The following is a 218,964-nucleotide window of genomic DNA, read 5'->3' as shown; positions in this document are numbered from 1 at the left end:
AGCAGAAAACCTTTGTCTTCTGCTCCTTTTTACCCTTTAATTCAAAAGGACTTTTTCAGTGGCCTCCTTTGCAGTACACCCCCTTTTTTATTGATCTATAATTTAAGACCTGATAGCTTCAACCGGATCCAGTCGTGAGGCGGAGAATGCAGGCCAGAAGCCTGAAATCGCCCCGATGATTACTGAAATGCTGATCCCCATGATCACATTGTTGATGTCAAGTATGATCTCGAAGTCAGCTAAATGCGTGAATGCCTGCGTCACCATAAAGACCAGTAACAGTCCTAATAATCCGCCCATTAAACACAAAGCTATGGCTTCAAACATAAACTGAAGTAGGATGAAGTAGTTTTTCGCTCCTAATGATTTCTGTATCCCGATGATGTTTGTCCGCTCCTTCACAGATACAAACATAATGTTTGCAATACCGAAGCCGCCGACTAAAATAGAAAACCCACCAATCACCCATCCGGCAATATTCACCATCTTGAACATAATATCAAGCTGGTTGGAAAGCATTGTTGTTTTATTAAGGGAGAAGTCGTCTTCAGCTCCAGGGCGAATCTTCCGGATCGATCTCATGGTACCATAAAGTTCACTTTCCACTTCTTCCAGCCCAACAGACTCCTTACCTCTTACCGTAATCTGCGGTTGGTATTGTTCATTTTCAATATCAAACAATCCTTTTGCATATACCAGCGGTATCACGGCATTGTTGTCCTGAGACATACCAAGCATATCATCACCTTCTTTCTTGAATACACCAACGACAGTCATACGGCGTCCTAACACTTTTATTTGCTTGCCAATGGCGCTTTCACCATCAAAGAGGCCGTTCGCCACTTCGGCGCCAATGATAATTACAGGACTTGCCGACCGGCCTTCACTTTCTGTAAAATATCTGCCTTCCTGAAAGTCAAGTGTCCAGGTTTTATTGAAATCCGGGGAAACCGCCATAACGTTCACCCCTTCAACAGATCCACTCCGGTACTTGAGCGTCCGGTTGGCGGCAGTTGCTTCAAAGGAAATTCCATCTACATGCTCCAGACGGTCTCTCAGTGCATTGTAGTCGCGCATGGTGGGTTGTGGGCGGTTAACAAACTTCCACCACTGGAAATCACCGCCAAAGATCCATGGCCACTTCTGTACAAATAAGGTGTTGGAACCGAGCTTATCTACACTGGACTGCAATTTATATCGCAGCGTATCTACTGCTGAAAACACGGAAATTATTGTAAATATCCCAATGGTGATGCCGAGTAAAGACAGCATTGTTCTAAGCTTATTTTGCCGCAAGGCGTCTGCCGCAAAGCGGAAGCTCTCCCCGATAAGTCTGATTATCATCATAATTGTGAATTAGACCTCCAATAGGTAAAAAGGTTACAGCAATATATTAAAAATATGGACGGAAAAGATGTGGGAAAGATCAAGGCTTTACAAGGCCCCGACAGGGTCCTAACAGGGCTCATACAGGGGGTTAACAGGGCTATCACCCTGGAGACCCCTTGTGTAGGGCTGGTGGACCGCTTGCCATCCTTGATTCTGATCATTTACAATTGGCGTTTTAAATATGACCTGAAAGTTGGACGCTTTACAAAAAATATATCAATTCTAATGGAATTATTTTCGTATTTTTGCGGCTTTAATTAGTACATCGAAACATGAAGTTATCACAATTTAAGTTTAATTTACCCGAATCATTAGTTGCCAGTACGCCTTCCGACCAACGTGATGAGGCTCGTTTAATGGTTTTACATAAGGATAGTGGCAAAATTGAACACAAGATCTTTAAGGATGTTTTGGACTATTTTGATGACCAGGATGTAATGATTTTAAACAACACTAAGGTTTTTCCAGCTCGTTTATATGGCAACAAGGAGAAAACTGGTGCAACCATCGAGGTGTTTTTGCTACGCGAATTAAACAAGGAGTTGCGGTTATGGGACGTTCTTGTTGATCCAGCTCGTAAAATCCGTGTAGGAAACAAGTTGTATTTTGGCGACGATGATCTTTTGGTTGCAGAAGTTGTTGATAATACAACATCACGTGGACGTACCATCCGTTTCCTATTTGATGGTACTGACGAAGAATTCAGAAAAAACATCGAGATATTAGGCGAAACGCCACTTCCTAAATACATCAAACGTAAGGCAACTGCTCAGGATAAAGAACGTTACCAAACGATTTTTGCCAAGCATGAAGGTGCTGTAGCTGCCCCTACTGCAGGTATGCACTTTAGCCGTGAGCTCATGAAACGCCTTGAACTTAAAGGTGTCAACTTTGCGGAAGTTACTTTACACATTGGTCTGGGTACGTTCAGAACAGTTGAAGTTGAAGATTTAACGAAACACAAAATGGACTCTGAGCAGTTCATCATCTCCCAGAAGGATGCGGACATCGTTAATCAGGGAATAGAAAAAAAACGCAGAGTCTGTGCCGTAGGTACCACTTCTATGCGCGCGATTGAGTCTGCAGTATCTTCTGCAAGAACACTTAAAGCAGCGAATGACTGGACCAGCAAATTCATCTTCCCGCCTTACGAATTCAACATTGCGAATTCAATGATCACAAACTTCCATACCCCAGAATCTACGCTATTGATGATGGTAAGTGCATTTGGAGGCTTTGAAAATGTGCGGAATGCTTATGAAGTGGCTCTAAAAGAGAAGTATCGTTTCTATAGTTATGGAGACGCAATGTTGATTATTTAAGACATTATTATATTCAAAATGCTAAAATGGGAGATTTAAACCGACAGGTCAAGGTCTCCCATTTTTGTTTAATGCCCTATTTGAATGAATTATTATGCGATTATTGTAGCCGGAGGCTCCGGATCCAGGATGAATGCGGAGGTGCCAAAGCAATTTTTATTGCTACAAGGGCGACCTATTCTAATGCACACGATGGAGGCTTTTTTCCGTTGTGGCTTAAATCCTACGTTGATTCTGGTGTTGAATATTCACCAGCATGCGTATTGGGAAGGCCTTTGTGAACAGTATAACTTCACCATTCCGCATCAATTGGTAAGCGGCGGTACGGAACGCTTTCACTCCGTAAGCAATGGGTTAAGTGCCATAAATGCAAATGGGATTGTAGCCGTTCATGATGCCGTAAGACCCCTGGTATCACCCGAATTGATAAAGAGAAGTTATGTCGCTGCTGAGGCACAGGGGAATGTGGTTGTAAGCATTAAACCAACCGATTCCATCAGAAAGATTGGCCCGAGCGGGCGCTCTGAAGCTTTAAACAGGAATATGGTTGCCTTGATTCAAACACCACAAGTATTTGATGTTAAGTTACTTAAAAAGGCATACCTGCAACCTTTTAGAAATGAATTTACCGATGATGCATCTGTAGTGGAGCATATGGGCACGGCCATCAACCTTATTGAAGGGGAGCGTCAGAATATAAAGATCACCTTTCAGGAGGACCTGGACATTGCAACATACTATTCAACAAAAAAGGCTTCTGAATAATCAGAAGCCTTAAATATTTTGAACCTGGAAGTTAGGTCGCTCTATTGATTAATTTCAATATAATCGCGATAACTGCAATCACCAATAGCACGTGGATGATACCACCTACATCGCCAAAACCGTTAAAGAAGAAGCCAATAATCCATAGTATCACTAGTACTACGGCCACTAAATAGAGTAGATTTCCCATAATTTTAATTTTTTAGTTAGGTTTTAAGTTTCTTTCAGCTGTTAGGCTGCTGACAGTTCTATTACAATCTTCGTTCCAAAAAAAAAGCCTTGCGTGGCAAGGCTAATTATGTGTCTATATGTTAATATTCGTCTTCGTTAAAGAAAAAGTCATCCTTTGTCGGGTAATCAGGCCAAATCTCTTCGATCGTTTCGTAAGGTTCTCCATCATCCTCAAGCGCTTGTAGGTTTTCGATTACCTCAACTGGTGCACCTGATCTAATACCGTAATCAATTAATTCGTCTTTTGTTGCAGGCCATGGAGCGTCTTCCAAATGCGATGCTAATTCTAGTGTCCAATACATATTATTCGATTTTTATATACAAATTATTAATTTCCGCAAAAGTATAATAAAAATGTTCATAAGAACAAACTATTTTTCCTATAACGCTACATCCTTGGAATCCATATATTTTCTGGTTCAGCAGCATCAAAATTCACTTTTCTTGAAAGTACAAACAAGTAGTCGCTAAGCCGGTTTAAATAGATCAAAATATTTTCATTCACGTGACTTTCTGCAGCTAAGTGTACTGCAAGGCGCTCTGCCCGGCGACAGATGCAACGTGCTACATGACAGAAAGAGACGGTTGAATTGCCACCAGGGAGTACGAAATGCGTAAGGTTCGGTAAACTTTCGTTCATCTGATCCATTTCTCTTTCCAGCAGTGTTATGTCTTCGGTATTTAAATCCGGAAGCTTCCTTTTTGAACGTTCAGGATCTGCAGCAAGCTCTGCTCCGATGGTAAATAGCCGATCCTGGATTTCCTTTAAGACATCTATTTCATGTGCAGCTAAAGGCTGACAGCGGATAAGCCCGATGTATGAATTCAGTTCATCAACGGTGCCGTAGCTTTCTATCCTTAGATGGTATTTTGGTACTCTGGTGCCTCCAATAAGTGAAGTGAGGCCCTTATCCCCTGTTTTGGTATATATCTTCATGAATTATCAAATTTGTTCAAAGTCGTCACCCGACGCTTGCAATTTAGATAATCTTGGGGATACCGTTTTAATGTCTGTATTTAAATAATCGTTTTCAATCAGGCCATCTCGCATACGAATGATGCGGTGTGCATGTTGTGCAATATCTTCCTCATGCGTAACCAGAATAATGGTGTTGCCTTTACTGTGAATTTCTTCTAAAAGGCCCATAATTTCGATGGAAGTCTTGGTGTCAAGATTTCCGGTTGGCTCATCGGCCAGGATGATTGAAGGGTTATTGATTAAGGCACGTGCCACAGCAACCCTTTGGCGCTGTCCACCGGAGAGTTCATTCGGCTTGTGCGTCACCCGGTGTTCAAGACCCACATTCTCCAGCGCAGCAGTTGCCCTGCGATCGCGCTCCTCCTTATTTGCACCTGCGTAAATCAATGGAAGCGCAACGTTATCCAAGGCTGTGGAGCGTGGCAATAAGTTAAATGTCTGGAAAACGAAGCCAATTTCTTTGTTTCTTACTTCCGCAAGTTCATTGTCGGTCATATGGCTCACGTTGGTGCCGTTCAGGATGTAATCACCTTTGCTAGGTGTATCCAAACAGCCCAGGATATTCATCAGAGTTGATTTTCCAGAACCAGAGGGGCCCATTAATGCCACAAATTCACCTTTATTGATATCGAGTGAAACCGACTTCAATGCATGAATGACTTCTGCACCAATTACATATTTACGACCGATATCTTTGATGACGATTAATGGAGTTTCCATAGAAAAGCTTTTAGTTTTGGGGTTAAGACTGCAGTACCTGGCATTATGTTACAAGTTGCCCTACTTTTCTATAATTTTTGGAACCATAAAGAAGCGCTCATTATGTTCAGCGGCATTCTTTAAGGCATCATGAACAGCGATCTCGGTATTCGCTTTATCTTCCCGCCATACGTTATGTCTTTCATTCATGTACACGAGTGGCTCCACGCCGCTGGTATCCAGCGCATTCAGCTGCTCCATAAAGGTTAAAATTTTACTCATTTCGTCGATGAGTCCTGGAACCTCGGCTTCTTTGATCTCAATTCTTGCGAGATTCGCTACTTTATGTATGGTTTCTTCGTTGATGTTCATGTGCGAACGAGTTTACTGTTTATGGTATTAAAGACTTCCAGTTTCAATTGATCATCCTGTTTAATCTCCAGATGTTCTGTAAAGATAGGTTTATGTATATATATATCACAAATACCCGGGCGGGTGCCATATTTTGAACCATCATCCCAGCTTAGCGCCCAGGCGTTTACAATACTGATGGGTAACACTGGCACTTGTTTTTCGATCGCCAGGCGGAAGGTACCATTTTTAAAGGGCACCAGCTGTGGTGGATAGTGTTCATCCTGAATGCCACCTTCGGGGAAAATCAGCAGGCTCATGCCATTCGCCAGGTTGTCTCCTGCCTTTTTGAACGCTCGAAATGCAGATATCTTGCTTTCCCGGTTTACCGCAATATCAATCGTCCTGAAAAAAATGCCGAGCACGGGATTGTTTTCCAACTCCGCCTTGCCCATAAAGTGAAATCTCCCCTGCGCAAGGATACAGAGGATCATGATGTCCAGATTAGAGGTATGATTTGCACAGTAGATGTAGTGCTGTATTGGATCCAGAGGCACCTCGAAGGTAAAACGAAAACGAACCCCCGCAAGTATGCTACAGATTTTGCTATGGTAAACCCGAAGTTTGTTTAAGATACCGTACCACCTGGGTTTTCTGGCCGCAAGCCAGTATAGTGGATAGAATAGGATTGAAAATACAAGTATGATCAGTAGGAAATAAATCCGGTGAGCGTGCCTTAGAAGTTTAATCATCTGCTCAAAAGTAAAGAATTATTCATTCAGGGTATTGCCAGAATGGAATAGAATTGAGAATTGGTGTGCTAAGGTCAAATATTGAATTATTTGAATTCAATAAGCCTTTTTTGTTAATTTCGGCCCATGAAAGAAACGGTAGTTAGTGGGATTCGCCCGACAGGTAAGTTGCACCTGGGTAATTATTTTGGAGCAGTAACGAACTTTGTAAAAATGCAGCATGATTATAATTGTTATTTTTTCATCGCTGATTTACATTCACTGACTACACACCCCACGCCGGCAGATTTACATGGGTACGTGAGACATGTACTTGTGGAATATCTTGCCTGCGGCATAAATCCTGAAGAATCAACAATATACATTCAGTCTGACGTACCTGAGGTTGCAGAACTATATCTCTACCTGAACATGAATGCGTATATGGGTGAACTAGAGCGCAGTACATCATTTAAAGATAAAGTTCGTTCTCAACCCGATAACGTAAATGCAGGCCTTTTGACCTATCCGACTTTAATGGCTGCAGATATTCTAATCCACAAGGCTACAAAGGTACCGGTGGGAAAAGATCAGGAGCAACACCTGGAGATGACCAGAACTTTTGGTAATCGCTTCAACCGTCTATACAATTCAGAAACTTTCCCGGAAGCTTTCGCATTCAGCTACTCTGAGAATCTGGTGAAAGTTCCAGGTTTAGATGGCAAAGGCAAAATGGGCAAATCTGAAGGTGATGCAAACTGCATCTATCTTTCTGACAGTCCGGAAATCATCCGTAAAAAGGTTTCTAAAGCCGTTACCGATGGCGGTCCGACAGAAGAAAATCAGCAAAAACCTGAAGCCATTGAGAACCTGTTTAACCTAATGAAAATTGTTTCGCCAGCAGATACCGTAAATCACTTTGATGAGCAGTATAACAAATGTGCAATCCGCTATGGCGATTTCAAAAAGCAGTTGGCTGAAGACATGATCATCTTCAACACCCCGATCCGGGAGAAGATTGAGGAAATTGCGAAAGATACCTCCTATTTGCGTCAGGTTGCCAGACATGGTGCCTTAAAGGCAAGAGAGAGCGCCCAGAAGACCATCAAGGAAGTAAGATCACTTATTGGTTTCACATCGTTTTAGTCTCAGGCCTTCATCATCTAAATACAAATACATGCATATCGCAATTGTCGGAAACATAGGCGCCGGAAAAACAACGCTTACAGAATTACTTGCTAAGAATTATCAATGGGAACCCTTGTTCGAGGCTGTAGACAATAATCCCTATTTAGAGGATTTTTATGGAGATATGAAGCGCTGGAGCTTCAATCTGCAGATCTATTTTCTAAATAGCCGCTTTCAGCAGATTGTGGACATTCAAAGCTCTTCCAGGAATGTTATCCAGGATAGAACGATTTACGAAGATGCCTATATTTTTGCTGAAAATTTACATGACATGGGCTTAATGACCACCCGTGATTATGAAAACTACCGGGCCATTTTCGACAACATTACATCGTTTATTAAGCCACCAGACTTGCTGGTTTACCTTAAAGCTTCGGTGCCTACGCTTGTAAATAACATTCAACGCAGGGGCCGTGATTACGAGGCAAGCATCAGAATTGACTACTTATCTAAGCTGAACGAGAAGTACGAAAACTGGATAAAGGGCTATAACGCAGGCAAATTGCTGATCCTTGATAAAGACAAGCTTGATTTCACAAACAATCCGGAAGATTTAGGCGTTATTATTCAAAAGATAGAGGCAGAAATTCACGGATTATTTTAATGAAGATAATAGGCATTATACCCGCCAGATACGGCTCCAGCAGATTTCCAGGGAAACCCCTGGTAGACATAGATGGTAAAAGCATGATTCAGCGGGTATATGAACAGGCCTCTAAGTCATCCCGCCTTGATGCGGTTATTGTGGCCACCGACGACGTCCTCATTGCCGATGAGGTGAGTAGCTTTGGAGGCCGTTTTCACCTGACCAGTGCAGCCCATCAGAGTGGTACCGACCGTTGTGCAGAAGTTATCCTTAAAGAAACAGGATACGATGTGGTCATCAACATACAAGGTGACGAGCCATATATCGACCCTCAGCAAATTGACCTGCTCATCTCCTGCTTTGATGCCAGTACGGCGCAGCTTGCAACTTTGGTAAAGAAGATTGTTAGTGATGAGGAGCTTTTCAACAGCAACATCCCAAAGGTGATTCTAAACGCTTCTAAAGAGGCCGTTTATTTCAGCCGGCAAGCCATTCCATTCATTCGAGGCAAGGAAAAGGATTTCTGGTTAGCAGAACATCAATTCTACAAACATATTGGTATTTACGGCTACACGGCGCCAACGCTTTTGGAAATTACCAAACTCCAGCCCTCCCTGCTTGAATTGGCTGAAAGCCTTGAGCAATTGCGATGGGTGGAAAATGGATACACCATTCAGACACGCACCACCGATATCGAAACTATTGCCGTTGATGCACCGGAAGATCTTATAAAACTGAAGTCTTTATATTAAAGATTTAATACAAGTTATCCCCTATGAAATTAAACGCCCTGCTGCTCTTTGTTGGCATTCTTTCACTTGCAAGTTGCTCAAGTGATCCTAAATCTACGACTACAGAAACAGCTGTTCACGAGCAAGTTAATCAGATTGTAAAGCCATTCAGTGATTTAGAAAAGCTGGACACCTTCCGTGTGGTATTAACCGGTACTAAACCTAAGGATATGGTTTTAAAGTTCAGCATCATTGGGCACAATGGGCAACAGTTGTACACGCAGAACTTTGACGGAAAAACCTTAATAGACGGCTATAAACAAACTGTAGACCTGAAAAAAGAGGATAAGCAAATTGCCTTCCTGCAGGAAGAATTAAAAACATTTTTCGAAGATGAAAACTTCCTGGAACCTGCAGTGACCGAAAGCGAGGATCCTGACCAGTTTGTTCCCGATAAAGCATTTTTTGCTGAATTGAAACAGTCTGGCCTTAACGGATTTAAGTACCGCCTTGGGCAGGAAAACAAAGTTTACATTGCCTGGTCTGCGCGCGAACAAAAAGTTAAGATTTATTACAAATGCTGCTAGAAAGAAGCATTTAGCATCCTGTAAACGACATTAAATTGTCGCAATTACCACCTGTAGAGTTGCATTTTTACAAAAGATAGGCAGGCCATTTAGTTAAAATTGTTAGCTTTGTATCCCGTACAAAAACAATTAAAAAGGCACCTTCAAGCTTTTTTCCAACTCAACACTATGACAAAGTATATTTTTGTTACGGGCGGTGTTACTTCCTCTTTAGGAAAGGGCATCATCTCCGCATCACTTGCCAAACTTTTACAAGCACGAGGTTATAATGTAACCATTCAAAAATTTGATCCTTACATTAACATTGACCCGGGAACCTTAAACCCTTACGAGCATGGCGAATGCTATGTTACTGAGGATGGCGCGGAAACGGATCTGGACCTTGGGCACTACGAACGCTTTCTAAACAAGCCTACTTCTCAGGCGAACAACATCACTACAGGTCGTATTTACCAAAACGTGATCAATAAAGAACGTAAAGGTGAGTACCTGGGTAAAACCGTTCAGGTGGTACCACACATTACCGATGAGATTAAACGCAATATGAGAATATTGGGTGAAAGTGGTGAGTTTGATATCGTGATCACGGAATTGGGTGGAACAGTTGGAGATATTGAGTCGTTGCCTTTTATTGAAGCAGTAAGACAGTTTAAATGGGAAGCTGGTTCAAACAATGCTATTGTAATCCACCTGACCTTAATCCCTTTCCTTGCAGCAGCAGGTGAATTAAAGACAAAACCGACGCAACATTCGGTTAAAGCATTGCTGGAGTACGGCATTCAGCCAGATATTCTGGTGTGCCGCACCGAACATCACATCAATGCAGACATCCGCAAGAAGATTGCTCTGTTCTGTAATGTGAACGTGAATGCGGTAATTGAATCCATCGATGCTTCGACCATTTACGATGTTCCATTGTTGATGCTGAAGGAGCAATTAGATAAAATTGTACTTAGCAAGCTTAAATTGCCTAGCAAGAATGAGCCTAATCTTGATCTTTGGAAAGACTTCTTAGGTCGCTTAAAGAACCCGACATCTGAAGTTAAAATCGGTCTGATCGGTAAATACGTTGAACTTCCTGATGCTTATAAATCCATCATAGAATCCTTTATTCATGCAGGTTCCAAAAATGAATGTAAAGTAAAGGTTGAGTATATCCACTCAGAAGGTATCTACCCTGAGAATGCAAAAGAAATGCTCGGACACCTTCACGGCGTACTTGTAGCGCCTGGTTTTGGAAGCAGAGGTATCGAAGGTAAGATTGATGCTATCCGCTATGTGCGTGAAAATAATGTACCTTTCTTCGGTATTTGTCTGGGTATGCAGTGTGCCGTGATTGAATACGGTAGAAATGTGATCGGCCTGGAAAATGCAAATACAACAGAGATTGACGAAAACACCGTTCATCCCGTGATTAACATGATGGAAGATCAGAAGAACATCACCAACAAAGGTGGTACCATGCGTCTTGGATCTTATCCCTGTGACATCAAAAAAGGCACTAAGGCTTTTTCAGCATACGGGAAGGCGCACATCACAGAAAGACACCGTCACCGCTTTGAGTTTAACAACCAGTACCTAAAACAATACGAAGAAGCCGGAATGGTCGCATCTGGTATCAATCCGGACAGCGGTTTAGTGGAGATTGTAGAGCTTAAAAATCATCCGTTTTTCGTGGGTGGCCAGTTTCACCCAGAATTAAAGTCAACAGTTGCTAATCCGCATCCACTTTTTATTAAATTTGTCGCCGCTGCGATGGAGTATGCGAAGAAAAAAACCAATTAATTCGTTTAAAAATCAATAATGGATAGAAATACGTTCACAGGATTATTCCTGATCATGATTGTTTTAGCAGGATCATTCTATTTTTTCAAGCCTACCGAGGCTGAGTTAAAGATGGAATCGGAAAGGATTACTGCTGATTCACTCAAAAGAACCGGCAATAATGCTGCGACTACTAAAATGCCGGCTGCTGCGCAAGCAACCGCGCCTGTTACGCCTGACTCCAACGCTTTGAAAGGCCCCTTCGGTGCTAATCTGACCGGAACTGAGCAAACTACAGTATTAGAAAATGATAAACTGAAACTTACTCTAACCAATAAAGGTGGTAAGATTTTGTCTGTAGAGGTCAAAAATGAGAAAACCTACGAAGGCAAGCCTTTGATTTTATTCTCTGGTAACGAAAATAAATTTGGCTTGAAGCTGAACGTTAATGGTAAAATTGTAAATACCAACGACCTATACTTTACTTCAACAACCAATGGCACGGGTGTAACCATGCGTGCGAATTACAGTGGTGATAAGTACCTTGAATATTTCTATGATTTAAAGCAAGGGACTAATAACGTCACTTTCAACATCAACTTAAACGGATTTAATCAGCTAATTCAAGGTAACGCCATCACTTTAAACTGGGAGGCGATCCTGCTTGAACAAGAGAAATCTGTAGCAAACGAGCAGCTTTACTCTGCACCTTACTACAAATACGTTAACGAGAATCCTGATCACCTGAATTTCTCGAAAGATGTTAAAGAAGAACTAACTGAAGGTAAAATCGAATGGGTTGCTTTCAAGCAGCACTTCTTTTCGGGGATTATCATCCCCAAGGATGGTTTTACCAAGGGTGAAGTTGAAGTTAAAGTAACAACTGCTCCGGGCCAGGTTAAATGGTACGCAGCAAACCTTGAACTTCCTTTCAACCAGTTGGCAGCTCAAAGCTACGGCATGAGTTTCTACTTCGGTAACAACAAGTTCTCAGAACTGCAGAAACAAGGACACGATATTGAGAAGATTGTGGAAATGGGTTACTGGCCATTGAAATACATCAACCGTTTCATTGTATTGCCAGTGTTCAACTTCCTTGAAGGTTTTGGATGGGGATATGGATTAATTATCCTGGTATTAACTGTTCTGTTAAAACTGGTACTATCTCCGTTAACTTATAAGTCATACATCTCTATGGCTAAGATGCGGATTTTGAAGCCAGAGATGGACGAGATTAAAGCAAAGGTGGGTGAAGATAACCCTACCCTTTTACAACAGGAATATTTGAAGCTGTACAAACAAGTAGGCGTAAATCCTTTGGGAGGCTGTTTACCGATGTTGTTGCAGTTACCTATCGTAATGGCTTTCTTCTTCTTCTTCCCGAACCTATTTGAATTGCGTGGCCAAAGCTTCCTTTGGATGAATGACCTTTCAACCTATGATGAGTTTGTGAAGTTTGGATTCACACTGCCTTTTATTGGAGATCACTTAAGTTTAATGTGTGTGTTGATGACCATCTCAACATTGATCTTTACTTACTTCAATAACCAGGTTTCTGGAGCAACAGGTCAGATGAAATACATTGGATATATCATGCCGATTGTTTTCTTAGGTGTTTTGAACAGCTACCCTGCTGGTTTGAACTACTACTATTTCCTTGCGAACATGCTTACTTTCGGTCAGCAATTCTTAATCAGAACCATGGTGAATGACGAAAAGATTCACGCGATCCTGAAGGAGAATAAAGCTAAACCTGAAGAGAAGAAAAAGAAATCTAAATTCCAGACACGCCTTGATGACTATATGCGTCAGCAACAGCAGGCAAAAATTCAAGGAAAAAACACAAAATAATATGAAGCACCCTCCGGGGTGCTTTTTTTATGTAAGCTTAAAAATATGCTTACGCTACACCTGTTCATGTCTTTTGACCTTAGGCGCTACTTATTCTTCCTCTTTTCCGGGTCAGGATTCCGAAAACTGAGGCGCTATGCTCCAGATTTCTACATCATTCAGGAGCATTTCACAGTTATTCATCTATAAGCTGTATTTTCTTCTGTAAAATTTGACGTACATAGCCATGTATGTCTTAGGAATTTGCAATTTTTATATTCTAAATGTGAATCATTCTGAATATGCACAAATCAATCACCATCATTCTATTATTTTTTGTCAGCCTTGCCCATGCGCAAAAGAAGCCCCTGGATCACAAGGTATATGACAGCTGGGAAAGTATAGCGACTAAACAAATCTCAGACAACGGTTTATGGGCCGCCTACAATGTAGCACAGCAGGAAGGCGATGCCAAGCAGTACTTCAGCAACTTTAGCACAAACCAGAAAGTTGTGGTTCCAAGAGGAACCGGCGTTAAGTTCAGTGCCGACAGTAAATTCGCTGGGTTTACCATCAAGCCTCTTTACCAAGAAACGAGAACGGCAAGAATCAAGAAAAAGAAGGCGGACGACATGCCCAAAGACTCTCTGGGTTATATAAACCTAACCACCGGAGCAGTGACTAAAGTTGCACGCGTTAAATCTTTCAAGATGCCAGAACTTGGTACCGCGTTGTTAGCTTATCACCTTGACAAGCTTGATACGACTAAAAAAGCAGGCAGCACAGCTACGCCCGCAGCAACGGCGACATCAACGCCTGTAAAAAAAGACTATACGGATTTGTTGTTTGCAGATGATGATAAACCTGGTGCAGATAAAAAAGCTGAGGGCACGGACCTGATATTTAAAAATCTGATTACCGGAACGACAAGGACCTTTAAGTATGTAACAGACTACAGCTTCAGCAAAAATGGTAAGCAGTTGATTTTCGCTGCAAGTGGATCGAAGAAGGACAAAGCTGCGCCAGCGGGCGTGTTTGTTTACAATACGGAAAAGGGCGGTTTGAAAACCTTGATCAAAGGAAAAGGTACTTTTAAGAACTTTGTCTTCGATGAGGATGGTGAACAACTTGCCTTTGTTGGTGAGATGGATCCCGAAAAGCAGGAGATTAAATCGTATCATGTATACTACAACTCCCTGAATCTGGACACGGCTCAGGTGCTTGTAGACAACGAGATTCCTGGAATGCCAACCAAGTGGAATGTAAGTCCAGATGCTAAACTGACTTTTAGTAAAGATGCAACGAAGCTGTACTTCGGCATTGCCCCTATCAAAAAGCCAAAAGACACGACTTTGGTTGATTTCGAAAATGCCAAACTGGATATCTGGGGATATAAAGACGATTACCTGCAACCTATGCAGTTGAAGAATATGGATCGTGAACTAAAGAGAAGCTACCTGAGTGTAATTGATATATTCAACAGCGATCCAAAGGTTATTCCGCTTGCAGACCTAAATGTTCCAGATGCTAACCTGGTTAAAAAAGGTGATGCATCCTATGTACTTGCGAGCACAGATGCAGGAAACAGGATTCAGATGCAATGGACAGCGGAGAGCCTTCGCGACATCTACATGGTTGATGTAAAAACCGGTCAACGCAGGAAAATTCTTTCAGGCATGAACAGTATGGTGACCGCCTCTCCTGACGGAAATTACATTTTATTCTTCGACAAACGTACGTCTGGCTGGTACAGTTATACGGTAGCTAACGGTAAGACCGTGCACTTGAACAAAGACTTACAAGAGAAATTTGCTGATGAGGACAACGATGTGCCGGCTGATCCTTCTTCCTACGGTATGGCTGGATGGGCTGACAACGACAAAGCCGTTTACATCTATGACCGATATGATATCTGGGCGTTTTCACCTGAGGGCAAGTCTGCGCCGAAAAACGTAACAAATGGTTATGGCCGTCAGAATAAAATCACCCTGCGTTATCAGAAGCTTGATCCTGAAGAGGTGTTTATAAAAAAAGGAACAAGTTGGTTAGACGCCTTCAACAACGTGACCAAAGAAAATGGCTTTTTCAAGAAGGACTTAGGTAATACAAAGAATCCTGAACTTGTGGTTATGGCAAAATTCAAATATTCTGATCTCGTAAAGGCAAAGAATGCAGATCGCGTAGTTTACGAAAAAGCCAACTACACCAATGCTCCGAATGTGTTTAGCTCTTTGGATTTGAAAGCCGAGGTTAAACTAAGTTCAACGAACCCGCAACAGCAGAACTACAACTGGGGAACGGCAGAACTCGTTAAATGGACGACACCAAAAGGCTATAAATCTGAAGGAATCTTATATAAGCCGGAGAACTTTGATCCAAATAAGAAGTATCCGATGATCGTGTATTTCTATGAGAAGTTATCAGATGGATTATACAGTTATCAGGCACCAGCGCCTACCCCATCAAGATTGAATATTCCGTTTTTCGTTAGCAATGAATACCTGGTATTTGCGCCAGATATCAGCTACGAAACTGGTTATCCAGGTAAATCAGCAATGGAATACATCAATTCAGGTGTTGAGGAATTGAAGAAAAACGCCTGGGTAGATGGCGCCAAGATTGGTATTCAGGGACAAAGTTGGGGTGGTTACCAGGTGGCATACCTGATTACGCAAACAGACATGTACGCTGCAGCCTGGGCCGGGGCACCAGTAGTGAACATGACTTCCGCATATGGTGGCATGCGTTGGGAAAGTGGTATGAGCAGACAATTCCAGTATGAAAAAACGCAGAGCCGTATCGGCGCGACCCTATGGGAAAAGCCTGAACTTTACATGGAGAACTCCCCCCTTTTCTACCTTCCTAAAGTAAATACGCCAGTGGCGATTATGTCTAACGATGCAGATGGCGCCGTTCCTTACTACCAGGGCATCGAGATGTTTACTGGTCTGCGAAGACTTGGCAAGCCAGCATGGTTATTGGTTTACAACAATGAAGCACACAACCTGGTGCAACGCCAGAATCGCAAGGACATCTCGATTCGTGAGCAGCAGTTCTTTGACCACTATCTAAAAGGTGCCAAAGCACCTCAATGGATGGTTACGGGTGTACCTGCGACTGAAAAGGGCAGCAACTGGGGATTTGAGCTTACGGATGCCAAACCATAAACACAAAAAATACTAGCTTTGCCACTGCCGGACCATCCGGCAGTGGCTTTTTTATTTCTACCCTTTGATGATGGATCTTTCACCCATTCTAAACTCGTATAATACTTTCATTGAAACACAGCTCAAGGATCGGTTCTTTAAACACCGGGACCTTGTTTCGATTATTTCCAAACATGCGTCCACGGCCGCGCAGGAGGTTGTTGGTCATTCTGTAGAAGGTCGGGAACTGATCCTGCTTCGTTTAGGAAATGGTCCTATGAAGGTATTCCTATGGAGCCAGATGCACGGTGATGAAACTACAGGAACGATGGCAATTATGGATTTACTGAACTTCCTGAAGCATCCGGCGTTTGCATCCTTTGCTACTGAGATTTTGTCTAGCTGTACGCTTTATCTGCTGCCCATGGTAAATCCAGATGGTGCGGAGCGGTTTACCCGTCGAAATGCACAGCAACTTGATATAAACCGTGATTACCTGTCTGCAAAGAGTACTGAAGCTCAAATCCTGAAAGCGGTGCATGCGAACATTCAACCCGACTTCGGCTTTAATCTACACGATCAATCCGACCTATGGGGCGTACAACATACCACCAACCCCGCAGCGGTTTCATTCTTAGCGCCTGCGTTTGACGAGGGCTGTAGCCTGAACGACAATCGCAGGCACGCGATGCAGGTCATTGCTTGTATGAAGGCGTCATTGGACGCACAGCTGCCCGGAAAAATGGGCTTGTTCGACGATACGTATGAACCCAGGGCTTTTGGCGATAACTTTCAAGCATCAGGTACAGCCACCATATTAATTGAAGGTGGAACAATGATTGGAGATGTAGAAGCACAGCAGGTTCGCAAGATGGTCTTTGGAGCGATACTTGCCGGCTTAAAGGCCATCAGTTCAGCAGAATATGAAGCGGTTCCTTTAGACAACTACTTCAATATTCCTAAGAATAGCAAGACATTATTTCACCTCATAATTCATGATATTGAAGTTAATGGACTTAAGACTAGTGTAGGCATAAACTATAAACCTAGTCCTGGAGTCGGGGGTACTCAGGTTGATCGTTTTTACACCATTGAAGATATTGGGGATCTACATACGATGAGTGCCCACGAGGTTTTCGAGGCAAGCACCCTGCAACTGGAAGGTAGCATCGTATACGACGAGCCAGCAAACTTTAGCCTGATGCGTGGAAAAGAACCTGTTTTAAGCTTCAAAAACGGGATATTGCAATCAAAAGTCATATTTTAGAACTTTCAAATTCATAAATGGCATTAAGCAGAATCTGGTCCGCCTTCATCCTTGTTGCGATCTTCGTTGCATGTATTAAATGTTTCTTCCTGGGACAATCCGATGTTTTCAATTGGATGATTGTTGGCAAGGCCGATGACCCCGGAAACCCCCTTCATATCGATGGGGTTATAGAAACCTGCTGGACGGCGGTAAATATCTGTTTGAAGCTGATCGGTATCATGGCGCTATTTATGGGCTTCATGAGCATTGCGGAGCGCGCTGGTGGGATCAGACTGTTGTCGAGGATCATTGCGCCTTTCTTCTCAAAGCTGTTTCCTGACGTTCCAAAAGGCCATCCCGCGACTGGTCACATGGTTATGAATTTCTCGGCTAATTTGTTAGGCCTCGACAATGCAGCCACCCCTTTTGGCTTAAAGGCTATGGAGAGCTTGCAGGAGCTCAATCCAACGAAGGACCGTGCCTCTAACGCCCAGATCATGTTTTTATGTCTGCATGCCTCTGGTTTGACCCTGATACCGGTGAGTATTATCGCAATTCGCGCCTCCCTGAATGCAGCGAATCCTACGGAAATCTTTATTCCCTGCATGATCGCCACTTTCGTGGCAACAATTGCTGCGATGCTGATTGTCTCTTTCAAACAAAAAATCAATGTATTTGCACCTGCGATCTTGATTTGGGTCCTTGGCTTATCAAGCGTCATCGCATTGCTGGTTCTCTATCTGACATCATTAAGCACCGCCGGTCTACAATCATTTTCAGGTATACTCAGTAACGGATTGTTACTACTCATCTTTTTTCTGATCGTATTGGGTGCTGTTTACAAGAAAATCGACGTGTTTGATGCCTTTGTTGAGGGCGCAAAAGGCGGTTTCGAGACGGCTATTCGCATTATTCCTTACTTGGTCGGGATGCTGATTGCCATTAGCTTGCTGCGCACAAGCGGTACATTTGACGTTATCATAAATGGAATGAAGCAGGTTTGTATGTTTTTTCAGGTGGACTCCCGGTTTATAGATGGCATTCCAACAGCCTTAATCAGGCCGCTAAGCGGTGGCGGTGCAAGAGGTATGATGATTGATACCATGACCACACACGGGCCAGATTCTTTCGCAGGCAGGTTGTCAAGCATATTACAAGGAAGTTCAGACACCACCTTTTACGTGATAGCGGTATACTTCGGAGCCGTGAATGTAAAGGATACCCGGTACGCCATCGGCGCAATGTTGCTGGCTGATTTGGTTGGTGTAATCACAGCAATAAGCCTGGCCTACCTGTTTTTCGGGTAAGCAATGTTTTATTAGAAGAAGGATTAGGAGTTTGACTAGTTGCCTGGCTTAAGCGACTTCAGCTGTGTGATAACTTTGTCCAGAATGCCTGGCTCGATGTTGGCGTATTTGGAAAACTTCCAATTTGCATTACCATCCAGCCATACACAAAAGGAATGATACCCATCAAGAACTACGGCGTAGGTCTCGTGAAAATCATCATGGATTTGCATACAAAAGCCCGAAACAGGCTTACCCGCTAAATCAAATTGCAGATTTAAATAGTTGCTCATCATAACATACCTGGTTAGTGGATACTAAACAAACATGTTTGAGCAATGTTTAAGATATTTTAAAAATAATAATTGAAGCTGTTTAAGCTGCGAAATGGCCGTTCACCACATGTACAAACTTGTCTATGTCAAACGGCTTCGGTATGAACCCATTTGGCGGGCCAGGTAGGGCTTTAAAGTTCTGAAGGTTGTGACTTGCAGAGATCATGATGATGGGGATTGGGTTCAGAGAAAGATTTTCTTTTATCGTCCTGCAGATCTCTCTCCCATCCATTCCGGATAACATAACGTCAAGTAGAATCAGATCAGGCCTAATGTTCGTTATGGAATCAATTATATTTCTTCCGTTAGTTAAAGTAGCAACTTCGTAGCCTTCATCCTCCAGGATGATTCTGATCACATCTAGTATGTCATTATCATCATCAACCGCTAGTATTTTTCTCATCTAATTACCCTCATTTCGCTGAGGTACAAGCCATTTGTATGCCAGTATTGTCATTTATTGCAATAAATTTAAGATATACTAAGTTTATTAGCATCTTTATGCAATCGAACCTATATTGAAAAACAAGATGAAATACGCCGTTGTAGATATTGAAACAACTGGTGGGTGCCCCTCCGGAAATGGCATCACAGAGATATCCATCCATATCATGGATGGGAACACTGTTGTAGAAACCTGGGAATCCTTAATCAACCCTGAGCAATTTATTCCCAGCTATATTGAGGCACTTACAGGCATTAACAACGAAATGGTTGCCGAGGCCCCTACTTTTTCAGAAGTTGCGGTTCATATTTATGAGCTGCTACATGATAAGATATTTATTGCCCATAATGTGAATTTTGATTATGCTTTTATCAGGCATCACCTCTCCTTATCCGGACACACCTTGAACTGCAAGAAGTTATGTACCGTTAGGTTAAGTCGCAAGCTCTTCCCTGGTTTAAGCTCCTATAACTTAGGCAAGCTTTGTAAGTCACTCGACATCAACTTAGAAAATCGACACCGGGCTGGCGGCGATGCTGCGGCGACGGCCGTCCTCTTTGCAAAGCTACTGGATGCTGATGTGGAATCTCACATTTCGCGTTCGCTGGAAAAAGCATCTAAGGAGCAGGTTTTGCCACCGCATCTTTCCAGAAATTACATTGATAGACTGCCTTCACAGCCAGGGGTTTATTATTTCCGTGATCAGAAAGGAAAGATCATTTATATAGGGAAAGCTAAAAACTTAAAGAAACGTGTTTGTTCTCATTTTAGTGGGAACAGCAGCAGTAAACAGCGCCAGGAATTCCTGAAAAATATACACAATATTGATTATGATATTTGTGGTACAGAACTGATGGCACTAATCCTGGAAGCGACACAAATACAAAAGTTCTGGCCGGAAAATAACCGTGCACTCAAGCGATTTGAACAAAAATACGCCTTGTACGAATACGTCGATCAGAATGGCTACATCAGATTGGGCATAGACAAATACAAAAAGCAATGTCCATCACTTTACAGCTTCAACAGCATCTTGGATGGGCACAACCTGCTTAAAACTTTGATCCGTGAATTCCGTCTCTGTGAGAAACTGTGTTTTGTACAACGTAACCGAACTGCCTGCACAGGTCATGAGCATGGGCTTTGTGAGGGTGCCTGCTTAGGGGTTGAAGATTCTACCGCTTATAACTTACGTGTACAGGAAGCTATAAACCACCTTAAATTGATGCTTCCTTCGTTTGTGGTGTTTGATCAGGGGCGCACTGAAGATGAGCAAAGTTGCGTATGGATTGAGAATGGGAAATTTTATGGCATGGGCTACGTATCTTTCCATTCGGACGTTAATGATTTCGAAATGCTAAAGTCTGCTTTACAGCCGTACCCATCAAACGACTATATTGTCAATCTGATCTTATCTTATGCGGAAAATAATCCTGAAAAGAAGCGGTCTTTAATTTTTGAGCCTGCAAATCAGTAAAATAGAAGATATTTTCAATTAACATTTGCTGAAGTTCAATTGAACGTCTATCTTTGGCGCTCCAAGCGGATAGGCACCCATAGCTCAGCTGGATAGAGCAACGGTTTTCTAAACCGTCGGTCACAGGTTCGAATCCTGTTGGGTGTACGAAATACTTAGTTCCAAACCCCTGTAAGTTTTCTTACAGGGGTTTGTTTTTTACAGGAATTTTGAGTGCCGCAGCCTCTAATTGTAAGCAGCTAGTGCAACTGTACTTCGATTGTAACTACACTTTATTGTAACCGGTTATTAAAAATATACTTTCATTAGAACCGGTTAGTGCAACTACAGTTTAACTGAATTGACTAATACAATCACAATTTTAGGAACTTAGAAAATTAAAGAGATGTCAACCAGGTTTTCCAGTCGCTAATGCGGAAGGCATATCCCCTTTCCTGAAGAAAACTACTTCCGACGATCTTCCAATCCGCTTTTTCCATTATGAATTCTGGTACTTCAAAACCTTGATGCTGTGCAGCAAGCACATAAAACTCGGCTCTTGAAGGATGATCCGGTGATACCCCATTCACTCTTGAGGGCAGCTTGTCAAGACTTATCAATAAAGCTGTAATTCCAATACAATCTTCGAGATGGATAAGGTTCACTGGCGCTAAACCATTTGGGATATTCTTTTTGCCCGCGAAGAAAGATCCAGGCAATCTTCCCGGCCCCACCAAACCGCCGAAACGTAGTGCGACAAACTGTACACCTGGAATATTTTGTAGTAAAGACTCAAGTTCAAGCAGCACCGCTCCAGAGGGACTGTCCGGACTGCAGGCTGTATGATCATCTACAACCGCGTTGTGGTCACCATACACGCTGGTAGAACTGATGAAAATTATCTTTTTGATGGCTGTTGATTTCACCTGTTGAACAAGGTTTTGCATGCCGGAACAATAACCGTCATTTGCAGCAAGCTTCACATTGGAAGAAATTATGAGTGCATCACTTAACCAGAAATCCGAATCAGGAATAAGGAGACTTACCTCCTGATCTAGTCTAATATTATAGCTCGGGATGCCACGTTGTTGAAGGACACTCACCTTCTCTTTGCTTGTTGCCGAACCTTTAACATCAAACCCATCGTTGAGCAAGTGTACCGCGAGAGCAGTTCCAAACCAGCCACAACCTAATATACTAACACGATTTACCATGATTCTAATTAAGACGTCCTAAAAGTAAACAACATCATCACCATCCGCCATAATGACTTTAGTGGCAAGGTCTATGAAGATGCCATGTGCGAGTAAGCCATCAATGTTGTTCAATGCTTTAGCCAGCGCTTCAGGATGATCAATCAGACCAAAATCTGCATCAATGATGTGGTTACCGTTATCAGTTACAAAAAGGTGTCCACTTTTCTTACGGAGCAATGCGCTTCCCCCTATTAACTTAAGTTCTTGTAAGACGTAGTTTGTTGCCAGTGGGATAACTTCAATGGGGATCGTAAACGCACCGAGTTGTTTAACCAGCTTAGAAGCATCTGCGATGATGATTTCCTGTTTAGACATAGATGCTACGATCTTTTCTCTAAATAGCGCCCCACCACCACCTTTTATAAGCTTTCGGTCCGTTGTAAATTCATCCGCTCCATCTATGGTGATGTCAATCGCATGTACTTCATCAAAACCAAGAACAGGAATACCTAAGCTTTCAGCGAGGTATGCGGTCTGCTCAGATGTTGCAACGCCCTGGATCTGCATGCCTTGTTTTACAAGTGCTGCAATTTCTTGAATTGCATAAAACGCAGATGATCCGGTTCCAAGTCCGACGATACTCCCCTCTTGTACAAATTTTACCGCGGCAGCCGCCGCCAGCTTCTTCTCGTTATCTTTCTGAGTTGATGTCTTTTCCAAGATGTTGAAGTTAAATTATATACTAAAATGCTTGGCATCAGCGTATAGGCGCTTAGATCCTATTTCAAACATGGTAACAAATCAAAAATCATAAAAATAAAAAAAGGCCCGCTAATGCGGGCCTTTTTTTATCAAAAGCAGATTACTTATCGCTATTTTTTTTCTCGGTTACTTCAGTACGAATCTCTTGTGCCAGGTTTTTCAATTCCTGCATTGCTTTACGTACACGTGTACCAGCAGCACCATTACCTGAGTTATAAAATTTGTCCGCGTCAGCTTCAACACCGGCAACAAGTTCCTTTAGTTTTGAAAATTTTTCCATGCTCTTTTGAAATTAGTTATTTGATTATGTTTTAAAGTTAATAATTATTGGATTTCCTGCAAATCAATTATTCATCAATTGAAGGTTTTTACATCCTTATTTAGTTATTAAAACCATTTTTTAATGGTTTTGTTAAGTTACTAAAGTAAATATTTTAACCAGAAAAACTTAAACCTATGGTAACCAACGATAAAAATCCGAAAGAAAATGCGCCAGGCGGCGAGAACTATGACATAAACAATCCCCAGAATCTAACCAGCCCCGATTACAACAGCACAACAGAACACCGGGATACGGATGAATTACCTGGCGTAGAGAACTTAAACCACTCGAACAACCTAGATCAGGAGATGCCAGATAATGATGGTTCCTTAACCGGAACGCCATCAAAAACCGATCTTGGAAATTCACAAAAGCCAGAGGAAGATAAAGCCGATGATGGCCTGATCGCCACCTAAGCCAAAGCAAGCAACTGTGTACCTGCTGAAAAAACCCTAAGCTCGTGCATTACGCCGCACTTTAGTGCAAAATTACTACGCTGATGCCCCACAGGAAAGTCGAAACAAACTGGAAAACCATAGTCCTGCACTTTTTCAAGCACGATTTCATAGATGGTTTTGCCAAATGCTTCTTCTGGGTCATCAGCTTTTGTTTTAAAATTCCCGATAATCATACCCTCCAAACCGCTCAACATACCCGAGCGTTTTAGGTTCCACAACATCCGATCTATACTATATAGGTACTCCCCCGTATCTTCAAGAAATAGAATCTTGCCGCGGGTATCCATCGCAGAGGCGGTACCCGAAAGCGTTTCTAAAATACTAAGATTGCCTCCGATTAGCATGCCCCTTCCTGTGCCCATACGATTATACTTAATATAAGATGCCTCATATTTCATCTTACTCCCGGTAAGTGCAGCATGAATTGAATTGATTGTTTCCACCTGGATCGGTTCTGCCAATGCCCAGACATCCGGAAAACTGTTACACATTTTTGAATGCAGAGAAGCCATATCCACAAACTGATGTAAATGGCTGTGTAATATCGTGACATCACTGAATCCAATTATCCATTTCGGGTTTTTCCTTAACCTGGAAAAGTCCAAATCGTCAATGATTCTCACCAGTCCGTAGCCTCCTCTTGCGCACATAATGGCGCTAAGCGAAGGATCATCCATCATGGCCTGCAGATCAGCTTTACGCTCTGCATCAGTTCCACCGAAGGTGTAAGACCGTTTGCCAATGGTTTCACCAACCTGCACCTTAAAGCCCCATTGCTCCATGAGCAATTTCGCAGGCTGTATTGCCTCGAGGCTTATGTAGCCCGCAGGACTCGTGATCCCAATCGTGTCGCCAGGTTTTAAATAAGGCGGAACAATGAATTTATTTAGCGCTTTGTCGCCCGGGGCGAACCCTTCTATAGATGTGGCGGCCGTAAGCAGACCTGTAACGGATAGGAATTTTTTTCTGTCCATTTTATATAAAAAGAAACGACGGACAGTGTTTATAATACATCCTTGAGCGTTGACCAGACATTCTCAGCCAAAATCTTGTGGCCTTCAACGGTCGGGTGAATACCATCTGCTTGATTCAGATCAGGCACACCCCCTACGCCTTCCAGTAAAAATGGAATGAAAGCAGCATTGTTCTTTTTTGCCAACCTTGGGAATATCTCTTTGAACCCGTTTGCGTATTTGGCACCCATACTAGGTGGAACCATCATGCCAGTGACAACGATCTTCGCCTCTGGGAACTTTGCCTGAACCTGATCGATAATAGACTGCAGGTTGCGTTCGGTTTCCTGAACATCCAAGCCTCTGAGACCGTCATTGGCACCGAGTTCCAACACAAACACATCCATCTGCTGCTTCAATAGCCAGTCTATCCTATTCTTCCCTCCTGCAGATGTCTCACCACTTAAGCCCGCACTTACAACCTTATAAGGTAACTGCAAAGAATCAATCTTTTGTTCAATCAAGTATGGAAATGCAGCTTCTGGGTCCTCCAGACCGTAGCCTGCAGTTAAGCTATCTCCAAAGAAAAGTACCGTCTTCGTTTTTTCCTGTATTTTATTTTCTACATTAACCGTTGGCGCATCCGTCTTTGTAGTCGTATTATTGCCGCAGGCTACTAGAAAACATACCATGAGGCATCCGAATTTTGAAAATCTGTGTAGTGTCATGATCGCAAAGTAACTGGAAATACCAAAACATATCCAATAGATTTAGGTTTTAAATTTAAAAATTAATAAAGTACTGTGACAGAAATCCTAAGCGTCCGCAATCTCAGCAAAACATACCCTGCACAAGGGAAAACACTCTCCGTATTAAACGACATCAACTTCGAAATTCAACAGGGTTCTACTGTTTCCATTGTAGGGCCATCAGGTAGTGGTAAAACGACCCTCCTGGGCTTGTGCGCCGGCTTAGACCGGGCGAGCAGCGGCTCCGTAGTATTAAACGGGATAAAACTGGATGAGCTCAATGAAGACGAACGTGCTCGTGTGAGGAACCAACACGTGGGTTTCATATTCCAGAACTTTCAACTTCTACCGACACTCACCGCACTTGAAAACGTTATGGTACCACTTGAGTTAAGAGGTGAGCGGAATGTAAAAGCCAGCGCTTTAACTTTACTGGAGAAAGTTGGACTGGCAGCAAGGGGGCACCATTACCCTTCACAACTATCCGGTGGTGAGCAGCAACGTGTATCACTTGCACGTGCTTTCTCCAATAGTCCTAAGATACTTTTTGCCGATGAACCAACGGGAAACCTTGACACGGAGACTGGCCAGAAGGTAGAAAAGCTTCTCTTTGAGCTCAATCGAGATGCCGGAACGACCTTAATTCTGGTTACCCATGATCTGGAGCTCGCTTCGAAAACAAACAGAATCATACGCTTAAAAGGTGGCGCCATCTTAAACGATAGTCTGTAGCTATGGAAAACAAACCCTTGAACATTTCCTGGCTCTTTTTAATGGCCTGGCGCGACAGCCGGAAGAATAAAGCCCGCCTATTTCTATTCATCTCTTCTATGATCCTGGGCATTGCTGCCCTCGTGGCGATCTATGGCATAGGTGATAATTTAACCAAAGATATTGATCGCCAGGCAGCCACGCTTATCGGTGCGGACTTAGACGTGAGGACCAACAAATCTCCTGACTCTGCAGCAAGGAAATTTACGGACTCGCTTAGAAAGCAGGCGGATGCTTATAGTGAAGAACAAAGTTTTCCATCCATGATCCTGTTCATGAAGGGCGGTGGTACAAGGCTCGTTCAAATCAGAGCTTTAAGCGGCAATTTTCCATTTTATGGCGACATAGAGACTACCCCTAAATCCGCAGCCAAAACCTTTCGTGACAAACACGACGTGCTTGTAGATAAAACACTGATGTTGCAATACCAGGCAAATGTTGGTGATTCCGTGCAGATCGGGAAAGTAAACTTTAGAATTGCAGGTATTCTTAATCAGGCACCAGGTCAAACTGGTTTCTCAAGCACAATAGCACCTTCCGTGTTCATGCCTTTAAGGTACTTAAAGGCTACGAATCTGGCGCAGAAAGGCAGTAGAATTAATTACAATTTTTACTACAAACTGAAACCACAAACAGATGTGGATGCTATGGTCACCAGACTGACCCCTGCTTTTGAGCGCCACGATCTGGATCAGGACACCATAAAGTCGAAAAAAGAAAGCACAGGAAGGTCCTTTTCTGATGTTACGAAATTCCTCTCCTTGGTAGGGTTTATCGCCTTGCTCCTCGGGTGTATCGGTGTGGCCAGCGCCGTGCACATCTATGTAAAAGAGAAGATGCAGAGCATTGCCATCCTACGCTGTATGGGCTTAAGCTCCAAACAGGCATTCCTAATCTTTTTGATACAAATTACCATCATTGGTTTCATTGGCGCCGTTGCAGGTGCAGCGCTTGGCTCAATCATACAGCAAGTACTGCCTATTGTATTCAAAGATTTCCTTCCGCTGGAACTTCAGGTTACAATATCCTGGAAAGCCATCGGACAGGGCATTTTACTGGGTGTAATAATATCCATACTCTTCTCCCTATTACCGCTAATATCCATCAGGAAAGTATCACCGCTGAACACCATAAGAGTATCAGACCATACGGAATCTACAAGCAAGGATCCATGGCGCTGGTTTGTTTACTTGCTGATCTTTGGATTCATCACGTGCTTCGCAAGGTTGCAACTTGAAGGCTGGCGACAAACATTAGTTTTTTCCATTAGCCTTGTTATCGGCTTTATCGTACTTTATGGTGTTGCTGCAGCAAGCGTTTGGCTGATCCGAAAGTTTTTCCCTTCCTCCTGGAGCTATATCTGGAGACAGGGGTTATCTAATCTTTACCGGCCGAATAACCAGACAACTATCCTGGTTTTGTCTATCGGATTAGGAACAACATTCATCTGTACGTTATTCTTTGTACAGTCCATCCTGATGGATCGGATTACCTTATCAACAAGTGAGAACCAGCCAAACATGGTGATCTTCGATATTCAATCGAAACAGCGCGCAGCGATAACTGAACTTACCAAGTCTGAAGGACTCCCATTGATTCAAGAAGTGCCGATCGTGACCATGCGTTTGCAGGAAATCAACGGCGTGAATGCCATGGAGAATAAAAACGATTCTATACGCAAGTACTCCAACAGAGCTTACAATCGGGAATTGCGCGTTACGTTCCGAGATAGTCTTACATCAAGTGAAAGATTGATAGAAGGTAAATGGCAGGGACAAGCGCAAGATACAGCACATATTTCCCTGGAGCAGGGTTATGCAAAATCTGCACACCTCAGCATAGGAGATCGCTTGGTATTCAACGTGCAAGGGGTAATGGTGCCTGCAATTGTTGGTAGCATCCGGGAAGTGGATTGGAACAGGGTGCAAACGAACTTCCGCCTGGTCTTTCCGAAAGGCGTGATTGATGATGCACCTCAATTTCATGTGCTGGTTACCCGTGTACCCAATGCCGCAGCTTCAGCTGCCTTTCAGCAGAAAGTTGTTTCTACTTATCCAAATGTGTCCATCATCGATTTAGCACTTATATTAAATGTACTTGATGAGATCCTGAACAAGATCGGCTTCGTCATCCGCTTTATGGCGAGCTTCAGCATCATCACTGGATTGATCGTATTAATATCTTCTGTCTTGATCAGCAAATATCAACGTATGCAGGAGAGCGTTTTACTAAGAACTATTGGTGCCAGTAGTTTGCAGGTCTTTATGATCACAGCCTTGGAATACTTCTTCCTTGGGTCAATAGCTGCTTTTACAGGTATTGTTCTTGCCTTAATTGGAAACTGGGGATTAGCCAAATTTAGCTTTGAGGTACCATTTTCTCCAGACTGGTTAACCGTAGTGAGTATATTCTTCAGCATTTCCCTTTTAACCACCCTTATAGGTGTTCTAAATAGCAGATCAGCATTGAATAGACCTCCACTAGAGATCTTAAGAAAGAATGCTTAAGCGTGCCATTATAGCTAATGCGTTATAAACAACAAAAGCCTCATAAATGAGGCTTTTGTTGTTACCAGAAACGGTGTTCTGCGGAGAGGGCGGGATTCGAACCCGCGGTACCGTTGCCAGTACGACAGTTTAGCAAACTGTTCCTTTCGGCCACTCAGGCACCTCTCCTATTCGTCTTCGCTGTGTTTTGAAGAGGTTGCAAATATAGTAATTCAAACATCTTTGCAAAAAAAAATTACGTTGTTTGTGGATAATCTATGCGCACATGATAGATACTCATAAGCATTGTCTTGAATATCAGCTTAATAGTTTCCAGGTCTTTTAACGTTAAATCGCAATTATCTAGCTGCTTTTGTTCAAGTTTGTAGTCAATGATGCGTTCTACCAGGTCATTTATCCGCTGAGCGTCCGGATTTTTAAGACTTCTTGATGCTGCTTCCACCGAATCTGCAAGCATTAACACCCCTGTTTCCTTAGAAAATGGAATTGGTCCAGGGTATCGGAAGATGTTCTCATCCACAAATTTTTCCGGTGAATTCTTTAAAAAGCTCTGATAAAAGAAATCCACTCGAGTGTTTCCATGGTGCGTTCTAATGAAGTCAATCACACTCTCAGGGATTTGATGCTTCCTCGCGATCTCTATGCCCTTATGCACGTGCTTAATGATGATTTGTGCACTCTGTTCGTAAGGTAGCTTGTCATGCGGACTAACCCCAGTATTATTTTCAATGAAGTATTGCGGATTTTCTATTTTACCAATGTCGTGGTACAATGCACCGGCACGAACCAGTAATGCATTTCCACCAATTTTGAATATTGCCGCCTCCGCAAGATTCGCCACTTGCAGGGAGTGCTGAAAACTACCAGGTGCCTTAAACGCCAGCTCCCGAAGTAACTTGTTGTTTGTATTGGTCACTTCAATTAAAGCAACATCTGAAGTAATCCCGAACACACGCTCAAATGCATAAATCACTGGATATGCAATGAGTGATAGCAACACACTTACAACAAATGGCGCAAAGTTGATCCACTCTATCTCATCCACTGTACCTTCCCTAAGTAAGGCAACACCAACATAACAAATCAGGTAAGCAGATAAAATAAACAATGCGGAAAGCAGCAACTGCTCACGTTTAACTAAATTTCTAATGCTATAGATGGCTACCATCCCAGCGGTAGTTTGAAAGAATACAAATTCAAAGCTGTTGGGAACGAAGAACCCCGCGATTAGGATCACGAGCAAGTGCAGATACAACGCAAGTCGTGTATCAAATAGAATTCTGATGATGATCGGAACAATACAGAAAGGTATATAATACAAACTTGGAAGATTGATCTTAATCGCCCAGGTTAATGCCAGCAACATACAAATGATGACCAGTAGGATCAATGAAAGTTGCCTATTATCGGCAAAAATGTCCTTTCGGAACATATACAAGAACACCATCAGTAAGCTTACTATGAAACCAACTAAGATGAGCTGACCAAGAAAAACAAGCTTACTATCGCCTATGGTTTTGGTCTGCACCTCGTATGTTTCTTTGAAGGATTGCAGCTTTTGAAAAGTTTCATCATCAACAACATTACCGTTGGCAACAATGAGCTCCCCTTTCTGAACCATGCCTCGGGTGGTTGATAAGCTATTTATCGTGTTGGTCTGCACCACGGCCGTCATCTTCTCATCAAAAAGGATGTTGGGCTGCAGGTGATCTTCAACAAGATTGATGATCAACTCTCTGATCCGCAAATCCGTCACTTTGAAATTGGTACTGAAAAACTGAAGCGCCGTTGGAACTGTAAAAACATCCTGCGTGCTCACCACTTTTGAAACGTTATTGTTCAGCAATGCGAAGTCGTAAAACTTATTCCCCTGGAGATGCTTAGGCTGTGTGGCAATGATACCTTTCTGATATATCGACTTCAATAAACTCAAAGCACTCTCCCGGACGGCTTCCCGGTCTCGCTCATCAATAGTGCTTCCCCGCCATTTAACCTCAAACTCATTCAAAAAAGCATCTTCTATGACGTTAATCAAATCCGGATTATACCGGTAAATAGGCAATAAACTTTCTAAAGCATCTTTTTTATCGGTGCTGACTTCAGGCTCCGTTTTAAGGATAGCAAAGCTAAATGGAGAAATAAGATCCTTATTCATCCAAACTTTCCCTTTCTCGAACTCATACCTGAAACGGGGTTGTTTAGGCAAGAAAAAGGAGATTAACAACACCGTTAAAAGCATCATAACATACTTGATGTTATAGGAATACTTACGGTACAATACTTTATGTGAGTTCTTTTTGATTTTAGCCAAAATGATGAATTTGATTTATTCAAAATTAACACATTATAATCAATAATGATTTATAATCATGAAGCACAGCTTCAAACAGAAAAAGTCATCCCTTGGGAATGACTTTTTCTTTAAGCACTAAATGTGTTGTGGCTATTTGATTGCTATGAAGGTAACTTCTATGAGCGTTGGACCCCCTTCAATTGGATACCCAGCTACTTTGGTCCCTTTCAGGGTAATGGCTTTGTCCAGGTAATCTTGAAGTTGCACCTTAGAACTTCTTAAAGCATAGAGCGTATCAGCGGATTTCATCTTGTGAGATCCATATTGAAATGTCGTCATCCCTAATTCCTGGATGGTTCCAGTTAAGGTAACATCTTCGGAAGTGGGGTTATTTTTAACAGTACTACAGCTGCTTAAACCTGCAACTACAATTGACAATAAGATTAATGCTCTTTTCATATTCAGTAAACGACAACCGTATGGATTATGCTAAAAGCAGCCTGTATTTTAATCCATAGTCCTTAGAAAACTTTTGAGCGCCCTAAAGGCATACCTGGTACTGAAAGGAAATAAACAAGCCTGTTGATAACTTTTTTAGCATTATATTCTTTGTACTAATATTATTAGCATTAGTTTTGTGGTACAAAGTTTATGGCACAGGAGAAAACAAAGCAAGAAATTGTAGCCCAATTGCAAAAAGACATTCTTTTGCTACAAGGTTTCAAACCAAACCATGGAACTACGCAGTGCATTGGACTTGGCCCAATTGAAGCTGGATTCCCAAATGCAGTATTCCCTATCGCTGCAATCCACGAATTTTTATGCTCAACTCCGGAGATCGCTGCTTCAAGCCAGGGCTTCATCGCGGGGATCCTACAACAATTGATGCAGAATGATGGTACATGCATTTACATCAGTCAATCCAGAAGCCTTTTCCCAACGGCATTATTCGCATACGGAGTACAGCCCCATCAAATGATTTTTATAGATGTGGGCACTGAACGTGATGTATTGTGGGCAATGGAAGAAGCACTAAAATGCAAAGAACTCGCTGCTGTGATTGCCGAAGTCCGTGACATCTCATTCGCCCAATCCCGAAGATTGCAGCTCGCGCTCGAAAAAAGCCAGGTCACCGGATTTATTTTGCGCACAGCCGCAGATCGCATAGCCACTACAGCTTGTGTAGCACGCTGGCAAATAAAACCTATTCTCAGTGAACAAGTTGACGGATTACCAGGACTTGGCTTTCCCAGATGGCAGGTAGAATTGCTGCGTGTAAGAAATGGAAACCCTGGGGTATGGCAGCTGGAATGGAAAGCAGGACAATTTGCTGTTGTAACCGCGGCCGAAACTTCTGATGTACGAAGACGTAAAACAGGTTAATCATGCAACGCAGATTTTTATCTATATGGTTCCGCTACCTGGTTACGGATTGGCAAACGTTACGCAGACCTGCCCTAAAAGGATGTCCATTTGCATTTGCAAAACCGGAACGTGGGCGAAAGATTATTACGGCCATTAACCCTGAAGCAGCAGCTGAGGGTGTAACCCTGAACATGAATGTGGCAGACGCAAAAGCCATCTTTCCTGATCTGGAAATAATAGATACCAAACCTGGCCGCGAGGCCCGGTTGTTAAAAGGACTTGGTGAATGGTGTGTACGTTATGCACCAATTGTGGCAGTGGACTTACCCGATGGTTTGATTCTTGAAATTACAGGTTGTGCACACCTTTGGGGTGGTGAAGCGTCCTACCTTGAAGAGATTGTATCCCGATTGCAAAGTAAAGGCTATTACACACAAGCAGCTATTGCGGATACCATTGGTGCAGCATGGGCTAAAGTCCGTTTCGATAATACTGCTCCTATTGTGGAATCCGGAATGCAGGCCCATGCGCTGCTAAACTTTCCGCCCGCCAGCCTGCGACTGGAACCACAGGTCATAGAACGCTTACATAAATTAGGGCTCACCAAGCTGCACAGCTTTATCAACATGCCACATTCAGCTTTAAAAAGGCGCTTCGGTGATCATTTAATCAAGCGTATACGTCAAGCTTTAGGACAAGAAGAAGAATACCTTCAACCCATATGCATACCCGAACCATTTCAGGAACGTCTACCATGCCTTGAACCCATTCGCACGGCTGCTGGTATTGAAGTGGCCATCTTGCGCATGTTGGAAAGCCTTTGTGAGCGCCTTCAAAAAGAAGGTAAGGGCCTTCGAAAAGCGATTTTGACCTGCTATAGGGTCGATGGAAAAATAGAGCAGGTTTCTATCGGAACCAGTAAGGCTTCAAATCATAGCCCTCATTTGTTTAAACTACTGGAACTTCACATCTCTACCATCAGGCCGGGGTTTGGGATAGAACTTTTTACCTTAGATGCGACCCAGGTTGAAGATGCCCCGATCACACAAGAAGCGTTATGGGCTGGCAAACAAGGCCTGAATAATCAGGAAGTCGCAGAACTGCTCGATCGCCTTGCCGGTAAACTTGGGGCAAATGTCATCCATCGTTACCTGCCGGATGAACATTACTGGCCAGAGCGTTCCATCAAACTGGCCAGCGCACTGGATGAACAACCGGCTACAGCATGGGTCAAAGATCGTCCACGCCCAACCATGCTGTTAAAAACACCAGTCGTGATTGAAGTAACCGCCCCGGTACCCGATTACCCACCCATGTCATTCCGATACCAGGACAAAGTGCATTACGTGCGTAAATCAGACGGACCGGAAAGAATCGAGCGCGAATGGTGGGCGGATGCCGGAGAGCACCGCGATTATTATCAAGTAGAAGACGATCTGGGTCAGCGTTACTGGATCTTCAGATCTGGGCATTACGGCAGCGACACCCCTTCTCAATGGTACTTACATGGATTCTTTGCTTAACAAACATGAGTTATTCAGAACTTCAGATCACATCAAATTTTAGTTTCCTACGTGGTGCTTCACACCCCGAAGAACTTGTAGAACAAGCAGCAGCATTGGGCTATAAGAAGATCGCAATTACGGATCGAAACAGCTTAGCTGGCATTGTTCGGGCGTATGCGGCTTCAAAAGATAAAGCGCTCACCATCATTCCAGCCTGCCGATTAGACTTACTGGATGGCCCGAGCTTGCTGGCCTATCCCACTGATAAAGCCGCCTATAGCAGGCTTTCCGCACTACTTTCTAAAGGTAACCTTCGCACACAAAAAGGATCATGCCACCTCTATAAAAGTGATGTTTTTGAAAGTGCTGAAGGCATGAAATTCATCGTCATCCCACCAGATGCCCTGAATGCCCATTTTGATTTTGAGCCTGCCTTTGAGCAACAACTCCGGATCTATAAACATCACTTGGGTGATAACTTATATCTGGCAGGGAGTCGCAACTACCAGGGTGATGATCATAAAAAGCTACACCGGCTTGCACAACTTGCAGAGAAACTCGGTATACCGCTGGTAGCAACAAATGATGTGCATTACCATACTCACGAAAGAAGGGAACTGCAAGATATCCTAACCTGTGTGCGGGAAAAGTGTACCATACAGCAAGCGGGTTTTAAGCTACACGCCAATGCAGAGCGATATCTTAAGCCCATCACTGAAATGATACGCCTCTTTGCACAATACCCTGATGCGATCAGCCGCACACAAGAAATCGCTGATGCCTGTACATTTTCGTTAGCAGAGCTTCAATATGTATATCCAGACGAGATCACCTCCGAAGGCCGTTCAGCACAGGAAGAGCTGGAAATACTGACCTGGGAAGGTGCCCGGGAACGTTATAGCGCAATCGGAGAAATTCCTGAAAAAATCAGAACGGCCATAAACCACGAGTTGAAATTTATAGCTGAGATGGAGTATGCGCCTTACTTCCTCACGGTACATGACATTGTCCGTTTTGCCAGAAGTAAGGGCATCCTATGCCAGGGACGTGGGTCTGCTGCAAATTCTACCGTTTGCTATTGTCTTGGCATAACTTCCGTTGACCCCACAAAATTTGAGTTGTTGTTTGAACGCTTTATTTCCTCTGCCAGGAATGAGCCACCCGATATTGATGTTGACTTCGAACATGAACGCCGGGAGGAAGTTATTCAATACATATACACCAAGTATGGACGGGACCGTGCGGCAATAGTAGCAACAGTTACACAACAACATCAGAAAGGCGCCATTCGTGATGTTGGCAAAGTGATGGGTCTTTCGGTAGACACGATCAACCGACTTTCCGCTGCAGTCTGGGAGTTTACAGATGAATGGTTTGAAGAAGCCAGAATCGTTGAACAAGGACTTAACCCCAATGATCCCCACTTACGGAAAGTTTTACAGCTGACCGCCCAAATGTTGGGCTTCCCGCGACAATTGGGGCAGCATACTGGTGGGTTTGTGATTACCCAGGATAAGCTTAGTGACCTCTGCCCCATTCTTAATGCCCGGATGGAGGAACGAACAAACATAGAATGGAACAAAGATGATATTGATACGCTAGGTTTCTTGAAGATTGATGTATTAGGCCTCGGGATGCTGACCTGTATCCGAAAGGCATTCGATCTCGCAAAGCAGCATTACGATAAGGAATTCACTTTGGCAAACATCCCGCAGGATGATCAGAAGGTTTACGACATGATCAGTCGTGCCGACACCATCGGCGTATTTCAGATTGAGAGCCGAGCGCAACAAACCATGCTCCCACGTTTAAAGCCCAAGAACTTCTATGACCTGGTGATCGAAGTCGCCATTGTACGGCCTGGCCCAATTCAGGGTGATATGGTCCATCCATACTTAAGGAGGCGTAATGGTGAAGAACCAGTAGATTACCCCTCTGAAGAACTTAAAAGCATTTTGGAACGCACTAAAGGTGTACCGCTATTTCAGGAACAAGCCATGAAAATTGCCATTGTAGCAGCAGGATTCACTCCTGCAGAAGCAGATGAATTGCGCAGAAGCATGGCAACTTTCAAACTGAAAGGCCTGGTCTCCAAATTCGAGAAAAAGTTGATTACAGGGATGACGAACAAGGGTTACTCAGCCGATTTTGCAAAGCGCATATTCAAGCAGCTGGAAGGTTTTGGAAGCTATGGCTTCCCGGAAAGCCATGCTGCAAGTTTCGCTTTACTGGTCTATGTCTCCTCCTGGCTCAAATGTTATTATCCCGATGTATTTGCTGCTGCATTGCTAAACAGTATGCCGATGGGATTTTACCAGCCTGCTCAGGTCGTCATTGATGCACGGAACCATGGTGTTGATGTCAGATCCATAGATGTAAACTATTCCAGTTGGGACAATACCCTTGAAGAACAATCTGGCAAATCCAGAGCACTACGTTTGGGTTTTCGGCAAATCAAAGGCATTCGCGAAGAAGATATGGATGCCTTAATCAAAGCAAGGAAGCAGCATTTCACCAGTCTACCAGCACTTAGACATGCCGGCGTATCCCAGGCTACGCTGGAGAAACTTGCCGATGCCGATGCCTTTCGTTCTTTAGGCATGGACAGAAGAAAGGCTTTATGGGAGGTGTCTGCATTGCTCGATATGCCAATAGGGTTATTTGAAGGACAAACACAACAAGCACCATTAGAAGGTCAGATTGCCTTGCCATTCATGAGCCAGGCTGAACATGTGGTGCAAGATTACGCCTCCACAGCCTTGTCTTTGAAAGCGCATCCACTCAGCTTCACAAGAGATAAACTAAGATCATTAAATATCAAATCTTCCAAGGAACTCGCAGATTTGAGAGATGGCGAACTGGTTAAAGTAGCTGGATTGGTGTTGGTGCGACAGCGGCCGGGAACCGCCGGTGGCGTATGTTTTATCACTATTGAGGATGAAACTGGATTCTCAAACCTTGTCATATTCCAAGGACTATTCGAAACCTACAGGAAAGAAATACTAGGTGCAAAATTACTCATGGTGGAAGGGAAACTTCAAAGAGAAGGTGCGGTTACGCATGTGGTGGTAAAACGCTGCTTTGACCTGACCAGCTTGCTACTTCTAAATAAAAAGCAGGAAGCGAATAACAACGTTCAAGCGGAAAAAGTGGAAAGCAACAACTTCCCTGCTAAGAATAAACGTACGCAGATCAGGCAAAATGGAGATCAAACCGTTTTTCCGAATGCCAGGAACTTCAAATAAGATTTCTCATCTTTTTCCATACTTGTCATGCAGCCCCTCACCATTTAAAATCATTGGTAAGATCTGCTCCAAGCGTGCCAACTGCGTTTCAGCCCTTTTTGCCGAAGCAATGTGTTCTATGTAATCCTTCTGTTTATATGGAGGGAGCTGCTCAAAAGCCAACTTGAGCTTTGTATTGCTTTCAAGTGCCGCATCCAGCAAATCCGGCATTGCTGGACGGGGTAGCTTTTCTGGTTTGTGGCGCTTACCTGCATCTACAAGCGCCATTGCTTCCTTCACGTATTCCAAAATCAAATCAGCCACGATGTCTTCTTTATTGTAAAAACGCAATTGTCGCAATGCTTTTGTCTTCCCCTCCTGCGCATACTGTAATACCTGGTGCTCATCTTTCAGAAACACACCATTATAAAACCACAATGCTACATAATCCTTAAATCCAGCAATGCCAACCACGTTCTTCCCTTTATAGGTAAAGACATCAGTGCCCCACTTAATGGTACTGCTCAGGCCAGCTCTGGAGATGATATCGACCAGCAGGTCGAGTTCCGCCCGCCAACTATTCACCTTTTCCATGTGCCAGCACCTTTACAGTTACCATTAATTGTCCTACATGACGCATGGTATGCTCTGCACCATGCACCAGCAGCCCGATCACTGTTGAAGGCAGGCCTGCTCGTCCTACGCCCCGATAATCTGCTAATGTAGCCGGGTCAGTCGTCCTCAATTGCTCCATAGCTTGATCTACCTGCTTGCGGAAACGATCCAACAGTGTGCTTACCGTAAGTCCCTCCGGTATATCCTTGCCTTCTGCCTCTAGCTGTTCAAACTGAAAAGAATTAAGCTTTTCGCCACGTGCATATGTAAATACCCTGTCGAGCACCCCGCTAAGGTGCTGTAAATGGAAGCCAGCAGAAGCCATTCCCGCAAGCTTTACCCAAAGTAAGCGATCGGGAAAACTTTCAAGATACAATTCTACCTCTTCCCGGGCTTGTAACAGTGCATGCCCTACTGGCTGCAAGATCGGTGTAATCCCTGGCAGCGGCCCGCGTTGCCAAACCTCTAATTCCTGTGACATCTATATTTTAGTATTTAAATCCCTCTAGTACGACCTCCTATTGTAAACAGGATCCGCAAAATAAACCTCACAAAAAAAGCCTGCATCAATCGATGCAGGCTTTTCAGTATTATATCCTAATTAAGCAATCTCGTTCGCAGTCGAACCAGGATTTGCTTTTGTTCCTTTTTTGTCCAACAACTGATCAATACGTTTTACCACGTCATCTACATCAAACGGTTTGCTGATGTAATCGTCAGCGCTTGCCTGTGTACTAAGTTCTTTACTCCTTGGATTCGCTGACATCACGATCACTGGAATATGTTTGGTAAACATATCATTTTTAAGATCAGTACAAATCTCAATACCGTTACCGTCTGGAAGCATAACATCCACCAAAAACAAATCTGGCAAAGAATCTTTCAACTTACTTTTTAACTCACTGAATGAAGAAGATAATTGTAGCTCATATCCTTCATCCTTTAACAAATATTCTATAACATCTCTGATGTCACTGTCATCCTCAAGTACATGTATTCTTCTGATCATATTCGAAATTAACATTTTTATATTTTGTACACAACTATTTTGCCACAATTGCTAAAAGCGCGCATTAAGACGTTACATCCCCGATACCAGATTGCATAAATCAAAATGTAGCATTGAAATTCAGGCCGATACGATTTTGCTGGTAACCCGGAATAAGCGTATATGATGTTCCGGGTTTAGTTTTAAACAGCTTTTTAATCTCTGGGTACAACAGATATGCTGCCTTTGTAGACAGAATGCCGAAGCCCGCTCCAGCCACAACATCCCCAAACCAGTGTTTGTTATTTTTCAGGCGCAAAACACCCGTGGCTGTTGCAATAGTATAACCTGCGTAGCCATACCAGGGCGAAACATCTGCATACTCCTGCCTTAGGAATTCTGCAGATGCAAAAGCCGTGCTTGCATGGCCTGAAGGAAAGGAATGCTGATCTGATCCGTCCGGTCGAACATGCTGGGTCAGGCGCTTAGTTGTTTGCACCGACGCCCCCATGATCACCGTGGATAGTACGTACACCCCCGTCGCATCAACCAGACTGTTCTTTCCTTTGATGCCAACCAGATGCAAACCGTACACCATCGCTGCCGGGGTATACCTTAAAATATCGTCTGCCCTTTCTGATGGGTTTGGATTACTGCTGTGCAACCTTCGCTGTATGCTTTTGTCAAAATCATTTATGAAATTGTCACCCTTTGCGATAAAGCCATAGCCGATAAGTGCCGCAGGTATAATGAAGGGTTTTACGCCCACCTTCTCTTTTTTTGGAACACTATCAAGCTCTTGAGCAGACAGGCAAAATGGAAAGAACAGGACAAAGATCAGGGCAGAGATTTTATGCATACTTCATTAAACGTAGAGATTGAACAAGCGATATACTAGCATTACAAAAATAATGACAGAATGTTTCTTAACATACATCAATACAAGATGAAAAATATTATTCCATATTTGTCACAAATTAAATTAAGATGAAAAAACTATCATTACTATTTGTTGTTGTGGCTACCACACTTTTTGGATTCAAAGGCATCCAATCTACTACCTGGATGGTAGACAAAGCGCACTCTAAGCTAGGCTTTGAAATCACCCACTTAATGGTTTCAGACGTAGAAGGTTCCTTTAAGAATTTCGACGCTAAAATTACTGCTTCGAAGGAAGACTTTACCGATGCTGTTGTTGAGCTAAGCGCGGATGTTGCTTCAGTTAATACGGACAACGAAAAAAGAGACCAGCACCTTGTTTCTGAAGACTTTTTCGATGCAGCAAAATATCCAAAGCTGACTTTCAAAAGTACTTCTGTGAAAAAAGTAAGCGGCAATAAATACAAAGTTGCTGGAAACCTTACTTTCCACGGCGTAACTAAACCAGTAACCCTTGATGCAACACTTAGAGGTGTAATCACTAACCCACAATCTAAAAAAACCATCGCTGGTTTCAAAGTTAGCGGTACCATCAAACGTGCTGACTTCAACTTCGGCGCTAAATACCCGAATGCAATGTTAAGCGATGAGGTTGTTCTTAATGCAAATACTGAATTTGTAAAACAATAAATTCCAAATACTGCCAAATAAAAAAGGGTATGATAACGATCGTTATCATACCCTTTTTTATTTGCGACTTTAAAAGCGCTCAAATACACCTATTTGCTGGTATCGCCTTCTATTTTCCGGATGATGTTTCCTACTTCTTCTTCTGTTTGTCTGAGTTTTTTCTGACAGAACTCAATTAGAAAGGAAGCCCGCTTCACTTTCAATGCGAGCACATCAACCGAAACCGCTTCGTTCTCTATCGCTCTCGTGATGTCTTCCAGCTCCTGGTATGCTGATTCGTAGGTAATCTCTTCCATTATATTTCTTGATTTTGTGATACGATTGCTTTTACTTCATCCGCTGCCCGCTGGATGGTAATCTCCGTGCCAGGTACCAGCACCTCCTCATTTGTAACGATTCTTTCTCCGATCTTGATCATGGTGAAACCCTTACGAAGTATGTGTACAGGATCCATCAGCCTGATCATGGTTTCAAGCAGTAGCAGACTTGATGCCTTATTCTTCAGGAGGTCTTCCGTATTCGCCTTCAGTTCCTTTTGCAGTTGCAGCAATGCCAGCTCCTTGTTTTGCAACAACATCCCAGGTACTGCAAGCACTAATCCCGACAACCTCGATAAGGCACTTTGCATATGTTGTAATAAGCCCAGTACGTCACCTACAAAGTAGGACTTCACCATAGACAAACGGTGCTGGTGCTGCTGGATTGTTTGTTGTGTTTTTATGATGATCCTTTTCTGCGCATGGATAAGCTTCTCTTCAAAAACACGGTTGTTTGCCAGGATAAACTCAGCGGCCTTCGTCGGCGTTTTTAAAGCCGTATTCGCCATCAAATCACAAATGGTCTCATTCTTCTGGTGGCCAATTCCCGTGATCACCGGAATGGGAAATCTAGCCACTGCCCTGCTCAGTTCATAGTTGTCAAAAATCAGGAAGTCCGTCTGTGCACCGCCACCCCTGATCAAAATCACGGCATCGTATGGTTTACCCGATTCATAAATATCGATCAAGCGGTTAACGAGGTTCTTAGCATTGCCTTCCCCCTGTACTGCCGTGAAGTAATCGTCAATTTTAAAACCATATCCCCAGGGATTGTTCGCTAGCGTATGTCTGAAATCCTGATAGCCTGCAGAGGTATCAGAACTCAATACAGCAAGATACTGCATAACAGGTTTTAATTCCTGTTGCTTGTTCTTGGTGATATACTGATCCCCTACCTTTCTGATAAAGTCCGGATTACGGCTCAGCAGCATCTCCAATGTCGCCAGGCGCATCTTCTCAAACTGCCCCAGGGTAAAACTCGTATCAATATCCAGCAGGTTTAATTGTAGTCCAAATGCCGGGGTATATTGAACCATAACCAATACCAGCACATGCACATTGTTGCTAAAACGCTGACCGGTACTTTGCTCAAAACGGTCAATGCGAAGCGCACCTGCACCCCATGCCCGTCCCGCAACCTTGGCAACAATCCTGGATGAAGTGACTTCTTTTTCTACCAACTCGAAATAGTGATAGTTATTGGCCGCTTTGTAGGTATGATTCGTAACATCGGCAACCACCCAAAAGGCATGATTCGCAAAAGCATCATCAATCTTTCGTTGAATGCTGGACGTAAGTTCCGATAGTTTAATGTGTTTTTCCAATACCTGCGCAGCTAAGTGCCTGCATCAAATCTAAATATAATAGATCAGATACTTTTCTATAAAGCTAAAAATAATAGCAAACTAAAATATCCAGGCAGCTGATCAAACTGATAGCAGCTGGCAAGCTAAAAGCCTGATGTTACGCAATTGCTTTAGCATACCTGTCCAATAGCTTTTTCAAGCGGGTATGTTTAACCAGATAATTAAACAGGTAAATAGAAACGATCGCGCAGCTGATACCTGCAAGCACATCCAGTAAATAATGGTGGCTGGTGTAAATTGCGGTAAACCATATACCCAACATCACGATGGCGAAAAATAAGTTGAAAAGACCAAGGCGGTTCCGGATACCATAGTACAATACTATCACTGGATATGAGGAGTGTAAAGAAGGCATCGCAGCAAACACATTAGAACTTTTGCTGTAGATGGAAGCAAAAACCGGCACATCAAAGTAAGCATCAAATCTGGCCAGTCCACCTGTATTACCGGGCGTGTTCGCAATGAATTCATACCCATGCTGCTGTATGTACCATGGTGGTGCAGCCGGATACAAGTAATAGATTACGAATCCAATCAAATTCACCAGCACAAAACTCAAAGAGAAGTAAAGGAACTCGTGCCTGTTCTTAAAGAATAAAAATGCAGCGAATGCCAATGGAACCGGAATCCACATCAGGTAGAAAAAACCACTTACCACATCAATAAAGACATGATGATGTGCCTTGAAGTACTCATTGGGTGTAAGTAACAGCCCTTGATCATTTATCCCGAAAAAGGACTTCTCCAGATTGTAAAGCTCCAAAGTACTCACCTCGTGGAAGCGGTAATTCGGAAAGGCCTTCATGTAATCAAAAATGATCCAGTAAACAATGAAGATCGAAAAGCCCAGGATAAATTTCCTGGTATAAGCCGATGCATAGTAACAAACGTTAAAAATCAAAATCAGTACAACCTGATCTGACTTAAAACCAATCATTACAAACGATAATATCAGGTAAGCCAGTGAGAGCGCCGTAGTTATTAAAAAGTCCTGCAGTGAATAAAGCGTTTTTCCGCCAGAATAAGTAAGCGGCATTTTATTTCTTAGAGAAGTTAGAGCCAAGGATCTTATCCCAGAAGTCAGAGCTTACCCCGTAACCTTTAGTAGAATCCGAATAGTGGTGCAGCATATGATGTTTTTTCAATTTCATCCAGAAAGGGCTTTTAAAGCTGGCATGATGCAACGCATAATGCGTCATATCGTAAACCAGATAACCCGTAATAAAGCCAAGGAAGCAGGCGTAAACAATGTTCGATGGTAACAGATAGTAGAATAGTGCGAAGAATAATGCTGCTAGGGGAATACTTGCCGAAGGTGGCATCACCAGCCGTTTCGCATCATTAGGGTAATCGTGGTGTACACCATGAAAAATGAAGTGTATGCGTTTACCAATTTCCGAACTCGGGTAAAAATGAAACACATAGCGATGTAAAACATACTCCGTGATTGTCCAGACAAATAAACCAAGTAAGGTATAACCGATAAAAGCTAGCAAACTCATTTGTTCCACAGTTAGTGCCTGCCAGCTTAAAACTCCGATTACCGGGATGAATACCACCAGCGGTACCCAGTAGTGGACTTTAGACAAACTTTCCAGAAATCCATTTTTAAACATTCTTACAGATTCAGTAGAATTTGAAACAAAATTCCTTTTCATTTTTCACTAAATTTTTAATCTTTCAACAATAGGCGTTTGTGACTTGGCATTCAAGCCTTTAAGTTCAACATATCTAACGTTGGGTATCCAGTACGATCCGCCTTCAATGCGAACAAATACACGATCTAACTCGATCTTCTTATCATTTGCCTCTATGTACACGTGGTATTTCTTATCCACCGTCGACCGCTTCAAGTACAAAGGTAGTTTCTTGTGCGAAACGAACCTGATCTCGTACTCATCGTTTCCAAGTGCCTTGGTCTGTACGCCGTATGCAAATTTACGTTGAACATAACTCAGATCCTCTTTCTGACCTTTATCCGCATAACGCATCCAATAAACATTTATGGGTTTTTCCGGATCCACTTTGCCATCCGCTTTTAAGTTCAACGCATAGATCACCGTATTCGTGTTTGGGTCGCGCTGTAAGTAAAACAGTTCATGCGGTATACCTTTCGGCGTAGGGAACTTTATTGGTGAGGGATTGCTGTTATCAGCAGTCTGTGCAACAGCACCACCGGCAAATAAACCCACAAATGTCATAAGCAAGATCACGACAACCTTTCCAAGTGGCGCTTGCGACTGTTTCTTGTCTTGTAAATCCAATGCTTTCTTAGCGTCACGAAGTCTGTTCACGGCCGTGATGTTGGTCATAAAGGCCATAATCGTAATCGGTATGGTAAAGATTGACATGGTCTCGAAGATCTGCACAGGAAGACCTGGAATATAGATCTTGTAGTCACCACCGATCACACCGCCCATAACGCCGCAAAGAATCGCACAAATACCAATGGTAATCACACGCTCAGGTCTTTGCATCAGTCCACCCTTACATTCAATCCCAAGCCCTTCGGCCCTGGCCCGCGTATAGCTCACCATCATGGAACCAATCATTGCGATAAAGGCAAATAGAGAACTCAGGAAGTAGTGGTGAGAAACCAGGTAATAACAGATACCAAGAAAAAGAATAAGTTCGCTGTAGCGGTCAAGTACTGAATCATATAACGCTCCGAATTTTGAGCTCATATTACCCAAACGGGCCACCTGACCGTCAAGCATATCGAATAATCCTGCAAAAAGAACCAGTGCGCCTGCCCAACCGACATAATCCAGGTCACCCCGGTTACTGCGCTCTGCGCCAAAAACAAACACCACTGCAACCCCAATGTTCAGGAGTAAGCCTAGGGTGGTTACTGCATTTGGCGTAAGACCAATTTTTATTAATCCCTTTACAAATGGATTAATCACCAGGTAAATTCCCTGTTGTAAACGATCTCTCGTTGATACTGTCTGCATTATTATTGTATTATTAAAAGTCAAATTTAACCATTGCCCGAATACCGTATTCAGACACCACGGGATGTTCCAGATAACTGAAACGTTTCACCACATCTACCCGGAACAGCTTGAAAATGTTTCCAATTCCAAGGCTTCCCTCCATATATGGCTCCCGGTTTAGCGAATAGGTAGTCTTAACACCCTGCGCATTCACTGGGAACTGCAATAACGAAGCATCACGATTAGGATTGTTTTCCTCCCTTAAGCCACCATAGATGATCTTAAATGAAGCAATTTCACGAAGCTTCAATTTTTTCAGCAAAGGTACTTTATTAAAAAAGAAACCATTAAAATTATGATCAATATTAAAACTTGCATATCGATCACTCACAAATTCCATGAAGTTCATCAGGTTGTATGATCTCAGTTGGAAAGCATAGGTCTGATTGGCCCTGTGAATGGTCAACAAAGGATATGGTACTTTGCCGAAGATGTACCCACCTTCAACAGTTACATCCGAGAAGCCCAATTGTGATAAGTAAAAGCGCTTTTCAACACTTGCATTAATGTTATGATAGTTGTAATCGCCTGCTAATACATCCTTTAAGCCTGCCGCATACCTTAGGTTAAACACCGGATATTTATCGATGATCGGCGTGCGATAAAGCTTCCCCTGATAAAACTTCTCATTTGGCGCGTATCTTAATGCAACACCAATCTCCGAAGTCGTGATGTTGTTCACTAAATTCGGCTGCCCATCAATAAAGTTCTCAAAAGCCAGTACACCGCCAGGGCGTTGCGTCCATTTCTTCAGGGTAACATTGTAAGAGAAGTGATTCTCATATTCCTTCATGTATTCCAATCTGTAGAAATCGTTGTAAAGCAACACATTGTTTTCTCCACGTTTGAAAGACAAAAGGAAGTTGTTTTCCTGAACAAACTGTAATTCCTGGCCAGGGATCTTGGTGTCACGCTGAAAACTTGCACGCAAGTAATGTTGTGGGAAGGTGTATACAGACTTGTTATTCAAAGAGTAGGTTCCACTCAGGAAATACTTCCATTTCTCATCCCGGATACCGTAAGCAGCATAGGTCTCAAAATAATAGCGTTTGCTCAAAGCCGTAGTTGTACGACCACCAAGACGAAGCCTTAAGCCTTCAACATCGTTAAAACTGTAGAAGGTGTTTACTGGTCCGACTTCAAAAGGTCCAAAGTCCTTATAACCCGCAAACAATAAGGTCACCAGGTCCATGGTCTTCTGGAAAGACTTCATGTTATTCAACGTATCGATATTCTGGTAAACCTTCAGGTTTGCCTCGGAAAGAGTGTCGGCACGATTACTAGCCCAAAAGTCATCTGATTTCTGCGTTGCTGTTGGTGCAATGACAACTGCATCACCCTGGAACACCTGCTCCGGCTGTGGATTGTTGATCTTGTATTTTGTAAATGCCACCGTACGCTCACCTGTAAATCCCCCACCCTTATTTTGGTTCAAGCCAAAATCTACAACAAGATTACTCTTGGCAAGGTGGTAACGATTATCCGCATTCTTGTCGAAGTTTAAAGTCGCCTCCAACGCCCGAACAAAGTTCAGATTGATGTTCTTGTTAATCGTTAAGTAAGCATTTTTAACCGCGTATGTACCATCAAGCGTAACATACATCTTGCCTTCAAATAGAAAGTCTGTGTTGTTCCTTGGGATAAACGACAGCTCTACCAGATTCGGTTGCTGTGTCTTAATGGTGTCGGTGATAAAGAATTTATAAAAAGTTGGGGAAGCATCTGCAATCGGACTTAAAAACTGATTGCTGAGCAGTGATATGTTGTTTGCATAAATATCAATATCCGCATACATGCGTTCAAAATATTGACTCAATCCTTTATTGTCAATCAAAGCATTATCAAAGTTCACTTGTTTGTTTGCCAGTACAATCGTCTTTTTCTTGTCCGGATCGCGTTGCAGGTAATTTTGAGACAGCTTCTCCTCCATATATACCGGTAGGATATTCTTACCACCGATTTTCGTAGAATCCTGTTCCTCAAACAGGAATTGGTAGTTCCTGAAAATACGTCTGTTTTTAAACTTCTCAGACAGGTTGCTCATCGAGAACATCATGCGTTCGTATTGTTCAAATTCAATCGCCTTGTAACGTTCTCCACGATTTATCGCTTTGTTATCAATCACCCTACGAATCAACTCGACTGCCGGGTTTTCTTTATTGCGGTATCGCGGACGTTTACCTGCAGTAACAACCACTTCATTCAAAGCGGTTGCTTCGGGGTTTAGCTTAACTGAAACCTCCTGAGTCTGTGCAGGTGTGATGGTTAAGAACTCAGTCTTGTAACCAACATAGCTAAATTGTAAGGTGTTATGTGCTGCAGTTGTACTGATCGTAAAACGTCCATCTGCATCTGTTCTGGTCATGATACTCGTTCCTTTAAAAAGGACAGTAACGTATGGCAAAGGATCCTTTTCCTTAGCATCGGTAACAATTCCTTTTATCAGTGTCGTTTGCGCTAGCGCATCAACAGCAAAGAAGCATAGTAAGAACGTATAAATTGTGGCAATTAACTGAACTCTTTTCATTATATGAATACAAATTTTTTCTGCATCAGGTAATTGTAGGGAACCCCTATTACACCTGACACAAGGATCTTTGGAATAACGTAATTACTGAGCTGAAAGTAATGCGTGACCAGATACACCCCGGATGTTGTTAAAATCAGATTGCCAAACCATACAATGAAGTATTTGAATGCCTGATTCTGTATTTTTCCCTGATTTGAACCAAAAACCCAGCTCCGACCAATTAGAAAATTCGCTATCCCACCAACCGTAGTCCCCGTACCACTCCCCAGTATGACACCAAAGTTAAGCACATGTTTACAGACTATTGTGGTAAGAAAGTCAAGAATTGAGGCTGATAAAGAAGATACCTGTGCTTTTAAGAATGTCGCCACGATGAATTAGTTAAACCTGATAAATATTTGTAATACAATATTGGCATAAATGCCAGCAAGTACATCATCAAACATCACGCCCCAACCACCAGGTAGCGCCTCTAATTTTCTAATAAACAAGGGTTTTAGAATATCGAAGAACCTAAACAGGATTAATCCGACCAGAATGTTCAATGGCGTAGCAGGTATCCATAGTAAGGTAATACACATGCCCGCAACTTCATCAATTACCACACGGCCATGGTCTTTGCCCCAGATGGGCTCCACCTTATTGCCTGACCAAATGCCCAGTACGATAATGAATAAGGTGGCAAAAAATGCCGGGAGAAAACCTTCATACCCGAGGGTGGATACACCATACCACACCAAGGCGGCAACGACAGCTGCTGCAGTACCTGCACCTTTGCCGATATACCCTATCCCCAGACTTGTTGCCGTAAGTTTATGAAATAACATGTATTCAGATTATAGCCATTTATTGTCCCGATACCATTTCATGGTTTCACTAAGACCTGCTTTTAAATCATATTTGGGTTGGTAGCCGAGTTCCATCTTTGCTTTTTCTATATCACAAACCCAATTTACTGCAGTAAGTTCCGCAAGCTTCTCTTTATTCAAGGCCGGCGTCGCTTTACTGTTTGCATACAAGGCGTCTAGCGCAGTCGCCAGAAAGCGTACAATGGGCAAAGGGATATGAAATTTGAAGGTCTTCTTTGAAAGCTGGGCTTTTGCGTAGTCTGCCAAAGCATAGCGGTCATACCCCTGACCATCAGAGATGTTATAGCTCTGATGCGTCAAAGTAGAGGCTAAAGCCAGAATGATGACAGCTGCCAGATCTTTAACATAAACAAAGCTAAGCTGTTGATCAAATCGACCGATGTAAGGCTCCAAGCCCTTGTTGATGCTGGTAAAAAGAATAAAAATGTCTTTTTCGCGCGGACCATACACCGCTGTTGGCCGGATCACCAAAAGTGGTAAGCCATCAATGGCTTTCAGATATTGCTCCGCCTGGAGTTTACTTGCGCCGTAGCTGGTTACAGGTGTTGGCGTTTGACTGGCTGAAATACTGCCGCCCACACTCGTCAACGGACCGATCGCAGCAAGACTACTTACAAAAACAAACTTTTTAACGGGCGTACCTATGGAGGCTAAAGCCAGGTTCCTGCTGTATTCAGCATTTACAAGATTGTAATCCGCTAAAGTTTTTGCCTTTGTTGTTCCGGAAGCATGGATGATGTAGTCGTAGCCATGCTCAAGAATGTTCTTATGCAAGGCATCAACATCTGCATAATTCAGCTGCGTATAGGTAATGTCGAACCCTTTTAGATGATCGACAGCACTTGAACCTCTAACTGCTGCAACAACAGCATAGCCAGCTGCGACCGCTTGAGCAATCAAATGATAACCAACAAACCCACTCGCACCGGTAATTAATACCTTCTTTTGCATAAAACCTAGTTAGCGGTCGTAATTAAGGTAAGCACTAAATGCTCACCTTAGCCATAGGTACCTCTACCTGTTGAAATGCATGATGAAGTTTAGTTACTGCTTCTTCGATTTGATCAAAGGTGTGTGTAGCCATCAATGAAAAACGGATCAGTGATGAATTTGACGGCACTGCTGGTGACACAACCGGATTTACGAAGATACCGTTCTGGTGAAGGATGTTCGTGATCTGGAAAGTCTTGTCGTTATCACGGATGTATACCGGAATAATTGGACTATCTGTTGCACCGATATCAAATCCTGCATCTAATAGTAGTTTTTTCGCGTAGTTGGTATTATCCCAAAGTTTGTCAATACGTTCCGGCTCAGATTCAATAATATCTAAAGCAGCAATTACACTGGCTACAGCCGATGGTGGCATACTTGCGCTAAACATCAATGAGCGCGCACGGTGTTTAATATATTCAACAGTTTCTTCAGAGCCGGCGATGAAGCCACCTAAAGAAGCCAATGATTTACTGAAAGTACCCATGATCAGGTCAACCTTATCCACAAGATTAAAGTGTGATGCAGTACCCGATCCGTTAAATCCAATTACGCCAAGAGAGTGTGCATCATCCATCATGATGTTCGCACCAAACTCATCAGCAATTTTAACGATCTCCGGAAGGTTTACAAGATCCCCTTCCATGCTGAAAATACCATCTGCAACAATCAGCTTTGCTGATTCTTCAGGTAGTCTGCTCAGCTTTTTACGAAGATCATCCATGTCGTTATGTGCATATTTGATAGATCTTGAGAAAGATAATCTGCTACCATCAATGATGGATGCGTGATCGTATTCGTCCAGAATCAAATAGTCATTACGGTCCAGCAAGCAAGAGATTACACCCAGGTTTACCTGAAATCCAGTACTGAAAAGTACCGCTGCTTCCTTACCAACATAATTTGCTAACCTTCTTTCTAATTCCAAATGGATATCTAAAGTTCCGTTCAAAAATCTTGAACCCGCACAGCCTGTCCCGTATTTGTCGATAGCTTGCTTTGCCGCTTCTTTGATCTTTGGGTGATTCGTTAATCCTAAATATGAATTAGACCCAAACATTAAAACTTTTTTGCCATCAATGATCACCTCGGTGTCCTGAGCTGATTCAATTGACCTAAAGTAAGGATATAAGCCCCTTTCTTTAATCGCTGTCGCATCTTTGAATGACGCGATTCTATCTTGTAATTTTTTACGCATGCTTGAACCGTATAATACTGCAGTTGGAAAAATATATTTAGGAGGCCCGTTTATCAAGATTAAACCACGTCCTGCCTGAAGCTTGAACTAAATATATTAAAAATATGTTAAATTATGAGGTACAAAAGTAAGGCATTCTGCTACCATTTCGACGTATAATTAATAATTTTTTTGTCAAAAATAGGTTCCCGGGAACTGTAAGTTTTCTAACTAAAAGAAAAATTCATTTTTTGTTACCTTTATGGGATTAATTTCTAAAATGAAAAAGACATCCACCATTATACCGATCCTCGCAGTTGCGTTTTTATGTTTTCTTTTGGGTTCATGTAAGAAAACCGAAGATTATACCCGCCCCATTTCCTACCTCTCCATCTATAATGCAACAGAGTCTCCGCTAAACTTCAAAATTGGCGAAGAAGATAGATACAGTGCTGCACTTGGCACCGGTACTTCAAGTGGGTACATCGGCGTATACGAAGGCACATGGCCCCTGCTGGCTACCTTAGCCAGTAACCCGCCGGTACAAGCCTCGGTACAGGCAAACCTGATTGGTGATGAAGTTCAATCCTTATTCGTATTGCGGTCCTCAGACTCACTTGAATTCTTTACCATAAAAGATGATCTGAACATCAGAAACCCGGACAGGCCCCTTGTAAAGTTCCTGAATCTTTCTCCCGACACAGATGGGCTAACGCTCACCATGACGCTTTTAAATACACCTACAACGTTTGAAAATGTGAAGTACAAGCAACCTTCGGCCTACCAGGAACTTGATGAAAAGAGCAGTTACATCATCAACCTTACCAATAGTAGCAATGGTCAGAATGTAATAGAAGAAACGTCCTTTGCCTTTGAAAAAGGAAAGATCTATACCATATGGACAACCGGGCGGTTGAATGCTGCAACGCCAGCAACAGAGATCCGGATGGTAATTACCGAAGAAAAGTAATTAGCGCAAGCCTTGTTTTAAGATGAAGGCAACCAGAATAATTGCGACTGCCAGACCAGAAACACCCGGAAAAAGGATAAATAGATAAAGCAACCCGCTTATGGCAATGACCACCAATATGAACAACAGCCCCTTTGAAAAGGATTCCATCTTGAAAGCTGCAATTAAGGCAAATACGTAAAACGTAATGGCTAGTAGATTTATGAACATAATGCAAAGATGCTTTATCTATGTTAACTTAATATTAAGTTAATCAGTATTTTGATGTCCAGGTTTAACAATAACCCGCAAAGACTGATCTTTTGTGGTGTAAGATACAAACCAGTTGTAAAAGGTCTTCACTTTATTTCTAAAGTTTATTAAAGAAACCAGGTGCACAAATAACCAGGCCATCCAGGCAATGAAGCCATTGAAGTGAATTTTAGGCTTCGGCAAATCTGCTACCGCTTTAAAACGGCCAATGATTGCCATAGATCCTTTATCATAGTATGCAAAGGGCTTAAGGGCTTTACCTTCAACAACGTTCTTCAGGTTCTTACCCAGGTTCACGCCTTGTTGAATCGCTACCTGCGCCACCTGCGGGTGACCTTGTGGGAATGCCGGATCAGTGGTTTGCAAACAGGTATCACCTAATGCATAGATGTTTTGTGTGCCTTCTACCTTATTGTAAGCGTCAACAAGCATTCTTCTGCCTCTTCCGTAGGATTCTTTCTCAATACCATCGAATACACTCGCCGTAACGCCTGCAGCCCAGATCAGGGTTGTGGTTTCAATTGACTCACCTGTACTGAACTGAACAACATCATCGCTGAAGTCCTTCACCATACAGTCGAGCTTAATTTTAACGCCCATATCCGTCAGGGTATCATAGGTATATTTTTGCGACTTCTCGCTCATTGGTGCCAGCACAGACTTCAAGCCATCAACCAGATAGATTTCGCCATTACTACCAATCAGTTCCGGGTAGTCCTTAGGAATTACAACTCTCTTCATTTCCGCGAACATGCCCGAAATCTCAACCCCTGTAGGTCCTCCACCCGCTACGACAATTGTCGTCAGCTTCTTCCGAACTGCCGGATCGGGTTCGCGCGTAGCGCGTTCAAGTCTTTCGAGCAACGTATTACGCATGTAGATCGCATCCTGCACCGTTTTCATTGGAATGGAATTCTTTTTTACATTCTCCATTCCGAAATAGTTCGTTTCGGTGCCAGTCGCAAAAACAAGAATATCATAATGCAGCTCACCAGTATCAAGAACAAGTTTGTTTTCTGGCTGAACGACCTTGATTACGGTGCCCATTCTAAAGGTGAAGTTGTTGCTTCCGCGGAATAATTTACGGAATGGATAACTGATGTTTGAAGTCTCCAGGTATCCTGTCGCCACCTGATACAGCAATGGCGGAAAGAAGTTATAATTATTCTTGTCAACCAAAGTGATCACATAAGAATTGTGTTTCGCCAACTCCTTTGCAAGATTTACACCGGCAAATCCACCTCCAACAATAACTACCTGTTTTAACTCGGTACTAGTCATAAATATTCTATTTTTATTTTATCTTTATCCAAAATCGAACCATAAGTCTATCAGGCATGCTCGGCAAGCGATGAGGAATCTTGTAAGTTCAACAGGATCTCCTTAGTCGATTCAAAACTGGTATGCTGGTAGGCCTTAATGCCCAATTTTTCTGCAATTTTAACAAACATAATCCGGTCATCAAAATAAACGCACTGTGCAGGGGTCGCCTGCGCGATGCCCAAAGCCAGTTTAAAGATGGCAGGATCGGGTTTTCTCAGCTTCACCTCACACGAAGAGATAAAAGCATCAAAGCACTCATGTAAGTTAAACTTCTCTACCCGGTAGTCGTTCAATTCTTTCCCTTCGTTGTTGATCGAAATGATTCGAAACCCGCAATTCTTTTTCCATCCCTTAAGCCAGGCCAACATATGCGGCAGTTCAACAGACTGTGCATAAATGAATTCCTTGAAATCTTCTCTTGGGAAGTTTCTCGGTTTATGGAAGATTACCGTGTCGAGATAGTCATCCAAACTGATGTGCCCGATCTCGTAAACGTTGAAAATGAAATTGTGTAAAACATTGATTTCTTCGTAGTCCAGGCCGAACTTTTCCGCTGCTGCTGCTCTGGATTCGTGCCCCCAGCCATTTGAAAGTAAAATACCGCCGATGTCGAAAAATAAAATTCTTAGATCCTGATTATCCATATTAATACGATTTGCCGGGGTGACGCTAACAATCGGGTTATCCCCTGTCGATAACTAAACACAGATGATTTGTAACGGTTTCAGAAATCTTCAGGCTTTACAATAAAGGGGAAAACAGCCGCGCAACCTTCTCGGGAAATTGTTTAAAGATGCTCCGGTGCTGCCACTGCTCAAGATCAATCCGCTGTGCTTCTAGTAAATCTTGATGGAATACTTTTGCCAGTTGCCTACCGATGATTTCGTCATAGATGATGCTGTTTACCTCGAAATTCAGATCGAAGCTCCGGTGATCCATGTTGGCCGTCCCAATAACCGAGAGCGAAGCGTCTACCACCATGGTTTTCGCATGTACAAATCCTTTTTGATATAGATACACCTCTACCCCTGCACGCATGAGATTCTCATAGTATGACCTTGCAGCAAGGTCTACCATCTTTGAGTCGGACTGCTCCGGCACAAGCAACTTCACCTTTATACCACTTAGGGCCGCTACCGTTAAAGCGTCCAGCAGTGTCTCTCCGGGTATAAAGTACGGCGTCGTGATGAGTATCTCCTTACCCGCAATGCCGATGGCTTTCACCAATGAAAACATAATGGTCGGATCATCGGAATCTGGTCCACTCGCAGCAATCTGGACCAAGGCCCCTGTTTCTTCCGGAACTTGTGTGTTGAAGAAATCCCGGTCCGGATCCAATTCCTGATCTGAGCAAAAGTTCCAGTCGCAAATGAACAGATACTGCAAATAGTACACGCCCGGCCCTGTAATCTTCAGGTGGGTGTCGCGCCAGTACGCATCCCGGTCTGCACCAGGCTTATTGATGTAGCGGTCGCTGATGTTGATTCCCCCCGTATACCCGATATTACCATCAATGACGATGATCTTCCGGTGGTTCCGGTAATTCAGTCGATTTGCCAGCGCAATGAAGAATATCCGGTAAAAGGGATAGGCTTTTACACCTGCGGCGATAAGCGCTGGCACAATGGTATTGCGAATGGACCTGCTGCCAAAATCGTCATAAATGAACCGCACCTCTACCCCTGCCTGGGCACGCTCAATAAGTACGTCTTTGATGGCATTCCCAATCTCATCGTCCTCAAAAATGTAGTATTCTATGTGAATGTGGTTCTTTGCTGCTTTAAGGGCGGCGAGCACGGAGGCAAATTTTTCTTCACCATTCAGCAGGATTTCTACTTTATTGTTGGTACTTAAACTACTCCAGTTGCTGTTGAGCAACAAGGTGAAGAGCTTTCTATATTTCCGGAGTGGCGCAGCAACAGTTTTCCAGCTCGTAGCGGAAGTCCTGAAGATCTGGATTTTCACCCTGTGCATCAGCTGCTCATCCTTGAAAATCTTCTTACTATAGAGTTTGCGTTTGCGGTAATTGGTACCAATCACAAAATACACGATGATGCCGCCGATGGGCAAAAAGATGGTGAGCAGCAGATAAGCCAATGTCTTGCTCGTGGACTCGGTTTCGTAAACAATTCTCAGGCAAACTGCAGCAATGCCTATAACGTAAACGATTTCAGCAATTAACAACCAATCCAACATGCTTCAGCAATAAAATTTAATTAAATGATATGAAATCTAAACAGCAGCACACACTGTTAATCTATGTATAATTTTCACATACATTAACTTCAAAAAGATGAAAACAGTTTTGATATCCTATATTACGTTATGAACCAGTTTTTTCAGAATTATAAGGGCATTATCTTGCTGCTTACCGGTATCATCGCCGGCAGCATTGCAGGACTAATATTTGGCAATAAAGTGGAAGTCCTGAAACCTGTGGGCGACATCTTCCTGAATCTGCTGTTTACTGCGGTTATACCCCTGGTATTCTTTGCGATTTCTTCCGCCATCGCAAACCTCAGCACCTCAAATAAACTCAACAAGATGATGGGTGTTATGGCAGCGGTCTTCTTGTCAACAATCATCATTTCAGCCTTGCTGACCATCCTTGCCGTTCGCATATTTCCTTTGCATGAAAATGTACAAGCTATTGAGCTGACGGAAACGCTAAGTGAAAAGCCCTTCGGAGACCAGATTACAAGCATGTTTACCACAGCGGAATTCTATGAGCTGTTATCACGTAAGAGTATGCTGGCGATGATCATCTTTTCGGTACTCATCGGCTTTGCAAGTTTACAGGCCGGAGATCGTGCTGCAGCATTCAAAGGTTTTCTGAATAGCGGAAATGAGGTTTTCAAGCAGGTGTTCATCCTGATCATGAAGATTGCACCCATCGGTTTGGGCGCCTATTTCGCATATCAGGTGGGCGTATTCGGACCGCAACTTTTCGGCACCTACGCCCGTTCGCTGGGTGTATATTATGGTGTGGGTGCGTTTTATTTCGTCGTTTTCTTCAGCCTTTATGCACTCGTGGCTGGTGGCGCCACTGGTTTACGGGTGTTCTGGAAAAACAACATTGTCCCATCCGCAACAGCGGTCGGCACCTGCAGCAGCATAGCCACAATCCCGGCAAACCTTGATGGCTGTAAGAAAATGGGTGTACCAGATTACATCGCAAATGTGACGATTCCCCTGGGCGCTACGCTGCATAAGGATGGATCCAGTATATCATCCATCATTAAAATGGCAGTTGTGTTCGCCATGTTCGGGCGGAGTTTCAATAGTGCTGACGTGATCATTTTAGCGCTGGGCATGACGGTACTGGTGAGCATCGTTGAAGGCGGCATTCCAAATGGCGGGTACGTTGGTGAGCTGCTTTTCATCTCTGCCTATGGCTTCCCGCCAGAGGCACTGCCAGCAGCAATGATCATCGGAACGCTTGTCGACCCTATGGCTACCCTTCTTAATGCAACCGGCGACAACGTCTGTGCAATGTTGGTGTCCAGGTTCACCGAAGGCAAGAATTGGCTCCAGGCTAAGGTATAGCCGAAAAGGCATTAGCTTCGTACCAAACGCACAGCAACCCCACACCGAACGCACACCAAACGCACACCGGACCCACAGATCTGTGCGTTTCGTGTGCGTCTGCTGTGTATCTGTTCTGCGACTGAATGCTATCCACATGCCCGTCATGGTCATTCTATTATGCACAAAAAAACCGCACAGATCCTGAGCGGCCGGGGGTTTCAAAAAAATAGGGGCAAAAAAAAACAGGCACCATCTGGGACGGTACCTGTTTTCAAATTTCTAATAAAGCCTTACAACTTCACAACATTCTTTGCCTCTGGTCCTTTTTTGCCTTCTGCAACTTCAAATTCAACCTGATCTCCTTCAACCAGGCCTCTTGAACCGCCAGCAATAGAGGTAGAGTGTACAAATATATCTTTGCCTGAATTCGCGTCAACAATGAATCCAAACCCCTTGCTTTCGTTAAAAAATTTAATTGTTCCTTGATTTTTCATAGTATTCTAATAGTTGTTGATTTAATTTGATTAAAGCTACATAGCCCAATCCTATATTCAAAATATTTTATCAATTAACTTCGCGCGCATAAGATTTGTTTTAAGAAAATTACAAATCAGACAACTAAAGTTTCCTGCAGGCGGTTTAGCGCGACAAGCGGATCGTCGCAAAAGCCCGGATGCACCTTAGAACACTGCACGACAGTGCTCCTGGTTGCCGTTAACCAACGGAACCTGGATGCGGCATCCAGCTGCCCAATTACCCCTGCATCTTTCCCCCCTGCACAAATGCGGCGGAGTGCCTGAAGGTTTAAGGTCAGTTGTTCCAGATCGATTTCTTTGCATAGCGCACGTACTTTAGCTTCATCAATCAAATACCTGCATTCCAGAAACTTCTTCTTCGCACAGAACAGTATTACACCTGCGTTTATGAATTCTTCACGTTCCACCCTTGGTACAACGCGAATTACGGCATACTCAAATAAGTGCTTGTCTTGCATCGTTTGCTGCTTTTGTAAATATGTCTGAACTGCCTAATCTGCGCAGCAGAAATTCCTTGTATATGTTCCGCTGTTGCGCAGCCTCTGCCGCTGTACCTTCAGCAGCAAGCCATGCATCTGGAATCAGGTCGACGATTTGCTGGATCAACGCTGGTGTGAGCACTGCACTGAAGTCTTTGTTTACAGCATCAAGTTGCGTTGCCCGGGATAGTAAAACATGATCTTTGACCAGGGAAAATGGTTTGATCGCCTGTTCTTCCCAGTTCTGCATGGCATGATGGAAATAAAGGCAGGCACCATGATCTATTAACCAGAGTTCTTTGTGCCACATCAGCATGTTTGTATTTCTTGCCGTACGATCCATGTTCGTCAGCAAACAATCCAGCCATACAATTTCAGAAGCTAGCCGTTCGTCCACCACGGTAACCAGCGGATCAAAGGTTATGGCGCCGGATAAGTAGTGCAAAGCGAGATTCATGCCCACGCTGGCTTTCAGCAGGTCCTGAATTTCTTCATCTGGCTCGGTGCGCCCGAAAGCTTCATCCAGGTTGGCGAATACAAGTTCCGGCACACGAAAGCCCAGCGCACGGGCAATTTCTCCACCAATCAGTTCTGCGATAAGGGCTTTGATGCCCTGTCCGGCCCCGCGAAATTTCAGTACATACAAAAATTCATCGTCTGCTTCGGCTAAGGCGGGCATTGATCCCCCTTCCCGCAATGGTGTGATGTAGCGGATCACATTCACCGTGCGAAGCTGATGCTCTTTATCAATCATATCGTTCTTTTAAGTTCTACGACTTCTTTATGCTCAGGTTTTAATTCTTTATTCTAAGTTTTCAAATCTATGTTTAAAATCTAATTTCCAGCGCTAATTCGCATTTAAGACTGGAAAGCTCAAATTTATCCAGTTGAATTGGTTGTAAAATTGTCAAACTTTGCAAGCCGTGGACATTTGCTTCAGAATTTTATTCCTGTATAACGAAATTCACGAGAAGAATCAATATTTTTGCTGCATATATTAATAATATTACCATTAATATAGGACGAAACAGAGAAGGCAGTACGCGGTTACCACCGGGCACTTCCAGGTCAACTAGTTTAATCATAAATCAATAATGCAAAACCAGGAAAATAAAATTAAAGTTGCAATCTTAGGTGTTGGTAATTGCGCCAGCTCTCTTGTACAGGGTGTAGAATATTATTCAAAATTCACAGATAAGACCTCAGGCTTAATGGCTGATAACATCGGCGGCTATACAGCAGCCAATATTGAGTTTGTATGTGGCTTTGATATCGATGAGCGAAAAATTGGCTTGCCAATTAAAGAGGCAATTTTCGCAAAACCAAATTGCACAATTGTATTAAATGATGACATTCATTGTGAGGCGTTAGTATACCGTGCTCCAGTGCTGGATGGTGTTTCGCCAATGATGGCTGCCTATCCGGAAGCAAATAGATTTGTGATTAAAGAAGAATTAAAGCACACAGATCTGCTTCTTATTGGTGTTGATTATGATAAGGAATTGGTTGCTAAAATCCGTCAGGAGATTGTTGACAAACTGGTTGAAACCGGCACTGAAGTGCTGATCAACTACCTTCCTGTAGGCTCGCAACAAGGTACTGAGTTCTTTGCAGAAATCTGCCTTGAGCTTGGCATCTCACTAGTTAACTGTATTCCAGTATTTATTGCATCTGACCCGGTTTGGGAACAGAAATTCATTGATGCTGGTATTCCAATCATTGGTGATGATATGCGCAGCCAGTTTGGTGCAAGTATCGTTTCTCAAATGCTTCAGGAACTTGCATTCGAACGCGGTCACCATGTAAAAGCACACATCCAACGTAATGTTGGTGGAAATACCGACTTCCTGAACATGGAAGATAAAAACCGTTTGAAGTCTAAAAAGATTTCTAAGGAAAACGTTATCCGTGCACAGAATGACATCAGAGGCATCTCTACACAAGATAGCTTCCTGCATGCAGGTCCATCTGAGTACATTTCTTTCTATGGTGACAACAAAGTAGCGAACTTCCGTCTGGAGCTTGAAGGCTTTATGGGGGCACCAGTTATTTTTGATGCACAGCTTTCCGTACAAGATTCTCCAAACTCTGCAGGTGTGGTAATTGATGCCATCCGTTACGTATATGTAGCAAGAGAACTAGGTCTTGTTGGTGCCTTAAGAGGTCCTTCTGCTTCTACCCAGAAAACGCCACCTGAGCAAATGATGTTTAGTGATGCAATTTATGAGTGCCATGCACTTGCAAACAGAGAACTTACAGCATCTACCACCAAACAACTTCGTAAGAAAGAAGAATTGGTTTAGTAGAACCCACATAGCAAAAAGCCCCGAACTGTGTTCGGGGCTTTTTAGTTTAAATGGATTTTCAGTTTACTTCAGTGATTTCATATCAATCACGAAACGATAGTGAACATCTCCGGCAAGCGTGCGTTCGTAAGCTTCATTGATCTGATCAATGTTAATCATTTCCACATCCGAAGTAATGTTGTGTTCAGCACAGTAGTCCAGCATCTCCTGTGTTTCTTTAATACCGCCCACAAGTGAACCAACCAAGCTCCTGCGACCACCGATCAGTTGAAAAGCATGAACATCAGAAGGCTTTGGTGGTACACCCAATAGTACCATCACGCCATTCGTGTTTAACAATGCCAAATACTCGTTATAATCATGTTCTGCAGAAACGGTGTCAATGATAAAGTCAAAGCGATTGGCTAAGCGTTTCATGTTTTCTTTATCAGTCGTAATTTCGAAGTGGTGTGCACCAAGTTCCTGCGCATCTTTCTCCTTGCTTTTTGAACGGCTGAGTACGGTAACTTCCGCACCCATTGAGGAAGCAATCTTTACGGCCATGTGGCCAAGTCCACCTAGTCCAACAACAGCCAGCTTATCCCCAGCTTTCACATTCCAGTGGCGAAGTGGCGAGTAAGTTGTAATACCTGCACAAAGTAACGGCGCTACTTTTTCCAGTGGCAGCTTGTCCGACACACTAAGCACAAACTTCTCGGTAACTACAATGTGTGTAGAATAACCACCATAGGTGATTGTCTTCTTGTCTTGCAGTAAGGAGTTGTAGGTTTGGGAGTGCCCGTTTTCACAATATTGTTCGTTATCCTGCGCACAGTTATGGCAGTGCCCGCAAGAATCCACGAAACAGCCTACACCAACGGTCTGTCCAACCTGGAAGCGGGAAACCTCGGCGCCAACCTGGGTAACTTTGCCGACGATTTCGTGTCCGGGAACTACAGGATACATGGTTCCACCCCATTCATCACGCGCGGTGTGAATATCGGAATGGCAAACCCCGCAGTATAGAATTTCAAGTTCAACGTCTTTCGGTCCGCAGGATCTGCGATCCAACTGGTAAGGTGCTAATGGTGCCTGAGGCCCTGTAGCTGCATATGCTTTAACATTCATAATTATCTTTTACAAGGAAACAAATACATCGGCCGTATTGATTTAGCATATTCGAGAAAATGAAGAATTAAGTCGCACATGATTAGTTAAAACCAAACTTTAACGCATTTCGTTGTATATTATATTATTACTAGCCCCTACCTATATCGTACAAATATGACCGAAAAACCAAAACACCCAAATTATAGCCTTACCAAGAGCCGCGAGGCCGTGCTCTTCGATGAAGATACCTACATGAATCCCATACCAAGGGCGGTGATCAGACCCAACTCCTCCATCCTGTTGGATGGCGAATGGAAGTTCGCTTTGGATAATGAGAATCGTGGTTTAAGTGAAAACTGGTTTGTCAATCATAACTATACACAGAATGCGCATTGGCCCGGCAGTGTGGAAGCACATATTTCACAGGTGAGCCCGGGTACCAACAAGTACTGGCACGATCAGGTAATTGTATGGTACGAACGAACCTTTCCCCTTCCCAAGCCCGTGGATACGGGCCGCAGTGGCTGTAATCAATTGCAGTTAACCTTCGGTGCTTGTGGTTACGAAACACGCGTGTGGCTGAATGGTATACAACTGAAGACCATTGAAGGTGAGTTTGTTCACATCGGAGAGTATACCTCTTTCTCCTATGAATTGGATGAGACCATCCTGAAGCCGGAAAACAGACTCACCATTCGGATCATGGCGACCATGGATGCAGATACCACCAGAGGAAAGCAGGAATCCGCGGTTTATAAACGTGGAGGGATCTGGTATCAGACCTATTCCGGCGGTGTAAGAAGCATCTGGCTGGAAACGGTAGAAAAGAACCGTTTACGTTCCAGGGTCGGCGTGGTAAGTTATGTGGAAGATAACCTGGTGCGGTTTAACCTGACCACCAGGATCCATGACCCTGGCGTATACAAGATCAGACTCAATGTTTATAACAGAACCCAGAAGGATGCAGAGCCAATTGCAACGGATGAATTTCCTTTAACCCTTGAAGCAGGTCAAAAACAGCAGCGCCTGGTGCTTGAGGTTCCGGATGCGCAGGTATGGTCGCCAGAAAACCCACACTTGTACAGACTGATTGCGCAGCTCATCGACGAAGATGGTTATGCATCTGAGATCGAAGCGCACTTTGGCCTGCGTAAAATTGAATCCCGCGGCAGCGGTATATACCTTAATAATAAGAAAATATACATCAATGGCATTTTGTACCAGCCAGGTATGGCCAGCTATGAGCAGATCAAAAAGCACATGCATGCCATGAAGAAGCTTGGCTGTAATCTGGTGCGTATCCATATCGCCGGGGTAGATCCAAGGATTTACAACCTGGCGGACAAGCTAGGGCTCCTGTTATGGGTAGAAGTTCCAAGTCCACATCGCTCCAATGCGACAAGTCGCTCCAATCACAAGGCTGAGCTGTTGCGCATGCTCGCACTGATTGGTACGCACCCTTCTGTGATCATCTGGAGCTTGTATAATGAAGACTGGGGTGCACAGGATATCGCCACAAGTGTTGAGACCCGCTCTTATATCATGGATATGTACCACTACATGCAAATTGCACATCCACAGTTTTTGGTGGTCGACAATGATGGCTGGCAGCACATCTCCTTTGAAGGCAGGTTAAAGAGTGATATACTAACCGCGCATCTTTATACGCCAGACCTGGAGCGCTGGAAAGAACTGCTGGATGGATTGGTAAACGGACAACAAACGGGTATTGCAGCGTTCCCGTTGGTTGTTGGCGATCCATTCTTCTTCCGCAAGCAGGTACCGCTTATTGTAAGTGAGTGGGGCGGCTTTGGCTTTGCCGATTATGGTGGCCCTGCGGATGATAGCGAACGTACTGCATCAATTACGGCATTTAAAAAAGAACTTCATGCCCGTCCGATCGCTGGCGATATCTATACCCAGGCAACCAATATTGAAGATGAGAAAAATGGATTGATTGACTTTGAGACCGGCGAACTAAAAGTACCTGAAGGCTTATTGGGAAACCCAGAAGAATAGGTGCATAAAAAAAGGCGATCTGACGATCGCCTTTTTTTTGTGTTTTAATGATCGTTGAAGATCAATTTAAAACTACTGAACTGAAGTTTTTAAAGCTTCCGCTTCTTTTAAATGTTGTTGTAATGATGGTGTTTTATTCTCAGCAAAATGTCTTAGATCAGCAGCAGGAACGCCAGTGTTACTTGCCGCCTGTGAGAACAATGTAACTGCTTTCTGATGTGATTCAACCATCATTTTAGTGAATTCCTTGTCGAAAGTTGCGCCAGTAAATAAACCAAGTAAGTTGATGTTGTTCTGATCTGCAGGATCAATCGTTGCCGGAACAGCAAGCTCCATAGATTTCGCAAGATCCGTTAAGTCTACACCCACTGCGGTATGTTCTGTTACCATTTTGCTGGCAAACTGTTTAATCTGTGGATTTTGGGAGCGTGATTGTGCCAGGGTAGCAGCAGCAACTTCAAATTTATTATTGGTAAGCGCCTGTGTTACGAAGGTCTGATTTTCCATTTGGTAGTTTGCATTATCATCATCATCAGACTTACAAGACTGAACAACGAAGGCAAGAAACATAACGGCAAATAATACTTTTAAGTAGTTGAGTTTTTTCATTTTCGGTGGTTCTTTTAGTTGTTTCTTTAATATAAACAGCAAAAGAGCGAAAATATTTTAGCAAAGTGTTTCTTTATTGCACAGCGCATCGCATATTGTGATATTTTATCACAGTTGTGGAAACTGGCGATCTGTGGTATTAAAGCGGATTCTATTCCGCTTGTGGGATGGTGAAAGCAAAGGTACTGCCTTCGCCAACAGTGCTTTCTACCCAGATTGTACCGCCATGTTTAGCGACAAACTCCTGGCAGATCCGTAGGCCCAGACCTGTACCTTTTTCTCCTGAGGTACCATAAGTTGTGTAGTTGACGTTTCTGCTAAACAACTGCTCGGCTATGTTTTCGGGTATACCCTGACCACTATCGATCACCGAAAACTGAATGCCTGAATCTACCTTGACCGCCCGCAGTAATATGTCGCCGCCCTTTACAGTGAACTTAATGGCATTGGAAACGAGGTTCCGGATGATTGTCTCTAACATACCGGTATCGGCAGTGATGCTTAAAGCGTGTTCAACATCTAGATGAATCTCGACGCCTTTATTAATGGCCATCGGTCGGATGCGCTCAATGCAGTGTTGCATAAGGATGTATAAATCTGCCGTACGAACCGGATTAAAGGCGAAGGCATTAAACTGTGCTTTGGCCCAGGTCAATAATTCTTCGAGCAACTCATTTGCATTCGATAACTCCTGCTTCATCTTAGTAAGGTAGACATGAATTTCCTCGGGCGTGGTAGATTCATAATCTTCTAAAGTAAGTTCAAGCAGCTGAAGACTTCCTGATATGGGGTTCCGCAAATCATGTCCGATGATGGACAAAAGTTTGTTTTTCTGCTCATTTGACTCCTGCAATTCTGCGATTAGAGCCTTTAATGCATTTTCCTGGAATTTCCGTGCTGTTACGTCGCGCAGCGTACCCTCAGTTCTGGTTTCTCCACGGCTATTGGTAACTAACCTTGCATTTAATGAAGCGTACTTCAACTGGTTATTTCTATTCTTTAGTCGTACTTCGTAATCAACCACAGAATGCTCATCCATCAGGCGTTTAACCGTTTCTAAACGATCATCATCGTAATAATAGAAGTCGCCTGCATTTTTACCGATTAATTCTTCTCTTGTATAACCCGAATATTGCTTGATGGATGGTGAGACTTCCACAATATAGCCCTTGCTATCTGTTGAGTAGAAGACATCCTGAACGTTCTCGAATATGCGTTTATATTTCTTGTCGCTCGGCGTGAGCGCGCAAATGTAGCCGCTGATGGAGCCGTCGTCTTCAAGCACGGCCTTAGCAGTGCCGCTGTACTCTAGCGCTGGTGTTACCGAGTCTGCAAGCATTTCGAAGCGACTTTCTGCGGTACCCTGCAGGAGGTCATCAAGGAAGGGTTTTAAGTTGAGGGTTGTGGCGGGTGACAACGACTGGAAAGACTGGCCTTTAAATAACGCTGCAGGCTGGTTCAACAGATCAGCATATTGTGCGTTCACTGCCACGTACGTGTAGTTTCGGTCTAAAAGAAAAGCAGTGCCAGGAATGAAGTAAAAAACCTCTTCAATGGCATGTAGTTTATTTGTCATAGCGATAAAGCTAAACGCCTCACATAGACAAATATAGGAAGCTATCTACCACATTACGCATTTATAATGAGATAAACAGCTCCACTTAAACTTTGTGCCTGCTTTAGGTCAGGGAAACCTTATTTGCCAGAAGTTCATTGTAGCGCTCCAGAAGATCAATGTACTTGTCTTTCCAGTAATGCTTGTTCAATGGATCTTCGATAACGTCTTCCTTTGCCTGTGCGGAACTTGTGCGTTTCTTTTCCTTGTTAAAATCTTCCGCGGTAAACAAATGTGGCAATTCCACGGAGAAGTCATGATCAATGGCGCATCCTATGCGATAGATAATTTCTGGTTTTAGATGTGGTTGGTTGAACCAGTTGTAAACTGATCGTCTGTTCACGTTGGTTAGGCGTGCAACGTCACTTATCGAGTGCCCATTTCTCCTTACTACCTTTTCTAAAATTTGTCCGTGATGAATCAACATAATATTTTCTGGTTAGTGGCTGATTTAGTTTAAAACACAAGTAAGCAAGTTGGCATTGTGGAGTACTGTGTAACACTTTTCTCACTTGTAGAACTTCTTACTCAATAATTTCCCATGTTCGGCGTACATATTTGCATAAAGCACCTCAGAAACCGGTTGGGGCATTAATGCCTAATATTCCTGCTTATATATTTCAAAATCTGTTCCTACTCTCCAGATATACTAATTTTTAAATTACGGATAAGTACCTGCTAATTAGCTGAGGCTGGGGATGATGCCAAATAAATGATGATTATTTTCTACACTTTGGGGAATCAAATGTGCATTCATAAAAAAAGCGCATGATTTCATGCGCTTTTTACTTTAAACAACTTGCTTATACCTGGTCATCAGGCTTCACTTCTGCCCCTTCTTCATCAATCATCATCCGATCATTTCCTGTATTGTGTTCCGGATCTTTTACATTGCCACCGCCAGTTGTAGTGGTGTCATTGTTTACATTTTTACTGTTATCAGCACCAGCAGTACCTTGCTCCTTTTGCTCGTTTGTTGTGTTTTGTTCTTCGTGATTTGCCATAATAGTAGATTTTTAGCTATATAACAGCGCAGGACGTAGATGGTTGTCGAAATTAACAGGTTAATCTGATTTACTGAACCAGGATTTAACCTTTTGTCCCCAACTTTTATCATCCTTTTTCCGTTCATCGCTACCAATCAGGTAAGCAAAAGGTTTCAAGGCTTCTATATGTTCAAACAGGATCTTGGTTATGCCCAGCAGTGGAATCGCCAGGATCATACCCGGAATGCCCCAGATCAGCTCGCCTGCAACAAGTCCAATGATGGTAAATAGTGGGTTTATACTAACCTCTGCCCCTACGATTAACGGTTCTAGCAGGTAAGTTTGAATAAACTGCACCAACCCGTACACTACCAGGATACCGATGACCATGTTCATGTCGCCACCCTGTACCAAAGACATGGCAACGGTTATTGCAGTTCCTGTCAGGTTACCTACGAAAGGTACAATCTCCAGTAAGCCGCATAGGATTGCAAAAAAGATCGCATGCTCCACGCCCAGTAAGCTGAAACCAATGCCATACATCACCCAGAGGCAGACTATCATCAAAAACAAGCCACCAAGGTATTTGACCGTGATCTGTTGGGTGTCATCCAGCACCGTTAACGCGTTTTGACGCTCCACCTGCGGAACAAGCCTGATGATGAAACCCTTAATACGGCTACGCAGATAAATGAACAGGAACACATAGACAAAGACCAGCAATGTGTCCGTCAGAAAACCTGTTATGCCACCCATCACAGCGGTGACCACACCCGTCATCTTCCCGGAGGATGATCTCTGTTGCTCCTTAATAATCTGTTCCTGCTTTTGTTCCGATACCCCGAGCTGCTGACTGACCATGTCTTTTGCCTGTTCATACTTCTGGGATATGGTCTGCTCCAGTTTCGCGGTATTGCTGGCAATGTCCGACATCTGCCACCCGACGAAGAAAAGCACGAGTCCTAAAAAGGATATGAGCAGCAGAATAGCGGCCAAAGTAGATAATGCTTTGTTTATGCCCTTACCTTCAAGCCAGCGCGTTGCTGGCAACAACAACATGGAAAGCAAAGCGCCAAAGGTTAGCGGCACCAGAAATGGTTTTCCAAGGATCAAAGCGCTCACAATCAAGAACACCAGCGCTACTATGGCAAGTGTTTTAAAGAGTTTGGGATTCTGCATCTATAAACATTTTTCTGAATAAGGTTAATTTACGGGATTTTGTTTGAAGAGGCATCAGGCTAAATGGCCCAAAGTACCAGGGATATCGATTAACTTTGGCCAATGGAATATTTTAAGGCACTGCAGGAATTACTAAAGATAGAGCGGGATGAAGACTTTAAACAATACCAGGCACTTACGGAACGGATTCCGGTTACGATCAGACGCACGAATGGCCTAGCCTGGTACCCTATTGCGATCAGGAACACGGAGCTTAGCCGTGGCGACTACATGAGTGTCGAGTTCGAGCGGACCACGCATCATGAGCTTAGCCATCAATTTCGTTTCGGAGCCATGGTGGCCCTCTTTTCCAATCATGATCCTGCAGATCGTCTGGAAGGTGCCATCACGTATGTTGGCGGGAACCGCTGCCGCGTTAGCTTCAGAGTGGACGAGTTACCGGACTGGACACGGGACGGTAAGCTGGGCTTAGATCTGTTGTTTGACAACAACAGCTACAATGAAATGGAACGTGCACTGAAGGAAGCAAATGAACGGCTTACCGGACCGCAGGCAAGTACGGATGACTTGGTAGCGCTACTTACAGGTAGACGCGCACCTGTGTTTGAGGAACGTCACAACTATGCCATAGGCTCGCTAAACGAAAAACAACAGGAAGCGGTAAACAAGATACTCGCGGCGAAAGATCTGGCGATTGTTCATGGGCCGCCAGGAACAGGTAAGACCACGACGATTGTGGAAGCCATCAAGGCCATGCTGAAGAAAGAAAAGAAGCAGATTCTGGTTGTAGCGCCGAGCAACACCGCTGTAGATCTGCTTACAGAGAAGCTCGCGACCCAGGGGCTGAATGTACTAAGAATTGGGAATCCTGCGCGGGTGTCCGATGCACTTCAATCCTTAACCCTCGACCATAAGATATCGACACATTCGGAGAAAAAGGAGATCAAGGCACTGAAGAAACAAGCGTCGGAATACAAGAATATGGCGCATAAGTATAAACGTAATTTTGGGCGTGCTGAGCAAGAACAGCGGAAAGCGCTCTTTGCGGAGGCCCATAAGATCATGAAGGAAGTTGAGCGGCATGAACAGTATATTACGGACCAGGTGATAAGCAATGCTTCAGTCATTACCTGCACGCTCGTAAGTGCGAACCATTACACCATCCGGGATCTAACATTTGAAACCGTGTTCATTGATGAGGCCGGACAGGCGCTGGAACCCGCTTGCTGGATACCGATTCTGAAAGCAAAGAAACTTGTACTTGCAGGTGACCATTGTCAACTGCCTCCAACCATAAAGTCCCGAACCGCAGCAGCAAAAGGGCTAAGCATGACACTAATGGAGAAAACGGCGACGCTTTTCCCTGAAAGTCTGACGCTACTTGAGGAGCAGTACCGGATGCATACCGACATCATGAACTTCAGCTCTGCCGCCTTCTATGCGAATCGGCTGATTGCGAATCCAAGCGTTGCTTTTAACACCTTGTTCCCCGGTGATCAACCTTTTCTTTTCATTGATACGGCCGGCTGTGGCTATGATGAGAAACTGGAAGAAAGCAGCATATCTAATGTAGAAGAAGCACAATTTGTACGCAGGCACCTGAGGATGTATCTGGAAGAACTCGCACTGCATTACACAAAAGATAGCTTCCCTTCCATTGGGATCATCTCCCCTTACCAGGAACAGGTGAAAACCCTGCGTCCGATGATTGAGGAGGATGATGTTTGCGCTACTTTCCAGGAGCATATCAACGTAAATACGATCGACAGCTTTCAGGGACAGGAAAGAGATGTTATTTACATCAGTTTAACGCGCAGCAACGCGGAGCAGCAAATTGGGTTTTTATCGGATATCAGGCGAATGAACGTGGCCATGACCAGAGCCCGTAAGAAGTTGGTGATCATTGGCGATGGGAGTACTTTGTCGAAGTCCGAGTTCTACATGAAATTAATGCATTTTGCCGAAAGCCTGGAGCAGTATCAAAGTGCATGGCTGTACCTAACAGATTAAGCAGGACGCCAGGAGTCTTTGTAAGAGACCACATCTGATTGTGATACGTCTATAATTGATTGTAATTGCTCCTGATGGTGGGCTTTAAGGATTTCAGGTGCGACCACTTTCACGTGACCCATCCACATGTAGATCCAGCCGATCAGTTCCCGATTGATGCCGCAGGTCAGGTACATGCGCACGTTTCCGCTAGGCAGCACCTCAAAGCGCTGTGAGTGGTGCCAGCTGTGCGCCCGCACAAAAGATCCGGTTAGTGAGGCAAAATCGAGTATGACTTCATATACTTCATCATCAATGTTCTGACTTACACCAAAACGTGCCTGAAGATTCTTATCCAATACAGTCATGTCTTTTTTGAAAGCAAAAGTCTGGTTGCTTAATTTAAATGTGGAAATCTGGAAAAGGTCCATTACCAAGCATTTTTTTGAACCATCGACCATGCCCGCTACAAAAAATCCGCCGCGATGGTAGATAATTTTCATCGGCAAAAACAGGAAAGGGAACACTAACGATTTGTACATGGAAACGGAATCGCCATGACATTCGATGATCTCTATCGCTCGATGATTGCTTACGCTCCAGAGGATCTGATTGAATTTATCTTCAAACTTTTGGTCGAACACAATTTCATTGAAATGGGTGTTGAGCATGGATAAGCCATCCCAACTTCCATTGTTCTCTACTTTGCTGCTATTTAAATGGCTGGCAAAGATGTCCCTGAACTTATCGAGCGAGCTTTTTCTGCCGATAGCAATACCGGCGAGAATCATTAGTTTATTAATCAAATAGGTGTCAATGTCATAATTATTGATCGCTCCAGATCCATTGTTCCTGTTGATCACATAAAGTTTTTTATTGAACTCTTGGTTTTTGAGATCCAGGCGTTCCTCTGCTCGTAAGAAAAAGTTGCCGACATCGTCGAGATCACGATATAATTGACGGCTGCTTACGACCGTGCCCAAGGCCTGCAGTTCTTTTTGTAGAGAGTCGATTGTCTGCGGTGAATGACTGAGCAATCCGTAAATGAGCTTTAAACGTTCTAATTGCTTCATAGTTGACATATTATGACAAGGTGTAGAATTTTTTCGTTTCAAACCTAAATAATATAATTTATCTTCGATGTGTTATTAAACAAATGATTAACCTGATTTTGTTTTAAAATAGTGGATTAGAACCAAAAGATGTATTATAATGTCTCTCTTAGGCAGTTTCAAGACGTTGGGACTGCCTTAATCGTTTTAGGGATGTTCTTAACTGTAAGACATAATTGTATCTTTAACATTAAAACAGACCCTTGCCATACATGAAGCAGTTCGATGCCATTAAACAAATCCTGGATAGCTCAGCAGTGTACTATTTGATCCTGGTAGATATGAATAGTAATTATGCCTACCTGAACAAAAAATATTTGAAGGCATTCAATCAAATTCATGGCGACTTGATAGGTCAACATTATTCCAAGACAATCCACAAGGATGATTTAAATATATGTGTCAGTGTATCTCAGCAATGCTTCGCACACCCGGATCAGGTTTTTCCAGCTACGCTAAGGAAACATGACGGGCATGGTGGGTTTATCATCACACAATGGGAATATAAAGCCTTGTTTGATGAACATAACAATCCCGCAGGTATATTCTGTATCGGCAATGACATCACGGAGTTTGTAGAAACGCGTTCGACGCTTGAAGAAACACAAGCCTCCCTTAGCAACGCCCATATTACACTGGAGGAAATTGCCCATATCCAGTCACATGTAATCAGAAAGCCAATCGCGAATATCCTGGGGCTGTCGGCATTACTGGAGAGCACGGACTCCGTTGAAAGCGTTCGAGCGTTGGTGCTGATGATTCAGGATAGTGCGAAGGAGCTGGATGAAGTCATCAAGAGTGTCTCGAGAAAGATTTAAGCCTTGAATTTAGCCTGGTTGCCATCCGAAAATTCGGGGATTTTTATAGCTTTATGATTTGTAAACCTAAAACTCGAATCTAATGGCTAATTTAAACCGTAAAACATTCATATTAAGTGGTGTGGCACTTGCTGCCGGCACCGTAGCCTCTGCAATGCCATCGACAGAAAAAAAGAAATATCCTGTAGTGCATCATGCGCTTTTCTGGTTAAAAAATCCAACCTCCATGGCTGACCGTGACAAGCTTGTTGCGGGTGTAAAAACCCTTTCGAAGATCAAAACCGTTAAAGAATTACGCGTAGGCGTAGTTGCCAGCACGGAAAAACGTGAGGTTGTAGATAACAGCTGGGGTGTTTCAGAGCTAATGTTTTTCGATGACCTTGAAGGTCAGGCCAGCTACCAAACGGATCCAATCCACCTGGAGTTTATAAAAAACTGCGAGCACCTTTGGGAGAAGGTAATTGTATATGATGCAATTGAAGCTTAATTCCCTTTCCGAATAGTTTGAAGAACAGCATTACTTCTGCAAGTTAAACGTTGCAAGATAGTAATGCTGTTTTTTCAATCCCTGTGCGGGGTCAGATCCATAGTTGTAAGAAAATCCGAAGGAGATCTGTATGGGGTTCGTGAGTAGATAGTAATCTGCAGCGGCCTTAAACAACTGGCTGAACTTCTCTGACGTTAACGTTGAGTTCACTACAGCATACCTACCGGCATAATCTAATGATATTTCCCAGGTTTTGTCCGGTGTGATCATCTCCGTTTCTGGTGAGCGAAGCCTGTTTCCCGCTAATAAGTATTGAAACTTTACCAGGGGTCTAATGATGGTTCCATTGTTACTTTCTTGTTTCGCGGCGAAATTACTTTGAAGCTCCAGGCCCGGATTAAAAGCAACGAGATGGATCAGCTTCCTGTTTCCCCGAATGGTGTAGGTGTTTAGATTGATGCCTTTTTCACCGGTACGGAAGGGAATTGCATCCATATTGAAGATCAGTGCACTTGCCGTATCCTGAAGGTTCCTGGAAAACTTGATTGTAGGTGTAAAGTACCACTGCTTGTAAGTTGTTTGTGCTACATTTCTGATGATGTTTGTGCGTATGGTTCCGGAGAAACCCGTTTGCCAGCTATGTTGTGCTTCATCAATCATGGTATTACGGTGATATTCACCAACGAGCTTTCCTTCTACATTCAGGGATTTCCCAAGCTTATAGTTGGCAATCGGAAGACCGATGCCACCATCAATGAGGTACGAAGCATCTTCATGCCGGGGAATTGTCAACTGAAACCTTGCTGGTGCATTCCTGGTCCCCGCAGAACCAAAAGACTGACGCAGCTCCAGCCTATTGAAAAAACTGGTGCTTTGCGCGTAACCTGCAAGGGGTTCAATCATTATGAACGCCCATGCTACGAGTATAACTGTTTTCAACTGCTTCATAGCTTTCCTTTTACCATTGCGATACAATCCGATACTGTATTTGCGCCTGACACATCCTTCAACCGTACAGCTGCAGCTGGATTAAAGCGTTTAGCAACTTCATCCAGCAGATCTGCTAGAAACTGATAGGCGTAATCTGTAGGCAACAAGTTACCAAGGGAGATCTGGTCTCCAAGGTTGCTGGGATCTTCTCCACCCTGACCTGCAGCAAATAGAATAGCCCTTTTCACTTCATATGCGATATCCGGCTGCGTGAGTCGTGAAATACTCTGACGGGCGTAGGTCTGTGCAGCAAGTGCATAAGCCCTACCATTCAACCGCTGTTGTTCAGCAACTTGCAGTTGAGGAGATGCGCTAAGCAACAGTTTGATGGCTTCCTCCCGCGCGGACCTTTGTACTTCGATCTGGTCTGTTCCGGAAGGATAAGCCTCTGCAGCCATGATCTTATCCTGCGCAGATAAGGTGCCTTGCTCCGAAACATAACAGGGAGAGGAAGTTCCGCTGACAAACATCCATTCCGGAAAAGCATAGTGCATGATCGAGTATTTATCATACGGGGAAAACGTCAGACCGCCAGCAGGCATTTCCTTTAGGTTGTGATCCACCTGTTCTTTGGACCAGAAGTTTGGTGGCCCTGCCAGATAATCATAGAGCTTGTCCCAGTCGAAGTCACATTTCGAAACGGGTGATTGATGTTCATGATGAAAGCCCAGCGCATGACCGAACTCATGTAGTACCTTCCCCTTCCAGTTCGATGGAAGTACACGATCGAAGCCTTCCAGATTTAACGTAATCTCGCCAGTGGCACAGATTTCAGGATCCAAGCTATCCGTACCAACAAAGGACCAGTATCCGGGATCCTGGAAGCCCACCCGAATGGAAGATGTATCATCTGCTACCCAGGTCCGGTATTCGCCGGTTTCTTCATTGTAGCCAAAGTCGAAATGTATGTTTGCATGCTGCGTCCATTCCGAAGCCACTTCAGCAATGCGCCGGTGCAGTTCAGTGCTACCGCCTTTGAAACTAATCGTTAAAACCGGTTCGTCCCATAACAGCAGATCTTCCATGACCAGCTGTAATGGTCTTCCTTCGAGGGTACCTGGAAGTGCTTCCTGGCGCCGCTTGTTCCTAAGTTCTAATCTACGGATGATTTCTTGCGGGTAGCCTTCCAGAATGGGAATTGATTGCTGATCCATAATGCATTTATTAGTGTTTACATTGGCAAGTCGAAGCGTATTGTAGTCGCGAGTGCAGGAAAATCGATGAACGGATTTCTATTTCCTTGTAACAGGCAAATCTCTCTGTTTCTATGTTTTTCATACAGCGTAACGGGTTCCTGTTGAGACCAGCTGATGATTGTTTGAATTGCCGCAGCATCATAAACCTTGATGGCGCCAGGGTAACGAACCAAAAAGTACAGTACCGCCCTGGCAACGATACCTCTATTCCGCTCTGGCTCGAAGCGTCCTTGCACCGCATTGCCGCATTCAGACCTTATTTTCTCAACATCATCAAGCGGATAGTTTGGGAGGTCGGCATAAGGAAAGTTATTCCGGAAGCTGTTGCAGCCAGACTCGCATGCAAAAAGATGATGAAGGTCGCCACGCATGGGCTCCTGTTTGTTGAACCAGGACTGGCAAACGACATGTTCACAATTATATGGGAGTGCAGCTTCCAAGGATTCCACTGCTTCATCGAAATGTTTGGCGGCCATCAGTTCGTCTCCTTTGCCCAATTCAATAAAGCGTAGCTGTCGCTCGATATCGACCTTCTGATCCGCTAAGATTAGTTCCTGAACGCTGAATGGCTTGCCGGAATATATGCCTTGGAGCTGCCCATCTGGATGAATGTCAACAACTGGGTATACATATTTTGAAGGATTGTAGTTATGGTGTGTGCGGTGTGTATCGGAAAGCAGCTCGTGGATTTCTTCAAAGGTCGCCTTTGCAGGATCCGCAAGCCTGGAGTAGTATTGTTGCTTGAGGTCCGCATCGGCTGCTTCCGGGTAATAATTGCTGCCTTCTACCCCATCCACATCAATGCCTACAGATTTCCGGATGTCTTCGACATTCCGCATCGGTTGGAAATGATGCCATAATACTGGAAATTGAAGCGCAGCAACGGTTGTAAGATCATAAACGATGGTACTTACCCGAATGCCTTCATTTTCAATCCAGTCGACCTGCACTTCCCCTTGCGACTTGTCCCATAGCGCTCCTGAACGGTTTAGAATCTGTCCTGCTTCATTGTATCGCGGCACGCCTGCATGGTGCACAGCAACCACCTCCCATTTATCATTGAAAACCGGTGCGCCCGAGGAACCACTTTTCGTATCCGTAACATATCGGATGAATTTGGGCAATGCAAGATTAGTAACTTCATTCTGCCGAAGGGCTACCTTCTTCATCTTCCCGTCCGGGTGTTGGATGATAGAAACTGCATTTCCTTCCTTGATCTTACCTAAATTTGGATTTAAGTGGAGGTAGCCAAAGTCCTGAATGCGGGCAAATCCATCCGTAGACTTTTCTCCTACCCAAATGATGGTATAATCTAGTGCCTCATTTGTATAAAAGAGCGTTTGCGGCTCGAGGTTGAATACTTTGGCAGATAAGGGCAGGTCATTTACACCTTTTTCATAGTTGAACTCCGCGTAGGAAGCGTTTGCATAACTCACATCCGGAAGCACATGATGATTGGTAATCAAAATTTGTGGTGCAATCAGAAACCCAGTGCCGAAACCTTCTTCCCCATTAGGAGAATAGATACTGATCCTGCATACTGCACGTCCGGCCTGAACACCTTTTTCAAGGTAACTGACGTCAAGGGTGTCATCACCACTGATGATGCGTTCCCGCAGCAGCCGATCATTGATCAGCTCAGTGATGTTTACGTGATGCTCACGCAGGTAATTATTAATTTGCTTAGGATTAACAGGCTTTGTGTCTGCCTCATCCGTTCTCCGATCGGAAATGTACTTGCGGTATACGACACCTGTGAAAGGAGCTTGTCCCTCCGCTGGTCTCGCTGGAAAGTTGTTTTCTGATGTTATAACCGCATCGGGTGTTTCATCTAACGCGCTGGCACCGGTATAGAAGAGCCGCTGTTCGGTCATTTTAATCTGCGCGAGGAACTTCTCGAATGTCTTCATGTTGAGGGCTTGCGTCTTAATGCTTAAGTTTTCCGGATCACAAGTTTCCCTGGACCTACTTCCTTTATGGGTAACTGCTCAGCGCTACCATCTGTATAATGAATATTGACCGTTTCTGCAGTGATGTTCCAATCTCCGGCAACGGCCTGGGGTAAATCTGTACTTCCTGGACTCAGGTCCAACACGCTTCCATCCTCCTGAAGCTTTAATGCACGCCTACCTCTTGATCTTGGAAAGTCAAAACCCTGCGGTCTATATACCATCTCATCCGGGCCATCTTCTTCAAAGGAATGAATCCAGTGGCCACAGAGCTGATCGTTCCGGTATGCAACCATAGTTTATGTATTTTGAAACAAACTTGCGCGTGGACCAAAGATCGTTGCGTTCATTCTGGCGGCCTGCCCTTCGGTGAACATACACATCGTGTCATCGTCAACATAATCCATATAGTTCATGAACATATCGCCGTGCGGCGCATTGTTACAGGATACAGAGGGGAAGCTGGGTTTTTGATAATTTGGACCGAGTTGATTTGGGGTGTCATCCACGTAATCCGTGTCTGCACAGCTGCTGCCTCTCCCGTCTCCGAAGATATGCGAAAGGTTAAGATAGTGCCCGATTTCATGTGTGGTGGTACGACCAAGGTTGAAGGGTGCCCGAGCTGTACCTGTGATGCCAAATGCCCGATAATCGATCACAACCCCATCCGTTTCGGGAGGCCCTCCCGGAAATTGCGCATAGCCCAACAAGGATTCGCCGAGGTTACAAACCCAGATATTAAGTATGCGGTCCGTCGGCCAGGGATCAATACCTCCAGTCGCACTAGCCTTCATTGCGTTGTCTGTTCCAAACCCGGTTACGGCTGTCTCCGTCCTCGTGATGCCAGTAGCTGTATTGCCGGAAGGATCTACCATGGCCAGGCGAAACTCAATATTGGCATCCGCAACCAGACCCGTCCATACTTCTGGCACATTTGATTTGTCATCATTCCTGGAACGGAAATCTTTGTTTAAGACTTCAATCTGACTGAAGATTTGTTCATCTGAGATGTTTTCTTCGGCTTGATTATAGAGTACGTGTACCACAACTGAAATGGTGACCGGCGTATCCAATCTAAAGGTTCGTTTGCGTTCCAGTAATTGGCCGATCTCATCTTCAATGTTTGCTTGTGCCCTTCTGTATTCGGGGAAAGCTTCTACTTGTTTATTGTAGACCTCCATGGTCCCACAATGCCGCAATTTGATATTCTGAGCCATTTGATTCTCAGTAAGGTTAAACTTAAATGTTCATGTATTCCTCCATAATCAGTACAGCATCGGGGTTCCCCTGTTGCACTGCAAGGTCAAGCGCTGTAAGTCCACGATTGTCTTTGATATTAAGATCTGCACCATGTTCCATCAGGAGTCTGACCAGGTCATTCCGACCGAACAGCGTGGCAAACATCAGTGCTGTGCCGCCGTTACCATGTTGAAGATTCAAATCCGCGCCATGTGAAAGCAGCAGTTCTGCTATGGGTAGATAACCTTTGAAACACACCCCCATTAAAGCAGTATTTCCGCCGGCATCGTAGGCATTAACATCTGCACCGGCTTCAAGCAGCATCCTTGTGGCTTCAAGTTGTTCGTTGTAGGATGCAACGATGAGCGGGGTAAAACCCCGCGCATCAATTGTATTTACGTCAGCACCATTTTCGATAAGCTCTTTTATTTTGGACAAATCGCCGGTTCTCACTGCGCCAAATAGCTGGCTATTATAATCTTCCATGAACTGCTTAGTAAGGTTTAGCTTCAGTTGAATCTGTGTTTGCTTGCTGCACACCATCAGCACCTTGCTGATCAACAAAACTGGCCTTTTCCTTCGCCATCATTTCTGCTTTCATTTTCAAGCCTTCAGCAACCCTTCTGCCATAATCCTCATCGCATTGCGTGAATAGCTCTACCATTTTATCCTGGATATGTTGTTCAGCAGCAGAGATACCCCCAACAAGATTCGCAATCAGTTCATCTCTTTCCCAATCTTCGAAGTTGCGGTAAGTCTCACCGGCCTGTTTAAAGTTGTTTTCACGATCAATTCGCTGTCTCACCAACGCAGCCTGATAATAAGGCGTATGGTCTTTGCCTGCCTTAGGTGCTTCTTTCAAGCCGTTCAAACTTGATGGCTCATAGTTCACATGCGGGTTCGTACCTTTAGCGATATCCTGGTAAAAAGCCATCTGCCCATCACGTTGATTTGTCGCAACATGTTTACGAGGTGAATTGATTGGCAATTGCAGGTAATTTGTACCTACCCGATAGCGCTGTGTATCAGAATAAGAGAAAGTTCTACCCTGAAGCATTTTGTCATCAGAGAAATCTAGTCCATCTACAAGTACACCTGTTCCGAAGGCCGACTGTTCAACTTCCGCGAAATAATTCACAGGATTACCGTTCAGGGTCATTTTACCGATTGGATACCATGGAAATTGGTCGTTCGGCCACAGCTTGGTATCATCAAGTGGATCGAAGTCAAGCTCAGGATGTTCACCATCCTCCATGATCTGAACGTTCAGTTCCCATTCCGGATACTCCCCTCTTTCGATGGCCTCATAAAGATCTTGTGTAGCGTGGTTGAAGTTGTTCGCCTGGATCTCTGATGCTTGCTCGGAAGTAAGGTTCTTAATGCCCTGCAATGGCTCCCAATGATACTTCACCAACACGCCAACGCCCTCGCTGTTCACCCACTTATAAGTGTTTACACCTGAACCTTGCATGTGGCGGTAATTTGCCGGAATTCCCCATGGAGAAAACAGGAAAGTCACCATATGCAGTGTTTCTGGTGCATTGCTGATGAAGTCGAACTGTCTTGCTGAACTTTGAATATTTGTTACCGGATCTGGTTTAAATGCATGAATAAAGTCGGGGAACTTAATCGCATCACGGATAAAGAAAATCTTCAGGTTATTACCAACCAGATCCCAGTTACCATCTTCTGTGTACATCTTCACGGCAAATCCACGAGGGTCACGCAGTGTTTCTGGCGAATGCCCTCCATGGATTACAGATGAAAAGCGCACAAATAACGGTGTGATCTTTCCTTTTTCCTGCAAGAACTTTGCGCGGGTGTATTTAGAGATGTGGTCCTCGCCTACAGTACCGTAAGCTTCAAACACGCCATGTGCACCAGCACCTCTGGCATGTACCACACGTTCTGGTACGCGCTCTCTGTCGAAATGCGACATCTTTTCCAGGAACTGGTAGTTCTCTAGTGTAGCCGGTCCGCGGTTACCTACAGTACGGGTATTCTGATTGTCATATACAGGGTGTCCTTGTCTTGTTGTTAAAATATTTGTACCTCCACCCGCACTTTCCTGTTCAGGGGATTTGTTGTTTGGTGAAGTGTTGTGGCTGTTGTTAGTCGGTTCGATCATAACGATAAAGTTTAAAGTTTAACAATTTGAGCACTAGTTAGTTTGAAGTTATTAAACTTTAAGCCATCATTCCAAACTTAATGTCAAAGCTTAACAATTATGTTATGCAGCCATGCTAAAATTAATATCAGTATAGCTTTAAACCCCAGGTCAGCCCTTTAATACCCAAGACAAAACTGGCGCATCAATAATATAAAAACGCGACTTTAAGGCGCTATCGGTATGCCTTAAAACATTTTCAACGTTAGACATATTATTATAGTTAATATTATGGCAAACTCCGTCGAACAATCGTCTAGTCAGCCGCATATGGCTGAAATTGTAGAGCGCAATATTGCTTCGCTGCTTGAACAGCGAAAGCAGGAGGAGCGTAAAAAATCTACACAGGATAACATAGCCGACGTCATTACGGGTTTTGCAGGCAGCATGGCCTTCGTTTACATCCATCTTTGCCTCTTCGGCATTTGGATCATCTGGAATTTAGGCTTGCTCGGACTCCCACCTTTTGATGAGTCTTTTGTGGTGTTGGCCATGTTTGCTTCAGTAGAAGCGATCTTCCTCTCTACATTCGTGTTGATCAGTCAGAACCGGGCGAATCTGCAGGCCGATAAGCGGGCGGATCTGCATCTGCAGGTCGGATTACTTTCCGAACATGAGGTTACACACCTGATCACCCTTGTCAGAGCAATAGCCAAGAAAATGGAAATTGAAGATGCATATCATCCCGAGCTGGAAGAACTTGCACAAGATATCCGGCCGGAAAATGTGATGGCAACCATGGATCAGAAAAATAAAGATCAAGTAAAATAATAAGCATAACTGAATAAAATGAGTGTAACAAGCGTACCGTCTAAACAAGTCACAAAACAACCATTCAAGCCTTTGATGTTCTTTTTTAAGCTTCTAGTTCCACTGGCTTTTCTGGCATTTTCGCAATCGGAGGCAGCTGCACAAGCAGAGCTATTGAGTAAGGATACCGCTTCGGCAGCGGCACCTGTTGTTTACGCCCCGGATTCATTGGGCAGGCGATTTCCCAGAGGTACCGTTGAAGGCTTCATTAAAGCAGCGGCAAGGGAAGAATATAAAACCGCAGCCAAGTACTTAAATTTAGACACCAAACTGAAGAAAACCCCCGACAGTGTAAAGGTTGCAAGGGCATTGCAGCTTATACTTGATCAGGGTAAAATCTATCCATATTCATGGATTAGTGATAGCCCCGCCGGATTGCCGGACGATAATCTTGGCCCTAATCAGGATCGTGTAGGCGCCGCCACCGTCAACGGTGAGAGCTTCGATCTTATTCTTGAAAGCATCACAGATACTGCTGGCGCTCCGATCTGGCTCTTCTCTTCCCAAACAATTCAGCGTGTTCCAATAGACACTGCCATAGTCCAAAACCCTACCATCGTAGAACAGGTATCCCCAGGCTTCCTAGAAGAAACCGAATGGGGCGGTGTTCCTGTCGCACATTGGTTGGCTATGGTACTCATCATCGTCGTTGCTTACGTACTCGCAGGTTTAATCATCAGATTGCTGGTTTACCTGATCCCCTTAGTTTGGCGGAAAGCCAGAACAGAGGCAACCGCCGGTATCATCCAGTCTTTTGTCCTCCCCTTTCGCCTATACCTTGCGGTTTGGATCTTCGTGGTGAGTAGCCGTGCAGCGGGCATATCCATCATCGTACGTCAGCGCCTTAATGATCTTACCGTCATCGTCGGTGTAGTCGCCTTTCTTTTATTGCTTTGGCAATTGCTGGATTTCATTACGCGGCTGGTAGAAAAACGTATGCTGCACCACGGCAACCAGTCGGGTGTATCGGCATTACTTTTTCTAAGACGCGCTGCGAAAGTTGCCCTTGTGGTATTCGGCAGTATCATCATTCTGGATACCTTCGGCTGGGATGTTACCACCTGGCTAACAGCACTTGGTATCGGCGGTATCGCTATCGCGCTGGGTACCCAGAAAACCGTAGAAAACTTTGTGGGTAGCGTGACCTTAATCGCGGACCATCCAGTTCGTGTGGGCGATTTCTGCTTAGCAGGTAGTGTATTAGGTACCGTTGAACAGATCGGCATGCGCACCACTAAGATCAGAACACTAAATCGGACGATCGTTAGCATACCAAATGGTGAACTTTCTTCCACTAAAATTGAGAACTTCGCCCCGCGTGATAAATTCCTGTTTAATCCTGTGTTGGGCCTGAGGTATGAAACGACGCCTGAACAATTACGTTTTCTCCTGGTAGAGCTTCGCAAGATCTTGTTTGCGCATCCTAAGGTAGATTCGGGACCCAGGATTCGCTTCGTCGGCTTTTCCCCGGATGCATTGAAGCTTGAGGTATTTTCATACATTAAAACCATCAGCAATGACGAGTTCCTTGAGGTTCAGGAAGATTTGTATCTGCGCTTTATGGAGGTTGTAGAGGCTTCCGGCAGTGGCTTTGCCTTCCCTTCTCAAACGCTTTACTTTGCGAAAGATACCGGTGTGTCTCCCGAGAAAACGAAAGCGGCGGAAGACACCGTGAAAGCATGGCGGGAAGCTGGTGATCTTCAGATTCCAAACTTCAGTCCGGAGAAAATCATGGAACTAAAGGATACCCTGAAGTATCCCGCAGCAGGCTCGAATATGGAGCCGAAAGATTAGTTTAACCATTTAACCTTAAACAACTGTTACCTTGAAGAATATACTCCTTTGCACGCTCCTAATGGTGCTACCTTTAATGGTCTTTAGCCAGACGGAGAACACTGTGGACAGTCTTAAATCGGATTCATTGGGCAAAGGCGGTGTCAAAGCCATTAAACCCGCAGACTCCACTTACAAGCAGTATGATGTTGCGGATGCAATCAGGAGTATTTTCACGCCCAACAAGCCTGTTAACCCATACAAGAAGAAGTCTGGAATCACGCTGATGCCGAACGTTGCTTACAATCCTAGCATCGGTGCCCAAATCGGCATTAAAGCCGTCGCGGGACGTGTACTTGGCAGAGATCCCAACACCTTGATGTCGGTGGCTGCAACCTCTGCCTCTATTACCACAAAGGGTATTCTATATGTCTATCTAAGTCACAACGTGTTTACCCCCGGAAACAAATGGAATCTACAGGGTAGCCTTGTCGCTGCTAAAACCGTTACGCCCGACTTTGGTCTGGGCATTGGACATGGCTCATACGCGAGTGCTGAAGATGAAGCCTTAAAAAACCCCGACCGGACACCGTATGTATTGCACGCAGAATTCTATAACTTTCGAGAGAAGGTGTATAAACAGGTTCGGGAAAATCTATTCTTTGGTGCGGGGGTGTCCTTTGACATCAGGCGTAACGTGGAAGATCGGAATTCAAACACTGAGCTTACCCCTTACAACATTTACATGGATGAGCATGGCTTCAAGAGAAGCGGATATAGCGCCAATGGCTTGTTGTTTAATATCCAGTACACCACCCGGGATAACCAGAACCGGGCGTATAAGGGCATTTATGCAGATGCCGGCTTTAGGTTAAATCAAAGCTGGATGGGCAGTTCGAAGAATGCGGTACAGTTTACCACAGATTTCCGTAAATATTGGAGCCTTTCGAAGCGCAATCCAGACCATGTACTCGCTTTTTGGAACTGGGGCTCTTACCTGGTGAGTGGCGACTTACCTTACCTGGAGCTACCTGGCCCTGGGAAAGATGTAGGTGCAAGAAGTGGCCGTGGTTACACCATCGCGTACTTCAAAGGCACTAATTACTTCAATTCTGAAGTGGAGTACCGTTTTCCAATAACCAGAAACAAGTTCTTAGCAGGGGTTACTTTTTTCAACATCCAAACGGCGAATGATGAACGAGGCACGAAACTCTTTGATAAATGGCAACCGGGAGGGGGTGCAGGGCTCCGTGTATTGTTTAATAAGGCGACGCGCACTAACTTGTGCATTGATTATGCCTTTGGTAAGTTCGGCAGAAGTGGCTTATTTCTGGGGCTCAACGAAGCGTTCTAAACCGCTTGCAGGCGATCCTTCCAGCGATCATACTTTGCTTTCGCTTGCTCCGGCATAGCATTCATATTTCCTTCTGCTAGTGCGATCAGGGCATTGAACACCGCCTCCAAGATTAGCTTGCCAGCGATGATATCGCTTAGCACCGATACATGTGTGTAAGACTTGCTTTCATTTGTGTGAAATATTGCCTGGTTCAAGACCTTGCAGATCGACAGCAGCGAATCTGTCGCCTGCTCCAACGCAGCTTCAAGTTTCTGCGGCCGACTTTTAGCCTTGGATTTCAATATGCTGCGATATTCATCAAAGGCCAGTAGGTCTGCCTCTGCAGCGTCTGCCAAATGTATCTGGATGGAAGAAAGTGCTTTAATTTTGGCCCTCAGAAAACGTCTGTCGGCAGTTGCGCCTGATTTCTTCAGGCTGATGCGCAAGCCCATCAGGATCATTGCAGCAGTAAGGCTGGCATTCGTCATTAACACACAGCCACCGGTAATTTCCGGTCGCTCCTGATTCGTTTTACTCAGAAACTGCTTAAGGGTAAGCTCAAGAACATGCATAGCTGATCCGGTTGTTGCGAACTATAACTCGGCTACACGAAACGGGCGTATGTCTACCCGGTCCCAAACTTTTGCGGTGATGTAAACTTCGTGCTCCAACCACTCGTTTAATGCTTCTTCCGTCTCAAACTGCATGACCATCATTGAACCAATCATCATTCCCTGATCATTCAATATCGCGCCGCCAAGAATGTGATTTCCGCTTTGTTTAAGTTTACGAACACGTTCGAGGTGCAGCTCACGCACGCCCATTCGGCGTTCCAATGCTTCAGTATCTGTATGGTCGTAGCCGGTAATAAGGTATTGTTTCATAGAAATTTGGCGATTATGCAATATTAGCTAAAAACCCCTACTTACGTTTAATGTTTGCTGATTCCTGCTTTTCAAAAACTAAAAAGTGCTGGAGTGGTAGAAAGCTACCTTGCTGAACCATACGGAAGCCATTAGCAGAAAGTTCACGCTGCACCTGTTTAACGCTCATCTTATGTGCCGCCTTAATTTCTACCGCCGGATCCTCTGCCTTATATTCAAGCAACAAGAGTTTTCCTGTCGGTTTTAGCGCCCGCTTGATGGACTGCAGGTATTCCATAGGGAATTCCAGCTCATGGTAAACATCCACCATAATCAGAAGATCTATGCTGCTGTCCGGCAAACCCGTGCTTTTGATGCTGCCCTTTAGCACCTGAACGTTGTTCAAGTTCAAGGATTTACTTTTTTCCACCAGATATTTTATGGCGTCGTCTTGAATTTCTACCGCATAAACCTTGCCTTCCGGAACACGTTTCGCAATCCTGAATGCATAAAAGCCCGAGCCGGCACCTACGTCAGCAACAACACTGTTCTTGGTTATGGGAAGTTTTTTGATTGCAAGATTGGTGTTTTCTTCTGTGGTGCGGCTGTTTCGCTCCAGCCAGTCCACCCCATCAAAGCTCATGACACTGGCAATTTCCCGGTCCATGTAGACCTTTCCTATACCGTCCCTTGATGGTGATTTGTATGAATAGGTGCCATCGTTCGACTGCTGTCCGCAAGCGGAAAAAGTTAAACTCAACAGTAAGGGCAGCAAAAACGTTATTCTCCGTGTAGCCATACCTGAAGATCGGAAATAAATTTAAGCTGCAGCAGGTTAAACACTTAAATACGAAACATTAATAGCATGCAAGATCCATATCTGCGCAAAAGCTAATGAAATACTGGTAAGGTTATGCAGTTGCCTCTATGCCGACTTTGTTTGCGCTGCAACGCTGAAGCGCAGGATGTCTTCGATTAGACCTATTGGCAGCTCCTCTTCTAGCGGCAACTGAATGGCACCTTTGCTTGTCTTGTATGCTCCAAGCGCTTCCTTGAAAGCTTCAACTGCGGCAGCGCCTGGATACAGTCCTATATGCTTTTTCGCTAAGCCAAAATGGATAAGATTTCCGCGAAGTTTGAAAGTTGGAATGCCATAGCTGATCGTCTCTTGGGCAGTAGGTACATTCTTTTGAATAATGGCGCGAAGTTGTTCGAGCAGCGTTCGATGTTCAGCCGGGCAAGCTTCAATATAGGCGGAAATACTATCGTAAGTTTTCATCAGCTTCGGCGATTTGCTTCAGGATTGTTAAGCTCCGTGGATAGGTCTCCAGCATATAACTGCGGTATTCCGCATCTACATCCACCTCAACGCGGACGCTTGTGCCGTGATTGATGCTTTCAAAGTAATAGTTCTCATAATTCCCCACAAAGGACTGAATGGCATCACCTTCTGTGATTTCGTTGTCACCATCCAGTACACCAATAAACCGGACGGACACAACCTTGTTTGGTACATACTGCTCAACAATTCCGACCATCCCCCCACGTTTGCCATCGTTATCTAACATGGTGAACATGATTTTTGCATCCTGCGCCCATTCGCCTTCATAGGCTGACGTTGGCGAGAACACTGCCGTCCATTGTTTATAGGTCTCCGGTGCCAGCATGGTGTTGAACACCTTTTCTACCGGTGCATTGATTTCAGTTGTAAATTCAAGTCTTTCCATGATTCAAGATTAAATTTAAGTGATTAGGCCATATGATTACGCGGCGGCCATGTGCATCATTCCCGATATTCAAAACTAATGCATCATACCACTTATGCACTTGTCTTATGACAAGAAATCGGTTCATATTCCAGTCTAGAACAACAACAATATATTGCCGCTGCACGTATTAATTCAAATAAGCATCTATATTTGGGCACAAATTTTAAATCAATATGGCTAAGGCATCTGAAATCAAAGTAGGAAATATATTACGGTTCAACGGGGAGCTGGTAACGGTTGTGGAATTTATACACCGTACACCAGGGAAAGGTGGAGCATTCTACTTAGGTAAATTTCGTAATATAAAAACATCACGTATCGTTGAAGCACGTTTAAACACAGACGAGCAAGTAGAGATTTGTCGCGTAGAGACCAACGACTACCAATACTTATATGAGGAAGGTGATTATTTCGTAGTAATGGACAACAACACTTTTGAACAATTTAGCGTTTCAAAAGCTTTGTTTGGACAGTCGGCAAGATTCATCAAAGAAGGCATGGATGTTTTGGTTTCTCTGGAAGGTGAAGAACCAATTATGGCGCAGGCACCCAACTTTGTTGAGCTTGAGATTACCTATTCTGAGCCAGCTGTAAAAGGTGATACCTCCTCAGGCGCACTAAAGACCGCAACTACTGAAAACGGCGTAGAACTTAAAGTTCCTTTGTTCGTGAACCAAGGCGACAGAATTAAAGTAGACACCCGTACTGGCGAGTATGTGGAACGTGTGAAATAAACAGCAATTGGCTTCGCAACAATATCGAAGTAAACAAGGTGTTCACAGGGCCTATACAGGGGGGCGACAAGGGGTTAACAGGGCTAAACACCTAGGTAATGGCTTGTCGACTCCTGGTATAGGCTTTTTTGTTCCCCGGTGAGCTATGGCGCTAGTATATCACAAAACCAGAATTCTGCTTTTCCTGCGTCTCCAGGTGCATCATACGCCCTGTATATCCGTTCCCCAATCCTGAATGGAATCGGCGTCTTAAAAATTGGACCATCAAAGCAAAAGGTGTGATACTCTCCGTTTTCTCCACATGGGTCAACACCTTCAGGAAGATCTGCGATAAAACTTTCGTCAATCAATCTGCCCGCGAAGGAGGCATCAAGCTTGTTCGCATCTACGCAGACCACAATAGCCTGAAATCCCCGGCTTATAAACTCCTGTAATAGTAACTTGGAGTCTTTTTGCCATAGAGGGAATATCGTCTTGAAGCCATATCCAGCCATCTGCTGTTCTCTATAAGCCCTTAAATCCTCCAGGAATATGTCGCCAAAAGCCGCACGATCAAAATGTTGAGCTTTCAATGCGTTTAGCGCTGCGCCGGTTGCAGATTCGTATGTAGCCATGTCCGGTTGTTCAGGTAATTCAATCGTCACGGCCGGAATATTCAATGCTTTTACTTGCATCATTAGCAATTCCCGTCGTAGGCCGTGCATAGTTACACGATCATGGTGATGATTTACAGTAGTGACCAGCATGTCAACACTGTACATGGGGTCTTGTAGCAAAAGATACAAAGCCATAGCCGAATCTTTACCTGTACTCCAATTGAAGAAAGTTTTAAGCTTGTCCAACGATGCTGCTATTTAATTTGCATGCCTGGAAGAAACCTGGCGTAGGTATCTGGATGAAGCGATCCTGCGGGATACACGACGATGCCGATACATCTCCCCTGTTTGTCAATTTCAAACGCTATCCCAGCTGAGTCGGCATAAACCTCTACTTCTTGCTGGTTCAATTTATATCCTTTTTGCTGTTGCAGATTGAAATTCTTTTTTAATTGGGAAAGCAGAACAGAAGTTCCAATGCCCTGCTCGGTTTTATAGCTGGGCGCGGTAACGCGAACCTGCTTGATCAAGGCGGTCTCACTGTTACCTACATCTTTCGATGTAAAAATAGATAGTGAATATCCTGCAGTATCATGCCCTTCAAACCAGGTTGACACGGCTTTCCCCATAGCTGCATCTCCTGCGTCCGGCCGACCATACTTGTTCATTATTCCTGCTGCATCTGTGTCGAGTTCTAGATCGCCAATGGAACGTCCAGCTACAATGAGTGAATCTGCAGGTACAGTCACCGCAGGAGAAGGAATCCCGGATACGCTCGAGCTGTCTGTTGATTGTCTGCTTCCGGTATTTACGGCATCTTTTGAATTGGAGCCGCAAGAAACGCAAATACAACTTGCAAGAAAAAGGATGGAAAAGACAAAGTTAAATTTCATGGGTTCGTAGTTTAATTGCTGCTTGTAACCTGAAAAGCGGGCGCAAGTTATCATTTTCATTATTGCAAATTTCGGTCCAGCCTGCAACAAGGTATCCACAACAAAACGGCTTAATCCTAATAAAAACCGCTACAAGTAGTGATTTCTGAATTGATGATTAATGATGAAGTTTATCAATGAACCAACAACCTAAATTCTTTATCTAAACTAACGAACATGAAAAAAGCTATCTTCTACTTGTCATGACTTTCTTTATGATTGCCGGCGTTCATGCGCAATCACGTTCTGTATTTCGCTCCGGGTACTTACGCCTTGGCCTAAACGCTTTGGGAGGTGATCTAGAATTTAACCTAAGCCCAAAGCAAAATGTCCTGGATGGGAATTTTGGTGCTGCACAAGGCTATGTCCTGGAGATGGGCAGGATTTTCTATTTTCAGGATCGAAGCTTGATTGCACCCCTAAACTATGGAATTGACTGGACCTACTTTTCCCTGAATTACAACGAACTGGACCAATGGGATGCCTATGGTGCAGCAAATGGGCAGCCTTATGGAACAGGCGGCGAAGCACTCGCTGTTGCAGCATCCACGAAGATCGGCCCGGTTGTATCATTTAACCTCATTGAGAAAGTCGTGGTAGATGCACGTATACAGCTGGCACCCACCTTCCGGTTTTTCGACGTCAGCTACTATGAGATGGATCAAGAAGGTAATGATACCCGCAACTTTTCATTCACCGATGATTTATCGGGTGAAAACGACGATAACTACGATTCAGAAAGCGTAAAGAACCGGATTGGGTTTGGCGTGCAGACAAATTTCGGGCTCACGCTTCGTAGAAAAGCGATAGGCATCGCACTAGATGTTGTCTCCGGAAGCGTTAAGAACAGATACCAGGCCCTGGAAAATGGCAGCTACACCTTTGGCAAGGAGAAAATGAAAGCAACGAACTTTCAGGTTAAGCTCAGTTTGACTTTGTAAATAATATTCAGTTGAGCAGATGCAAGATGCTTCAACTGAATTCCTTTTTTTACCTGAGAAGCTAGCTAGTTTATAGCCACACTATTGCTTCGCCTTTTTATATCCTTACCAGTGCTTCGCCTCTTTATATCCGGACCAGCGCTTCACCTTCAAAGGTGATGCCTGCCCAGCCATGGAGCATGAACTGCCTGATGTTCTGGTGATCTGTACCTTCAGGGTTTTCGGTTACCGCTTTGTAATGTTCTGCAAACAAGAGTAGGGTGTCTGCTTGCTCTAGCCCGTTGAGTTTTGCGAAGCTGAAGACCTTTGCACTGCCCTGGTTTTGTGTTGCTTCGTTGTAAACTGCTCCGTTCCTGAATGCGGTGGGTGTATGCTGGTAATGTGATTCTATAAACGCGATCACATCGGTAAACTGGATACTTGCTGTTTTTAGTTTAGTAAGTAGCTCGATAATTTGTGCTTCCATTTTTCTTGTTGTAAGTACTTGCAAATATAAATTTGTGCCGCTGGTTTATTGTCTTAACGGCTGTTATTTAGCTTTTATTTGAGACACGTCGCTGTAAGCCGATAATCCTGGCTTGTGCATAGATTGCACAGTTGCAGGTCCGTTATGGAAAGTTCCACCCTGCGCAACAACTAAATCATACGTGAATTCAGTAATACCCCGGGGTAGCATTTCAACAAAAAACTCCGCACCGGTATCTCTGGTCACCTGATAAAAACCGACTTTTTCGGTATATTGATAGCCGCTCTTGACCTGCTGAGGCTCAAAGGCTGCTGCGCGTCCGTCTTTTATGTGTACGAACTTAAGATTGGTAGCAGTTTCTACTTTAAGCCTTACTTGCACCCGCTCCCCTGCCTTCAACACAGTCGTCGGTGTTATTTTTTGCAAACCTTCTCCGGCGCGAGAAACATAGAGTGCTTTTTCGATTTTGAGTGCTTTGTTGAGGTGTTCCTGCCGATCCGGGTTCGCAAAGTAATACCAGGTTAAATCACCTGCTGTTCCTGTACCTGTCGCAGACACTTTAATGTTTTTGGGAATCTCCTTTAGGGAAATGTAGTCCATCGGCTTACCTTTAAGCAGATCATCAGAGACCACTAGCACATGGTCATCAACATTTACGACCATGGATTTTGTACCCTCCTGAAGGTCAATCTTCTGTTTTTGCAATAGTCCGATCGCTGCAGCAGTACCAGCCATCGTCTGCCAGCTTTCGACAGATCTGGTGGTCAGCAACCACTTAACTAGCTTTGCATCCAGGCCATCATACTTTCCACTTTCCTCAAAAGCTTCAGCAACCAGCGCTAAGGTTTCTTCCGCAGAGCGGTCCATATTTTCCCCATCGGCGATCGCTTTCCAGCGCAGGCCATTCTGCTCATCCTCAATAGCCAACTGCCGGATGTTTTCAAGTTGTTCGTAGGCTTTTGCATACAGACGATGCTTAGGCCCTACATACCGGAATGTGTTTATAATTAGCAGGGCTTGTTGTTCCAGACTCAGCGTATTCGCGGCCGACCAGGCCTTTTCCAATTGCAGCGCTGCTGCTTCCTGGTTGGCAGCCGTCAAGGGGTACGTTTTCAACCAGTAAGATACCGCATACAAGGATTTCAGGTTCATGAAACCTGTTTTACCTGTTGTTGCCAGTTCACGTTGATCCGCCAGCAGTTTTTGTAAAAAGGTATCAAACGATGGATCACTAGCGAGATTCATCCATCCGAAATGTGGTTGTAACCGGCCAAAACCCGCGAGTACATATGCACTGACATCCGCATTCGGTCGACCCCCATCAAACCAGGCCATACCACCACCGGATTGTTGAAGTTTATAGAGTTTTTCCAACTGCTGGCCAACCTTCTGGCGTGCAGTTACCGAGTCTAACAATGCAGACAAGGCACGCTGTTGGGTTGCAACATGGGTGTTTAAGCCCAGCCGTGGCATAAGGTCTGCTGTAATTTCCTTTAGTAAGACATGCGTTGAGTCCTCAGCCTGCTCAGCCGAATCTTTAGATTTCATAAAAGCTGAACGCAAGGTCGTGTCCCGCTGCAGCAAATTCATAGCAACAATATGGGCATAGATTTTATCAAAGATCTGTTCTGCCGTTTCTGAACGACCGTTAGCGAGCGACGGTAGCGCATACAGTAGGGAGGCGGTAGGTTTTTGATTGATGGAAACACTTAAGCCTTGCAGTTCAGCATCAGCAGGTAGTTTTGGTGCAGCGATACCTGCAGCTGTTTGTCCGGCATTCTTTATAGGCTGTTGCTGCTGTAGAAATATGCGTGTAGAAAGTATGGGTAAAATATGCTCTTCTGCATCTGCCACGGAACCACTTGTTGCGGTTACAATCACCTTGAGTGGGTTGGTCTGCTTTGCCGGAATACGAAGGGCATAGGTGACGGCAGTAGATGTTTTGCCTTGCAGGCTGAATGCAAAATTACTTTCAGCCGTAATGATCGAAGTCAAATCCGCTCCCGTCACCGCGTCCTCAATCTTCAGCTTTGCCGTACCAGAAATCGCCAGTGTATCAAGGTTGCTGATTCTGCTTTGAATCTGTAGTTGATCGCCCTGGTAGAGGAACCTTGGTACGTTTGGTTGAACCATTAAATTCAGCTGCGTTTGTATGGTTCGCTCCAGGTAGGAGAATGTACCCTTTGCGGTATGGGCAAGCATCTTCCAGTTCCAGGTTGTAGCACTTTCGGGCATGGTATAACTGAAACTAAAATACCCATCGCGATCTGCCTGAAGCTGCGGATGGAAGAACGCCGTTTCGTTGAAGTTCTTCCTGATCTTAACTGGAACGTCTTCCATGCCAGGCAAAACGATTTTGCCCGATGTACTGATCACAATAGCACCATGAGCAGCCTTGCTACCGTAAATTGCAACAGCTTCTTGGTCTTTTAAAATGACCATATCCCGAATGCGAGCTGGATCCAGACTGTCCATGTCCCCAACGAAGACTTTACCGTCCACAATAATTAATGCTTGCTTATTTCCGGCCAGGGAGGTATTACCCCGAAGTTGAATACGCTGACTACGCTGGGCATAACCCACTACGACTACCTCGTTTAAGGACATCTTCTGATATGTTTCGAGATCCATTGCCCGGCCCATCAGCAAAGGGGTTAAATCCGCTGTAGCGTACTTTTTAGGGTAGATCCATGGCTGATTCGCTGGAACATCGCCCTTCAAACGTTCATTCGTGATCGTATAACTCCAGGGATTTGCAAGATAGACCTGTGGCGCATCCATAGTCGGCAAATGCCAACGGTGCTTGTTCAGCTGATCCAATGTAGCATCGTAAACGGTTGTCAGTAGTTCCGACGCTACTTTGGCGTCTTTAGTTTTCAGAGAAACCTTTGCCGATGCCTTTGCTCCAGGCGCCAAAATGCTTCGATAATTTTCCACGACAACAGCAGGTTCTTCTGCGATTTCCTTGCGCTCAATTAAGAGCTCTTTTTCAAACCGTTTGATCTCATTGTCGCTGACGCTGATTCTTTGAAGCAGAAGCTTACCCACAATCTTTTTTGGAACCCGGAAAGTCCAGGTTCTTAACCCTGCTTGCTCCGCCTTGGTCATGTAGATGCTGATGACTTTTCGCCCATCCGAGCCGTCGTTGTACATCACCTTGTAGATGGTATAATTGTCCTTTTTCCCGGAACTGTACCAGGTGATCTCCTCTCCCGGCTTTACCGTACTTGCTGCGATGTAGTTAACATCTGCTTCAGGTACTGCAATGGACTTGCTATCAAAAACGCTGAAGTTGTATTCCGTAAAGCCCAATGTTCTACCACCTTCCATCGAAGTAAGGACCAGATGAAAATAGCCAGTGCTAACTTTGTCTTTCGACAAATGTATCTTCCCTCCTTTTCCTGTATACACAACGGTATCCAAAACCAGTGTTTTGACAAGACTTGTATCTGTTGAAGTAGCGCCATTACGGAAAAGTTGCACATGTACTGGTCGAGATAACAACCCTTCAAAGATGTTTGTTGTCTCCAGCGGTAGATCTGATAGGTTCTGCCGGTCGTAGGTCTCCTCGACATCAACAGCGATATCCACGGGACGTGAAGAAACATCGATGGATGCCTCCAGTACTGTGCTTTCTCCCGTAGCATCAACAGCTTTTGCGATGATGCTATAGCGGATTTGGTATCTCTGATCGTCTTTGATATCGTATTTGCGCAATGCTGCATCATCTATCGAGAATGACACGTTGCCTTTTGCATCCGTATAAAGGGTCGTATCGGCAAGTTTATGCATCGCAGGAATTTCCGTGTACAGCCTTCCCCGATGCTGATCCCATGGATGATAAAAGTTACGTGTGATGGTATACGAAATTGGTGTATTGTTCAGCGTTGCGCCGCTAAATGCCCGCACTTTCAAATTCACGTCGATCCGCTGTCCTGGGTAGCGCATCTCTTGCTGCTTTTCCATGCTAAGCTCAACCGTTGGACGCTTGTATTCTTCAACCCTGAAGCCACCAGCATTGCTCGCCGTGTAGTTTGTAGCAGGCCGAACATACCAGGAACCCAGTGCCGCTTGTTTTGAGATTATAAATGATCCTGCAAAACTTGAAAAATTATTGATCGTGATGATCGCGGAGTCGATGACCTTACCAAACGGGTCCGTAAGTTTAATCTTGTTATCTCCATTTTTCACAAATGCTTTCATCCATCGTGCGAAGGTGGCTGAGCCAAGATTTTCTTTGTTCAGCAGCATTGGTTGTTGAGTTTTCGGATTTCTGGTCATCAGGATAAGCTTATAATGAACAATTTGTCCAGGCCTGTAAATGCTTCGATCCGTGAATATTTCCATTCTGAGCTGGTCTGAATAGAAATCTAACAAGTCATCCGCATCATCCTGATCTTGCCCCATCCGAGCGGTACGATAGCCGCTATCGTAGATGGTATACCGCAAAGTGTCTCCAGGCTTGCTGATGAGTAAACTTCCTGCGGGTTGCTCTGGCAAATCCACATGGCCGTCTTTTTTCACCCTGAATACGGCAGGTTGCTTCTTACTGCCCAGCTGCTGCAGGTACTGAACCCTGGCACCTGCTAATGGTACACCGGTACTGCGATTTAAGATGAAGATCTTTTTATCATCATTTATGGCCGCAATGGAGGTCACTTGAAACGTTAATCCATTTAGGCTGGTGGTATCCTCGCCGAGGACATGCTTTGCAAAAAGCAGTCGATACGAACCTATCGGCAGTTTAGGAAGGTTCAGCTTTGCATCATGAAGTTGGTGATCGTCCGGGAGCGATAAGTCGAAGCTTCCCTGCGCAACCGGTCTTGCGGTCAGCCATGCCGGATCAAACTTCTCGTTTAACTTATCTACACCTTCAGCAGCAGTAATCCGGATAATCCGATAATACAAGACGGCGGTATTCTTATATTTTACCTTTATTGGAATCTGCTGATCTGGCAATTGCTTATCTTCCAGGACCACCTGTATTCCGGCTGCACGTATTTGCCTGGCCATGTCGGCAAGTGGCTGATCGTAAACAGGATGGTTTTTAAACGCTTCTGCGTTCTGCTCATATAAATCGAGTGCTTTTTTACGGTGGAACTGGAACTGAGGATGTTCAGCATACCCATTTCCCTGTTCATTCCAGAGCAGGCAAAGCTGGTAGATGGCATGTAATTTTACCGACTGGTATTTTGATGTACTGCTGTTCTGGAGATACCTAACGTATGCTTCACTTTGTATACTGTCGTTGGTTGTGGTGCTGTACATATACTGGCGTGCTAGTGCTTCAACAAACGTGCTCTTTTCAGGATTACGCTGCGTCTCATGTATCCAGTTCCGGTAAGCCAGCAAAGCACTAGGGTTCTGCTGGTCTACTTTCATGCTTAAGCTATCGAGTTTTTTTCGGAATGCAGGCGATGATAGCTGCAGCATTTTGTTTTTGCGCGACTGTATAGATGGAGGATCATTGTACCGCTGGCTGAACCATACAATTTGGGCTGCTCGAACGATGTCTTCCAGACTTTCATTAAGGGTCAAGCACTCGGGATCTATAGGCAACCAGGATAATGCACTTGGGTTCCCTTTTACTGCATTGATTTTGAGTGCTGAAGCATAATCACCATCAATCATTTCATTACGTTGTTTGTATGATAATGCTGCATAGTCCACCTTCAACTTTGAACTTCTATAAGCCGCAGTATTGAACCGTTGGGGACGCACTTCAAACGCGGCCAAGCGGTGTGCCCGAAGGAGGTACATCAGCACCTTCAGTGTAGGTGATGTACTTCGGCTATCAATAAGGGTATCCATGAAAGCACTGTTTTGGAAATACAGGCTATCTTCTGTTTGCTTGTCACGTATTATCAAAAGATCATAGCGGCTCCTGGCATGGGAGATGTCGTCCTGAGCTGCTATAGCTTGGACTTTCAATTCGTTTAGTTGTTGAGCAGTGGATTGAAGGGCCCTGTTATTCCGCAGGTTAGCTTCAAGTGTTTCAAACAACTGGAGGCGGGCAGCCGGATCATGGGTTTGGGAACTTGCAGGGCTGCATATAAATAAAAGTAGCAGGCAAAGCAGATAACCCTGCATCGTGGAACTTAATTTTCTCATGAAGGAACGTTAAACACTCAAGTTTAACAAATTATTCTCAGGAAAATGTATGGTCTTGTTGCAGGAACATAAAGGTGCTGTTAAGGTTATGCGCTGAATGGAAACTAATGCCCCTCTTCTGACTTCATGTTATCCCCATCTTTGAAATGCAAGCGCCTGAAGATTGCACCTGACAAAATCGTCAAGCTACCAACAACTAAAAACGTGTACCTAAAGGCATTATGAATCTCGTCGTGAATCAACTTGACATCCCCCTGGAAGAACTTCAATACCAATAAACCAAAAGCAACCCCAAAACCGAGCGCTAGCTGCTGATTAACGGATACCAGGGAGTTTCCACTGCTGGTCTGGTACTGACGGAGGTCAGCGATGGAAATGGTATTCATAGCGGTAAACTGAATGGAGTTGAAGAAACCCAGCAAAGCGATAATCGGCATGTACCAGTAAATTGAAGCACTAACCGCAGGAATAGCCATACTACAGATCAGGAAGCCGATGATGAAGGTATTTGTCATCAGCGTGGCACGGTAACCAAAGCGGTCTAAGATCCCGATCACGGCCGACTTGCCAAACATGGCTGTAATCGCCATTGGTGCCACAATCCAACCTGATGTAACAGCAGAGCGTCCGTAAGCAATCTGAATCATCATGGGCAGCAAAAGCGGAATGGCGCTGATGCCCAGTCTGGTCGCGAGATTACCAAGGATACCCACCCTAAACGTACGGACTTTGAAGAGGTCCAATGGGAAAATTGGGTTATCATCCCGTGAAGCATGGCGGTAGTAATAGTACAGCATTAAGAAGCCTAACAACAACACCAGCAATACCGGGGTAACATGTACGGTATTGCCGAAGAGCTCTAAAGCGATGGAAAGCAGCAAAGAGGCCGCAGCAAATATGAGAAATCCCTTCAGGTCGAAATCGATAATAGGCGACTTATAGTCGGGCATGTACTTCAGGCTTAACACGATGCCCAGCGCACCTATGGGTATATTAATCAGAAAGATCCAGTGCCAGGACAGGTAATCGACCATGTAACCGCCAACAAGCGGGCCGAGCACAGGGCCAATCAGCGCCGGAATGATGGCGAAGTTCATCGCTTTTAGCAGCTCATGCTTTTGGAAGGTCCGGATCAAGGCAAGCTTACCCACGGGCGTCATCAAGCTGCCGCCTAACCCTTGAATCATTCGGGCGACCACGAGTTCGGTCAGGTTCTGCGACAGGGAACAAAACAGCGAACCGGCACTAAATAGAATCAGTGAAAAGATAAAGACCTTTTTAGTGCCGAACTTATCTGAAAGAAAGCCACTCACGGGCATGAAGACTGCCAGGGTAAGCACATAACTGATGATCGCATTCTGCATGTTCAAGGGTGACTCCTTAAGATCCTTTGCAATAGCCGGCAACGAAGTGTTCAGAATTGTTGAATCCAGCATCTGCATGAAGATGGATGTAGCCAGAATGATGGGTAACAATTTTTTAGTAACCTCGGGTGTTTGCAAGGAAGCAGTTGTATTCATGTTGCTTTATTAAAGATTGGACATCATTTAAACCTACAAACAGCCGCGTTGGTTTGAACGGCGACAAGATCAGGGAAATATGCCTTAAACATATTGTCGCTATTTTCAACTAAACAGCTGATCGTTTGTTGACTATCTAAAACAATGGCTATGGATAACAACAATCAGTTGCTCGTTGCTGAGCTTGAAAAACTACTACGGGGTGGCACTGCACATGTCGGATTTGAAGATGCAACTGCTGGTCTGGATGAAGCGTTGCTGGCTAAAGTACCGGAAAACCTACCCTATAGCATCTGGCAATTAGTGGAACACATCCGGATTGCACAAGCAGATATGCTCGACTTCTGCCGGAATCCCTCCTATCAAGCTTTAAACTGGCCGGATGACTACTGGCCTAAAGAAGTCGCACCTAAGGACAATGCGGCATTTGAAGAAAGTGTACAGGCTTTTGCAGCTGATTTGGAAGCATTTATTCAGCTTTTAAGAGCGGGGGATCTTTATACTCCTTTTCCGCATGGCGATGGACAAACCCTTTTGCGTGAAGCCCTACAGCTCGCCGACCATACTGCATACCATGTTGCCGAGATTGTGGTGATCCGGCGACTGCTGCAAGCCTGGCCGCCGGCAAAGTAGGTTAAGGTTTCCCCTGCTCGGTGCAAACCAGTTCATCTACATTGTCGCCCAATGACCGTGCTTGTTTCAGATAATCCTGCTTTATATTCTCTGGGATGGTTTTCTCCCGTGAAAAAATCCACAGGTATTTCGGGCTATTACCTAACACTTATTGTCAGTTGTATCATTTTTGAAGCGGGCAGTCAGGCGTCGGATATTCTATTATCTTGCAACCTTATTATAAAAGGTCCTTAACGTAAAAAGACAATCAACATGAAAAAACAGCTATTAACGCTCCTCGTCCCGGTACTACTCATCATTTCCTGTAGCAAAAAAGACGACAAACCAAGTACAACCCTTGATCAGGACAAAGTCTCTTTGAACTATGATCAGACGCATCAATTTAAACTTAATGAAGGTAGCTCAAGCGTCGAGGCTGCTAAAGCCACCTGGAGTTCAAGCGATCTAAGCGTCGGCACGATCAATGCCGCCGGATTGTTTACCGCAAGAAAAATTGGTAACACCACCATAGAGGCCGTGGTAAACGGATCTACAATCAGCTCGGAAGTTACCGTTGTTCCTTACAGTGAACTTTGCATAGAGCCCGTTGCCGAGTTTGGCATCACAATGGCGGCTGTAAAAAGCAGGGAAAAGCGTGCCTTACTGGAGCAAAGCAGTAATGGGCTCCTTTATAAAGGTGAGAACGCGAAGTTGCTGAATGTAATTTACAGTTTTCAACCTTCCGGATTGGAATCTTCCCTCCTATTACTTTCACCAACTGAAGCTGTTGTAGAAGAGTCGGGAAGATTCTTTGCAGAGCGATATCCATTCGCTGGCGAATCTGATGGCATATTCTTCTTCGAAGATTTGAAAACAACCGTTGGTGTGGGTTATCTGGAGGAATTGGGCTTCGTTGCCGTGTATTTCCCAAGTTCAATCACCATTATGCGTACTGCTGGAGCAAAAAGTTCAACAGAAAAGCTTAAGGCTTTGAAGCAGGCATTTGTGGAAACTGGCAGATCAGTTACCCTTAGCCAAAGCAAGTAGGCAATCAAGCGGATAGCCTTCAGCATTACTTGATTTATGTATAAAAACAACAACCCTGGATAGACAATCCGGGGTTGTTGTTTTTAACACGATTACTTTACGGCTTTAAAGCGCGCAAGTGGAGCCATTCTGGCTTTATTCAAAGACAGGTCTTCACCGCTCAGGCTATAGTTATCAGCGGTCATCAACGCCTTGGTCAATTCGTTTTCAACTTCCATGTTATCGCAGGCCATTTTGGTCGACATACCTGCAGAGAACTTAATTCTTCCATTGCCTTCCAGGCTGAAGTTCCCACCGATACCGTTGCAGCCGCCAGTTGCAGAATACCGGCTATCTTTGGTGTGCAGTTGCAGGAATGGCATTTTACCATTCACCTGATCGGCAATCGGTTTACCATACAGTTCCACAAGCTTCCATTTACGGTCGGTAATTACCGAGGTTTGGGCGGTCGATAGTTCTGATTTCTTGAAGATGCTGCAGGCGCTTAGCGTTAGCGCACATACCGCGATGGTTAATAATTTAAAGTGCTTCATGTTCATTTGTTTATTGCTGATTTAAATGCGAAAAGCTGTAATGCAGCGAATATAGCAATTCGGCTGTGCTCCTCCCTGCTATTCCTGTGCCAAGCTACTTTTCTTAGAACATCAGGGCAACTATGCTGTTAATAGTACTGCTTGGCGTCCATGGAGAATAAGTATAAAACATTGAGATTGATATTGGGTGATCAGCTCAATTTGCAGCATCCCTGGTATGCGGAACGGGATCCATCCATTCTGTATGTCCTGATGGAAATACGAACAGAGACCGACTATGTATGGCATCATATTCAGAAAGCCTGTGCCTTTTTTGCGGCTATGGAGGCTTTTGCGGCGAATTTACAGCAGCTTGAACATGCGGTGCATTACCTCAAACTTGATGATCCGGCAAACCAGCAAAGCATCGCGGCGAATTGCGGCAACCTCATTCAGCAACATCAGATTAAGAAGTTCGAGTACCAGTTACCCGACGAGTACAGGTTAGATGAGATGTTGAAGGCGTACAGCAAGCAGCTGGGCATTGCAAGTCAGGTTTATGATACGGAGCACTTTTTCAGTAGCAGGGATGAGCTTGGTTTGTTCTTCGCAAGTAAGAAAGGTTTATTGATGGAAACTTTCTATCGCGAGATGCGGAAGAAACACGGCATCCTGCTGAATGGCAAGGAACCTGCGGGTGGGAAGTGGAACTTCGATGAAGAAAACCGGCGCAAACTGCCGAAGAATCATAAGCCTTATCCGCCATTGCTGTTTAACAATAATGTGCGACCGCAGTACAACCGGCTTGTACAGGCAGGCGTAAAGACAATCGGCAACATCAATCCTGAACAGTTTTACTGGCCCATCAGCCGGGAGCAAGCCCTGGAACTACTACAGCATTTTACAGCACACTGTCTGCCTTTATTCGGCACTTTCCAGGATGCAATGCATACGGATGAATGGTCCATCTATCATGCGCGGCTATCCTTTGCCATGAACTCGAAGATGCTCTCCCCGAAGGAAGTTGTACAAGCAGCAATCGCCGCCTGGCAGAGTGCAGCGGGTGAAATCGGGATCAACCAACTGGAAGGCTTTATCCGGCAGATCCTGGGCTGGCGCGAATACATGCGGGGTATCTACTGGTTGAAGATGCCGGATTTCGCAAATTCGAACTACTTTGAACACAGCAGGAAGCTTCCAGACTGGTACTGGACCGGTAAGACGAAGATGAACTGTTTGAAACATAGCATCGGGCAGTCGCTTCAACACGCCTATGCACACCATATCCAACGGTTGATGATCACGGGCAACTTCGCTTTGTTGGCGGGTATCGATCCCGATGACGTGGATTTCTGGTATCTGGGCATATACATTGATGCGATTGAATGGGTGGAAATTACGAATACCAGGGGCATGAGCCAGTTTGCTGATGGCGGCATCACTGGATCGAAGCCATACACCGCAAGTGCAAACTACATCCATAAGCAGAGTAATTACTGCGAGCAATGTAAGTACGACCGCAGCAAGCGAATCGGAGATGATGCTTGTCCATTCAACAGCTTGTACTGGAATTTCCATGACCAGCACCGGGCCAAGCTACAGCATAACCCCAGATTGTCTATGGTGTACAGGCTCTGGGATAGAATGACGGCGCAGGATCGTGAGGCCATTTTGCTTCGCGCAGACTACTGCCTGGAGTATATTGAGGAACTTTAGTGGAGGAATTATAATGTTGGTTCAAGCATTATTGTATTGCTATCCGAAGAAACAACCGAGTTCATCCTTTCCGATGATTTCAAGTAGCACTTCAAGATTTGAATCGGATGGAAGTGGCTGGTAAGCTTCCCATTTCCCGGAACCACGCATCCAATAGAGCTTCCAACTGCTTTTGCTCTTCACATACTGTAGTTTAGCGAAAGGGAGTTCAAGCACCTTACCAGAATCATTCCAGGCGGGTCTGATTTCAAACAGGATAGCGCACTGCCCGTCCCAGGAATAACCAAGATCTACTTCCTTCCGAATCTCTTCATCTTCTGGCCTTATGTCTTCGATGAAGTTCTTCAGCAGTACTTCATGCATTGATAATGTTGTATTTTCCATATATGATTTTAGCCTGCATGCCAGCACAATTAGCGTGATATACCTTATGCGAATCCTACATGCTGATTTTGTATTAAGGATATATTGGCTAATTTGGGCTTTGTTAACAACTGTTAAAATTAAACTAAAGGTTTGAATAAAAAAACAAGAGACATCATCACCATAGGCTTCGCCTTATTCGCCATGTTCTTTGGGGCGGGCAACTTACTTCTCCCGCCTTTCATTGGAATACAGATCGGCGACCATGTTTTGATCACCATCATCGCATTCGGATTAAGCGGTATACTTTTACCCTTCCTCGGCATCCTTGCGGTGGTTAATGCGGGTGAGAAGTTTGAAGACCTTGCCGGGAAAATTCACCCACTCTTGTCTCCTATCCTTGGAACCGTCATCATGCTCTGCATCGGTCCGCTGATTGCAATTCCACGAACAGCAGCAACAACCTATGAAGTCGGTGTCTTACCATCGTTTCCTGGTGCTGGTCCCATCTGGACCTCCGTAATCTTCTTCACCCTTACCTGGCTGTTAACCATAAAACCCTCTAAGGTCGTAGACATCATAGGTAATGTGCTTACCCCATTGCTCCTGGTATTACTCTTTATCTTGATCCTACTGGGTGTTTTCGCACCAATCGACGGGTATCAGGAAACCGCACTAAGTAACGCACAATCATTTACACTGGGCTTTATCGATGGTTATCAAACCCTGGATGTGCTGGCTTCTGTAATTTTTGCGGGGATCATCATCGCAGCGACAAAGGCAAAGGGCTATCAAAGTACGGGTTCAAAAATGCAGGTGGTGATTACCGCTGGAGCTCTTTCATCCATTTTCCTTTTCATCATTTACGGCGGCCTCATCTACCTTGGGGCAACCTCTGGCGTAACTGGCACAACCATGAAACGATCGGAGCTCTTGATGTACATTTCACATTCAATTTTAGGACCTTACGGTAATGTAGCGATTGCTGTTGCTATTGCGCTTGCCTGTCTAACCACCTCTATCGCATTGGTTGCGGCGTTCGGAACTTTCTTCTCCGCACTTACGAAGGGGAAGTTAGAATACAAGTTATTGGTGACGGTTTGTTGTATTGCTTCGTGTGTACTGTCCATTACTGGCGTAGATAACATTATTGGTTTTGCTTATCCGATTCTGAGCTTTGTGTATCCAATTGCCATAACCCTGGTGCTTTATACCGTTTTCTTCGGGTCCATTGTAAAAAACAGGAAGCCATATATTTTTGCCTTGCTTGCCTCTACGGTCATAGCATTTTTTCATCTGCTAAAGCATTATGCACTGCTTAACGGAAGCAGCATTGAGATGCTAAATCATATTCCCCTATTTGAGTATGAGTTGGGCTGGGTGATACCTTCTGCGATTGGTTTTTTTGGTGCTTGGGCTCTGAGCGGCACGTCCAGAACCACTAAGGTCTCTTAGGTGCGCTAGCGATTGTATGAAGCGCCATTCTTAAATTATAATCTCTTGTATAATAGCTAGATATGGGTATTTCTATGCGTTAGTATTAATAGTAAGATTGTACACGGAAAGTGTTTTTTATCACTTTCCGTGATCTATGAATAAATTTTCTAAAAACATGCCCGCAGGGCTTCCATGGATTCGTCCAGATCCTGCATGCCTGTTTGCGATTTTGAGTTCTCCAATCTAACCTAACTACTAACATTGATATATAATGAAAAATCTACTATTAACTAAGTCTGCTGCGATTCTAATAATTATAGGATCTATAATTCTAGGGTGTAAAAAGGAAGTTGCCCTAGAAGAAGCAGCTTTAAAGAACGAAAGCGTTGAATCTGCGGTCTCCGCCAAACTGAGTTCAAAGTCTCTACTTGGAAGTCCAGCGGCATGCGGGCCAGTCCTGGCAAATAACGGGATTAGCAAAACTACAAGTAGTACGCAACGCGTTGTCTCAAATGCCAATACAATTTATGATACCGACTTCGTCTCTGCCGGTTTGGGTGGTCTCCGTGGTGTTGGTTCTGGAACCATAACTGTTCCGGGTTCCTTTACGTTAGGTACCGTCACGCATGCCTATTTATACTGGCATGGCATCAGCAACTCGCCTAATGGAGCGGGGCAAAGTATTCAGGTCAACTCAACAGCAGTTACCGGAGTAAAGCTAGGTGTCTCTTCAGATAACTGCTGGGGCTATTCCAATAGCCAGGCCTACCGTGCAGATGTTACAAGTTTGGTTCGTTCATCTTCAGGAAGATCCTTTGAACTTGACGAGTTCGATGATTTAAATCCAAATGGGGCATAAATTCTGGTATTCTACAGCGATGGGAATGAAACCAATAACCGGGATGTGGTGCTATTTGAGGGCAATGATTCAAACCAGCAATTTTCTGGGTTTCCCGATGATCCCGACGCACCTGCCGATCCAACTGGCTGGGACGTAACATTATCAGGAATAAATTACAAAAGTGGAGCAGCAAACATTGAGCTGCATGTTGCGGATGGACAGCCTTTTTCTGACGGTCCAGTCCTGGTAAATGGCACAACAGTGTTGCCAGCAGGTCCAAATTTCGACGGCAATACGGTTCCCGGGGGTGCGCTTTGGGATAAAAGAACTTTCGATGTAACCTCATTTCTCAACCCTGGACTGAACACATTGTCGCTCACGTCATCAATCAATGGAGATTGTCTTAGCTTAATTCTTGCCGTCATTGACTTACCTAAGGGAACTGCGCCGCCAAGTAAAAACATTAAGGTGCCTTTTGACATCAAACCTCAGGAATGTCCGAATGAGTTTGTCTGTTCAGTTAAGGGGCTGGTTACTGTTGGAATCTTGGGCACCAGCACCTTGAACGTGTCTCAGATCGACAAAGCGTCGATTCGCATCAATGGAATTAAGCCAAAAGAATCATGGATTAAAGATGTCACAGCGCCATTTACTGGGAATGTAAAAGACTGCAAAACCTGTATTATTGCTAAACAGGATGGAAACAAAGATCTGATGTTCAAATTCGACATTCAGCAGGTTGGTAAAAGCCTTGGTAAGGTCAAGCTCAATCAATGTATTAAGATTACCATAACTGGCAAGATGCTAGAAGCTCATGGCGGCGGCGAGATTACCGGAGAAGACTTTATTATAATTAAAAATCCCAAAAGATAATTTTCCTTGTTGGTAGGATGGCTACTTGATATGTTGACCGGCTATGCACGGTTAGTATATCAGGTAGTCTTTTTTTATCGTAGGCCTGACAAAGGAGACAACTACTAAGATTTTCTGAATGATTCAAATGAGGGCAACATATAGTCACAGACGAAATTCCAAAGGAAAATTTCTAACATCATAATTATCATCCACAATGCTTGCATTTATAAACTGGGTAACTGGAGTTGAATAATGCTCATACGAGCCATGTATATGACCAAAGATGTGAAACTTAGGCTTTATGCGCTTAACATGCCTGAGTAGGTCTGCACAACCCGCATTATCATTCAAACCTACCTGGTCTAAAATTCCCATGGGCGGACCATGTGTAACTAATACGTCCGTATTTGCTGGAATAAGTTTCCAATGCTTGTTGATGACCTTACCGCGTTCACAATTAAGCGCCCAGTCGAAAACCGAAGCTTTCCAGGCGGTCCTACATGCGTACATCGTTAATGGTCCTTGATTACTTCCCAATACAAAACTTACTAAAAATATTCTCCAGTAAATCATCCGTTGTAACCTGACCAGTAATCTCGCCAAGGTAGTGAAGCGCCTGCTTGATGTCCATCGCCAAAAAATCCGAAGTCACCGGATTCACCACGCCCTGCTCCACCTGTGCTAATGCTTCCTGCGTGCGCTGCAAAGCCTCAACGTGACGAATGTTGGTCACCATGGTATGGTTCTCCGTCAGCTGGTCCCCTACCGCGACTTCGTACAACAAGTCCTTTAAATCCTCAATGTGGCTCTTCTCCTTAGCAGAGATCGAAATGAACTGCACCCCTTCTGGCAAAGCCAGGGAAAAAGCATCCTGCGCAACCAGATCCATCTTGTTCGCCACTGCGACAAAAGGTACACCTGGCTTCTGCAGGCGTGCAATATCCGACAAGATCTCCGAAACAGATAGCTCCGCAGCATCGAACAAGTAAACCAGTAATGCAGATTGACTGATCTTTTCCATCGTCTTCTCCACCCCGATCACCTCGATCGCATCCTGCGCCTCCCGAATCCCTGCCGTATCAATCATGCGGAAATTGATGCCGTTGATGTTCAGCAATTCCTCTATCGTATCCCTGGTCGTACCCGCTATGGAACTCACAATTGCGCGCTCCTCGTTCAGCAAGGCATTCAGTAAAGTCGATTTACCCGCGTTCGGACGACCGGCAATCACCGTATTGATCCCCTGCTTAATCACGTTCCCCAATTCAAAAGAACGGATCAGCTTGCTGATCACTACCTTAATTCTGGTAATCAAAGCCTGCAACTGATCACGGTTCGCAAACTCAACATCTTCCTCCGCGAAATCCAGCTCCAGCTCAATCATGGAAGCAAAATGGATCAGCTGCTCCCGCAATTCATTCAGCTCATTGCTGAAACCACCACGCAGCTGGTTCATCGCCACCTGATGCGCGGCCTGTGAATCTGAAGCAATCAGATCGGCCACCGCTTCCGCCTGCGACAGGTCCAATGAACCATTCAGAAAAGCACGCAAGGTAAACTCCCCCGGCTTGGCTGCATGTGCGCCCTTCCGGATCAATAAAGAAATGATCTGCTGAATGATGAAATTGGAACCATGGCAGGAAATCTCCACAACATTTTCCTTCGTATAGGATTTCGGTGCCACAAACAGGCTCACCACCACCTCATCAATCACCACATCCCCATCCTTGATCAAACCGAAATGCAGAGTATGACTCTCCTGCTTCGTTAAGTCCTTACCGGCAAATACCGCATTCGCAATGTGGATGGCGTCCTTGCCCGATAAACGGATAACCCCGATGGCGCCAATGCCCGTCGGCGTGGATAATGCAACGATTGTGTGGTCTGCGGTCATATGTACTTCCTGCTGGTTTTTTAATCCCCAAATTTACCCAAACATTTCGTACCTGATTACGTTAACCAACAAATAAGCATAACATTTATGAAGGATTTGCCTCTAACGGTAAAACGTTCCATTGAATTACTGGGTCTAGTGCTCGTAGTTGCCGTCCTGGTGATCGGCCGAGACATCATCATGCCACTGCTGATGGCCTTCTTCATCAGCCTGGTCCTGCTCCCGCTCTTCCGCTTCTTCCGCAGATACAAAATTCCGGAAACCATTGCCATCATCCTCTGCCTGCTCGTGCTGGTCGTTGTCGTTGGTGCCATAGGTTTCTTCTTCGTCAACCAGATGGGTATGCTGGTCAAGGACTTCCCCCAGATTAAAGAAAACGTGGCCCTGCACATCAAATCGCTTAGCGAATGGGTGGGCGGCATCACACACGTCTCCTCCAAAGAACAGATGGAATTCATCTCTAAAAAGAGTGATGACCTGATGACCTACGCCGGTGGCATGGCCAGCGGTGCCGCAGTAACGCTATCCTCCATCTTCGTGTTTGTGGGCCTGCTGCCGATATACATCTACCTGATGCTGTTCTACAAGGGCATCCTGCTGCGCTTCATCTTCATGTGGTTCCAGCCGGAAGATCACGCCAAAGTGAAAGAAACCATCTACGAAACCGAAGCCATCATCAAAAACTACCTTGGTGGTTTACTGATCCAGGTGACCTATATGACCATCCTGCTGGGTGGTTTACTCCTGCTTTTCGGCATCAAACATGCCCTGCTGATCGGTGTCATCTTCGCTATCCTGAACCTGATCCCTTACGTGGGTGCCTTACTGGGGAACGTGATCGGTGTGGTGCTTACGCTGACGTCCTCCACAGAACTGGGCCCCGTGATTACGGTCTTGCTGGTGATTGCAGCAGTACAGTTCCTGGACAATAACATCCTGATGCCACGCATCGTCGGCTCGAAAATCAAGATCAATGCGCTCATGGCCATCCTTGGTGTCGTTATCGGGGGCAGCATTGCCGGCATCTCCGGGATGTTCCTCTCAATGCCGATCATCGCGGTCATGAAGATCATTTTCGACCATACCATCCAGTTTAAACAATGGGGCATCCTGCTCGGTGATCAGCGCCCCGCGCGAAGTCCGATGACCTTCCCGATCTTCCGCAAGAAGAAAGATATCCCAACCGTACCCGGCGTAGAAAAATAATTTTCATCGCCACACAATATTTCAAAGATTCCAACGCTTTAGTAATTGAGAGCGTTAATTAGATAAGGGGCAACTGATCATAGATCGTTGTCCCTTTCTTCTTTTAAGGCCAATCCATTGCAGGCAATTTACTTTCCTACCTACCCGCTTTTTTCATCGTGTTTTCAAAAGATAGACCAGCAGCACCATACAAATGATGAGGATGGCGATCGTCGTGGTTTTAGCAAAGAAATCTGGAGAATTTCACAACCACAAAGCCGAACCCCATGATTCCGATGCTCATTCGGATCCATGCTAAAAATGTTCGTTCATTGGCCAGGTGATCTGCCACCCTGGGTTTTTCAAGTACTTTTTCTTCCATTATGCGCCTATGCTTTTCTAAGTTTATCGATGATGTTCATGAAATTAAACAACGGCATTCGTTTATGGTGTTCGTTTTCTGCAACCCGGGGGGCAATTTTAGAATCGTTTTCAGGCAGCACCAGGAGAAACACACAGGAGACAAAGATGAAACGCACAGCAAACGCACATTTTCGTGGGTCTCGTGTGCGTTCGGTGTGCGTTTGCTGTGCGTTGGGTGTGCGTTTGATCCGAAGCTGTTCCCGAACTTTCTTCAGCTTCCGGTCATTCAATCGAAGGCGAATGACCAGGCTAGCGACTAAGCTAACGACCAAGCTTGCGACCAAGCAAACGACTAAGCCGGTAACCAAGTTGGGAACGGAGCTGTAACCAAGCTGGTAACCAAGCTTGGACCGATCAATAAGCGAATGCGTCCTACGTCGATCTACTTTAAAAAATCAGAATTGTTGTACTTTTACCGGCAAAAGCGCTCGCCGAAAAAAAAATGAAAACATACAAACAACGCCTGCTCCAGGTGAAACAAGCGCAGCAGCCTGATGAACTTTTGCAAGCGCTCTGGAACTACATATCCTTCCCCATCCGTTTACCCAACCGCCCGCACCAGCAGGAGCTGCTTCAAAAAGCAACAACCTTCAGCATGCCGGTATCGGATCCGTACTTCGCCAAAGACGACCTGAACTTCAAAGGCTACATCTGGGGTACCGGCAGCCGGAAAATTTACCTGACCCACGGCTGGAGCTCCAAAGCGGCAGATTTCACGGAACTTATTTCCACCCTGCTCCTGTTAGACGACGTGCAAATCATCGCCTTCGATGCGCTTGGCAACGGCAGCTCTGAAGGGGAACTGAGCAACCTGATGTTATATGTAAATCCATTGATTGCCATCATGGAGATTTATGGCCTGCCGGAAGTCCTGATCGGGCACTCCTTGGGTGCAATGGCCAATGTGGTGGCACTGAAAGCCTTCGATAGTCCCCCTAAACTGCTCATCAGCATCACCCCGGTGATTGAGCTCGCACAGAACTTTACCGGCATGATGAACCACGCCGAAGTGAAACCCGAAGATCAGCAACGCTGGTTCCAGGACTTCGCCGACTACTACAAATATCCGGTAAGTTATTTCGACTTGAAAACGCTGTACACTGAAGCGCCTGCTGCTAAACACCTGCTGTACTATGATATGCAGGATGAAATGTTACCATACGCCCAGCTGGAGGAATTTTTACAGCAACACCCGGAACTGGAAACGAAAGCTTTCGATGGTGCAGGGCATTATAAGATCCTTCGGGATGAAGCACTGCTCGCCGCCATCAAAGATGCGGTCGAGGCAGTTTCCTAAGCGAACCATAAATAAAAAGCCCTTGTAATCTGATCGATCACAAGGGCTTTTTTCAGCTTTGCAGTTGCTTAGTTCTCGTCGCTTTTCGCGGCTGCCTGCATTCTGCGTTCCATTTCAGCACCAACTTCTGCACCCCACTGCTGTCCCGCAACCATAGATTCTTGCATAATCAGCGGAACTTTCGCTGCATAAACCTTGCCCGCTGGTGTTTCGTAGAAAGCAATGATGCATTTCAGATCTTTTTCCGTCATGTGCTTCTGGTAAACCGGTACCAGCTTGTCCACAAGTTTACTCATGCTAAATTCTTTCAGCACCTGCTCCATGTTGGCCATTACCTCCGCGCTGGCATTTGGTTGTTGCGCCTTGAAAAGCGTTATCATCTGGTTGATCATGGTTTCATAGCTTGCCGTTGTTCCGGAAACGTCCATCATCTTGTTTAGGGTTTGTCTGTAGGTCCCTTTGTCCTGACTGAAGCCGAGCTGGCTCATGCATAAGATTAGCGCCAATGCGCATAGTGCCTTTTTCATAAGAGCGTAATTTGATTTTTCTAAATGTAGTGAATTCCCGGAAATTGGAAGTGCAAGCCGCAGCAGAATAATGATCCTACAAACGCAAACAGCTACAAATCCCTGGAATGCATCCCCAATCAAAACCTTAAGCATTTCTACAATGTTCTATATGAAAAGAATTGAATTATGCTGGAATCGACACATAAACTCATCGGCTTTTCGCTATCCGCAGAAGAGGGGGAAATTGGAACGGTCAAGGACTTCTACTTTGACGACCAGAACTGGAACATCCGCTACCTTGTGGTGGAAACCGGCAACTGGCTCTTCGGCCGCCGGGTGCTCATCTCCCCTTACGCGGTACAAAGCGTCGCCGAACAAGAAAAACTGCTCCGGGTAAACATGACCAAAGAGCAGGTGAAAAGCAGTCCTACCATAGACACCGACCTGCCTGTTTCCAAACAGCTGGAAAAGAAGTTGAACGACTATTATGCTTGGCCCTACTATGGCGGCGCCGGCATGGGCTACCCGACCACCGGCATGGTAAAAGTGGCCAGGGTGCTTAAAGCGGAAACCGAGGAAGATAGCAAAGCGGACAAACACCTGCGAAGCTACAAACACGTGCGAGACTATACCGTCTACAACCCGGACGGCTACCTGGGCGAAACGGTCGACTTCCTCGTAAACACCTCCGATTGGACCCTGCCGCACCTGATCATTGAGCTGGCGGAGCCTGCAAGTGGCGAACTCCTGATGGTTGCAACGCACAGCATCGCTTCCATAGATTTTAGTACTTATGCCGTTTCTGTCATGCTGAGCAGGGCAGATTTAGCGCAGCGTTCCGCAGATTTATAAAGGAATGCCTATCTTCGGCAGATGAGCAAATCCTTCAACTTACACGCATTTAAGAACTTTTTCAGTTCAACTTCCGCCAGTGGAATGATCCTCTTTGCCTGCCTGATCTTATCTCTGATCATAGCAAATACACCCCTCGGCGATGGATTCAACAACATATTAGAAACGCAGCTTGGCTTCGAAAACAGCGCGGTACACCTCCGCTATTCTGTAGCGCTCTGGATTAACGACGGCCTGATGGCCATCTTCTTTCTGCTGGTCGGCCTCGAGATTAAACGTGAAGTGGTTGAAGGAGAACTTTCTTCCCCGAAGAAAGCCATCCTGCCGATCATATGTGCCATCGGCGGTGCGATTGTACCCGCATTAATTTACGGCTTTTTTAACGGTGGCAAACCCACCATACATGGCTGGGGCATCCCCATGGCAACCGACATCGCCTTTGCACTGGCGATCCTGGCCCTGCTTAGCGACCGCGTGCCGGTTTCCCTAAAAATATTCCTGGCCGCACTGGCCATTGTAGATGATTTGCTGGCCATCCTGGTCATTGCGATCTTCTACTCCTCCGAACTGCATTATATGAACCTGGTTTATGCTGCCGCGATCCTGGGCATGCTGTTCCTTTTCAACCGCTTCGGGATAAAGAACCTGTTTTTTTACCTGATTCCGGGTGTATTCATCTGGTACTTCGTGCACCATTCGGGCATTCACGCCACCATCGCCGGCGTACTTACGGCCCTGAGCCTGCCAACCACAGAAGATGATACAGAATCCCCACTTGAAAAACTGGAACATGCGCTAACCAAGCCAGTGAACTTTCTGATCATTCCCATCTTCGCCCTGGCGAATACCAACATCCGCTTTGAAGCGGGCATGGTTGAAGGTCTGTTTACCGCCTTGGGCATGGGTATCGTGCTCGGACTGGTTCTCGGCAAACCCATCGGCATCATGCTGGTATCCTGGCTGAGTGTGAAGCTAAAGATCAGTCAGCTTCCGGAACGTGCCGACTGGATCCACATACTGGGCCTGGGCCTGCTGGGCGGTATCGGATTTACGATGTCGATCTTCATCTCGATACTTTCCTTTTCAGATCCGCTCCTGGTACAGGAAGCCAAGTTCTCCATTTTAGTGGGCTCCGTACTCTCCGGTTTCCTGGGTTATATGGTACTCAACTACAGCAGTAAAAAGAAAAATATTAATCCGCCTGCGTAATCAGCTGCAGGGAATCAACCTTCAGGCGGTTCTTTAGCCAGACCGCCATTCTTCGCTGTTCCGCCCCCGGGAGTGCCCGATCAAAGCGCCCCACCAACATCGTGATGGTATCCGTCCTGTTGGTATCCAAATGGTGTACCGCCACGTTCGTAATGCTGTATTGTTTCAGCTGTGGGTATAGCGAACGAAGCTCTGCCCGGATATCCGGAATGGGCTGTTCGATTCTGGTGTAGGTAGAAGCCGTTTTCTGTTCCGTCGGCCGACCCTGATAAACGGTCTCCAGGATACTGGCCTTGATCTGTGAGAGATCAAGCTCGTTCTTCGCATTCAAACCCTGGCGGATGCTCAACTTCGTCTGGTTCAGCTTGTACCGCGCCATCCTGCTTTTTAAGGTATCAATCTGCTGTTTGGACAGTTCTGCCCCCAGCAGCAACAGGTCTATTTCGTGACCTTTCTCATTGTACTTATAGTTTTTAGCGATCACCTGCGTATTCTTGAAATTCAGCTCCTCCTGCACAAAGGCTTCTGCATTGTTCTCAAAGATGCTCTTATCCACAATGCGGTACGCCAGGAACACGCTCGGCAACGTTGTAATGGTTACAATCAACCAGATGTATCTCCGGACCTTCCTTTCATAGGCTTTATCCTGAAACTCCTTCTTCGGGAAATTCAGGAAGCGAACAATGACAAAGGTGGCTACACAAATGAAGATGCTGTTGATGAAATAGAGATACAGTGCACCCAGAAAGAAATAGAGATTTCCCGAAGCCAAACCGAAACCCGCTGTACATAAAGGCGGCATCAATGCAGTCGCAATTGCAACACCCGGTATGGCATTACTCTTCTCCTTCCGCGTTGCCGCGACAATACCCGCAAGTCCGCCAAGCCCTGCAATGAATACGTCCCAAATGGATGGTGAGGTCCGCGCCAGGAGTTCTGAGGAGGCCTGATGCAGTGGCGTGATCCAGAAGTACAGGAAGGAAGTGGCAATACTGATGATGGTGGCAATGCCGAGATTTCGCAAACTCTTTTTCACCAGATCGAAATCATTGATACCAATCCCAAGACCTACGCCCATGATCGGACCCATCAAAGGCGACACGAGCATGGCCCCGATGATCACCGCCGTAGAGTTTACATTCAGGCCAATGGAAGCGATGAAAATCGCAAAGATCAGCGTCCATAAATTGGCACCGCGGAACTCAACATTCTTCTTGATCGACTCAATCGTAAGATCATTATCCTCACTGTCTTCATGAAGATTGAACCGGTAAACAACAAAGTTTTTAAAGGCCTGGTAAATCTCGCTCATAACTCAAATATAGCCCTTTGTTTAGAAAACAGCATCGTAAAACCGGCATAAACACCCCCTGCTCTCACTGAAAAACAAAGATCATGAACTACATTATTTAGCTTTAATCCGGAAAACTTATCAACATTGCTGTTGTTATGCTAATATTATTAGCAATATTTGCAGCATTAAGTTTGAGCTATGAAAGAACTACTGATATATGAACGGGCAGCGGAACAGGGTACGCTGATCCCGCTGTTTGCAGAAAAGATACACGCCGGTTTCGAAAGTCCGGCAGCAGATTATGAAGAAGCAAGGATTGATCTAAATGACTATGTGAGCAAGTACCCGGAGGCCACGTTCTTTGCCAGGGTAACCGGTGAGTGTATGGTGGGCTCGGGCATTTTCCCGGATGACCTGCTGGTGGTCGACAAGTCGCTGACCCCGGCACCCGGCGATATCGTGGTGGGCATCATCGACAATGAGTTCATCCTCCGCGCCTATTACCGCAAAGGCAGTCAGGAATACCTGATGCCCGACAACCCCTACTATAAACCGATAGAGCGGAATGAAAGCACCCAGTTTCAAATCTGGGGCGTAGTACCACACAGTATTTTAGATCAACGCAGGAGGAACAGTGCTCGCATTAATAGATTCGAACAACTTTTACGTTAGTGCAGAGCGGGTGTTCCAACCCGAACTGCAGGGCAAAGCCGGCTGTGTGCTCTCCAACAATGATGGCTGCGCCATATCCCGGTCCAATGAAGCGAAAGAAACCCTCGGCATCAAAATGGGTACGCCCTACTTTGAAATGCGGGAGTTGCAGCAAAGTGGCGACCTCTGGTGGCGCTCCTCCAACTATACGCTGTACCAGGACATGATGCGCCGCATTACGGCGATTGTGCGCAGGACCTTCCCCGACCAGGAGATTTATTCCATTGACGAATGCTTCTGCGACCTGCAGGGTTTTAAATACCACGACCTGCAGCAGCTGGCGCTCGAGCTCCGGGCAAAGATCCTGCAGTACACCGGTGTGCCGGTCTGCATCGGCATAGGTGCCACAAAAACACTCGCCAAGGTGGCGAACAAGCTGGCCAAAAAGCATCACAAGGAAACAGGGGTATATGTGATGGAGACACCTGAACAGGTGGAAGCGGCACTGAAGCTGACGGAGATCGACGATGTCTGGGGGATCGGTCCGCGCTACGCCATTAAGCTCATCCGTAAAGGGGTTTATAATGCGTACGACTTTACCCGCCTGCCGGAGGATTTTGTACTGAAGCTGATGACCATCCAGGGGCGTCGCACCTACCTGGAACTGCATGGACAAAGGTGTATCCCGATGGAGTACGACCGGCCGGACAAGGAAGGGATCTCTACGGCGCGGTCCTTCGGGGTCATGGAAACAGAGCTCGCCCCAATGGAAGAAGCACTGGCCACCTACGTTGCCAATGCCGCGTTGAAGCTACGCGCACAACGCTCGGTCTGCAGCCGGATCTTTGTGTTTTGTCATACGAGTCGCTTCGCGGTGGTGGAAAATCTGTATTCCGCAGGACTGGATGTGAAGATTGATGTACCCACCAACGATACGGCGGTGCTAATCAAAGCGGCACTCGGTGCATTGCGGAAGATTTACGTTAAAGGTCCGCGGTACCAGAAGGTCGGCATTGAGCTCCGGGATCTTCGTTCCGCATCACAGGTGCAGGCATCTTTGTTCGAGCAGGTCGACACCGCGAAAACGGCCAAGCTGCAAAAGGCGCTGAAGGTGATCGATCAGCTGAACCAGAACTACGGGAAAGATACCATCCGCTATGCGGCCATGGGTTTCGAAAAGAAGTGGTTCATGAAGCAGGAATTCCTCTCCCGCCGCTTCACCACAAGGTTGGAAGAGGTGATTGTGGTGCAGGCAAAATGATGAAGGCAACGGTTGCCCTGCGATAAAGCACCGTTTTCTGGTGATTAATCCCGTTTGTACAGCATGATAGGTGTTGAAAATACTTAACCAGCTTTAATCCTGCCCTTAACCGGGCTTCAATAAATACGGTTTATGGGAAATCGCTAAACCTTAAAACCCGGTCGGAGTTACAGTATGTAAAAATTACCGACCTATGGAGCGATTGATACATATTGTGGAAGATGATGAAGACATCAGGTATATTTTAGAATACGTGCTATCTGAAGCTGGATACAAACTCCAACTCTTTGATAGCATCAATGACTTTAAAAGTCGCGATAAAACACAGCAGCCGGATTTGTTCCTGCTGGATGTGCGGCTGCCGGATGGCTCTGGGCTTGACCTCTGCAGGGAGATCAAAAGCTCGCCGTCGACATCCGACATTCCGGTCGTGATCATGTCGGCACATGCCAACGGGGAGTTCGCCATTTCTGACGGTAAAGCAGATCATTTTCTGGCGAAACCATTTGACCTCGACCGCTTCGTTATGAAAATAAAAATGGTGCTGGATGAGAAAAGTAACGCGAGCTGAGGAGGCCGAGATTTCGGCAGCATTTTAGCTACATTTACCTCAAAAACAAGATGCGTCAAATATTAACATGCTTACTCCTGGTTGCAGCCGCAAGTGGCTGTCAGAACCGCAAGCTTAGTGCAACTGCTGATACTTTGAACTTAGACAGCACGGCAGCAAATGCGCCGATGGCGGCTAAACTGGAAACCCGGCTGGCACCCGCCGCGACGGTATTTACACCAGACTCGGTTATGCTGTCCTTCACCATCGTTAACCATGCAGACAGCGCGCAGCGCTTTGTAAAATGGGAAACACCCTTTGAACCTTTCTTAGGGAAGTACCTGGAGATTATGGATACAGCGGGTAAAGAAGCAGAATTTACCGGAGCAATGGCGAGAAGGGTTATGCCACCTCCTGCGGAAGCCTACATTGAAGTAGCCGCACACGATAGTGTAAGGACGGTCTTTAATGCTGCAAAAAACTATGTTTTAGCTCCGGGCGATTATACAATTAAATATACCGGCGGCGGCGTAAGCAGCCTGGATGGCGGGAAGGCAATTAAGCTTAAGGTTACGCAACCTTAAATGGTAAAGATATGGCTGATACAGCGACGCTGTACCAGCCATATTAATTTAGTTTTGGCCTTTTAAGGTCGCCATGTCAATTACGAAGCGGTATTTCACGTCGCCTTTGATCATGCGCTCATAAGCTTCATTCACTTCGTTCATGTCGATCATCTCGATGTCGGCCGTGATGTTGTGTTCACCGCAGAAATCCAGCATCTCCTGTGTTTCCGCGATACCACCGATCATGGAACCGGAGAAACTCTTACGTCCCGGAATCAGGCTGAATGCCGCAACCGGAAGTGCTTCTTCAGGTGCGCCAACCAATGCCAACGATCCATCTACGCGAAGCAGCGCAAGGAAAGCATTGATGTCGTGCTGTGCAGAAACCGCATCCAGGATGAAGTGTAGTTTACCCTGGTAAGCAGCCATCTGCTCCGGATCTTTCGATAACACGACTTCATGTGCGCCCAGTCTTTTTGCTTCTGCAAACTTGGATTCTGAAGTGGTAAAGGCTACAACTTCCGCACCCATAGCGTTTGCAATCTTGATGGCCATGTGGCCCAAACCGCCGATACCGACAACACCAACTTTCTTACCGGGACCAACGTTCCAGTGCTTCAATGGCGAATATGTGGTGATACCTGCGCAAAGCAATGGTGCCGTTGCGGCGAGGTCAAGATTTTCAGGAATGCGCAACACGTAGTTTTCATCAACCACCACGCGCTCTGAGTAACCGCCGAAAGTTGGTTTACCTTCCAGGTGTGCATCCGGGGAGTTGTAAGTCCCAGTCATACCCGGCTCGCAGTATTGCTCCAGACCTTCCTGGCAGTATTGGCACTCGCGGCAGGAATCTACGATACAGCCTACCCCGACCAGGTCACCTTGCTTAAATTTAGACACATGACCGCCTACGCTAAGCACACGACCAACGATCTCGTGGCCCGGTACGGAAGGGTACATGGTGTTGTGCCATTCATTTCTGACGGTGTGGATGTCGGAATGACAAACACCACAAAATAGGATTTCAATTTCCACGTCGTGCGCCGTTGGCGTTCTGCGTGGAATATTCAATTGATTTAAGGGTGCCTCGGCAGCTTCGGTGCCGTAAGCTTTTACTTCTGTTGTGCTCATAAATTTATATTGATTGCTATTGTTCAGGTACATTGCCAGCGGGCTTAGGCGTAAACCTGCATGGACAATGTAATTTGTGAGTCGTCAAATGTTTTTAAACGCTACACGACATTTCCACGATACAAATATCGATTGCTGCAGGCGTATGCTGCTTAAGATATTCAAACCAATAATTAAGATAATCAAACTGCTTCAGCGCGGTAGGCAGAGGGATTCTTCCCCGTCATTCGTTTGAAGTAGTTGTTGAAATAGCTGGGGTATTCAAAGCCAAGTGCATAGGCAATGTCGGCGACGTTCCAGGTGGTATGTTGTAGCAGCGCCTTTGCTTCGGCAATGATGTGCTCGGCAATATGGCTGCTTGTTGGTTTTCCGGTAACTTCCTTTACGGCGCGGTTCAGGTAGTTGACGTGCAGGGAAAGGTTCTGTGCATAGTCCTGCGCGGTCCGCAATTGAAGCGGTGCATCCGGCCGCTCAATCGGGAACTGTCGCTCCAGCAGCTCCATGAATACTGCTGTGATCCGCGAAGCGGCATTCTGGTGCTGGCCCAGGTTCTCCGCCGGCTGAAGTTTCATGGCTTCATGTAAGATCAAGTTGATGTAATTGCGGATCAGGTCGTCCTTAAAGGCGTAGTCGCTGTTCTGCTCGGTGATCATCTGCTGAAACAGCCCGTTCAGGAAGACACGTTGTTGCTCGGTGATCCGCAGGATCGGTGTGCCGCCGACCTTGAAGAATGGCGATTGGTGCAGCATATCTGCACGTTCGAAAGTGCTCAGGAATGCTTCGGAAAACAGGCAGGTGTAACCCACATAGGTCGTAGAAACGGTTTCCCAGGAATATGGGATGTGTGGGTTGCCGAAGAACAGCACGGTTCCTTCTGCCTCAAAACTGCGGTCCGCATAATGGATGATGCTCTTGCCCGTGGTCAGGCATACTTTATAGAAGTCCTTGCGACTGTAGAACCGCGTAGCCTCTCCGTCACTTTCCAATTCGTAGACGTTAAATCCCTTTAATTTCAGTTCAGTATTAAAGGGGGACATTGATCGGACTTGCAAATCTTCCATGCAGCAAAGTTAAGAAAATCAACACAGGTCGGTGTTATAATTTATGGGCGGTGCGGAATAAGCAAGCGGATTTATTTTGCGTGGTTCGATTATGGTTAGATCAAGAAAAATCCGCCTTTGACTAATAGATGCCAGCAGATGTTCGTTCGAGCTGATCGGCAAGTGCAGCCTGATCTATGATCGACCAAACCTCGTAGATCCGGCCGTCCCGGAATTTGTAGAAGACATTCTCGGAGAATTGTACCTTGCTGCCATTCGGCTTGAAACCCAGGAAAGGTTCCTGCGGTGTACAATCGAAGGCCAGCCTGCAGGCAACGTTATGGTCTTCAACGACAAGCATGTCAATGTTGAAGTGCAGATCGGGGAAAGTTTGTATGTTGGCGACCAGCATGTCCTGATAGTCGCGGTACGTGATCAGCTTGCCGTTGTAACTCAGCTGTTCATGGACAAAACGTGCCAGGGCCTCAATATTATGTGCATTTAGTGCGTTGATGTAAAGCAGGTAGATGGATTTGGTATCGGTTAGCATAGCTTCAATTGAATTATATAGCGCCTGGCATTTGGGCAACGGTATCTATTAACGCCAGGTATCGTCAGGAGTTTTTTTCTGAGGCTGATTTTATGCAATTGTGTTTACCTTAGGGCTTTTAAATTCAAGCTTGTTGCTTTACAGTTTAGCGATTGTTCGGGTATACGGTTTCGATTTTTAGGTTTTCTGTTGAACCTTTTCCAATTCTATTATGGCAGTTATCGCATTCGAAAAGCTTGAGTATCTGGAAAGCGGAAATGAAAGGCAGCAGCATGCGTATGCGACACTCAAAAAGTATGAAGTTTTCAACCTGCTCGCAGCATATGATCCCATCCTGGTGGGCACTGTTCCGATCGACATAGACATCCCCGGCAGTGACCTGGATATCATTTGCTGCGCTGCAGATCTATTGCAATTTGAAGCATATTTAATACAGAACTTTAGCAGTATGCCAGCTTTTACGTTTAAACGCCTTGGTGCACGTTCGGCGGTTGTGGGGCGCTTTATGCTCGACGGCTGGGCGGTTGAAATCTGGTGCCAGGACTTGCCGACCACACAGCAATTGGGCTATCGCCACATGTTGGTAGAGTATGAACTGCTGGAGCGATTTGGCCCAGCGTTCCGGCAGCAGGTACGCGCGCTTAAACTGCAGGGCTACAAAACCGAACCTGCTTTCGCAAGCGTAATGGGTTTGTCCGGGGATCCTTATGAAGAATTATTAAATTTGAACTACAAGTAGATCTAGAGCGATTATGCAGGAAACGGAGGGCTTACTGAACAAGATTAAACACCATGATCGGGTACCGATTACGCTGAATGAGAACTGCAGCATTGCAATTCCGGATGACGCACTCGACGTGCTACTACAGCCGCACCGGCTTTCTTTCTTCTATTTCGTCTTTCTGGATGGGGGTTCCGAAACCTACACGATCGACATGGAGGATGTTACCATTTCCGATAATCAGGCGGTGTTTGGACTGCCCAATCAGATCTTCTGCAACCCGACAACAACGCACCATAGCGAGAACTACAAGCTGGGCTTCGACGAAAACGCATTGGCGCTGCTGCCAAACGCCTTCCCTTTCCTGCTCAATCCGCTAAACACGAATATCATCACCTTCGATCCGACAGCGAAGAACAGGATCAAGTCGGTATTTTCCAACTTGTTCCAGCTGCTGCATGCTGCCGGCAAGCCGCAGCACACAGACGTGATCCTGGCACATCTGAATACACTGCTTACCGAATTCAACAGCGCCTACTTCGCACAAAGCGAATTGTACCAGCCTGCAAATCCCAAGCTCGCCAAATACATTGCTTTTAAGCTGGCCGTAGAGCAGCAGTTGAACCTACAGCACGATGTGCAAAGCCTCGCTGCGCAACTCAGCATGAGCACCAACAGCCTCTACAATGTGGTTAAAACATATTCGGGCCAGTCGCCAAAAGAATGGATCACCAACCGCATCATGCTTGAAGCGCAACGTCAGCTACAATATTCAGACGTTTCCGTGAAGGAACTTTCCTATTCCCTGGGCTTTACCGATCCCGGCTATTTTTCCAGGCTCTTCAAAAAGAGCACCGGCAAAAACATCAGCGCCTTTCTCCGGGAAAAACAGGATTTGTCCCCTAAATAGCAGGATTTGTCCTAACCCTTGCCCTAGCCAACCGACTAATTTTGCTGCATCATTTAAACAATAGAAATTATGAAGTCAGCATTAGTAACAGGTGCCAACAAAGGGATTGGGTATGAAGTTGCAAAGATCCTTGCAGCGCAAGACATACATGTTTTTATGGCTGCCCGCAGCCTGGATAAAATAAATGCAGCAGTGGCGGAGCTCCGGCGCTCAGGCCTCAGCCATGTAGAGGGCATTCAGCTGGACGTTACGGATCAGCAGTCCGTAGACGCCGCAAGGATACGCATTGGCGAAAAAGTACCGCATCTGGATATCCTGGTGAATAACGCGGGGATCTCCGGCGGCTTCCAACAGTCTGCATTAAATGCCAGCATTGCGCAGTTTCAGGAAGTGTATGAAACCAACGTGTTTGGCGTCGTTCGGGTCACGCAGGCTTTTGTCGACCTGCTGAAATCGGCACCGGCACCCAGAATTGTGAATGTTACGACCGCCATGGCCTCGCTTTCCTTAGCGGCAGATACCAGTGGGCCTACTTACCATTCGAAGCTGGCGGTATATCAGTCCAGCAAAGCTGCACTGAACATGTATACGGTGAACCTGGCCTACGACTTACGCGACACGGCCTTTAGGGTAAACATGGTTTGTCCGGGCTATACGCAGACGGACTTTACCAATCATCAGGGCACCAGCACCGTGGAAGAAGCGGGACAACGCATCGCGAAGTATGCATTGATTGACGCGGATGGACCTACCGGGAAATACATCAGCGAGGAATACTTTCCGGAGCCGGCAAGCTGTCCCTGGTAAAAAGGAAAAGATTAACATACAATGTTACAATAGGTTTTGCTGGGATGTCGTAAATTGGGATAAACGTAAAACTAAAAAACCAAATTATGAGCATCACCCTAGAACAAGCAGAACAGTTGTCGGAAGCGGCAAAAGCGAAGGCTAAAGAGATCGGCGTGCCTATGAACATTGCCATTGTGGATGCCGGCGCAAACCTGGTATCTTTTCACCGCATGGACAATGCCTGGCTGGGCTCGGTAGACATTGCGATCAAAAAAGCAAAGACGGCCAGGTTCTTTGACATGAACACCGGCGAATTGGGCAAACTTTCGCAGCCTGGAGGACCTTTGTACGGCATCGAGCATTCTAATCAGGGACTAATTACCTTTCCTGGTGGGGTAATCCTGAAAGATGCTGAAGGGAAAGTTGTGGGTGCTATTGGCGTATCCGGCGGCTCCGTCGAGCAGGATCATGAGGTTGCCTCTGCGGGTGCATACGGCTTCTAATAAAAAGTGGGTGTCCATCTTTTCGATGAACACCCGCTTTTCTGTTATTTAAAGTTGCTTGGCGCAGCTTTATTTTTTGTTCTTCACGTATTTCTCCAACCAGGAATCCTGCTCCCAGAAAGTGTGCAATACGGACTCACGACTTCTATAACCGTGGAATTCTTTCGGTAACATGACCAGTCTTACGGTACCTCCATGACCTTTGATCGCGCTGTAAAGGCGTTCACTCTGGATTGGGAAAGTACCGGAGTTGTCGTCATCGATACCATGCGTCATCAGCAATGGTGTTTTAATCTTATCGGCATAGTTGAACGGCGCCATACGGTTGTAAACCTCTGGTGCCTGCCAGTAGGTTCTTTCTTCTCCCTGAAAACCAAATGGTGTTAGGGTTCTGTTGTAAGCACCACTCCTTGCGATTCCGGCAGCAAACAGCTTAGTATGTGCAAGTAAGTTCGCCGTCATAAATGCACCATACGAGTGGCCACCAACAGCGATGCGGTTACGGTCTGCCACACCCATATTCACGATGTAGTCGATCAAGGAAGTTGCATTATCTTCAATCTGCTCCAGGAAGGTATCATTCGGCTCGTTTTTTCCGACACCAACAATCGGCATATCTGCGTTATCCAACACGGCGTATCCTCGGGTTACCCAGAATACCGGGGATCTGAAAGCCAGTCGTGTGAAGCGGTAAGGAGAACCTTTAACTTCGCCAGCGGCACTTAAGCTCTTGAATTCTCTAGGGTACGCCCAGATGAGCACCGGAAGTGGGCCGTCTGCTTTCTTGTAGCCTTTTGGCAGGTACAGCGTTGCGGAAAGCTTAACGCCATCTTTTCTTGGGTAAGATAACATGGACTTTTGCACACCACGCATGGAAGGATAAGGATCTGCAAAGTTGGTTACCTGCTGCATTTTCTTGGTGCTCAGGTTAACCGAGTAGATGTTTGGCGTTTCATCTGTAGACTCCCTGGAAACGTACAGCGACCCTGCTTTATCAAAGTAAACCGGCTCTTCATAGAAAGGTGCCTTCGACTTGAATAAGGTATCCTGCTTGTTGTTAATGAGGTTCCAGCGCATAACGAAAGGCCTGTCGCCTTGTGGTGAGGCACCGGTTCCAATGGTGTAAACCGTTGGCTGATTGCCTTTATCAAACACCAGCATGTTATCACCGTTGGCCGCTTTGGAATATACAAAACGTCCCGGATCGATGTAAGCGTTCTCAGATGAAGTGGTTGGCAATGTTTTTACCACTTTTCCGGTTTCGGGATTGATGACCGTCATTTTCGAGGTTCTGTCTTTTCTCCAGCGCTCTCTTACAACTGCATAGGAGGCATTACCCCATTCTATACCGCCATATCTTGTTGCTACAGCAAACAGCTTCTGCGGTTGCTGGTCGAACGGTGCTTTCAAGGTAAACACAGCATCACGGAAGGGTACATTGTTCTTTGGATTGCCTTCATCCTGCGCTTCTGCCCATGCGAGGGTTTCTGGTGCATCTGCACGCCATTCGTAGCTGCGTGGACCCTTTGCAACAACATCAAAGCCTGTCGGCAACTTATCTGCAAGTGGCGCGCGGTACAATGCTTTCACCAGCTTTCCGGAAGCATCAAGTACATCCGTGTTCAGCGGAAATGAGCTGATTGGCACCAGGTAAGAGTATGGTTTTTGAATGGTTTGCACCATCAGGTACTTTCCATTTGGTGAGTATGATGCACTTCTGTAAATCTGCGGCGCTGCGATGTTTGTGGCATTTCCTTCAAGATCTACGGATTTCAGTTGTGACGTCAGGTAGTAGTCCATCAACTGCTCGTCGTAAGCGTTCTTCAACAAATACTGGTAAGTTCTGGACGGTGTAACGACGCCAAGGTTCTCCTGGATAACTGGTCCGGTAGGCACCATTGGTTCGTTGGGCTTTGCACCTCTGGCGGTGTTTACAAATTGGGCAAGGATGTGCTTGCTGTCCGGGTGCCATTGTAAGGTGGTACCAACTGCATCATTCAGCAGTTCGTTGGTCAGTCTTGTTGCTTTGAGTGACTTAACATCGGCAATCCATAGCTCCACGCCGGTCAGGCTGTTGTTGCTGAAAGCGATGAAGTTGCCATCAGGGCTCCAGCGCAGGTTGGTAATGCGGTACTTCGCGGGTAATCCGCTAAGTTTAGATTCTTTTCCGGATTTAACCTCTTTGATGATCAGGCTTTCATAGACACCTGCGGATTCTGCGGCTGTAGCATTGTTGTTTGGTGTGACTTTCAATCCGGCGATGCCGATAACCGGCTGGGAGATGTCCTCGATGGAAGCAAAGCCTGGCGCTTGCAGGATTAGCATCAGTGTGCCAGCTTTGTTGAACTGCACGACCGGCGTTGAGGGTGCGTCTACGAGATCCACAATGCTCTGTGGCGGCAATTGGTACTTCACATTCTCCTGGGCGCTGACGGTGTAGGTCAGTCCGCCGATGAGAAATAGGCCTAGTAATTTTACTTTCATAATTGAACAGGTTGTTTTATAGGGTTTTTGGTATTTACAGGTATTACTTACTGCGATAAAGCTCGTTGAAGAGCAGCTTGAAGGTGCCATGTGCTTGGGCGCGGAAGGTGATTTCCGGACCGTACGCGAACAGCTTGCCCTTTCCAACCGGCGCGACAAAGGCCGCAACACCATTCTTCAGGTACTGCTGTCCCCATGCCCAGCCGCTGCGAAGTGCTTCATCATCACCGTACCACGCCACTGGGCGGATCTGCTGACTTTTAGCCTCATCACCCAGTTTGAATACCGGACTGTTGTCAAACACGATGTCAGCCTGCGCTTCCATGCCCCATGTACTTGGCTGGGTATTGTCTACCTGCACTTTCAGTATGCTACCGGGGATGTAGAATTTATCTCCAGGTAAGGAAACTTCTTTATCTCCCTTCGTTTCAACAAGCGCATTTTGCACCGGCAAGCCGAGGTGGTAAACCAGGTTGGTACTACTGCCGACTGCTACAATATTTCCGCCTTTCTCCAGGAAAGTTTTAAGCTGTGGAATTGATTCTTTGGCGGTGATGCTGCCCAGCATACGTTGGTACTGCGCCGGAATTTCTTCTGGTTTCGGCTGCTGATTTCTCGCGTTCTCAGATGCTGGTCCTGCTGGAGGAATGCCGCCATCGATAAACAGGATGACATCGTAGCGGGCATTCAGATCGCCCTTATTGATGTCCTGCGGGAACACCACATCGAATGGATAGTGGAACTGCTCCATGATCCAGCGCACCCAGCCTGATGGCATGGACCCGCCGTATTGGTCGAACAATGCAATGCGACTGGCGGCGATCTTCGTGCTTGCACCGGGTTTGCGTTTTGCAGGCATGGCGATGGTGCCGAACTGCTGACCGCTTTGCTTGAGTAGTTCATAGCCTTTGGCGGGCACATGGAAAGTACCTGCCGGGATATTGTTGGAAGCTTTTGTTGTTCTTGTAACCGGAATGCCGGCCTTCAAAAGGTCATTTACGGCGATGAAGGTGTTATTTGCGGAAGGGCTCAGGTAGTAGCCGTTTGCGGAAGGTGCAACCTGCTGCACTGCGGGCAACTGTAGCTTACCTGCTTCCAGGCGTTGCAGTGGTGCTTCGAACTGGTCCAGGATGCGGTCGAACTTCACCCCCATCTGGAAAGCAAGCGTCCATCCGGCCATATCATACGGACGTATCGGCGGGCCACCTGGATACTGGAAATCATTTGGATGGTCCTGCGGCTCGAACATGTCGAGTACATGCGGGCGGAACGACTGGTCTGTATTGACCACGTAGGATCCTTTGGGATAGTTTTTCCCTGCAATACTGAAGTTTGCGGAAGCCTGATGCACCAGAATGCCGGAACGTACCAGCGCATTGATGAACTTCACTGCAGTCGGAAAATCAGCCTGATCTGCCGGCAGCACGTATGCACGTGCATCCCGAAGCTCCGGGTTCTTGTAAATGGCATCGAAGTACTTCATGGAAATACCAGCTGCGCGGCTGCCTGCGGCTGCACTTGCGTTGGTGCCGGCACTCGCTGCTTTCTGATCCGCCTGAACAGCGGCTTTCAGTGCGGCGACGCGTTTTGGAGAAAGTGTCCAATTATCTTTCTGTCCACGTTCAATACCATTTTTGCCCATCTTGTAAATGTTGAACAAAAGGTTCGGTGCTTCGTTTACCGCATGATTGAGCACGGCATAATTCAGCGACACGGAATAGTCGATGGACTGGCGGAAGTGCCACTCCTGTGGCATCACTGGATTTGGTGTGGCGCCATTTGGGATCAAACGATCGGGTACCAGCGGGATGGATGATGGTGTTGGGCTCCCGATGATTTCCGTGAGGATACCGATCATGTTGTGGAAATATGGCGTGGTGCGCAAGCCGCCGTTCCACCAGGTGGAATATACGGAGCCGGCACGTTGCGAGTAGCCGGGCTTGCCTTCTGCATTCAGCCTGTTGTTCATGGCCGCACCTACCCCATCCAGGCTGGTGATGACCAATGGATCGTAGTTATAGTTGAATGGATCACGGTAGGGCGGTCCGGCGACTACCGTTCCGGCAGGGCCAGTCTGGTGATGGTTGTACACGATCTGCGGCATCCATTCGACATACTGCTGACGGCTCATGTTCTGCGTTTCTTTCATGTTCATCATGTAGAAATCGCGGTTATTGTCGTGTCCGATGTACTTCTGATACAATACCGGCACCCTTGTGTCTCTTTTCGTCACATCCGCATTGCGCATGTACCAGTTGGAAACCAGCTCCTGCCCGTCCGGATTGCAATGCACCAGCAGGATAATGGTATTATCGAGGATTCGGGTGGTCTCTGCGTCGGTTCTGCTGACCAGCTGGTATGCGGTTTCAATCAGCTGATGTGCACCGACCGTTTCTGTGGCATGCAGCCCCCCATCTATCCAAACCACCGGCTTGCCTTGCGCAGCAAGGGCTTTAGCCTGTACATCATTCATGTTTTCAGCCCGCGCGAGCTGCTGTGAGATCTTCTTATATTGCTCCAGCTTTTTGATGTTTTCGGGTGAGGAGACGACCAGCATATACTGGTGGCGGCCTTCTTCTGTGATACCGATATCAATGAGCTTGGTTCGGTTTGAGCTTGCCAGCTTCTTGAAATACGCTTCTGTTTGCGTGTAAGTGGCGAGCTGGTAATCGTCGCCGATGTTGAAGCCGAAGTGTTCACGCGGACTGATAACTGTGGATTGTGCATGGGCCTGAGCAAAGGTGCTCGCAGCGGTGAACACAAGTCCGTAAATGAGGTTTTTTGCGATCATGTTCTAGATAAAGGATGGTTGCGGTTGTGCCGTTTAAATTAGATAATAACCCCGCAACATTTTAATATTAATTTCGTTACGTAGTCCTTACCATGTAAATCCTTATCGCATACTTCCTCTTCGCATACATCCTTATCGCATACCTCCTCTTCGCATCAATGCATTTGGCGTAGGTCCTTGTCGCAATGCGCTACTTTTTACCGGGCACTGTCCAGAAGTACAGCGTTGCCCCGTCAACCATTTCGGTTTTTTCCGGCGCCCAGTCGCCCATGTCGAAAGCGTGCGAAACAATCCGTGTGCCTGGTTTTAGTTTGAGAATTTTCGGACGCAGCTCCATGTTGACCGTCGGAAGCAGGTACATGGTGATGACGGTTGCTTTACTCAGATCGGTGTTGAACAAATTAGCGTTCACGAACTTCACTTTGTCGGTAACCCCAGCGGCTTTGGCATTCGCGTTAGCTTCTGCGATACGTTCAGGATCGATGTCGTAACCTACTGCTGTAACGCCGTACTGTTTCGCGGCAGCAACAACGATCCGGCCATCGCCGCAGCCGAGGTCATAGAGTACATCACCCTTTTTCAGGTTCGCCATCTTGAGCATGCCATTGACAACTGCAGGCTTGGTGGGCACATAAGGAACATCCAGCTGTGGTGCCGGGCGGCTTTGCTGGGCGGTAGCGAGGTTGCCTACTCCGCTGGCAACAAACAGGATTAGTAAAATTTTAACTGCTTTCATGGTACTTTAATTTAGGTTATGGTTTTATTTGGTTAATTGTTCCTGGTTTTCGCTGTAAAAAAAGTCCTACAAGCAAGACGCCGATCCCAACCAATGCACCTACCCCGGTGTACATCAAGCTGGAATAAAGCAGGTAGCCACTGCTGAGGCAGAAGATCAAAGGTAAGACCGGATATAGGGGCACGCGAAACGGCCGTTCGGCATCAGGTGCTTTCTTCCGCAATACGAAAACGGAGATGCCGACCAGCAGAAAAAAGAACCAGAATACCGGTGCAGTGTATTCCACGATGGTCTCAAATCCGCTTCGCGTGATCAGACCTAAGCTGATCAGTGCAAGGGAGATCAGGCCCTGCACCAGAAAAGCATTTACAGGACCGGCCGCCTGGTTGTTCCATTTGCCAAGTAAAGAAAACATTTTGAAATCGCGCCCTACGGCATAGTTGGTTCTGGCACCGGTGAAGATGGTCGCATTTACGGAGGTGAGTGCAGAAAAGGCGACGAGCATACCAATAAGCCAGACGCCAGTTGGTCCCCAGACTTGCTTCATAAGATCTACACCTACCGCATCAGAACTCGCCATTGCGCTGTGTCCAAGCGCGCGACTGAACGCGAGGTTTACCAGGAGATAGATGACGGTGATGATGACTATGCTGATGATCAGTACGCGAGCCATCCCACGCCTGCCGGACTTCAGTTCAGCAGAGATATAAGCTGCTTCATTCCAGCCGCCGAAGGTCAGCAGCACAAACACCATCGCCAGGCCAAGGAAACTACCAGCATCTGGCGGCGCTGGCGAGGTCGCCACAGCAGGCTGAACGGATGACGTTCCATCTACAATGGCTGCTGCACTGAGGCTGTCCAGCTCGGCTGAAGCCGGCGCGATGAACAGCCCAACGACAACAACCAGCAGTGCCCCGGCCACTTCTGTGGAGGTGAACACTTTCTGTGCGATCGTGCTCATCCGTATTCCGGCGATGTTAATTCCGGTGAGTACGATTACGATGAGTGCGGCATAAAGGACTGAAGAGTAGGTTCCCAGACTGACGACCTGCGAGAGGTAATCGCCAAAAATGTAGGCGAGCACGGCGATGGAGCCGGTCTGTATGATGCTCATCCTCGCCCATGCAAAAAGGAATCCCAGGCGTTTACCGTAAGCCAGGCTAAGAAAGTGGTAATCGCCGCCGGCATTCGGGAAGGTGGTGCTCAACTCCGCGTAACACAAAGCGCCAATCAGAGACACCGCCCCACCCAGCACCCAGGCAAGTAAAAACATGGATTCAGAGCTGGTATTTGCGGCGACCAGGGAGGGCGTCCGGAAAATTCCGGCACCGATGACGATACCCACAATGATGGCCACAGCATCTGTGACACTTAACTGTTTTGCAGGACGTAGCTGTTCTGTAGCATCATTTCCCATTTGACAATGCATGAAGGGTTTGCTCTTGAATAAAGTTAATAATTATTGCAACTTCAGCAAACACAGAAACTGATTTACAGCAACTTAGGTAAAAGTACGTTTAATAAGAGCGCGGGTAGGGCTGTTGGCGGGAACACTAAAGATCAAGTAGTGCGATAGAACAGTATTTAAAAGAAAAAGCCCCAGCGCTTTTGAAGACGTGGGGCTTTGTTTTATTTTCAACGCTGCAAGCAGCGCAAAATAGAATAAGAAAGTTATTTACATACGTTCTGGCACGGTTATGCCCAGCAAGCGCATTCCAGCTTTCAAGACGTTTGCAACGACTGCGCTCAGGTTAAGTCTTAATTGTCTCATTTCTGCGTTTTCCTCCTTGATGATCGGCGGAACCTCATGATAGAACTTGTTGAACATCTTAGCAACTTCATATAAGTAGTTCGCAAGGCTTGCCGGACTTAATCCTTTCGCAGCGATGGCAATCTCCGCAGGGTACTTTGCCAACAACATCATCAGTTCCAACTCCGTTCCTGACAGTGCCAGGTCGGTCGTTGTCGTTGCCGAGGAAACATAACCAGCCTTATTCAACAAGGATTTAATCCTGGCGTGTGTGTACTGGATGAAAGGACCTGTATTGCCCTGAAAATCGATAGACTCTGCCGGATCAAACAGCAGACGTTTCTTAGGCTCTACCTTCAAAAGGAAATACTTTAGTGCACCAAGCCCAATGTTGTGGTATAAGGTTTCTTTTTCTTCCTCCGAGAAGTCGTTGATCTTGCCTAAGGCCTCCGTTTTCTGCTTCGCAGTTTCGATCATTTCTTTAACCAGATCATCGGCATCTACAACCGTACCTTCTCTGGATTTCATCTTACCATTCGGTAAATCTACCATCCCATAAGATAAGTGATGTAATCCGGTGGCCCAGCTTTTACCCAGCTTTTGGAGGATTAAAAACAACACCTTGAAGTGATAATCTTGTTCATTACCAACAACATATATAGATTCATCCATTGCGAAATCATCGTACTTCATCTCCGCAGTACCCAGATCCTGGGTGATGTATACAGAAGTGCCATCCGCTCTCAGCACCAGCTTTTGGTCGAGCCCGTCTTCCGTAAGGTCGATCCACACGGAACCATCATCTTTCTTAAAGAAAACACCTTTCGCGAGTCCTTCTTCAACGGTGTCCTTACCAAGGAGATAGGTATTGCTTTCGTAGTAATATTTGTCGAAATCTACGCCCAGGTTCTTGTAGCTCACGGCGAAGCCATCATATACCCAGCCGTTCATTTTGCTCCATAGTGCTTTCACTTCGGGGTCGCCATTTTCCCAGGCCAGAAGCATGGATTGCGCCTCTTTAATCAGCGGCGCATTTTTCTTGGCTTCCTCCTCCGTCTGCCCTTCTGCTTTTAAAGCATCTATTTCTTTCTTGTACTCTTTGTCGAATATCACATAGTACTTTCCAACCAGGTGATCGCCTTTAATGCCGGAGCTTTCTGGCGTCTCCCCATTGCTCCATTTCTGCCATGCCAGCATCGACTTGCAAATATGGATACCACGGTCATTCACCAGGTTTACTTTATACACTTCTGCGCCATTCGCTTTCAATAATTCGGATACCGAATAACCTAAAAGGTTGTTGCGGACGTGCCCCAGGTGAAGTGGCTTGTTGGTATTTGGTGAGGAGTATTCCACCATGACCTTTTTCCCGCTTGAAGGAATGATGCCGAAGTCGGGTTTCAGCACTTCAGTGTTAAACAGGTTTAACCAGTACGCCTGGCTGATGCTTAGGTTAAGAAAACCCTTGATCACATTAAAGCCGGTAATTTCTTCCACGTTTTCCTGAAGGTAGGCACCAAGTTCGTTGGCCGTCACTTCGGGCGACTTCTTAGAAAATCTTACAATTGGGAATACCACGATGGTGAGCTGACCTTCGAATTCCGGACGGGTGTCCTGAAGCGTCAGTTGGTTTTCAGGTAGGTCCTGATTATATAATGCCTTCACTGCAGCAAACGTTGCAGTGCTAATATGTTGTTCTATATTCATAATTTAATCGTTTCTGAAAGCGTTGGTCACTTTCACTAATATTTCGAAGGCATGTTCCGCCATCTGGTTTTCCCGGTCGAGCGTTGGGTTAACCTCTACAATTTCAAAGCAGCAAACCTTAGGATTGGTCACCATCCTTGAAAGCATTATCCCTGCCTCCCGTTCTGTTAATCCACCTGTTACCGGCGTTCCTGTACCGCGGGAAGAAGTTGGGTCCAGCGCATCTACATCGAATGAGAGTAAGATGATGTCGCAGTGATCCAGGTACATCATGGTTTCAATCACCACACGTTCTACCCCCCTTTTTCGCACTTCCGCAGTGCTGAACATCTTCACGTTGTTCTTCCGCAGCAGGTAATCTTCCGGTTTCTCCGTGTCGCGCACAGATATCATCACCAGATCTTCGTACTTTATTTTCGGTGCAATATTACCTACATTTTTCAGCTGATACCAATAATTTATTGTTTCCTGGTCCAACTGGTTCACTTTGGAGTTCAGATTATCCTCATCAAGTGAGATGGCAAGCGGCATGCCGTGCATGTTTCCAGAGGGCGTGGTGTAGGGCGAGTGTATGTCTGCATGTGCATCAATCCAGATCAAACCAAGCCTGCTCTTCGGGTAGGCAGCTTTGATCCCCGCGATGGTCCCTGCAGCACAACTGTGGTCACCGCCAAGCACAACCGGGAAGTGCTTCTCGTTTAAAGTATCGCGCACCATGTCGCTGAGGCGCTCCGTCATCGTCAAAATGCCGGAGATCCGCTTTGCGTATGCACTCCCTGAACTTTCCAGTAATAAGTGATTTTCATTGGGTACCTCAACACAGGCGTGTTTCTTGAAAAACCGGCTCCCATAATCCAATGCCGCGATCTTTATGGCGTCAACACCCAGGCTCGCACCCCTTGTTCCGGCACCAATTTCTGACTTAACTTCAATGATTTTTAACGATTTAGTCATAAATTAAATACCCGTCTGTTTTATAATGCGTTTAGATTATCTTTGAGCCCAAAATAACTCATTTTATAGCCACCCTAAAAAAATATCGTTCAAAAATATAAAAAATGCAGAGTTACTCCGAATTTCTTGATCTAAGCGTTGGTTTTCCGCAAGAAGGCTACAGCGTTATAGACGACGAATTATATTTCCAGGATCTGAATTTGATGGAGATGATTGAAACCTACGGTACGCCGCTTCGTTTTACCTACCTCCCAATGATCAGCAAGAAGATCCAGCAAGCCAAGATCTTATTTCAAACCGCAATCATCAATAACAACTACCGCGGCGATTATAAATACTGTTACTGCACCAAAAGTTCCCACTTCCGCCACATCGTGGAAGAAGCCTTAAAGAACAACATCCACCTTGAAACATCTTCTGCATTTGACATGCCTATGATTGAGGCATTGGAGAAAAAAGGTGTACTTACAAAAGACATTACCGTAATCTGTAACGGATTTAAAACCTACCAATACAAACAGTATATCATCGATATGCTGCATGATGGTTACAAAAACATCATCCCGGTATTGGACAACAAGGAAGAATTTAACCTTTTTGATGATGAGGTGGAACTTGAATCACCTTGTAACCTGGGTATTCGTATTGCCGCTGAAGAGCAGCCGGATTCACAGTTCTATACTTCACGCTTAGGTGTGCGTATGGAAGACGTGATCGACTTCTACAACAACAAGATCTCTTCAAACCCGAACTTCCGGGTTAAGTTATTACACTTCTTCATCAACTCTGGTATCACGGATTCACCTTACTACTGGAATGAGCTGGAGAAATATGTAACGTTATATTGCAAGTTCAAGAAAATTAATCCAGAGCTTGACACCTTGGATATCGGTGGTGGTATGCCTTTCAAAGACTCTTTGGTTTTTGATTTCGACTACGAATACATGGTGAATGAGATTGTGAAACGTATAAAGGAAATTTGTGCGGAACACGATGTTATGGAGCCGGATATTATTACTGAATTTGGTAAATACACCGTAGCTGAAGCTTCAGGTATTTTATATAAAGTGCTGGGCCGCAAGCAACAAAACGACCGTGAGAAGTGGTTAATGTTGGATGGTTCGTTCATTACAAATTTACCAGATGTTTGGGCGCTAAATCAGAAATACATCCTTCTACCGATCAACAACTGGGACGCAGAATACGAGCGTGTAAACCTTGGCGGGATTACCTGCGATGGTCAGGATTACTACAATCAGGAAGCGCACATGAACTCGGTATTTATGCCGAAAACGCGTAAAGTGCAGTACCTTGGGTTCTTCAATACCGGTGCTTACCAGGAAGTATTGAGTGGTTATGGTGGTATTCACCACTGTTTACTGCCGAGTCCTAAACATGTGATCATCCGTCGCAACCGCGATGAGACCTTCAACTTTGAAGTGTTTGGTGAAGAGCAAAACAGTAAACAAGTACTTAAGATCCTAGGTTACACCTAGGATTTTATTGAATCTATAAATTAACAAAGCCCGACTGATTCCTCAGCCGGGCTTTTCTATTTACCTTACTACTAACCGATCATTACGCAACAGTTATGGTCTTAGGTGCATTTTGAGATTCATCTTTCTTGCCGATGGTAATGTATAATACACCATCTGTGTAGGCTGCAGAAATCTGCTCCGCATCAACCGTTTCCGGTAACATAAATGATCTTGCAAATGAGCTAAAATCAAATTCTCTGCGGCTGAAATCTTTCTTCACTTCATCTTCAGCAGCTTTTTTCTCCACCCAAAGTGATAAAGTATCTTTCTTCACGTTAAGCTGAAAGTCTTCTTTTTTTAGTCCGGGTGCAGCAACTTCAATCACATAAGCTTCTGCGGATTCTGAAATGTTTACAGCAGGCATCTTTGTAACACTATAGTTCTTATTCAGTGCTTCACTGAACAATGAATCAAATACGTTGTTAAAATAAGGTGCGCTGTTTCTTGTTCTGTTGTTGAAATTTACTAGTGTCATATCTTGTTCTAATTAATTTTTTTATTTTTAAATACATTACCCATTATTCAACTCCCATACCAAAGCACAAAAACATGAATATTAAGACACTATGGCAGTCAAAAACAAATGAAGCAGACAGAATGGCCGAACACATCAATGACATTGATAGCTATAAGTATAAAACCGTCATTGAAACCAGGTTCGCTGATTTTGATATGATGGGCCATGTAAACAACTCCGTTTACTTCACCTATATGGAAATAGCGAGGGTGAAGTATTGGAAGCATGCGATCAATTGGGACTGGAACAAGACGGGGGTGGTAATCGGACAAGCCGCATTGAAGTACATTGTGCCGATCTTCCCGGAAGATCAGATCCACATGTATGTGCGCACTTCAAGGATTGGGCGCAGCAGTTTTGACCTGGAGTATTTGTTGGTCAAGAAGAAAGACGGCAAAGAAATCGTTTGTAGCAAAGGTATGACGGCCTGCGTTGCTTATAATAATCAAAGCAAGCAGGCCACCCCCATTCCCGAGCGGGAAAGAAACAAAATGATCTTATTTGAACAGCTGGTTAGTGCAGAAGTCAGCCCGGAAGTTTAAAATATCTTTCCTGGATTGAGAATGCCTTTTGGATCAAACACCTGCTTAATACCACGCATGATGTTCAGGTTGATCTCTGCATACTTTAAGTGCATATAGTCTTTCTGCACCAGGCCAATGCCGTGCTCACCGGAGATAGTTCCACCTAGCGCGGCGGTAAGTTCAAAGATTTCGGTAATGCCGAACTTCAGTTTATGCTTCCAATCTTCATCGCTCATGCCTGCTTTGATGATGTTTACATGCAGGTTACCGTCGCCGGCATGGCCATAGCAAACACTGTCGAAGCCATATTTAGCGCCAATTTCTTTAATACCGCTGATCAGCTTAGGTAGGGCCGCTCTTGGCACCACAGTATCTTCTTCTTTATATACGGAGTTTGATTTTACAGATTCTGCCATGACCCTGCGCATCTTCCACAACTCTTCCTTCTGTGCGGCGGTGTCTGCAAATAGTACCTCAAGACATCCATGTGCTTCAAGCACGTTATTTGCTTTTTCACAATCCTTAAAGATGGTATCCATATCATCACCATCGAATTCGAGCATTAGAAAGGCATTCACGTTATCTTTAAGATCGAACTGGATTCCATCATACTGGATCACCCACTCTACCCCTTTTCTTTCCATAAATTCCAGTGCGGAAGGCGTCATTCCAGCTCTGAACACCGCGGATACAGCAGCACATGCAGCCTCGTTTTCCGCAAAAGAGGCCAGCATCAATACACTATGGCCAATCACAGGAATAAGCTTTGTTACGATTTTGGTTACAACGCCGAGTGTGCCTTCTGAACCAATCATCAATTGGGTAAGGTTGTAACCAGATGCATATTTGAGTGTGTTCGCGCCTGTCCAGATAACTTGTCCGTCGGGCAGCACCACTTCCAGGTTCAGTATGTACTCTCTGATGGTGCCATACTTCACCACGCGAGGACCGCCGCTACCATGCGCAACATTGCCGCCGATGAAACAACTGCCCTTACTGGACGGATCTACAGGATACCTTAAGCCAAATTCTCCCACCGCATCCATAAACTCCTGGGTAATTACACCCGGCTCCACCGTCGCCTGCAGGTTTTCCGTGTCTATCTCTATGACTTTCTTAAACCGCTCCATAGAAAGCAACACACCACCATATACAGGCAGCGCCGCGCCGCTAAGTCCGGTACCACCACCACGCGGCGTTACAGGCACACCTTCCGCATTGCAAACTTTCATCAGGGCAGAAACAGCACCCGTGTCGTGCGGCTTAACGACCACTTCGGGAAAGTACTTCAGGTCTTCTGTTTCATCATGCGCGTAGTTGGCGAGGGATTCTTCGTCTACAAACACGTTGCTTGCGCCGACGGCATCCTTAATTTTATCTAGTATGGCTGTATTAACTTTGTTGAAATTCATGTTATTCAGTTTTGCACAATGCTGGATTGGCGTTTATTTCTTATTTCTATGCTGTTAAACGAAAAGCCTATTGCGGACAGTTCTGCAATAGAGATATCGCAGTGGAGCTTAATCTACTTGGCGTACTCGAGCACAGCAGCTTCATTTAAACAGTTTATTCGAGCTGCACAGCAGGTTCATTTAAGTGGTGTATTGAGCTGCACATCCGGTTAATTATGCGGTGTACTCGAGCTGCACAAAGGAATGATCAATCTGTCCTGGCATTGGTGGATGAAGTTTTTTGATGCCCACGATGATGTTGAGCAAAAATGGAAATGCCACTTTAACCTGCTCAAGCATATCATGAACTACTGTTTCTAGTAATTGCTGCGTGCGTTTCATGGTGTCCTGGATAATAGTATTCAGCACCTCATAGTTCACGGTATGTTGCAGGTTCTCTGTATCCCCTTCGGGCCTGAACTTCACTTCTATACTCACCAGGAACTGTGTCCCGAGCACCTGCTCCTCAGCATAAAAGCCGTGGTAAGCAAAACACTTTACATCTCTTAAAGCAACTGTTTGTATCAGCATATGAAGTGTAAAGTTATATATTTGAATGAACATTCACAGCCGAAAACCATATCGCATGATGATGAACAAAACGGGAAAACAAGACCTTTATGAGTCACCAGACTATTTTCTACTTGATGAACTGCTGACGGATGAGCACAAACTGATCCGTTCTACTGCCCGCCAGTGGGTAAAGACAGCAGTGAGTCCGATCATCGAAGACTATGCGCAGCGTGCGGAATTCCCTAAACAGCTAATTCCTGGATTAGCAGAACTTGGGGCATTTGGGCCAACGATTCCTACGGAGTATGGCGGCGCCGGATTAGATTACATTTCCTATGGTATACTGATGCAGGAGATTGAGCGTGGGGATTCGGGCATTCGATCTACGGCTTCTGTTCAGGGCTCGCTGGTGATGTACCCCATCTTTGCTTATGGCTCGGAGGAACAACGCAAACGCTACCTTCCGAAGCTGGCCAGTGGCGAAATGATGGGTTGTTTCGGCTTAACTGAACCGGACCATGGCTCCAATCCGGGAGGCATGAGCAGTAACATCAAAGACATGGGCGACCACTACCTGCTTAACGGCGCCAAGATGTGGATCTCCAACGCACCTTTTGCAGATATTGCCGTGGTATGGGCGAAAGATGAGCAGGGCAAGATCCGTGGGATGGTTGTGGAACGTGGCATGGAAGGCTTCAGCACGCCAGAAACGCATAACAAATGGAGTCTGCGGGCCTCCGCTACCGGTGAGCTGGTGTTCGACAATGTCAAAGTACCTAAAGAAAATATCTTCCCTGGTGTATCAGGCTTGAAAGGGCCGCTCGGTTGCCTGAACCAGGCTCGCTATGGCATTGCATGGGGCGCATTGGGTGCGGCAATGGACTGCTACGACACGGCGCTACGTTATGCTAAGGAGCGCGTGCAGTTCGGCAAGCCGATCGGCGGCTTTCAGCTGCAGCAAAAAAAACTAGCAGAAATGATCACCGAAATCACCAAAGCACAGCTACTCGTATGGCGACTTGGTGTACTCAAGAATGATGGCCGCGCAACTGCGGAACAGATATCCATGGGCAAAAGGAACAGTGTAGAGGTTGCATTAGACATCGCCAGAAATGCCAGACAGATGCTTGGCGGTATGGGTATCACGGGTGAGTTCTCCATTATGCGTCATATGATGAACCTGGAATCCGTCGTTACCTATGAGGGCACACACGATATTCACTTACTAATTACGGGCATGGATGTCACAGGCCTGAATGCATTTAAATAAAAATATGAAGACGTTTAAGAAATATGAATACCTGCCAGCACCACCTGAAGAAGTGTACCTGGCATTAACAAAAGAACTAAGCATACAGCTGTGGACAGGCGCAGCAGTGGAATTTACAGAAGAACCTGGAACAGAGTTTTCCTTCTGGGAAGGTGACATTGTAGGCAAAAACATTGAGTTTGAATACGGAAAGCGGATTGTGCAGCAATGGTATTTTGGAGAGGATAATGAACCTTCGATCGTAACCATCAAGCTTCACGCGGACCGAAAAGGTACATCGCTGGAGTTTGTACAAACAAACATTCCCGATGAAGATTATGATGAGTTTACCGCAGGCATTCAAGAGCATTACCTTGGTGGTCTGCAAGACTTCTTCGAAGAAGAATAATAGGTTTAATACGCCATTTTGGTGGTAAAAGCCCCTCTATAGCCCATTAAGAAAAAGCCCCTGGAAGCTATGTACTTTCAGGGGCTTTTTCATGATTATGCTAATCAAGTATTATTCGATAAAAGCCACGCGGACATCTTCCCGAAGGTTATAATTTGAAGCCATAACTTCTCCATACGCGCCTGTGCTTCTGATCGCAATGTAGTCACCACGGAAGGTTTCTGGAAGTTCAACTTCTTTCCCAAAGCAATCCGTGCTCTCGCAGATCGGACCAACAACATCGTACTTTGTGAAGCCTTCTACAGCACCTGCGGCATCGCCGGCAGTCGCCGACTTTGAAATATTCTGTATTTTGTGGTAGGCTTGGTACAATGCCGGACGCATGAGCTCCGTCATGCCCACATCCAGTACAATGAAATTCTTCTTTTTACCATTCTTCACATACAACACCTGACTGATCACGGAAGCCGACTGACCAACTAAGGCTCTGCCGAGCTCAAAATGCACTTCCTGTCCATGCCCCACGTTCAGGAATTCATTAAAGATTTTGAAGTAGTTTTCAAAGTCAGGAATTTGCTGATCCGGACTATGGTAGTCAATACCCAAACCGCCACCAACATTCAAAACCTTCACTGCAAAGCCACGTTCCGTAAACCATGCGGCAAACTCATTTACCCGCACACATAGATTTTTGTAGACATCAAGGTTGGTAATCTGTGAACCAATATGGAAATGAATACCAATAAATTGGAGGTTTTCAGACTGTTTTAAAACCGTTGCGCAGTCGGGCAAATCCCAGCTGTTGATGCCAAACTTGTTCTCATCCAGTCCAGTGGTAATGTTCTGGTGTGTGTGTGCATCAACATTCGGGTTGATCCGGATGGCTACTTTAGCAACCTTCCCTTTCTTAGCGGCTAGGTCATTGATAACTTCAAGCTCCTGGATGGATTCCACGTTGAAGCAAAAAATGTCCTGATCAAGCGCATAGTTGATCTCTTTATCAGATTTACCGACACCGGCAAATACGATCTGCCCAGCGGGGAAACCCAGATCTATAGCCTGACGCACCTCACCACCACTCACGGCATCTGCCCCGAAACCCATTGCTTTTACGCGCCCAACTACCTTGGGATTGAAGTTTGCTTTCATGGCGTAATGCACATGAAAGTTGTACAGGTTGGCATACTTAGCACAAGCATCCAGCGTCTGCTGCAGTAGATTTAGATCGTAATAATAGAACGGTGTTTCTAATTGTGCAAACTGGGCTATATCTTTATCAGAAAAAATCATTTTGAAATATCTTATTATATTTTGTTTGGTCGGCCTGACGCTCATCTATATGGGTAACTACTTTGACCTGAAAAGACAAAGAATCACTCATGCAGAATATAACAGGAGATTTCGTTTCACGTACATCCTGGTACTCGTTGTCATTGCAATCCTGCTTTACTTTCGGAAGAAGTGAGAGGATTGCTTTACCCTCCCTCTCAGATGCGGCCTTTAAAATAAACGGTTATGTAAGCTTCTTAAGGCTTCAGTTTTATCCTGCGTGTTAATCAACAGCGAAATGTTGTAATTACTTCCGCCATAAGAGATCATACGTATGGGAATGTGCTTCAACGAATCCAGTACCCTGGAAGCATAACCATGTTTCTCCGGCCCGAAATCACCTACTACACAGACGATAGACTGATCTTTATCCAACTCAACAGTTCCGAAGGCATGTAACTCTTCCACAATCTTCTCCAGGTTATCAGTGAAGTCGATCGTCAAAGATACCGCAACCTCGGAGGTCGTAATCATATCAATCGGTGTTTTGTAACGCTCGAAAATCTCAAACACCCTTCTTAGGAAACCATATGCTAATAACATCCGACTGGAGTGGATCTTAATGGCCGTTATACCGTCCTTAGCTGCAATAGACTTGATTTTACCGGGTTCACTTTCCGCGGAAATCAATGTCCCAAATGCTTTGGGTTCCATTGTATTCAATAGCCGAACTGGTATTTTGTAACGTTGTGCAGGGAACACCGACTGTGGATGTAGAATTTTCGCACCAAAGTAGGCAAGCTCCGCCGCTTCATCAAAGGACAGCTTCGCAATTGGGCGGGTACCTTTAACAATCCGCGGATCATTATTATGCATACCATCAATGTCTGTCCAGATTTGAACTTCTTCTGCCAGGATCGCAGCTCCAATCAGGGAGGCCGTGTAATCACTACCGCCACGGCGGAGATTATCAACCTCACCGAAGGTATTGCGGCAGATAAATCCCTGTGTAATAAACAAGGTTTGATCCGCGGCAGCATTAAGCAATGGTTGCAGGTGACTGGTTATGAAAGGAATATCTGGTTCATTATCCTCATCAATCTTCATGAAATCCAATGCAGGTAGCAGCACGGAAGCTACACCAATCGACTTCAGGTAGATGTGGAATAAAGTAGTTGAAATCAATTCGCCTTGCGCAAGCACAACCTTCTCTTCAATGGAAGTAAATAGGTCATTTGCCAGTGCAGCAAGAAAATTAAAGTGATAGTCAATCAGCTCCTCACCTTCCAGTCTGAACGGTCCTTCAGGCAATAGCTCAATTACAAAACGCTGGTAACTTTCCTTTAGGTCATGAATCAGGGAAAGTCCGCCCTGTTTATCATCCCTTAAAAGTTTGGCAGCTATTTCAACTAAACTGTTTGTTGTGCCGGACACTGCTGATAGCACCACGATCTGTTGCTCTGCCGGATTTATGATCTCCAGCAATTTAGTTATACGCTCAGGGCTCCCTACGGAAGTTCCTCCAAACTTTAATATTTTCATCTTATATATATATTGTTTTTTAGGTCTTGACCACTGCCTCCATCCATCCACATGGGTGTGATAAAATCAGGATCATTTTACTGTCCAGGTTATTAAATCTTGATTAAATAATGATTGTGTATCAATTTGTTCATTAATTAGCAACGAAATACCAAAAGCTTTTAATTAATTTACTTCAGAAATGTGCTAAGAACGCGTGAAAATAGAAAAAAGCGTGATCATTTAGTGCATTTCGAAATAATATTTGGAAATGCATTAATTTAAATAGCCGAAACAGAATAGATTTTCGGTATCATTTGTGTATGGTGGAATCCACTTGAATGAAGTGGCGCTACAAACAATAAATTAGCAGAACTGTTTAATAGAAAATTTAAAAACATCAAGAAATATAGAAATGCAGCTAGAACCAACAACATTAGACACCATAAACAAGTGGCTGAACGGTAATTATGATAAAACCACAAAAGCAGAGATCCAGGACTTGCTGGACAAGAATGAAACGACCGCTTTAACGGACGCTTTTTACCGTGACCTTGAATTTGGTACCGGAGGCTTACGTGGCATCATGGGTGCCGGATCTAACCGCATTAATAAATATACCATCGGTACCGCCACGCAGGGATTAAGCAACTACTTGCTTAAAAAATATCCAGGCGAAAAGATCAGCGTAGCCATCGCGCACGATAGCCGTAACAATTCAGACGTATTTTCAAAAGTTACTGCAGACGTATTTTCTGCAAACGGCATCCACGTATACTTCTTCGAAGCGCTACGCCCGACACCAGAACTATCTTTTGCAATCAGACATCTGAAATGCAAAAGCGGGGTAATGCTTACGGCGTCTCACAACCCGAAAGAATACAATGGCTATAAGGCTTACGGAGAGGATGGCGGACAATTTACCGCTCCTGACGATAAGTTGGTGATGCAGGAAGTTGCAGCCATCACCGACATCAGCCAGGTGAAGTTCGATCGCATTGAGGAAAACATTGAGGAGATTGGCACTGGTATAGACAACCTGTACCTGGAAGAAATCGCTAAACTATCTGTTTCTCCAGAAGCAATCCTCCGTCAAAATGACTTAAAAATCGTGTATTCGCCGATTCATGGAACGGGAATTACCCTGGCGCCAAAAGCACTTGCAAAGTTCGGTTTCACCAATGTGACGGTGGTTGAAGAGCAAAGTGAACCAGATGGAAACTTCCCGACGGTGGTTTATCCAAATCCTGAGGAAAAGGAAGCAATGACCTTGGCGCTGCAAAAAGCGCAGGAGATTGATGCAGACCTTGTCCTTGCAACAGACCCGGATGCAGACCGCGTGGGTATTGCAGTTAAGAACAATGGCGGTGAATTTGAATTGCTGAATGGTAATCAAACCGGAAGTTTACTAATCCACTACCTGCTTAATGCTTGGGAAGAAAAAGGTAAGCTGACTGGCGATCAGTACATCGTTAAAACAATCGTAACAACCAATCTGATCGATGCCATTGCAGCATCAAAGAACGTGACCTGCTACAACACCTTAACCGGTTTCAAATGGATCGGACAATTGATCACGCAACTACAGGGAAAGAAAACCTTCATCGGCGGTGGTGAAGAAAGCTACGGCTATTCGGTTGGTGAGTTGGTAAGAGATAAAGATGCCATCATTTCATGTGCATTCATTGCTGAGATGACTGCATACTACAAGGATAAAGGCACAAGTCTGTACAATGCGATGTTAGACATGTATGTAGAATATGGTGTTTACAGAGAAGAACTGGTTTCTTTAACTAAGAAAGGTAAATCCGGTGCGGAAGAGATCAAGGCGATGATGGAGAAATTTAGAAATAATCCACCTGCACAATTGGGTGGTTCAAAAGTGACCACGTTAAAAGATTACGAACTACGTACCGAAACTGATCTGACGAACAACACTTCCAAGCCACTGGAATTGCCAAAGTCAGACGTACTACAGTTCATCACTGAAGATGGTAGCATCATTTCCGCAAGACCTTCAGGAACAGAGCCAAAGATTAAGTTCTACTGCAGCGTAAATGCACCTCTGGCAGATAAGGCCCAGTTTAAAGAAGTGGAAGGACAACTAAGCGATAAAATCGCCAAGTTAATGGCTGATTTACAAGCTTAAGCGTTCAATAACATAGCCCATTAAAAAAGCCCTGATTCAAACGAATCAGGGCTTTTCCAATGTATACGGATCAGAAACTATTTCTTAGTTTGATCTTCAATTGCTTTCAGAAGCTTATCATACGGGGCGATAAATTTCTCCACACCTTCATCTTCCAGCTTCTGTGTAATTTCATCCAGGTTGATGCCTGCAGTTTTTAGTTTCTCCAGGATTTCTGTTGCTGTATCTAAATCTTCAGTCAAACGATCTGCGGGCTCTCCTTCTGTACGGTAAGCCTCAAGGGTTTCCATTGGAACAGTATCAACGGTGTTTTTGCCTATTAAAGCGTCAACATATTTGGTTGATTTAAAAGCAGGGTTTTTGCTGCTGGTACTTGCCCATAGTAAACGTTGCGGTTTTGCACCTTCTGCTTCCAGTTTTTTCCAACGCTCCGAACTGAATACCTCAAGATAAATCTCGTAAGCTTTCTTTGCAGAAGCAATTGCCACTTCTCCTTTAAGATCACCTAAACCTTTTTCATCTAAAATCGGATCCACCATCACGTCGATACGGCTTAGGAAGAAACTTGCCACAGATGCGATATCTGCAATGGGCTGATCTTTTTCCAGGCGCTCTTCAAGTCCTGCGATGTAAGCTTCTGCTACTGCCCGGTAACGCTCTAAGCCAAACAGTAAGGTGACATTGATATTAATACCTGCTGCGATCGCTCTGCGAATGGCTTCAAGACCTGGCTGCGTGCCCGGAATCTTGATCATTACGTTATGACGGTCAACCTTCTTCCAAAGGTCAACAGCCTGCTCGAAAGTGCCTTCGGTATCCATGGCAAGCCTTGGTGATACTTCCAGACTTACATAGCCATCAGCGCCACGAACTTCCTCTTGATTATATAGTAGTTTAAATACGTCTGCAGCTTTTTGAATATCTGATACGGCGAGCTGATAAAATACATCTTCAAAGTCCTGGGTGTGCTCCGCGATACGCAAGATATCCGCATCATAATCCGATGAACTGCTGATCGCTTTCTCAAAAATAGCTGGATTCGAGGTAACACCTCTAACGCCATCCTTGTCAATCAATTCCTGAAGTTTACCGGATTTTATGATATCTCTATCAATGAAGTCAAGCCAAATGCTTTGACCAAAATCATGTATGCTCTTTACTTTACTGGTTTCCATAAAATTTCTTTAGATAAAAAACAATAAGATTTTAAAACGGTTTGCTCGTTTTATCTTATAGAAGTAAATATAACAATTAGTTTAAGCTTGACGTAATTGCTTAAACAGAAAGCAGCAAAGTACCCTCTTTTGTAAATATCACTAATTGCATTTTCTTAAAAACAAAAGCGATACATGTTGGTTAATGAGTCATAGTGTTTTCATCTACCTATGTTTTGAGTCCGAAACTTCCGTTTCGGGCTTTTTTTATGCCCAATCAACAGCGCTACCCACCTTCGAGCTGTTGCAATCATAGAGTACTGCTGAAATTTTTAGCCAAAAAAAAGCGGGCTATGTGCCCGCTATTCTATTCGTAACGTAAAGCTGATCAAATACTATTGCACCGGCTTCTTGTTCTCTTCTTTAGTCGGACTTAAATTCAAGATATCATCTCCGTTGTTCATCTTTTGTCCTTCTAGTTTGTCGCTAATCTGCTTTGCCTTTTGGTAGTGCCCCTCCAAGACAGGAAGTGTCTTTTTCGCGAAAGCCTGAATTGCGGGATCTTCTGCTGAAGTCGCGGTGCGGAACAACTCCAGGGTTGCGATATGGTCCGTCACCATCATTTTCATGTAGTGTCTGTCGAAACCATCACCTTGCAAGCCTATCATGGCATCCATATGTGCTTTCTCTTGCTGTGGAAAGGTGTTTGCCAGTTGCAATCCTTTGTTTTTGGCAATCCCTTCCAGTTCCTTATTTGCTGCAGTATGATCCTTAACCATCATCGTTGCAAATTCCTTAATTATTGGGCTTTTTGATTTTTGCAGCGCCAGGTTTCCAGCTTCAACTTCCATCATGCCGCCGATGCCTGCTTTGTTCACAAACTCCGTTTCTATTGGCACTAACTTACTCTCTTTTTTGGTCGCAGCGTCACCGATGGTATCCAATGCAGTGTCTGAAGATAAAGTGGTGGCCGTTCCTGCTACCTTCTCCTGATCAGAGCCGGAAGAACATGCCTGGAAAGCTAAACCAGAAATCATTAAAGCGGCGATTAGGTTTCTATTTTTCATAATTGGTCTTTTTAGTTGAATTGAAATCCTAGTTTATTTGGTTATACATGCTAACAACAGCTATAAATATCAAAAGTTTTAAAAGGCTTGCAGGCCAATCAACATCAAAGGCTCCATCTGTCCTATACAACTAAAATTTCTTTTTTCCAAACATTTCCTTATGCTTTTAGTTGTAATGATCAACGAACCAGATTAACAAAACTTAAAATAGCTAACCTATGGCAACGACTAAAAAAGCAGAATCGGCAGCAGATACTAAGAAAGCAGCGGATACAAAAAAAACAGCAACTAAGAAAAAAGCATCCGGTATGACTGGAAAAATGAAAGACTCTGAATTCCATGAATTCTTTGTTGATGGTTTAAAAGACATCTATTGGGCTGAAAAGCATTTAGCGAAAGCTTTACCTAAAATGAAGAAAGCATCTACCAGCGAAGAGTTGGCACAAGCTTTTGAAAAACATACAGAAGAAACACAGGAGCACATTGCACGTTTGGAGCAGGTATTTGAACTGTTAGAAGAAAAAGCAGTAGCGAAGAAATGTGATGCAATGGAAGGTTTGATCAAAGAAGCAGAAAGCATTATTGAAGAAACCGATAAGGGCACCATGATCCGCGATGCGGGATTAATTATGGCTGCACAAAAAGTGGAGCACTATGAAATTGCTTCATACGGTACTTTGAGAACCTTTGCAGAGATCATGGGCCATACTGAAGTTGTTGCGCTTTTAGATCAGACTTTAGAAAATGAAAAAGCAACAGACGTTATCTTAACAGAGGTTGCAGTTTCTTCTATCAACGAGCCAGCATCAGAAGAATAATATTAGCAGTTAATTTTTATTATCCCCCGAGCACTTATGTGTTCGGGCTTTTTGTTTAAAGGCCTCTTCCAGATCACTTCGCCCGGAAATTAGTAAAGGTGTCAGTATCAGGTAATAGTTCCCAAAAGCACTTACATTTTAAAACTTGCAACAGCAAAACTCGTTTTAATATTGAATATTAGCGGAGTTAAGAATCATGGTTACACTGGAAAACGAACTACTAAAAGCAAGCTTTGTGCTAAAAGGCGCTGAACTGCAATCGCTCAAAAGCAAAACGGCAGACCTTGAATACATCTGGGATGGCAATCCTAAAGATTGGGCCAAACACAGCCCGGTACTGTTTCCAATTGTCGGCGCACTGAAAGACAATGCCTACGTTTATCATGATGAACGGTACGAGCTACCCCGACACGGTTTTGCCCGTGATATGGAGTTCGAGCTGGAGTCTAAATCCGCTAATGAGGTGGTTTTTACCTTAAGATCATCCACAGAAACGAAGAAACACTACCCTTTCGATTTCACACTAAGCTTAATATACACACTGAAAAGTCATGGCCTAAGTTGTACCTATAGAGTTCATAATCCTTCAGACACAGACCTGCTGTTCTCTGTTGGTGGCCACCCTGCATTCGCAACCCCGGTTTCATCAGGCTTGTCGTACGAAGACTACTACATTCGCTTTAATCAGGACGAAGGGCTCGTAATCAACAAGATCGCGGATAACCTGATTTCTGATGAGGTTCAAACCATCACCTTAAAAGACAAAACCCTGTCCCTGAAACACGAGCTCTTCTACGAAGATGCCCTGGTAATGAAGTCGCTGAAGAGCAACAAAATCAGCCTTCAAAACAAGGTTAATTCACATGGTTTGCATTTCAGCTTTGAAGGCTTTCCCTATTTTGGAATCTGGGCGGCGAAGGATGCTGATTTTATATGCCTGGAGCCTTGGTGCGGCATTGCCGATAGCGTACAGCACAATGGAACGCTGAGCGACAAGGAAGGTATTGTCATTCTCTCTGCGGAGGAATCCTGGCAGCGCAGCTGGCAGGTTGATATATTTTAGTCATCAATTCTGATTACCCGGCCTTCTTTCCAGAAAACAGCACTGCTGCTATCCGGATAATTACGCGTGGTTAGCAGTGCCAGCCGATCTTTGTCGAGCACAAACAAGGAGCAGAAGTAGCGGCCTTCATTTTCAGGCAGGTCCGGATAGGGATAGCTCAGATTGCCAAAGTTTCTCGCCATGCTGTTGCCCACCATTGTCAGTACCGAATTCTTCTTCCATCCCTTATAGCGGTCCAGTTTTCGACCGAGTTCCGTCTGCATGGAGATCACGGTTTCACCGGAGGGAAACTGCACCACCGTCGGCGCACCACCCCAGACCGGGTCAACAGAGCCGATCCATCGGCGCCCATTATCCTTTGTGCCAAATGTGGCATAGTTCCAGTTTGCCTCCATAGAAGTCCAGATGATCTCCGGGGAGGTGATGTTCTCAACTGCTTCTACGGGTATGATGATGCCTTTATTATCTGTCAATACGAGTGGAACCGGCATCCCGTCTCGCCTTCCCGGCGTGAAAGCAACCATTTGGGGACTGCTCCAGGTGCTGCCGTTGTCTTTAGAGCGAATGAGCAAGACTTTTTGTTCATGTCGCCCCTTTGCCGCTTTGGTACTCAAGATCTCATTCGAAAAGAATAGTTGAATTTCCCCACTTGGTAGCTGCACCATCCCGGGCTCCCAGGATCGGCCAAGCGCCACAATAGAAGGCGCAGACCAGGTTTCACCCGCATCTTTGCTCACACGAACCTGCAAGTTGTTGTGCAGACTATCATCTGGAATACCTCGCCCCGTATACGCCAGTAGTAGCCACTTGTTTTTCAAAACGAGCAAATCCGGTGTAGAGAACCCCGAGTATCTTTTCTGATTATCGTCTTTAACAATGATCCGTTCTTTATTCCAGCTTTTCCCATTGTCGTAGCTCTTCTTCAGCGCGATGTTGTCCCATTCATGCCCTTTTGGACCAAAGTGGTATACGAGCAGAACGGTGTCACCATTATAGCGTCGTGCCCGGCCGTACTCTGCAAAATATTCATCATGCGACACCTTACGCTCCGTTTTGTCCCAAATGATCCTGGCGTTCCTGATGGTATCATCTATCCTTGGAAGATCATCATTCGCATATTGAACCTTGGTTTGCTGCTTAGGCGCATCTTTACAGCCAAAAAGGTATAAGCAAGCAATCAGTGCCGGGAGGAAAAGAAAGGTATAGCGTTTCTTCATAAACTACATTATATAAGATAAACAGGTTTCAGATGCTAAAGGTTGGCACTTTCGTGATTTCGCGCGGAAGAATAGCGCTGTTTTAAAACACAATAGCCCCGGCGATTGCCGGGGCTATTGTTATGTGGTGCCTAGCCCTCGCGGATCACCCGCTCCTAGGACTTTTTTATCTTTGAATTTGTATCTACAATATACGGAAAAAACGGATTTTTTCCACAAATGTTTCACGATTTATAGAACAGGTACTTTCACGCATAGCAAACACGTTTTTAACGCTAAATACTATTTCATGGTGGCTTGCGCCTGTATGCGTTCGTAAGCATATTCCACCAGCTCCGCTGCGCGATGGCTCGCGGTGTGTGCAGAAAGGATCTTCGCTCTTGCACGTTCACCAATGGCTGCACGGCTCCCGTCATCCATAGATTGAAGGTACTCCAGGGTTTCTGCGCCGGAATTTGACACCAGTATCTCAGTGCCAATCTCGAAAACAGAATCAAGGCCTTCCCAGAAATCACTGATGATCGGTACACCACATGCCGCTGCTTCAAAGAGTCGAACACTTGGCGAGTACCCGGCCTGGATCATGTCCGCGCGGGTGATGTTCAAAGCGAAACGTTGCGCATTGTAAAACTTGCGGTGTGCTGCAGGTGGTAAATGGTGGATGTGCTCCACATTTGACGGCCAGGAGATGGTTTCCGGGTACTGCGGACCAGCAACGGTAAACCGGCCTTCTGGCCAGGCCTTTGCAGCATCAAAAAGCAACTTCTCCAATGGCGGCTGGCGGTCATCACTGTATGTACCCAGGTAGCCGAGGTCCATTGTTTTTTCTGTCTCTTCGGGAAAGTAGAGCGCCGGATCGACAGAGCAGTATAGTGCCCTGGCACATGGTGACCCATACACTTCTTCAAGGCGTTGTAAAGTTGGCCCACCGGTAAATGACAAGTACAGATCGTAAGCAGCGATCAGCTCCGGACTTAGATACTCATAATCTTTGCGCTCCAGTTTGGCGAGTGTAACTGGCGTATCAATATCATAAAACGCTTTAATGCCTTTCGCAGTTTCGCAAACCCACTCCCCTACCGGTACACCTTCCGGCACGTACGATCCCACAATGACGAAATCTGCGCTACGCACCTCCTCTGCATAGCTATGCTTAAGCTCGTCAAGATCCTTGTACAAAATGGTTCTGCAATATTCCGGGTTTGCCAGATCACGGTTCTCTGCGTACCATGGTACGTCGCGCTCCAGGAAAGTAACGCGATGCCCAGCCTTATCCAACTCCTTCACAAGGGCACGGAAAGTTGTTGCATGCCCATTGCCCCAGGAAGAGGTAATAGATAATCCAAGTATGGTAATGTCTAATGGTTTTCTGTTCATACGGATGCCGAGTTGGTAAGTTCAAAATGCGCTTTAAACAATTTGTCCGCTTCAAGCGCACGATGCGCGTAAGTATGAGATTTAAGTACCCGCTCCTTCGCGGCTGCGCCGATGGCACTCGCTTCTTCAGCAGATAGCTTGCTCAGGATTTCCGTAACTTCATCGCCACTGCCAGCTACAAGGATCTCTTTACCAGGCTCAAAGAAAAAGTCGATCCCTATCCAGTAATCTGTAATGATACATGCGCCCGCTCCCGCGGCTTCAAACACGCGTGTTGCAGGTGAAAAGCCCATTTTCGCCATACTGTCTCTGCTGATGTTCAATACCGCCTTCGGCGTGCAGTTGAAAGCATTATGTTCCTTGGTGTAAACGTGACCGATGTACTCGATGTTGGATGGCATGTGTTTATCGCCCCAACCGCTACCTCCAATTTTGAAGGTTTGTTCTGGCAGTTGCGCCGCAGCTTTCAGGAAGAATTCCTCCACCCGAGCTTCACGGTCAGGCAACCGGTTCCCCAAGAAGGCCAGATCGCATTTGAACTTCTCTTCTTCAGGCACAGGATAATGCGTCTCCGGATCAAGGGCATTATATATCGGAATACATCTGCTCGCGCCAAACTCGGTATATGCATCAATTACGGGTTGACCGCCACCATAGGTGAGAATCATGTCATACTGCGGCACGAGTGCACGGAAGGGATCTTCCGGATTGTTAGTCATACGCTCCAGTGTAGCAGGTGCATCAACATCCCAGAATATCACCAATTGGTGCGGTTGACGACGTTTGAGCACCTCAGCCTCAAGCAGCTCATCAAATACGCCGACACCGCTGGCTTTGATCACGATATCTGCTGTCGCAGCCTGCGCCAGCACCTGCTGCGCACTTTCCTCGTTATTCTCATAAACCACAACAGTGGCCCATTCGGGGTCTGGAATATCGCGGTGCTGCTGACGTTCATATGCATCTGGTTCGTAGAAAGTCACCTGGTGCCCAAGGCGGTTCAGTTCTTTGATGATGCCTCTGTAATAGGTGGCGGCGCCATTCCAGTATGCTGAGACAAGGCTTGAGCCATAAAAGGCTATTTTCAGTTGGTTCTTCATGTTTCTTTGTAGTTAGGGTTGGAATATTATTTACAACGCTGGTGCTTCTACCTCTAGCGCTTCCAGGATCTGAAGCAGCTCGTCAACGCGGTGTGCACAGGTATGTCTGGCTTTGATGGTGTTTAATCCATGCGCAGCAATGGCTTTACCAGTTTCTCCATCGTTAAGGATGTCGCTGAGATGCTTTTTCATGGCTTCCTTGCTGTCGGCAACGAGGTAGTCTTTCCCCGGTGTGAACAGGTGTTCAGCATCATCCCATGGCGAACATACCAGCGGAATGCCACAGGCCATAGCTTCAAAAGGACGTATGGTCGGGATGCCCGGAAGTGACTCCACGTATGGACGTCTTGGTACATGCACCGTTACCCTGTATTTCGCAAAGATCTCCGGTGCTTTATAGTTTGGCAACCAGTTGCCGTACTCAATTCCGGCTTCTTCAAGCGCCTTCAGCGCGGAATCCGGATAACGAACACCATAGATTTTTGCTTTAAGACCAAGTTCCTTTACCGGATCGATCAGGAAGGTTTGTAATTCCTTGGTTCTTTCATTGTCGCCCCAGTTACCAACCCAGACTAAATCGCCAAGCTTTTCTTCACTTTCAATCGGGTGGAAAATGCGCGTATCCGCGGCTTCATGCCAGGTCCATGCATTTTTTGTCCAGCCCTCTTTCAGATACAGATCTCTGATGACGTTCCCAAATGCAAGCACCCCATCATAATGCTGCAGATCATACTGCTGCATACTTGCACGTTCCGTCACGGCGCGATGATGGGTATCATGAAAAAGCAACTTAAACTTCCGGGTTTTTGCATGGTACTCGCCGATTGCTTTTACCAGGCTATGTTCATTCCATTCGTGAACGATCACTAGATCCTGATCTTTTAACAGGGCATCCAGATCGACTTTATCCGCTTCATAGAAAGTGGATTTTAGCTGTGGGTAGGTATTCTGGAATTCCTGAAGGTAAGACTCCCCATGGCCCTCAAGAAGATTGGTTAAACTCCAGTTGCCTTCGGGCTCATACACTTTTACCTCATGTCCTCTGTTGATCAATTCGGCGACAACGCCCCTTAAAAAATGTGCGTTACCGTGGTTCCAGTCAGATAAAAGAGAATGGTAAAACATGCTTATTTTCATATATTCTTGTGCGTTAGGTTAAGATACGAGGTTGCTTTGTACCAGATGCTGGTACAGGTTCAGGTATTGTCTGGACATATTGGCCAGTGAAAATTGCTGCGCATGTGCTGTAGAGCGCTTAATGCGTGCCTGCGTCTCGGCTGGGTTGCGGCATGCTGTTTCAAGCAGTGCATCTATTTCTTCCGGAACATTTGGGTTGAAATACAATGCGGCATCACCCCAAAGTTCTCTCAGTGTCGAGATATCAGCGAGCAACAGCAGGCAACCGGAAAAGGCGGCCTCCAGTGCCGACAGACCAAATGGTTCGTACTGTGCAGGCAATACGTAGAATTGAGAAACTGCGAGCTGCGCACGAACTTCTTCCTGGCCCAACTTACCCATTAAGGTTACGTTATTGATACGCACTTCCTCTGCAGTATTCGGATCGATATTGTCACCTGCGATAAAGATCGGGAGCTGTAGCGGGTTCTTCAGCTTAGCCAGAATTTGCAGGTTCTTTGCCTCATCCCAGATCCTGCCCATCGCAAACACTTGTGGTTTTTTGTCGCTGGCGCGAAAGCTTTCGGGTTCACGGCCGTTATAAACGACGCTGATGTTCTGAACCGGGCCATACAGGCGTTGTAATTCCGATGCATAGGTGTTGGAAATCGCCACCACAGCATCTGCTGCATTCAAGCCAGCGGTTACGCGACGCTTATATTCATTCCATTCTATCGGCGCAGGTGTGTTAAGCACACCCTGCCACCAGGATAACACACAAGAATGCGCCACAACAAGCACCGGCGCTTTCCAGCTCAGGACAGCATGCATATACCCATTCAGGTGAATCAAATCGGGTTTTATTTCCTTTTCCAAGCCAATTAACCATTCCCCGGCAGCATCTAAATCCACCCAGGGGTCGTCCATCCATTCCAGTTTGAAGGTACTTTCACGCAAATCTACTCCGGAGATGTTACGTACTTCAGCATGTTGACTTTCAGATAAAAAACCGCCCATAGTGGCTAGGCATACCTGGATACCAACAGCATCAAAGGCATGGCAAAGGTCCATCGCGTAGGTCCAAACGCCGCCCACGGGATCCGCAGTCATAAGTATCTTCCGTACAGATTGCTCCTGTATCATCATCGGCGCGCAGCGCTATTTCCTTCTTTTATTATTTTCTTTTATAGATTTTATCCAGGATCTCTGCTGCTTTCAGGTACTGAAATGCTTCGGGGTTGAACTTATTGCCTTTCTCGGCAAGTTGCGCTACCCAATCCATTGCAGCTTTTCCACCCCAGCTATCACCTGGACTGCTAATCACTTCACGTGATGTCCCATGGAACCGCTCAGTGCTGAAATCATAGAAGGATCCATTAACATTCTTGAACGAAACACCACCGTTTGTGCCGTAGATACTTACTTCAATTACGGCATCAACACCAGCGGGCAGGTTCCAGGAACAAGCGATCTGAACCGCAATGCTATTGTTTAGCAACAATTGCGCAACAGCATAGTCCTCAACCTGTTCTACAATGTCTTCAATTTTTTTACCCTTAGCGAATAACTGACTGTTGACATCACTTACCTCGGGATTATTGAACAACCAAACCAGTAAATCCACCAGGTGTACGCCAAGGTCCATCACACACCCACCACCCGCAAGTTTAGGGTCGAAGTACCATGGCTTATCCGGACCATAAGCATTGTGAAACACCAGGTTAACACCATAGATGTCCCCAAGCTCCCCTGAATCCAGAACAGATTTAAGTGCCACAATTCCATTGGTGAAACGGTAAGAGAAGTCTACGCTCAACAGCACGTCCTTTTCCTGTGCTTTTTCAACCACGGCTTTTACTTCCGCGGCATCGCGGCCCAAAGGTTTCTGGCAAAATACTGCCTTGCCAGCAGCAAGTGCATCAATGGACTGTGAGGCATGCAATGCGCTGGGTGTAGCGATGATAACGCCATCAACATCATTTTCTATCAGTTCAGATAGCGAGTCTACGACCTTCGCCCCTTTTGCATATTGAAGCGCTTCTTCAGCATAACCTGCATTGGGGTCAGAAACAATCCTAATGTCTCCAATCTGTTGTTCTGCAACGGCCTGAAGACGGTTGCGGCCGATCCAGCCCACACCAATAAAACCCAACCTGGGCTTTTCATCTACTATGGTTTCATCCATCTCTAGTAATCTTTAAACGTTATCAATGCTTTTGTAAAACCCTCAGGGTTTTCGTGGTGCAGTTCGAAAGCTTGCTGCAGTTCTGTGGAGTCGAACACATGGGTGAATAAAGGTTGTGGATCTATTCTGCGATCCATCACCGCAGTAACCGCATTCCGCATACCTTTCAGATATTCATCAGGGTCACGTTCATGTGCGTTAATTACATCTATCCCTCTCCAGTTCCAAAGCTGCATGTTCACCTGACGAGTTCCATCCTGGTGATACCCGGCGATGATCAACTTTCCACGGATACCGGTTAATTCAGCTGCAAGATCAAGTGGCCACTGTTTACCAGTTGCTTCAATTACCCGCTCACAGAAGTTTTCATTTGTTAGTTGCTTCACCTGCTCAATAATCTTCCAGTGGTCGTCCATGGCAATAACTTCATCAGCACCGAGCTTGCGCGCCAGTGCTAAGGAAGAGTTTTTACGCGAAATCGCAATGACCTTAGCACCTGCATGATGCGCAAGCTGAATGAGTAATGCGCCGAGAAAACCCACACCTAGAATCGCAACCGTTTGTCCAGCGCGGATATCGCTGCGTTCAAAGATGTTCATTGCACAGCCAAGCGGTTCGCCCGGGAAAGGTACATTATCCAGTTCAGCAGGAAGCTTGATCAGATTACTGGCTTTAGTCACATCGTATTGTGCGAAGGCATTGTAGGTGATCGCTGCTACGCGCTCCCCTCTCGCAAAACCCGTAACTTCAGCGCCGAGTGCGTCAATGCGGCCCCAGCCTTCATGGCCGGGATTTCCGGCTTGCACCGGATATTGAAACCACTCCCTCCCTTCCCATACAGGAAGATTGGAAGCGCACAAACCACAGCCTTCCATCTTAATTCTGACTTCGTCGGCTGCTGGTTCAGGTTTAGCAATTTGTTTTTTGGTGATGGTCTTCGGAGCGGTAATCTCCAACGCGTCCATCACCTCCGTATTCGTATTTACAATATTCTTTTCTTCAGTTTCCAATTCCATTATATTGATTCACGCGAGTAAACATTGTTTGTTACCGGAACATTCCTGAATGCGACCAACCAGTCGTAAAGGTTACGAATGCCTTCTTTAGCGGAAAGCTCTGGTGCCCAATTCCCTGCATTGCTGAACTTGCGGATGTCTGAAACATAGTAGCGCTGGTCACCCGGACGCCAATCACCAAAGTCAACATCCAGCGACTCACCCTGCATATCTTCAATAAGCTTCAGCAGTTCAAGCAAGCTGATGGTGTTATTCACACCACCCCCAATATTAAAAGCCTGACCGGTTAGCTTGCTCATTTGTGTTTGCGCAATTTTCATGGCACGTATCAGGTCCTCAACATAAAGGATGTCGCGTACCTGCTTTCCATCACCATAGATCGTCAGCGGTTTACCCTCCAATGCACTAATTAGGAAATGCGCAATCCAGCCCTGGTCTTCCGTTCCAAACTGATGAGGTCCATAGATGCAGCTCATTCTAAAAACGACAGCTTTAAGGCCGAAAGTTCTGGCATAATCAAGAATGTAAGCGTCTGCGGCGCCCTTTGAACAACCATAAGGACTATGGAAATCAATGCTTCTCGCTTCAGACACGCCAGTCGCAGCGATTGAAGCATCTTCTGGTGCATAGCGGTCGTCCTTTAGTACGACTTTAAGGTCTTCAAGGTCCCCATATACCTTATTCGTAGAGGTAAACACCAGTGGTGGCTGCCTTTCAGATTGGCGGATGGCTTCCAGTAAATTGATTGTACCACGGGCATTGACTTCAAAATCCATCAAAGGATCTGTGCAGCTCGTAGTCACGGCCACTTGCGCGGCAAAATGATAAACGGCATCAGCAGCATTCACGGCTTCCCGTAAGGCAACTTCGTCTCTGATGTCAGCAATCTCTATTCTCAGGTTAGCTGTATATTTTGCTCGCAGCCAGTTCAGGTTCTTTTCAACACCGTTCCGTGAAAGATTATCATATATAATCACAGATTTTCCTTCCGACAACAATGCATCTGCAAGATTAGTACCGATGAAGCCGGCTCCACCAGTTATTAGTGTGGTGTGATTATGATGATTTGTTGTTGATTTGCTATTCATATAGCCTCTATTAAAGTGTCTAAGTTAAACGGTTAATCCCCTGGCCGCAAGTTCTTCTTTCGCCTGGTCTACGTTGTCTACTGCAACCTGCTCCTCCAGCCATTCCGCAAGTTCTTTCAAGCCATCTTCGAAATTTACCTCTGGCTCGAAGCCCAGGATACGCTTTGCTTTACTGATGTCACCAAAACAATGTCTGATGTCACCCACGCGGTATTCACCAGTTACATTTTGTTCCACCTCAACGCCCATTGTTTTAGACAGCTTGCTGGCAATTTCATTTACGGTGTAGCTATTGCCGCTACCAATGTTGAAGACCTCATAAGCAGCTTCTTCTACTTCAAGCGCAAGGAGACAGGCTTTAGCAACGTCTTTAACACTTACAAAGTCGCGCTTCTGCTCACCGTCTTCAAAAATCAGCGGTGCTTTATTGTTCAGATATCTTGAAGCAAATATGGCAAGTACGCCGGTGTAAGGATTAGATAATGCCTGGCGCGTACCATAAACATTGAAAAACCGCAACGCTACCGTTGGGATGTTATAGGCTTTACCACAAATCAAACTCATCACCTCCTGGTCGTACTTAGAGAGTGCGTAAACGGATGCCAGGGATGGCTTTTTAGATTCAGGGGTTGCGATTGGTTTAAGTGGTTGGCCATCGTTATATAATTCCCAATCACTGGCTTTTAGCTGTTTAAGTGGACGGCTCGCGTCTTCAACAATATTACCGTTATCAGACACATACAAACCTTCACCATATATACTCATACTGGAAGCAACAATCAGTCGCTTTACTGGGCTTTCAATTAAGGCCTCCAATAAAACAGCGGTTCCGCGGTTGTTTACATCCGTATATTCATTAACCTCATACATGCTTTGCCCAACACCAACACGCGCAGCAAAGTGATAAACGGCATCTACACCTTTCAGCGCACGAAGTACTGCAGCCTTATCGCGTACATCGCCGACAACAAGTTCTACATCTGGATGTAGATATGCCGGGCGTTCTGCACCTGCACCATGCACCTGCGCAATTAAGCTATCCAGGACACGCACCGAATAACCTTTGCCAATTAATTCATCACATAAATGGGAACCGATAAAACCTGCTCCTCCTGTAATTAAAATTTTATTCATAGTTAATGTGTTACATTTTTGCTTAGTCCCAGCAACATCTAAGTTGCTGCAAAAACACCTGTAGTTTACGTTCCGTCAGCAACGAAGCTTGCCAAATGGACATAGCTTCTTTAATGCTACCAAAGAGATCCGCTAAACTACCTGCGACAAATCTTTTAATGCTTATGAGCGGCCTAAGTTAATTAACTGCGTTAAGCGGTTTAACTCCTTTCTTCACTTGCAACTTACCTGAAAATAGAAGGTAGAAATTGCGTATGCAGTAGTATTCCAATCCGAACCGGAGGTGTATTATCTACTTTTCAACTGCCAAAACCGTATTTAAAACAATGACTAATAAAAAATGTTTACCCAATATTGAATTTCTTAAAGAAAACTTAATCTACCTGATTACAAATTCATTACGTTTAAATTATAAAAATAATATCAAAAAGAAACAGCTGTAAAAAACAAAAAATTCATTTGTTTGTCTACAATCTGAAAGGCGTCCCAATTAACACGGATGAACCCAGAACAGTGACCTAAGCATTAAGAAGTTAAATCATCAAATAATCTCAAACCTTCATGGACAACAAAATTCCTTCTTCCTACGATTTAACGGATTCGGCAATCAGGGAAGAAATTCAGAAGTTGGGTAAGTGGTTTCACAACATTGAACTCAATGGTGTAAAAACTGCGCCCGACCACTTCCTTGGCGATTACCCGAATGTTAAATTTCAAATGTTTGCAGACGCTATTCCGAAAGACCTGACCGGTAAAACGGTGCTCGACATCGGCTGCAATGCAGGCTTCTATTCTATTGAAATGAAACGTCGCGGTGCATCTCGCGTGCTCGGCATTGATTCCGATGAAGTTTACCTGAATCAGGCGCGTTATGCCGCTAAAGTATCTGGCGTGGATATCGAATTTAGAAATATGTCCGTGTACGACGTTGGTAGCCTGGGTGAAAAGTTCGACGTCGTGATCTTTATGGGCGTACTCTACCACCTCCGCCATCCCCTACTAGCGCTGGACATCCTTTATGATACTGTGGTTAAAGACCAGCTGATTTTCCAGTCCATGCAGCGTGGTAGTGATCAGGTCGGCCCGGTAGAAGCGGATTACGACTTCTGGAATACCGACATCTTTAAACAACCGGAGTTCCCGCAGATGTATTTTATCGAACACCGCTACTCTAACGATCCGACCAACTGGTGGATCCCTAACCGTGCTGGCATGGAAGCAATGCTTCGCAGCGCTGGCTTTGAAATTGAACAACATCCTGAACTAGAAGTTTACATTTGCCGTCGTGGTCAGTTAGTTGACGACCAGGTACGTGCAGTTTACCCGAATAAGAAATAAGAAAATATGATCGAAGCTGTTAAGTTCTGGAACGAACCGAATAACAAATCACATTGGAATTTTGACATCGACCAGGACTGGAAGATTTTTTCTGATATGGTCAAACTCGCAGCAATTGCTGCAAAAGCAGAGAAACCAGATATTACACGTGTACTCGGCGGTATATCCCCTATTGATCCAGGTTTCGTCCAACACCTTAAAGGCCTGGGTACCCTGGAGAACCTCAATGCGGTAGCCGTCCATGGCTTCCCTTTAGACTGGAACCTTTGGAACATCAACGAATGGCCAGCAAAAATTAACGAGATCAGAGCGGTTACGGATCTGCCAATCTGGGTAACGGAGGTTGGCGTTTCCACCTTCGGTGCTGAAGAAGTTCAGGAATTTGGATTCCGCCGTACAGCGGAATTACTGACTGGCCTGGTAGATCGCGTACACTGGTACAGCCTTTACGACCTGCCGCAAGCCTGGGGCGCTACCACGCGTCACCGCGAAGCGGAAGGTTCGTCCTACTACCGCCACTTCTACATGGGACTGCTCCACGAGGATGGCACACCGAAACTCGCGTTGAAACACTTCTCAGACTACACACCAGAATTTGGTATCTGCCAGTGGTTCCATTTTGAAGACCACCGCCTGGAGCAAGCCGTAGATTGGCTTAGAAAATTAGGTGTTAAGCGTCTCCGTACCGGACTGAGCTGGGCCGACTCCCTCAGACCTGGTGCAGATCAGTGGTTCGACAAAATGATGAAAGCACTGGATGAATTTGACTTAACCATCACCTTCTGCTTTACACCGGAAGAAAAAGGAATTGAGGCACATCATACCAGTCCGCCGCACGTGATTGAAGAATATGCCGATTTCTGCGCAAGAATGATGCGCCGTTATGCCTAACCCATGTACGATAGAAAGTCGCAGCACGAAAATCAGCAACAAGCTGATGAGCTAAAACGCATTCCCAATGCCTGGATGCAATGTATGCGGGCGGGAAAATTCGAAGAAGCCTGGAAATTGAGCGACAAAGTACTTGCAGCGGGGGTCAATCGCGATCCCCGCCTGCCAAGGCATTACCAATGCGTATGGAACGGCAGCCCCTTAGATGATAAGCGCGTGCTCGTACGCTGCTACCACGGCCTTGGCGACACCATTCAGTTCATGCGCTATATCCCAAAACTTAGGCAGATTGCAAAAGAAGTTATCGTTTGGGCACAGGAGCCATTGTTGGAGCTGCTGAAAACCATCCCGGAAATCAATCAGCTTCTCCCATTACATGACGGTCAACCGGATGTAGGCTACGATGTAGATCTTGAAGTGATGGAACTCCCTTTTATTTTCAGAACGACGACAGACACCATCCCTGCTAACGTCCCCTATCTACAGGCCGACCCGTTAAAATTATCAGAAGAACATAAGTTTAACGTTGGTCTGGTATGGCAATCCGGGGATTGGAATCAAGCACGTTGCATCCCCTTTTCGGCACTTGCGCCATTGGCCGATATTCCCAACATCAACTTATTTATATTACAAGCCAATGCAGAAGCCGCTGGCTGGCAGGAAGGCTTCGGCATTCACCCTGGTGAATTTAGCCTCACCAACTATGCACGCGTAATCAAGGGCCTGGATCTGATGATCAGCGTGGACTCTATGCCTGCGCACCTTGCTGGCGCCATGAACGTTCCGGTTTGGACAATTCTGCACGATAAAGCCGATTGGCGATGGATGGACGAACGTCAGGACAGCCCCTGGTATCCATCCATGCGACTCTTCAGGCAAAAAGAAAATGAGGGCTGGCCGGCTGTCATAGCACGCGTAGCCCTTGAACTAAGGAGCCACGCGCTAAATTCTTAACTACTTCTTAAACTCGACGTACCGCTTCTTCATTTCTCCAAAATTGCCTTTGTGATAAGCAATGCCATGGTAAAATGAAGCGGCAACCCTAGCCCAGGAGATGTAAATCCCCGGCATACCTGTTTTTCTCGCGATCCAGAACATACTATGGCTCAGCTTCGAAATCCAGTACCGGGTCCGGTAAATAACTTTTCGGGACCGTTCCGGGCGGTCTGCATCAGGCTGCACACGCTTGTTCGGCTGAATACCTTTTGGCGCCCAAGTTAGTCGATAAGCAAGACCTTCCCGGCGCTGCCTGAAACCCGCAGCCTGCGTTTGTTCTACAAAGTCACCACTAACCTCCTCCAGCTGCAATCTGCCCTCCTGTATAGCAGCAACAATAAGATCTTTAACCAACGCACTGCGTGCGATGACCACATTCGTACCTTTACCATCTGAAGAATAAGGTTCCACCCAAGCGTCGCCGAAAGCAACATCTGCTGTTTCAGAAACCACGTCATCACAGAAGTTACAGGCAGAACTCATGAAAAAACCAGCACCCCAGTCACCATCCGCCAGGTGCCACCAGTCTTTGTTCAGCTGCGTACCGTCTTCCAGACGCAGCATTGCATTGTACCAGTTTGCCGGACGATCCGGGTATTTGTAGCGATATTCTACTTCTTTCACGGCTTTAAAAGGTGCCCCCATCTGCCATGCGAAACTCTCCGCAAAATGTGCACTCTTCATGTGCCCACAGAACAAACCTAAGGTGAAGCTGATGCGTGCCTTAAATATTTCATCTTCTTCCCGCAGCAACTGGAGCGCCTTTGTCATACATGGCAATGCTACAACGGCGTACCTGCCCGGGGTGTCGCGGATCACTTGAAGCACTTCGGACATCTCCACCGGATAATACCTGGATTTGGCACCTTCATTCAGTTCATCCTGATTTCTGGCAATCCTATATTTAAAGAAACGCCCATCAGCCTGAGGATCTTTCAACGCAATTACATGTGCAACGCCATCAATCAGGCCTTTGCGCAACAACTCTGACGCAACCCAGGTAACCATACCGCCAGAACTCCCCTGTAAACGGAAGTCCTGCTCCAGAACGTGCCCAACGTAAGATGACTCAAAACGCCCAACAGTTTCACTATGGTTTGGCGATGCAGGAAAGTTGTGGACCGCCAGTTCATCTTCCTTTCTTGCCGCTGGTGAAAAAGGACAGGTTGCGGTAAAGCTTTCCGATGGTGTCATATACCAGCTTGCAGGGCCTTCAGGTTTGTATAAGCCGTACTTATCGAACTTCATCTTCGTGTCTATGCCCTGAAGTTGTGCCTGCGCGGCACAACTGCCGCAACCAATACACAATCCTGAATTTACAATGCCTTCGGGGCTATACAACTGAGGAGTGTCTATACTTCTTTCCCTCATGATAACGCCAGCAATTTGGGTGCTAATGCCGCATCCAGATACGCGTTCGACTGCGCACGCAATGCTTCTATTCGCTCCTGAATTTTTGAATCAAGTGGTTCTGATAGTCTCGCGTTGTACACCTCAGTCGGGCTGTCTGCCGTAATCAGGTGGTGCTCTCCGCCCAGCTTAGTCATCAGCCCTTGAACCTTGATGCTCCGGTAAGGAGACGTCTCGCAAACAAAAGGCTTTGAATTAATCAGCGAGAAGACGCAGCCATGGAAAAAGTTGGTAACCACAGCTTTTGCTTCAGCAATAAAATTAGCGAAGTCATGTGGATCTGCCGTTAGCCAGTTTTCATCCGCCCAGTCGTTTCGATATCCAATGCTTATCAAAGGCAGCTGCTCCCGGTCGGCCCAGGCCCTAACTTCAGAAATGAAGAACTCAGAAAAGTTATGTCCATATAGCGCCACATACGGAGTTTTCCGATGTGGGATTGCACGCTTCTCATATTGAATCGGGAACTGTAAACAAGGATCCAAAACCATCTCCGGCTTAAATCCTAACGCCTGCTCAATAATTGCACTTGAATTATCATCACGGATCGAAATGTGATCAAACTGGAAAAGCTTATTAGCCCAATCCTTATCCAGACCCCATGAAGCCTGATAGTTGCCAAAGCTGGCCGCATAAGAAATCAAGCGTTTCGCTTTCAGTCCGTCGCCATAGAACAAAGGACAGTAGCTGTACCATGGATGGGCTAAATTCCACACTTCATCACTACCCACAACTACGAGATCGTAGGCTTCCATTTGCGAAGGATCATTCAAATCGAAAGGTGGCGAAAGTGGCAAAGCCTCAAATAACTTAAAGAACTTTTCCACTTTTTCCCGGTACAGGGCATGATCTGATGCCGGTACATGTGTAGGGAGCACAGGTTGCAAAGCGCATTTCCACTCTGAGAAATTTACCCGACTGGATTGGTGATCCAGGATTACAGCATCATGCCCACGCTTTTGAAGTCCTTCAACCAAGCCGCGCGCTTGCCAGTAACTACCATAATTTATACATCGATGAAAGGTTAGTACACCTATTTTCAAACGTTGATTGTTCGTGTTTTCCAAATGAATTTATTTAGTCTTAAGTAAACAGGATTGACAGTTTAGGTCGTGATTACAAAACAAAAAAGGCAACATTAAGTTTAACAATGCATGACGAAAATTCTACTTATACGCCATGCAACCACAGATGCCGTGGGTAAATCCCTGTCGGGCAGGCATCCAGGCGTTCACCTGAATAATGATGGCAAAGTACAGGCGGAAGCACTCGCCAAGCGTTTGTCAAAACTGAACATCGCAGCAATTTACTGCAGTCCATTGGAGCGCGCAATCGAAACGGCAATACCCATAGCAGCGCTTCAAAACCTTACCTGCAATGTAGACGAGCATTTCCAGGAAATCGATTTTGGCAACTGGACAAACAAGCCTTTCGAGGCCTTGGAAAATGATGAGATTTTCAGGCGCTTCAACACTTTCCGAAGCGGCACAAGAATTCCAGGCGGCGAAATGATGCAGGAAGCACAAAGCCGCATGGTACAAGGCCTGGAAAAACTCGCTGTAAAACACCCGGCATCGTATGTCGCAGTGGTGAGTCATTCCGATATGATCAAAGCCGCAATTGCTTTCTACACCGGAATACATCTGGACCTCATGCAGCGCTTAGAAATACAACCGGCTTCCCTGTCCATCATAGATGTGTATCCTGATTTCGCAAGTTTGCAACTGCTGAACCACTGTGGAAATTTATGATCTTATAATAAGCAGCTAACCCTGACTTTACATACCCGCTCCTAAATTAGCAGCAGATGAAGAAAGGCTTCATCACAAGATCTACTTACATGGATATGCTGAATATTTTAGTTGTTATTGCCGGGGGTTGCATTACAGTGGCAGGCCTCCTTGCACTCGTGGTATGTATCGGAGCGCTGTTTTTTGAGACTGAAGAAGTCGATTATGAAGACTAAATCACGCTGATTGCACACTAATTCCAATTTTATACGCAGGATTGTTGCATATTCTGTTCTCTGAATGCACAAACCATATCCACATTTAGGATATTTTTACAGTATGTGTATAGGAATAATTTACGACGATCATGCCAACGACATTTGGCACAAGATGGCTGCAGATTTGCAAAGCGTGAAAGTAGCGCTCCAGTCCATTAAACTTCCACTCCCGATTGCATGTATTTACGATACCACCAAGGGTGATTTCATCGAGTTCAATGAACAATACCTTGCATTCCGGAGAATGCTATTGGAGTATGCGAAAAGTATCAAGCATTAGCCATTTTCTTTTATTTTAATAACATAAACGCCTTCAGAGATGAAGGCGTTTACAATTTTAATCCAGCTAATAGATTATAGCCCTAGCGGCGCAGGTTTATTAGAAACTCGTCCGCAAGCACAGCCGGGTCATCACTATCTATTTCTTCTTCATGCGGAATACTGTAATATGCCCCGCTAAGTGATAATCCTTCTGGTCCGCGTTCAATGCTGACTTTCAAAAAGCCGTGTTTGTCGTCACAGTAGTTCAGAAGTTGCACACCCTGGAACATTGAATTTTCATTAGTAAAGCGATCATCATCCTCCGAAGCAACGGGATGCAACTCATCATAGCCGCCGCCACCAGCAACAATAAACAGGACACTGTCCCCATCTGGATACTGCTTTTGCATACGCTGGTAATTGTGCACATGCCCGCTAAAAACAACATCAGGCTTCACCCCGGTTTCCGCAAAAGCACTTTCCAGAAACTCGATCATGGGTATGCTCGATCCATGGTTGATGTCTGCAGAGTACGGCGAATGATGGATACAGACGATCAACGCTTTCTCCGGTCTGTGTTTATCTGCAGCAAGCAACTCCTTTCTAAACCATGCACGCTGTTCTTCCGTAACGATACCAAACTTGGGTGTATTGCTATGCAATCCAATGAAAGTAGCAAGCGGTGTTTCCAATGTCCAGTATACATTTGGCTGGGTCATGCTCCTACGTTCAGCATCACCACTAAAAGAAACCACCTGGCGTTCGGTATCGCAGAATACGGCGGTAAAGGCGTCCAGGCTTTTATAGGGTTTGCTATCCGGGTTTATCTCACTATCATGATTTCCGGCAATTGCTACAATTGGCGCAGGGTACTTTTCGTAAGGCGTAAAAAACTGACTCTTATAGGCACTCGCCTCACCAAAATTGTAAACGACATCCCCTAGATGATACAGAAACTGCGGATCATCTTCTTCAGCTCCATTTGCTTTAAAGTGTCTCAACATCTGCGCGACAACAAGTTTCTGAAATGAGGGATTCCGAACACTACCGGTATCCCCTACCATGTGGAACACCATCTTGTCCACAGGTGGATCATCAACAATTTCCGTTAAATCCATGTGATATGGGTACTTCCCTGAGGGCTTAGGGAGGGGCTGGTATTTAAAGCTGTCGTCAGGTATATTCTTCTTGAATACGGGCGTTTTATATTTCGTGTCGGATAAAGCTAGTTTGTACATAATGCAGTGCAAAGATAAAGTTATGCTTGTTAACTCTACATCAATTTCATGCCAGCCTGTGCCGGGCTAACCGCCTATCCCTCGCATAATGACCTTTTAGCAACAATTTTCAAAAATGAAGCGAAACAAATATCATCCATGGAAGTTACTTTTGCAACATGAAGATTGAACAGGAGCTAAAACATGAATTTCCAAATGCGCAACAACGCGCACTTACAAACCTGATTTTCACTTCAAACTGGGCATTAAACCGGATTTCTACAGCTTTAAAGCCGACAGGGCTATCACTGCAGCAGTTTAACGCACTTAGCATCTTATATGGACAACCCGAGCGGATGGCTACTGTGAACCTGATAAAAGAACGTCTGATTGACCGGATGCCGAATACATCCCGCCTGCTGAACAAGCTGCTTGAAAAGGGACTAATTCAAAAGGATCGGAACTTAAATGATCAGCGGGTTGTTTATGTTAAACTGACACCTGAAGGCGCAAAGCTGAAAAAACAAGCACGGCAAATCATTGATGCTTTAGAGCTTAACCTGGACGTAGCCCAGGCAGACCAGCTCAACGACTTGCTCGAGCAAATGCGGAAATAAAAAAATTTACATCAATAGCATCCATGGATGCTAAAAAACCATTAAACAAAGGATTATGAACAAAGCAATCTTATTAGCAAACAGACCAGTTGGAAAACCGGCTGAAAGCGACTTCAAATTTGAAGATATCGATATGCCAGAGGCAAAAGACGGGGAAGTGCTCTTAAAAACAACCTACGTTTCTGTAGACCCCTATTTACGTGGACGAATGAGTGATGCAAAATCGTATGTCCCCCCTTTCGAGCTGAATGAGCCGATGAGCTCGGCAATCATTGCCGAAGTAACCGCGTCCAATAACCAGGATTTCAAAGCAGGTGATTATGTCACTGCAGGTTTAGCGTGGAAATTATATCAAACAAGCAATGGCCAGGGGCTGACCAAGGTTGATCCTTCGGTGGGTTTATCTGCTTACCTGGGCGTTTTGGGTATGACCGGTTTAACAGCCTTGATGGGTTTACAGGAAATTGGAAAGCCAAAAACTGGTGAAACCCTGGTGGTATCCGGTGCGGCGGGCGCGGTTGGTAGCATCGTCGGCCAGATCGGTAAGATCCTTGGATGTAAGGTAATCGGCATCGCAGGCTCGGATGAAAAAACAGCGCTGTTGAAATCTAAGTTCGGATTTGATGAAGCAATCAACTATAAAACCACCAAGAACATGCAGGAGGCTATCGCTGCTGCTGCTCCGGATGGTGTAGACATCTATTTTGATAATGTCGGCGGCGACATCTCTGATGCGGTCATTTTCAACATGAATAAATGGGGACGTATTGCAATCTGTGGTACCATCTCCTCTTATAACGATACTGAAGCGAGCCAGGGCCCGAGACTTCAACCTTATATTCTAAAGAACAGTATGCTGATGCAAGGCTTTATCGTAAGTAATTACGCGGAAAAGTTCCCTGAAGGCGTGAAGCAACTATCGGACTGGCTTAAAGCCGGAAAACTCCAACACGCAGAAACCATCGTAGATGGCTTTGAACAGATTCCACAAGCATTTATGGATCTATTCGAAGGCAAAAACGAAGGTAAAATGGTGGTAAAAATCTAATTGTATAAAATGTTAAATTTCGAATTTCAAAATCCCACAAAGATCATTTTTGGTCGTGATCAGATTAGTAAAATAGCGACCGAGATCCCTCAAGGCGCAAAAGTAATGATGCTTTATGGCGGCGGCAGCATCAAAGCCAACGGCATCTATGAGCAAGTGACCAAAGCCCTTGAAGGCTTTGAAGTCGTAGAATTTGGGGGTATCCCTGCAAACCCCGAATATGATATCCTCTTGGAAGCACTGCGCATCATCAAAGCAGAAAAGATTGACTTTATGCTGGCCGTGGGCGGTGGTTCGGTTATCGACGGCGTCAAGTTTCTTTCAGCCGCTGCCTTATTTGAAGGTGCTGAACCATGGGATATTCTGAAGAACAGCATCAGAACTTTCAGGGGTTTGCCATTTGGCACCGTACTAACCATTCCGGCAACAGGTTCGGAAATGAACTCTGGTGCGGTGATTACCCGGAAAACAACGCAGGAGAAGCTTTCAATGGGTGGCCCGGGCTTATTCCCCATTTTTTCCATAATTGATCCGCAGGTTATTACGTCTATCCCGAAACGGCAGTTGGCAAATGGTATCACAGATGCATTTACGCATGTACTTGAGCAGTATATGACCTACCCTACCCAGGCATTTCTGCAAGACCGCTTTGCGGAGAGCATCATGCAAACGCTGATCGAAATCGCCCCAAGGGTAATGGATAATCCGGCCGACTACGAAGCCGCTGCAAATTTCATGTGGTCCTGCACGATGGCCCTAAATGGATTGATCCAAAAAGGTGTACCAACCGATTGGTCGGTTCATGCGATCGGCCATGAACTTACAGCCTTGTTTGGCATTGACCATGCGAGGACTTTAGCCGTGATTGTTCCAAGTCATTACCGCTTCAACTTTGATGCAAAAAAAGAAAAACTTGCACAATATGGTAAGCGCGTGTGGGGCCTCGCTGAGGGAGACACAGATGCAGTAGCAAAAGCCGCAATCGAAAAAACCGAAGCATTTTTTCATAGTCTCGAAATCGACACAGCACTTTCTGCCTACACAGATCAATTTGAAGGTACTGCTGAAAAGATCGAACAACGATTCCAGGAAAGAGGATGGCTTGGTCTTGGTGAGCACAAAAAGCTCGCTCCAGCAGATGTTGCGAAGATTGTTACCATGAGTTACTAAATTTTTTAACGCACATTACATATAAACACAAAGCGCCGACTGGAGTATACCAGCCGGCGCTTTGTGTTTAATTCTGGCAATGCTTAGATCTGCGAATAAGCTGCCGGCTGCAGAAAAGTAGCTGTGATCTTGGATACCAGCTTTGCATCAGCATAGTCGGGTATGGCACTGATCTTTTTCCATTCCGGGTCGCCGCCGAATGATTTCCAATGCTGATCGTGTGCAGCCATATCGTCGAAAGTTACCATATAGAAAAGATTCGGACGGTGGTCACCAATTATGGTTTCTCCGAAGAATACCGGTTTAAAGCCCAGGCGCTTGAAGATGTCGATCTCGCCAGCATCGTTAAACATCTCCCGCTTTTTAACACCCGCAGCCTCGCTGGCATGCTCATACCTACGCAATTCAAAAATGCGTTTGCCTTTCGCCGGAAGCTCCAATCCTGGCATGTGCGTAAAGGCTTTTAACAATGAACTTTCAATACGTTCATACGCCGATGCCGTTGCAGGTGCATTTAAGTAGGCCGCACCGGCGGTTAAATAAGCCTTATCCTGATCCAGCTTGCTGTTTACGCTTTCAAAATCCGCTATTGATTTGTATGGAATCAAGGCAATCAGCGTAGATTGACCTGAGGGTTTTATTTCTGTAAATACCCCAACATTTTTTATACCGAGCTTGTTCAATGCGGGAATGGCCGCTTTTTCAAAGTAGTTTTCGACAAGGCTTTGTTGGTTAGCATCCTTTAAGATATAGGTACGAAGTTCATAGTACATGCGGTTCTCTGTTTTAGGGTTTGTATGTCCCAAGCTTAGTTGCGGTAGTATTGCTGCAGCTGCAGTGCCCAGGACTGTTGTTTTCACGAAAGATCGTCTTTTCATTGTTGATGATTGGTTTAACTAAGGTAAAACTCCAAAGGAGAACCACCTAATTTAATTAAAGTTTCAACGATGCGATTAATTCAGCGAAACACGATATTTGCGAACTATGTCAAAGGGAAGAAACAAGAAAGCTGCTGTAAGTAACCCATCACCATCCTCTAAACAATACATGCGCCGAAAGATCATCATGGTGGCCATTATTGTGATCCTCGGTTTAATTCTTTACATCGACTCGAAAACCAACTTCATTGAAAATATGGTTGGGAATAAGACTTTCGAAATACGAATTAAGAAGTAGTGAAGTACTCCATTTTACATTCTGGGCGCATCAAGTATGAAAAGGGTGGGTAGCGGATGACAAAAATCAGGAACATAAAATGTTTACGGGTGTTATATGATCATCGAAAACGATCGATTATGAACAACAAAAATTTCGAACAGGAAAGCAGGCGTGCCTTTTTAGCGAAGGCCGCCGTAGCAACAGCAGCAGTCGCCGTAGGTGGTCCCGCTGCTTTTGCTGTACAAGCTTCCCAATCTATAACACCTACAAAGCAAAGTAACATGTCTACTAACCTTTTTAATGATTTTAAACTCCCGAAGAATTTTGGATTAGGCGGCGTAGCTGCAGGCAATGCCTGGCACGTCAATAGTAACCAACAGATAGAAATGGCGATGGCCGCTGCCTGGGATGCTGGTGTACGGTACTTTGATACCTCTCCATTTTATGGTTTTGGCTTAAGCGAGCGCCGCATGGGACACTTTCTTTTTGAAAAGAACCGTGATGAATTCGTGCTTTCCACAAAGGTGGGTCGCGTGTTTGATGCTGATCCAAACTTCAAATCAGATCCAAAAAGTTTATGGAAAGGACGATTGAACTTCAAATACAAATTCGATTATACAGCCTCCGGGGTACGACGCTCGATAGAAGATAGTTTGCAGCGCCTGGGCCTGTCCTCTATTGACATCGTTTACGTCCATGACCTATCCCCTGATACCGGTGAACTTGGCGATAAATGGATGGACCAGTTTAATATTGCTGCAAAGGGTGCATTTCCAGAGCTTTCTAAGATGCGAGAAGAAGGCATCATCAAAGGTTGGGGCATGGGTGTAAATACCCCGCAACCCATAATGAAGGCCATGGAAGTTGCAGATCCGGACATCTGTCTGGTGGCTATACAATACTCCCTGGTGGATCATAAAGCAGCTTTAAACAGCCTTTTTCCTGCGATGGAAAAGAAAAAAGTGAAAGCCGTAATCGGCGGTCCGCTAAATGCAGGTTTTCTGGCTAACAGGGATCGTTTTAACTATGGGGACACCGTCCCTGCGGAAATGGTGGAGAAAAGGAAGCAAATCAGTGCCATCATCTCCAAATACAATGTAGACCTTCCAACTGTGGCGCTGCAATTTTCTGCAGCACACCCTGTTGTTGCTGCTGTTATTCCAGGAGCAAGTACCGGTGCGCAGGCCAGCAGTAACGCAGCCTCAATGGCGACAAAAATTCCGGCAGAGCTTTGGAAAGATTTAAAGCAAGCAAAACTTATCGAGCAGAATGCACCGATCCCTGTAGGTTAATGCTGAGCGGTATATTATAACAAAAAAGATCCCTGCTACGTGTCGTAACAGGGATCTTTTTACATTAAAACTTTTAGCGCTAGCCTAACCTTCTTCCGGTGTTGATTACGCTGACGCCATTGAACCTGGTTGTCGGACTGCCGTGTGAAACAGCACTCACCTGGCTTGGCTGACCTTTTCCATCAGAAAATGTTCCACCTAAGCGGTAATCGTTCTTATCACAGCGTTGTACACAAGAATTCCAGAACTCCTGTGTATTGGCCTGATAAGCGGCATCTTTGAGCATACCAACAATCTTACCTTCTTTAATCTCATAAGCGAGTTGCGCACTGAACTGAAAATTGTAACGCTGCTGATCTATGGAGTAGGAATTTCTACCAAACATGTAGATCCCCTTTTCTACATTCTTCACCATATCTGCAGCAGATAGTGCTGCATTACCCGGTGCTAAGGAGACGTTTGGCATACGCTGAAATTGGATGCTGTCCCAGCTATCTGCATAACAACAGCCCTGAGATTCCTTCAAACCCAAGATATGGGCCTGGTCGCGAATGGTTTGATAGTTAACCAAAATACCATCTTTGATGATATCCCATTTACCGGCTTTTACCCCTTCATCATCGTAGCCAATGGCCCCCAACGAACCAGGTGTGGTCCGGTCGGCAATGATGTTGACCTCCTTGCTTCCGAAATTGAACTTTTTACTTTCCCATTTATCCAGTGTCAGGAAGCTGGTACCGGCATAGTTTGCTTCATAACCCAATACGCGGTCGAGCTCTGTAGGGTGCCCAACAGATTCATGGATGGTCAGAAATAAGTGTGATGGATCCAGAACCAGATCGTATTTACCGGGTTGCACCGGTTTAGCCTTCAGCTTTTCGTCTACATGAGCAGTCGCTTCCTTAACATCCTCTAAAATATCGTAGTTGTTTTTATAAAGCGTAACCGGCCCACCTTTGATTTTCTGATCTTCCTTGGGCCGCATATACTCGTAGCCCATGCCCATGGGTGCACTCAGCGCGTTTCTGGTTTCGAATTTCCCACCTGCGGCATCCACTTTCGTGACCGTGAAAGTAGGCCAAATTCTGTGAATGTCCTGATCAATATAAGAGCCTTCACTGGAGGCAAAGTACTTTTGTTCATTCACCAGGAACATGTTGGAGTTTACGTATTTCGCGCCCGCTTGCATCGCGGCAGCATTGACGCCTAGCAGCAGTTCTACCTTTTCCGCGATTGGTACGGAAAAGCCATTTACTTCCACAGGTGTTTTCCAGCTTACTTCACCATAACCTTTTTGAGGGGCAAGTTTTACCGGTTCGGTCATCAACTTCGAATTACCTTTCGCGATGGCCACGGCCATTTCAGCGGCCCGGGCAATACTTACATCATCCATCTTGTCGGTCGCCGCGAAACCCCAGCTTCCGGCAGCAATTACGCGGATGCCAATACCATAAGATTCGCCGTTGGCAATGTTGTCTACCCTATTTTCTCTCGTTGCTACGACCTGTCGTAAGTACCTGCCGATGCGAACGTCGGTGTAAGTTGCACCTTTGCCCTTTGCGGCATTCAGCGCAACATCAGCCATCCGTTTTTTTAGTTTCACATCAACGGGTGTGAGTGCCTCCGCTATGGAGATCTCCCTGCTAAAGGCAGGCATGGCAGGCAGCATCCCTGCGGCTGCACCTACTCCAGTCATGTATAAAAAATCTCTTCTTCTCAATTGCTTAAAGTTTTGAATAAAAAAAATTAGCAATGAATGCTCATTGCTAATGTATTCTTCTTTGCCGCTTAAACGGCGTCTGACAGTGAGGTGAAAGTAAAGTCACGAATTTTCATTGGCGGAATCATTCCGGAGCCCGTACGAACAGGCTTTCCTAATGCCTCAACATTGTTCAGCATAATCACTGGACTCTCGTTGAACCTGAAGTTCTTCAGCGGGAACTTGATTTCACCATTTTCAATGTAAAAAGTACCATCCCGGGTAAGTCCGGTTAAAAGTAAAGTTTGTGGATCCACGGATCTGATGTACCAGAAACGTGTAACCAATATCCCCTTCTCTGTGCTTTTGATTAAATCTTCCAGCGACTGGCTTCCGCCTTCGATGACGATACTTCTATTAAAAGGAATCGGCTGAACACCTTTTTGTGCCGCCCAATACCTGGAGTAAGAAAGATTTTTGACCACACCATTTTGTACCCACTGCGTTCTTTTTACCGGAAGACCATCGCCATCCCATGTGGATGAAGGCAGCTCCGGGTTTAGTGGATCAGAATAGATGTTTACATTTTCAGAGAACAACTGTTCGCCAAGACGTGTACCGCCGCCTTTTTTACTCATGAAGCTCCGGCCTTCATCTGCGCTTCGCGCATCAAAACCGCGGAACATGTTGCTGAGAATATCACTGGCTGCTAAAGGTTCCAGAATTACGGTATACTTACCAGGCTCGATGGCTTTTGCACCTGCAGATTTCGTTGCTTTGGAAGCCGCAATTTTGCTCAGCGCCAAAGTGTCCATTTTGTCCAGGTTGTTAAAGCTCTGATCTACATAGCCAGATCCAGTACCATCCTGATTCCGCACCGTCACGGAGAATGATACATCTGTGCCCTTATTGTAAGCAAACAGCCCTTTGGAGTTCATCATTGCGTTAAAGCGCGTGGAGTTTTCCAGGAAACCTGCGGCTTCCAGGTTTGCAGCTTTTGAAACAGACAAGCTTTTTCCAACCATTTCTGCACGCGTATCTGGTGTCATGGCTGCTGTAGCAGCATTAAAGGTTGCAGACTCTGTATAGGTTTGCGGACCCAGAGGTGGCATATATTCCGGGTTCTCCGGCGCTAAGCGGGCAAGCTCTTCAGCTCGTTGCACAACTTTCTGCAGGGAAGCATCATCAAACTCATTGATGGTTGCGGTACCTGTTTTCTTGCCGAAGGTTGAACTTACACCAAGGCTCATCACACTGATCTGTCCTGCTGTAGAAACAGCATTACGGGCATAGCGGATATTACCCCCATCAGAGCCATTTAAATTCACTTCACAGGCATCAGCCTTAGAATAGGAGATTACCTTTTTTAGGATTGCCTGGGCTTCTTCTTTACTTAATATCGCCATAATTATATTTTTCTTGCTGTATTGATAACATTAATTCCATTGAATCTCGTTGTTGCACTACCGTGAGATACTGCAGAGCTTTGTGAAGGCTGACCTTTACCGTCGTTGAAAGAGCCACCCAGGCGGTAATCGCTTGCATCGCATACTGCGGTACATGAATTCCAGAATTCCTGTGTATTTGCCTGATAAGCGACATCGTTCAGCATACCGACTATCTTTCCGTTTTTAATTTCATGGAACGTCTGTCCACCAAACTGGAAGTTGTAGCGTTGTTGATCTATGGAGAAACTACCATTACCATTGATGTAAATACCCTTTTCGACATCTTTAATCATGTCATCTACACTCAGTTTAGCCGTGCCTGGCTGTAGTGATACGTTTGGCATCCGTTGGAACTGTACATCATCCCAGCCTTGCGCGTAGCAGCAGCCCTGAGATTCTTCAAGACCAATGATGTGTGCCTGATCGCGGATCGCCTGATAGTTAACCAGCACGCCGTCTTTGATGATGTCCCACTTCTTGCATTTTACACCCTCATCGTCGTAGCCAACAGCACCTAAGGAGCCTACCTGGGTCTTATCTGCAACAACATTTACTTTATTACTACCGAACTGGAACTTCTTGCTCTTCCACTTATCAAGGGTAAGGAAGCTTGTTCCTGCATAGTTTGCTTCGTAACCGAGTACACGATCGAGCTCAGTCGGGTGTCCTACGGATTCGTGGATGGTTAACCAAAGGTGTGATGGATCCAATACCAGATCGTACTTTCCAGGCTCTACGGTTTTGGCTTTTACTTTTTCTGCAGCATTGAGTGCAGCGAATTTTACATCTTCTAAAATATCGTAGCGTGCTTTGTAACGTGGTATGATACCCTCGACTTTCTCTGAAGCTTTAGGATGCATATATTCATATCCCATACCCATTGGAGAGCTTAATGAAGTTCTGGTCTGGAATTTACCTGAGGTACGATCGATACGCGTTACGGTGAATGAAGGGTAGATACGATGTACATCCTGATCGATATAAGAGCCATCTGTGGAGGCGAAGTACTTCTGCTCGTTCACGGCAAAGATCACCGAGTTTACGAAGCTTGCACCGTTCTGCAATGCGATGTCATTGACATTCAGCAGAAGATCTACCTTCTCTTTAACAGGGACTTCAAAAGAATTGATTTCAAGCGGTGTTTTCCAGCTTACCTCACCATAGCCTTTCTGCGGGGCAAGTTTCACCGGTTCACCCTGGATCTTTGCATTTGCCTTTGCTACTGCCACTGCTTCTTCAGCAGCTTTAGCGATACCATCACGTGAGACATTGTTGGTGGCGGCGAAGCCCCAGCAGCCATTGGCAATAACGCGTATACCGATGCCATACGATTCTGTATTGGCAACACCCTGCACACGCTTTTCACGTGTAGAAACAAACTGGTTCAGGTAACGACCGATACGCACGTCGGCATAACTGGCACCCTTAGACTTTGCTGCATTTAAAGCAACATCGGCCAGTTCTTTTTTAACTTTTGGATCTACACGGTCCAGGGCTTGCAGCGGATCAATGGGCGTTCCGTAAGCCGTCAGGTTTTGCAGGAGCATCGCGCCAAGCCCCATCCCTGAGAGTTTAATAAAATCTTTTCTTTTCAATGCAGTTCGTTTTAAAAGTTTATATAGCTCAATTTAGTATTTATTGCGATTGGCTATTGCAATATTTTCGTTTCAAACCATAAAAAGCCCATACTTATCAGAAAAAAAGCAAAGAATATCCATCGTGACACCGTTTTCTCGATCTGCTTACTTGTTTTTTCATCGGGAATTCGCTCCTTAACTTGCTTTTGCTGATAATCCATATTGAGTTTCAGCCGTTCGTAGGCTTTTACACTTTTCCAATCATCAGATTTGAAGATGTAAATCGCCTGTTTGTGGCCGCCTGTAGTGCTGAAACTTTGCCATCCCCCGGTAGTTGCCTGGTGGCTTGCCTGCCAGTAAAATGGAAGTACCAGATGCTGCTGTGTATTTAAAGCACGCCCGTTAAGCATTACCTGCGGTGGATTTTTATCCATCACCTCCTGGAAGATGAGCTCGACCTGTTCTCCACGAAGTGGTAGTGCGGGTGCAATTTGCCAGGAGAACTCCTGACTGGTTTTCCGGGCGGTATTGTTGATTAGCGCCGACCAATAACTGGCGTAATCTGCAGCAGATGCATTTAACACCCAATTGTAGGTGGCCGGCAATGTTGTTGCCGTAACACGTCCATTGCCACGTAAGGCAGTGCTTGCCAGAATGCGGCCTCTGGTATCAGCAACGAGGGGCAGTTGTGTGGACTTCTGGCCGATGTAAAGGGGTTGGTCGATAGGCACCGGTTTCAACTTTTCTGCTTCAAGTACAGGAATGACAGTCGTGGTGATGCTGTCCTGGGTTGCTGACAGCTTGAACGTTTGGCTGAAATTTGATAAGGCTTTTGCTTCACTCAACCTGATCAGTAAGCCAAGACCATTGTTAAGCTCCTGTTGCAAAGCGCCATTTAATGCTCCGAGATTGGCTAGTTCTTCGTCGTCCGCAATCACAAGATCGTACTTTTTGAATGTTGCAGCGGTAATGTTCGCACTTTCTGTGCTTTCAAGGTTTACCTGTTCCGTGCTAAATATGTCTTTACTAATCCTTGTCCGAAAGAATGCAGGATAGTTGTGGTCGTGGAGCCAATTGCGTAAGAACTTAAACTCAAAATCAGGCGAAGCGGCGAGCACCAGCACTTTCACCATCGGGCGTTCAATGACTTCGAATGGAATATCGCTGCTGCCAATTTCTTTGTCGCCCTGCATGGTTAGCAGTCGGTAGATGGCGCGACCGGTTTGTCTTGGTTGGGCTGTTAAGTCAAAGGTTAATTGCTGCTTTGCAGGAATGATCAAGGAATCCAATTTGGTACCCAGCCCTTCCAAAAGCAATTTCACGGGCGCATCCTTTGTATTGTTGTAGGTCCCCTGTACGCGAAGCACTTCTGATGCTGGAAGGATTCGTACCCAATTGCAAAAGACAATGCCATCCGGTGTTTCCGCAGGTTTGAAATTGACAACCTTATCATCCAGTTCATCCAAAGTATGCCCCGGTAGCCCATAACCATATACATTCAGGCCATTAACTTCGGGATGTCCTGCCAGATAATATAGCAGATCTGGTATGTATGTAACCTTATCTTTGCCAACCTCCTTCAGTACACTGGAATCACTTGTATAATAAATTTCCTTTCCCAAGCTTGCTGGAACCACACCAGCTGTGAGTATGTTCATTGTATTGGGATCTGTCGTTAGCGTTTCCTCGTATTTAAGCGGCACAATAAAAAACAGCAAGGCTGCAGAAGCAGTGATTACCGCAAGGATGCGCAGCGGCAATCGCTTTCTATTCGCTCTTTTCAGCTCATGATAAAGCAGGAAGATGGCTACAAGTACAACGGCAATGATGTAGACGTACAGGTTCTGCATATTAGCGACTGGTTCTGTTTAGTTGGTTAAAATAGGTTTTGCTTAGCTCAGTAGCGCTTCCGCCTGACTTATAAGGTTTAGCCTGAGCAGCGCCGATCAGACTGTTGATGCCGCGTTCTGCAATGCTGGCTTCGCTGCTGATGTCTGATCTTGAGGTCCACATTCGTGTAACCGTTTTCATGGCTTTTAATGCTGGCAAGTACTTGGCCGGGCTGGCGGCAGCTGCTGCAACAAGCGCCTGTTCCGTGGTACGAAGTATAGTCAGGTCTGCAGGGTTCCCGGCTTGCCCAGACTTCCGCCCTTCCAGCAAAGACAGACTCGTTCTTAAATCGCCGCTTTGATCTTTGTTGCCTAAATGCTTATTCACTGCTGCTGCCAGCTGTATCTCAGCAAGTTCACCGGTTAGCCTTTTCTCCGCTTTGAGCGGTGTAGTTTTCACAACCGTTTTTGCTACATAGGCGCGCGACTTCTGCTGTAAGTCTTTCAGCAGACGCAGGGCCTTATACTCAAATGGAAGGGCTTTTTGCGGGTCGTAGGTACGCAATTGCAGCTCGGCACTCCACATTTCATTTAACGTCGCTTTTAGCTGCGCCTTTAACTGTGGTTCAAAAAAGGTTGCATCTTCTGCCTGGTCATGCTTATGGGCATATTGATCCATGATGGCCTGCACATCTCCATAGGCGGGCTTCTCCGCCTGTGCGCCGTGGTCGTGACCATCATCTGCGCTATGGCCTTCCTCGCCTTCTCCTCTACCCCCGATCTGGGTTTCTTCCTCTTCACCAAGAAACTTCCCATACCGCAAACGGAGCATCTTCTGGTCAATGCCAAGCTCATTACTGCGCTTTTTGAAATCTGCATCAGAGATGGTGCTACGCTCCCGGAGCAGTTTCTCGGTGTCGATGATGATCTGTCGTTGACTCCTGAAGTACTCTGGCACGAGGTTCACCCCATTGTCAATGCCGGCCATACTCATCAATGCAGCGGTATCCTGTATGGATACAAAGTACATATCTGAACGGCTCTGTTGTCCGTGATTGTCGGTCGCATTGATGAAAAAGTACAGTTCATCACCGGCTTTCATGCCTAAACCCGCCAGGCCTAACTGCTTACGCAGATCCAGGGATCTCTGATTCTTAATGGCTGTGCTGAAGTTAAGCTTGTGTGTCTTGAAACTTACCGCTTCACCCTTTCCGCTTGCGGTTGTCGCATGAATGACCGCATCCGAAATTCCGTAATCATCCGTAAGGAGCACCTTCAGGTCAACACGTTGAGGCTGCCCAAAGTCGATTGTGCTGTGCTGTTCCGGGTTGATAATCTTGATGGCGACAGGCTGGTCTGGAATAATTTCCACCTGGTAGAAATCGGATTTTTTCCCATCTATGATCACCTGGTAGAAACCAGGCTTTGTCAGTACTTTGTTAAAGCCCCAGCGCTGTCCGGAAGCATCTAGTTTACGCAGGGTGTAAGTTTCTTTATCATTCCATAAAAATCGGAGATCGTTTATGGATTTTGTGGTTTCCAGCTTCCAGCTTACTGCAGCTCCAAGTTCTACACGGAGTGTAAACTGCGCTTGCTGACGGGTCTTTTTTCCAGTATATGCGGGAGGATTGATGCTGATCGAGTAGTCGGATATGGTGACCGGTACCACTTCCTTCACGACATCTGCCTGTTGCGGGCTAACCATGCTGGATGCTTCAGCGACTGTGCTATCGGGAGCCAGTCTTGGGAGCAGCACCAGAATCAGCATGCTAATGCCCAGGACAAGCATCGGCAGGCGTAACTGTCGGAAAGGTTCATTCGGTAATTTGTGTTGAACAAGGATGCTGTTTACCCTTTCGCGCTGCAACCGCTGTAAGCTCGAGAGTAACGAAGGATCTGCAAGCAAAAGGCTTGCGCTATTTTCCACTTCTGGCATTGTTACATCGACGAAGCTGGTGATCTTATGCATGGCCGGTTGCCAACGCTTGCTCAATATAAACAGGACCACTAGACTGATAGCCAACACAAATAAGGAACCAACTAAAGCTTCACTATACCTGAGACGTAGCAAAGCAAAGGTGACTACAGCCAGGCTTAGGGCTAATAATACGTTACCTACAATCGCCGTGAATACCCATCGGCGACGCAGTTTTTCTAACCAGATCTTTCCTGACAATACACTCATGAGACAACCTTTCTTTTGTTATAAGTTATCCATCGTTCCGTTAAGAAGAGGAGCAACAACAGGTACCAGAACCAGGGACTCACATCGGTCGCTACAACCTGAGATTTTAGGTTGGCGTCCGCAGCGATCTGCTGCGCATTGTTCAAATCCGCTTTTGAGACCGGAGCTTTTTGACCATCGCGGAATGCATAATGTGCTGCACTTTCCGGTAAAACAACCGGAAGTAAAAAGTAGACCATCTGATCTGACCAGACCATTTCTGTCCAGTCGGGCCTGAACCTACTGTAAAAACGGTAATGATCGATTTTGCCTTCGCGTGTTAAAGCAAGTACGGGCTGCCCTGTGCCATCAATCCAGATCCCTTTGTCCGGCGCAGCTGCATTATCAATGCGCTTCTTTGATGCATTTTGTGTGCTTTTAAGCAAAGTAACATTCTGCAGGGCTACGCCTGCTGCATCCTGAATGCTGGATTTAATATTTTGCACTTTATCTCCTTCATAGCTGAAGAGCCTGGTACCTCTCGGTAATGCGGCGCGTTGTGCATCCGTGAGTTTTCTATCTGACAGCCAAAACAGGACTTTCGTTTGAGGACTTAGCTTGTTGATATCGGTCAGGACTGCAATTGAGATTTTCCGTTCCGTGTATTGCGCAATTGCTTTTACCGCGGCACGGACATATTCGGCATCAGCCATATTGTTTGGCGCGTATAGCTGTACAACAGTTGTTGCGGTGTCTATGGGAATTTCAGGGTTAGCCCCGGTGCTGGTTTGCGTCGTCTTGTAATAAGTTCCTTTGTCACCAGCAACAGCCTCAAGGGTCCTTACGCCACCATTTTGAAGCTGATATGCAGCGGCTAACCAGGTTGAATTTGTTGAATCGGGCTGCAGCAGTTCCCAATGTACATTAAGGTGCTTTGCTGGTTCAACACCTCGAAAATTGCCGCGTTCGTTTGCAGCGAAAATATGAATGTTTGTTCCTGCCGGATGCAGATGATCCAGCTGTTTAAGTAAAGCGTGATATGGTAGTTTGCCGCTAGACGGCGTAGAGAAGGTCGTCGCACTATCTTTCACCTCAATTTTAGGAAAGTCATACGCAAGGTCATGAATCTTATATCCTGCCTTGATCAGGGAATCTAAGGTAGCATGTTCCTGTTTCCAGATGTTGCTGAACTCCGCCTTTTCCAGAAGTACCCATCCGGCCTGCTTTGTGGCTTTCTGTGTGCTTACGTAAACTGGCTCGGCGATCAACATCGCGGCAAGCAGAATCAGCAGTGTTCTTAACAATAGCAGTGGCCAATCCTGTACGCGGAAACTTCTTGACCGCTGATTTGTGGGAGTACCGAGCAGAAAGACGCTGCCAATCTTCAGCGTTTTTCCGGATTTAATGTTCCACAGGTGAATGATGACCGGAACCAGGATGCCCAGTGCAGCAAGTAAACCTAAGGGATATAAAATCTGAATCATATTGATTACGCGTGCTAGACTTTTAACTTTTTACGTTGATTTAGAAAATCGCGGATAGCGGTATCTAAGGGCTGGTCGGTCCTGAGCATCCGATAGAAAATCCGCTTATCTAAAGCCCGCTCCTTAACCTCTTCGAGGTAGGTTTGCAGCTTAGACATATAGGCCTTCCGAATGGCGGACTGATCCACTTGTATGGTTTCCCCTGTTTCCAGGTCTTCAAAATTCGAATAACCCTGGAAGTCAAGTTCTAGCTCGTTCCTAGACATCAAATGAAAGACAATAACTTCATGCTTCATCGTGCCTGCTACATCTAACAATTCAAAGATCTCGTTGGTATCCTGGTATAAATCAGATATTAAAATCGTCAACTCGCTGCTGCCCCCGCCCGTATATAAAGGTGTATAAACATCCGCAGCAGTAAACTTTCCCGCTGGCGTAATTTGCTCCAACTGGTAAAATAGTCGCGAAAGATGCTGAAAGTCCTGCTTCGCAGGCAAAGCGATCACCTCATGCTCCCGGAAAACGTTCAAACCAATAATGTCACCCTGCAGGTTCCCGAGGTAAGCCAGGGATGCTGCAAGGTACCGGGCATAATCTATTTTTTTGAAATCTCCATCCTGATGATCCATTGATGCGCTCGCATCTACCAGCAGTCTTAAGGTGATGTTCGTTTCAATTTCAGACTCCCTTATGTAGTAGCGGTCGGATCTCGCAAACATCTTCCAATCGAGGAGACGTAGATCATCACCGGGCTGATAGCTTCTGTACTGACTAAATTCCATACCCGGACCCTTGATGGCGCTTTTGTTTATGCCCTGCATAAAACCGTCTATCGTTGTCTTTGCAGCAAGCGACAGGTCTTTGATGGCCATCATGATCTTGGGGTCGAGGAGTTTACTCATTTCCAGCTCGGGATTGCGATTGCTTTGATTAATTCTTCGGTTACACGGTCCGAACTTACCTGCGCCGCCTCCGCTTTAAAGTTCATGAGGATCCGGTGTCTAAGTACAGGATAAGCCATGGTTTTAATGTCCTCCGGAATAACAGCGTACCGGCCTAAGAAGAGCGCACGTGCTTTTGCAGTTAAGATTAAGGCCTGTCCCGCTCTGGGGCCTGCGCCCCATCGCACCCATTCTTTCACATAACTATTGCTACTGGTATCGGGCCTTGTCGCACGGATAATCTCCGTTACATAAGCCACCAGATCATCGCTGATGCTAACTTCACGAACAAGGGCTTGGAGTTGCTTAATGTCTTCTGAACCTATGACAGCCTGCACTGCCGCTTTCTTTACACCGGTTGTGCTTTTAAGCACGTCGATTTCTTCAGCGGCAGAAGGGTAACCAATCTTGACGTAGAGCAGAAATCGATCTAGCTGTGCCTCCGGTAAGGGATAAGTTCCAGCCTGTTCGATGGGATTTTGTGTAGCAAGAATAAAAAAGGGCTTGTCCAAAGGATAGGTCTGGCCACCATAGGTGACTTCAAACTCCTGCATTGCCTCCAATAAAGCCGACTGCGTCTTCGGGGGCGTGCGGTTTATTTCATCTGCGAGGATGATGTTCGCAAATATGGGGCCCTTATTGAACTTGAAGAAACGTTTCCCGGTAATGTGATCTTCCTCCAGAATCTCTGTCCCCAGGATATCGGTTGGCATCAGATCCGGAGTGAATTGAATTCTCCGGAAGGAAAGATCCAGGGCCTGGGACATGGTTCGTACCATTAATGTTTTCGCAAGTCCGGGTACACCTTCCAGCAGGCAATGTCCACCTGCCATAAGGGCGATTAACATTTCTTCGATTACGACATCCTGGCCAACAATGACCTTTTGTATTTCTTTTTTCAGGAGGGAGAGCTTTCCAATAAGCATTTCCACGTTTTTTGCCGAAACTTCCAAGATTAGTTTAAGGTTTTAGAGATGAAACGATGTTTTCAGAACTCAATATAGAGCGTTTAACCTACATGTTTAACATATTTGAGAATAATATCAGGAAAATTACACGATCGATAGTGTATTTAATACAACATTGAAGAATAAAGCTCTATTTTAGAAAAATGTTAAGGAATAAATTTGTGTTTGCCCGTATAAAGTATAGTTCGGGAGATTGGGATACTGACCAACGTATGCCCGCCAACATGCTGAATTCCCTTTTAGAATACACCACCATCCCGCTTGAGCAGGAGGAAAAGATTGTAGACCTTAACACAAACGACATATTCAAATACGCATTCTGCTACTTAAGCGGACACAAACTCGTGCAGTTCAATAAACAGGAAGCTGCTAACTTTAAGAAATACATCGAACAGGGTGGCTTCGTCTTTGTTGATGATTGCAATCATGATATTGATGGTCTATTTGCTAAGTCCTTCGAAGCCCAGATGGCGTCGCTTTTCGGTGCTACAGCGTTAAAGAAAATTGCGAATGACCACCCACTCTACTCAAGTTTCTTCAAATTTGAAAAAGGTCCCCCAACCACATCTTTTGAACTTAACGGTTGGGGTGATGACCTGGTTCATGACTACCTTAAAGCCATCCACGTAAAAGGTCGAATTGGTGTGCTATATAGTAATAAAGACTACGGCTGCGAATGGGACTATGACTTTCGCAACAAACGATTTCTTGCTGAGGACAATACCAAGTTCGGCGTAAATATCATTCTATATGCATTGGGCATTAACCCATAGTTAGGCGTAATCCCTCCAGTAATACCATTTTGACGTACTGCGTTCGGGTCAAACGCACAGCAAACCCAGACCAAACGCACACCAGACGCACAAGGAACGCACAGTTCATGTGGGTTTGCTGTGCGTTTGGTCTGGGTTTGCGCTGTCTTTGATCTTTGCTTGTATTTAGCGCAGTTGAGTACCAGCGCCAAAATCATAGGCAACAAACCCCAGATACATCTGCAACAAAGAAGGGGGTTCATTGCTAAACCCCCTTCTTTGTTGCCAGATAACCTGTTGTTTTTTAATAATGACAGTAATCATTAGTCTTTATCATCAGATTTATCGTTAATAACAGTTTATATATCGTTATTGACCTATTTTTAATCATAACAATCCTCATATTTTTGCCTTTTACAGAAATAATAACCATTTATTAATATTTTATTGATAATAAATTGACATTTAGTTCATTTTATCTGATTCTTTTCTAATATTTAGGCAATCTAAAACCTAAAAACTCCAAGATGAAAAGAAAACTACTCACAACAATGCTTCTTTTATGGTGTTTTGCATTACAAGTAGATGCACAAACAAGAATTATCAAAGGAAAAGTCACTAATGAAAGTGATGGAACTGGAATTCCTGGTGTATCGATCATTGTAACTGGCACAAAAACCTCCACCCAGACAGATGCTTCCGGCACTTACACCATTGCGGTGACCGGCGCCGCGGCTAAATCTTTGCGGTTTACCTACGTCGGATTTGTAGCGAAAGTGGTACCCATTTCCGGAGCCACCATGAATGTAAGCCTGAAAGAAGACACGGAAGCCCTCGAGGAAATCGTTGTTACGGGATACACCACGCAGCGCAAGGCCGACAATATTGGCTCAATTGCCAGTATCTCCGGAAAAGCCTTTGAGAACAAGCCTGTACAGAGCTTTGACCAGGCCCTGGGCGGCAAGGCTGCAGGTGTTCAGGTAACCATTCCTAACGGCGTACTAAATAATCCACCCGTGATTCGGATTCGAGGCACAAACTCCATCTCCCTAAGCTCCTACCCTTTGATTATCATTGATGGTGTCGCGACTTATACCGGGGATCAGAGTGGATCAAGTGCCGCAGGAAATGCACTCTCCAGCATTAACCCAAATGACATCGAGCGCGTCGAAGTGCTAAAGGACGCCGCAGCATCAGCGATTTACGGGAGTCGCGCAGCAAACGGTGTTATCGTCATTACCACCAAGCGCGGTAAGCCCGGAAAGGCATCTGTTAACTACGATGCCTGGGTGGGTACTGTGACTGCACGTGGACTTCCCGACCTGCTGGATGCTTATCAGTACACAGACCTAAAAAACGAAGGACTGAGAAATGCAGGCACCTATGACGACAGTAACCCGGACGCTGCAAGAAGACGATATTTCGCCTTGTCAAATGATGCAAATGGAAATGTAATCAACACCAACTGGTACGATTACATCTACCGTAGGGGCACATCGCACAGCAATTCGATAAGCGTGTCTGGCGGTTCGCAGAGCACTAATTTCTACATCTCCGCAAACTACACGGCACAAAAAGGTATCCTTACCGCTAACGACTACAACAGAAAAGCGATACTGGCCAAAATAGACCACAAAGAAGGAAAGATTTTCAGCTTCGGCGGTAAAATCAATTACTCCAATGAAGAAAACAAAGCGGCTACATCTTCTGGCTCACTAAATGGGGAAGCATTTGGCACGGGCGGACTGGGCAGGCTGGCCATTGTTACCGCTCCTAACGTTGCACCCAAGAATGCAGACGGAACCTACAACGTGCAAACCCCAACGACCATTGGTCGCGGTGCAAACGTCGGCTCAGATGTCGGTTTCTATAATCCGCTTGCAGTGCTTGAGCTTGACAGATCGAACAACGAACTGAACCACGTACAATCCAACATCTATCTTCAAGCGAACATCACCGACTGGTTTTTTGTAAAGTCAACCTACGGCATCGATTACATCTTCTCGGACAACGACAATTTTTTCAACCCCATCAATGGAGGTTCAGCCGCAGCAGGTGGATCGGCATCTGTCTCCTTCAACAAGGGTAAGAGATGGGTGTGGACAAACATCGCCCAGGCAAACCGGACTTTTGGGAAACACGACTTCTCGCTGCTTCTGGGAAATGAGCAGCAAAGAAGCACCGCTTTTGGTTTCGGTGCAACTAGGACAACCCTGTCCGACCAGGCATTTAACCAGTTTGCTGCCGGATACGCCACACCCGGCAACTCCGGATCTCTCGGTGAGAATTACCTGGTATCCTTCTTTACTCAATTCAACTACAACTTCAACAAGAAATATTACTTGAGTGCTAACGTCCGTCAGGATGAATATTCCGCATTTGGATTAGAAAACAAAAAGGGTGTATTCTACGGTATTGGTCTTGGATGGGAAATTGCCAATGAAGGCTTTTGGGCAAATGCCGGCCTGGATAATGCATTCTCAAGCTTCAAAATCAGAGGAAGCTATGGTACCGTCGGCAATACCGCGGGTCTTGGTGATTTTGCTTCTTACACGTTCTACTCAAATGGCCTGTACAATGGCGGATCAACGCTCGTACCCAACCAGACCGGGAACTTCAACCTGGGATGGGAATCAAGCGAGAAGCTCGACCTTGGTTTCAACTTCGGCATTATGGAGGATCGGATTACCGTTGAAGCTGCTTACTATAAGAACACACTGGAAGGCTTAATCTACAATGTGCCACAGGTACCTTCAGCAGGACTTCCTACGGACCCCATGCTTAACATTGCTTCCATGAGTAACAAGGGTTTTGAATTCGCCATTAATGCAGATGCAGTGCGGACGAATAACTTCAGCTGGTCGCCAAGCTTCAACATTTCCTTTAACAAGAATAAGGTTACTTCTTTATCAGAAGGACTTACGCAGTTTATTACAGCCACCTCATCACTGGAATCGGCAAACATCTCGAGAGTTGGCGAACCACTAGGTATGCTTTACGCGGTAAGAACAAATGGTGTGGATCCGGCATCTGGCCGACGGATTTTCATTGAACAGGCAACCGGAAAAAATGTATTGTATCAGCAAGTCGCTCCGGCAGGTCAATTCAGATACACTTATGAAGACGGCACTGAAGCGCCATCAATCTCACTAAGCAAAGACGGCGTTGCATACAGGAATACACAACCCAAGTTTGTAGGTGGATTCGATAACAACTTCCGATACAAGGCTTTCGATTTAGGGCTAACCTTCACTTACCAACTCGGCTTCTACGTCTACTATGGTACAAACTCGGGCTTGCGTGACCAAAGATTTTGGAACAACTCCACAGACATGCTCAGACGGTGGACTGCACCGGGTCAGGAAACAGACATTCCTAAAATCATTGCAGGTGATAACGTATCAAATGGATCATCATTCCCGATTGATGTGAATGTCTTTAAAGGTGATTTTCTGAAACTTAGAAGCGCCACCTTCGGATACACTTTACCCGCTAGTTTCCTTAACAAAGCCAAAATCGCAAGTGCGAGAATCTATGTGAGTGGAAATAACCTTTGGATACTGTCAGACTATCCTGGCTCAGACCCGGAGGTATCGTCAAATGGTAACACCTCATCTGCCCCAGGCATCGACAGGAACTCTGTTGCGAATGGAAGAGCATTCACCGCTGGTATTTCCGTGAAATTTTAATCTTAAATCAACATGAAAAGAAACATCATATACCTTACCCTTATTGCCGCATGTCTACACAGTAGCTGCAAAAAAGACCTACTTAGCCCTGATTCAAAAACTGCGGTTTCCACCCTTGATCTCGCACAGTTTTCAACAAAGGAGCGGATCGACGCACAGGTACTCGGGCTTTATGCAGGGATTAGAAATGGAAACTTCTATGGCGGCCGTTACCCGGTGTACAACGAAGTGCGTGCAGACAACTTTATTGCACAGTCTACAAACGCCGTGACAGCATACCAGACCTACAACTTCACCGCAGGCAACGGCGCCCAGGAGGTTACCGATTTTTGGGGCTCCGCGTACAACACCATCAATCGTTGTAATCTGTTTATTGAAGGCATGACCACGAAAGGCACCGGCATAGTCGGCGATGCATTGGCAAAGAACTACATTGCAGAAGCCAAGGTACTGCGCGCAATAGCATACTATAGCCTTTTGCAGCTCTACGCACGACCTTACTGGGACGGCAACGGCAGTAAACCAGGTTTACCCATCCGACTTACTGGAAACTCCGTAGCCGGCAATTACGATCTGGCCAGGAGCAGCGTGGCTGATGTTTATGCACAGGTAATTAAAGACTTGAATGAAGCTGAAGCAGACCTTCCACTTAGCTATACGGCTGCAGTAAACAACGTCATTCGCACACATCGCAATACCGCTATCGCGTTCAAAACCCGGGTATACCTATCCATGCAGCGCTATGCAGATGTAATCACTGAAGCTGAAAAAATTGTCAGCAGCTCATTTACCGCCACAAGTGGTGTACTCCATGCGTTACAGCCAGATGTCACAGCGGTTTTCAAATCACCATACCTGACCACAGAGTCGATATTCTCCATGCCCTTCGTTTCCGGAACAGAGACCGGCGGCGGACAAAGTGCACTCAGCTCCTACTTCTTTGGTATAAAACTTTATTCTTTAAATCCACAGGGTGCAATTGGTGATCCAGCATTCACACAGGCGGATAAAAGAAGGTCATTCATTACCATTTCCGCTGGCCTGCCTTACCTATCCAAGTTTCCGATTGGTGCGGCACAAGGGTATTCGGACTATGTGCCGGTTATCCGTTATGCGGAAGTCCTGCTAAACCTGGGCGAAGCACGTGTGCGTAGCAGCAACGCTGTTGATCCTCAGGCGATAGCCTTGTTGAACGCTGTACACGGCAGATCCGACGCCTCAACAACCTACACCGTCTCGAATTTCAGTTCTGCACAAGCTTTAGCTGATGCCTTTCTTCGTGAGCGAAACATTGAGTTTCTTGGGGAAGGACTTCGTAGTCCTGACCTGCTACGACTAGGATTAACGATCCCGGGCAAAGCTGAAGTACCCGCTGTACCACCTACTTCGGCCCAGTACATCTGGCCAATATCCGGAACGGAACTGCTGTACAATAAGCTCATGACTGACAACAACTAGCATAAACAGAAAAGCCTGCCAGGAAAAGTCATTCCTGGCAGGCTTTGTTATATGATTATGATTTCTAAACTGTTTAATTGAGCAAACTGTTATCCCTGGCAGGCTTTGTTATGTGATTATGATTTCTAAACTGTTTACTTGAGCAAACTTGCGAAGAATGGCTTGAGCTGTTCTGCAAGAATCAGATGATCTTCAACACTTGGATGGCCCGTACACCCCCTTGCTTCCATCGGGTCAAAGAAGAACTTAGCAACCTTTTCCGACGGGTACAACGCATCTACTTCGCGCTGCACACGACTAATACAATCCTGCAATTTCGTTCTTGAAGTGCCCTTAACCATCGGACTACTTAAAAGTGCAATCTTTGCCTTTGGATATTTGCTTTTTACAAGCTGCACGAACTTTACATAGTTCGACACAAAAGCATCCGCATCAAAAGGCTTCCGCGGCGTCTTGCCATCACCATTACTGAAGTCGTTTGTTCCTAATGCGATACTTACAACATCTGGCCGATAGGTCTTGAAGTCCCACATGGCTGTGCCATCTTTCTGGAAGTCGGCCTTTTCATACACCTCTGGCATGGAAGGTCCGTCGCTGTTCCAATTCCGGTACATCCCGATGCCGCTTACGCTGCTCAACATGAAGTTCGATTTCAGCATCCTGGCCAGCCTCGGCCCGTAAGCCATGTATGCATTGTGCTGATCCTGGTAATCACCAGTGCCGCAAGCAACTTCAGAAGCATCTGCTGCCGCCCCGCAAGTAATGCTGTTACCAATAAACTCGATCATCGGCGCAGCCTTTACTTCAAGCGCTTTGATACGTTGCCCTTCTACCCTGGAAATGAATATCGGTCCGGTATGTGCCTCGGTCGCTTTATATATACGCAGCTCATGTTTTCCTTCGGGAACATTAATCTCCAGAGGACTGCTGCTATTTCCATTTATGCGAATCCTTTTCTGATAGACACCGTCAACCTCATACTGCAAGTAGTTGTGTGCCTTGGTGTCCTGTAAGTGTACATACAGCTTAGTTGTGGCCCCCTCAAATGAATATCCGAAGTGTGCAGCGCCACTAATCAACTCGAGCCCGGCATCTTTGTGCAGGATGGTCCGCCCAAATGGCTTCAGGTCTGCAGCAGACAGAGCATTTAGCGGTTCTTCTTTTACTTTCAAGGGCGCACAGCTAAGCTGTGCAATGCATAAAGATAGGATGAGTACTGAAGTTCTTAGTTTCATTAACAAAGTCGGTTATTTTAAGCGTCACGTTTTCGCGCAGCAAAATAGCAAACTTCTATCCCGATTACACATGCACGCACTTTTCAGGACAGTTTTTGGTAAAAAAGTATCAGCTCAGCTTACCTCTAAAGGATAATTTCTAAGATTCGGGGCATATGACTGTATAATAAAGCCAGCAATTATTTATCCGGCTTGAGCTCAGATTCTGATTTCAACACTTTCTTCCCTTCCTCCATTGAGATTTCATAAGCTGGGTTTTCCTTTGATGCGTTACGCTTTACCGTAGTGCCTTTAATGGTCTTCTTAACCGGCTCCACGTGTTTCTTTTCAATGGTTCCTGAAGCCTGGGACTTACCCCAGTTCCATTCTACTTTATCTCCTTTTTTCATAAGTCGCTTTTCAGGACAGCATCAAGATTGTTGCCAGAAGTCCTAAATAGCAAGATTAACATGGATATAATCAGGCATATAGCTCAACCTAAATGTAACCGATGAAAAGATTTGCAAACCAGCAGACTTGCACGGTGTTACTTCTTTGTGTCACCACTATAAAGACACCTTAAACTGAAAAGATATGTTTGATCAAATTCTAAACGTTGTAAAAGAGCAGATGGCCAGTAACCCGCAAGCGGCGGCAGCCATTCCTGCAGATAAAGCTGATGATGTTCATAAAGAAGTAGCAAGTCAGATTGAACAGGGCTTGAAAGGTCAGGCAACTGGCCAGGGCGGCATTGGCGGCATCCTTGCTGCCTTCGGCGGCGGTGGCTCCGGCAATCCAGTTACAGGAGCCATTAAAGGTGGACTTGTATCATCGCTGGGTAGTAAGTTCGGCTTACCGCCTGCTGTAACGGGCGCGGTTGCGGCTGCACTTCCTGGGATCCTGCAGAAACTTGCAAGCAAGGCAACTGACCCGAATGACAACAGTATCAGCCTGGAATCCATCACAAAAGGCCTTGGCGGCGGCGGCGGTTTGTCGGGTGCGTTGGGAAACATCCTCGGGAAATTTTAGATTTGTAAAAAGCGCTACACAACGTAGGGCTTTTTTTTATATTTTCATTCCCGGAACACCAACTTAAAACCAAATACTATGATTGAGCATAACATTAAAGCACTTCTTCTTGGCGCCGCCCTTATCGCAGCAATACCTGCCTGCAAGAGCGGGTCAGACCAGACCGAATCAGCCGGTCAGGAGCAGCCAACACCCGACACGACGGCTGCCCCGGTAGAGACGAAGGCACCAAACAGCGACTATAAACCTGCATTCAAAGGACAGACACGTGCACCAGGGGTAAAAACAACGACACCACTGAACATCACTGTACTCACAACGGAACTTGAACAGCCATGGGGTATCGTTAACCTGCCAGATGGCCGTTTTCTCGTTACAGAAAAGAAAGGAAACATGAGAATCCTTGGTGCTGATGGTAAACCACAGAAGAAAGTAACCGGTCTTCCTGCCGTTAATTCTGAAGGCCAGGGCGGTTTACAGGACGTAAACATTGATCCGCAATTTGCATCCAACAGATTGGTTTACTGGACATTTTCAGAAAAGACGAATGGCGGGAACCTCGCTGCAGTAGGAAGAGGAAAGCTCTCTGCAGATGACACCAAAATTGAAGACGTAAAAGTAATCTACCGTGTAACCCCGGCATTTGATGGTACACTACATTATGGTTCACGAATCGTCTTTGATAAAGAAGGTAACCTATTCCTCAGCGCAGGCGAACGTTCTTCTACGGAGACCAGAGAGCAGGCGCAGGCACTGAACTCTTCCTTAGGTAAAATCATTCACATTACCACCGACGGCAAACCCGTTGCCAACGGCCCTTTCGCAGGCCAGGCAAATGCAAGAGCTGAGATTTACTCTTACGGTCACCGCAATCCTAACGGCTTAGCCTTCAATCCTGCTACCGGCGACCTTTGGGAGTCTGAATTCGGCCCTCGTGGCGGTGATGAAATCAACATTATCCGTCCAGGCAAGAACTACGGATGGCCCGTTATCACCTACGGTATTGAATATGCTGGCGGAAAAGTACTATCTGGCATTCAGCAAAAAGATGGAATGGAACAGCCGGTTTACTACTGGGATCCGGTTTTGTCACCCGCAGGTATTACCTTCTATAACAGCGACGTCATTCCAGAATGGAAAAACAACCTCTTCATCGGTGGGTTAAGCAGCATGCACATTGCAAGGCTGGTGATTAAGGATGATAAAGTTGTAGGTGAGGAACGCTTGTTGGCTGATGAAGGTCAGCGTTTCCGTGCATTGACCGTTGGCAAGGATGGTGCGCTTTACGCGGTAACAGATGGCGGAAGATTGTATAAAGTCGCCAAGAAATAGGCAAATAGTCACAATAAAAAAGCGGATGTTCTCTTGAGACATCCGCTTTTTTTTGTTTCCTGGATTTACTTATTTCCTGGATTTATTCCAGCAGCTTATCGAGTGTAAAAGGCAAGGCTCGCAAACGTTTACCTGTGGCATTATAAATCGCATTAGATATTGCTGCAGGCACACCCACAATCCCGATCTCACCAAGTCCTTTTACGCCAAGTGGGTTAATCACATCGTCTTCCTCTTCCACAAAAATTACTTCGATGTCGTGCACATCTGCATTGACGGCAACATGGTACTCTGCCAGGTCATGATTTATGAAGCGACCATATTGTTTATCCATCACGGACTCCTCTTCCAGGGCCATGCTTATCCCCCACACAACGCCCCCAAGCACCTGGCTTCGAGCGGTCTTCGGGTTTAGGATCCGACCGGCAGCCACCGCCACAACAACCCTGCTCACCTGTACATTCCCGAGCTCCGCATCTACTTTCACTTCCACGAAGACGGCAGAATGCGTGTATTTACCATACTGACTTTGCTTAGGATCAGGCATGGAGGCGGTTTGATGTTCCAATATGGCGAGGTTGCGCTGTTTCATCAATGCAGCAATCGAAAGCTGTACCGATGGGTCACCTTTTAAACACAGCATGCCATCTTTAAACAACACTTCCTCCACTTTGGCTCCTTTGAAACCCGAGTGGGGTAATCCTGCCGCCTCTTTAAGAAGCTTTTCTTTTAAGCCCTCGCAAACACTAAGTACCGCCGGGCCAACCGAACTTGCGGTCCAGGACCCGCCCTGAAGCGGGGCCATTGGTAAGTCGGAATCTCCTAAAAGGAACGACACATCTTCGATAGGAAGGCCAAGCGTCTCTGCTGCAATCTGCGACATGACGGTGTATGTTCCTGTGCCAATGTCAGCTGTCCCACAACTCACCACCAGCTGGCCGTCTGGCGAGAGCTTGGCTTTTGCCATCACCTGTTGCTGCTGCGCTTCCCAGACTCCAGTGGCCATTCCAACGCCTAAGAGGTTATCACCTTCACGTAGCTGCCCAGGGATAGGGTTTCTGCGGGCCCATCCAAACTTATCGGCAGCAATAGCATAACAGGCCTTCAGCTCCTTACTGGAAAATGGCAGCTTTTCGTTCTGCTCCTGCTCCGCATAGTTTAAGAGTCTGAACTGTAGCGGATCTACACCTGCTTTACAGGCAAGTTCGTCTATTGCGGCTTCAAAGGCATACACCCCGGTAGCACCGCCGGGTGCCCGCATATCCAAAGGGGTATACGTGTCGAGTTTAAGCAGTTTATAACTTAAATCCACATCCGGACAGTCGTACAACATCCCCGACCAGTTCACCACATTCTCCGTGTATTCTTCAAATTGGGATGTTTCCGCAATCGCTTCATGCTTAATGCCAACTAGCTTTCCTTTCGAGGATGCAGCTAATGAAAGCTGCTGCGTTGTCATGGGCCGGTGTCCAAAGGAAAACATCTGCTGGCGAGTAAGCACCACTCTGACGGATCGCTTTAAGGCCTTAGCAGCCATAAAGGCCATGAACAATTGATACTGCGGGCGCAAACCTGAGCCGAACGCGCCACCTATATATGGTGCCTTAACATGGACCTCCGCTTTGGACAGCCCGAATATGTTCATGAGGTACTGCTGTGAGTTAAACACCCCTTGTGTTTTATCATAAACCGTAAAGGTATCGTCGGCTTCAACCACCACAGTGCTGGCATGAAGTTCTAAGGGATTGTGATGTTCTGCAGGATGAAAGTATGTTGCTTCCACCAATACATCAGCATGCTTCAATGCCTTACTGGCATTACCTCTTGACTTTGGAGGCTTCCAACCACTTTTTCCTTTTTTGGCTTCGTATGCTTTTTCCTGACTATTCAGGAAATCAGCATTAAAATCAACCGCCTTGTATTCCACGTCGATCAGTGTGGCGGCATAGCGCGCCAACTCGAAGCTTTCCGCAACCACCAGGGCGATCGGCTGCATGTTGAATTGTATTTCGTTGCTGTAAAAAGGACGGAAGGGTGAGCCTGGTGGCTGATCTTCATCCTTGTAACTCCTATCGAACCAAGGCAAACTGGTTCTATTTTCATGGCTAAAAACCTGAAGTACACCGTCCAAAGCCAAAGCTTTAGAAGCATCCAGTGTTTTAATTTTACCTTTTGCAATCGACGAAGAAACAACCACGCCATAACACAGTTGCTCAGCTTGATATTCTGCTGCGTACTTTGCTTCTCCCCTAACCTTCAAATAGCCATCTACCCGGTTTACGGCTGCGCCTATATATCCTGATTTCATAATGTTGCTTGCTTATTTACTGCTTGTTCCAAGGCACGGACAATCGCGCGCCGGGCGAGTTCTATCTTAAAATTATTGTGTCCATAGCCCTGAGCCGTGCTCAGGAGCATATCGGCGGCCATCCTGAAATTTGCCGCTGTTGCAGGCTTGCCGATGAGCAGCGCCTCCGCTTCAGGCATCCGCCAGGGCTTATGTGCAACACCGCCGAGTGCAATGCTGGCTTCTAATACATGCTGCTGCTCATCTAAATTTAATGCGGCAGCAACCGACACTAAGGCGAAAGCGTATGATGGGCGATCCCGAAGTTTTAAGTAGCTGTAATGTTTCGCGTATTTAGAAGGTGGCAGTTTAATGGATGTAATAACTTCATCCGCTGCGAGCGTATTATCCTGATCAGGCTTATCTTCTGGAAGTCGATGAAAGGCTTCCATAGGTATTTCCCGCTTCCCTGATGGTCCCTCCACACACACCACTGCATCCAATGCCCTAAGTGCAACAGCCATGTCGGATGGGTGCACTGCTATACAATCCGCAGAAGTCCCAAGGATAGCATGCATTCTATTGTAACCGTTGATGGCTGAACAACCTGAACCTGGCTCACGCTTGTTGCATGCTGTACTGGTATCGTAAAAGTAGTAGCAGCGGGTACGCTGCATGATGTTGCCTCCATTGGTGGCCATGTTTCTCAATTGCGCAGAAGCTGCTGACAACATGGCTTCAGCTAACAGTGGATAATGCTGTTGCACATGCTGATGATAAGCAGTATCGGCATTGGTAACAGATGCACCCAGCCTTAAGCCACCATCTGCTTCCTGCTCAATAAAGTCAAATCCGATTTTATTAATATCAACCAGGTGCGCTGGTCGCATCACATTAACTTTCATCAGATCCAACAGGTTCGTGCCACCTGCTATATATTGGGCCTTGTCGGTCTTGCTGTGCTCCTGAATTGCATCACGAACGTCTGTCGCTTTGCTGTAAGTGATGCGGTTCATAAGCTGCCTCCTCTATTTTCGATGCCCATAACCTCGCAAATGGCTGCATTGATATTGCTGTATGCGGCACAGCGACAAATGTTTCCACTCATCAGATCCTGTACCTCTGCCAGCGTTTTTGCTTTACCTTCTTGCATAAGACCAATCGCCGAGCATAGCTGTCCAGGTGTGCAGTAACCGCATTGAAACGCATCATGATCTATAAAGGCCTGCTGTAAGGGATGAAGATCCTGGCCCTGAGACAATCCTTCCACAGTGGTAATTTCTGCCCCGTCTCGCATAATAGCCAAAGTCATACAAGCATTGATACGCTTGCCATCCACCAATACCGTGCATGCCCCACATTGGCCATGGTCACAGCCCTTCTTTGTGCCGGTTAATTGTAAATGATCACGCAAAGCATCCAACAGACTTACCCATGGTTCTACCTTCAGCGTGTGCATCTGCCCATTCACCGTTAGACTGATCGTTGGCTCCTGGGGCGTGTTATTGTATTTTTCTGTTTCCATACAACTAATTCTTCTTAATTAAACTTCATTTACAAACATTTGTTTACAAAATGTCATCACAGTTCAGATTAAGCAGGTTGGTCTAATCCGCTTACATACCGTAAAAACTTTAAAGCAACCTTAACGGTTATGAGTGCATGGAAAATCAGAAAAACAAAGTGGTCCTGATCACCGGAGGAAGTAAAGGTATCGGATACGGAATTGCAGAAGCATTACTAAAAGCTGGTCATCAGGTGGCCATCACCAGCCGTTCGCAAGCAGCCGCGGATCAGGGGGCGGCCGACCTGCAGCAATACGGAGATATTATCGGCATTGCGGCAGATGTTAAGGACCTAACATCACAAAAAGCGGCAGTGGCGAAAGTCATTGAAAAATGGGGCAAATTGGATGTCCTGGTTGCCAATGCCGGTGTTGGTCACTTTGCACCTATAGACCAGCTGGATGAGGCTTCATGGCAAGATACTATCGACACCAACTTAACGGGTGTATTTTACAGCGTGAAAGCGGCGGTCTCACATATCAAAGATGCAAAAGGCTACATCTTCACCATTTCCAGTCTTGCGGGAACAAATTTCTTTGAAGGCGGCGCTGCCTACAATGCAAGTAAGTTCGGGCTTACCGGATTCTCGCAGGCCATCATGCTGGATTTAAGAAAATATAACGTTAAAGTAAGCACCATTATGCCTGGCTCCGTTGCAACATACTTCAACGAGCATGAACCCGATCAGGAAAAGGATGCCTGGAAAATTCAACCGGAAGATCTTGGAAAGTTAGTGGTAGATATGCTGAACATGCATGAAAGAACACTACCAAGTAAAATTGAGATCAGACCCACCTTACCAAAATAAGTACGCATCAGGCCTGAACGATCGCCTTTGTTCAGGCCTCTATTATAATTGTCTTAATTTGGTCAGGCCTTAACTTTTCCGCGAAATTGCTGTTTAGTATATACACCCGGCATTTGAATTCCGGAAAATGCATATGAAACTAATCAGAAGGTTAATTATCTACCCGCTCTTACTTGTTCCCGGCATCGGTTTGGCTCAAAATGCCAACACCATCATCCCACCCAACGAACAGGAGAAAAAAGACACTGCCAGACAAACGGACCTAATCGACATTGGGAAAGCATTCTTTAAAATTAAGCCGGGAAAGATTGAAGCAAGGACAGACAAAAGGGTAACCTTTTCATTCCTCCCATTCGGAACAACAGTACCAGGGGGTACGGGTCGCGCTTTAGTGACGAGTACCACGGCAGGTGTTTACCTGGGCCCCCGACGCACAACAAACATTTCAACAGCTTCTTTTGCCCCCTACTGGAATTTCGGCGCGCGCTTTGGCTTACCTTTAAGAACCAGTATCTGGCTACCGGAGAACAGCTGGACCATACAGGGTGACACCCGTTTTCTTGTCTACCCTCAATACACCTGGGGACTTGGCACCGGCGCCGCCGATCGGCGGTCTTTTGTAAATTACAAGTATATTCGATTCTATCAAACCGCCCTAAAGCGGATCAAGCCGTACCTGTATGCTGGTCTTGGTTACAACCTGGATTACCACTTTAACATCAAAAGTGATGAGCCAGACATCAATCTTACAGAATTTACCAACTATCCTTACGGCACAGATGGCAACTCATTTGCTTCTGGTATAAGCCTGAACGTACTCTATGATACCAGGAACAATGCCATTAACCCCCTGCCCGGCGCGTATTTCAATGGCGTATACCGCATCAACGCTACTGCCCTTGGCAGCAATGAAAGTTGGCGCTCGCTATACCTGGATGCCCGAAAGTATGTATATATGAATCCAAATAAGAAGAATCAGCAGAATACACTGGCTTTCTGGTCCTACTTCTGGACGGTGTTTGACGGTAAAGCACCCTACCTCGATCTTCCAAGTATAGGATGGGATCCCAATAACAGGTCCGGCAGAGGTATAGACCAAAACCGGTATCGTGGCAGAAGCTTGATGTATTTAGAATCTGAATACAGACGTGATATCACCAACAACGGGCTGCTTGGATTCGTTGTCTTTGCAAATGCAACAACCGTAAGTGGAAGCGGTAGCTTTCTAACGTCATGGCATCCGGCAGCAGGTACTGGATTACGCATCAAGTTCAATAAAGCTTCCAACACCAATATCGGTATCGACTATGGTGTAAGTAAAGGGTTCAGTTCCGTATTCCTGAATCTTGGAGAGGCGTTCTAATAAACCTGCAACTAAGACCTATCAAGTACGATATATAATCAAAAATAGAAGACCCTTGCTCCTGATGTAGGAGCAAGGGTCTTTTCTTTTACGGGCGCCTAAAACGCCCTTTAATCATTTAAGCTAACTGAAGGCTGTTTAAAGCTGCTTCTTCAAAAGCCTTAAGTGCAGTTTGGAAAGCGGCAAGGGCCGTCGCATCTTCAATTTGCATACAGTTCTCCACGTAATCTGCACCACCAAATTTATCTTTAACCAGGCAGATAAGTTTTGCAAGTTCTGATTTTCTTGTTAGATCCGCTTCAACGTATAGGATTTTATCCGCAGGACATTGCTTCGCAATTTCCGTCATGGCAGCTTTTAACTCTGTACGATCGTGGCCTACTAAAAGTACCCGGTTATATTGATGTATAAGGTTTTTAGCTGCAGTAATGCCTTGTAAAGAACTCCCGTTCAATACAACCGCTAGTGTGTTTTTTTCTAATGTCATATCCTTTAGCTTATCTTAATACCAGACAATAGGACAAAGATATGTGTTAACTACCTGTACATGAAAGTATTTACCTCGCTAAGCGCACGTAAATTACAAATATATGACGCGAGTTTACGTACTTACCACTTAACCTTAAGTAAATACAACACAAGAAAAGCCAGCTATATTAAATGTTACTTAAAGCTTTTAGCAGAGATGACCTAGAATGAAAACTATGTATTAAGAACTGACTGGATTGCAATAGTCTAAAGAAATTGCTGATCATGTTTATTGATGGAAAGATTTTGATTTTAAAAAAAAGAAAGGGCTGTTCCATCCAGACACATCCCTTTTCTAACCAAATATAAACCTGTATGAACGGGTTACTCTTAAAATGTTGGCATCCCAGCGTTTCGCCATGATATGCAACAATAAATCTTCTTATCGAAATTCCACATTCGAACGCAGAACTGTTTGGTTCTGCTCAAATGAGTACGGCGCAATTGCGCCTAGCATGATGTTACAAATATACAATCTTTTTAATTGTGTAAAGAATACACTATTAAAATTCATGATCAATTAACAGTAATTTAACAATTAAAATGCCAATTTTTGAATTCACATCGTATAATTAACTCGATATTCAAATAAAAAATAGCTATTTACTAGTCTTTATACGAAAATAGACGGTTTTATTTTACAAAGAATTGATATTGTACCTCATAATAATCTTAACACTAACAGAAATCGCCTAAACACCGGATCAAACATGCGGATTATCACTATTTAATTCAAAAATATGCAGAATTTGAGGAAATAATGAAGACATATATTCTTCTACTGCCTTTCTGGAACCAGGAAAGGTGATCACCAGCGTATTCTTGACAAAACCGGCGACGCCTCTTGATAACATTGCATACCGCGTTCTCAGCTGACCATAACCCCTTGCGGTTTCCATGATTCCTGGAATCTCGCGGTCAATTAGAGGCTTAATCGCTTCAGGTGTGAAGTCTCTTGACGACAAACCCGTTCCACCTGTGAATAAGATCAGGTCAAAATCCTCCGCTACAAGGCTTAGCGCGACTTCCTGTATAGATTCCACACCATCAGGTACAATTTTGTAAGCAGCACATTCCAGATTGTATTTCTCAAGAGCTGAAATAATGTATTTTCCGGCGGTATCCTGCTTGGTTCCGCTGGATACGCTGTCTGAACATACGACCACCGCCACTTTCAACATCGTCGAATTCGCTTTAAGGTCCGACTTACCGCCGGTTTTCTCCTCAAGTCGCACTTGCTCGATCACTACACCTTTGTCAATGGGCTTCAACATATCGTACATAACCAAAGCGGCAACAGATGCACCATGCATGGCTTCAACCTCAACGCCAGTTTTGTAGATGGTATGTACTTCCACCCGGATTTGGATGTCTAATCCAACCGTATGGTAGGTGATCGATGCAAATTCTATAGGTAAGGGATGGCAGTCTGGGATCACATCACTGGTTTTCTTGATGCCCAGCAATCCGGCGGCCCTTGCAAATTCAAATACATCCCCTTTCGGCACTCGACGTTCTTCTACCGCCCTTATCGTCGCCGCAGCTGAGGCTTTTACAGTCGCGGTAGCCACCGCTTTTCTCAATGTTGAAATTTTATGGGTGATATCTACCATCCTATTTATTCGTTTTCCAAGTGTAACTATCGTCTTCAAAGATTTCCTTACCCCAGACTGGCAGCTCGACCTTAATCAATTCGACCACTTCCTCACATGCGTCCATTGCTGTTTTTCGGTGTTTGGACGAAGTAAATACAAAAAGACATACCTCGCCGGCGTTAATTGTGCCCAGGCTATGGTGAACATGCATGCAGGTCAACTCATATTTAGCGAATATGGACTCCCGGATCTCGTGCATCTTTTCAAGTGCCATTTCCTTATACGTGGTATAGTCGATCGCGGCAACTTTCCGGTCCAACAGCTCATCCGCTCTTACCTGACCCAGGAAAATGCTATGTGCTCCAATATTTGTCTTTGTACTATGCTTTTGAATGCTATCTGCAATAAATCCCGCAGGTATCGGACCATCCATAAAGATGTCCTTCATCTTTTTCTCGTTCATAAATATGTTATAAGGCGAGTATACCCCCTTTGAGGCTGTACACTTCCTGATGTGGTTTTATCGTTTCTTTAATAATTGCTGCCGCCTGCAGGCTACGTTTTCCCGATTGACAAAACACGACGATACGCGCCTCCTCAAAAGCAGGGATTTCCTGAAGCAGCAACGATAATGGAATCTGCGTATGCTTGAATCTTGCCCGGGGATATTCTCCGAATTCCCTTACATCAACAACCTTTACATCAGCAAGTTCTGTTAAAGTTTCAAAAGTTTCCGGGTCGAGTTCAGCCACCTTGTTGATTGTCGCATTGCAGAACCATTCATAATCCATTCGCTGAAAGGCTTCCGCGGTTTGCGGCGCCAAGGCAGCGGCTTGTTGGCTCGGTTGCAGGCTCACCGTATAGCTCTCCGCTTCCAGCGCCTGGTAAATCAGCAGCTTATTGATCAAGGGTTTACCCAGTCCGGTTATGAGCTTAATCACCTCTGTGGCCTGCATCATGCCCATTGTACCAGGCAACACACCCAGTACACCGGCCTCATTACAGTCCGGCGCATCCGCCGCTGAAGGCGGAGATTCGAACAAATCCCGGTAATTTGTTTTGATGCCAGCTGCATCAGGGACATTAAACACGGCGAGTTGTCCCTCGTACTGAAACACTGCGGCAAACACAAGGGGTTTTCTCAGGATTACACAGGCATCATTAATCAAATATCTTGTTGCAAAGTTATCCGTGCCGTCTACGATAATGTCGTAACCACTGAACAGCTCAATTGCATTGCTGGTATCCAGCCGCAGCAGGTACGGCGTTACCCGGATGTCGGGATTGAGTTCGTGTAGCTGTGCTGCAGCGACACTGGCTTTCTTTTTCCCGATATCTTGCGTGCGGTACAAAACCTGCCGTTGCAAGTTACTCAGCGACACCACATCATCATCTACAATACCGATCTCACCAACACCTGCTGCCGCAAGGTATTGTAAAGCGGGACATCCTAATCCGCCGGCACCAATCATGAGCACCCTGGCTGAGGTCAGCTTTAATTGCGCATCGCCTCCAAACCCTTTAAGCATAAGATGGCGGCTATAACGATCCTGATTATACGCTACAGTCATACTAACCTCCAGAAAATGGTGGAAGCAAAGCAACCACAGATCCACTACTCAGCATCGTATTATCTTTAACAATAACCTTGTTAACCGCTATTGCATAAGCTCGTTTTTCGAGCGCCGGAAATCGTTTGTAAAGTGCTTGCTGAACCTGATCTGTATCCGCAGCTTCGAGCTGGAAGGCATCAGCACCAGTAATTTCAGCAATTTGCCCGAAGGGCATAATATTAATTAAGTTCATGTGTAAGAAATAATAAGGCTGGCGTATCGCTGCTACACAAACCAAAGTTTAATTGCAGCCATAAACAACACGACGCCCAATACATTTTTAAGTACATTTTGGTTAAAGCGTGATGCGCCAAAGTAAGCGCCAAGCAGCCCACCACTAAAAGCAATAACAACATACAGCAGCATATTGTTATTAAAGGCAATGCCTTTGGTGAACTGGCCAGCTAAGCCAGCGACCGAATTTACGAAAATAAAAAGGGCGCTGATGGCAGCAGTTTGTTTCTGATCTGTCCACTTCAGCAAGAGCAAAACCGGAGAAAGGATGATCCCACCTCCGATGCCGATCATACCGGATAGCAAACCAATGCTTCCGCCAACAAGTAGTGATATATAGCTGTTGGGCTCCCTTAATCCCGAGCGCTCCGTATTTGCAAAAAAGAACAACCGTATTACCGGTAATAGCAATAAAGCACCGAGTATTTTCTTATATAAATGATCTTCAATCACCAGCATACCACCTACAAAGGACATGGGAATCGAGGCAATGGCCAGGGGGATAAAAATCTTTTTAATAAAATGCTTTCCACGATAGAATTGTAAGAAAGCTGAGCCTGAAACAAAAAGATTCAGTAGCAAGGCCGTGGGCTTCATCACATCGGGTGCGATGCCGTATATGGCCATAAGAGCCAGATATCCACTTGCCCCGCCGTGCCCCACAGCGGCATATAAGAAAGCAACTACAAAAAGGATTAGGTAAAACAGCTCCATTTAACAACCAGGAATTAGGTAAATCTCCACTGCGTCACCTGCCTGGTAGTCACCACGTGACGCTTCCAGCACGATCATGCAGTCTGCCTGCGCAAAGGAATGCAATCGAAAAGACTCCTGGGCATGTAAAGCCATAGCTTGCCCATCCTTGTAACGCCCTTTAAGGAAGTGTGTAAGTCCCGGTGCCTTTGGATAATCAAACGCGAGCACCGCATTACTTCGCTTCAGGCTAATATCTTTGTTTAGCATCCTACCCAATGCAGGCACTACATACTGATAAAAACAACTCAGCACGGATGAGGGATTTCCGGGTAAGCCAAAGACCACCTTTTGATATTTAAGTCCGAAAAATAAAGGCTTACCGGGCTTTTGTTTTATTTTGTGAAAGCCCTGCTTGATGCCGCAGTTTTTAGCTGCTGCTACTACAAAGTCGTAATCGCCAACACTTACGCCACCGGTAAGTAAAACCAGGTCCGCTTCAGACAAGGCCTGACTTAAGATCCCCTGTAAGACATGTAAATCATCCTCGGCGCGTTGTATGGTAACATCGGTGATGCCAAGCTCTGACAGCACTGCCCGCAACATCACGGAATTCGCTTCATAAACCTGGCCGAATGCCAGGCTTTGCCCTGGCTCCTGCAGTTCATTGCCGGTAAGAATAATACAGACTTTCGGTGCTGGGATGACGCTGACCGCAGCAACACCAATTCCGGCCAGAAATCCGATTGCAGCTGGACTAAGCACCGTCCCTTTCTGCATGGCAAGCGCATCCGCTTTAATTTCTGCGCCACGCTCCCGCACGTGCTGAAACTGCTGCATTGCATCCTTATCTACGATGACCTGGCCGTTTTCGACAACCACTTTTTCCTGCATAACGACCGTATCCGCCCCCATCGGTAATGGCGCACCGGTAAAAATGCGCACCGCCTGATGGCCTTGTATTTCCAGCTGCGTCATCGCACCGGCTGCCATTTCACCTGCAAGCTCAAATACCAACCTGCCGGGTTCATATTTCACAGCATAGCCGTCCATACTGGATTGTCTAAAATTGGGAATGTCGGTTGTGGCATGAATGTCTTTCGCCAGCACCAGACCTGCGGCTTTAGAAATTGGCAATACTATGGGTGGAAGGCTGCTTACCTGTTGGTCAATTATGGCTTTTGCTTCTGTTACGGAAATCATCTTCTCCTATCCTCCAATTGTGATCATGCTTCGATTTTCAATATTCAGGGCTTCGATTGTATCTATTGCCGTCGTAAACTGCCCCCCAAGTTCCTTTGCCTTACTCCGGATGTTCTGGTGTATTAACGGCAACACCTCCTCACCTGCTCTGAGCGGTGTTAGCAGATCCATTTCACCATGTGAGAAAAGGCAGTTTTTCAGCTTGCCATCTGCCGTTAACCGCATGCGGTTGCAGCCTGAACAAAATGGAGCGGTCATCGTACTGATGATTGCAAAATCACCCTGGTGACCTGCTACAGCATACTTTTTTGCCGTTTCATGTATCCCCACAGGCATAGGCACAAAATCAAAACGTTTAGCAGCTATGGCCAAAATCTCTGCAGATGAAACTACCTTATTACTCGTCCAGCGATTACCACTGAAAGGCATGAATTCGATGAAGCGAATATGGATGGGTAGATCCCGTGTCCAGGCGATGAAATCATTGATTTCCGAGTCGTTGAGATCCTTCATCACCACCACATTGATTTTCACTTCAAAGCCGCGAGAAAGAAGCAGGTTGATATTGTTCATAACCTGACCAAAGAGATTACGCCGCGTTATGACCGTAAACTTATCAGCGTCGAGGGTGTCTAGACTGATGTTTAAAGATTTTACGCCCGCCTGTTCGAGAACATCCACAAAATAATGAAGGCGGGTACCGTTGGTCGTAATGCTCAGCGCGACAGGTAATTGACCGAGCAGGGTAATAATCTTTGCAGCATCTTTCCTTACAAAAGGTTCCCCGCCGGTAAGCCTTATCTTTTTAACGCCTTCGGCGACAAAGATTTGGGCAAGATCAAGGATCTCATCAGGCTGCATGAGCCGTGATGGCGGACTAAATGCATATTCTTCATCAGGCATGCAATAAAAACAACGCAAATTGCAGTTGTCTGTCAGCGAAATACGCAGGTAGTCATGAACACGGTTGTAGTTATCAATGATCATATATGAAGTTCCTTTACCCGCATCTTTAGTGATTTAAGATTGTCCGGCAATAAATGTAACGTAATCTTGTGCGGTATCAATATCTATTATGCCTCTAGGGAATGGTAAATAGAAGACATTTGTTTCATTTTCAGCAATTATTTTCTTTGCACCACCCGGCCCTGCTAAGTTCAGCAGATTTTCAAAGTAAGCGGCCCCAAAAAGTGCAGGCGTACCCACTGTGTCTGCATAAGTACAAGCCACGATCTCTGCAGCATGCTGCTCATAGCTGAAGATCATTTTTTCGAGTAGCCCGGTATCCACGTAAGGTTGATCGCAGACCATCATTATGCATGCGCGTACCTCGGGCTCCTCAGCTAACAATGCGCTTAGCCCAGCTTCAAGGGATGCCGACATCCCCTCTGCCCATGCCGGATTGTGAACCACCGAAACCGGAAGAGCCGCCAGTGCCCTAACGATTTCTTCATGTACGGCGCCAGAAACCACAACCGTGCGGGCATTCGCCACGTCGCAAGCTTGTCGGGCAACATGCTCGATCAAGGTGCCGTTTTCAAATGCGAGAAGCTGTTTGGGTTTACCCAACCTTGATGAACGACCTCCAGCAAGGATTATGATGCCGTACTTTGCCATCAGCTATGTATGGGTTGAATTTTTTCACGTAAGGATGCCGCACGCCGGCCGGACATGACGGCTTTGATTTCCGCCGTGATGGACAAGGCTATTTCTTCTGAAGTTTCCGCGCCAAGATCAAGTCCAACGGGGCTATAAACGCGTTCCATCGCCATTGGCGGGATGAACTGGCCAGCAGCTGAAAGTTCATCAAGCATACGCTGGAGTTTTGTCTTGGGTCCGAGCACGCCAATGTATGGGCAACTAGTGTCTGCAAGCTGACGAAGCACTTCGATGTCATAATTGTAGTTATGTGTCATGAGTACTGCTGCCGTTCGTTGATCAAATTGGATGCCTTCTAATACATCTGCCGCTTTCTGGAGGATTAATCCGCTGGCCTTGGGAAAACGTTCGGCAGTTACATGCGTTCGTCGGCCATCAGCAACATACACCTCCCAGCCCAGAATGTCGGCGATGCCGGAAAGCGGTATGGCGTCATTTCCTGCTCCAAATACGTATAATGCAATTGCCGGGGGAATAACTTCTATAAAGGCGGTAAAATCCATATCACCCAACTTAATCTGCTCGAAACTGCTGGTCTGGGTAGCCCAGGTTTGTTCAACTGCAGCAACGAGCGCTGTTGATCCATGTTCTTCTAACCATAATCCACTGCGGGTTAATGCCGAGCAACCACCATAAAGAAACTGTGTTCCGGGCTGCACGGCCTGTTGGTCCATTGAAAACAGCGTACAAAGAACCATAGCTTGGCGTTGCGCCTGTAGCAAAGTCAGCAATGCCACTGGGTTTCCGGGATCAGCAGGATCTATGGGCTCGAACAGGATATACACGATACCATTACAGCCAAGCTGAACTCCAAAGCGTGCATCATCTTCGTCGGTAGTGTCATAGACAACAATCTTTTTACGTTGTTCCGTAATGGCAAGCAGCGATTTTCGAAGTGCATCACCTTCCAGGCAACCTCCACTGATTGCACCGGTTAATACACCATCCTCTGTGACGAGCATCCTTGCTCCCGGACGACGGTAAGATGAGCCTTCTACTTGCACGACAGTCGCAAGTGCTGTCTTTTTACCGGCCAAAGTTGCTTGTTGCTGTGCAGCAATAATGTCCTTAATTTCCTTCATATCCTCCAGCCTAACACTTTTGAAACGGATTTCGCTTCAGGTGTACCGTAAATACAATTATAATAAACTTTAGTTTGATTCCGCTTTGCTGCTGCTTGCTAAGTATGCCATTCGTGTGAAACGTAGCAAAAGCGCTGCAACTATATAGCAACTTCAAGAGCAGCTTTAATTGCATAAAAAAATTGCTGCATTGCGAGGAAAGAATTGCCAGTGCTAAAGACCATATGATCACATGAAAAACACCTTACCCACACTTTGCGTGGGCGAGGTGTGTGTAAGGTGTGCGCCAGGTGTGGCTAAGGTGTGCTTAAATTTATGTGCTGTGTGCTTTTTAGTTGTCAGGGGATGTAAGATAAAAAAGGCTATAAAAAAAGAAAGGGTTGCTCCATCCAGACGCATCCCTTTTCTAACCAAATATAAACCTGTATGAACGGGTTTTCCTTTATTTCTTCCGGCCAATCGAAAAAGCCTTTAGAACATTTTATCTTTTTTGATGCAATTCAGCTGAACTGCGTTTGATGATTCAAATATAGGCTAAAGTTTGTTAGTGTAAAACGTACACTAAGATTTTAACACAATTTTAACAATTCCATGAGATTTCTATTCCACCTACCTATCAAGCTGCATTCAGTTTAGCACACGCTTTTAAACAGAAATTCATATGGTTTTACAAAAATGTATTCAGTTCAGCGTACTTCTAGTGGCGATGAAATAGGATCGCAACTCTTGACATGTCCAAGTTTGGGTAAGCAGGAAATAAATACGTGGAAGACGTAATTAGTTCGTACTTAGCGCCCTGGAGTTTCAAGGTATGTACGTTGGCAACATTCGTATTAATACGTATTTTCCTGAAAAGATGGGTATAGTCGTAAATAAACTTGCGAATGCATTAGGCAGCTTCGAAAAATAAAATTAGCTTTAACAAAAGAAAGGGTTGCTCCATCCAGATACAATCCCTTTTCTAACCAAATATAAACCTGTATGAACGGGTTTTTCTTGAGACCACCAGAAGCAACTTAATCGAGCTCGCGGGGTCGTATGTCTTTTTAATAAAAGGCATTTTAAGCTGCTTAGAATTCTTCTAAGGCAGTTTTTACACCCTTTAAAAGCTTTAATATCTTTCGATTAGCGTTTTCTTAGCAAATAGTGAAACCCTTACGGTCATCTCTATTAACGCGAAATCTTGCTTCTTTAACGCGACGAACAAAATAAAATTGTTGCAAACTGCAATTTCTGTATCATTTCACCGCCTGCTCCCATTTGTCTGTGTGGCAACGTTCACATGTGGAATTAGGGATTTCAGCCTTACCCTTGGCATCTTGGGAAGCTTGATTCCCGCAATTGGTGCATACGTAAACATCGATACACCGCTCCTCTGCTGCCCAGAAATCTTTATCGTTTTCCGGAATAACTGAAAGCCCGGGAACCGGATCGTCAAGTTTTACGAGAGAAAAGGCGCCGCTTGACTCCATGTACAGCCGCTTAACTTCACCAAGATGGCCAATTCCCTGTGCGCGTAGCTGCTGTAGCACTAAGCTTTTTGACATAGAAACATACTTGAGGCAATCATAATTAATCACCGAGTCTTCGATTAAAAGATTCATATCGCCATGGAAAAGTGTTTCAGCCGATTGGCTTTTCAAAGTAAATCTTGTAATGCTTCGCTCTGCCAGCACGACGACCATAGCAATAACTGCTGCTGGTAGAATGCCGCGATCCGGTGCTTGCATAGGTACGCCTATCGCTGCGGCAAGCGCAACCATTGCGGTCATCTCCGTCACATTCAACTGCAAAGCCATTCGCTTTCCCATCAGTCGGATTGCTATAATCAACATCAAATAAATGATGATGGTTCGGAGTATAACTTCAATAAAGAAGGCCCCGGGCACGTCTCCGATTAGGATCCTGTGTAAATCCTTAAGCTTAAACTCGTCTGTTTTCATCTTCCCGACTCTTATTAAGCGATTGCCTTTATAAACTCATGTTTATGACAAACATCACATTGTTCAACATCTTCCTTTTCCCTGATCATGCCACAATTGATACAAACAAGTGATTGCTTATAATCTGCTTTGAAGCCTTTGAATATGTCTTTGTCTGAAGGTGGATATAGTGGCAGTCCCTGATGCGCCTCTTTTGCCAGCAAAATGCTAAATGCACCGGATGGTTCAAGATATACCCGGCGTACCTTACCAAGATGAAATATTTTTTTACTTCTCAGTTCCGAGAACAGTTGTTGTCTGGATATCCTGGCGGCTGACATTTCACCCAGCTGCATAACACCATTCTTAACGATGACAACTGGCACCCCTTGAATAAGGTTTTCCGCTTTAGGATTACGATGACCCAAATGGGTGAGTCCCCGATGAAGCAGTAGTGCAACGACGAGAATGACCAATCCCTGCAGCAGTCCACGATCAGGCATTTGCATGGGTACGGACACAATTGCTCCCAAAGTGATCATCACGGTCATTTCAATGATGGTCAACTGTCCATTCATCCGCTTACCCAACCATTTCACGGCCAATAATAGCGCAACGTAGATGATCAGTGTTCTGAGAAATACCTCAATAAGGAATTCTGGCGAAGTATTCCCAAAGAGAATCCTTTGCCAGTCATCCAATCTAATTTCGTCTGCTTTCATTAAAATTGCCTAAATGGTTGGATAGCCACCAGTAACCTGGACGGTCGATCCGGTCATGTAACTAGAATCCTGGGATGCGAGTAAAACAAAGGCGGGTGCAAGTTCGACGGGCTGACCTGCACGCTTTAATGGTACATCTTCACCAAAAGATTTCACCTTTTCCGGCGGCATGGTTGCTGGAATTAGTGGTGTCCAGATTGGACCGGGTGCTACGCAATTGACCCTTATGCCTTTTTCTGCCCAAAGTTGCGCCATACTCGCTGTGAAGTTTTGGATCGCCGCTTTCGTCGCAGAATAGGCTACAAGTTGTGGTGGCGCCTTGTAGGCGTTTACTGAAGTCGTATTTACCACTGTACTACCAGGCTTGAGGTGTTCTTCCGCGGCTTTGCAGAGGTAGAAAAGCGGATAGATATTTGTCTTGAAGGTTTTGTCCCACTCCGCACTGGAGACATCCTGAAGGGAGTCGCGCGACATCTGGAAGGCGGCATTATTTACCAGCACATCAATTTGGCCGAACGAATCCATGGCCTCTTGAATGATCTGTTTACAGTGGCTTTCTTCAGAGATATCGCCTGGCACCAACACCGCCTTACGTCCAGCCGCCTCTATATACTTTGCTGTTTCTGCGGCGTCCTCGTGTTCATCAAGGTAGGATATCAGTACATCCGCACCTTCACGGGCAAAAGCAATGGCTACTGCACGACCAATGCCAGAGTCCCCACCAGTGATGATGGCTTTTTTACCTGTAAGTTTTCCAGAACCCTTATAGCTCTCCTCTCCGTGATCTGCTTTTGGATCTAATAACCCCTGTTTTCCGGGTTCATCTTGCTGTTGTTCCTTAAACGGCGGAGTTGGATACATGTTCAGCGGGTTCTGCGCGTTATTATTTTCGTTCTGCTCCATAAAAGATTCAGTTTGTTGTTCAACAATTGTTTATCCTCTTTAATGCGTGCAGAATTAAAATGGTTTAGATATTTTAGGATTTTGGTAAGATCAAGTACAATCACTTAGGTACGGGTATATTACACCGTCGAACCGGCTACTCAAGTTGCTGCGCGCTGAAAAAACGCTCGAAGTCGGCAAGTTCGTAAGCGGGGCAGGCGCCGGACTGAGACGTGATGTATGCGCCCATGCCCGCTGCATACGCCAAAGCTTCCTCAATGGATGCATGTTGCAGGCGTTTACTCAGGAATGCTGCCAGGAAAGAATCGCCGCTTCCTATCGTGTCATTTACTTTCACCAGGTAAGCTGGTTGATCTAATCGCTGGGTTCTGCTACAATAGCTCGCACCCTTTATGCCCTTTGTAACCAAGATTTCCTGCACAGCAAAGTTATCAAACAACCATTCTACACGATCTGATTCGCTCGTCAACGCCGGATTGTACCAGTCCGTGATGATCTCCAGCTCTTCGAGGTTCATTTTGACCAGGTCTGCTGCACGAAGCAGTCGATCAATAATATCTTTTCCATAATGTGGCGCACGCAGGTTGACATCAAATACCTTGTAAAGGTCAGCGTTCAGCATTTTCAATAGTGCCCCTGCAGAAACTTCGTTCCTTGAAGCCAGACTGCCGTATACAAGTGCCTTACTTTCTGCCAGCAATGCATCATGTTCGGGCTTCCAGGTAATGAAATCCCAAGCCACGGGATAGACGATTTCATAACTTACTTCATGGCTTTCATTCACAGTAGCGATAACTTCGCTTGTAGGTTGATCATCCAATACCTGGATGAAATGATCAGTCAAATCAATTTGCGCGAGGAATTCGAGCAATGCCTTTCCAGCGGCATCATCCCCGACACCGCTAATGAGCTGGCTGTTGATCCCGAGTTTTTGAAGGTGATAGGCAACATTCATGGGTGCCCCTCCCGGACGTTTTATAGTTGGTAAAACGTCCCATAGTACTTCGCCGAAACATACAACCGTATGTGCTTTCTTATTGTTCATCATTTAATTTCTAAGTTCAATAGCCAATGCCACCAGGAAGCAGCGTACAGCGAGTTATACAACAATCCAGTAGCGCCAGTTTATATTAAATGAAAATAGCTTAATGTTTGCAGGTTACAATCTTTTTTGATGGATTGGTGTTATGCTGTAAAAAACATTTATGTGGATCATATGGGCCTTAGCAGCTGCAGTCTCTGCAGCACTCGTCGTTGTACTTACTAAAGCAGGACTAAAAAATGTTGACTCGAACGTTGCTTTTGCGATACAATCAATATTTATTTTCTGTATCACCTGGGGCATTGTCACGTATCAGGGAAATTTCGCAGCACTGAAGGACATTGACCAAAAAGCCTGGATATTGTTGATTCTTGCAGGCATCGCCACCACGCTGTCAACGGTCTTTTCGTACAAAGCGCTTTCCATCGGGCCTGCAGCTTATGTGACAACAGTAGAGCGGCTTTCGCTTGTAATTGCGGTGGTATTATCAATCATATTTCTGAAGGAAAAATTAACCTGGCAGTTGATTGTGGGAGTATGTGTGATGATCGGCGGTGCGGTCCTGATTGCAATGTCTCAGGGCGCCACAAAGTAGGATCAATCTTGTTTCTGGTATCTGTATAGCGGAAAAAAGTCAACATCCAGCGCTGCTGACAAACCTTTTTCTTGAAGCAATTTTGCATAAACCTCCGGATTTGCAACATATCGCCAGCTGTTATAATCTTTAAATAGGTTCGTAAAGCCAGCTTTCCATTTAAAAAGACTGTCTTCTTTGAAATTTAATCCACCACCGAGGTTAATAAACTCGTAACCCAGCTCGCGTCCCAGGATGCTCGTTTCCTCGATCACAAGTTTCGGGGGCGACAAGCTGAGGTGTGCTGTCCGCGTGCTCATCAGGTGAATCTGCATGATTTTATTGGTGCAGATGACAACGCCCCCACTCACGATCTCACCGTTAAAATAAACCAGCATGAGCTTGCTTTCGTATTCTGGTGAAGCCAGAAGCTGTTCGAAATAGGTGGGCGTAAAGAGATAGAAATCTGATGCCCCTACCCGCTTCATATTTTCAATATATATATCTGAGTATGTCCGTATGGCGTCCGCTGATGTCGCTTGCCGTACTTCATAACCTTTCTCTCGCAGAATTCTAATTTGCTGGCGGTAACTTTTGTGATAGCCCGCGCGTTGCGTTTCCAGTGGTACACGGATGTCGATCGCTACACTTTTCCCATTCGGGAATATGCCGCTGAAATCCTGAAGCAACTGTTCTTGCCCGAAGAAGGGATGTAATCTGGAAAATATGGAAACAATGTTTTCATCTGAAAGCTGCTGTAGGAAAGCTTGTTTAAACCGCTGAATGAAGTCAGGTTGCAGCAGGTTAAAAGCTGCACTCGCGATCGGACCAGTATAGCCATACACACAGGTCAGGTCCTTATAAATGGTTCCTTCAATGGCCCGTAAAACAAGCGGGAAAGCAATGAATTCCGCTCCCTCTTCATAGACGTACAACCTTGCGGCTTCAGGACTTTCCAGGTTATGATAGTACCAGGTATGATAAAAATCATATGCAGCGGAACGGCCAACGTAACCCGCCCATTGTGCCTTGTCATTTGTAGTGTAGATGCTTAACATAGATTGATCAGTCGTTTGTGAGCAAACTTTTTACTACATCCGCCATATACTTCATGTCATCGATACTGTAACGTTGATCAATTGGCAGGGAAACGATGTTCTGCGTCAGCTGGTACTCAAGTGCGTCTGGTAAGGTCCATTGATAAACATTGGGCCAGTAGGTCGGTATAAAAATCTTCCTGGCAATCAGCTTTGCCTTTAGGTCTGGCTGCTGAACAAGCAACGGATAAACCATAGGGGTATCATCCGAATCAAAAGGCATTTTGAACGCATTTAAGTGTCCAAGCTGTTCGTGTAGAAACCAGAAATTTTGCTTGCGCATTGTTGCACAGTGATCATAATCAATGCCCTCAAGCACCTTTTGGGTGAACTGAGACATTTCTCTGATCTCGTTATCGATTAGTACATCATTATTTTGCACGTAGTCGGCATACCCAGCCTCAATGTTCAGATCCAAGGCCTTGATCAGGTGTGAAACGCGGTCCACTGAGGTATCACGCTGAAGTGTCAATCGCTCCTGACTAGTTGTGTAGAGATAAGCACCGTCGGGCACACCGAAAAACTTCCGACAAGAATAAAAGGTGTCAATACCAGGGATGGGCTGCGCATAAAAAGCCTGCGCGTTATCTATGATCAGGTTCTTTTGTGTTTGGCTAAGCTGACGCACGGTTGCGGTTTTTACACCGAAATAGTTCGTGTAGAGCATGCAGGATTGATCATCTACCTCAAAGTCGATAATTGGATCCATGTCTGCGTCGATCTTATAGAAGTGGTAGTCCAGTTTAAGGCGGCGAATAGGCTCCAGGAGTACCTCACAGGTAAAATAAGGAAGGTAAATTGTGGTGTATCCACGAGTGACCAGGATGTACTCGAGGCTGTTTCTTGCGGTATTAAGTTTTATCAGGTTTGTGTAGTAAGGCTTTCCTTCAGGAAGCTGAAGGCCCATGTACCCACCCATGGTTTTCACTGTCTGTGTCAAATGTGGCATATTCGTCGCGAGAGCAGGTTAAAGTTAGAAATTCTTTTGCAATTGAATACCTCAGCGTCCTAATCATTGACCAGGATAATCTTGCCAATGTGTTTACTGCTTTCCATAAGTTCATGTGCTGCTGCTGCTGCGGAATATGGAAAGGTATTGTAAACGACAGATTTAAATGCACCTGATTCGATAATCGGCCAAACGTATTTTTCAATCTCTGCCGAAAGTGCAATTTTAAAGCCAGATTCCCTCGCCCGTAAGGTACTGCCGGTAATTTGAATTCGTTTTTGCATGACCTTCCAGAGGTCTAATGATACCAGGCTCCCCTGCATAGCGTTGATGTAAACCAAGCGGCCGTCTGGTTTCAGAAGATCGATGTTCCCCGCAAAGTAGTCGCCACCAACCATATCCAGAATCACATCTACACTATTTGGTGGAAGTGCTGCCCGGAAGTCGGTTGTTTTGTAGTTAATGTATTGATCTGCACCAAGATTAAGGCATGCCTCTCCTTTTTCTGTACTTCCTACAGTGACCAGCACTTTTGCGCCAATTGCTTTAGCAAGCTGTATTGCCGTAATGCCAATCCCGCTGCTTCCGCCGTGGACCAGCAGTGTTTCGCCTTCTTTTAGTGCCCCCCTTTGAAAAACATTATGCCACACCGTAAATATCGTTTCTGGCAAGCCTGCTGCTTCGGTAAAGCCCAGCTGTCCTGGAATGGGGAGGCATTGCCCCGCTTTCACTGGCACGAAATCCGCATATCCACCGCCGGCGACCAGGGCACATACACGGTCGCCCCTCTTCCAGCGGGTAACACCAGCACCACAGTGGGCAACAATACCGGCGACTTCGAGGCCAGGGATTTCTGCAGATACCCCGGGCGGCGCCGGGTACTTGCCTAAACGCTGCGCAACATCCGGCCGGTTTACACCTGCGGCATGCACTTCAATTAACACTTCATCTTCTTCAAAGGATGGCTCCGGACGATCTTCCAATTTTAAAACGGAGGGCGCTCCAGGACTGGAAATAACAACTGCTTTCATACATGATCAATAAACTTTGAAACAGTCCCAGACCGCAATGGTTTGAAACCTAAAAGATGCATCTGAATTAAAATTATCTTTTAAAACTTCGATATGGCTCAACTGTTATAACCTAAAATTTGGATATGGAAGCGAACAAAAATTTACAACAGCCTGCAAGAGATGGGCATGATAATACCGGAACCCAGGGTTATGATTCGCTGCAGGATGCAGGTTATACTGGAACGGGTTCGGGAAGAGATCATAAAGAAGGTACCGGAACAGGAAGTTCCTCAGAAAGTTTTCACGACGTGCCCCCCGCAAATGGCGAGGGCTTGAGTGACGAAGATCAGGCACTGGATTCTGGTATTTAGACCAATGGCACCTGCATTATATGCCAGCAAATGAAAGTAGAACTTAAAAAAGACTACATCAACTTACACGTTACAATCGAAGCCGAGACTTCTAAGGTGGTCAGGGGTATTTTGATATTTTTTAATGTGTGCACGCTTGCTATTGTGCTGATTTCGGTTGTCGACTGGCTGTTGGCACTCCTGGTAATCGGCGTATTGTTAATGGCCCTTTTCGGCTGGCTTACCTTATGGTATGGCTTCGGAAAGGAAAAACTGGTTATCACTTCAAAATCGATAGGTTATCGATACCAATATGGCTTTTACACCACTAAAATGGAATCGCAGCCAATAAGACGAGCGTTGAATATTTCACTTGCTCCATCACGTGAGCGAAATGGCCTCGAATATTTTAACGTGATTTTTGAAACCTATAACCAACATAACGTGCCTGAAGAGATCTACCGGACGGCACTGGCAATTAACCGCGCGGAATTTGCCACGCTAAAACAATCCATTCGCACCCTCTATTTTGAACGAGTGGACCCCAATCATCACCTCCAACCGTATATTTTAAACTAGAATTCGGCAGTTAAACCTTTCAGTATTTGCTTTTTATAAACAACTGGCACGTGATCATTGTTAACTAACCACATAAACTTAAATTTAAATCGAATCGTATGAAAAAAGTGTTTTTAGCGGCGACTTTCGTGGCTGCGTTAATGATTCAGGCATGTAATTCCGGCCAAAACTCTACAGGGTCAGGAGATTCGAGCGCCATGGATTCAACTACAATGGGCAGTACAATGGATATGACAACAGACACCAGTGGTATGAACCCTGCGTCTTCAGATCCGAAAGACTTCATGGAAAAAGCAGCCATTGGTGGCATGATGGAAGTTGAGGCAGGAAAGATTGCCCAAACACAGGCTTCCAGCCAAAGTGTTAAAGATTTCGCAGCATTGATGGTGAAGGATCACAGTGCCGCTAATAAAGAATTAATGGGCATTGCATCAAAAAAATCCGTAACGCTACCAGCCAGCCTACCTGCAGCGGAGCAAGAGCATTTAGATGCCATGAAGAAAATGTCTGGAGCTGAATTCGACAAGCACTACATCGGCATGATGGTGCAGGATCATGATAAGACCGTATCCTTATTCAAGGCGGGCAGTAAAAATCCTGATGCTGAGGTAAGTGGATTTGCAACAAAGACGCTTCCGATCATTGAATCACATGCGCAAAAGGCAACTGAAATTCAAGGTACGATGAAGTAACACTTCGTCAGAGCATAAAAAAAGCGGCTATTGCCGCTTTTTTTATGCTCGTTTATTATTCCCTATTTCAGGCCCCAGGTCTTTGAAGGCTGACTCCCCATTATAATGGTTAGGTTACCACCTTTTGTAATCTCTTCGTGTTTCAAAAAGATGCTGTTTAGCGTCTTCCCATTCAGGCTGACGCTCTGGATGTAGATGTTCTCCGGAGAATTATTTTGAACTTTAATGTTGAACTTCTTACCACTTTCCAGGTTGATGGTCGCTTCATCGAACAACGGGCTTCCGAATACGTATTGACCGCTGATCGGATTAGCTGGGTAAAAGCCTAAAGCAGAAAATATGTACCAGGAAGACATTTGCCCCACGTCTTCATTTCCAGACAGACCATCCGGCGCATCGGTATATAGATCGTTTAGGATATGACGAACATGTTTAGCAGTCTTCCACGGCTGTTTCGCATAAGCGTAAAGATAGGTGATGTGGTGACTTGGCTCGTTTCCATGTGCATATTGGCCGATGAGTCCGCTGATGTCGGGTGATGCCTCATCACCCAGGTGTCCTTCAACGATAAACAAGGAATCAAGCTTTTTGGTAAATGGTGCTGTCCCCCCCATCATTTTGATCAAACCCGCGGGATCTTGCGGTACCAACCAGGTGTACTGCCATGCATTTCCTTCCGTATAATCATCAGAGCGATGGATCGAGCGTATCGGATCAAATGGTGTTCTCCATTTATTCGGCCCTACCTTCGCGCGCATGAATTGTGTCTGCTTATCAAAGTAGTTCTGGTAGTTCAATCCACGTTTGTGGAAATAGTTGTAATCCGCAGTTTTCTTCATTTTACGCGCAACCTCAGCAATGCTCCAGTCGGCAATGCTATATTCAAGGCCCATAGCGACAGACTCCACTGTACTGTCTGCAGGAATGTAGCCTAATTTTTTCACGAAATTGAGGCCCCGCTCGTCAAGCATTGCTGTTTTCTTCATGGCTTCAAAAGCCAGTTCATGATCGAACTTGAAACCTTTAAGTACTGCATCTGCAACGACGATTATTCCAGGATTACCAACCATGGTGTTGGTTTCATTACCCATGAGGTGCCACACTGGCAACTTGCCCTGCTGCTGGTAAATGGCAAGCATGGTTTTCATCATGTCATTTACACGCTTGGGCTGGATCAACGTATAAAGCGGGTGTGCAGCACGGTACGTATCCCATAGTGAAAATGTTGTCAGATTGGTGAAGTCTGCATTTTTGTAGACTTTTTTATCCGTGCCCCGATAATCTCCATTATGATCATTGAAGGTAGATGGTGCGATCATGGTATGGTAAAGCGCCGTGTAGAAGTTGCGTTTATCCTTCATAATGGATGTTTTCACATCCAGCTTGGCCAGTTCCTTATTCCAGGCGGCATCTGCCATATTTACAATCTCGTCAAAGTTCCATCCGGGAATCTCAGCCTGTATGTTTAAGGCAGCGTTTTCCATACTTACCGGAGAAATACCGACACGCATCTGAATTTGCTCCTGATCACTGGTTTTGAAATAGGCTGTAGCAACCAACTTTTTACCCCGGAATTCCGTGCCTTTTAATACCGCTGAAGAGTC

208 protein-coding genes and 2 tRNA genes (1 of these 210 only partly in view) are annotated in these 218,964 nt (G+C 45.5%); 80 read left to right on the top strand and 130 right to left on the bottom strand.

The features are described 5' to 3' along the window. Positions 1–102: 102 nt before the first annotated feature. Entirely contained in the window at positions 103–1,347 is a 1,245-nt protein-coding gene (locus IEW69_RS06645) for an ABC transporter permease (RefSeq protein WP_188626043.1), read from the bottom strand. 54 nt (positions 1,348–1,401) lie between these two features. On the opposite strand from IEW69_RS06645, the gene IEW69_RS06640 reads away from it, so the two are divergent. The 3 genes from IEW69_RS06640 (at position 1,402) to IEW69_RS06630 (ending at position 3,476) form a co-directional block, all read left to right on the top strand. After that, the gene (locus IEW69_RS06640) at positions 1,402–1,650 is read left to right on the top strand and encodes a hypothetical protein (protein ID WP_188626042.1); all 249 of its coding nucleotides are present in this window, start codon (positions 1,402–1,404) and stop codon (positions 1,648–1,650) included. An 11-nt stretch (positions 1,651–1,661) separates the two neighbouring features. Further along, positions 1,662–2,711, top strand: coding sequence for a tRNA preQ1(34) S-adenosylmethionine ribosyltransferase-isomerase QueA (queA, locus tag IEW69_RS06635; RefSeq protein ID WP_188626041.1), 1,050 nt, complete (start codon positions 1,662–1,664; stop codon positions 2,709–2,711). An 84-nt stretch (positions 2,712–2,795) separates the two neighbouring features. Then, a complete protein-coding gene (locus IEW69_RS06630; protein ID WP_188626040.1) occupies positions 2,796–3,476 on the top strand; it encodes a 2-C-methyl-D-erythritol 4-phosphate cytidylyltransferase in 681 nt (226 codons plus the stop codon). A 31-nt stretch (positions 3,477–3,507) separates the two neighbouring features. Here IEW69_RS06630 and IEW69_RS06625 read toward each other — a convergent pair whose 3' ends face one another. From IEW69_RS06625 to IEW69_RS06600, 6 genes are all read right to left on the bottom strand, one after another. Further along, positions 3,508–3,666 carry a lmo0937 family membrane protein gene (locus tag IEW69_RS06625; protein ID WP_188626039.1) on the bottom strand — a complete coding sequence of 53 codons (159 nt, stop codon included), beginning with the start codon at positions 3,664–3,666 and terminating at the stop codon, positions 3,508–3,510. Between the two features lie 121 nt (positions 3,667–3,787). After that, complete coding sequence (locus IEW69_RS06620; protein WP_008240955.1) at positions 3,788–4,009, bottom strand: DUF2795 domain-containing protein; 222 nt, start codon at positions 4,007–4,009, stop codon at positions 3,788–3,790. A gap of 86 nt (positions 4,010–4,095) precedes the next feature. Next, positions 4,096–4,644 (bottom strand): cob(I)yrinic acid a,c-diamide adenosyltransferase, encoded by a 549-nt coding sequence (locus IEW69_RS06615; protein WP_188626038.1) that lies wholly within the window; start codon positions 4,642–4,644, stop codon positions 4,096–4,098. Between the two features lie 6 nt (positions 4,645–4,650). Then, on the bottom strand, positions 4,651–5,406 hold the full coding sequence (locus IEW69_RS06610; protein ID WP_188626037.1) for an ABC transporter ATP-binding protein: 756 nt from the start codon (positions 5,404–5,406) through the stop codon (positions 4,651–4,653). Positions 5,407–5,466: 60 nt separating this feature from the next. After that, positions 5,467–5,757, bottom strand: a complete 291-nt coding sequence (gene gatC / locus IEW69_RS06605; protein ID WP_188626036.1) for an Asp-tRNA(Asn)/Glu-tRNA(Gln) amidotransferase subunit GatC — start codon at positions 5,755–5,757, stop codon at positions 5,467–5,469. After that, positions 5,754–6,488 carry a lysophospholipid acyltransferase family protein gene (locus IEW69_RS06600; protein ID WP_188626035.1) on the bottom strand — a complete coding sequence of 245 codons (735 nt, stop codon included), beginning with the start codon at positions 6,486–6,488 and terminating at the stop codon, positions 5,754–5,756. The genes gatC and IEW69_RS06600 overlap by 4 nt, the downstream gene beginning before the upstream one ends. 126 nt (positions 6,489–6,614) lie before the next feature. Here IEW69_RS06600 and trpS point away from each other — a divergent pair, with 126 nt between their 5' ends. From trpS to IEW69_RS06555, 9 genes are all read left to right on the top strand, one after another. Then, positions 6,615–7,613, top strand: a complete 999-nt coding sequence (gene trpS / locus IEW69_RS06595) for a tryptophan--tRNA ligase (protein ID WP_188626034.1) — start codon at positions 6,615–6,617, stop codon at positions 7,611–7,613. Positions 7,614–7,644: 31 nt separating this feature from the next. Then, on the top strand, positions 7,645–8,259 hold the full coding sequence (locus IEW69_RS06590; RefSeq protein ID WP_188626033.1) for a deoxynucleoside kinase: 615 nt from the start codon (positions 7,645–7,647) through the stop codon (positions 8,257–8,259). Continuing rightward, a complete protein-coding gene (kdsB, locus tag IEW69_RS06585) occupies positions 8,259–8,993 on the top strand; it encodes a 3-deoxy-manno-octulosonate cytidylyltransferase (RefSeq protein ID WP_188626032.1) in 735 nt (244 codons plus the stop codon). Before IEW69_RS06590 ends, kdsB begins: the two co-directional genes overlap by 1 nt. 23 nt (positions 8,994–9,016) lie before the next feature. After that, complete coding sequence (locus tag IEW69_RS06580; RefSeq protein ID WP_188626031.1) at positions 9,017–9,559, top strand: hypothetical protein; 543 nt, start codon at positions 9,017–9,019, stop codon at positions 9,557–9,559. 168 nt (positions 9,560–9,727) lie between these two features. Further along, positions 9,728–11,344, top strand: a complete 1,617-nt coding sequence (gene pyrG, locus IEW69_RS06575) for a CTP synthase (RefSeq protein WP_188626030.1) — start codon at positions 9,728–9,730, stop codon at positions 11,342–11,344. Positions 11,345–11,362: 18 nt separating this feature from the next. Continuing rightward, positions 11,363–13,174: a membrane protein insertase YidC gene (gene yidC / locus IEW69_RS06570; RefSeq protein ID WP_188626029.1), complete on the top strand. Its 1,812-nt coding sequence runs from the start codon at positions 11,363–11,365 to the stop codon at positions 13,172–13,174. A 281-nt stretch (positions 13,175–13,455) separates the two neighbouring features. After that, on the top strand, positions 13,456–16,320 hold the full coding sequence (locus IEW69_RS06565) for a S9 family peptidase (RefSeq protein WP_188626028.1): 2,865 nt from the start codon (positions 13,456–13,458) through the stop codon (positions 16,318–16,320). Between the two features lie 67 nt (positions 16,321–16,387). After that, positions 16,388–17,566, top strand: a complete 1,179-nt coding sequence (locus tag IEW69_RS06560) for a M14 family zinc carboxypeptidase (RefSeq protein ID WP_188626027.1) — start codon at positions 16,388–16,390, stop codon at positions 17,564–17,566. 17 nt (positions 17,567–17,583) lie between these two features. Then, entirely contained in the window at positions 17,584–18,855 is a 1,272-nt protein-coding gene (locus IEW69_RS06555) for a spore maturation protein (RefSeq protein WP_188626026.1), read from the top strand. A gap of 35 nt (positions 18,856–18,890) precedes the next feature. On the opposite strand, the gene IEW69_RS06550 is transcribed toward IEW69_RS06555, so the two are convergent. Further along, positions 18,891–19,130, bottom strand: a complete 240-nt coding sequence (locus IEW69_RS06550; protein ID WP_188626025.1) for a hypothetical protein — start codon at positions 19,128–19,130, stop codon at positions 18,891–18,893. A 79-nt stretch (positions 19,131–19,209) separates the two neighbouring features. Beyond that, a complete protein-coding gene (locus IEW69_RS06545; RefSeq protein ID WP_188626024.1) occupies positions 19,210–19,572 on the bottom strand; it encodes a response regulator in 363 nt (120 codons plus the stop codon). A 127-nt stretch (positions 19,573–19,699) separates the two neighbouring features. Here IEW69_RS06545 and IEW69_RS06540 point away from each other — a divergent pair, with 127 nt between their 5' ends. Both IEW69_RS06540 and IEW69_RS06535 read left to right on the top strand, forming a co-directional pair. Further along, a complete protein-coding gene (locus IEW69_RS06540) occupies positions 19,700–21,091 on the top strand; it encodes an exonuclease domain-containing protein (protein ID WP_188626023.1) in 1,392 nt (463 codons plus the stop codon). 73 nt (positions 21,092–21,164) lie between these two features. Further along, positions 21,165–21,238: transfer RNA gene (locus tag IEW69_RS06535), tRNA-Arg, on the top strand. A gap of 230 nt (positions 21,239–21,468) precedes the next feature. Here the strand turns inward: IEW69_RS06535 and IEW69_RS06530 are convergent. The 3 genes from IEW69_RS06530 to IEW69_RS06520 form a co-directional block, all read right to left on the bottom strand. Next, positions 21,469–22,284 carry an NAD-dependent epimerase/dehydratase family protein gene (locus tag IEW69_RS06530; RefSeq protein ID WP_188626022.1) on the bottom strand — a complete coding sequence of 272 codons (816 nt, stop codon included), beginning with the start codon at positions 22,282–22,284 and terminating at the stop codon, positions 21,469–21,471. An 18-nt stretch (positions 22,285–22,302) separates the two neighbouring features. After that, complete coding sequence (gene rpiA, locus IEW69_RS06525) at positions 22,303–22,986, bottom strand: ribose-5-phosphate isomerase RpiA (protein ID WP_188626021.1); 684 nt, start codon at positions 22,984–22,986, stop codon at positions 22,303–22,305. Between the two features lie 142 nt (positions 22,987–23,128). Continuing rightward, positions 23,129–23,308 (bottom strand): BF3379 family histone-like protein, encoded by a 180-nt coding sequence (locus tag IEW69_RS06520; protein ID WP_188626020.1) that lies wholly within the window; start codon positions 23,306–23,308, stop codon positions 23,129–23,131. Between the two features lie 176 nt (positions 23,309–23,484). On the opposite strand from IEW69_RS06520, the gene IEW69_RS06515 reads away from it, so the two are divergent. After that, positions 23,485–23,766: a hypothetical protein gene (locus IEW69_RS06515; protein WP_188626019.1), complete on the top strand. Its 282-nt coding sequence runs from the start codon at positions 23,485–23,487 to the stop codon at positions 23,764–23,766. Here IEW69_RS06515 and IEW69_RS06510 read toward each other — a convergent pair. Beyond that, the gene (locus IEW69_RS06510; protein ID WP_188626018.1) at positions 23,763–24,782 is read right to left on the bottom strand and encodes a S66 peptidase family protein; all 1,020 of its coding nucleotides are present in this window, start codon (positions 24,780–24,782) and stop codon (positions 23,763–23,765) included. The two genes, IEW69_RS06515 and IEW69_RS06510, sit on opposite strands and share 4 nt — an antisense overlap. Positions 24,783–24,811: 29 nt before the next feature. Beyond that, positions 24,812–25,453: an arylesterase gene (locus IEW69_RS06505; protein WP_188626017.1), complete on the bottom strand. Its 642-nt coding sequence runs from the start codon at positions 25,451–25,453 to the stop codon at positions 24,812–24,814. Positions 25,454–25,564: 111 nt separating this feature from the next. On the opposite strand from IEW69_RS06505, the gene IEW69_RS06500 reads away from it, so the two are divergent. Next, on the top strand, positions 25,565–26,242 hold the full coding sequence (locus IEW69_RS06500) for an ABC transporter ATP-binding protein (RefSeq protein WP_188626016.1): 678 nt from the start codon (positions 25,565–25,567) through the stop codon (positions 26,240–26,242). Between the two features lie 2 nt (positions 26,243–26,244). Continuing rightward, a complete protein-coding gene (locus tag IEW69_RS06495) occupies positions 26,245–28,788 on the top strand; it encodes an ABC transporter permease (protein ID WP_188626015.1) in 2,544 nt (847 codons plus the stop codon). A gap of 81 nt (positions 28,789–28,869) precedes the next feature. On the opposite strand, the gene IEW69_RS06490 is transcribed toward IEW69_RS06495, so the two are convergent. The 3 genes from IEW69_RS06490 to IEW69_RS06480 all read right to left on the bottom strand — a co-directional run bounded on the left by IEW69_RS06490 (position 28,870) and on the right by IEW69_RS06480 (position 31,540). Continuing rightward, positions 28,870–28,956 (bottom strand) — tRNA-Ser (locus tag IEW69_RS06490). Between the two features lie 67 nt (positions 28,957–29,023). Beyond that, positions 29,024–31,099: an HD family phosphohydrolase gene (locus tag IEW69_RS06485; protein ID WP_373284095.1), complete on the bottom strand. Its 2,076-nt coding sequence runs from the start codon at positions 31,097–31,099 to the stop codon at positions 29,024–29,026. A gap of 132 nt (positions 31,100–31,231) precedes the next feature. Next, positions 31,232–31,540, bottom strand: coding sequence for a hypothetical protein (locus tag IEW69_RS06480; protein WP_188626014.1), 309 nt, complete (start codon positions 31,538–31,540; stop codon positions 31,232–31,234). Positions 31,541–31,732: 192 nt separating this feature from the next. On the opposite strand from IEW69_RS06480, the gene IEW69_RS06475 reads away from it, so the two are divergent. The 3 genes from IEW69_RS06475 to IEW69_RS06465 are packed head-to-tail and all read left to right on the top strand — an operon-like array spanning position 31,733 to position 37,196. Further along, positions 31,733–32,464 carry an ImuA family protein gene (locus IEW69_RS06475; protein WP_188626013.1) on the top strand — a complete coding sequence of 244 codons (732 nt, stop codon included), beginning with the start codon at positions 31,733–31,735 and terminating at the stop codon, positions 32,462–32,464. Positions 32,465–32,466: 2 nt separating this feature from the next. Next, positions 32,467–33,969: a Y-family DNA polymerase gene (locus tag IEW69_RS06470; protein ID WP_188626012.1), complete on the top strand. Its 1,503-nt coding sequence runs from the start codon at positions 32,467–32,469 to the stop codon at positions 33,967–33,969. 5 nt (positions 33,970–33,974) lie between these two features. Further along, on the top strand, positions 33,975–37,196 hold the full coding sequence (locus IEW69_RS06465; protein ID WP_188626011.1) for an error-prone DNA polymerase: 3,222 nt from the start codon (positions 33,975–33,977) through the stop codon (positions 37,194–37,196). 6 nt (positions 37,197–37,202) lie between these two features. Here IEW69_RS06465 and IEW69_RS06460 read toward each other — a convergent pair whose 3' ends face one another. From IEW69_RS06460 to IEW69_RS06445, 4 genes are all read right to left on the bottom strand, one after another. Next, positions 37,203–37,769, bottom strand: coding sequence for a YdeI/OmpD-associated family protein (locus IEW69_RS06460; RefSeq protein WP_188626010.1), 567 nt, complete (start codon positions 37,767–37,769; stop codon positions 37,203–37,205). Next, a complete protein-coding gene (locus tag IEW69_RS06455) occupies positions 37,753–38,271 on the bottom strand; it encodes a DinB family protein (protein ID WP_188626009.1) in 519 nt (172 codons plus the stop codon). Before IEW69_RS06455 ends, IEW69_RS06460 begins: the two co-directional genes overlap by 17 nt. Positions 38,272–38,391: 120 nt before the next feature. Then, positions 38,392–38,814, bottom strand: coding sequence for a response regulator transcription factor (locus IEW69_RS06450; protein ID WP_229663539.1), 423 nt, complete (start codon positions 38,812–38,814; stop codon positions 38,392–38,394). Between the two features lie 85 nt (positions 38,815–38,899). Then, a complete protein-coding gene (locus IEW69_RS06445; RefSeq protein ID WP_188626008.1) occupies positions 38,900–39,637 on the bottom strand; it encodes a phosphatase PAP2 family protein in 738 nt (245 codons plus the stop codon). Positions 39,638–39,765: 128 nt separating this feature from the next. On the opposite strand from IEW69_RS06445, the gene IEW69_RS06440 reads away from it, so the two are divergent. Next, entirely contained in the window at positions 39,766–40,347 is a 582-nt protein-coding gene (locus IEW69_RS06440) for a YceI family protein (RefSeq protein WP_188626007.1), read from the top strand. Positions 40,348–40,436: 89 nt separating this feature from the next. Here IEW69_RS06440 and xseB read toward each other — a convergent pair whose 3' ends face one another. From xseB to spt, 10 genes are all read right to left on the bottom strand, one after another. Then, positions 40,437–40,643, bottom strand: a complete 207-nt coding sequence (xseB, locus tag IEW69_RS06435; protein ID WP_188626006.1) for an exodeoxyribonuclease VII small subunit — start codon at positions 40,641–40,643, stop codon at positions 40,437–40,439. Continuing rightward, positions 40,643–41,989: an exodeoxyribonuclease VII large subunit gene (gene xseA, locus IEW69_RS06430; protein WP_188626005.1), complete on the bottom strand. Its 1,347-nt coding sequence runs from the start codon at positions 41,987–41,989 to the stop codon at positions 40,643–40,645. The genes xseB and xseA overlap by 1 nt, the downstream gene beginning before the upstream one ends. A 139-nt stretch (positions 41,990–42,128) precedes the next feature. Then, a complete protein-coding gene (locus IEW69_RS06425; protein ID WP_188626004.1) occupies positions 42,129–43,067 on the bottom strand; it encodes a phosphatase PAP2 family protein in 939 nt (312 codons plus the stop codon). A gap of 1 nt (position 43,068) precedes the next feature. Continuing rightward, complete coding sequence (locus IEW69_RS06420) at positions 43,069–43,689, bottom strand: sterol desaturase family protein (RefSeq protein WP_188626003.1); 621 nt, start codon at positions 43,687–43,689, stop codon at positions 43,069–43,071. A gap of 6 nt (positions 43,690–43,695) precedes the next feature. After that, positions 43,696–44,985, bottom strand: coding sequence for a DUF4833 domain-containing protein (locus tag IEW69_RS06415; RefSeq protein ID WP_188626002.1), 1,290 nt, complete (start codon positions 44,983–44,985; stop codon positions 43,696–43,698). A 13-nt stretch (positions 44,986–44,998) separates the two neighbouring features. Then, on the bottom strand, positions 44,999–47,554 hold the full coding sequence (locus tag IEW69_RS06410; protein ID WP_188626001.1) for a DUF5686 and carboxypeptidase-like regulatory domain-containing protein: 2,556 nt from the start codon (positions 47,552–47,554) through the stop codon (positions 44,999–45,001). After that, entirely contained in the window at positions 47,554–47,928 is a 375-nt protein-coding gene (locus tag IEW69_RS17075; protein WP_188626000.1) for a GtrA family protein, read from the bottom strand. Before IEW69_RS17075 ends, IEW69_RS06410 begins: the two co-directional genes overlap by 1 nt. A 6-nt stretch (positions 47,929–47,934) precedes the next feature. After that, positions 47,935–48,384, bottom strand: a complete 450-nt coding sequence (locus IEW69_RS06400; protein WP_188625999.1) for a phosphatidylglycerophosphatase A family protein — start codon at positions 48,382–48,384, stop codon at positions 47,935–47,937. Between the two features lie 9 nt (positions 48,385–48,393). Next, entirely contained in the window at positions 48,394–49,377 is a 984-nt protein-coding gene (locus IEW69_RS06395) for an NAD-dependent epimerase/dehydratase family protein (RefSeq protein ID WP_188625998.1), read from the bottom strand. A 34-nt stretch (positions 49,378–49,411) separates the two neighbouring features. Further along, entirely contained in the window at positions 49,412–50,617 is a 1,206-nt protein-coding gene (spt, locus tag IEW69_RS06390; protein ID WP_188625997.1) for a serine palmitoyltransferase, read from the bottom strand. 259 nt (positions 50,618–50,876) lie between these two features. On the opposite strand from spt, the gene IEW69_RS06385 reads away from it, so the two are divergent. Then, positions 50,877–51,566 (top strand): DUF4397 domain-containing protein, encoded by a 690-nt coding sequence (locus tag IEW69_RS06385; protein ID WP_188625996.1) that lies wholly within the window; start codon positions 50,877–50,879, stop codon positions 51,564–51,566. Here IEW69_RS06385 and IEW69_RS06380 read toward each other — a convergent pair whose 3' ends face one another. From IEW69_RS06380 to cls, 4 genes are all read right to left on the bottom strand, one after another. After that, complete coding sequence (locus IEW69_RS06380) at positions 51,567–51,776, bottom strand: hypothetical protein (protein ID WP_188625995.1); 210 nt, start codon at positions 51,774–51,776, stop codon at positions 51,567–51,569. A gap of 39 nt (positions 51,777–51,815) precedes the next feature. Then, positions 51,816–53,099, bottom strand: a complete 1,284-nt coding sequence (locus IEW69_RS06375; protein ID WP_188625994.1) for an NAD(P)/FAD-dependent oxidoreductase — start codon at positions 53,097–53,099, stop codon at positions 51,816–51,818. A 50-nt stretch (positions 53,100–53,149) separates the two neighbouring features. Next, the gene (locus IEW69_RS06370) at positions 53,150–53,785 is read right to left on the bottom strand and encodes an HAD family hydrolase (protein WP_188625993.1); all 636 of its coding nucleotides are present in this window, start codon (positions 53,783–53,785) and stop codon (positions 53,150–53,152) included. 97 nt (positions 53,786–53,882) lie between these two features. After that, positions 53,883–55,337, bottom strand: coding sequence for a cardiolipin synthase (gene cls / locus IEW69_RS06365; RefSeq protein ID WP_188625992.1), 1,455 nt, complete (start codon positions 55,335–55,337; stop codon positions 53,883–53,885). Between the two features lie 129 nt (positions 55,338–55,466). On the opposite strand from cls, the gene IEW69_RS06360 reads away from it, so the two are divergent. Beyond that, a complete protein-coding gene (locus IEW69_RS06360; RefSeq protein WP_188625991.1) occupies positions 55,467–56,687 on the top strand; it encodes a dicarboxylate/amino acid:cation symporter in 1,221 nt (406 codons plus the stop codon). Between the two features lie 272 nt (positions 56,688–56,959). Here IEW69_RS06360 and IEW69_RS06355 read toward each other — a convergent pair whose 3' ends face one another. From IEW69_RS06355 to IEW69_RS06345, 3 genes are all read right to left on the bottom strand, one after another. Further along, positions 56,960–57,163 (bottom strand): cold-shock protein, encoded by a 204-nt coding sequence (locus IEW69_RS06355; protein WP_188625990.1) that lies wholly within the window; start codon positions 57,161–57,163, stop codon positions 56,960–56,962. Between the two features lie 116 nt (positions 57,164–57,279). After that, positions 57,280–57,663 carry a DUF3037 domain-containing protein gene (locus IEW69_RS06350; protein WP_188625989.1) on the bottom strand — a complete coding sequence of 128 codons (384 nt, stop codon included), beginning with the start codon at positions 57,661–57,663 and terminating at the stop codon, positions 57,280–57,282. After that, entirely contained in the window at positions 57,641–58,438 is a 798-nt protein-coding gene (locus IEW69_RS06345; RefSeq protein ID WP_188625988.1) for a HipA family kinase, read from the bottom strand. Before IEW69_RS06345 ends, IEW69_RS06350 begins: the two co-directional genes overlap by 23 nt. 340 nt (positions 58,439–58,778) lie before the next feature. Here IEW69_RS06345 and IEW69_RS06340 point away from each other — a divergent pair, with 340 nt between their 5' ends. Next, complete coding sequence (locus IEW69_RS06340; RefSeq protein ID WP_188625987.1) at positions 58,779–59,987, top strand: inositol-3-phosphate synthase; 1,209 nt, start codon at positions 58,779–58,781, stop codon at positions 59,985–59,987. A gap of 66 nt (positions 59,988–60,053) precedes the next feature. Here IEW69_RS06340 and IEW69_RS06335 read toward each other — a convergent pair whose 3' ends face one another. Then, positions 60,054–61,100 carry an NAD(P)-dependent alcohol dehydrogenase gene (locus tag IEW69_RS06335; protein ID WP_308420566.1) on the bottom strand — a complete coding sequence of 349 codons (1,047 nt, stop codon included), beginning with the start codon at positions 61,098–61,100 and terminating at the stop codon, positions 60,054–60,056. A gap of 153 nt (positions 61,101–61,253) precedes the next feature. On the opposite strand from IEW69_RS06335, the gene IEW69_RS06330 reads away from it, so the two are divergent. Continuing rightward, positions 61,254–63,098 carry a glycoside hydrolase family 2 protein gene (locus tag IEW69_RS06330; RefSeq protein ID WP_188625985.1) on the top strand — a complete coding sequence of 615 codons (1,845 nt, stop codon included), beginning with the start codon at positions 61,254–61,256 and terminating at the stop codon, positions 63,096–63,098. A 72-nt stretch (positions 63,099–63,170) separates the two neighbouring features. Here the strand turns inward: IEW69_RS06330 and IEW69_RS06325 are convergent, their stop codons facing one another. The 5 genes from IEW69_RS06325 to IEW69_RS06305 all read right to left on the bottom strand — a co-directional run bounded on the left by IEW69_RS06325 (position 63,171) and on the right by IEW69_RS06305 (position 67,487). Beyond that, complete coding sequence (locus IEW69_RS06325) at positions 63,171–63,707, bottom strand: DUF4142 domain-containing protein (RefSeq protein WP_188625984.1); 537 nt, start codon at positions 63,705–63,707, stop codon at positions 63,171–63,173. A 151-nt stretch (positions 63,708–63,858) separates the two neighbouring features. After that, on the bottom strand, positions 63,859–65,283 hold the full coding sequence (locus IEW69_RS06320; RefSeq protein ID WP_188625983.1) for a PAS domain-containing sensor histidine kinase: 1,425 nt from the start codon (positions 65,281–65,283) through the stop codon (positions 63,859–63,861). 103 nt (positions 65,284–65,386) lie between these two features. Then, on the bottom strand, positions 65,387–65,749 hold the full coding sequence (locus IEW69_RS06315; protein ID WP_188625982.1) for a helix-turn-helix domain-containing protein: 363 nt from the start codon (positions 65,747–65,749) through the stop codon (positions 65,387–65,389). Positions 65,750–66,125: 376 nt separating this feature from the next. Then, the gene (locus IEW69_RS06310) at positions 66,126–66,326 is read right to left on the bottom strand and encodes a hypothetical protein (protein ID WP_188625981.1); all 201 of its coding nucleotides are present in this window, start codon (positions 66,324–66,326) and stop codon (positions 66,126–66,128) included. A 60-nt stretch (positions 66,327–66,386) separates the two neighbouring features. Beyond that, positions 66,387–67,487 carry an AI-2E family transporter gene (locus IEW69_RS06305; RefSeq protein WP_188625980.1) on the bottom strand — a complete coding sequence of 367 codons (1,101 nt, stop codon included), beginning with the start codon at positions 67,485–67,487 and terminating at the stop codon, positions 66,387–66,389. 102 nt (positions 67,488–67,589) lie between these two features. Here IEW69_RS06305 and IEW69_RS06300 point away from each other — a divergent pair, with 102 nt between their 5' ends. After that, the gene (locus IEW69_RS06300) at positions 67,590–69,497 is read left to right on the top strand and encodes an AAA domain-containing protein (RefSeq protein WP_188625979.1); all 1,908 of its coding nucleotides are present in this window, start codon (positions 67,590–67,592) and stop codon (positions 69,495–69,497) included. Here the strand turns inward: IEW69_RS06300 and IEW69_RS06295 are convergent. After that, complete coding sequence (locus IEW69_RS06295; RefSeq protein ID WP_188625978.1) at positions 69,494–70,549, bottom strand: helix-turn-helix transcriptional regulator; 1,056 nt, start codon at positions 70,547–70,549, stop codon at positions 69,494–69,496. The two genes, IEW69_RS06300 and IEW69_RS06295, sit on opposite strands and share 4 nt — an antisense overlap. A gap of 251 nt (positions 70,550–70,800) precedes the next feature. On the opposite strand from IEW69_RS06295, the gene IEW69_RS06290 reads away from it, so the two are divergent. Both IEW69_RS06290 and IEW69_RS06285 read left to right on the top strand, forming a co-directional pair. Beyond that, entirely contained in the window at positions 70,801–71,406 is a 606-nt protein-coding gene (locus IEW69_RS06290; protein WP_188625977.1) for a PAS domain S-box protein, read from the top strand. Between the two features lie 82 nt (positions 71,407–71,488). Next, positions 71,489–71,893: a Dabb family protein gene (locus IEW69_RS06285; protein ID WP_188625976.1), complete on the top strand. Its 405-nt coding sequence runs from the start codon at positions 71,489–71,491 to the stop codon at positions 71,891–71,893. A gap of 30 nt (positions 71,894–71,923) precedes the next feature. Here IEW69_RS06285 and IEW69_RS06280 read toward each other — a convergent pair whose 3' ends face one another. The 7 genes from IEW69_RS06280 to IEW69_RS06250 are packed head-to-tail and all read right to left on the bottom strand — an operon-like array spanning position 71,924 to position 79,395. Next, the gene (locus tag IEW69_RS06280; RefSeq protein ID WP_188625975.1) at positions 71,924–72,841 is read right to left on the bottom strand and encodes a hypothetical protein; all 918 of its coding nucleotides are present in this window, start codon (positions 72,839–72,841) and stop codon (positions 71,924–71,926) included. Continuing rightward, entirely contained in the window at positions 72,838–74,037 is a 1,200-nt protein-coding gene (locus IEW69_RS06275) for a zinc metalloprotease (RefSeq protein WP_188625974.1), read from the bottom strand. The genes IEW69_RS06280 and IEW69_RS06275 overlap by 4 nt, the downstream gene beginning before the upstream one ends. 17 nt (positions 74,038–74,054) lie before the next feature. Next, positions 74,055–75,989 carry an endonuclease gene (locus tag IEW69_RS06270; protein ID WP_188625973.1) on the bottom strand — a complete coding sequence of 645 codons (1,935 nt, stop codon included), beginning with the start codon at positions 75,987–75,989 and terminating at the stop codon, positions 74,055–74,057. Positions 75,990–76,012: 23 nt separating this feature from the next. Next, on the bottom strand, positions 76,013–76,324 hold the full coding sequence (locus tag IEW69_RS06265) for a hypothetical protein (RefSeq protein WP_188625972.1): 312 nt from the start codon (positions 76,322–76,324) through the stop codon (positions 76,013–76,015). A gap of 3 nt (positions 76,325–76,327) precedes the next feature. Continuing rightward, positions 76,328–77,245 (bottom strand): zinc metalloprotease, encoded by a 918-nt coding sequence (locus IEW69_RS06260; protein ID WP_188625971.1) that lies wholly within the window; start codon positions 77,243–77,245, stop codon positions 76,328–76,330. Between the two features lie 22 nt (positions 77,246–77,267). Then, positions 77,268–77,753, bottom strand: coding sequence for an ankyrin repeat domain-containing protein (locus tag IEW69_RS06255; RefSeq protein ID WP_188625970.1), 486 nt, complete (start codon positions 77,751–77,753; stop codon positions 77,268–77,270). A gap of 7 nt (positions 77,754–77,760) precedes the next feature. Then, a complete protein-coding gene (locus IEW69_RS06250) occupies positions 77,761–79,395 on the bottom strand; it encodes a catalase (protein ID WP_188625969.1) in 1,635 nt (544 codons plus the stop codon). A gap of 270 nt (positions 79,396–79,665) precedes the next feature. Between IEW69_RS06250 and IEW69_RS06245 the strand changes: the two genes are divergently transcribed. From IEW69_RS06245 to IEW69_RS06235, 3 genes are read left to right on the top strand one after another with little or no spacing between them, the layout of a single operon-like run. Further along, on the top strand, positions 79,666–80,205 hold the full coding sequence (locus IEW69_RS06245) for a DUF1003 domain-containing protein (protein ID WP_188625968.1): 540 nt from the start codon (positions 79,666–79,668) through the stop codon (positions 80,203–80,205). Between the two features lie 18 nt (positions 80,206–80,223). Beyond that, positions 80,224–82,038 (top strand): mechanosensitive ion channel family protein, encoded by a 1,815-nt coding sequence (locus tag IEW69_RS06240; protein WP_229663538.1) that lies wholly within the window; start codon positions 80,224–80,226, stop codon positions 82,036–82,038. 31 nt (positions 82,039–82,069) lie between these two features. After that, positions 82,070–83,371, top strand: coding sequence for a BamA/TamA family outer membrane protein (locus IEW69_RS06235; protein ID WP_229663537.1), 1,302 nt, complete (start codon positions 82,070–82,072; stop codon positions 83,369–83,371). Here IEW69_RS06235 and IEW69_RS06230 read toward each other — a convergent pair. The 5 genes from IEW69_RS06230 to IEW69_RS06210 form a co-directional block, all read right to left on the bottom strand. Further along, complete coding sequence (locus IEW69_RS06230) at positions 83,368–83,925, bottom strand: cyclodeaminase/cyclohydrolase family protein (protein ID WP_188625967.1); 558 nt, start codon at positions 83,923–83,925, stop codon at positions 83,368–83,370. The genes IEW69_RS06235 and IEW69_RS06230 overlap by 4 nt on opposite strands. A gap of 21 nt (positions 83,926–83,946) precedes the next feature. Further along, a complete protein-coding gene (locus IEW69_RS06225) occupies positions 83,947–84,237 on the bottom strand; it encodes a YciI family protein (protein ID WP_188625966.1) in 291 nt (96 codons plus the stop codon). Between the two features lie 37 nt (positions 84,238–84,274). After that, on the bottom strand, positions 84,275–84,976 hold the full coding sequence (locus tag IEW69_RS06220; protein WP_229663536.1) for a class I SAM-dependent methyltransferase: 702 nt from the start codon (positions 84,974–84,976) through the stop codon (positions 84,275–84,277). Positions 84,977–85,141: 165 nt separating this feature from the next. Continuing rightward, positions 85,142–85,495, bottom strand: coding sequence for an iron chaperone (locus IEW69_RS06215; RefSeq protein ID WP_188625964.1), 354 nt, complete (start codon positions 85,493–85,495; stop codon positions 85,142–85,144). After that, complete coding sequence (locus IEW69_RS06210) at positions 85,479–85,943, bottom strand: SRPBCC family protein (RefSeq protein WP_188625963.1); 465 nt, start codon at positions 85,941–85,943, stop codon at positions 85,479–85,481. The genes IEW69_RS06215 and IEW69_RS06210 overlap by 17 nt, the downstream gene beginning before the upstream one ends. 215 nt (positions 85,944–86,158) lie before the next feature. On the opposite strand from IEW69_RS06210, the gene efp reads away from it, so the two are divergent. Beyond that, complete coding sequence (efp, locus tag IEW69_RS06205; RefSeq protein WP_188625962.1) at positions 86,159–86,719, top strand: elongation factor P; 561 nt, start codon at positions 86,159–86,161, stop codon at positions 86,717–86,719. A 143-nt stretch (positions 86,720–86,862) separates the two neighbouring features. On the opposite strand, the gene IEW69_RS06200 is transcribed toward efp, so the two are convergent. Both IEW69_RS06200 and IEW69_RS06195 read right to left on the bottom strand, forming a co-directional pair. Beyond that, a complete protein-coding gene (locus tag IEW69_RS06200; RefSeq protein ID WP_188625961.1) occupies positions 86,863–87,561 on the bottom strand; it encodes a Dph6-related ATP pyrophosphatase in 699 nt (232 codons plus the stop codon). 8 nt (positions 87,562–87,569) lie between these two features. Further along, the gene (locus IEW69_RS06195) at positions 87,570–88,208 is read right to left on the bottom strand and encodes a hypothetical protein (RefSeq protein ID WP_188625960.1); all 639 of its coding nucleotides are present in this window, start codon (positions 88,206–88,208) and stop codon (positions 87,570–87,572) included. A 242-nt stretch (positions 88,209–88,450) separates the two neighbouring features. On the opposite strand from IEW69_RS06195, the gene IEW69_RS06190 reads away from it, so the two are divergent. Continuing rightward, a complete protein-coding gene (locus IEW69_RS06190; RefSeq protein ID WP_188625959.1) occupies positions 88,451–89,188 on the top strand; it encodes a hypothetical protein in 738 nt (245 codons plus the stop codon). Between the two features lie 124 nt (positions 89,189–89,312). On the opposite strand, the gene IEW69_RS06185 is transcribed toward IEW69_RS06190, so the two are convergent. The 3 genes from IEW69_RS06185 to IEW69_RS06175 all read right to left on the bottom strand — a co-directional run bounded on the left by IEW69_RS06185 (position 89,313) and on the right by IEW69_RS06175 (position 97,285). Beyond that, positions 89,313–89,654 carry a HopJ type III effector protein gene (locus IEW69_RS06185; protein WP_188625958.1) on the bottom strand — a complete coding sequence of 114 codons (342 nt, stop codon included), beginning with the start codon at positions 89,652–89,654 and terminating at the stop codon, positions 89,313–89,315. A 63-nt stretch (positions 89,655–89,717) separates the two neighbouring features. Beyond that, positions 89,718–95,765, bottom strand: coding sequence for an alpha-2-macroglobulin family protein (locus IEW69_RS06180; RefSeq protein ID WP_188625957.1), 6,048 nt, complete (start codon positions 95,763–95,765; stop codon positions 89,718–89,720). A gap of 104 nt (positions 95,766–95,869) precedes the next feature. Then, positions 95,870–97,285 (bottom strand): MFS transporter, encoded by a 1,416-nt coding sequence (locus tag IEW69_RS06175; protein WP_188625956.1) that lies wholly within the window; start codon positions 97,283–97,285, stop codon positions 95,870–95,872. Between the two features lie 150 nt (positions 97,286–97,435). Between IEW69_RS06175 and IEW69_RS06170 the strand changes: the two genes are divergently transcribed. Continuing rightward, on the top strand, positions 97,436–97,918 hold the full coding sequence (locus IEW69_RS06170) for a DinB family protein (RefSeq protein ID WP_188625955.1): 483 nt from the start codon (positions 97,436–97,438) through the stop codon (positions 97,916–97,918). Between the two features lie 252 nt (positions 97,919–98,170). Then, positions 98,171–98,944 carry an Ig-like domain-containing protein gene (locus IEW69_RS06160; protein ID WP_188625953.1) on the top strand — a complete coding sequence of 258 codons (774 nt, stop codon included), beginning with the start codon at positions 98,171–98,173 and terminating at the stop codon, positions 98,942–98,944. A 92-nt stretch (positions 98,945–99,036) separates the two neighbouring features. On the opposite strand, the gene IEW69_RS06155 is transcribed toward IEW69_RS06160, so the two are convergent. After that, a complete protein-coding gene (locus IEW69_RS06155) occupies positions 99,037–99,477 on the bottom strand; it encodes an META domain-containing protein (protein ID WP_188625952.1) in 441 nt (146 codons plus the stop codon). A gap of 150 nt (positions 99,478–99,627) precedes the next feature. Here IEW69_RS06155 and IEW69_RS06150 point away from each other — a divergent pair, with 150 nt between their 5' ends. After that, the gene (locus IEW69_RS06150; protein ID WP_188625951.1) at positions 99,628–101,172 is read left to right on the top strand and encodes a cryptochrome/photolyase family protein; all 1,545 of its coding nucleotides are present in this window, start codon (positions 99,628–99,630) and stop codon (positions 101,170–101,172) included. Positions 101,173–101,211: 39 nt separating this feature from the next. On the opposite strand, the gene IEW69_RS06145 is transcribed toward IEW69_RS06150, so the two are convergent. Continuing rightward, on the bottom strand, positions 101,212–101,556 hold the full coding sequence (locus IEW69_RS06145; RefSeq protein WP_188625950.1) for a DUF3024 domain-containing protein: 345 nt from the start codon (positions 101,554–101,556) through the stop codon (positions 101,212–101,214). Positions 101,557–101,688: 132 nt separating this feature from the next. Between IEW69_RS06145 and brnQ the strand changes: the two genes are divergently transcribed. The 3 genes from brnQ (at position 101,689) to IEW69_RS06130 (ending at position 104,686) form a co-directional block, all read left to right on the top strand. Further along, positions 101,689–102,990, top strand: a complete 1,302-nt coding sequence (gene brnQ, locus IEW69_RS06140; RefSeq protein ID WP_188625949.1) for a branched-chain amino acid transport system II carrier protein — start codon at positions 101,689–101,691, stop codon at positions 102,988–102,990. Positions 102,991–103,243: 253 nt separating this feature from the next. After that, positions 103,244–103,831, top strand: a complete 588-nt coding sequence (locus IEW69_RS06135) for a hypothetical protein (RefSeq protein ID WP_188625948.1) — start codon at positions 103,244–103,246, stop codon at positions 103,829–103,831. A gap of 45 nt (positions 103,832–103,876) precedes the next feature. After that, positions 103,877–104,686: a hypothetical protein gene (locus tag IEW69_RS06130; protein WP_188625947.1), complete on the top strand. Its 810-nt coding sequence runs from the start codon at positions 103,877–103,879 to the stop codon at positions 104,684–104,686. Positions 104,687–104,830: 144 nt separating this feature from the next. Here the strand turns inward: IEW69_RS06130 and IEW69_RS06125 are convergent, their stop codons facing one another. Together IEW69_RS06125 and mnmE are read right to left on the bottom strand one after the other, a co-directional pair. Then, positions 104,831–105,178 (bottom strand): metallophosphoesterase family protein, encoded by a 348-nt coding sequence (locus tag IEW69_RS06125; protein ID WP_188625946.1) that lies wholly within the window; start codon positions 105,176–105,178, stop codon positions 104,831–104,833. Positions 105,179–105,194: 16 nt separating this feature from the next. After that, entirely contained in the window at positions 105,195–106,562 is a 1,368-nt protein-coding gene (gene mnmE, locus IEW69_RS06120) for a tRNA uridine-5-carboxymethylaminomethyl(34) synthesis GTPase MnmE (protein WP_188625945.1), read from the bottom strand. 87 nt (positions 106,563–106,649) lie between these two features. Between mnmE and IEW69_RS06115 the strand changes: the two genes are divergently transcribed. Further along, a complete protein-coding gene (locus IEW69_RS06115; protein WP_188625944.1) occupies positions 106,650–107,768 on the top strand; it encodes an AI-2E family transporter in 1,119 nt (372 codons plus the stop codon). A 220-nt stretch (positions 107,769–107,988) separates the two neighbouring features. Here the strand turns inward: IEW69_RS06115 and IEW69_RS06110 are convergent, their stop codons facing one another. Both IEW69_RS06110 and IEW69_RS06105 read right to left on the bottom strand, forming a co-directional pair. Further along, positions 107,989–108,129 (bottom strand): YidH family protein, encoded by a 141-nt coding sequence (locus tag IEW69_RS06110; protein ID WP_229663535.1) that lies wholly within the window; start codon positions 108,127–108,129, stop codon positions 107,989–107,991. 7 nt (positions 108,130–108,136) lie between these two features. Continuing rightward, on the bottom strand, positions 108,137–108,442 hold the full coding sequence (locus tag IEW69_RS06105) for a hypothetical protein (RefSeq protein WP_188625943.1): 306 nt from the start codon (positions 108,440–108,442) through the stop codon (positions 108,137–108,139). A gap of 170 nt (positions 108,443–108,612) precedes the next feature. Here IEW69_RS06105 and IEW69_RS06100 point away from each other — a divergent pair, with 170 nt between their 5' ends. Continuing rightward, positions 108,613–109,467, top strand: coding sequence for an alpha/beta fold hydrolase (locus IEW69_RS06100; RefSeq protein ID WP_188625942.1), 855 nt, complete (start codon positions 108,613–108,615; stop codon positions 109,465–109,467). Positions 109,468–109,535: 68 nt separating this feature from the next. Here IEW69_RS06100 and IEW69_RS06095 read toward each other — a convergent pair whose 3' ends face one another. Next, the gene (locus tag IEW69_RS06095) at positions 109,536–109,994 is read right to left on the bottom strand and encodes a DUF2059 domain-containing protein (RefSeq protein WP_188625941.1); all 459 of its coding nucleotides are present in this window, start codon (positions 109,992–109,994) and stop codon (positions 109,536–109,538) included. 168 nt (positions 109,995–110,162) lie between these two features. On the opposite strand from IEW69_RS06095, the gene IEW69_RS06090 reads away from it, so the two are divergent. Together IEW69_RS06090 and nhaA are read left to right on the top strand one after the other, a co-directional pair. Next, the gene (locus tag IEW69_RS06090; RefSeq protein WP_188625940.1) at positions 110,163–110,828 is read left to right on the top strand and encodes a PRC-barrel domain-containing protein; all 666 of its coding nucleotides are present in this window, start codon (positions 110,163–110,165) and stop codon (positions 110,826–110,828) included. Positions 110,829–110,849: 21 nt separating this feature from the next. Beyond that, positions 110,850–112,037, top strand: a complete 1,188-nt coding sequence (gene nhaA / locus IEW69_RS06085) for a Na+/H+ antiporter NhaA (protein ID WP_188625939.1) — start codon at positions 110,850–110,852, stop codon at positions 112,035–112,037. Here nhaA and IEW69_RS06080 read toward each other — a convergent pair. Then, entirely contained in the window at positions 112,021–113,349 is a 1,329-nt protein-coding gene (locus IEW69_RS06080; RefSeq protein ID WP_188625938.1) for a TIGR00341 family protein, read from the bottom strand. The two genes, nhaA and IEW69_RS06080, sit on opposite strands and share 17 nt — an antisense overlap. Positions 113,350–113,529: 180 nt before the next feature. Here IEW69_RS06080 and IEW69_RS06075 point away from each other — a divergent pair, with 180 nt between their 5' ends. From IEW69_RS06075 to IEW69_RS06060, 4 genes are all read left to right on the top strand, one after another. Continuing rightward, positions 113,530–114,003 (top strand): LexA family protein, encoded by a 474-nt coding sequence (locus tag IEW69_RS06075; protein WP_188625937.1) that lies wholly within the window; start codon positions 113,530–113,532, stop codon positions 114,001–114,003. After that, a complete protein-coding gene (locus tag IEW69_RS06070) occupies positions 113,966–115,243 on the top strand; it encodes a Y-family DNA polymerase (RefSeq protein WP_188625936.1) in 1,278 nt (425 codons plus the stop codon). The genes IEW69_RS06075 and IEW69_RS06070 overlap by 38 nt, the downstream gene beginning before the upstream one ends. A gap of 193 nt (positions 115,244–115,436) precedes the next feature. After that, positions 115,437–115,814 carry a response regulator transcription factor gene (locus IEW69_RS06065; protein ID WP_188625935.1) on the top strand — a complete coding sequence of 126 codons (378 nt, stop codon included), beginning with the start codon at positions 115,437–115,439 and terminating at the stop codon, positions 115,812–115,814. A 50-nt stretch (positions 115,815–115,864) separates the two neighbouring features. Continuing rightward, positions 115,865–116,377, top strand: a complete 513-nt coding sequence (locus tag IEW69_RS06060) for a protease (protein ID WP_188625934.1) — start codon at positions 115,865–115,867, stop codon at positions 116,375–116,377. A gap of 48 nt (positions 116,378–116,425) precedes the next feature. On the opposite strand, the gene IEW69_RS06055 is transcribed toward IEW69_RS06060, so the two are convergent. The 3 genes from IEW69_RS06055 to IEW69_RS06045 all read right to left on the bottom strand — a co-directional run bounded on the left by IEW69_RS06055 (position 116,426) and on the right by IEW69_RS06045 (position 119,080). Further along, complete coding sequence (locus tag IEW69_RS06055; RefSeq protein WP_188625933.1) at positions 116,426–117,490, bottom strand: NAD(P)-dependent alcohol dehydrogenase; 1,065 nt, start codon at positions 117,488–117,490, stop codon at positions 116,426–116,428. A gap of 182 nt (positions 117,491–117,672) precedes the next feature. Beyond that, entirely contained in the window at positions 117,673–118,527 is an 855-nt protein-coding gene (locus IEW69_RS06050; protein WP_229663534.1) for a helix-turn-helix domain-containing protein, read from the bottom strand. A gap of 145 nt (positions 118,528–118,672) precedes the next feature. Next, entirely contained in the window at positions 118,673–119,080 is a 408-nt protein-coding gene (locus tag IEW69_RS06045) for an ester cyclase (protein ID WP_188625931.1), read from the bottom strand. A gap of 211 nt (positions 119,081–119,291) precedes the next feature. Here IEW69_RS06045 and IEW69_RS06040 point away from each other — a divergent pair, with 211 nt between their 5' ends. The 4 genes from IEW69_RS06040 (at position 119,292) to IEW69_RS06025 (ending at position 122,003) form a co-directional block, all read left to right on the top strand. After that, positions 119,292–119,819, top strand: coding sequence for a DUF4269 domain-containing protein (locus IEW69_RS06040; protein WP_188625930.1), 528 nt, complete (start codon positions 119,292–119,294; stop codon positions 119,817–119,819). A gap of 13 nt (positions 119,820–119,832) precedes the next feature. Then, a complete protein-coding gene (locus IEW69_RS06035) occupies positions 119,833–120,711 on the top strand; it encodes a helix-turn-helix domain-containing protein (RefSeq protein ID WP_188625929.1) in 879 nt (292 codons plus the stop codon). 69 nt (positions 120,712–120,780) lie between these two features. Beyond that, a complete protein-coding gene (locus tag IEW69_RS06030; protein WP_188625928.1) occupies positions 120,781–121,518 on the top strand; it encodes an SDR family oxidoreductase in 738 nt (245 codons plus the stop codon). An 86-nt stretch (positions 121,519–121,604) separates the two neighbouring features. Beyond that, entirely contained in the window at positions 121,605–122,003 is a 399-nt protein-coding gene (locus IEW69_RS06025) for a GlcG/HbpS family heme-binding protein (protein WP_188625927.1), read from the top strand. Between the two features lie 69 nt (positions 122,004–122,072). Here the strand turns inward: IEW69_RS06025 and IEW69_RS06020 are convergent, their stop codons facing one another. The 6 genes from IEW69_RS06020 to rocF all read right to left on the bottom strand — a co-directional run bounded on the left by IEW69_RS06020 (position 122,073) and on the right by rocF (position 132,425). Then, a complete protein-coding gene (locus IEW69_RS06020) occupies positions 122,073–124,487 on the bottom strand; it encodes a S9 family peptidase (protein ID WP_188625926.1) in 2,415 nt (804 codons plus the stop codon). Positions 124,488–124,530: 43 nt separating this feature from the next. Then, positions 124,531–127,278 carry a M14 family metallopeptidase gene (locus IEW69_RS06015; RefSeq protein WP_188625925.1) on the bottom strand — a complete coding sequence of 916 codons (2,748 nt, stop codon included), beginning with the start codon at positions 127,276–127,278 and terminating at the stop codon, positions 124,531–124,533. 190 nt (positions 127,279–127,468) lie between these two features. Continuing rightward, positions 127,469–128,014, bottom strand: a complete 546-nt coding sequence (locus tag IEW69_RS06010) for an SAM-dependent methyltransferase (protein ID WP_188625924.1) — start codon at positions 128,012–128,014, stop codon at positions 127,469–127,471. 16 nt (positions 128,015–128,030) lie between these two features. After that, positions 128,031–129,431: an APC family permease gene (locus IEW69_RS06005; RefSeq protein ID WP_188625923.1), complete on the bottom strand. Its 1,401-nt coding sequence runs from the start codon at positions 129,429–129,431 to the stop codon at positions 128,031–128,033. A 258-nt stretch (positions 129,432–129,689) separates the two neighbouring features. After that, positions 129,690–131,471, bottom strand: coding sequence for an arginine--tRNA ligase (gene argS / locus IEW69_RS06000; RefSeq protein ID WP_188625922.1), 1,782 nt, complete (start codon positions 131,469–131,471; stop codon positions 129,690–129,692). Positions 131,472–131,474: 3 nt separating this feature from the next. Continuing rightward, positions 131,475–132,425, bottom strand: coding sequence for an arginase (gene rocF / locus IEW69_RS05995; RefSeq protein ID WP_188625921.1), 951 nt, complete (start codon positions 132,423–132,425; stop codon positions 131,475–131,477). A 104-nt stretch (positions 132,426–132,529) separates the two neighbouring features. Between rocF and IEW69_RS05990 the strand changes: the two genes are divergently transcribed. Beyond that, positions 132,530–133,921, top strand: coding sequence for an arginine decarboxylase (locus IEW69_RS05990; protein ID WP_188625920.1), 1,392 nt, complete (start codon positions 132,530–132,532; stop codon positions 133,919–133,921). An 82-nt stretch (positions 133,922–134,003) separates the two neighbouring features. Here IEW69_RS05990 and IEW69_RS05985 read toward each other — a convergent pair whose 3' ends face one another. Next, complete coding sequence (locus IEW69_RS05985; RefSeq protein WP_188625919.1) at positions 134,004–134,438, bottom strand: Hsp20/alpha crystallin family protein; 435 nt, start codon at positions 134,436–134,438, stop codon at positions 134,004–134,006. 74 nt (positions 134,439–134,512) lie between these two features. On the opposite strand from IEW69_RS05985, the gene IEW69_RS05980 reads away from it, so the two are divergent. Next, positions 134,513–135,022 carry an acyl-CoA thioesterase gene (locus IEW69_RS05980; protein WP_188625918.1) on the top strand — a complete coding sequence of 170 codons (510 nt, stop codon included), beginning with the start codon at positions 134,513–134,515 and terminating at the stop codon, positions 135,020–135,022. On the opposite strand, the gene IEW69_RS05975 is transcribed toward IEW69_RS05980, so the two are convergent. Together IEW69_RS05975 and IEW69_RS05970 are read right to left on the bottom strand one after the other, a co-directional pair. Then, on the bottom strand, positions 135,019–136,416 hold the full coding sequence (locus IEW69_RS05975) for an FAD-binding oxidoreductase (RefSeq protein ID WP_188625917.1): 1,398 nt from the start codon (positions 136,414–136,416) through the stop codon (positions 135,019–135,021). The genes IEW69_RS05980 and IEW69_RS05975 overlap by 4 nt on opposite strands. 213 nt (positions 136,417–136,629) lie before the next feature. Further along, positions 136,630–136,986: a dihydroneopterin aldolase gene (locus IEW69_RS05970; RefSeq protein ID WP_188625916.1), complete on the bottom strand. Its 357-nt coding sequence runs from the start codon at positions 136,984–136,986 to the stop codon at positions 136,630–136,632. 61 nt (positions 136,987–137,047) lie between these two features. Between IEW69_RS05970 and IEW69_RS05965 the strand changes: the two genes are divergently transcribed. Both IEW69_RS05965 and IEW69_RS05960 read left to right on the top strand, forming a co-directional pair. Beyond that, a complete protein-coding gene (locus IEW69_RS05965; RefSeq protein WP_188626058.1) occupies positions 137,048–138,238 on the top strand; it encodes an acyl-CoA dehydrogenase family protein in 1,191 nt (396 codons plus the stop codon). A gap of 4 nt (positions 138,239–138,242) precedes the next feature. Next, entirely contained in the window at positions 138,243–138,626 is a 384-nt protein-coding gene (locus IEW69_RS05960; protein WP_188625915.1) for an SRPBCC domain-containing protein, read from the top strand. A 111-nt stretch (positions 138,627–138,737) separates the two neighbouring features. Here IEW69_RS05960 and lysA read toward each other — a convergent pair whose 3' ends face one another. After that, positions 138,738–139,913 carry a diaminopimelate decarboxylase gene (gene lysA, locus IEW69_RS05955; protein ID WP_188626057.1) on the bottom strand — a complete coding sequence of 392 codons (1,176 nt, stop codon included), beginning with the start codon at positions 139,911–139,913 and terminating at the stop codon, positions 138,738–138,740. 213 nt (positions 139,914–140,126) lie between these two features. Continuing rightward, positions 140,127–141,437 carry an aspartate kinase gene (locus IEW69_RS05950; RefSeq protein ID WP_188625914.1) on the bottom strand — a complete coding sequence of 437 codons (1,311 nt, stop codon included), beginning with the start codon at positions 141,435–141,437 and terminating at the stop codon, positions 140,127–140,129. 394 nt (positions 141,438–141,831) lie between these two features. Between IEW69_RS05950 and IEW69_RS05945 the strand changes: the two genes are divergently transcribed. Continuing rightward, on the top strand, positions 141,832–143,565 hold the full coding sequence (locus tag IEW69_RS05945) for a phospho-sugar mutase (protein WP_188625913.1): 1,734 nt from the start codon (positions 141,832–141,834) through the stop codon (positions 143,563–143,565). Positions 143,566–143,642: 77 nt separating this feature from the next. Here the strand turns inward: IEW69_RS05945 and tal are convergent, their stop codons facing one another. Continuing rightward, the gene (tal, locus tag IEW69_RS05940) at positions 143,643–144,740 is read right to left on the bottom strand and encodes a transaldolase (protein WP_188625912.1); all 1,098 of its coding nucleotides are present in this window, start codon (positions 144,738–144,740) and stop codon (positions 143,643–143,645) included. Between the two features lie 374 nt (positions 144,741–145,114). Then, positions 145,115–145,786, bottom strand: coding sequence for a DUF4142 domain-containing protein (locus IEW69_RS05935; protein WP_188625911.1), 672 nt, complete (start codon positions 145,784–145,786; stop codon positions 145,115–145,117). Positions 145,787–146,004: 218 nt separating this feature from the next. Between IEW69_RS05935 and IEW69_RS05930 the strand changes: the two genes are divergently transcribed. Both IEW69_RS05930 and IEW69_RS05925 read left to right on the top strand, forming a co-directional pair. Continuing rightward, positions 146,005–146,604, top strand: coding sequence for a YciE/YciF ferroxidase family protein (locus IEW69_RS05930; RefSeq protein WP_188625910.1), 600 nt, complete (start codon positions 146,005–146,007; stop codon positions 146,602–146,604). Between the two features lie 196 nt (positions 146,605–146,800). Further along, positions 146,801–147,667: an aldose 1-epimerase family protein gene (locus IEW69_RS05925; protein WP_188625909.1), complete on the top strand. Its 867-nt coding sequence runs from the start codon at positions 146,801–146,803 to the stop codon at positions 147,665–147,667. Here IEW69_RS05925 and IEW69_RS05920 read toward each other — a convergent pair. The 9 genes from IEW69_RS05920 to IEW69_RS05880 all read right to left on the bottom strand — a co-directional run bounded on the left by IEW69_RS05920 (position 147,664) and on the right by IEW69_RS05880 (position 157,900). After that, positions 147,664–148,884 carry a sialidase family protein gene (locus IEW69_RS05920; RefSeq protein ID WP_188625908.1) on the bottom strand — a complete coding sequence of 407 codons (1,221 nt, stop codon included), beginning with the start codon at positions 148,882–148,884 and terminating at the stop codon, positions 147,664–147,666. The two genes, IEW69_RS05925 and IEW69_RS05920, sit on opposite strands and share 4 nt — an antisense overlap. 282 nt (positions 148,885–149,166) lie before the next feature. Continuing rightward, positions 149,167–150,261: a CgeB family protein gene (locus IEW69_RS05915; protein WP_188625907.1), complete on the bottom strand. Its 1,095-nt coding sequence runs from the start codon at positions 150,259–150,261 to the stop codon at positions 149,167–149,169. Next, positions 150,258–151,361: a CgeB family protein gene (locus tag IEW69_RS05910; RefSeq protein WP_188625906.1), complete on the bottom strand. Its 1,104-nt coding sequence runs from the start codon at positions 151,359–151,361 to the stop codon at positions 150,258–150,260. Before IEW69_RS05910 ends, IEW69_RS05915 begins: the two co-directional genes overlap by 4 nt. Before the next feature lie 30 nt (positions 151,362–151,391). Then, a complete protein-coding gene (locus tag IEW69_RS05905) occupies positions 151,392–152,486 on the bottom strand; it encodes a CgeB family protein (RefSeq protein ID WP_229663533.1) in 1,095 nt (364 codons plus the stop codon). A 30-nt stretch (positions 152,487–152,516) separates the two neighbouring features. Beyond that, positions 152,517–153,623, bottom strand: a complete 1,107-nt coding sequence (locus tag IEW69_RS05900; protein ID WP_188625904.1) for a glycosyltransferase family 4 protein — start codon at positions 153,621–153,623, stop codon at positions 152,517–152,519. A gap of 28 nt (positions 153,624–153,651) precedes the next feature. Further along, positions 153,652–154,662 carry a Gfo/Idh/MocA family protein gene (locus tag IEW69_RS05895; protein ID WP_188625903.1) on the bottom strand — a complete coding sequence of 337 codons (1,011 nt, stop codon included), beginning with the start codon at positions 154,660–154,662 and terminating at the stop codon, positions 153,652–153,654. 2 nt (positions 154,663–154,664) lie between these two features. Beyond that, a complete protein-coding gene (locus IEW69_RS05890) occupies positions 154,665–155,678 on the bottom strand; it encodes an MDR/zinc-dependent alcohol dehydrogenase-like family protein (protein WP_229663532.1) in 1,014 nt (337 codons plus the stop codon). Continuing rightward, positions 155,678–156,766, bottom strand: coding sequence for a GDP-mannose 4,6-dehydratase (locus IEW69_RS05885; RefSeq protein WP_188625902.1), 1,089 nt, complete (start codon positions 156,764–156,766; stop codon positions 155,678–155,680). Before IEW69_RS05885 ends, IEW69_RS05890 begins: the two co-directional genes overlap by 1 nt. 24 nt (positions 156,767–156,790) lie before the next feature. Then, on the bottom strand, positions 156,791–157,900 hold the full coding sequence (locus tag IEW69_RS05880; RefSeq protein WP_188625901.1) for an NAD-dependent epimerase/dehydratase family protein: 1,110 nt from the start codon (positions 157,898–157,900) through the stop codon (positions 156,791–156,793). A 561-nt stretch (positions 157,901–158,461) separates the two neighbouring features. Between IEW69_RS05880 and IEW69_RS05875 the strand changes: the two genes are divergently transcribed. The 3 genes from IEW69_RS05875 to IEW69_RS05865 are packed head-to-tail and all read left to right on the top strand — an operon-like array spanning position 158,462 to position 161,083. Next, the gene (locus IEW69_RS05875; protein ID WP_188625900.1) at positions 158,462–159,238 is read left to right on the top strand and encodes a TIGR04290 family methyltransferase; all 777 of its coding nucleotides are present in this window, start codon (positions 158,462–158,464) and stop codon (positions 159,236–159,238) included. 6 nt (positions 159,239–159,244) lie between these two features. Then, complete coding sequence (locus IEW69_RS05870) at positions 159,245–160,129, top strand: glycoside hydrolase family protein (RefSeq protein WP_188625899.1); 885 nt, start codon at positions 159,245–159,247, stop codon at positions 160,127–160,129. A gap of 3 nt (positions 160,130–160,132) precedes the next feature. After that, positions 160,133–161,083: a glycosyltransferase family 9 protein gene (locus IEW69_RS05865; RefSeq protein ID WP_188625898.1), complete on the top strand. Its 951-nt coding sequence runs from the start codon at positions 160,133–160,135 to the stop codon at positions 161,081–161,083. Here the strand turns inward: IEW69_RS05865 and IEW69_RS05860 are convergent, their stop codons facing one another. Both IEW69_RS05860 and IEW69_RS05855 read right to left on the bottom strand, forming a co-directional pair. Beyond that, positions 161,084–162,496: a Coenzyme F420 hydrogenase/dehydrogenase, beta subunit C-terminal domain gene (locus IEW69_RS05860; RefSeq protein ID WP_229663531.1), complete on the bottom strand. Its 1,413-nt coding sequence runs from the start codon at positions 162,494–162,496 to the stop codon at positions 161,084–161,086. Further along, positions 162,493–163,599: a polysaccharide pyruvyl transferase family protein gene (locus IEW69_RS05855; protein WP_229663530.1), complete on the bottom strand. Its 1,107-nt coding sequence runs from the start codon at positions 163,597–163,599 to the stop codon at positions 162,493–162,495. The genes IEW69_RS05860 and IEW69_RS05855 overlap by 4 nt, the downstream gene beginning before the upstream one ends. An 87-nt stretch (positions 163,600–163,686) precedes the next feature. Here IEW69_RS05855 and IEW69_RS05850 point away from each other — a divergent pair, with 87 nt between their 5' ends. From IEW69_RS05850 to IEW69_RS05840, 3 genes are all read left to right on the top strand, one after another. Continuing rightward, a complete protein-coding gene (locus IEW69_RS05850) occupies positions 163,687–164,283 on the top strand; it encodes a histidine phosphatase family protein (protein WP_188625897.1) in 597 nt (198 codons plus the stop codon). A 56-nt stretch (positions 164,284–164,339) separates the two neighbouring features. Continuing rightward, positions 164,340–164,498, top strand: a complete 159-nt coding sequence (locus IEW69_RS05845; protein WP_188625896.1) for a hypothetical protein — start codon at positions 164,340–164,342, stop codon at positions 164,496–164,498. Positions 164,499–164,601: 103 nt separating this feature from the next. Beyond that, positions 164,602–164,820, top strand: a complete 219-nt coding sequence (locus tag IEW69_RS05840; protein ID WP_188625895.1) for a hypothetical protein — start codon at positions 164,602–164,604, stop codon at positions 164,818–164,820. An 82-nt stretch (positions 164,821–164,902) separates the two neighbouring features. On the opposite strand, the gene IEW69_RS05835 is transcribed toward IEW69_RS05840, so the two are convergent. Continuing rightward, positions 164,903–166,039: a metallophosphoesterase family protein gene (locus tag IEW69_RS05835; protein ID WP_188625894.1), complete on the bottom strand. Its 1,137-nt coding sequence runs from the start codon at positions 166,037–166,039 to the stop codon at positions 164,903–164,905. Positions 166,040–166,197: 158 nt separating this feature from the next. Between IEW69_RS05835 and IEW69_RS05830 the strand changes: the two genes are divergently transcribed. From IEW69_RS05830 to IEW69_RS05820, 3 genes are read left to right on the top strand one after another with little or no spacing between them, the layout of a single operon-like run. Further along, positions 166,198–166,635: a MarR family winged helix-turn-helix transcriptional regulator gene (locus IEW69_RS05830; RefSeq protein WP_188625893.1), complete on the top strand. Its 438-nt coding sequence runs from the start codon at positions 166,198–166,200 to the stop codon at positions 166,633–166,635. Between the two features lie 55 nt (positions 166,636–166,690). Then, positions 166,691–167,683, top strand: a complete 993-nt coding sequence (locus IEW69_RS05825) for an NADP-dependent oxidoreductase (RefSeq protein WP_188625892.1) — start codon at positions 166,691–166,693, stop codon at positions 167,681–167,683. A 9-nt stretch (positions 167,684–167,692) separates the two neighbouring features. Further along, positions 167,693–168,853 (top strand): iron-containing alcohol dehydrogenase, encoded by a 1,161-nt coding sequence (locus tag IEW69_RS05820; RefSeq protein ID WP_188625891.1) that lies wholly within the window; start codon positions 167,693–167,695, stop codon positions 168,851–168,853. 83 nt (positions 168,854–168,936) lie between these two features. On the opposite strand, the gene IEW69_RS05815 is transcribed toward IEW69_RS05820, so the two are convergent. Continuing rightward, entirely contained in the window at positions 168,937–169,731 is a 795-nt protein-coding gene (locus IEW69_RS05815) for an NIPSNAP family protein (RefSeq protein ID WP_188625890.1), read from the bottom strand. A 106-nt stretch (positions 169,732–169,837) separates the two neighbouring features. Between IEW69_RS05815 and IEW69_RS05810 the strand changes: the two genes are divergently transcribed. After that, positions 169,838–170,029 carry a hypothetical protein gene (locus IEW69_RS05810; RefSeq protein WP_188625889.1) on the top strand — a complete coding sequence of 64 codons (192 nt, stop codon included), beginning with the start codon at positions 169,838–169,840 and terminating at the stop codon, positions 170,027–170,029. Between the two features lie 119 nt (positions 170,030–170,148). Further along, positions 170,149–171,303, top strand: coding sequence for an aldo/keto reductase (locus IEW69_RS05805; RefSeq protein WP_188625888.1), 1,155 nt, complete (start codon positions 170,149–170,151; stop codon positions 171,301–171,303). Positions 171,304–171,382: 79 nt separating this feature from the next. Here IEW69_RS05805 and IEW69_RS05800 read toward each other — a convergent pair whose 3' ends face one another. The 8 genes from IEW69_RS05800 to IEW69_RS05765 all read right to left on the bottom strand — a co-directional run bounded on the left by IEW69_RS05800 (position 171,383) and on the right by IEW69_RS05765 (position 183,398). Next, positions 171,383–173,023 (bottom strand): TldD/PmbA family protein, encoded by a 1,641-nt coding sequence (locus IEW69_RS05800; RefSeq protein WP_188625887.1) that lies wholly within the window; start codon positions 173,021–173,023, stop codon positions 171,383–171,385. Between the two features lie 68 nt (positions 173,024–173,091). Beyond that, the gene (locus tag IEW69_RS05795; RefSeq protein ID WP_188625886.1) at positions 173,092–174,408 is read right to left on the bottom strand and encodes a TldD/PmbA family protein; all 1,317 of its coding nucleotides are present in this window, start codon (positions 174,406–174,408) and stop codon (positions 173,092–173,094) included. A 2-nt stretch (positions 174,409–174,410) separates the two neighbouring features. Next, entirely contained in the window at positions 174,411–176,045 is a 1,635-nt protein-coding gene (locus IEW69_RS05790) for a TldD/PmbA family protein (RefSeq protein WP_188625885.1), read from the bottom strand. 53 nt (positions 176,046–176,098) lie between these two features. Beyond that, positions 176,099–177,877 carry a hypothetical protein gene (locus IEW69_RS05785; protein ID WP_188625884.1) on the bottom strand — a complete coding sequence of 593 codons (1,779 nt, stop codon included), beginning with the start codon at positions 177,875–177,877 and terminating at the stop codon, positions 176,099–176,101. A 1-nt stretch (position 177,878) separates the two neighbouring features. After that, complete coding sequence (locus IEW69_RS05780; protein WP_188625883.1) at positions 177,879–180,041, bottom strand: hypothetical protein; 2,163 nt, start codon at positions 180,039–180,041, stop codon at positions 177,879–177,881. Continuing rightward, complete coding sequence (locus IEW69_RS05775; protein ID WP_188625882.1) at positions 180,038–181,504, bottom strand: BatA domain-containing protein; 1,467 nt, start codon at positions 181,502–181,504, stop codon at positions 180,038–180,040. Before IEW69_RS05775 ends, IEW69_RS05780 begins: the two co-directional genes overlap by 4 nt. A gap of 14 nt (positions 181,505–181,518) precedes the next feature. After that, a complete protein-coding gene (locus IEW69_RS05770; RefSeq protein ID WP_229663529.1) occupies positions 181,519–182,406 on the bottom strand; it encodes a DUF58 domain-containing protein in 888 nt (295 codons plus the stop codon). Next, positions 182,403–183,398, bottom strand: a complete 996-nt coding sequence (locus IEW69_RS05765; protein ID WP_229663528.1) for an AAA family ATPase — start codon at positions 183,396–183,398, stop codon at positions 182,403–182,405. The genes IEW69_RS05770 and IEW69_RS05765 overlap by 4 nt, the downstream gene beginning before the upstream one ends. Before the next feature lie 158 nt (positions 183,399–183,556). Between IEW69_RS05765 and IEW69_RS05760 the strand changes: the two genes are divergently transcribed. The 3 genes from IEW69_RS05760 to IEW69_RS05750 all read left to right on the top strand — a co-directional run bounded on the left by IEW69_RS05760 (position 183,557) and on the right by IEW69_RS05750 (position 189,312). Next, complete coding sequence (locus IEW69_RS05760; protein WP_188625881.1) at positions 183,557–184,186, top strand: DUF4159 domain-containing protein; 630 nt, start codon at positions 183,557–183,559, stop codon at positions 184,184–184,186. Between the two features lie 506 nt (positions 184,187–184,692). Then, a complete protein-coding gene (locus IEW69_RS05755) occupies positions 184,693–187,854 on the top strand; it encodes a SusC/RagA family TonB-linked outer membrane protein (RefSeq protein WP_188625880.1) in 3,162 nt (1,053 codons plus the stop codon). Between the two features lie 12 nt (positions 187,855–187,866). Then, on the top strand, positions 187,867–189,312 hold the full coding sequence (locus IEW69_RS05750) for a RagB/SusD family nutrient uptake outer membrane protein (RefSeq protein ID WP_188625879.1): 1,446 nt from the start codon (positions 187,867–187,869) through the stop codon (positions 189,310–189,312). Positions 189,313–189,446: 134 nt separating this feature from the next. On the opposite strand, the gene IEW69_RS05745 is transcribed toward IEW69_RS05750, so the two are convergent. Then, positions 189,447–190,547 (bottom strand): SGNH/GDSL hydrolase family protein, encoded by a 1,101-nt coding sequence (locus IEW69_RS05745; RefSeq protein ID WP_188625878.1) that lies wholly within the window; start codon positions 190,545–190,547, stop codon positions 189,447–189,449. Between the two features lie 179 nt (positions 190,548–190,726). Further along, positions 190,727–190,936 (bottom strand): hypervirulence associated TUDOR domain-containing protein, encoded by a 210-nt coding sequence (locus tag IEW69_RS05740; protein WP_188625877.1) that lies wholly within the window; start codon positions 190,934–190,936, stop codon positions 190,727–190,729. 184 nt (positions 190,937–191,120) lie between these two features. Between IEW69_RS05740 and IEW69_RS05735 the strand changes: the two genes are divergently transcribed. Further along, positions 191,121–191,555: a hypothetical protein gene (locus IEW69_RS05735; RefSeq protein WP_188625876.1), complete on the top strand. Its 435-nt coding sequence runs from the start codon at positions 191,121–191,123 to the stop codon at positions 191,553–191,555. Between the two features lie 78 nt (positions 191,556–191,633). Further along, the gene (locus IEW69_RS05730; protein ID WP_188625875.1) at positions 191,634–192,887 is read left to right on the top strand and encodes a PQQ-dependent sugar dehydrogenase; all 1,254 of its coding nucleotides are present in this window, start codon (positions 191,634–191,636) and stop codon (positions 192,885–192,887) included. A gap of 82 nt (positions 192,888–192,969) precedes the next feature. Here the strand turns inward: IEW69_RS05730 and IEW69_RS05725 are convergent, their stop codons facing one another. From IEW69_RS05725 to IEW69_RS05715, 3 genes are read right to left on the bottom strand one after another with little or no spacing between them, the layout of a single operon-like run. Further along, a complete protein-coding gene (locus tag IEW69_RS05725; RefSeq protein ID WP_188625874.1) occupies positions 192,970–195,195 on the bottom strand; it encodes a xanthine dehydrogenase family protein molybdopterin-binding subunit in 2,226 nt (741 codons plus the stop codon). Beyond that, the gene (locus tag IEW69_RS05720) at positions 195,192–196,190 is read right to left on the bottom strand and encodes an FAD binding domain-containing protein (protein WP_188625873.1); all 999 of its coding nucleotides are present in this window, start codon (positions 196,188–196,190) and stop codon (positions 195,192–195,194) included. The genes IEW69_RS05725 and IEW69_RS05720 overlap by 4 nt, the downstream gene beginning before the upstream one ends. Continuing rightward, positions 196,187–196,699, bottom strand: a complete 513-nt coding sequence (locus IEW69_RS05715; RefSeq protein WP_188625872.1) for a (2Fe-2S)-binding protein — start codon at positions 196,697–196,699, stop codon at positions 196,187–196,189. Before IEW69_RS05715 ends, IEW69_RS05720 begins: the two co-directional genes overlap by 4 nt. Positions 196,700–196,836: 137 nt before the next feature. Between IEW69_RS05715 and IEW69_RS05710 the strand changes: the two genes are divergently transcribed. Then, positions 196,837–197,547: an SDR family oxidoreductase gene (locus IEW69_RS05710; protein WP_188625871.1), complete on the top strand. Its 711-nt coding sequence runs from the start codon at positions 196,837–196,839 to the stop codon at positions 197,545–197,547. 133 nt (positions 197,548–197,680) lie between these two features. Then, positions 197,681–198,910 (top strand): BamA/TamA family outer membrane protein, encoded by a 1,230-nt coding sequence (locus IEW69_RS05705; RefSeq protein ID WP_229663527.1) that lies wholly within the window; start codon positions 197,681–197,683, stop codon positions 198,908–198,910. A 118-nt stretch (positions 198,911–199,028) separates the two neighbouring features. Here IEW69_RS05705 and IEW69_RS05700 read toward each other — a convergent pair whose 3' ends face one another. The 14 genes from IEW69_RS05700 to IEW69_RS05635 form a co-directional block, all read right to left on the bottom strand. Further along, positions 199,029–199,397, bottom strand: coding sequence for an SDR family oxidoreductase (locus IEW69_RS05700; RefSeq protein ID WP_188625869.1), 369 nt, complete (start codon positions 199,395–199,397; stop codon positions 199,029–199,031). A 745-nt stretch (positions 199,398–200,142) separates the two neighbouring features. Continuing rightward, positions 200,143–201,051 (bottom strand): bifunctional molybdenum cofactor biosynthesis protein MoaC/MoaB, encoded by a 909-nt coding sequence (moaCB, locus tag IEW69_RS05695; protein ID WP_188625868.1) that lies wholly within the window; start codon positions 201,049–201,051, stop codon positions 200,143–200,145. A gap of 1 nt (position 201,052) precedes the next feature. Then, positions 201,053–201,496 carry a molybdenum cofactor biosynthesis protein MoaE gene (locus IEW69_RS05690; RefSeq protein ID WP_188625867.1) on the bottom strand — a complete coding sequence of 148 codons (444 nt, stop codon included), beginning with the start codon at positions 201,494–201,496 and terminating at the stop codon, positions 201,053–201,055. Between the two features lie 7 nt (positions 201,497–201,503). After that, positions 201,504–202,604 (bottom strand): HesA/MoeB/ThiF family protein, encoded by a 1,101-nt coding sequence (gene moeB / locus IEW69_RS05685; protein ID WP_188625866.1) that lies wholly within the window; start codon positions 202,602–202,604, stop codon positions 201,504–201,506. Between the two features lies 1 nt (position 202,605). Further along, positions 202,606–202,839 (bottom strand): MoaD/ThiS family protein, encoded by a 234-nt coding sequence (locus tag IEW69_RS05680; RefSeq protein WP_188625865.1) that lies wholly within the window; start codon positions 202,837–202,839, stop codon positions 202,606–202,608. Between the two features lie 32 nt (positions 202,840–202,871). Beyond that, positions 202,872–203,594 carry a sulfite exporter TauE/SafE family protein gene (locus IEW69_RS05675; protein WP_188625864.1) on the bottom strand — a complete coding sequence of 241 codons (723 nt, stop codon included), beginning with the start codon at positions 203,592–203,594 and terminating at the stop codon, positions 202,872–202,874. After that, positions 203,595–204,776, bottom strand: a complete 1,182-nt coding sequence (locus IEW69_RS05670; protein WP_188625863.1) for a molybdopterin molybdotransferase MoeA — start codon at positions 204,774–204,776, stop codon at positions 203,595–203,597. A gap of 6 nt (positions 204,777–204,782) precedes the next feature. Next, complete coding sequence (gene moaA / locus IEW69_RS05665) at positions 204,783–205,763, bottom strand: GTP 3',8-cyclase MoaA (RefSeq protein ID WP_188625862.1); 981 nt, start codon at positions 205,761–205,763, stop codon at positions 204,783–204,785. Positions 205,764–205,796: 33 nt separating this feature from the next. Beyond that, positions 205,797–206,393 carry a nucleotidyltransferase family protein gene (locus tag IEW69_RS05660; RefSeq protein WP_188625861.1) on the bottom strand — a complete coding sequence of 199 codons (597 nt, stop codon included), beginning with the start codon at positions 206,391–206,393 and terminating at the stop codon, positions 205,797–205,799. Further along, positions 206,393–207,517, bottom strand: coding sequence for an XdhC family protein (locus IEW69_RS05655; protein ID WP_188625860.1), 1,125 nt, complete (start codon positions 207,515–207,517; stop codon positions 206,393–206,395). The genes IEW69_RS05660 and IEW69_RS05655 overlap by 1 nt, the downstream gene beginning before the upstream one ends. 1,238 nt (positions 207,518–208,755) lie before the next feature. Further along, the gene (locus IEW69_RS05650; RefSeq protein ID WP_188625859.1) at positions 208,756–209,460 is read right to left on the bottom strand and encodes a DUF421 domain-containing protein; all 705 of its coding nucleotides are present in this window, start codon (positions 209,458–209,460) and stop codon (positions 208,756–208,758) included. Positions 209,461–209,474: 14 nt separating this feature from the next. Beyond that, positions 209,475–210,161, bottom strand: coding sequence for a DUF421 domain-containing protein (locus IEW69_RS05645; protein ID WP_188625858.1), 687 nt, complete (start codon positions 210,159–210,161; stop codon positions 209,475–209,477). A 9-nt stretch (positions 210,162–210,170) separates the two neighbouring features. Continuing rightward, the gene (locus IEW69_RS05640) at positions 210,171–211,064 is read right to left on the bottom strand and encodes an SDR family oxidoreductase (protein WP_188625857.1); all 894 of its coding nucleotides are present in this window, start codon (positions 211,062–211,064) and stop codon (positions 210,171–210,173) included. Positions 211,065–211,200: 136 nt separating this feature from the next. Further along, positions 211,201–212,112 carry a carbohydrate kinase family protein gene (locus tag IEW69_RS05635; RefSeq protein ID WP_188625856.1) on the bottom strand — a complete coding sequence of 304 codons (912 nt, stop codon included), beginning with the start codon at positions 212,110–212,112 and terminating at the stop codon, positions 211,201–211,203. A gap of 157 nt (positions 212,113–212,269) precedes the next feature. On the opposite strand from IEW69_RS05635, the gene IEW69_RS05630 reads away from it, so the two are divergent. After that, positions 212,270–212,701 (top strand): EamA family transporter, encoded by a 432-nt coding sequence (locus tag IEW69_RS05630; protein WP_188625855.1) that lies wholly within the window; start codon positions 212,270–212,272, stop codon positions 212,699–212,701. Between the two features lie 2 nt (positions 212,702–212,703). Here IEW69_RS05630 and IEW69_RS05625 read toward each other — a convergent pair whose 3' ends face one another. Genes IEW69_RS05625 through IEW69_RS05615 form a run of 3 tightly spaced genes read right to left on the bottom strand, consistent with a single transcriptional unit; the run spans position 212,704 to position 215,757 of the window. Further along, on the bottom strand, positions 212,704–213,738 hold the full coding sequence (locus IEW69_RS05625) for a GNAT family N-acetyltransferase (RefSeq protein WP_188625854.1): 1,035 nt from the start codon (positions 213,736–213,738) through the stop codon (positions 212,704–212,706). 7 nt (positions 213,739–213,745) lie between these two features. Next, positions 213,746–214,726, bottom strand: coding sequence for a hypothetical protein (locus IEW69_RS05620; RefSeq protein ID WP_188625853.1), 981 nt, complete (start codon positions 214,724–214,726; stop codon positions 213,746–213,748). Positions 214,727–214,785: 59 nt separating this feature from the next. Beyond that, entirely contained in the window at positions 214,786–215,757 is a 972-nt protein-coding gene (locus IEW69_RS05615; protein WP_188625852.1) for an NAD(P)H-quinone oxidoreductase, read from the bottom strand. Between the two features lie 125 nt (positions 215,758–215,882). Here IEW69_RS05615 and IEW69_RS05610 point away from each other — a divergent pair, with 125 nt between their 5' ends. The 3 genes from IEW69_RS05610 (at position 215,883) to IEW69_RS05600 (ending at position 217,360) form a co-directional block, all read left to right on the top strand. Next, positions 215,883–216,110 carry a hypothetical protein gene (locus IEW69_RS05610; RefSeq protein ID WP_188625851.1) on the top strand — a complete coding sequence of 76 codons (228 nt, stop codon included), beginning with the start codon at positions 215,883–215,885 and terminating at the stop codon, positions 216,108–216,110. Between the two features lie 30 nt (positions 216,111–216,140). Further along, complete coding sequence (locus tag IEW69_RS05605; RefSeq protein ID WP_188625850.1) at positions 216,141–216,668, top strand: hypothetical protein; 528 nt, start codon at positions 216,141–216,143, stop codon at positions 216,666–216,668. A 98-nt stretch (positions 216,669–216,766) separates the two neighbouring features. After that, positions 216,767–217,360 (top strand): DUF4142 domain-containing protein, encoded by a 594-nt coding sequence (locus IEW69_RS05600; RefSeq protein ID WP_188625849.1) that lies wholly within the window; start codon positions 216,767–216,769, stop codon positions 217,358–217,360. A gap of 62 nt (positions 217,361–217,422) precedes the next feature. Here the strand turns inward: IEW69_RS05600 and IEW69_RS05595 are convergent, their stop codons facing one another. Continuing rightward, positions 217,423–218,964, bottom strand: the 3' portion of a protein-coding gene (locus IEW69_RS05595) for a GH92 family glycosyl hydrolase (protein ID WP_229663526.1). Its footprint extends 669 nt past the window's final position; only the last 1,542 of its 2,211 coding nucleotides appear in the window; its start codon lies off the right edge, out of view — the gene reads right to left on this strand; its stop codon occupies positions 217,423–217,425.

It is taken from the genome of Pedobacter quisquiliarum (assembly GCF_014642175.1).
GTDB classification, from domain to species: Bacteria; Bacteroidota; Bacteroidia; order Sphingobacteriales; family Sphingobacteriaceae; genus Pedobacter; species Pedobacter quisquiliarum.
This window is presented reverse-complemented; position numbering and strand designations above follow the sequence as displayed.

What these genes read in the sequence shown, in the direction of transcription:
- IEW69_RS06645 (WP_188626043.1), bottom strand. Translation starts at nt 1,347, where the DNA reads ATGATGATAATCAGACTTATCGGGGAGAGCTTCCGCTTTGCGGCAGAC.
- IEW69_RS06640 (WP_188626042.1), top strand. Translation starts at nt 1,402, where the DNA reads ATGGACGGAAAAGATGTGGGAAAGATCAAGGCTTTACAAGGCCCCGAC.
- queA (WP_188626041.1), top strand. Translation starts at nt 1,662, where the DNA reads ATGAAGTTATCACAATTTAAGTTTAATTTACCCGAATCATTAGTTGCC.
- IEW69_RS06630 (WP_188626040.1), top strand. Translation starts at nt 2,796, where the DNA reads ATGAATTATTATGCGATTATTGTAGCCGGAGGCTCCGGATCCAGGATG.
- IEW69_RS06625 (WP_188626039.1), bottom strand. Translation starts at nt 3,666, where the DNA reads ATGGGAAATCTACTCTATTTAGTGGCCGTAGTACTAGTGATACTATGG.
- IEW69_RS06620 (WP_008240955.1), bottom strand. Translation starts at nt 4,009, where the DNA reads ATGTATTGGACACTAGAATTAGCATCGCATTTGGAAGACGCTCCATGG.
- IEW69_RS06615 (WP_188626038.1), bottom strand. Translation starts at nt 4,644, where the DNA reads ATGAAGATATATACCAAAACAGGGGATAAGGGCCTCACTTCACTTATT.
- IEW69_RS06610 (WP_188626037.1), bottom strand. Translation starts at nt 5,406, where the DNA reads ATGGAAACTCCATTAATCGTCATCAAAGATATCGGTCGTAAATATGTA.
- gatC (WP_188626036.1), bottom strand. Translation starts at nt 5,757, where the DNA reads ATGAACATCAACGAAGAAACCATACATAAAGTAGCGAATCTCGCAAGA.
- IEW69_RS06600 (WP_188626035.1), bottom strand. Translation starts at nt 6,488, where the DNA reads ATGATTAAACTTCTAAGGCACGCTCACCGGATTTATTTCCTACTGATC.
- trpS (WP_188626034.1), top strand. Translation starts at nt 6,615, where the DNA reads ATGAAAGAAACGGTAGTTAGTGGGATTCGCCCGACAGGTAAGTTGCAC.
- IEW69_RS06590 (WP_188626033.1), top strand. Translation starts at nt 7,645, where the DNA reads ATGCATATCGCAATTGTCGGAAACATAGGCGCCGGAAAAACAACGCTT.
- kdsB (WP_188626032.1), top strand. Translation starts at nt 8,259, where the DNA reads ATGAAGATAATAGGCATTATACCCGCCAGATACGGCTCCAGCAGATTT.
- IEW69_RS06580 (WP_188626031.1), top strand. Translation starts at nt 9,017, where the DNA reads ATGAAATTAAACGCCCTGCTGCTCTTTGTTGGCATTCTTTCACTTGCA.
- pyrG (WP_188626030.1), top strand. Translation starts at nt 9,728, where the DNA reads ATGACAAAGTATATTTTTGTTACGGGCGGTGTTACTTCCTCTTTAGGA.
- yidC (WP_188626029.1), top strand. Translation starts at nt 11,363, where the DNA reads ATGGATAGAAATACGTTCACAGGATTATTCCTGATCATGATTGTTTTA.
- IEW69_RS06565 (WP_188626028.1), top strand. Translation starts at nt 13,456, where the DNA reads ATGCACAAATCAATCACCATCATTCTATTATTTTTTGTCAGCCTTGCC.
- IEW69_RS06560 (WP_188626027.1), top strand. Translation starts at nt 16,388, where the DNA reads ATGATGGATCTTTCACCCATTCTAAACTCGTATAATACTTTCATTGAA.
- IEW69_RS06555 (WP_188626026.1), top strand. Translation starts at nt 17,584, where the DNA reads ATGGCATTAAGCAGAATCTGGTCCGCCTTCATCCTTGTTGCGATCTTC.
- IEW69_RS06550 (WP_188626025.1), bottom strand. Translation starts at nt 19,130, where the DNA reads ATGATGAGCAACTATTTAAATCTGCAATTTGATTTAGCGGGTAAGCCT.
- IEW69_RS06545 (WP_188626024.1), bottom strand. Translation starts at nt 19,572, where the DNA reads ATGAGAAAAATACTAGCGGTTGATGATGATAATGACATACTAGATGTG.
- IEW69_RS06540 (WP_188626023.1), top strand. Translation starts at nt 19,700, where the DNA reads ATGAAATACGCCGTTGTAGATATTGAAACAACTGGTGGGTGCCCCTCC.
- IEW69_RS06530 (WP_188626022.1), bottom strand. Translation starts at nt 22,284, where the DNA reads ATGGTAAATCGTGTTAGTATATTAGGTTGTGGCTGGTTTGGAACTGCT.
- IEW69_RS06520 (WP_188626020.1), bottom strand. Translation starts at nt 23,308, where the DNA reads ATGGAAAAATTTTCAAAACTAAAGGAACTTGTTGCCGGTGTTGAAGCT.
- IEW69_RS06515 (WP_188626019.1), top strand. Translation starts at nt 23,485, where the DNA reads ATGGTAACCAACGATAAAAATCCGAAAGAAAATGCGCCAGGCGGCGAG.
- IEW69_RS06510 (WP_188626018.1), bottom strand. Translation starts at nt 24,782, where the DNA reads ATGGACAGAAAAAAATTCCTATCCGTTACAGGTCTGCTTACGGCCGCC.
- IEW69_RS06505 (WP_188626017.1), bottom strand. Translation starts at nt 25,453, where the DNA reads ATGGTATGTTTTCTAGTAGCCTGCGGCAATAATACGACTACAAAGACG.
- IEW69_RS06495 (WP_188626015.1), top strand. Translation starts at nt 26,245, where the DNA reads ATGGAAAACAAACCCTTGAACATTTCCTGGCTCTTTTTAATGGCCTGG.
- IEW69_RS06480 (WP_188626014.1), bottom strand. Translation starts at nt 31,540, where the DNA reads ATGAAAAGAGCATTAATCTTATTGTCAATTGTAGTTGCAGGTTTAAGC.
- IEW69_RS06475 (WP_188626013.1), top strand. Translation starts at nt 31,733, where the DNA reads ATGGCACAGGAGAAAACAAAGCAAGAAATTGTAGCCCAATTGCAAAAA.
- IEW69_RS06470 (WP_188626012.1), top strand. Translation starts at nt 32,467, where the DNA reads ATGCAACGCAGATTTTTATCTATATGGTTCCGCTACCTGGTTACGGAT.
- IEW69_RS06465 (WP_188626011.1), top strand. Translation starts at nt 33,975, where the DNA reads ATGAGTTATTCAGAACTTCAGATCACATCAAATTTTAGTTTCCTACGT.
- IEW69_RS06460 (WP_188626010.1), bottom strand. Translation starts at nt 37,769, where the DNA reads ATGGAAAAGGTGAATAGTTGGCGGGCGGAACTCGACCTGCTGGTCGAT.
- IEW69_RS06455 (WP_188626009.1), bottom strand. Translation starts at nt 38,271, where the DNA reads ATGTCACAGGAATTAGAGGTTTGGCAACGCGGGCCGCTGCCAGGGATT.
- IEW69_RS06450 (WP_229663539.1), bottom strand. Translation starts at nt 38,814, where the DNA reads ATGTTAATTTCGAATATGATCAGAAGAATACATGTACTTGAGGATGAC.
- IEW69_RS06445 (WP_188626008.1), bottom strand. Translation starts at nt 39,637, where the DNA reads ATGCATAAAATCTCTGCCCTGATCTTTGTCCTGTTCTTTCCATTTTGC.
- IEW69_RS06440 (WP_188626007.1), top strand. Translation starts at nt 39,766, where the DNA reads ATGAAAAAACTATCATTACTATTTGTTGTTGTGGCTACCACACTTTTT.
- xseB (WP_188626006.1), bottom strand. Translation starts at nt 40,643, where the DNA reads ATGGAAGAGATTACCTACGAATCAGCATACCAGGAGCTGGAAGACATC.
- IEW69_RS06425 (WP_188626004.1), bottom strand. Translation starts at nt 43,067, where the DNA reads ATGCCGCTTACTTATTCTGGCGGAAAAACGCTTTATTCACTGCAGGAC.
- IEW69_RS06420 (WP_188626003.1), bottom strand. Translation starts at nt 43,689, where the DNA reads ATGAAAAGGAATTTTGTTTCAAATTCTACTGAATCTGTAAGAATGTTT.
- IEW69_RS06415 (WP_188626002.1), bottom strand. Translation starts at nt 44,985, where the DNA reads ATGCAGACAGTATCAACGAGAGATCGTTTACAACAGGGAATTTACCTG.
- IEW69_RS06410 (WP_188626001.1), bottom strand. Translation starts at nt 47,554, where the DNA reads ATGAAAAGAGTTCAGTTAATTGCCACAATTTATACGTTCTTACTATGC.
- IEW69_RS06400 (WP_188625999.1), bottom strand. Translation starts at nt 48,384, where the DNA reads ATGTTATTTCATAAACTTACGGCAACAAGTCTGGGGATAGGGTATATC.
- IEW69_RS06395 (WP_188625998.1), bottom strand. Translation starts at nt 49,377, where the DNA reads ATGCAAAAGAAGGTATTAATTACCGGTGCGAGTGGGTTTGTTGGTTAT.
- spt (WP_188625997.1), bottom strand. Translation starts at nt 50,617, where the DNA reads ATGCGTAAAAAATTACAAGATAGAATCGCGTCATTCAAAGATGCGACA.
- IEW69_RS06385 (WP_188625996.1), top strand. Translation starts at nt 50,877, where the DNA reads ATGAAAAAGACATCCACCATTATACCGATCCTCGCAGTTGCGTTTTTA.
- IEW69_RS06380 (WP_188625995.1), bottom strand. Translation starts at nt 51,776, where the DNA reads ATGTTCATAAATCTACTAGCCATTACGTTTTACGTATTTGCCTTAATT.
- IEW69_RS06375 (WP_188625994.1), bottom strand. Translation starts at nt 53,099, where the DNA reads ATGACTAGTACCGAGTTAAAACAGGTAGTTATTGTTGGAGGTGGATTT.
- IEW69_RS06370 (WP_188625993.1), bottom strand. Translation starts at nt 53,785, where the DNA reads ATGGATAATCAGGATCTAAGAATTTTATTTTTCGACATCGGCGGTATT.
- cls (WP_188625992.1), bottom strand. Translation starts at nt 55,337, where the DNA reads ATGTTGGATTGGTTGTTAATTGCTGAAATCGTTTACGTTATAGGCATT.
- IEW69_RS06360 (WP_188625991.1), top strand. Translation starts at nt 55,467, where the DNA reads ATGAACCAGTTTTTTCAGAATTATAAGGGCATTATCTTGCTGCTTACC.
- IEW69_RS06355 (WP_188625990.1), bottom strand. Translation starts at nt 57,163, where the DNA reads ATGAAAAATCAAGGAACAATTAAATTTTTTAACGAAAGCAAGGGGTTT.
- IEW69_RS06350 (WP_188625989.1), bottom strand. Translation starts at nt 57,663, where the DNA reads ATGCAAGACAAGCACTTATTTGAGTATGCCGTAATTCGCGTTGTACCA.
- IEW69_RS06345 (WP_188625988.1), bottom strand. Translation starts at nt 58,438, where the DNA reads ATGATTGATAAAGAGCATCAGCTTCGCACGGTGAATGTGATCCGCTAC.
- IEW69_RS06340 (WP_188625987.1), top strand. Translation starts at nt 58,779, where the DNA reads ATGCAAAACCAGGAAAATAAAATTAAAGTTGCAATCTTAGGTGTTGGT.
- IEW69_RS06330 (WP_188625985.1), top strand. Translation starts at nt 61,254, where the DNA reads ATGACCGAAAAACCAAAACACCCAAATTATAGCCTTACCAAGAGCCGC.
- IEW69_RS06325 (WP_188625984.1), bottom strand. Translation starts at nt 63,707, where the DNA reads ATGAAAAAACTCAACTACTTAAAAGTATTATTTGCCGTTATGTTTCTT.
- IEW69_RS06320 (WP_188625983.1), bottom strand. Translation starts at nt 65,283, where the DNA reads ATGACAAATAAACTACATGCCATTGAAGAGGTTTTTTACTTCATTCCT.
- IEW69_RS06315 (WP_188625982.1), bottom strand. Translation starts at nt 65,749, where the DNA reads ATGTTGATTCATCACGGACAAATTTTAGAAAAGGTAGTAAGGAGAAAT.
- IEW69_RS06310 (WP_188625981.1), bottom strand. Translation starts at nt 66,326, where the DNA reads ATGGCAAATCACGAAGAACAAAACACAACAAACGAGCAAAAGGAGCAA.
- IEW69_RS06305 (WP_188625980.1), bottom strand. Translation starts at nt 67,487, where the DNA reads ATGCAGAATCCCAAACTCTTTAAAACACTTGCCATAGTAGCGCTGGTG.
- IEW69_RS06300 (WP_188625979.1), top strand. Translation starts at nt 67,590, where the DNA reads ATGGAATATTTTAAGGCACTGCAGGAATTACTAAAGATAGAGCGGGAT.
- IEW69_RS06295 (WP_188625978.1), bottom strand. Translation starts at nt 70,549, where the DNA reads ATGAAGCAATTAGAACGTTTAAAGCTCATTTACGGATTGCTCAGTCAT.
- IEW69_RS06290 (WP_188625977.1), top strand. Translation starts at nt 70,801, where the DNA reads ATGAAGCAGTTCGATGCCATTAAACAAATCCTGGATAGCTCAGCAGTG.
- IEW69_RS06285 (WP_188625976.1), top strand. Translation starts at nt 71,489, where the DNA reads ATGGCTAATTTAAACCGTAAAACATTCATATTAAGTGGTGTGGCACTT.
- IEW69_RS06280 (WP_188625975.1), bottom strand. Translation starts at nt 72,841, where the DNA reads ATGAAGCAGTTGAAAACAGTTATACTCGTAGCATGGGCGTTCATAATG.
- IEW69_RS06275 (WP_188625974.1), bottom strand. Translation starts at nt 74,037, where the DNA reads ATGGATCAGCAATCAATTCCCATTCTGGAAGGCTACCCGCAAGAAATC.
- IEW69_RS06270 (WP_188625973.1), bottom strand. Translation starts at nt 75,989, where the DNA reads ATGAAGACATTCGAGAAGTTCCTCGCGCAGATTAAAATGACCGAACAG.
- IEW69_RS06265 (WP_188625972.1), bottom strand. Translation starts at nt 76,324, where the DNA reads ATGGTTGCATACCGGAACGATCAGCTCTGTGGCCACTGGATTCATTCC.
- IEW69_RS06260 (WP_188625971.1), bottom strand. Translation starts at nt 77,245, where the DNA reads ATGGCTCAGAATATCAAATTGCGGCATTGTGGGACCATGGAGGTCTAC.
- IEW69_RS06255 (WP_188625970.1), bottom strand. Translation starts at nt 77,753, where the DNA reads ATGGAAGATTATAATAGCCAGCTATTTGGCGCAGTGAGAACCGGCGAT.
- IEW69_RS06250 (WP_188625969.1), bottom strand. Translation starts at nt 79,395, where the DNA reads ATGATCGAACCGACTAACAACAGCCACAACACTTCACCAAACAACAAA.
- IEW69_RS06245 (WP_188625968.1), top strand. Translation starts at nt 79,666, where the DNA reads ATGGCAAACTCCGTCGAACAATCGTCTAGTCAGCCGCATATGGCTGAA.
- IEW69_RS06240 (WP_229663538.1), top strand. Translation starts at nt 80,224, where the DNA reads ATGAGTGTAACAAGCGTACCGTCTAAACAAGTCACAAAACAACCATTC.
- IEW69_RS06230 (WP_188625967.1), bottom strand. Translation starts at nt 83,925, where the DNA reads ATGCATGTTCTTGAGCTTACCCTTAAGCAGTTTCTGAGTAAAACGAAT.
- IEW69_RS06225 (WP_188625966.1), bottom strand. Translation starts at nt 84,237, where the DNA reads ATGAAACAATACCTTATTACCGGCTACGACCATACAGATACTGAAGCA.
- IEW69_RS06215 (WP_188625964.1), bottom strand. Translation starts at nt 85,495, where the DNA reads ATGAAAACTTACGATAGTATTTCCGCCTATATTGAAGCTTGCCCGGCT.
- IEW69_RS06210 (WP_188625963.1), bottom strand. Translation starts at nt 85,943, where the DNA reads ATGGAAAGACTTGAATTTACAACTGAAATCAATGCACCGGTAGAAAAG.
- efp (WP_188625962.1), top strand. Translation starts at nt 86,159, where the DNA reads ATGGCTAAGGCATCTGAAATCAAAGTAGGAAATATATTACGGTTCAAC.
- IEW69_RS06195 (WP_188625960.1), bottom strand. Translation starts at nt 88,208, where the DNA reads ATGAAATTTAACTTTGTCTTTTCCATCCTTTTTCTTGCAAGTTGTATT.
- IEW69_RS06190 (WP_188625959.1), top strand. Translation starts at nt 88,451, where the DNA reads ATGACTTTCTTTATGATTGCCGGCGTTCATGCGCAATCACGTTCTGTA.
- IEW69_RS06185 (WP_188625958.1), bottom strand. Translation starts at nt 89,654, where the DNA reads ATGGAAGCACAAATTATCGAGCTACTTACTAAACTAAAAACAGCAAGT.
- IEW69_RS06180 (WP_188625957.1), bottom strand. Translation starts at nt 95,765, where the DNA reads ATGAGAAAATTAAGTTCCACGATGCAGGGTTATCTGCTTTGCCTGCTA.
- IEW69_RS06175 (WP_188625956.1), bottom strand. Translation starts at nt 97,285, where the DNA reads ATGAATACAACTGCTTCCTTGCAAACACCCGAGGTTACTAAAAAATTG.
- IEW69_RS06170 (WP_188625955.1), top strand. Translation starts at nt 97,436, where the DNA reads ATGGATAACAACAATCAGTTGCTCGTTGCTGAGCTTGAAAAACTACTA.
- IEW69_RS06160 (WP_188625953.1), top strand. Translation starts at nt 98,171, where the DNA reads ATGAAAAAACAGCTATTAACGCTCCTCGTCCCGGTACTACTCATCATT.
- IEW69_RS06155 (WP_188625952.1), bottom strand. Translation starts at nt 99,477, where the DNA reads ATGAAGCACTTTAAATTATTAACCATCGCGGTATGTGCGCTAACGCTA.
- IEW69_RS06150 (WP_188625951.1), top strand. Translation starts at nt 99,628, where the DNA reads ATGGAGAATAAGTATAAAACATTGAGATTGATATTGGGTGATCAGCTC.
- IEW69_RS06145 (WP_188625950.1), bottom strand. Translation starts at nt 101,556, where the DNA reads ATGGAAAATACAACATTATCAATGCATGAAGTACTGCTGAAGAACTTC.
- IEW69_RS06135 (WP_188625948.1), top strand. Translation starts at nt 103,244, where the DNA reads ATGAAAAATCTACTATTAACTAAGTCTGCTGCGATTCTAATAATTATA.
- IEW69_RS06125 (WP_188625946.1), bottom strand. Translation starts at nt 105,178, where the DNA reads ATGTACGCATGTAGGACCGCCTGGAAAGCTTCGGTTTTCGACTGGGCG.
- mnmE (WP_188625945.1), bottom strand. Translation starts at nt 106,562, where the DNA reads ATGACCGCAGACCACACAATCGTTGCATTATCCACGCCGACGGGCATT.
- IEW69_RS06115 (WP_188625944.1), top strand. Translation starts at nt 106,650, where the DNA reads ATGAAGGATTTGCCTCTAACGGTAAAACGTTCCATTGAATTACTGGGT.
- IEW69_RS06110 (WP_229663535.1), bottom strand. Translation starts at nt 108,129, where the DNA reads ATGGAAGAAAAAGTACTTGAAAAACCCAGGGTGGCAGATCACCTGGCC.
- IEW69_RS06100 (WP_188625942.1), top strand. Translation starts at nt 108,613, where the DNA reads ATGAAAACATACAAACAACGCCTGCTCCAGGTGAAACAAGCGCAGCAG.
- IEW69_RS06095 (WP_188625941.1), bottom strand. Translation starts at nt 109,994, where the DNA reads ATGAAAAAGGCACTATGCGCATTGGCGCTAATCTTATGCATGAGCCAG.
- IEW69_RS06090 (WP_188625940.1), top strand. Translation starts at nt 110,163, where the DNA reads ATGCTGGAATCGACACATAAACTCATCGGCTTTTCGCTATCCGCAGAA.
- nhaA (WP_188625939.1), top strand. Translation starts at nt 110,850, where the DNA reads ATGAGCAAATCCTTCAACTTACACGCATTTAAGAACTTTTTCAGTTCA.
- IEW69_RS06080 (WP_188625938.1), bottom strand. Translation starts at nt 113,349, where the DNA reads ATGAGCGAGATTTACCAGGCCTTTAAAAACTTTGTTGTTTACCGGTTC.
- IEW69_RS06075 (WP_188625937.1), top strand. Translation starts at nt 113,530, where the DNA reads ATGAAAGAACTACTGATATATGAACGGGCAGCGGAACAGGGTACGCTG.
- IEW69_RS06065 (WP_188625935.1), top strand. Translation starts at nt 115,437, where the DNA reads ATGGAGCGATTGATACATATTGTGGAAGATGATGAAGACATCAGGTAT.
- IEW69_RS06060 (WP_188625934.1), top strand. Translation starts at nt 115,865, where the DNA reads ATGCGTCAAATATTAACATGCTTACTCCTGGTTGCAGCCGCAAGTGGC.
- IEW69_RS06055 (WP_188625933.1), bottom strand. Translation starts at nt 117,490, where the DNA reads ATGAGCACAACAGAAGTAAAAGCTTACGGCACCGAAGCTGCCGAGGCA.
- IEW69_RS06050 (WP_229663534.1), bottom strand. Translation starts at nt 118,527, where the DNA reads ATGTCCCCCTTTAATACTGAACTGAAATTAAAGGGATTTAACGTCTAC.
- IEW69_RS06045 (WP_188625931.1), bottom strand. Translation starts at nt 119,080, where the DNA reads ATGCTAACCGATACCAAATCCATCTACCTGCTTTACATCAACGCACTA.
- IEW69_RS06040 (WP_188625930.1), top strand. Translation starts at nt 119,292, where the DNA reads ATGGCAGTTATCGCATTCGAAAAGCTTGAGTATCTGGAAAGCGGAAAT.
- IEW69_RS06035 (WP_188625929.1), top strand. Translation starts at nt 119,833, where the DNA reads ATGCAGGAAACGGAGGGCTTACTGAACAAGATTAAACACCATGATCGG.
- IEW69_RS06030 (WP_188625928.1), top strand. Translation starts at nt 120,781, where the DNA reads ATGAAGTCAGCATTAGTAACAGGTGCCAACAAAGGGATTGGGTATGAA.
- IEW69_RS06025 (WP_188625927.1), top strand. Translation starts at nt 121,605, where the DNA reads ATGAGCATCACCCTAGAACAAGCAGAACAGTTGTCGGAAGCGGCAAAA.
- IEW69_RS06020 (WP_188625926.1), bottom strand. Translation starts at nt 124,487, where the DNA reads ATGAAAGTAAAATTACTAGGCCTATTTCTCATCGGCGGACTGACCTAC.
- IEW69_RS06015 (WP_188625925.1), bottom strand. Translation starts at nt 127,278, where the DNA reads ATGATCGCAAAAAACCTCATTTACGGACTTGTGTTCACCGCTGCGAGC.
- IEW69_RS06010 (WP_188625924.1), bottom strand. Translation starts at nt 128,014, where the DNA reads ATGAAAGCAGTTAAAATTTTACTAATCCTGTTTGTTGCCAGCGGAGTA.
- IEW69_RS06005 (WP_188625923.1), bottom strand. Translation starts at nt 129,431, where the DNA reads ATGGGAAATGATGCTACAGAACAGCTACGTCCTGCAAAACAGTTAAGT.
- argS (WP_188625922.1), bottom strand. Translation starts at nt 131,471, where the DNA reads ATGAATATAGAACAACATATTAGCACTGCAACGTTTGCTGCAGTGAAG.
- rocF (WP_188625921.1), bottom strand. Translation starts at nt 132,425, where the DNA reads ATGACTAAATCGTTAAAAATCATTGAAGTTAAGTCAGAAATTGGTGCC.
- IEW69_RS05990 (WP_188625920.1), top strand. Translation starts at nt 132,530, where the DNA reads ATGCAGAGTTACTCCGAATTTCTTGATCTAAGCGTTGGTTTTCCGCAA.
- IEW69_RS05985 (WP_188625919.1), bottom strand. Translation starts at nt 134,438, where the DNA reads ATGACACTAGTAAATTTCAACAACAGAACAAGAAACAGCGCACCTTAT.
- IEW69_RS05980 (WP_188625918.1), top strand. Translation starts at nt 134,513, where the DNA reads ATGAATATTAAGACACTATGGCAGTCAAAAACAAATGAAGCAGACAGA.
- IEW69_RS05975 (WP_188625917.1), bottom strand. Translation starts at nt 136,416, where the DNA reads ATGAATTTCAACAAAGTTAATACAGCCATACTAGATAAAATTAAGGAT.
- IEW69_RS05970 (WP_188625916.1), bottom strand. Translation starts at nt 136,986, where the DNA reads ATGCTGATACAAACAGTTGCTTTAAGAGATGTAAAGTGTTTTGCTTAC.
- IEW69_RS05965 (WP_188626058.1), top strand. Translation starts at nt 137,048, where the DNA reads ATGAACAAAACGGGAAAACAAGACCTTTATGAGTCACCAGACTATTTT.
- IEW69_RS05960 (WP_188625915.1), top strand. Translation starts at nt 138,243, where the DNA reads ATGAAGACGTTTAAGAAATATGAATACCTGCCAGCACCACCTGAAGAA.
- IEW69_RS05950 (WP_188625914.1), bottom strand. Translation starts at nt 141,437, where the DNA reads ATGAAAATATTAAAGTTTGGAGGAACTTCCGTAGGGAGCCCTGAGCGT.
- IEW69_RS05945 (WP_188625913.1), top strand. Translation starts at nt 141,832, where the DNA reads ATGCAGCTAGAACCAACAACATTAGACACCATAAACAAGTGGCTGAAC.
- tal (WP_188625912.1), bottom strand. Translation starts at nt 144,740, where the DNA reads ATGGAAACCAGTAAAGTAAAGAGCATACATGATTTTGGTCAAAGCATT.
- IEW69_RS05935 (WP_188625911.1), bottom strand. Translation starts at nt 145,786, where the DNA reads ATGAAAAATAGAAACCTAATCGCCGCTTTAATGATTTCTGGTTTAGCT.
- IEW69_RS05930 (WP_188625910.1), top strand. Translation starts at nt 146,005, where the DNA reads ATGGCAACGACTAAAAAAGCAGAATCGGCAGCAGATACTAAGAAAGCA.
- IEW69_RS05925 (WP_188625909.1), top strand. Translation starts at nt 146,801, where the DNA reads ATGGTTACACTGGAAAACGAACTACTAAAAGCAAGCTTTGTGCTAAAA.
- IEW69_RS05920 (WP_188625908.1), bottom strand. Translation starts at nt 148,884, where the DNA reads ATGAAGAAACGCTATACCTTTCTTTTCCTCCCGGCACTGATTGCTTGC.
- IEW69_RS05915 (WP_188625907.1), bottom strand. Translation starts at nt 150,261, where the DNA reads ATGAACAGAAAACCATTAGACATTACCATACTTGGATTATCTATTACC.
- IEW69_RS05910 (WP_188625906.1), bottom strand. Translation starts at nt 151,361, where the DNA reads ATGAAGAACCAACTGAAAATAGCCTTTTATGGCTCAAGCCTTGTCTCA.
- IEW69_RS05905 (WP_229663533.1), bottom strand. Translation starts at nt 152,486, where the DNA reads ATGTTTTACCATTCTCTTTTATCTGACTGGAACCACGGTAACGCACAT.
- IEW69_RS05900 (WP_188625904.1), bottom strand. Translation starts at nt 153,623, where the DNA reads ATGATGATACAGGAGCAATCTGTACGGAAGATACTTATGACTGCGGAT.
- IEW69_RS05895 (WP_188625903.1), bottom strand. Translation starts at nt 154,662, where the DNA reads ATGGATGAAACCATAGTAGATGAAAAGCCCAGGTTGGGTTTTATTGGT.
- IEW69_RS05890 (WP_229663532.1), bottom strand. Translation starts at nt 155,678, where the DNA reads ATGGAATTGGAAACTGAAGAAAAGAATATTGTAAATACGAATACGGAG.
- IEW69_RS05885 (WP_188625902.1), bottom strand. Translation starts at nt 156,766, where the DNA reads ATGAATAGCAAATCAACAACAAATCATCATAATCACACCACACTAATA.
- IEW69_RS05880 (WP_188625901.1), bottom strand. Translation starts at nt 157,900, where the DNA reads ATGAATAAAATTTTAATTACAGGAGGAGCAGGTTTTATCGGTTCCCAT.
- IEW69_RS05875 (WP_188625900.1), top strand. Translation starts at nt 158,462, where the DNA reads ATGGACAACAAAATTCCTTCTTCCTACGATTTAACGGATTCGGCAATC.
- IEW69_RS05870 (WP_188625899.1), top strand. Translation starts at nt 159,245, where the DNA reads ATGATCGAAGCTGTTAAGTTCTGGAACGAACCGAATAACAAATCACAT.
- IEW69_RS05865 (WP_188625898.1), top strand. Translation starts at nt 160,133, where the DNA reads ATGTACGATAGAAAGTCGCAGCACGAAAATCAGCAACAAGCTGATGAG.
- IEW69_RS05860 (WP_229663531.1), bottom strand. Translation starts at nt 162,496, where the DNA reads ATGAGGGAAAGAAGTATAGACACTCCTCAGTTGTATAGCCCCGAAGGC.
- IEW69_RS05850 (WP_188625897.1), top strand. Translation starts at nt 163,687, where the DNA reads ATGACGAAAATTCTACTTATACGCCATGCAACCACAGATGCCGTGGGT.
- IEW69_RS05845 (WP_188625896.1), top strand. Translation starts at nt 164,340, where the DNA reads ATGAAGAAAGGCTTCATCACAAGATCTACTTACATGGATATGCTGAAT.
- IEW69_RS05840 (WP_188625895.1), top strand. Translation starts at nt 164,602, where the DNA reads ATGTGTATAGGAATAATTTACGACGATCATGCCAACGACATTTGGCAC.
- IEW69_RS05835 (WP_188625894.1), bottom strand. Translation starts at nt 166,039, where the DNA reads ATGTACAAACTAGCTTTATCCGACACGAAATATAAAACGCCCGTATTC.
- IEW69_RS05830 (WP_188625893.1), top strand. Translation starts at nt 166,198, where the DNA reads ATGAAGATTGAACAGGAGCTAAAACATGAATTTCCAAATGCGCAACAA.
- IEW69_RS05825 (WP_188625892.1), top strand. Translation starts at nt 166,691, where the DNA reads ATGAACAAAGCAATCTTATTAGCAAACAGACCAGTTGGAAAACCGGCT.
- IEW69_RS05820 (WP_188625891.1), top strand. Translation starts at nt 167,693, where the DNA reads ATGTTAAATTTCGAATTTCAAAATCCCACAAAGATCATTTTTGGTCGT.
- IEW69_RS05815 (WP_188625890.1), bottom strand. Translation starts at nt 169,731, where the DNA reads ATGAAAAGACGATCTTTCGTGAAAACAACAGTCCTGGGCACTGCAGCT.
- IEW69_RS05810 (WP_188625889.1), top strand. Translation starts at nt 169,838, where the DNA reads ATGTCAAAGGGAAGAAACAAGAAAGCTGCTGTAAGTAACCCATCACCA.
- IEW69_RS05805 (WP_188625888.1), top strand. Translation starts at nt 170,149, where the DNA reads ATGAACAACAAAAATTTCGAACAGGAAAGCAGGCGTGCCTTTTTAGCG.
- IEW69_RS05795 (WP_188625886.1), bottom strand. Translation starts at nt 174,408, where the DNA reads ATGGCGATATTAAGTAAAGAAGAAGCCCAGGCAATCCTAAAAAAGGTA.
- IEW69_RS05785 (WP_188625884.1), bottom strand. Translation starts at nt 177,877, where the DNA reads ATGCAGAACCTGTACGTCTACATCATTGCCGTTGTACTTGTAGCCATC.
- IEW69_RS05780 (WP_188625883.1), bottom strand. Translation starts at nt 180,041, where the DNA reads ATGAGTGTATTGTCAGGAAAGATCTGGTTAGAAAAACTGCGTCGCCGA.
- IEW69_RS05775 (WP_188625882.1), bottom strand. Translation starts at nt 181,504, where the DNA reads ATGATTCAGATTTTATATCCCTTAGGTTTACTTGCTGCACTGGGCATC.
- IEW69_RS05770 (WP_229663529.1), bottom strand. Translation starts at nt 182,406, where the DNA reads ATGAGTAAACTCCTCGACCCCAAGATCATGATGGCCATCAAAGACCTG.
- IEW69_RS05760 (WP_188625881.1), top strand. Translation starts at nt 183,557, where the DNA reads ATGTTAAGGAATAAATTTGTGTTTGCCCGTATAAAGTATAGTTCGGGA.
- IEW69_RS05755 (WP_188625880.1), top strand. Translation starts at nt 184,693, where the DNA reads ATGAAAAGAAAACTACTCACAACAATGCTTCTTTTATGGTGTTTTGCA.
- IEW69_RS05750 (WP_188625879.1), top strand. Translation starts at nt 187,867, where the DNA reads ATGAAAAGAAACATCATATACCTTACCCTTATTGCCGCATGTCTACAC.
- IEW69_RS05745 (WP_188625878.1), bottom strand. Translation starts at nt 190,547, where the DNA reads ATGAAACTAAGAACTTCAGTACTCATCCTATCTTTATGCATTGCACAG.
- IEW69_RS05740 (WP_188625877.1), bottom strand. Translation starts at nt 190,936, where the DNA reads ATGAAAAAAGGAGATAAAGTAGAATGGAACTGGGGTAAGTCCCAGGCT.
- IEW69_RS05735 (WP_188625876.1), top strand. Translation starts at nt 191,121, where the DNA reads ATGTTTGATCAAATTCTAAACGTTGTAAAAGAGCAGATGGCCAGTAAC.
- IEW69_RS05730 (WP_188625875.1), top strand. Translation starts at nt 191,634, where the DNA reads ATGATTGAGCATAACATTAAAGCACTTCTTCTTGGCGCCGCCCTTATC.
- IEW69_RS05725 (WP_188625874.1), bottom strand. Translation starts at nt 195,195, where the DNA reads ATGAAATCAGGATATATAGGCGCAGCCGTAAACCGGGTAGATGGCTAT.
- IEW69_RS05720 (WP_188625873.1), bottom strand. Translation starts at nt 196,190, where the DNA reads ATGAACCGCATCACTTACAGCAAAGCGACAGACGTTCGTGATGCAATT.
- IEW69_RS05715 (WP_188625872.1), bottom strand. Translation starts at nt 196,699, where the DNA reads ATGGAAACAGAAAAATACAATAACACGCCCCAGGAGCCAACGATCAGT.
- IEW69_RS05710 (WP_188625871.1), top strand. Translation starts at nt 196,837, where the DNA reads ATGGAAAATCAGAAAAACAAAGTGGTCCTGATCACCGGAGGAAGTAAA.
- IEW69_RS05705 (WP_229663527.1), top strand. Translation starts at nt 197,681, where the DNA reads ATGAAACTAATCAGAAGGTTAATTATCTACCCGCTCTTACTTGTTCCC.
- IEW69_RS05700 (WP_188625869.1), bottom strand. Translation starts at nt 199,397, where the DNA reads ATGACATTAGAAAAAAACACACTAGCGGTTGTATTGAACGGGAGTTCT.
- moaCB (WP_188625868.1), bottom strand. Translation starts at nt 201,051, where the DNA reads ATGGTAGATATCACCCATAAAATTTCAACATTGAGAAAAGCGGTGGCT.
- IEW69_RS05690 (WP_188625867.1), bottom strand. Translation starts at nt 201,496, where the DNA reads ATGAACGAGAAAAAGATGAAGGACATCTTTATGGATGGTCCGATACCT.
- moeB (WP_188625866.1), bottom strand. Translation starts at nt 202,604, where the DNA reads ATGACTGTAGCGTATAATCAGGATCGTTATAGCCGCCATCTTATGCTT.
- IEW69_RS05680 (WP_188625865.1), bottom strand. Translation starts at nt 202,839, where the DNA reads ATGAACTTAATTAATATTATGCCCTTCGGGCAAATTGCTGAAATTACT.
- IEW69_RS05675 (WP_188625864.1), bottom strand. Translation starts at nt 203,594, where the DNA reads ATGGAGCTGTTTTACCTAATCCTTTTTGTAGTTGCTTTCTTATATGCC.
- IEW69_RS05670 (WP_188625863.1), bottom strand. Translation starts at nt 204,776, where the DNA reads ATGATTTCCGTAACAGAAGCAAAAGCCATAATTGACCAACAGGTAAGC.
- moaA (WP_188625862.1), bottom strand. Translation starts at nt 205,763, where the DNA reads ATGATCATTGATAACTACAACCGTGTTCATGACTACCTGCGTATTTCG.
- IEW69_RS05660 (WP_188625861.1), bottom strand. Translation starts at nt 206,393, where the DNA reads ATGGCAAAGTACGGCATCATAATCCTTGCTGGAGGTCGTTCATCAAGG.
- IEW69_RS05655 (WP_188625860.1), bottom strand. Translation starts at nt 207,517, where the DNA reads ATGAAGGAAATTAAGGACATTATTGCTGCACAGCAACAAGCAACTTTG.
- IEW69_RS05650 (WP_188625859.1), bottom strand. Translation starts at nt 209,460, where the DNA reads ATGAAAACAGACGAGTTTAAGCTTAAGGATTTACACAGGATCCTAATC.
- IEW69_RS05645 (WP_188625858.1), bottom strand. Translation starts at nt 210,161, where the DNA reads ATGAAAGCAGACGAAATTAGATTGGATGACTGGCAAAGGATTCTCTTT.
- IEW69_RS05640 (WP_188625857.1), bottom strand. Translation starts at nt 211,064, where the DNA reads ATGGAGCAGAACGAAAATAATAACGCGCAGAACCCGCTGAACATGTAT.
- IEW69_RS05635 (WP_188625856.1), bottom strand. Translation starts at nt 212,112, where the DNA reads ATGATGAACAATAAGAAAGCACATACGGTTGTATGTTTCGGCGAAGTA.
- IEW69_RS05630 (WP_188625855.1), top strand. Translation starts at nt 212,270, where the DNA reads ATGTGGATCATATGGGCCTTAGCAGCTGCAGTCTCTGCAGCACTCGTC.
- IEW69_RS05625 (WP_188625854.1), bottom strand. Translation starts at nt 213,738, where the DNA reads ATGTTAAGCATCTACACTACAAATGACAAGGCACAATGGGCGGGTTAC.
- IEW69_RS05620 (WP_188625853.1), bottom strand. Translation starts at nt 214,726, where the DNA reads ATGCCACATTTGACACAGACAGTGAAAACCATGGGTGGGTACATGGGC.
- IEW69_RS05615 (WP_188625852.1), bottom strand. Translation starts at nt 215,757, where the DNA reads ATGAAAGCAGTTGTTATTTCCAGTCCTGGAGCGCCCTCCGTTTTAAAA.
- IEW69_RS05610 (WP_188625851.1), top strand. Translation starts at nt 215,883, where the DNA reads ATGGAAGCGAACAAAAATTTACAACAGCCTGCAAGAGATGGGCATGAT.
- IEW69_RS05605 (WP_188625850.1), top strand. Translation starts at nt 216,141, where the DNA reads ATGAAAGTAGAACTTAAAAAAGACTACATCAACTTACACGTTACAATC.
- IEW69_RS05600 (WP_188625849.1), top strand. Translation starts at nt 216,767, where the DNA reads ATGAAAAAAGTGTTTTTAGCGGCGACTTTCGTGGCTGCGTTAATGATT.